Origin of the sequence: Gemmatimonas aurantiaca (assembly GCF_037190085.1) — a bacterium.
In the GTDB taxonomy this organism is placed as follows: Bacteria; Gemmatimonadota; Gemmatimonadetes; order Gemmatimonadales; family Gemmatimonadaceae; genus Gemmatimonas; species Gemmatimonas aurantiaca_A.
Genome location: NZ_JBBCJO010000010.1, coordinates 1 through 230,686, shown reverse-complemented (window position 1 = coordinate 230,686; position 230,686 = coordinate 1). Strand labels below are relative to the sequence as shown.

Genomic DNA, 230,686 nt, shown 5'->3' with positions numbered 1-230,686 from the left:
CCATGCGCCGCATGGCTCTGCGCGCCCTGCTCGTCACAGGCGCGGTGATCACCACGATCGCACTCGCGCCGGCCTCTCCGCTGACCACGCCGCTGGCCGCGCAGGATCTCGGGATCGCCGTGGGAGAACAGGCGCCGGGCGGCCCCCTGGAAACCATGGCGGGCCAGACGGTCGATCTGTCGGCGGTCATCGGCAAACAACCGGCGGTCATCGAGTTCTGGGCCACGTGGTGCGGCAACTGCAAACAACTCGAACCGGCCATGCGCGCCGCGATGACCAAACACGGCGCCCGGGTGAAGTTCGTGACGGTGGCCGTGTCGGTGAACCAGTCGTTCGAACGGGTGAAGGCCTGGCAGGCGGCCAACAAACTGCCCGGCGATCTGCTGTACGACCGGAAGGGCACGGTGAGCGGTGCCTACGATGTGCCGGCCACGAGCTACGTGGTGGTCGTCGACCGGGCGGGCAAGATCGTCTACACGGGCGTGGGTGGCACCCAGGATCTCGAAGCCGCCATCAAGAAGGCGCTCTGATGTCGCGGGAGCATTTGCCCGGGGAGCCACGGGAGCAGGAGGAACGCCCGGTGGTCACCATCCGGGACGTCGCCCGCGCGGCGGGGGTGTCCATCGCCACGGTTTCCCGTGTGCTCAACGACGCCGCGCGTGTCACCGACGACACGCGTGAACGGGTGCGTTCGGTGGTGGCCCGCATGGGCTATGCCCCACACGGCGGCACACGCAGCCAGTCGTTGCGGCGTACCCGCACGCTCGGCGTGCTGCTGCCCGATCTCTACGGCGAGTTCTTCTCGGAATTCATCCGCGGCATCGATGAAACGGCCAGGCAGCATGGTTTTCTCACGCTCGTCACGTCGGCACGCCGGGAAGCTCATGAGATCACCGCCGCGGTGAGCACCATGCGGGGGCGCGTGGACGGATTCCTCGCGCTCTCGCCCACGGTGGCCGCGCGCGCAACGCTGGCCGACGTGGCGGAGCGGTATCCCACCGTCCTCGTCGGCGCCGGCAGCGATGCCGGCGACATCGCCACGCTCGCGGTGAACAACTTCGAAGGCGCGGCGACGATGATGAAACATCTGCTATCGCTGGGCCATCGCCGGATCGTGTTCCTGCGCGGCCCATCCGGACAGATGGATGCGAGCGAGCGGCTGCATGCCGTACGCGAAGTCGCCAACTGGTACGAGGACTGCGAGCTGCGCGAACTGCACGGCGAGTTCCGCATGGACACCGCGTACGACGTCGTCACACTGCTGCTGCAGAGCGGCGCACGTCCGGACGCGATCTTCGCCGCGAACGACAGCATGGCCATCGGCGCGATTGCCGCGATCAAGGATGCCGATCTGCGCGTCCCCGAAGACATCGCCGTCACGGGTTTCGACGACATTCCGATGACGCGTTATCTGTCACCTTCGCTCACGACCGTCCGCATGCCCATCTACCAACTGGGCGAGCGCGCGGTGCTGCGTCTCATCGAGACCGTGCGGGGCGGAGAGACGGCTGTTCCCGTGCATCACGAAGTGCTGCCGGTGGAACTGGTGATCCGCGCGAGCTGTGGAGCGGCCGTGCGCATGATCGCGCAGTCGGATGCCGATGGTCGGCCGCTGACCCCGCTCGGCTGATGGTTCTCCGCTGACGATCTGCCGTCGGCTAGCGGTTCAGATTCTTCTCGACCTGGGCCAGGAATCGCTGATCGACCAGACCGGTGTTGCCGCAGGGGAGACGATCGCCGCTCGTTCCGCCACTCATGTCGCGGGCCGACGCCACGAACGTGACTGCGACGGTGGTCTTCCCTGCACCGTCTCCCGCCACCTGCGTCAGCAGTGACATGAAGATGCGAAAGGTCGCGGCGTTCGGTCCGGTCATGCTGGAGCCGCACGACAGCAGCTCGGTCATGGGACGACCCATGAACTGGCGCGTGCGGTAGAAGTCGGGATTGCCGATCTGTTTTGCGGCCGGGTTCTCCACGGTTACCGGAATGCCGTAGTCGAGATACGTCTGCTTCACCGCGGCCCAGACCTTGGCCGGATCCGCGGTGAACACCTGCTGCGCCGCGCGCGCGGCGTCGGCGTACATCGTGGGGGAGTCAGGCCCCGAATAGATCACGGCCTGTCGTGGATTGACTTCCTGGACCGGTGCGCTGGAGTTCGCACTCGCACAGCCGGTAGCCGTCACCGCCGTCACGAGGACGAGCGTCACGCCGAGAGCAGCTGGATGGATCGACATTCGCATAACTCCCCTGAAACTTGCGTGAACTCCGCGTGAGACATCCCGTGGACCTTCGCGTCGATCGCGGCACCAGCCGCCGCGATCGATCACGATCGATCATGATCACCCGTGATGTCTGAGCACCTGCTGCGCTTCCGCTTCCAGACCACTCACCAGCGCCTCGATATGCGGGACATCGGTGCGCGCGTTCATCACCGTGATTCGCAGCACCCGTCGTCCGTCGAGCGTGGTGGCCGTGATCCAGCCGCGTCCCGATCTATTGTACCGCTCACGCAGACGATTGGTGAGTTCATCCCGATCCTCGTGGGGCACCTCGGGGTTCCAGGCGAAACACAGGATGTTTGACTCGGGCTCATGCAGAGGCCGGAAGTGCGGATGTCCCTCGAGTCGCTCGTACAGGGTCCGTGCCATCCCGCACAGCCGGTCGTAGAGCGCGCCCAACGCATCGGCACCGTATCGCTGGAAGGCCACCCACACCTTGAGCACATCCGATCGTCGGGAGCACTGAAAGGAGCGTGGCCCCATGTCCCAGGCGCGGGCATCGTCGGCCGGTGTGAACAGATACGGCGCCTGTTGAGCGAACGCCGATTCGAGTGTGTGCTCCTCCCGCACCAGCAGCATGCCGGCGGCCAACGGCAGCAACATCGTCTTGTGGGGATCCCAGGCCACCGAGCAGGCCCGGGCAAGGCCTTTCACACGATGCCGATGCCGAGCGGACAGCAGCGCGCCGCCACCGTGGGCGGCGTCGACATGCAACCAGAGCGGCCCTCTGTCGTCGGCGAACGCGTCGCAGCAATCGGCGATCGCGTCGAGATCGTCGAAAGCTCCCGTGGCCGTACACCCGGCGGTCGCCACCACGGCCATCACACGGGTGCCCGCCGCCCGCAACGCGGTCAGCCGTTCCCGCAGCAACGGCACGCTCATGCGGTGCCCGTGACTCGGAATGACCACCACCCGCGAGAGCCCCAGGCCCATCTCACCCGCCGCACGGGCGACGGCGTAGTGTGCATGTTCCCCACACACGAGCACGGGCGGCGACGTTCCGACTCCGTTGCTCCAGACATCGGGAATGGCGCGGCTCCGTGCCGCCAGCAACGCCGTGAGGGTGGCCTCCGTGCCGCCCGATGTCATCGTACCGCCGGCCCGGGCATCCCAGCCGACCAGATCGGTCATCCATTCGATGACCTGATGCTCGAGCGGGGTGAACGCCGGTGACATCTCCCGCACGGCCTGGGACTGGTTGAGCGCACTGATCAGCGCATCGGTCCACACCGCGGCGGGCAACGGCGCCGAGACCTGGTGTCCGATGTACATCGGATGGGCGAGCCGATTGATGTCCTGCAGCAGCAGCGACGACAGTCGGCGCGCGACGTCGGCCAGTGGTCGCGAGCGACGCGGCAGCGGCTCGGCGATACGGTCGGCGATCACTTCGGCGCTGTGCCAGGTGCTCACGGCGCCTTCGCCCGTGCGGGTCTCGGCGAAATACCGTTCGACGAGCGCCAGCAGCGGCTGAGCGGCGTCGAGGGTGGTGTCGGCTTCGAGCAGCGCCAGTGCGTCGAGATCGCGATCGAGGTCGCGACGGTCGTCCGGACTCCCCGTCAGGGGTTCGCCGGTGAGGTGCGGGTTGGACATACGTCGAAGTATGTTGTCTGCGTCGATGACGATGCGCCAGCGAGGCCGGACTCCGATATCGCCATGAGCGATGGTCGCGGTGCGCATGGCCTCCACCGACATCCCCACCGGCTTCCACATTTTCCGACGTCCCTGATGTCCGAGCCTCACGCCGTCAGTCCGCACCTCGTTCCGTCGGTGTCCATCGATTCCGTGACCGTGCTCGAGGACGTGGCGACACCGGCAACGCTGGAGGAATTCGAGCCGGACCCGTTGCTGGACACGGGAACGGCCATGTGGGCCGTGATTTTTGCGGGCGGAATCGGGACGCGCTTCTGGCCCTTGAGCACCCCGCGCCGGCCGAAGCAGTTGCTGGCCTTGGTGAACGAACGGCCGCTCATCGCCGACACGGTGGCCCGTCTCGCCCCGCTGGTACCGGCCGAACGTGTGCTGGTGGTCACCAGCGCCGATATCGCCGATGCCCTGCACGAGGCCATCCCCGAGGTTCCGCGCGCCAACATGCTCGTGGAGCCACGTCCGCTGGGCACCGCGGCCGCACTGGCCTGGGGCGCGCACGAAGTGGCCCGTCGTGCGGGACCGGATACGATCTTCGCGGCGCTGCATGCCGATCTCGCGGTGGGATATCCCGATGTGTTTCGCGACACGCTGCGCCGCGCGGCATCGATCGCGGGCCGCAGTCATCATCTGGTGGCGATCGGAGCCACCCCCACCCGACCGGAAACGGGATTCGGCTATCTGCAGCCAGCGGCGCTGGTGGACCCGCTCGTGGCCCGCACCGAAGGGGGCGCCTGTCATGTGGAGCACTTCGTGGAGAAACCGAGTGCCACACTGGCCGACGTGCTCATCGAAAAGGGCGCCCTGTGGAATACGGGCATCTTTGTGTGGCGCGCCAAGGTCGTGCTGGAGGAACTCGCCAGACACACCCACGAACTGCAGTACGGGTTGCCGAAGCTGGCGAACGGGGAGATGGAGACCTTTGCCGAACTCGTCACCTCGGTCTCCATCGATCGCGGACTGCTGGAGCGCAGTGCACGCGTCGTCGTGCTGCCGGCAGCGTTCGAGTGGGACGATGTGGGGACGTGGGCCTCATTGCGCCGCGTGCGCGAACTCGACGACACCGGCAACGGCGTCATGGGTCAGGTGCACTGCGTGGAGAGTTCCGGCAATGTCATTCACGCCGACGATTGCTGCGTGGTGGCCTACGGGATTTCGGGGATGATCGTGGTGAGCATCCAGGGTCTGACGTTCGTGACCACGCAGGAGCGGGCCACCGAACTGGCGCCGCTCCTCGATGCGCTGCCGGGCAGTCTGCGTTTCAACCCCGGACGCGCGTAACGACGGTCACGCCCCACGAAAAACGGGCGCGCGTTTTTCCCGGAACGCCTGCATCGCCTCCTTCACATCGGCGCTGGCGAAACACTGCTTGATGTGGACGAGTTCTTCGCGCAGTTGTGCATCCAGCGTCGCGCTGGCACTGGCCAGCAGCAGTCGCTTCGAGAGGGCCAGCGCGATGGGGGGACCGCCGGCCAGCATGGCGGCATACCGCGCAACCTGCTCCTGGAATTCCATGTCCGGGAGCACGGCGGATACGAGCCCGATGCGCCCGGCTTCATCGGCCGCGATGTCGCGACCGGTGAGCACGATGTCCATGGCGCGCGCCTGGCCGATCAGACGCGGCAGAAACCAGGTCACGCCGGCATCGGGTGACAAGCCACGTCTCGCATAACCGGCCGTGCAGATCGCTCCCGCCGCCAGCAGACGGATGTCACAGGCCAACGCCAATCCGAACCCGGCGCCGGCCGCCGCGCCGTTGATGGCCGCGATCACCGGCTTGTCGCACTGCGTGATGCTCTGCACCCAGCGACCGACCCAGTAATAGGGATCGAGTTTCTCACCACGCGTCGTACCCAGACCTGCGGGCTCGGACAGATCGAGTCCCGCGCAGAAGCCACGACCGGCGCCGGTGATCACCACGACACGGACCTCGTCATCCCGCGCCGCATCGCGCATGGCGCGTGGCAGCGATCCGGCCAGCGCGGGATTGACCGCATTGAGTCGCTCGGGTCGATCGAGCGTGATCGTGCGGACACCCGCTTCCGTGGTAGTCACGTGCAGATGGGGATACCCCTGTGTCGGGTCGGTCATGAGATCGTCTCCGGATTGTCACCAACGGATCGTCTTCCAGCGTCTTCCGCGAAAGTTTTCGCAGAGCTTTCGTGCGGAAGTTTTCCTTCGGAAGCTGGCTCGGACTCACGAAGTTACCACACGCCCCCACTTCCACGGATATGGGTCGTCCCGCTAGATCACTAGGGTCGGACGTCGCTGGTGGCGTATTCGACGCGATGGTCAGGCTGCACCTCCCGCCCGCTTCTGCCCGTATCTCCGGTCTCATGGCTCCTTCCCGCTCCGCCGCTGCCGTTCTTCCCAACGAGTCTCCGTCTGCCGACCTGGCGCCATTGCTGTGCAGCGATGCGCTGGCCCGTACGGCGTTCGAGACGTGCCGGCAGCACGAGCGTGTCTCGCGCCTGATCGCTCTCGGGGTATCGAGCAACGAACTGCAGGCAGCGCATGCCATGGTCGACACCATCGATCTCGCACTCGCCGAGGCGGTGCGCGATTTCGAGAAGAAGTGCGCCAAGGTGCCGGTGGCCGATGTCGCGGAGGTGCGTCAGGCGGCCAACAGCATGTGGCTCTCGGCGCGGGAATATCTGCGTCGGCACAGCATCGCCGAACGGGCATCCCGGCAGATCACGCAGGGTGACGATACCCTGGGCGATCTGCACTTCGAATACGAACTCGAAGCGTCGGCGCTGCTCGCGCTCAAGCAGGCGACCAACAGCTATCAGAAGCTGCGGCCAGACACCCGTTCCTGATTTTTTGTCGAGACCCGCATCACGCGCCTGTCCGTCAACCGGTGAGGGCGATGTCGAAGAGCAGGCGGCTGGGTTGTGGATCGCGGGTGAGATAGACCTGCAGCCGGTCGATGATGGCCGGTGCGGTGACCCGCAACGCGAGGAGTTCGCGCTCACGTGCGGGCGTGAGCGTGGGATAGAAACTCAGCGTGCAGTGCGGTGTGAAGCGGAATCGTGCCGCCTTGAAGGGCAATCCGCTCCGACCGATGCGTTCGTGCAGCGCGCGCAACGGACCATGCGGATCGAGCGGCAACGACACGATGTCGGTCTGCATGAAGCGATGCGGCGGCTCGAATGTCAGCGACATCGGCGGCGTGGAGGCGGCGATGGGCCGCAGCGCCTCCCGAATGCGATCCACCGGCGTATCGGTGGGAATGGGGCCCAGGCCCGACGATCCCACCACGGTGATGTGCGGCGGCGTGAGCCGTGCCAACTTCGGATCGAACCGCTGCTGGATCTCCCGCACGACAGCGCCCGCCTCACCGGTCAGTTCGGTGAGCACAAAGATCCCAAAAGCTGCGGCCATGCTCACAATGTAACGAACGGACACTCACGGTGGCTGCCATGCCGCGCTAATTTCGCGCCATGGGAGAAGCCATGGTGATCATCCGCGAATACGTGAACGAGATGGAAGCGCTCGTTGCCCGCAGTGTGCTCGAAGCACATGAAATCCCTGCCGTCGTGTTGCGTGACGATGCCGGCGGCATGCTTCCGGCCATGCATCTGCTGTATCCGGTGCGTCTCGCGGTGCGCGCGGCGGACAGCGTGCAGGCGCTGCGCATTCTCGATGCGCCGTTCGAAACCGACCCGTCGGACGATCCGATGGACGACGACGACATATCGCGCGGGCTCTGAGTCCCTCGTGAGTCGCCGCGAACCACCCGTGCGTGCCTGGTGAGCGCTCTGTGAACCATCCGTTTGCCGGTCTGGTCGTGCTGATCACCGGCGCGTCGAGCGGGATCGGCGCGGAACTCGCGCGACAATGGGCCGCTGCCGGGGCGCGCCTGGCACTCGCGGCGCGAGACGAAGCACGTCTCATGCAGGTGGCCGACGCCTGTCGGGCGGCAGGAGCCGATGCGCTGGTGGTGGTGGGCGATGTGGGCGTGGAGCAGGATTGCCGATCCCTCGTGGAGCGCACGGTCGCCCACTACGGCCGCCTCGACGTGCTCGTGAACAACGCCGGGCTCGGATCGAGCGCGCCGTTCGACACCATCACCGATCTGTCGATCTTCGAGACACTGATGCGGGTGAACTACCTCGGCAGCGTCTGGTGCACGGCGCATGCCCTGCCGCACCTGCGCAAGACCGCCGGACGCATCGTGGCCATCTCGAGTCTCACGGGACTCACAGGAGTGCCGAAGCGCACGGCCTATGGCGCCACCAAACATGCAATGGCCGGTTTCTTCGATTCACTCCGCATCGAACTCGAAGGCAGCGGTGTCTCGGTGACGGTGATCTATCCGGGGTTCGTGTTCTCCGAGATCAATCAGCGCGCGTTGTCGGCCGATGGCACGCCATACGGCGAGCGCGCCTACAAACGCAAACCGGGCGAGACGATGCCCACCGAGGAATGCGCGCGCCTCATTCTGCGGGCCACCGCGCGTCGTGACCGCGATCTCGTCATGACGTGGCGCGGCAAGCTGGGTCGTCTGCTCAAGCTGATCTCTCCACGCCTGGTGGACCGCATCGCCAGACGCGCGATCGAAACACGGCAGTAGCGCAACGACGATCGCCGCGAAAACCGCCGCGACGACCTGCCCACAACCTGTCCACCGACATCACGTCCGCTAGAATTCCGGCATGCGTGTCGTCACCGTGGACCCCGTCCACCCGGATCCGTCAGCGCTCGCCGAAGCGGCCGCACTCATTCGCGCGGGAGAGCTGGTCGCGTTTCCCACGGAAACCGTCTACGGCCTCGGTGCGAATGCCCTCGATGCCGATGCGGTGGTGCGCATCTACGCCGCCAAAGGGCGACCGGCCTGGAATCCCGTCATCGTGCATGCCGCGAATGCCGCAGAGGCACGCCGCCATGCCGCGACCTGGCCCCGGAGTGCGGAGCGACTGGCGGAACGATGCTGGCCCGGCCCGCTCACGCTGGTGGTGCCCCGCGCAGCCCACATCCCGGACGTCGTGGCGGCCGGCGGAGAGACGGTGGCCCTGCGCGTGCCCGCGCACCCGGTGGCACTCGCGCTCATCGACGCCGCCGGCTGTCCCATTGCCGCCCCCAGCGCCAACCGGTTCACGCGCGTGAGTCCGACCACGGCGCAACATGTCGTGGCGTCACTGGGGGATCGTGTGCCCCTCGTGCTGGATGGCGGGCCCTGTACCGTGGGAATCGAAAGCACGGTCGTCGACTGCGGAGAGGACGTGGTCACCATTCTGCGTCCCGGCATGATCGGACGGGAAACCCTCGAAGCCGCGCTGGACGGACTGGGGATCGTGGTCCGCCATGCCACGACGCCGGCGGTGCCGCATGGAGAGGCCATGGATACGGCAATGGCTGCGCCCACGGACTCGACGGCGCACATGGCGTCTCACGTGCCGCGTTCACCGGGCATGGCCGATCGCCACTATGCACCGCGGGCCGATGTCTGGCTGTTCACGCCCGCGCAGCGCGAGGAAGTGGAAACGGCGCTGCGGGAACGTGCGGAGACCACGGTGCTCGATGGCCTGCATCCCGTGATCGGATTGTTGCGCACGATCACATTCGGGAACTCATCGGTGCAGGCCATGGTGCAGACCATCGCCATGCCCGCTGCGCCCATGGCGTACGCGCAGGCCCTCTATGCGGCATTGCACGAGGTCGATGCACGCGGTGCATCACTGGTGCTCATCGAAGCCCCACCCGACGAGCCTGGATGGGATGGGATCCGCGATCGGCTGACCCGCGCATCGCGCTGACCGCGCCGTCTTCGAGTATGTTTTACGGATGTTACCTATCGATCTGACTGGAAAGCGCGCCCTCGTTGCGGGGGTTGCCGACGACAACGGCTTCGGCTGGGCCATCGCCAAAGCATTTGCGGAAGCCGGAGCCAGTGTCTGCGTGGCCACCTGGCCGCCGGCGCTCAACATCTTCCTGAATCTCCTCGAACGCGGAAAAATCGACGAGTCGCGTCAGATGGCCGACGGTTCCCTGCTGACCTTCGAACGCATCTATCCTCTCGACGCCGTGTTCGACACGCTGGCCGATGCCCCCGAGGACATCCGGGAGAACAAGCGCTACAAGGAACTGGGCGACTTCTCCATCGACGGTCTCGCGCAACGCCTCGTGGCGGACTTCGGCGCGCAACCGCTCGATATCGTTTTTCACTCCCTGGCCAACGGTCCCGAAGTCAAGAAGCCGTTGCTGGAAGTGAGTCGGGCCGGGTATCTCGCCGCGTCCAGCGCGAGTGCGTATTCGCTGGTGTCGATGGTGCAGCGTCTCGGACCGCTGATGCGTCCCAGCGGCTCGGTGTGCTCCCTCACCTACATGGCCAGTGAGCGCGCCATTCCGGGTTACGGCGGCGGCATGTCGTCGGCCAAGGCGCAGCTCGAGAGCGATACCCGCGTGCTGGCGTTCGAAGCCGGTCGCAAGTGGGGTCTCCGCGTCAACACCATCTCCGCCGGTCCGTACGCCTCGCGTGCGGCCAGCGCCATCGGCATCATCCAGACGATGGTGCAGTACTGCGAAGTGAACTCCCCGCTGCCGCAGACCCTCGACGCGCGTGAGGTGGGCACCACGGCCGCCTTCCTGGCCAGCGATCTCGCCAGTGGCATCACGGGTTCCACGGTGTACGTCGACAAGGGATACCATGCCATGGGCATGGCCGTGTCGATGGCGCCCGGCGCCGCGCCATCCGGCGACTGATTCACCGGGCATCCCGTCGGCACCTGCGCAGAACATCTGCTGAACCGTGACCACTCAGGAGCGCCCCATCGCAGCCCCCGGCTCTCCGACGGCGACCACCGTCCGGGGCCTGGGGCTGCGTGTGCGACTGCTCATCATGGCCCTGGTGACGATGGCTCTGCCGGTGCTCGTGGCGGCGTTCATCGATCTGCGGAAAGACGGACTCACCGGTTGGGCGCTCCTGGCAGGCGCACTGATGATCAGCTGTCTCATCGCCTATGCGGTCGGTGGGTTGATCGTGCGCCCGGTGGAAGCGCTCATTCACGACGCCCACGTGCTGTCGGCGGGACTGTCCGGTCATCGTTCGGTGATCCAGTCGAGCGACGAAGTCGGACAACTCGCGGTGGCGCTGAATCAGATGGCGGAAACGATGGAGCGTCGCACGGCGGCGCTGGCCGACAACGAGCGTCGCTACCGATTCCTCTTCGATTCCAATCCGCTGCCCATGTGGGCCTGGGACGCGGACACGACCAACATTCTCGCCGTCAATCAGGCCGCGATCGACAAGTACGGATACGATCGTGAGCACTTCCTCACACTGCAGATCGTCGACCTGCTCGATCCGTCGGAACTCGATCGATTCAGCGGTGCGCGGCTGCCGTTCTCGGAGTCCCGGCAGAGTGCGGGCAGCTGGATGCACCGCACCGCCACCGGCAAGCGCATGGAGATGGATGTGATCACCACCAGTTCGCGACGGCTGGGACGCGCGAGCTGGCTCTCGGTGGGCATGGACATCACCGCGCGGCGGGAAGCCGAACGGGCGCTCGCGCGCAGTGAGGAACAACTGCGGCAGGCGCAGAAGATGGAAGCCATCGGGACGTTTGCCGGCGGGATCTCGCACGATTTCAACAATCTGCTCACCGGCATGCTCGGCTACTGCGACCTGCTGCTCGCACAGCTCAACCCGAGCACCGAAGCCTACAGCGATGTGAACGAGATCCGGGCCCTGGCGGTGCGTGGAACGGAGCTGTCGCGTCAGATCCTCGCCGTGAGTCGCAAGGCCGTCCTGCAGCCCGCCGTGCTCGATCCGAATGCCATCGTCCTCGGCCTCGACCGGTTGCTGCGACGTCTGATCGGCGAACACATCGAGTTGCACACCCATCTCGACAGCGATGTCGGCACCATCCGCGCCGACGCCGGTCAACTGGAACAGGCGCTGCTCAATCTCGTCAGCAATGCGCGCGACGCGCTGCCGGCCGGCGGACGTATCGACATCCGGGTGGCGCGGATCTCGCCGGAGCAGCGGCAGCGTTTCACGCTCGACACGCACACCGAGTGGACGACGATCAGTGTGGCCGACAACGGCACGGGGATGAGCGACGACGTCAAGGCGCACATCTTCGAACCGTTCTTCACGACCAAGGAACGAGGCAAGGGTTCGGGACTCGGCCTGGCGCTGGCCTGCAGCATGGTGGAACGCGCCGGTGGAGAGATCCGGGTGGAGTCCACCCTGGGTGTGGGGACCGTCATGCATCTCCTGCTGCCGCATCTCGACGAATCGGTGTCGCGACCCAGTGAAGGCGACGCGGAAGCCGGCTCACTGGCCGGCACGGAGACCATCCTGCTGGCCGAAGACGAAGACGCGGTGCGCACCGTGGCGACGGCGGCGCTGGAGCGTCGCGGCTACCGGGTGCTCGCGGCGGCCGACGGTGATGCGGCCATGGCGATCTCGCTGGCCTTTCCCGGTCGCATCGCGCTGCTGGTCACCGATGTCGTGATGCCCGGGATGAACGGACGGGCGCTGGCCGATCATCTCGTCACGCAACGCCCGGGGCTCCCCGTGCTGTTCGTGTCCGGATACACCGACGACGACGTCCTGCGCAAAGGCATCACCACGGACGAGCGCACGCTGCTGGCCAAGCCGTTCACGTCCCTCGAACTCGCCCGGCGGGTGCGTGCCTCCATCGACGGCGTCACGAACCCGGGGTGATGCGATGATGAACTGGATTCTGATGGTGATGGCCACCATCGCCTCGATACTGATCGCGATGGTCGTGGGTGGGTTGATGATACCGGCGCGGGTCGATATCGCCCGATGTGTCTCCCTGGCCGCGCGCCGTGAGGATGTCTGGCGCCTCGTACGGGCGGTGGACCAGATCCCCGATTGGTGTCCATCGCTGCCGGCGTTCGAGGTGACCGCCGAGCAGGCGCCGGAGATGCTGTGGCTGCGCCTCCGCAACGACAGTCAGGACATCGTGGGTGAATGGCGTGTGCAGTTCGAGGAATCATCCGATGGACAGGGCGATCGCACGATACTGACGGTGTTCGAATCGAGCATCACCACCAATCCCATCCTGCGGTTTCTCCGGAGCTTCGGCGGCCGCACCGGACGCGTGGATCGGTTTCTCCGGGCCGCCGCGGAGCAGTTGGGCGAATTCGGCGCGGTGCCGCACGATCGCTAGTCAACCGGTGGACACCCATCCCGCTCGCTGGCGCATGCTGTGGCTCATTGCGCTGGCCGAGTTGCTGGGGATGTCGGTGTGGTTCACGGGCAGTGCGGTCGCGCCGCAACTCACGGAGCGCTGGGCCCTCACCACCACGCAGGTCGGCTGGCTCACGACCGTGGTGCAACTGGGTTTCGTGGTGGGCACGGCCGTGTCGGCCCTGCTCAACCTCGCCGACGTGGTGCCCGCACGTCGCCTGTTCGCCACCGCCGCCACGCTGGGGGCTGCCAGCAACGCGCTGCTGCTGCTCGCGCCTGGCTTCGGGTGGGCACTGGTGGCCCGGGCGCTCTGTGGCGCCTGCATCGCCGGCGTGTATCCCCCGGCCATGAAGATGGCCTCCACCTGGTTCCGGGAACGCCGGGGGCTGGCGGTGGGCACGGTGGTGGGCGCCCTCACGGTGGGCAAAGCCGCACCCTATCTGGCGCAGGCCGTGCCGGACGCCACGGTGGCCGGCGTGGTGTTCTGCTCGAGCGGCGCCGCGCTGCTTGCCGCCCTGCTGATCGGCTGGCGCTACCACGATGGGCCGCATGCGTTTCCGTCGCGCCGCTTCTCGTGGGGACTGGTGTCCACCGTGGTGCACGAACGCCGCTGGCGTCTCGCGACCGGTGGGTATCTCGGACACATGGCGGAACTCTATTCCTACTGGACGTGGATTCCGGCCTTCCTTGCGGCCAGCGCCGCGGCCCACGAAGCGACCGGCCGTGGGCACACGCCCCCCTGGATCGGTCTGTTGTCGTTCGGCGTGATCGCCGTGGGTGGCATCGGCTGCATCTGGGGCGGTCTCATGGCCGACCGCATCGGCCGCGCCCGTCTGGTGAACCGGGCCATGGCGGTGAGCGGCAGTTGTGCGGTGCTGGTGGGACTGGCCTTCGGGCGGTCATGGTGGCTGCTCGCACCCCTGGCGCTGACCTGGGGCTTCTTCGTGATCGCCGACAGCGCGCAGTTCTCCGTTCTGGTGACCGAGAGTGTGCCGCCCCACGCGGTGGGAACCGCCCTCACCATTCAGACCTCCGTCGGCTTCCTGCTCACCACGATCACGATCCAGATCATCCCGGTGCTGGTGGCGTGGGTCGGCTGGCCGTGGGCATTTGCCGCGCTGGCGGTGGGGCCCGCGCTGGGGATTCTCAGTATCAGGCGGCTGGCGAAAGAGTAGTGGGTCGTGGGTTCGGGGTCCCGAAACCCATCACCCTCCATTGCGTACGAGATACTAAAGTGATATCACTTCAATACCACCCCCTCCTGAGGTCTACAGACATATGCTCCGCGAAAAAGAAGCCCGACCGGCTCCCGGATTGCTCGTCGCTCTGCTGTTGTTCGTGGTGATCGCGGCCAGCGTGGCCGGTATCGTGAGCGGCGCCCGCTCGGATTCCCCGGTCATGGCCGTCGGCGGGGCGATCGCCATCAGCCTCGCGTCGCTCTGCTTCAAGGGGCTGTTCACCGTCGCCCCCAATGAAGGGCAGGTGCTGACGCTCTTCGGCAAATACCAGGGCACCGTGCGCACCCCGGGACTCTGGTTCGTGAACCCCTTCATCCAGCGGGCGTCGGTGTCGTTGCGCGTGCGCAACTTCGAGACCAACAAGCTCAAGGTGAACGACGCGCAATCGAATCCGGTGGAAATCGGCGCCATCGTCGTGTGGAAGGTGATCGACACGGCCGAGGCGATCTTCGAGGTCAACGACTATGTGCAGTACGTGGCGGTGCAGAGCGAGTCGGCGCTGCGGGCGCTGGCGTCCACGCATCCGTACGATTCGCACGGCACCGACTTGATCTCGCTGAGCACGCACCAGGCCGAAGTGAACAAGGGTCTGCTGGAAGCGCTGCACGAGCGACTGGCCAAGGCGGGCGTGGAGGTGATCGAAGCGCGTATCAGTCATCTCGCGTACGCGCCGGAAATCGCGGCGGCCATGCTGCAGCGTCAGCAGGCGAGCGCGATCGTGGCCGCGCGGCAGACGATCGTGGAAGGTGCGGTGGGCATGGTGGAACTGGCACTCGATGCACTCAAGAGCCGCGACATCGTGGAACTCGACGGCGAGCGCAAAGCGGCGATGGTGAGCAACCTGCTCGTCGTGCTCTGCTCCGAACGTTCGACGCAGCCGGTGGTCAACACCGGTTCGCTCTACACCTGATGTCCCGATGATGTCCCGACGCCCGGTGTTGTGTCATGGCTGACCGCAAGTCGTTCCTGCTTCGTGTGGACCGCGACGTGCTCGATGCGGTGCAGCGCTGGGCCAACGACGATCTGCGCAGTCTCAACGGGCAGATCGAGTTTCTGCTGCGGCGTGCGCTTCGCGATGCGGGGCGCGCGCCGTCCCCGAAGGCCGGTCGGCAGAACGACGCCGCTCCCGATTCCCATGATGCTTCCCATGATGTCCGCGACGATGCCGCCCGCACGGTCGACGACATCGATGGATCCTCCTCCGACGAATGAGTGTGTCATGCTGCACCTCGTCTTTCTTCGTTCCCGCCGTGCCGGCTTCTCCACGCTGCTGATCACCCTCTGCGCGTTGATGGCGGGCTTCATGTTTGCCCGTCTGGCGCGCGCACAGAGTGCAGGCGCACCGAACCCGTTGTATTTCGTCTACCTGCGCGGCACGGATACCCTGGGCACGGAAACCGTGACCATCGAAGCCACCGCGGTTCGCGGTGTGCTGGTGATGCGTGGTCAGCCTTCCATCACCTGGGTGCAACAGCGCAGTGGCACCACCCTCTCGGCGCTGAACATCGTGGTCCGGGCGCCCAATGCCGCGGCGGATGCCCCACCGGTGCAGGACGTCACGCTGACACCCCGCGGAGACAGTGTGGTGATCGACGCACGCGCCGGCGGTCAGTCGCGCAGTCAGACCGTGCCCAGCCAGAATGGCGCCATTCCCTTCATGGGGCAGTCGGTCACGCACGGTGCCATCGTCTCGCGCGTCGCGCGGCAGGCGAACCGTCGGGTGGTGCCGCTGTTCATGTCGGCGGGCGCACAAACCATCGAAGGCACCGTGGCCGGTGTTGGCGATACCACCACCCTGGCCATCAGCGGACTGACACTGCGCACGGTGTGGAGCGGTGAGGTGCCGGTGGAGATCGCGGTGCCCGCGCAGGGGCTCCGGGCGGTGCGGGTCGCGAAGGCCGTGGCCGCGCCGAGCGCGGAATCGGTGGACTATGGAGCGCCGGCAGGTGCACCCTACACGGCCGAACAGGTCACGATTCCCACGGTGCGTGGCTACACGCTCGCCGGCACTCTCACCAAGCCGTCCAGCAGAACAGGCCGGATGCCGGTGGTCATCACCATCAGCGGCAGCGGTCCGCAGGAGCGCGACTCGCGCATTCCCGGCATCCGCGGCTATCAGCCGTTTCGCGAGATCGCCGACACGCTGGGTCGACGGGGCATTGCCGTCCTGCGTTACGACGATCGGGGCGTGGGAGCGAGCGGTGGCGCCTCCACGCGCAATGCCGCCACGAGCGCGGACTTCGCCGACGATGTGCAATCGGTGATTGCCTGGCTCCGGACACGTCCCGATATCGACCCCACGCGCATTGCGCTGGCCGGACACAGCGAGGGCGGGTTGATCGCCCCGCTGGTGGCCGTGCGTGAGCCCTCGGTGCGCGCGATCGCCCTGCTCGCCGGGCCGGCGTACGATGGCCGCCGCATTCTCGTCCAGCAGAACGAGACGGTCATCCGGGAACTCTCCGATGTCACCGAAAGCCAGCGCGATTCGCTGCGTCGCAAAGTGCCGCCGGGGCTGGATTCACTCGAGCGTGCCAATACGTGGTTCGGCTATTTCATGCGCACCGATCCGCGTGTCGTGTTGCGGCAGGTGAAGCAGCCGGTGCTCGTGCTGCAGGGAGACACCGATCTGCAGATCACGAAGGAGCAGGCGGACACCATCGCCGCCACCTTGCGCACGGCGGGCAATCGTCAGGTGTCGCTGCACCACTTTCCGGCCACGAATCACCTCATGCTCGCCGACGCCACCGGAGCATTGAACGGGTATGCGTTGCTGCCGAACACGCGGGTACGCCGGGAAGTCCTGGGGACGCTGGCCGATTGGATGGTGCGGACGCTCAAATAGTACCGGAGCGCGCGTGCGGCTCATGGTCACCCATGGTCAGTCGCGCGCACTCCCCGGTGGGGCGGGAATCCGCAGCAGTGGCGTCACGATGGTCTCCGAGCTGATACGATCACCGCTGAAAAATCGACTCAGGACCGGCGCGATCCGGGGGGAAGCCAGCCACAGATCGTCATCGTGTCCCGCTCCGTCGAGCAACAGCGTGAACGAATGTGGAAATCCGCGACGCACCTCGTCGGCATTGGCGGGTGGTGTGCGTCCATCCATCGTGCCGCTCACGAAGAGCGTGGGGACATCCGATCGGACCGGCGCCCGGAACGCATCGCCGAGATCGGGCACACCGTACTCGGCGGCATTCAGGGCCATCCACGGAAAATTGAGCGCACGTCCGAGAACACTCTGTTGTTCGCCCTTCATCACCAACGTGCGACGGGCCGGTGTGGCGCCGCTCGCCAGATCCATCGCCAACGACATGGCAGCGGGCCGCAGCAGACCCTCCCGCAGACCGCCGATCAACTGCGCCACCAGCGACGCATCACCTTGCTGCACCATGGCCAGCATGACGGGAACGAGCGAGGCCGTCTGCGTACGTCCGAGCGCCACCGCCACGACGAGTTGCAGATCGAACGCGCCGATCATCATCGGTCCACCGACGCCGGGCGGGCCTGGCACCATGGCCGGGAGCGGACGCGCCTCCAGCGATCGCAACGCATCGCGCAGCGCCTGCTCGAGATCGGGGGTCAGTGTGCGGGCGATGGTATCACGCGCCGTCCACTCGGCAAGTCGACGCAGCAGGAGATCCGCATCACGCGGATCCTTGAGGGTGTGATCCGGCCCCTCCGTTCCCATCAGCACCACACGCTGGATGGCGCGGGGAAACCGACGAAGCGTGGCCAGCGCGAGATGTGTCCCGTAGCTCATGCCCCAGAGATTCACGCGCGGCACACCGAGCGCGCGCCGGATCATGTCGAGATCGCGTGCACTCTCCAGGGTGGTGTATGCACCCAGATCGACACCCTGGCTGCGCCACCAGGTCACGCAGCGCATGGTCTCGCGGCGTACGGCATCGAGATAGTGGGCCTCGGTCATCACCGAGTCGTTGCGCAGGGGTGCGACGCCCGGTCGTGGACATGCCGGTGGTGGATCGGAACGACCTGTTCCGCGTTGATCGAGCAGGATGACATCGACATGCTGACGCACCGCATCGAACACCGGCCAGCGACCGCCACGCGCCGCATCGATTCCCGATCCGCCCGGGCCGCCAGCCAGATAGATCACGGGCGCAGCGCCCGCAGTCGGATGCACGGCGCGTAACCGCACCATGCGCAACGTCTGCGTCGGTCCGTCCGGTTGATCGTGTCGACGCGGCACTTCGAGAACACCCAGTTCCGCGTCGATGGTGCCGTGCGCTCGCGTGACGAGTTGATAGGGCTCGAACCGGATTGGCGAGATTGACGGGCGCGTATCGGGTTGTGTCATGGCGACGGCGGGAACAGGCAATACGGGCAGTCCTGTCACGACCATGGCCAGTATGAAGCCAATGGCTGATATGGGAAACGTCGGGAGAATGTGCATGCCCCACACTGCCACCACGACCCACACGATGGCGCGATCGATCGGCCAACGGCACCAGCACTCCGCCGAACGGCACCGGATCGACATCAGGGGTGTGCTACCTTCCCCACATGGCCTTCAGGATTGCGTCACGCCTGCGTCTCGCGCTCATCCCGTTTCCACTCATCGCATTGCTGCTGGTGGGGTTCCACCTGAGCAACGGCCCGATGGGGGTGCGTCTCGAACCGGTGGGCATGCGGCTCGAGCAGGATCCACCGGGACAATGGCGGCCACTCGATGGACAGATGTCGGCGATGTGGACCGGCCCGTATCTGCTGCAGTATCGCGTCCGACTCACCAGCGCGGAGACGGCGCGTCCTCTGGGCATCCTCATCGGTGTGCGCGGCGCCAGTGAAGCTACGTGGGATGCCGAAGCGCTCCCGTCCAACGGGATCGTGGGAAACAGTGTGGCGACGGAAACACCCGGTCGCATCGATTGGATCGTACCGGTACCACCTGCCCGTGCCACCGTGGGCACGCACACGCTCGTCATCCGCGCATCGAGTCAGCACCTGAGTCGCGGTTTTTCCCGCGCCGATCTCCAGGTGGGTGTCCAGCCGCTCGATGATCTGTACGGTAGGCGCTATCGCGCCTGGCTGCTGCCCACGCTGGCCATGGGATGCCTGCTCGTGGCGGCTCTCTATGTCGGCGCGGTGATCGCCCGTACCGGCGCCAGACAGGGAGCCTGGGCGCTGCTCGGTCTCTGCCTCGTGGGATTGGTGCTTCCGATGCTCGAGGCGTGGCGGCCGCTCGTGGGCTATCCCTACGATCTGCATCGGACGCGGTTGCTGGCCATCCGCGTGCTGACGGCCCTGTCGGCGTTGCTGCTGCCGGCGTACTTCGCGCTGCGTTTCGACACACATCCCACCAAGGCACGACGGGCAGAGCGGGGACTGTATGGGCTGGCGATCCTCATCATCATGGTGTTCGCCTCCACGTTCGATCTGGCCAGTTGGCTGCTGCATGTGAGCGGGCTGTCCATGTCCTTGCTCATCACCTACCGCGCCGCACGTCATGACCCGGACAATGCCGCCAGCATGTTCACCGTGCTGCTCGGCACGACACTCGCCGCCGCACTGATCGCTCCGGCCGTCTACATCGATGGCCTCTACATGATCGCCTTTGCCGCGATCCTCGTCACGGTGCTGCTGGCCCATGCGGGATACCTGCGGGCTGGCGCCGAGCGCAGCGTGGCGCTCGAAGCGACGCGGGCGCGCCTCCGCACCGCATTGCTTCGCCACAGCATTCATCCGCACTGGCTCATGAACACGCTCACGTCATTGCAGGAACTCATCGAACGTTCACCAGCCAATGCCAGTCGCATGGTGGAGTTGCTGGGCGAGGAGTTCCGTCTCGTGCGCGCGGCCAGCGAAGAGACATGGATTGCCGTGGACGACGAGATCGCGCTCTGCCGGACACACCTCGCCATTGTCTCCATCGGGCGGCCCCGTCCGCTCGTGCTGCATCTCGAGGGGACATCGTTGTGGCAGGACCTCGCCCTGCCGCCCGGTGTGTTGCATACGCTCGTCGAGAATGGCCTCACGCACGGCGTGGGCGTGGTGTCGTCGCATGACACGATCGATCCTCAGCCCGACTTTCTGCTGCAGGCGGAGCACATGGGCGACACGCACCTCGTCCTGCGGATGTCGGTTCGGATGTCCGTGGCCTTGCGCACCTCGGGCGCGGCACGAACCGCCACGCCCGGAACCCCCGGCACCGGCACCCGCTTCATCGAGGCAAGTCTGCGTACCGCATTCGATACCGACTGGCGCTTCGAACAACGCCCGCAAGACACCCGATGGGTAAGCGTCCTGGTGCTGCCACGAGCCGTCATGCACCGCGGATGGCAGGAGCGCGCCACGTGCTGAGAATCCTCGTCGTCGAAGATGAGCCGCTGGTGCAGCAGCGCATCGTGCGCCTGTGCCGCGAACTCCTGGGGTCGTCCACATCGATCGACAGCGCGGCGTCCCTGGATGACGCCGAGGACGTGTTGCGGCGACTTCCCATCGATGTGCTGCTGCTCGATCTCAACCTGCAGGGAGAGGACGGTTTTTCCCTGCTGCATCGCGCGATCGCCAGCACGTTTCACACCATCGTCATCTCGGCACATGCCGACCGTGCGCTGGAGGCGTTTGCCCTGGGCGTGCTCGACTTCCTGGCCAAACCCTTTCCCCGTGCGCGACTGGCCCAGGCGCTCGAGCGGGCACAAACGGCGTCCCGCACGTCGGGGCGTGCCGCGCGTCAGCTCGGGGTGTGGCGGGTTCACGGTGTGACCCTGATCCCGGTGGAGGACATCGCCTGGATCCAGGCCGATGGAGACTACTGCGCGCTGCGCCTGGTGAACGGACGACGGGAACTGCACGACAAGACCCTCGATCGGCTGCAGCAGGTGTTGCCGGCGGCGTTTGTGCGCATCCATCGCTCGTATCTCGTGAACATGCACCTCGCGGATTCGCTGCTCGTGGAGAGTGGTGGCCGGTATCGTCTCCGCATGCAGGGCGGCATGGAACTCCCGGTGGGGCGTTCCCGCGTGCAATCCGTCCGCGAGCGATTGCTGTAAGACGCCATATTGGCGGCGGCGAGGGGCATCAGCCCGGGACATCACGTAGATTTTCCATTCCGGCTTGCGACGACGCCGGCCCTGCCCTCTCTACCAGTCCCTCGAATGCGTTACGCTCATTCTGCCTTCGCCACCGCCGGCCTGGCCTCGGTCGGCTTCGCGCTCGGCGCCTGCGCGCCCAAGTCCCCACCCGCCGCCACGCCGGCGCCGGCACCCGCGGCGGCCCGACCGGCCGCCGGTCCGGCCCCGACGGCAGGACCGACGGGCGGACAGCCCGGCGGTGGTGCCCCTGGTGCCTCCGGCCAGGATCCGCAACCTCGCCCGTACGGCGCCGTCATCACCTCCCGCGCGGTCACGAAGAACGGCGTCTTCAAGGTGCATCAGGTGGGCGCACGTCTCTACTTCGAGATCCCGCGCACCGAACTCGGAAAGGACTACGTCGTCGTCACCACGCTGGCCGGCACGCCCGACGAAATCGGCATCCGCGGCACGCAGGGTGGCAACAATCTCGTGCGCTTCGAACGACGCGACAATCGCGTACTCGTGCGCGAGGCGTCCTATCGGGACATCATCGCCGATACCGCCGCGTCGCAGCGTCTCGCGGCGGAGCTCATCGGCGTCACCAAGATCCTCACGGCGCTGAACATCGAAGCCTATGGCCCCGACAGCTCGGCGGTCGTGGAAGTGACGCGCATGTTCACGGGCGGGGTGCCGGAATACTCGGCGCTGGGTCGCCGCGCGCAGGTCGATGCCGCGCGTTCGTACATCGAACGGTTCGCCGCCTACTCGCGCAACGTGAACGTCACTGCCGTGCAGACATTCACACCGCAGGGCGCGGCGTCCGGCGGTGGCGGTCCCGGTGGCCCGGGCGGCGCGAACGCCACGGCGCCCACCACCGAGAAGTACACCTTCTCGATCGCGAAGCTGCCGGAAGATCCCATGATGCCGCGGCTGCAGGACGACCGCGTGGGATACTTCGGCGTGATGCAGCGCGATTTCTCGGGCGCGACGCAGCGCGTGGAAGCGCGTCGTTACATCTCGCGCTGGCGTCTCGAATGCAGCGATCGGAAGGTCGGCAATCTCTGCGTGCCGAAGAAGCCCATCACGTACTACCTCGATCCGGCCACCCCGGCCTGGCTCAAGCCGTGGATCCGCAAGGGCATCGAAGCCTGGCAGCCGGCATTCGAGGCGGCCGGCTTCTATCAGGGTATCATCGCGGCCGAAGCGCCCACCAACGATCCCGATTTTTCGGGTGAAGACGCCACGGTGAGCATGGTGCGCTGGCTGCCGTCGGCCACCGAGAATGCCGTGGGTCCGTCGCTCAAGGACCCGCGCACCGGCGAGATTCTCGACGCCGACGTGCAGACGTATCTCAATGTCATGAATCTCACGCGGGCCTGGTACTTCACGCAGGTCGGGCCGCTCGATCCGCGTGCGCAGAAGCTGCCCTTCCCCGACACGCTCGCCGGCCGCCTGCTCGAATACGTGACGGCGCACGAAGTCGGTCACACCCTCGGCTTCCCGCACAACTTCAAGGCCAGCTCGATGTATCCGCTGGACTCGGTGCGCTCGAAGACGTGGGTGGCGAAGATGGGCCACACGCCCACGCTCATGGACTATGCCCGTTTCAACTATGTCGCCCAGCCCGAGGACGGCATCGCACTCGACGATCTCATTCCGAAGGTCGGACCGTACGACGTCTACGCGGTGAAGTGGGGATACAGCCCGATTCCCGGCGCGCGCACGCCCGAAGACGAACGTCGTCAGCTCGATCAGTGGGCACGCATGCAGGACACGATCCCCTGGTATCGCTTCAGCAACGACGCCGGTGCCCAGGGGGCGGACCCCGCGGAGCAGTCCGAGGCCGTGGGTGATGCCGACGCGGTGCGCGCCACCGCCCTGGGCATCAGGAATCTCAAGCGGGTGATGGGCTTCCTCGAAAGCGCCACCGCGTGGAAGGAAGGCGACACGTACGAAAATCTCGAGGAGCTGTATGGCCGCACGGTGAACCAGTGGGCCACGGAACTCGCGCACGTGTCCCGCATCGTCGGTGCCGAATACCGTCAGCAGAAGCGCGTGGGGCAGACGGGACCGGTGTGGCGCAACGTGGAACCGCAGCGCCAGAAGGACGCGGTGCAGTTCCTGCTCGACAACGCCTACGTCACCCCCACGTGGCTGCTTGACGACAACATCCTGCGTAAGTTCGAGGCGAACGGTTCGCTGAACCGCGTGGGGGCCGCGCAGGCGCGTTCGCTCACCGCGCTGCTGGCCAACGATCGCCTGGCGCGCATGGTGGAACTCGAAGCGCGTGCGAAGTCGCGCAACGAAGTGTATCCGGTGGCCGACATGCTGGCCGATCTGCGTCGGGGTCTCTGGAAGGAAACCGCCACCGGTGCACCGATCGATGCGTTCCGTCGACGGCTACAGCGGGTGTATCTCGAGCAGATGGCCGCCAAGATCAATCCGCCCACACCGGCTGCCGGTGGACAGGGTGGCGCGCCCGCCGGCTTCGGACCGGCGCCGGTGAGTCCGGCCGATATCCGCGCCATTCTCAAGAGTGAGATGCGGGCGCTCGACACGCAGCTCGCGTCGGCCATCGGCCGCACGGGCGATCGCATGAGCCGGGCACATCTCGAAGACGCACGCGATCAGATCAAGACCATGCTGGACAAGAAGGACTGATGCGTCGCGACCTCATTCCGCATGTCATGCCCCTCGCGGCGGCCGCGCTGATGGCCGCCGCGTGCAAACCGGCCAGCAAGCCGGCACCGGCCGCGACCCCCGCCAACAATCGTCCACCGGCGGCAATGCCCGCGGGCCAGAATGCCCCCGGGCAACCGGGTGGCGGACAGCCCACGGGGGGACAACCGCCGGCCGGTGTGCCCAATCTCGGAGCGCTGGCCGGCGCGTTGGCTGGTGCGCAGGGAGAGCCCACCCCGCGCCCCTACGCGTCCGTCATCACGGCGCGTGCCCGCTCGAAGCAGGGCGTCTTCGATGTGCATCAGATCGGTGCGCGCCTCTACTTCGAGATCCCGGCGTCGCAGCTCGGCAAGGACTTCATGGTGACCACCGTGCTGGCCGGCACCAATGCCGCGATCACCGGCAGCACCAACGGTCCCACACGGCTCGTGCGCTTCGAACGCCGGGACAACCGCATCCTGCTGCGCGACGTCAACTACAACAACGTGGCGTCGGATACCACGCTGCAGACCGAACGCGCGATGTCGCTGATCCAGTTCTATCCGATCATCGCCGCGTTCAATGTCGATGCGTACGGCAAGGACAGCGCGGCGGTGATCGACGTGACGCGACTGTTCGTGGGTGGGGTGCAGGAGTTCACCGCCAATGGCCGCCGGGCCGTGGTCGATGCATCACGGTCGTTCGTGGACAAGTTCTCGGCGTTCTCCCGCAACGTGAACGTCACCGCCATCCAGACGTTCACCCCGCAGGCGACACCCGGCGCGGCCTCGCTCCCGATCTTCGGCGGCGGCGCGCCCACCAGCACGACGGAAGCATACACGTTCTCCATCGTGCGGCTGCCGGATGATCCGATGATGCCGAGGCTGGCCGACGAACGGGTCGGATTCTTCTCGCGCACGCGTACCGACTTCGGCTCACGTGAACAGCGCGTGCTGCCGCGTCGCTACATCAGCCGCTGGCGCCTCGAGTGCTCCGACCGGAAACAGGGCAACCTCTGCGTCCCGAAAAAGCCGATCACGTACTATGTCGATCCCGCCACGCCCACCTGGCTCGTGCCGTGGGTGAAGGCGGGCATCGAGGAATGGCAGCCGGCGTTCGAAACCGCCGGGTTTGCCAAAGGCATCGTGGCCGGCGAAGCGCCCAACGATCCCGATTTTTCGGGCGAGGACGCGAGCGTCGCGATGATCCGCTGGCTGCCGTCGCCGGTGGCCAATGCGCAGGGACCCAGCCTGGTCGATCCCCGCACCGGCGAGATCATCGATGCCGACGTGCAGATGTATCACAACATCCTCGACCTGCAGCGCGACTGGTATTTCTCGCAGGTGGGGCATCTCGACAAACGTGCGCAGACGTTCCCGTTCCCCGATTCGCTGATGGGCCGTCTCATCCAGTTCGTCGTGGCACACGAAGTCGGGCACACGCTGGGCTTCCCGCACAATTTCAAGAGCAGCTCGATGTACCCGCTGGATTCGATCCGCTCGAAGACGTGGGTGGCGAAGATGGGACACTCGCCATCCATCATGGACTACGCGCGGTTCAACTACGTCGCGCAACCGGAAGACAACATTCCGCTGTCCGATCTGGTGCCGAAGGTGGGCGTGTACGACAAGTACGCCGTGATGTGGGGATACTCGCCGATTCCGGGCGCCACCTCGCCGGAGTCCGAACTGCGACAGCTCGATGCCTGGGCGCGCATGCAGGACACCATCCCCTGGTATCGTTTCGCGAATGACGCCGGTGCCGGCGGCGCCGATCCCGGTGAACAGTCGGAAGCGGTGGGTGATGCCGACGCGGTGGGCGCCACCACACTCGGCTTCAAGAACCTCGCCCGCGTCATGAAGCTGGTGGATGGTGCCACCAGCGGCGACAAGACCGCCGATTTCTCCCTGCTGCGTGCCACCTACAACGGCGTCATCAGCCAGTGGGCGCTCGAAGCCAACCACGTGACGAAGATCGTGGGCGGTCTCGACCGACAGGAGAAGCGGCAGAGTCAGAGCGGTCCGGTGTGGACGCCGGTGTCACGCACCCGGCAGAAAGCCGCCGTGAAATTCCTCGTCGATCAGGTCTTCACCACGCCGACCTATCTCATCGACGTGCCGACGCTGCGCCGGCTGGAATCGGAAGGCAACATCAACCGCGTCGTGAACGCCCAGTCGCGCACGCTGAACAGCCTGCTCGCCAACGCCAAGCTGCAGCGTCTGGTGGAAATCGAAGCCACGTCCACCAACCAGGCCAACGTGTACCCGCTGGGCGAGATGCTCTCCGACGTGCGCCGCGGCCTCTGGAGCGAACTGGCGAGTGGCAAGCCGGTCACGGCCTACCGTCGGCGGCTGCAGAACAACTACCTCGAGATGATGGCGGCCAAGATCAAGCCCCCCGCGCCTTCGCCGGTCGAGGCCCAGATCGCACAGCTGCTGGGCATGCCGCTGGTGCAGCCGCGGGACTTCCGGGCGATGGTGAAGGACGAGATGCGGACGCTCGATCGGGAGCTCACCGCCGCGATCGGGCGTACCGGAGACCGGGCCTCGCGGGCTCACATGCAGGACGCCCGCGATCAGATCAAGACCATGCTGGATACCGACAAGTAGAAAATCAGTGGGGCCGGATGTCACGGACGACGGCAAGTCGACGCTTGCCCGCCCGTACGATCGGGTTGTGACATGACGAACGGGGTGGCCTCTGCTGGCCACCCCGTTTCATTTCCGTCACACCCCGGAGCGTATTCGGGGGGTGCCACGTAGAATCTCAGTGCCGGGCGAGTCGGATACGCCCGCGGTACCGGCGTCTCCCGCTCCTCTGCCATGTGGATTGTACAACTCGCCCTGCGGCGCCCATACACGTTCATCGTCGGTGCGCTGCTGGTGGTCCTTTTTGGTGTGCTCTCGGCCATCCGGATGCCGACGGACATCCTGCCGGAGCTCGACATCCCGGTGGTGTCGGTCATCTGGTCCTACAGTGGTCTTCCGCCCGAGGAGATGGAACGCCGGTTCGGGACCCCCTATGAACGGGCGGTCACGACCACGGTCAACGATGTCGAGCACATCGAGTCGCAGTCGCTCTCCGGACTGACCATCATCAAGGTCTTCTTCCAGCCGGGTGCCCGCATCGAGTCGGCCGTGGCGCAGCTTGCCGCCACCGCCCAATCGATTCTCCGCATCATGCCACCCGGCTCGACGGCACCGTTCATCGTGCGCTACAACGCCGCCAATGTCCCGGTGCTGCAGCTCGCCCTGGGCGGCGACTCCCTGTCGGAGCAACAACTGTACGATCTGGGCACCAACGGCATCCGCACCCGCCTGGCCACGGTGCGGGGCGCCAGTGTCCCCCTGCCGTACGGCGGCCGGGCCCGGCTGATCAATGTGGATCTGGATCCCGCGCAACTCTATGCACGGGGCCTCTCACCCACCGACGTCAGCGATGCGGTGTCCGCCCAGAACCTGGTGCTGCCGGGAGGCACGGCCAAGATCGGCGAGCGGGAATACATCGTGCGGCTCAATGGAAGTCCCGATCTCGTCGAAGCGCTCAACGATCTGCCCGTCCGCATGGTGAATGGCGCGATGGTGCGCGTGCGGGATGTCGCGCACGTGCGCGACGGGAACTCGATCCAGACGAACATCGTGCACCGCGATGGGGTGCGTGGTGCGCTCGTGACGGTGCTCAAGTCCGGCGGCGCCTCCACGATCGACGTGGTGAACCGGGTCCGCAACGCCCTGCCCGGCGTGATGGCCACCCTGCCCACCGCGCTGAAAGTGGACGTCCTCGCGGACCAGTCGTTGTTCGTGAAGGCCGCCCTCAAAGGCGTGGTCGTGGAAGCCCTCATCGCCGCCTGCCTGACGGCCGCGATGATCCTGCTCTTCCTGGGGAGCTGGCGGTCCACGCTCATCGTGGCGCTGTCCATCCCTCTGTCCATTCTGTGTTCGGTCACCGTGCTGTCCATGCTGGGGCAGACGCTCAACGTGATGACCCTGGGCGGTCTGGCGCTGGCGGTCGGCGTGCTGGTGGACGACGCGACCGTGGGGATCGAGAACATTCACCGGGTACAGGAACACGAGCCCGACATCGAGAAGGCCATTCTCGACGGCGCGGGCCAGATCGCGGTGCCGACGCTGGTGTCGACGCTGGCCATCTGCATCGTGTTCGTGCCGATCTTCTTTCTGAGCGGTGCGGCCGGTTCGCTGTTCCGGCCCCTGGCCATGGCCGTCGTGTTCGCCATGCTGGCCTCATACGCGATCTCCCGCACGCTGGTGCCCACGCTCGTGCGCTACGCCATGCAGCGCGAGCGGGCGCTCGAAGCGCGTCGGGCCGGCATGCCGAAGCGCCCTGGCCCCTTCGCGCGGCTGCATCACGATTTCGAGGAACGTTTCGAGCGGTGGCGCATCCAGTACCGCCATGCCATCACGGCGATGCTCGAACAACCGGGCCGTCTGCTGATGACCGCCGGTCTGGTGGTCGTGTCGGCAGCGGCCCTGACCCCGTGGCTCGGCCGCGACTTCTTCCCCACGGTGGACGCCGGCCAGATCCGCGTGCATCTGCGGGCGCCCGTGGGCACGCGTCTCGAAGAAACCGCCCGGATCGTGGCGGCCGTCGAGAATCGCATCCGCGACCTGATCCCACCGGGTGATCTGGCCACCATCATCGACAACGTCGGCATCGCCACGTCCGGTGCCACCAACCTGGCGTACAGCGACAATCCCACCATCGGCGTGACCGATGCGGATCTGCTCATCGCCCTCACCGGGCACCGGACGGGCAAGACGGCCGACTACGCCCGCGCCATCCGGCGCATGGTGCGCGACGAGTTTCCCGATGTGCTCGTGTTCTTCCAGTCGGCGGACATCGTGAGCCAGATCCTGAATGCCGGCCTGCCGGCCCCGGTCAATGTGCAGGTGGTGGGAGCGAACCGCGCCGAGAACATCACGATCGCCCGCGCGATCGAGCGGCGGCTCAAGGAGGTTCCCGGAGCCGTGGACGTGTACCTGCAGCAGCGGCTCGAGGCACCACAACTGAACATCACCGTGGACCGCGCGCGTGCGGCGTCGCTGTCGCTCACGCAGCGCGAGGTGGCCAACGATCTGCTCATCTCCCTGGCATCCAGCGGACAGACTCAGCCCAATGTCTGGCTCAATCCGCAGAACGGGGTGCAGTACAGCGTCAACGTGCAGACCCCGCAGTATCGCGTGGCCTCGCTCGAAGACATCGGTCGGACACCCATTCTGGGGGCGGCGGGCGTCAGCGCCGGCGCCACGCCGCAACTCTTCCAGAACCTCATCTCGGTCGAGCGCGGCAGCAGCGTGGGCATCATCAGCCACTACGATGTCGCCCCGGTCTACGACATCTACGCCAGTGTGCTCGATCGCGACCTGGGGGCGGTCGCCAGCGATATCGACGTGGTGCTCGACTCGTTGAAGGAATCGCTGCCCCGTGGCACCACCCTGGTGATGCGGGGGCAGGTGGCCAGCATGCGCGCCTCGTACGCCGGCCTCGCGACCGGATTGGTGTTCGCCATCGTGCTGGTGTACCTCATCATGGTCGTGAACTTCCAGTCGTGGCTCGACCCCCTCATCATCGCCTGCGCATTGCCGCCGGCGCTGGCGGGCGTGGTGTGGGCGCTTCATGCCTGCGGCAACAGCCTCAGCGTGCCGGCCTTCATGGGCGCCATCATGAGCATGGGCGTGGCCACGGCCAACGGCATCCTCGTCGTGTCCTTCGCCAATGAACGCATGGCCGCGGGACTGACGGCGCCCGAAGCCGCCATCGAGGCCGCCGCCACCCGTCTGCGTCCGGTGATCATGACCGCCCTCGCCATGATCGTCGGCATGGTGCCCATGGCGCTGGGCCTCGGGGAAGGTGGTGAACAGAACGCGCCGCTGGGCCGCGCCGTCATCGGTGGCCTGGTGTTCGCGACCTTCGCGACGCTGACACTGCTCCCCTTCGTGTACAGCAGGCTGCGCGCCCATCGGCGCGGCCCGGTCCTTTCGCTGGAACTGACTTCGTGATGCGATCCTTCATGCGATCCTCTGCCGTGTTCCTGTCCGTGCCCTCGCCGTCTTCGCCCTCCGCGCGTCGTCTGCGCCAGGGCCGGATGATGCCGATCGTGTTCCTGCTCATCTTCGCCGCCCTCCTCGCGGCGGGATTGCTGCCGAGGCTCGCGCAGTCGCGGGCCCGGGCGGAAGAGAGCACACGCTCGACCGCGGCGCCCACCGTGTTCACCGAAGTGGTGAAACGGGATACGGCATCGACACCGTTCGAGCTCCCCGCCACCATCACCGGACTGCACGAAACGAGCATCTTCGCCCGCACGAATGGGTTCGTGCGTGAACTTCGGGTGGACATCGGTTCACCGGTGCGCGCCGGTGACACCCTCGTCGTGCTCGACATGCCGGAGCTTCGTGAGCAGGAACGTCAGGCGTCGGCCGTCATCGAGCAGACCGAAGCGAGTGCCAGGCTGGCGCGCACGTCACTCGAACGGTGGAAGCAACTGGCGACGCAGGGTGTGGTCACGCCGCAGGAACTCGATGAACGCACCGCCACCGCCAATGTCACCGAGGCCAACGCACGCGCGGCCCACGCCAATCTCGCGAACCTGCGTGAACTGCAGCGGTTCGGCGTGTTGCGCGCGCCGTTCCACGGCGTCGTGACGGCCCGGTCCATCGACATCGGTTCCCTCGTGGTGGCGGGCGCCGCGGCGGGAGCACGTCCCCTGCTCACGGTCGTGCAGACCGACACCCTGCGGGTGATGCTGCAGATTCCCCAGAGCGGGGCCGCGCGGGTCCGCGCCGGCACGCGCGCGACCGTCGTCGTACAGGACATCGGCAACGCGGAGATCGCCGGCACCGTGGTGCGCACCGCCGGTGCCATCGATCCGGTCACCCGCACCTTGCTCACCGAAGTCCGTGTACCCAACCCGATGCGTCGCCTGTTGCCCGGCATGTTCGCGACGGTGCGCCTCTCGGTGCCATCCACGCCGTCACTCCGCATTCCCGCGATCGCGCTGATCATGCGAGCCGATGGTCCGCAGGTCGCCCGGGTCCGGAACGACACCGTGGCCCTCGTGCAGATCGCCCTGGGACGCGACTACGGTACGACGCTGGAAGTCCTTGGCGGACTGGACGCCGGTGACCAGATCGTGGTCAATCCGGCCGAATCGATCGCGTCAGGCCAGAAAGTCAACGCGATGGAGAGAGGGCGCAGGTAACGTTCCGCCCTCAGGACGTCACCGCGATCGCTTCACCGACATGCGCCACCGACTCCACATGATGCTGGAGCAGATGGACGCTGCCGTACAGGGGAATCTCCCGGCACCCATCGGCCGCTGACTGATAGGCCGCGGTGATGACTTCCACGCAGCGGTAGGCCTCGTGGGCGTCGCGGCTCACCCAGTCCTCCGTGGCGATGGCCCGACGGAAACGTTCGAGCAACGCGTCGAACCAGGTGGTGTGACTGGCATCTCCCCAGTGTGAGGCGATCGAGCACCGCTCGACATCCCAGTCCACCGCTCCCTGCGCCACATCGGGACCATCGGTGGCGCGCATCACGGCCACCTGCAGATCGTCGTCGTCCACCAGAATGGCGCCGCGACTGCCCTGAATGGCGTACGTCACCTTGCGCACACCTGCCGTCCACGAGAGCTGGGCGCTGGCGAGACCGTTGGGGAAGGTCAGCGTCACCGTCGCGTTGTCCTCGGTGTCGTATCGCATCGCGGCCATGTTGGTCATCTTGGCCGTGACGGCGACGGGATAGGTGCCCATCCAGTCGAAGGTGAGATAGAAGCTGTGACTGCCGTGATCCATGGCGATCCCGCCGCCGCTGAACTCACGATGACGCCGCCAGTGCGTGTTCCACTCGGTCACGCCCTTGGCGTGAGTGTTGCGCATCGTGTTCAGCACCACGGCCTGCACATCGCCGATACGGCCGCTGTCGATGATGTCGCGGATGGCCCGCACGACCGGCGCGTGTTTGTAGTTGTGACAGGGGAACAACACCCGCTGCGCCGCTTCCGCGTGCTCGAGCAGCGCGGCCGCCTCACCCAGCGTGGGCGTCAACGGCTTCTCACAAAGCACATGCAATCCCATGTCGAGCGCCGCATGGGCGATGGCGGCATGATCGCAGGGTGGTGTGCAGATGTCGACGAAGTCGAGCCCATCGGCCTCCATCGCGAGCAGGGTATGATGATCGGCGTAGATGCGGGCCTCGGGATACGTGCGGGCAGCCAGTTCACGCCGCGCCTCGCAGATATCCGCGATGGCCACGATCTCCACATCACCACGCCGGTGCCGACGCTCCGCGTACGCCGGCAGATGGCCCAGCGCCCCGATGAATCCATAACCAATGACGGCACCGCGCAGCGGCGGACATCCCCGAGTCGTTGCGCTCATTGCCAGGTTCCTTCGTGCAGGAGTTCCGCGAACAGTTCGTCGAGCAGGCCGAGTCCTTCGAGTGCCGCCTCACGGGTGATGGTGAGCGCCGGCTGCAGACGGATGCGCGACGTGTACAGCATCGCGAGCAGTCCGCGCTGCACCCCCTTCGAGAAGAGCGCGCGCATCACATCGCTGCTCACGGGCTCGCGCGTGGTACGATCGCGCACGAGATCGATGCCGATCATGAGCCCTTCGCCGCGCACATCGCCGATGAACGGATAACGTTCCTGCATGTGACGCAGCTCATCCAGCATGAGCGCGCCGATGGTGGCGGCGTTCTCCCAGAGACGCTCCTCACGGATGATGCGCACCGCGGCCAGCGCCGCCGCCGACGCCAGCGGATTGCCGCCGTAGCTGGAAGAGGCGCCCGACGGTTTGGCCCAGGGTTCCGCACTCGTGATCGTCGTCGTGGAAAGCACACCGCTCACCGGATACCCGCCACCGAACGCCTTGCCAAGCGTGACGATGTCGGGGCGCACACCGGTATGATCGACGCCCCACGGTTTCCCCGTGCGGCCGAAGCCGGTGATCATCTCGTCGGCGATCAACAATGCACCCGCTTCCTTCGCGGCTTCGGCAACGATGGGCAGGAACCCGCGCGGCGGAATGACATTGCCTGCGGTGCCCTGCATGGGCTCGACGATGACGGCGGCAACCGGTCCCTGCGGCTGGGCCTTGATGGCCTTCCGCGCGAACTCACCGCAGGCCATGCCACACGAGCCCGGCTTCAGCGAGAAGGGACAGCGATAACAATCGGCGTAGGGAATCTGCGTCGTACCGACCGGGAAAGGGCCGAGATGATGACGCGCGTCGCTGCCCATGAGCGCCATGGCCCCCGCGGTCTTCCCGTGAAAGCCGCCCCAGAAACCCACGATCTCGGTGCGGCGGCTGTACGACCGCGCGAGACGGATGGCGGATTCGACGGCTTCCGCTCCCCCCGAATACAGTTGCAGACGATCGAGACCGGCCGGCGCCATCGCGGCCACTTCGTTCACCAGCTCGGCGCGCGGCGCGGAGGTGAAGCTGCCCACGGACAGTTGCGCGACCTGCTGCTGCACGGCCTGCACGAATGCGGGATGGGAGTGCCCCAGCGCGTTGACGCCGATGCCGCCGATGAAATCGACGAACGTGTTGCCGTCGACATCCGTGATGTGACTGCCACGTCCATGATCCATCGCCACGCCGGTCCAGAGCGCGAAGCTCTGCAGCCCCGGCGCCAGATGCTGACTCTCGGCCGCGACGATGGCGCGCGAACGCGGACCGGGAATCTCGGTGACTCGCTGAACGCGCGTCATGAGCGCGCCTCGGAGCGCATCGGGGAACGCACGACCGGGTGCACGGCTGGATACGTATCCGCCTGCCCATCCGGTGAAACGGGTGCCAGTGAAGTCGATGAAAACACGAAGAAGCGGTGCAGAGGGTAGTTCCAGAAGAGCCCGACGACGACATTGGCGAGGACGACGGCCACCGGCATCGTCGCGCCGAACTGTTCGACACAGAGCGAGACGACACCGCCGAACCAGAGCGCGGAGGCTCCGCTCACGAGGGCATATCGTGTCGCTTCACGTCGTGCCTGTTGCCGGGCGGTGGCGAACACCCAGCGTTTTTTGAGGAGAAAGTCCACCATGCCGCCGGTGATCGCGCCGAAGATGGCTGCCGCGGCGTAGTGGAGTGGCGCCTGCAGCAGCAGCCAGATGCACAGCCATTCCGCGCCGGTTCCCAGCGCAGTGGTGAACTGACTGCCAAGAAATCGCCACGCTTCGAGACGGACGGTACCGCGCGTCACGGCGTGGGCTTCGCGATCGATCGCGCGCGCAATTCGGCCCGGATGTAGCGGGTGCGAACCATCGCGGTCGCATTGGCAAACACGGCGATCGCTCCGAGCGCCGCCAGCACGAGCCAGTGGCGGGGCGGTGTGCCCGGTGCGGTGGAAGGCCACCAGCGTTCGATCACGGTGGAGAAGATCGTGGCCGCGATGATCCAGGTCGCGCGTTCATGTCGCTGCATCAGCCCCATGCCCGCATCCACCTGCAGGATCTCGCCTTTCGCGCGCGTATAGCTCACCATGATGCCACCTGCGCAGGCACCGAGCGCCAGCACGAAACCCACCGGATACGCGCGGTAGTACCACGCGTAGGCGAAGAACACGACCATCTCGGCCCATCGATCGATCACCGCATCGAGGACTTCACCGGCATCGGAGGAGAGTCCGCGCGCCCGCGCCACCGATCCGTCGAGCGAATCGCAGATGGCGCCGAACAGCAGGATCCAGCCCGCGAACCCGAATCCTCCCTGACTCAATGCCAGCGCCGCGACGACATGCAGCCACCAGGACGCCCAGGACAGATGATCCGGATGGGCCCCGATGCGCACCAGCACGCGCACTGCAGGACGGAAGAGCCAGAGCCCATATTCCACGAAGAACGCACCGAGCACCGCACTGCCGCCGGCTTTTCGTCCACGTTCGGTGGTTTGGAGCCCGGTGACGGCCGTCTTCACCGCGTAGAGGGCCAGAGCACCGAGGAACAGCGTGAGGACGGCGACGAGGGGCACCCAGGTCAACGTGGCGGAGTTCATCCACGAGAGCAGATCGGCGGAGACGGGCGTATCCTCGAAAAACGGGAGTCCACTTCGAGCCTGTGCGGCTCATGAACATCCCTGCAGGCTATCCAATCCGGCCGATGCTGCTAAGGTCGCTTATAGGATCTTAGCGTACCCTTAGCACATTCTTAACACCCGGTCGTCCCTGTTCTTTCCCGAGTCTTCCCTGCGCCCTCTCCCATTCATGCCCACCGCCGAGTCCCCGGTTTCCGTCATTCGTCCTCCGGCGGCGGAGTCGATCATCCACGAACTCACATTCCCTGAACTGCGACGCCGGCACGAGGCGGTGCTTTTTGACGCCTATGGTGTGCTGGTCAACGCCTCGGGCGCGCTCCCCGGGGCCGGTGCCACCATCGCCGACATGCGTCGGGACGGCCAACCCTTTCTGGTCGTGACCAACGACGCGTCCCGATCGCCCCGTCGGGCCGCGGAGCGCCTCTCGCGGCTCGGTATCCCCGTCGAACCGGAGCACGTGCTCTCGTCGGGGATGATGGTCGGACCCGCACTCCAGGCCCATGGTCTCGCCGAAGGACGTATTGTCGTGCTCGGCACCGACGATTCGGCACAGTATGTGCGCGATATCGGCGCCACCGTGGTCGATCCCGTGCCCGACGACCCCGCCGATGCGGTGGTCATCGCCGATGAGGGCAGCATCGACCTCATCGATTCGCTCGACGACATCCTGTCGATGATCCTCGAAGCGCATCACCGGGGACGCATGCCACGCCTGATTCTCGCCAACCCCGATCTGATCTATCCCTCGGGCGTGCGGCGGTTCGGGTTCACCGCGGGATCGTTCGCCCATCTGGTGGAGAAGGCCCTGCACCTCCTGCTGCACGAGGAGGCGCCCACGTTCGAAGTGCTCGGCAAGCCCTCGCCGGTGCACTTCAACGCCGCCATCGAGCTGATCGGCACACGCGATGTGGTCATGCTGGGCGATACGCTGCACACCGATATCGCCGGTGCGCAGGGCGTGGGGATCGCGTCGGCCATCGTGCTCACCGGTGTCACGACGCGGGCCACGGCGCTGGCGGCGCGCGAGGTGGTCCCCACCTATCTGCTCGAAGGTCTGGCACAGGCGTAGGTTTAGGCACGCATGGCCACATCATCCGAGATTCCGCCCGCCGAACTGGCTGCGCTGCGCCTCGCCCTGCGCGGTCAGTATGCCATTCAACGCGAACTGGGGCGCGGCGGCATGGGTATCGTGCTGCTTGCCCGCGACGAACGACTCGATCGGGCGGTGGCGCTGAAGGTGCTGCCGCCCCATCTGGCCGAACACGGCGAAACACGCGAACGCTTCCTGCGTGAAGCCCGCATGGCCGCGCAGCTCTCCCATCCCAACATCGTGCCCGTCTACCGGGCCGACGAACTGGGCGGGTATGCCTTCTTCGCCATGGGATTCGTGGAAGGCGAGTCGCTTGGCGAACGCATTCGCGACCGCGGAGCCCTGCCCCCGGCCGATGTGGTGCGCGTGCTGCGCGAAGTGGCCTGGGCGCTCGCCTACGCGCATGCCCGGGGCATCGTCCACCGCGACGTGAAGCCCGACAACATTCTGCTCGAACGCGCGAGCGGGCGGGCGATCGTCACCGATTTCGGGATCGCCCGGGCCGATTTCAATCCGGCGCTCACACAGGACGGTTACGTACTCGGGACGGTGCACTACATGAGCCCCGAGCAGGCCGGCGGAGATGCCCTCGATGGACGCAGCGATCTCTATGCCCTCGGCTGCATCGGCTTCTTCGCCCTGAGTGGACGCCTGCCCTTCGAAGGCGCGTCACCGCAGGCCATTCTCGTGGCGCATGCGACCAGAGAGCCACCCACCCTGCGCTCGGTCGCGCCCGACGTGCCGGCCGCGCTAGCGAGCGTGATCGACCGCTGTCTGCGCAAACATCCCGGCGATCGGTTCGCGACGGGCGAGGAGCTCGCCGACGCACTCGGCAAAGCCCTGGAACACCTCGAGCACGATGGACGCGACGCCGGTGGACAGACAGCGCTGTCGAGCGACGATGCGATGGCCGTGTGGCGTCGCGCCGCCGAACTGCAGGCGGAGGCGGCCGCTCGCCTGGAATCGCGTATGCGCGTCAACGACACGCGGGCGCTGACGGCGCCCCACGATGGATCGCGCGACGGATCAGTGGACGGACAGAGGCCACCGGCCGACAACGGTGCGGTCACACCCACCGATGCCTACCGCCTGCGCGATGTGGAAGCCGCCGCGGTGGAAGCTGGCATATCACAGCGTTTCGTGGCCCTCGCGCTGGACGAACTGCGCGCCAGGCCAACGGGGCAGGCACTGGCGCCCACGGTGTCGCCGCGACGCGATCGGCTGGCCACCCGCCTGCTTGGCACGGCACAACGCACCCTCTCCGTCTCACGGATCTTTCACGCGCCGCCACGCACCGCGCTCCAGGCCCTTGGCCGCACCCTGCAGGGGCCACCCTGGTCGCTCACCCTGCGCGATACGCTGGGTGGACATCCACTCGATGGCGGTGTGCTCGTGTTCGACCTGCCGGCATTGAGCAGCGATATCAACTACAAGTGGACCTGGACCCGGTACGGGGTCTACGTCCCGCAGGTCCGCGTCTCGCTGAGTGCCCTGCCGGGCGACTCCCGTCGATGCGAAGTCACCATGACCATCGACCTGCGCCATGGCGTGATGGCCAACGTGCTGAGCTGGCTCGCGATGGCCAGCGGCAGTTCGGTGGCGGGAGGCGCCCTGGGGCTCGCCGTGGGCAAGAAGGCCATCGCACTCGCCGGCGCGGCACTCGCGGGACCGGCATTGGGAGGGGCCGTCCTGTTTGCCGGCCTCACCCTGGCGAGCGTGGCGCCTCTGTACCGCTGGGGCCTGCGCAAGGCGGAGGGTGAACTCGCGGCCGCCCTGTCGGCCACCGACGTCAGCATGCGGGCATTCGACATCTTCGGTGAGAACCCCACCCCGCCGGCGCACGCCCCGGCCTTGCCGCGTACCAACCCGGCCGCCGTCGGCATTCCCGACGTCTGATCCAATCAGGATATTGCATTTACCTCAGAACTGAGATATATTCACCGATACCTCAATTCGGAGCACTCCTATGTCCATTCGTCCCGTCAAACGTATCGTCACGGCCCAGCCCACCATGGAAGGGGCGGGTGTGCACCTGCACCGCGCCTTCGGTTTCGGCAATACCAGCGAGACCGATCCATTCCTGCTGTTCGACGATTTCCGGAACGACGTGCCGAAGCAGTATCAGGCGGGTTTCCCGTGGCATCCGCACCGGGGCATCGAAACCATCACCTATGTGCTGGCCGGCAACGTCGAGCACGCCGATTCGCTGGGGAATCGTGGTCTGCTGGGCGCCGGCGACGTGCAGTGGATGACGGCGGGCAGCGGCATCGTGCACCATGAAATGCCGATGGGCGATCCGCAGGGTCGCATGCACGGCTTCCAGCTCTGGGCCAATCTGCCGTCCGCACTCAAGATGACGGCCCCGCGGTACCAGGATGTGAAGTCCGGCGACATCGTCGAAATCACCGACGACGACGGCACGATCGTGCGCATCATCTCCGGTGAATTCTGGGGCAGGCGCGGCCCCGTGGATGGCATCGCCGCCAACCCCTGTTATCTCGATGTGTCCGTGCCGGCGGGTGTGAAGAAGACGCTCCCGGTCGACGCCTATCGCAGCACATTTGCCTACATTTTCGAGGGAAGCGGAACCTTCCGGCACGCCTCGGACAATATGGGGGTGCTCACCGAGCGCACGGCCGGCGACGACGATGATCTCGTTCGGGACCTGTCGGGCAACCGCTCGTTGGTGCTCTTCGATACCGGTGACGAGGTCGTGGTGCGCGCCGGCGACGCAGGGATCCGCTTCCTGCTCGTCAGCGGTGCTCCCATCAAGGAACCGGTGGCCTGGTATGGTCCGATCGTGATGAACACCCAGACCGAACTGCAGACCGCGATGCGGGAACTTCGGGAAGGCACGTTCATCAAACCGTAACCCGATTCAGATGTGACATCGGCGCAGGTGCGACTACTCAGGTCGCCCTGCCCGGTGTCACGTCACTTCTCCTGCTGCGATATGCCGTTTCGTTTCTCTCGTGCATTGCTGGTGAGCATGCTGTTGGTCGGAGCCTGGCCTGGCGCTTCGGGGCATCTGGACGCCCAGAGTACGGCAGGAGTCAGCACGGGTAGTCCGACCACGACCATGCAGACATCGAAGGACGGCAAGCCATCCTCGCCGGTGCCCGCGAAGAAAAAAGCCGTCGATTTCACCGCTTCGATGGGCTACGCACAAACGCAGGGCAATGCGACGGCCCGCAACATCAATGTTGGCAATACGCTGACCTATCGCGCGGCGGGATGGATCGTCAGGCAGGACCTGGCGTTCATGTACGGAGAAGCGAACGACAAGGTCAGCACGAACTTCTGGAACGGCGGTATCCGCGGAGATCGGACGCTGATGAACAGGGTGGCGCTCTTCATGGCCTCGCGTTACGATCGCAACGTACCGCAGGGGGTGGCCAACCGTTTTCAGCAAGGCATCGGCATCAACGTGCTCGCCTTCGACGACAGCCACAACAAGCTGAACGTGGCCGTCGGCGGTTCGTTGTTCTCGCAGGATCTCCTGCCCGGTGTGACCGCCAAGGTCTCCCGCGCGTTTCCCGCCGCCCGCGCCGCCGTCGACTACCGCTATCGCTTCAACAAGCTCGCGTTTCTGCAGCATACGGCCGAGTATCTGCCGGCCGTCGGGGACACGGCCACGGCCTACTTCGTGAATACCGAGAGCACGATCGTGGCGCCGATTTCGAGGAACGTGGGGCTGAAGGTCGGGTACGTGATCCGCTACAATTCGGAACCACCGGTCCGCAACGATCAGCAGCTTCGCACCACCGACATGTTTTTCTCGTCGGGACTCACCCTCACTTTCCGATGATGCGCACACGCCTTCTCACCGCGGCAGCGGCCGTCTTCACCGCGATCCATGCGCTCGAAGCGCAGGACGCTCTGCCCAAGAAGAATCTCGAGTTCTCGGGCACTGCCGGTTTCACGCAGACGAGCGGGAACGCCAACGCGACCACCACCAATCTCGGCAACAAGCTCAAGTATACGGCGCGTGGTTGGACCCTTGGAGAAGATCTGGCGTTCTTCTACGGCGAAGCCGATCACAAGGTGAACGCCAACTTCTGGAACGGCGGGTTGCGGGCCGAGCGGTCCATCATGGAGCGCCTCGGTGTGTATGCCGTCACCCGTTTCGACCGGAACGTGTTGCAGGGGATCGCGAGTCGCTTCGAAGAAGGCTTCGGTCTCGACTGGAAGGCCATCGTTTCCAAGCGCGATCTGCTCTCCCTGCAGGCCGGTGGTTCACTCTTCCAGCAGCAGCTCACGAAGGGGTCCACCGCCACGGCCAAGCGGCAGTTCCCGGCGGCGCGTCTCGGGCTCGATTACAAGCACCTGTTCACCGAGCTGGCGTATTTCCAGCAGACGGGTGAGTTCCTGCCCAATCTTTCCGACAGCGATGCCTATCTCGTGAACTCCGAGAGTGCGCTCGTGGCGCCCCTGTCGCGTCGCCTGGGACTCAAGCTGTCGTATCTGGTGCGGTACAACAACTCGCCGCCGATCCGCGAGAACGTGCCGCTCAAGACCACCGATACGTTCTTCTCCAGCGGGATCACGATCTCGTTCTGATTTTCATGCGGCATGTTCGTCTGCCTGTTGTCGTGACAATTCTGCCGCGACCGAACGAAGCCGGTGGCCCCTCATGGTGGGGCTACCGGCTTCGCAGTTTTTTCACGAGCAGGGAGAGTGCCACGAGCACAGCGCCGGCCACGATGCCGAGCGCGGCGTCGAGCAACATCTTGCCGACGCCCGCGAACGATCCGGCCGCATGTGCCCACCGGTCCAGCACGACATCGATGCCATGCACTCCGTGCGCGATGATCCCACCGCCCACCGTGAACATGGCCGCCGTGCCGAGAATCGACAGACTCTTCATGAGCCAGGGCGCGGCCCGGAGGATCAGGCCGCCGATGGCGCGTCCGCGTTCATGCAGCGCGAGCCCCAGATCGTCCAGTTTCACGATGCCGGCCACGAGCCCGTACACGAACACGGTGGCGGCCACACTGACCAGGCTCAGCGCGCCGATCTGCGTGACGATCGGTGCGGTACTCATCGTGCCCAATGCAATCACGATGATCTCGGCCGACAGCACAAAATCGGTACGGATGGCGCCCTTGATCTTGTCTGTTTCGACCGCCAGGCGCTGCGCATCCGTGAGTGCGGGATGCGTCACCACGGAATCTGCGGTGGCATGCGCAGCAGGTCCGGCATCGTGCGGAAGCGCCGGGTGCAGCACCTTGTGGAGCACTTTCTCCACGCCTTCATAACAGAGGAACAGACCGCCGAGCATCATCAGCGGCATCACCGCCCACGAAGCGAAGGCACTGATGACGAGCGCCACCGGCACCAGGATGGCCTTGTTCAGCAGCGATCCCTTGGCCACCGCCCACACCACGGGCAGTTCACGGTCCACGCGCACACCGGACGCCTGCTCGGCATTGAGGGCGAGATCGTCGCCCATCACACCCGATGTCTTCTTGGCGGCCACTTTGGTGAGCAAGGCGACATCGTCGAGCATCGACGTGATGTCGTCGAGAAGAATCAGCAGGCTGGATGCCATGATGCGGCGGTCGATCCCTTGGAGAACGTCGGCGTGTCAGCGGGTGGAAGCCGCGTAGTTGAGCACCGCGAAGTAGTGGCACACGCTCCCGCCGAGCACGAACAGGTGCCACACCGGATGGGTCCACGCACGCCGCTTGTCCACGTAGAACACCACTCCGACCGTGTAGAGCAGCCCGCCGGCCACGAGCAGCGCCAGTCCCCCCGAGGCAATGGACAGCACGAGAGGCTTGATGGCGACGATGATCAGCCAGCCCATCGCGATGTAGATGAACGTCGACACCCTGGCGAAGCGGCCGCTCCCCACGATGACCTTGAACAACACCCCGATGGCCGCCAGTGTCCACACGATACCGAAGAGCGTCCACCCCCACGTGCCGCGCAACACCCCCAGGGTGAACGGTGTGTAGGTACCGGCGATCAGCAGATAGATGGCCGCATGATCGAGCACACGCAGACGCCGCTTGAGCGTCGGCATCGAGACGGCGTGGTACGCCGTGCTGGCGGCATACAGCGCGATCAGAGCGGCTCCGAATACACTGGCGCCAACGAGTGCGGCGCGCTCCCCGCGTGCGGCCGCCGCAATCACGAGGAAGGGCAAACCGATCATGCTCGCGAGCAGCCCCGCGCCATGCGTGAGGGCATTGGCCAGCTCCTCCCGGGGACCTGCCCGCCGGTCCGGCATGCTCGAACGGTTGCTCATCGCCGACTCTGCGACGCCAGCAGTTTCTCGATGAACTGATTGAGGCTGCCGTTGCTGTCCATCCAGCGGACGACCGCGACGAGATCGTTCACCGGATCCACGTAGATGTAGTTGTTGCCGGCTCCCACGTGCACGAATGCCTCTGGGGGCGCGGCGGAGAGATACGAACGATCGGGGTTCACGAACCAGTTCATGTACCCGTACGTCTTCTGCGCCGGCGTCGGTGTGAGGGCCTGGGTGACCCACGCATCGCTGAGCAACTGACGATCGCCCCATTGGCCGCGGCGCAGGGTGAGCAGGCCGAAGCGGGCCATGTCCCACGCATTGATGATCATGCCGCCGCCCCAATGGCCACCACCGCTCACGCTCTGCACTTCCCGGCCGTCCAGCACGATCCACGAATTGTCATAGCCGTACCAGCGCCAGGTGTCCGACGCCCCGATCGGATCCATGATCCGTTCCTTCAGCACCTCGGGCAGCGGACGGCGCCATACCTGCAGCGCGGCCAGGGCCAGCACATTCACCCGCGTGTCGTTGTACTCGTAGACACGGCCCGGCTCTTCACGCGGACGTGTCGTCCAGGTGGCGGAATTCTGCGCCGGTCGGTCGGCCCATTCCGGCTTGCCCCACAGCGTGCCTTCCCAGTCACTCACCTGACGGAGCAGATGATCCCAGGTGATACGCCGGTTGTGCGGAGAATCGAATGGGGTGAGCAGCCGATCGGTGCCCGGCCAATCGCGGGCATATCCGATACCGTTGGGACGGGCCCGCACGATGGGTGGCACGTACTTCGCGACCGTGTCGTGAACACTGCGGATCTTGCCGGCGTCGACGGCCAGCCCCACCACGGTGCTCACGAAGCTCTTCGTGACGCTGTTCGTGATTTCCTGCGCGTCGGGATCGCCCCAGGTGGCCACCACGTAGCCGTTCTTCACGATGATGCCGGTGGCTCCCCCCCGCGGCGGCAGGGGGCCGATGGGATCGCCGAGCGGCTCACGGCCGAAGGTGGCGTAGTGATTGAGTTCGAGATCGCGCGGCGTGCGGCTTTCCTTGCTGACCGCAAAGGCCACCGCATCGGCCAGTCGCGCCGAATCGAGTCCCACCGCACCCGGGGAACGACGCTCCCAACTGCCAGCCGGCGGAACGTAGGCGGGCGCCCCACGCCCGGCGGTCTGTCGCGGCGCACCCGCACGCTGCGCGATCAGGGAGGCTGGCGAGAATGCCGGGAGGGTGAGACTTGCAGACAGAACGAGCGTCGCGGCGATGACGGCAGATCTCATGCGGATCTCAACACATGAAGGGGAAAAGATGACCGCCAAAAGCTAGCACCGGTCGATACTCTTCCGCACATGCCCGCGCATATGCGACACCCGCCATCGTCCCCGTTCCCACGTCTGGTTCCTTCTGAACACGCCCGCCGTGCGGCCCGTGAACCCTTTCGCCTCCGGCGGACCGCGGATTTCACGGCGCTGCGGCTGGGGCGGGCGATCCTCGGGTATCTCGTGCTGATGATGGGAATCATCACACTGGCGCCGTTCCGGTTTCAGCTCACCCCCGCTCACGGTCTCACGGACATCTGGAATCCCACGGATCTGATCATGAACGTCCTCATGTTCATGCCCTTCGGCTTCGTGTATCAACTGACCCGGCCGCGTGGCGCCCCGCTGAACTGGTCCCGTGTCGTGCTGCTGGGCGGCGGCATCAGTGCCACCATCGAGGTGATCCAGCTCTTCTCCCCGACGCGCTACACCTCGCTGGTGGATCTCCTCACCAACACCGCCGGCGCCTTCCTGGGCGCATGGTTCTTCACCCGCGTGGCGGGCATGGTCCGTGACGAGGAAGCCGTCCAGAGTTTTGCGCTCGAACTGCCGCTCATGGGACTCATCTATCTCCTGACTCCCCTCTGCTGGCTGATCGGCCTTGGCAGCGAAGGGGAGCAGCGGCGATGGTTGATCCTGCTCATCGCCATCATGGCCGGCGGGATCATCGGCGCGGTGCATGCCGCCTACATCGCGCCCCGCCGCACCGACGGACGGGCCTGGATGGTCGGAATCGCCGCGGGATGGGTACTGGTGGCGATCCTGCCCGGAGCGTTCGGGGATCGCACGCTCGTGTTGGCGGGCGCCACGCTCACGCTGGGCGTCGCCCTGCTGCGAAGCATCGCGACCGCGCGCCTCATCGCACACGATCGGGCATCACGTTTCGAAGTGCCCACGTTGCGGATGTTGCTGCCGGTCTTCTCGATCTACCTGGCGCTGTCATCGTTGTGGCCCCTCAACGATGTCACGACGACCTGGCGGTGGACTCTCGCGCTGATGCCGACCGGGGTCGCGTTGTCCCAACCGCTGGTCTATCGCGCTCTGGAGCACGTGGCCGCGTTCACGCTGGTGGGTTACATCAGCGCCGAGTTCTACGGCCGTGACACACGCAGTTTCGTGCGCACGCTTCCGCGTCTGCTTTCATGGACGACCAGTGTCAGCCTGCTGTTGCAGATCGGCCGTGGTTTCCATGAAAGCATGGGCGCGAGTGGTTTGCTCTTCGTGCTGACACAGCTCGCCGCCGTCTACGGCGCCTGGCTCTATGTGCTCCAGCGCACGCACGTGCAGGCGCTCGTCCAGCGCCGAAGACTCATCCGCCGTTTGCGACAGGGGGCCTGAGGGGGCGGTATCTCCCGCTTCCGTTCATCTCGCGGCCGTCACGAGCCCGAGTGCCCTCAGCGCGCGGTCGACGCCGGCCGTCGTCGCGGCAAGCTGCTGGTCGTCCTTGCGTACCACCGGTTTCATGTACTCGACGTCCTGCACGTTGCCACTCGCTTCCACGCTGATGATGGCTTCCGCGGTTCCATGCGACCCCTTCGGTCCCTGCTCCGCCGAGAAGACGAGCACCCAGGCCGCCTTCTTCTCCCACTGACGCGTCACGGTGAAATGCGCCGCATCCTTGCGCACGATCGTGAGTGGCACCGAAACCCGCCGACCCGCACGCACACCTTCGGCGCGCCCGGTGACCGAGAGCTGTCCGGGTTCGGTGTGATGTTCGACTTCGAGTTCGAATGCCGTCTCCGACGTGGCGGGCATCGGCCGTACGGTGATGTGCGGCGGTCCGGCAATGACGGCGGCGCTGAACGCGAGCATCGGGACGACCCGGCAGCGGCGACCGGCCAGCGTGCGCCGCAACGAGGACCACGGGATCGTGACCGACGGGAAAGTGATCGACATGCTTCCTCCTTGGTGAATGCTCCGGAGCGAACGCGCGGGAGATGATTCACCGGAGAGATGCCGGTCGTGACAGCGGGGTTTAGCGAGACCTCATGACGTTCGCATGAAACTTCGCGTGAAACTTCGCGTGAGCCTCACAGGAAGCGTCGACGAGAAGCGTCAACGAGATACATGACGGGAGGCGTGACGTCGGGCTTCTGCGTTCATCGCAACGCCTGCACCGTGATGCGCCCCTTGAACGAACGGACCGTCAGTTGCCCGTGTTCGGCCGATCCGGCCATCACATCACCCACCGGGGGGCCGGCACGCGACGACAACGTCAACCGAGGCGCCGAACGGGGATCGACACGCAGCGTGACGCCGCCACTGTGTGTCTGGATCTCCAGTTCGGCCTTCCCGAGCTCCGGCCGCTCCACGATCACATCCCCGCCGATCGTTTCCACACGGCCATCGAAGCGCGCGGCCTGCACCGTCACCGGTCCGCTCACCGTCGCCACCGACACCGTGCCCTGCACATGCTGCAGTACCACGGCCCCCTTGCTGCCGCGCACCCGCAGGTCGCCGCGCCCGTTCTGCACGGTCACCGGTGCGTCGATGGACTCGAGCATCGTATTGCCCGAGACATCGTGCACCACCATGCGACCGCGCACCGTGTACGCCTCGAGCTCCGCCGATGTGCCGGTGACCTCGAGATCGCCGTCGATCTGCTTCACCCACACCCGTGTCCGGCGCGGGATGTGCACCACCCAGTCGGCTTCCGGCAAGCGCGGATCGGAGGCCACGCGCGCCTCCACACCCAACTTGACGTGCGTGCGTGATCCGCCTCCGAAAAAACTCGCCCCATCACTCATCTGGCCGCGCACGTGGATGGAGTCACGATCCCACACCTGCACGCGCAGTTTCCCCTTGGGCACATAGATACGCACCACCACGTCGGGTGTGACCGAAAAGCCCCGGTCCACCGGTGTCGCTCCTCCACCCAACGACGGCGTTGCATCGGCACGATCGCACAGAGCGAGCAGCAGCCCCGCCACGCCGATGGTTCTGCACACCATCCCGATCACGAGGCGGCGTCCCGCACGCGCCGCTCCAGCTCATCGCGGCGCGTTCTGATCGTGGAGCGGAACAGGCGAAGCTCCGCATCGTCCGGGGTCGCCACCAGCGCGGCATCGAGTTCCTGCATGGCCGCATCGAGCGCCGAAAACTCCGACGCGGCCTGCGCATTCGCCAACGCCTCGGCTTCTCCCACGGCCGCCCTGACGGATCCGGTGAACCGCTCCGGTGTCGCGTGCGCCGCCATACGCCCACTGTCGGCGAGCACCGTTCCCGCGGGTCCCTGCGCATCATGACGCGCAACGAGCGTGATCATGAACACGGCGGCCGCGGCCAGTGCGGCCATCATGCCTCCCCGTCGCCACTGATGCATCCGACGCCGATCCGCCACCGCGCGCAGCGTCGCATCACGCAGCGCCATGGACGGCGTCGGCTCGTACGAAACGGTTCGCACGGTCGCGGCGGCGAGCAACTCCTCGCAGACCGGACACACGGCGGCATGGGCTTCCATCCCCGATGCCGTTGCGGCATCGAGTGTGCCATCGAGATACGCGGGCAGATGCTGCTTCACGCGGGTACAGACATCGCCTTCCATGCCTTCCATCGGCGCGGGGCTGTGAGCGTTGGTCATGGGTCGAGCATCCCGCGCAACAGGCGTCGCGCACGGAAGAGGTGAGCTTTCGATGTCCCCTCGGCGATCCCGAGCTGCGTCGCAATCTCCGCGTGTGCATATCCGCCGATGTCGTGCATCACGAAGACCGCACGGGCCCCCGCCGGCAGACGGCCAATCGCCGATTCGAGATCCATCGACAGACCAGGGTCCCGGTCCGCGGTCGGGCTTTCCAGCGTGGGTCCGCTGCCGTCACTGTCGCCCGCCAGATCCGCCACGATCGCCACCCGCAACGCCCGACGTTTCCGACTGCGTTCGCCCACGAGCAGCACATTCAGGGCCACCCGGTGCAACCACGTGGAGAATGCACATTCTCCGCGGAACGATGTCAGACGTTCCCACGTGCGCACGAAGGTATCCTGGACCAGTTCCTCCGCCATCCGCCGGTCTCCGGTGAGTCCCATGGCCAGGGCAAAGAGCCGGGACGCGTGCGCGTCGTAGAGTGCGGCGAATGCCTCGGCATCCCCGTCCTGCGCGGCGCGCACGACGGGGTCGATCGCGGTCGGTACCGCCCGGATTTCAGGGGCGGGGTGCAGACCGGGGCTCAGGGGGAGCGGAAGAGCACACGGGATATGATACCGCCCGGTCCTCGGACGTTTACCGGCCGGGCCCCACTTTTTCAGGGAACGGGTCCCACCCCTCGTGTCACGTAGGCCACCTCATCATCGATCGCATCGAGCACCGGATCGAGCGACAGACGGTTCGGGTAACCCGCCACCGGATCGTAGGTGACCTCCTTCAGCGTCCCCGGCTTCTTCAACGCGCCGTGCACCTCGGCGAAGAGCTGATCGATCGTGCGAAAATAGCGGGGCTCAGGCGCCGGAAGTCCGTTCTGCGGCGGCACGGCCGGAACAACGGACGTGATTGCGCCATTGACCACCGTCACCACGAACTCGCTGTTTGCGAAAGCGCAGAAACAGAGGATCTGCTGTCGCATGACATAGCTGTTCGATGTCGGGCTGACCGTTCGCCAGCGCGACTGGGCGGCGGCGAGTTCCGATTCCTGCGGGCTGGTGGGATCACTGCAACCGGCCAGCGCCAGTGCACATGCGGCCAGAGTGTATCGGGCCGCTAGCCGGGAGCGGGAAAGAGGGCGCATACCTGCAATACCCACATGTCACGGCAGCGTGTCACTGCTTCGTCCGGCGCTGTTTCGGTGCCGAGGTGTTTCGCGCCGCGGATACGGGCAGCTTTTCCCGCAGAAACCGCCCTGTGTGTGAGGCTTTCGTGGCGGCGATCACTTCCGGTGGTCCCTGGGCCACGATCATGCCGCCGGCGTGCCCGCCCTCCGGACCGAGATCGATCACATGGTCCGCGGTCTTGATCACGTCCAGATGGTGTTCGATCAGAATGACCGTATGCCCGGCATCCGTCAGCCGGTTGAGTGCCTGCAGCAGACGCTCCACATCCGCGAGATGCAGACCCGTGGTGGGCTCGTCGAGGATGTACACCGTGTGCTTCGATCGCTGCAGCTTGCTCAGCTCCGTGGCGATCTTCACGCGCTGCGCCTCACCCCCCGACAGCGTGGTCGCCGATTGCCCCAGCGTGAGATAGCCCAGCCCCAGGGCGTCGAGCACATCCACGCGCCTCGCAATCACCGGTTCGTCGCGGAAGAACGACACCGCCTCCTCGATCGACATGTTGAGCACGTCGTCGATGGTCTTGCCACGAATGGTGACATCGAGCGTCTCGGGGTTGAAACGCCCACCCTTGCAGGCACCGCAGATGACCTCCACGTCGGGCATGAAATACATCTGCGTGGTGATCACTCCCTCACCCTGACATTCCTCGCAGCGTCCACCCTTCACGTTGAACGAAAAGCGCCCCGCCTTGTAACCTCGCTCCACGGAAAGTGGCGCCGCGGTGAAGAGATCGCGGATGGTGTCGTAGAAACCCACGTACGTGGCAGGGTTGGAGCGGGAGTTCCGGCCGATCGGACTCTGATCGATGCTCACCACCTTGTGAACATGCTCCATCCCTTCCACCGCGTCGTGCTCCCCCGGCAGCGTGCGCGTATCCTCGAGCCATTTCCAGAGCGCCTTGTACAGCACCTCGTTGATGAGCGTGCTCTTGCCCGACCCAGAGGCACCGGTGATGGCGACCAGTGTGCCGAGCGGGATCGTGACGGTGAGATTGCGCAGGTTGTTTTCGCGGGCGCCTCGGATGACCAGATGCTGGCCATTGCCGGTGCGGCGATGCGCGGGCAGCGCGATATGACGCGCCCCTGACAGGAACTGTCCGGTTGGAGACTGCTTGCATCGCAGGACGTCGTCGATGGTGCCCTGAACCACCACCGTTCCGCCGTGCACACCGGGGCCGGGACCCATCTCCACGATATGATCGGCGGCGCGCACCGTGTCCTCGTCGTGCTCCACGACAAGGACGGTGTTGCCGATGTCCCGCAGCCGCTCCAGCGTGGCGATCATCTTGGCATTGTCCTTGGGATGCAGTCCGATGCTCGGTTCATCGAGCACGTACAGCATCCCCATCAGACCGGAGCCGATCTGTGTGGACAGACGGATACGCTGCGACTCGCCACCCGAGAGCGTGCCCGAGCGCCGGTTGAAGCTGAGATAGTCGAGACCTATCCCCAATAGCAGAGCAAGCCGCGCGCGGATCTCCTCGAGAATCTGCCTGCCGGCGCCCGCGCCACGGCCAGTCGGCGTCACCATGCCCAGAAACGCGTGCAGTTCATCGAAGTGCATCGCGCCAAGATCGTGCACCGACTTCCCCTGCACCGTGAACAGGAGGCGGGTGGCGCGCAGGCGCGTGCCTTCACAGTCGGGGCAGGTATGTTCGACCATGACTTTGTCGAGCCACGCCTCCATGCGTGAATCGCCCTCGCCCCGTTGCCGGTACCGCCGATACTGCCGCTCGATGCGGCGTGCGATGCCCCCAAAACCCACCTCGTGGCGATCCCAGTCCGCGCGCTTCACCGTACTCTCCGGCGGCGCCTCCGTGCGGAACCGACGTTCGATGCCATACAGCACGGCATGCCGTGCTTCGGGCGTGAGCTCCTGCCACGGGGTATCGAGTGAGAAGCCGAGCAGCGTGGACAGCGTCCACATGATGCGCCCGTCCCACGTGTCGGGGTTGTAGCGATACGCTTCGCGCACGAAACAGCCGCCACGAATGGACCGACGTGGATCGGGGATGAGCAGATCGGGGTGCGTGAGCTTGTCCACGCCCAGACCACCGCAGGTACGACAGGCCGCTTCGGGGTTGTTGAACTGGAAATATTCCGGTGAGATGTCGCCATACACGAAGTGCTGTGCGAGACTGCTCTGGGCCGAATGGAAGCGCGACAGCTCGACCTTGTTCGGCCCCTTGATCACATGGAACTGCAGCAGTCCGTCACCCACCAGCAGCGTGGCCGCGATCGCCGCCTTGATGGCCTTTTCGTTCGATCGCCTGACAATGAACCGGTCGACGATGGCATCCATATGGGATACCTGGGACGCTTCGAGTTCGATCTGTTCGGCCAGATCGTATGGGGTGCCATCGATGACGACACGCCGGCATCCCTTCTTTCTGACATCGGTGAACACCACATCGAGCTCTTCGCCATACACCTTGAAGAGCGGCGCCCGCAGCTCCACCTCACTGCCCTCCGGCAGCGAGAACAGGGCTTCGAGGATCTGGGACGCGGAACGGCTGGGAACGACTTCACCGGTACGGGGACAGTGCGGTTCTCCGATCGTCGCGAAGAGCAGATTGAGATAACTCGCGACATCGGTCATCGTCCCCACGGTGGACCGGGGATTGCTCGCGATCGTTTTCTGCTCGATGGAGATCACGGGGGAAAGCCCGAACACGAAGTCCACATCAGGCTTGGTCACCTGCGCCACGAAACGCTTGGCGAACGACGACAGGCTTTCCATGTATCGCCGCTGGCCCTCGGCGTAGATCGTATCGAAAGCCAGCGACGATTTCCCCGATCCCGACAACCCGGTCACCACCACCAGTCGATCGCGCGGAATCTCCACCGAGATGTTGCGGAGATTGTGCGCCCGCGCACCCTGCACGGCGACGGTGGTGCGCGGCGCGGGCTTCGGTGCGGATCTCGACGCGGACTTCGATGCCGGTTTCGACGCCGCTGCCGCCTTCGCTGCTGCTTTCCTGATGGCCATCAGTAGACGTCTGGTGGTGGGGTGAGCGCATAGAACGCGAGCTCCTGCACGTCGGCGGTGCTCCTTTTGGTCAATCGGGCGGTGAGGGAAGCGCGCCCGATCACGCCCTGATCGGCGAGATACTCGCACGCGCCACTGACGTGCTCGACTCCCAGCGTCCGCAGAAAGTGTGCATCGATTTCACTGCAGGCGCGCGCTTCACCCACCTCCTCCAGCCAGCTCACGATCGGCCTGCCGAATGTCGCCGCCTGCTGCTGCATGTAACTCTCCGCCGTTTCCAGCGCCTGCTCCACGACTTCCCGCGATTTTGGCGTGTTGAGCATTCCCGTGTAGATCATCGAAAAGAGCGGCCGATTGAGCGGCAGTGCGCGGGGAAGCACTTCGCGGTCCGCGAGTTCTCCATGACGCATCACTTCCATGCGCGCCAGCGGCGTGGCCGCGGCGAGAATCCAGAGCGCTGCGTAATCGTAGTCGCTCCGTGTCAGAAACCATTTGCGCGCCTTGTACAGGCAGGCCAGTGCTTCGGTGGCCGCTCCCAGCATCTGGATCTGCGTGTCACGATCACCGATGCGGCGCATATGCCCGAGCAGGGGCGGCAGCGACTCGTCGTGCGAGTACAGCATGCGGCCCTTGCTCAGCATCGAATGCATGAACGAATTGGACAGCGCCCCGTCCGCCAGCCGTTTGAATGCGGCGCGTGGCAACAACATCGCGTGCACATTGATGCCGTCCGCATCGAGAATCATTCCGCCGCTGGCAATCAGCTTGTCGTCGACGGTGATGAGCACGAGATCGATATCGGATCGCGCCCAGACGGTGTCGTGTGCCAGACTGCCGCACAGCACCGCGGCCAGTATGGCCCGATCGGCCCGCACGGAGTCCACCAACGTTTCCAGCGCCTTCGCAAAATGCTCGGGGGCAGACATGTCAGGACCTTACCGCCCGAACTACTCGGCCACCACCTCCGAGCCCGGCGGCAGGGTGGCCCGGCGGACATCGGGCAACCAGGCGGCCAGGAGACCGATGGCCGGCAGGAAGGCACAGATCTGGTAGACCGTCTCGATGCTGTAGGTGTCAGCCAGCTTCCCCAGCACGGCGGCACCCACACCGCCCATGCCGAACGAAAAGCCGAAGAACAGCCCGGAGATCATTCCCACCTTGCCGGGCACCAGTTCCTGCGCGAACACCACGATGGCCGGAAATGCCGAGGCCAGCAGCAGACCGATGATGACACTGAGCACGCCGGTCCAGAACAGATTCACATGGGGAAGCATGAGACTGAACGGCAGTACGCCGAGGATCGACATCCAGATCACGTACTTCCGCCCGATGCGGTCTCCCACCGGTCCGCCGGCCACCGTACCCACCGCCACCGCCGCCAGGAACAGGAAGAGGTGGAACTGTGCCACTTCCACCGAGACACCGAACCGGTGCATGAGGTAGAAGATGAAATAGCTCGTGAGACTCGCGAGATACACATACTTGGAGAAGATGAGCATCAGCAGAATGCCGATCCCGCGTCGCACGATGCCCTGGGGAAGAGCAAACTGCGCGGCCTGCTTCCGACCCGCTTCGAGGCGGGCGAGTCCGTGATGCCGGTACCAGAGGCTCACCTGCCAGAGAATCGCGAAGGAGAGCAGCGCCAGCAGCGCAAAAAACGCCAGACTGCCCTGTCCCCACCGCACCACCACCAGTGCGGCGGCCAGAGGTCCTAGCGCACTGCCCGCGTTCCCTCCCACCTGGAACAACGACTGCGCCAATCCGTTGCGCCCGCCGGCGGCCATGCGCGCCACGCGTGACGATTCCGGATGAAAGACCGACGATCCCATGCCCAGCAAACATGCGCCGAGCAGGACCATGCCGTATCGATGCGCCACGGACAGCACCGTCAGGCCAGCCAGTGTGAAGATCGTTCCGCCCGGCAATGCCTGGGGGGTGGGTCGTCGGTCGGCCACGAGCCCCACCACCGGTTGCAGAAACGATGCGGTGATCTGGTACGTGAGCGTGATGAAACCCACCTGCGCAAAACTCAACCCGAGTTCAGCCTTGATGTTCGGGTAGATGGCCGGCATCAGCGCCTGCATCATGTCGTTGAGCAGATGACAGAAGCTGATGGCCAGCAGGATGCCGAATGCCGGACCGTTCACGGCCGGGCCCTCCATCCCCACTCCATCAACGCGTTTTCGATATCACGGCGCATCTGACGTTGGCCCGGCGGATAGTAGAAACCGAAAAAATGCCCCGCACCAGCCACTTCGCTCAGTCTCGTGCGGTTGCCGGCGAGTTGCGAGCGTTCCACGAACACGCGCGTACGCTGGATGTCACAATACTCATCGCCGTCGGCATGCACGAGTAGGGTCGGCGGCTGACCGGTATCGGCGGCCAGAAGCGGCGTGAACTCGGCCACGGATGCCCGGCGGCCAACCATCTTGCGATAGTAGCCGTCCTCACCCAGTCCCCCGGGATCGACACAGGCGCCCACCGCCAGCACGGCCGCGGGATACTGCCGACCCACCGTGGCAGCGGAAAGCGCGGTCGTATTCGTCTTCACGCTGTCCAGGGGCAGCGACAACCCGCGCGTACCGAGAATCAACGCCAGGGTGGCACCGGACGAAAACCCTGCCACGCCGACCCGCTGCGGATCGATACGCAGGGCATCGGCGTTGCTCCGTACCCATTCGTACGCCCGTATCGCGTCCTCCACCTGGTCGAGCGGACCCCCGTCGAAACGATTGGCGGTCCGCAGATCGATCGCCACCACCGTCACGCCATTCTGCTGCAACACACTCAGCACCCCCGGGGAATGCCACCAGGTCCCGCTGTTCCACGATCCACCGTGGAACCACAGCATGACCGGTGTGACGGCCATGCTGTCCACGAACAGCGGACGCAGGACATGCGCTTCGAGATCCACACCATCCACCGTGCGATAGACACGCACCGCATGTCCACGTCGCATGCCGATGTCGACGGCAACGAGGGAATCCACGCGATGGCGAGTCGCGGAGTCGACCCCATATGTCAGCCATCTGGCATAAACCGAATCGATACCGCGGCTCCCGTTGTCGTCGACCCAGGTGGAGAGCAACCGGCTCATGGTGCGATGCCTCAGCGAGGAGTCGGTGAGTGTGGTCGCCACCTGGAACTCCGCACGCAACCAGCGGGCATCACCGCGCTGCAACGTCGAATCGCCGGCCAGCAGGTTCCGGGCCTGCTCGTGTACGAATGCCTCCACGAGCATCGCGTGCTCCGGCAGCGACATCCAGCGCGGGTCGTTGAGCGCGAGGCCGTTGAGAAACGTGGTCAGCGATGTGTCCGCCTGAATGGTACTCGCAATGGCATTCGCATCGGACTCACGCCAATGGAAGTACGGATGGACCACGCGGCCGAACGCAAACCGGTATTGCAGCCGCCTGGCCTCCCGCTCGCGGAACTCCGCCGTGGTGCCGGCGACACGGCGCATCTGTCGCAGATCGTCGTCGTAGGCGGTCTTCCAGACGGGAACGAACACCGAGGCGTCCTCGGCCCACAGATCCGCCAGCAGTGCGGTACTCATGGACCGCGGCGCGTAGAGATACCGATTGAGCGGTGCTCCACGGCCATCGAATCGCGGCGGCGCGCCCGGAGCGAGTGTGACGCGGACATTCGCACCATCGAGCACATACAGCTCCACCGTTCCGCCGCATTGCAGTGTGTGCGGCCCCGGAGCGACGGCATCGAAACGGAATCGCCGGTCGTTGCCGCGCGATGCGGGCCGATCGTCGAGTGTGGCGATACGACAGGCTTCGCCCGGTGCTTCCAGCAGCACACTGCCCGGCTTCCTGGGCGTCTGCAACACCACGGCGTCCTGAGCGTGCATGACCGCCGGGAGCAGCAGAAACAACGCCAGGAGAAAGCCGATCATTTGCGGGCTATGAAAGGCAATGCGATCGGGCGCTCACTTCACTCCGTTGCAGCGCCCACGCGCGAGATCGACTTCCGCCGCGATGTAGCCGAATCCGGGCCACTCCTCGCGCGACACGAGTTCACGCAAAATGCGACATCCCTTGATGCTGTCGCCCCGCACGATGGAGAGATTGGCCAGCGCATAGCCGATGGTGAGCACCCCACCACCATTCACGCGGACCGAATTCCAGAGGGTGTCGGGCTTGCGTCCACGGGCAATGTCGACCGCGTCCACATACCAGCGTCCCTCCGGCACATCGCCCTGCGGGGCGGGAAGTTTTTCGAGCACGGCCTTCGCTTCCGCATGACGTCCGGCGCGCGACAACGCCGCCGAGCGCCACGAAGCGAGCGCATAACGCAACCCATCGTGCAGATCGTCGCAGTCACGACGGTCGAGCGTGACCGCCGTGCCCGGAGCGCCATGCACCCGTTGCGGGGTCTCGGCACAGCTGCCCAGCGTGGACGCGGCAACGACATACCGCCCCACGTAGTAGTAGGCGAGTCCGAGATGATACAGGCTGTGGAAACTCTGCGGCGCGAGCCTGCGGGCCTGTTCGAGATCGGTGATGGCCCGCTCGAACTGACGGGTCGACAGATAACGCTGTCCGCGGAGACTCAGCGCACGCGCATCCTTGGGAGCCAGCGCGATGGCCCTGGTATACAGCGCGATCGACTCACCGAACTGCCAGACGCCATCGTATGCCTGTCCGGCCGCGAACAGCACATCGGGATCGTTGGGCTGCCTGGCGAGCGCTTCACGCGCACTATCGACTGCGGCGTTCGATGGCCGTGGCATCAACACCCGACCAAGCAACGACGTGATGGGTGTGCCCTGGCCGCCGCGACCGGATGCTCCCTGCACGGGCACGCTCTGCGCCCGCCCTTCGGAGAGCGCCACGGCGCCTGTGGCGCCGCCGAGCATCATCAACCCTGCCAGTACGATATTTCGAACGCCAGCCACCACGATCTTTCCCCTCGACGGGACCGAGCAGCACCACCCTCTCAAGGGAACGTGAAGCATCGTCCATTCGTTGTCAGTTCCAACAATATCAACAATACCATGGAGCACCGCACCCGTCGAATGCGGATTCTTACGGACGGCAACGGCCACGGGACCGGCTATCGGCAAAACGTGTCGGTGTGTCCCCGGCGATTCAGGCGGCCGCGACCGGATCGTACGGTTCAGTCGTGGTGATTGGAGACCCCGGGCTTCCAATAGCCACTGGCTTTCATCCACGCACGGGGATGGTGCCGGGCCTCGATCACCTGTTCGCGCAAACGACGCATCGTACCGGCCTCGCCGCCGATGAAGACGAAGCCTTCCCCGTCGGGCCAGACCAACGCCGCGAGTGCATCGTCCAGCAGGGTCGTCGAACCGGGCGCGGCGCCCCGACGATGGAGATACCGGACGGCGATATCCGCACGACTGACAAACGCCTGGTGCTCCCGTTCGTCCTCCACTTCGATCAGTGCGATGGCGCGCGCATGGGCAGGCAGTTCCTCGAGGCGTCGCCCGATGGCCGGCATGGCCGTCTCGTCACCGAGCAGCAGATACCAGTCGAAGGCATCGGCCACCACGAGGGATCCGCGCGGACCGCCGATTCCCAGAACATCTCCGGGGCGGGCCGATTGCGCCCATGCCGTGGCCGGTCCCGCATCGTGCAGCATGAAATCGATCGTCAATTCGCCACGATCCGCATCGAAGCGCCGTGGTGTGTAGTCACGCATCGGCGGCGGCGTGATGTCGGGCGGAAATTCGAGACCGCTGGGGCCCCGCACCGGCAGATGCAGTCCCTGCGCGGTGGGGAAGACGACTTTCACGTGATCATCGGGTGCGGCGCTGTGAAAGCCTTCCAGCTCCTCTCCGCCAAGCACCACGCGCTGCACACGCGGCGTGACCCGTTCGGTACGCAGCACCGTCAATCGGCGGAATTGCACCGGGAAAGGACCATGCCTGACCGCGCGCGCTTCATGTCCGGAATCGTCGTGTGTCATGATCGCCATCACCGTCGGTGTTGACGCAGCCGCTCGTACACCGCCACGGCAACGCTGGTGGAAAGATTGAGAGAGCGCACGAGCGGCGACACGATCGGCATCGCCAGAAAACGATCGGCCCAGCGCTCGTGCAAAGAGTCCGGCAAGCCACCGGTTTCCCGTCCGAAGATCAGCACCACATCGTCGGGTTCGCCGAGGGGCGCGTCCCAGAAGAGTCGCGTCGCCCTGGTGGAGAAGAAGAAGGGTTCACCCAGCGTGGGGAGGACGGCCTCGAACGACGCCCAGTCGGGCCATACGCGCACGTCCACATGCTCCCAGTAGTCGAGCCCCGCACGACGAACCTCGCGCTCGTCGAGCGAGAAGCCGAGGGGTTCGATGAGATGCAGCGTCGCGCCGGTCGCCAGACAGGTGCGACCGGCATTGCCCGTGTTCCAGTGGATTTCCGGATGCACCAGCACGACATGCAGACTCATGACGTAAACGACACGTTGGCGACAGGGAGAGAGTGTCTTCAATCATAACGACACACCATGCCGGACCGCGTATCAACGCGCACCCGTCCGATATCGTATTTTTTCGGAGATCCTTCGTAGATTTCCGGGTAGATTTCCGGTCCGTTCCCGCCGTCTTCCTCTCCGTTCTTCCCGCCCAATCCACATCATGCGCCACGCTCTTGCGTTCACCGCAGGTGCCCTCGCCGTGCTCGCGCTTCCATCGGCCGCGTCGGCTCAGGCCTCCGACCGACTGAACCCGGTCATCGCCGTCCAGGAGAAGGGACTGCCCATCTTCGGCATCGCCCACCCGGCGATCGTGCGTCGTGGCCCCGGTGGTCCGCCGGGAGGCCGGGGTGGTCCGGGTGGCCCGCCGGGAGCGCCGCCTGCGGGAGCCCAGAATGGAGCACCGAACGGAGCCCCGCCCGCCGGCGCCCCCGCACCGGCGCCACTGCCACCGATCGTGTTGAGCGACGTGGCGAAGGAGACGGTCGGTTACACACGAGCCGACTTCCTCTTCACCTCCGCGGCCAACGAAACGTTCTATCGCTATCTCGACGAGATCCGGAAGGCCGGCGGATCGGCCCGCACACATCCGTTCTCCTCGAAGATCGGGATCTGGCACGAGGATCCCGCGCGCGCGCAGCAGGTCGTCATCCGTCAGCTCAATGCCGGTCTCGTGAACATCTCCGCCGAGGAAGTCTCATCGGCCGACGAAGTCCGCGATGTGCTGAAGGCCATGCGCTTCGCATCGGCAGGGGGCACGCGCCCCGATACGGGACTGGCCGCCGCCGCCGCGTACTGGGGACTCACCGTCGATCAGTACAAGCAGAGAGCCGATGTGTGGCCGCTCAACAAGCGCGGTGAGCTCTTCCTGAGCGTCATCATCGAAAGCAAGGAAGGAGTGGCGCGCGCCCGCGAGATTGCCGCGGTACCGGGCGTGGGACAGATCTTCGCCGGTTACGGCACACTCGGCGGCGTCTACCGGGACGATCCCGCCGGCCGGGAGCGGGCGGCACAGCAGATCCTCGCTGCCTGCAAGGAATACAAAGTGCCGTGCGGTTTCCCCGTGAACAATCCGGCCGAGATGGAACAGCGCATGAAAGAAGGATGGACCGTCTTCATCATGCAGCGTCGTGACGACAACGGATTTGCCGCCGTGGAGACGGGACGCAAGATGTCGGGGCGCTGAGGGCCTCATCAAACAAGTCGGAGTCCATGAACGCCGCCGTACCGGAATCGCCAGAGAGCGTTTCCAGTACGGCGGCGTTCACATTTTGTTCTGCATTGTCGACGACGATCGATAGGGTATGAGTCGGGGTGCGGGTTACCCGGATACCTCCGCAATGTTCCTTGTCTGCCGGCCATGCCTCCCCTCCCCGCATGCTCCGTAATCTGACTCTTCTGCTCTTCCTGTTGCCCGGCGCGGCATCGGCTGATGCGCAGTCCGTCCCCGATCTGCTGCGGGGACGTGTGCGTGATGATTCCGCGCGTGCCATCGCCGGTGCCAGCATCTTCGTGACACGCGGCAGCGATCGGTCGGTCCAGCAAACCCTCACCGATTCGTCGGGGCAATGGCGTGTGCAGTTCGACGAGGGAACCGGTGACTATCTCGTGTTTGCCTCGGCTCCCGGCTATCTCAGTGCACGACAGCGTGTGCAACGGACCACGACGGAGCGCGAGTTCATCGTGGATCTGACGCTCCGGCGCATGGGTGCGGCCACGCTGGAAACGGTGCGTGTGCAAGCGGGCGCCAGGCGACGCCCGGACAACGGCATTCACCTCGGAGCGGAGGAAGTCGGCGCCTCCGACCGATGGGTCGACGGCGTGAACGCCACCTTGTCACCAACGGCGCGTGGTGATATCGGCGCCATGCTGGGCACGGTGCCGGGGCTCGTCATGAGCACCGACGGGGCGTCACTGCTCGGAGCCTCATCGGGATCGACCATGACGACTCTCAATGGCATGGCGTTGCCGGCTGGCCAATTGCCCCGTGGTGCTCCCATCGACGCGCGATTCTCGGCGGGCACCATGGATGCAACGCGTGGCGGTTTTGCCGGCGGTCAATTCGATCTCCGACTCGCAGCCGGCAATCGGGATCAGCAACGGCGACGCGCATGGAGTACGCTGGATCCCCGCTTCCTTCAGCATGCCGACGCCATCGGCAGGGCGACCGGTGCAACCGCCACGGGTGTCCGTCTGTCGGCAGCAGCCGATGGTGAGGCCATTCGCCGCGCGCTCACCTACAACGTGAGCATCGATTTTGCCCGGCGGGCCAGCTCGCCCGCATCACTCACGACGGCGGATGCCGGCACGCTCGCATTTGCCGGTCTCTCCGGCGACAGTGTCTCGGCGCTGCGCGCCGCATCCGATGCGGCAGGACTTCCTGCCGGTGCTTCATTCACCAGCACCAGCGAGACCTGGAGCCTCCTGGGCCGCTTCGACGACACGCGCGACACGGCCCGTGTCCTGGCGCTGACCACCTTCCTCAATCGTCGGACGCAACGTGGGGTCGGCACGTCTCCCCAGTTCGCTCCGACCAGTGCCAGCGATCTCACCGATCAGACAGCCAGTGTGCAGTTGCTGCATCAACACACCGGCATGCGACGCGCCTGGTTCAATGAAAACCGATTGGCGTTCAGTCGGGCGACGACGATCGGCACTCCACGCATCGCGCTTCCGACCGCCGTGGTGGGCGCCAGCAGCATCGATGGCACGGTGGCCGTACTGGGCGGTTCGCCCTTCGATGTACCGGAAAACCGGCAACAGACTGTCGAGGGAGCCAGTGAGTGGGCGTGGGCAGGAAGCACGCCAGCTCACCGATTCCGGGCCATCGTCTGGGGGCGGGGAGATCAACGACATGATGCCGGTGTGCGGGACCGCTGGGGAACATGGCGATTCGCTTCGATCGATGATTTTGCCAACGACCGTCCGACACTGTTCACGCGCACGATCGAGCCACGGCCACGAATGGGCACGGCATGGAACGGCGCGATGGCGCTTGCCCATCAATGGCGTGCCAGCTCCACCCTGCAGGTGCTCTCGGGAGTCCGGATCGAGGGGAACACCTTTGGACGCATCACTTCCCCTTCCATCGAATTGATGGAATCGGTCGATGGTGATGCACAACCGGTCACACGCATACGGACCGACCTCTCACCGGCACGTGTGCACCTCAGTCCACGTCTTGGTCTCACCTGGCAACTCGGCGGCGGCGACGTCCGCAGCGCACAGATGTTCGCGAACTACGGCACCGTGGTACGCCCGTCCATGGGCATACTCCGGGCGGGGATCGGCGAGTTCCGTGACCTCTTCGATGCGTCGGTCGTTACCGCCGCCGGTATGGGAGCCGGCCCGGACAGCCGGGCCCGATCACTCGTCTGCGTGGGCGCCGCAACACCGATACCGAACTGGGAAACGCTGCTCGCCTCGCCGATGACCACCCCGGACCATTGCCTCGGCGACGATCCGGTCCTGTCGCAGCGTGCCGCGGACGTGCGCTTTCTGTCTCCCTCCTACGATGCTCCCAGGGCCTGGCGCAGCTATGTGAACTACTCCCGCAACGTGCATTCTTTTCTGGTGCGTGTCGAAGCCATGGGAGCCATGAATCTCGCGCTGCCGGGAGTCGTGGACCGGAATTTCACGACGGCCGGCGGAATGCTGCTCACCGACGAGCATCGCATGCTGTTCGTTCCGACTGGTGCCATCGACACCAGATCCGGAGCAGTTTCCCCGACATCGAGCCGACGCGACCCGCGCTACGGCAGCCTGCGGGAACTGCGCAGCGATCTCCGCTCGGAGGCGGCCCAGCTTTCCCTTGGCCTGACCTCGGACATTTTCCGGTGGCGATCGCAGTTCTATTCGGCCACGTGGACCATCCAACGCGTGCGTCAGCAGTATCGGGGCATGGACGGAGGCAATGCCGGCGATCCCATGCGGGTGGAATGGGCCCGCGGCGCGAATGATTCCCGTCATGTCGTTCTGCTGCAGGCGGGATATACACTGCCGCAACAACGGGGAACGTTCACGCTCTTCGGGCGCCTGCAGTCCGGACTGCCCTTCACGCCCATCGTGCAAGGCGACATCGATGGTGATGGGGTGACCGGCGATCGGGCATACATCTTCGATCCCTCCCGTGATGCCGATGCCCAGCGGGCCGCGTCGATGCACGGGCTGCTGGCCACGACGGACCGCATCGGACGATGCCTCGCCTCCCAGTGGGAGACCGTGGCCGCCCGACAGAGTTGTTCGGGGCCATGGACCATCACGACCAATGCCCGGTTCGACTTCACGGTGCCTCCGGCGTTTGGCGGTCGCCGATTGCGTGCCGCCGTGAATATCGAGAATCTGGCCGGCGGATTGGATCTGCTGCTGCACGGCAACCATCCCCACGGATGGGGCAATACGACACCGGTGGATCCGGTGTTGCTCATCCCCCGTGGATTCGATCCTGTCGCCAGGCGATTTCTGTATGCCGTCAATCCGGGGTTCGGAGGCATGCGCTCAACGCGGGCCATGTCCCGCAATCCATTCCGGATCACGCTCGACTTCACCATCGATCTCACCAGGCCGCTCGCCGAGCAGCGCCTGGCGCGCACGCTGGAGCCGGTACGCCGCAATGGTCGATGGGAACAGCCCACGGTCGCGGACATGGAACGTGTCCAGATGCGCCAGGTCTCGAGCCTGCATCGGCTTTTGCTGTCCTTCGCAGACACGTTGTTCCTGCAGCGGGATCAGATCGATCGTCTGCGTGAAGCCGACTCCGTGTATCAACGCGAGGCCCGCGCGCTCTTTCAACCGCTGGCGGCCCGTCTCGCGGCATTGCCCGCCTCGTTCGACGCTCCGGCCGTTCTCGCGGATATCAGAGCCGTCGAACTGGCCTATCAGCGACGGTTCTGGGCGCAGCGTGATATCGTGCGAGGTATTCTGACGCCTCTGCAGGCCAGCGTGATGCCCGAGATCGCGAAGATGATCATGGCCTACGAACTGCCATCCGATCCCCAGCGCTGGCCCCGGTGGTTCTTCGCCGACGATGGATCGGTTGCCGGAGTGGGTCCTCCACCGTGAGGGGGGGTGAATCGCTAGACTACAGGGGTCGCTCCATATACGCGCACATTCTCCAAGAACCGCCGTTGACCCCGTCTCCGCAGCACCCGCCGCCGCTGCCTCCACTCTCACAGGAGGAACGCGACCGCTACCGGCGCCAGCTCGTGCTGCCGTCGTTCGGTGTTCCGGGTCAACAGCGCCTGAAAGCGTCGCGCGTGCTGATCGTGGGGGCCGGCGGGCTCGGCTCGCCGGCCGCCCTCCATCTCGCGGCCGCCGGTGTCGGAACCATCGGCCTCGTGGACCACGATGTCGTGGACGTCACCAATCTCCATCGGCAGTTGCTGCACGGCACGCAGGACATCGGGCGCGACAAGCTCGCTTCCGCGCGGGACCGCCTGCAGCAGATCAATCCGCTGGTGCAGGTGGTGACGCACGACTGCTGGCTCACCTCCACCAACGCCCTGGAGATCATTGCCGGATACGATCTGGTCATCGACGGCACCGACAACTTCGCGACACGCTATCTCGTGAACGACGCCTGCGTGTTGCTCGGCAAACCCAATGTGCACGGGTCGGTGTTCCGCTTCGATGGACAGGCATCGGTCTTCGCCATGCCGGACGGTCCCTGCTATCGCTGTCTCCACCCGGAGCCGCCACCGCCGGAGATGGTGCCGAATTGCGCCGAGGGCGGCGTGCTGGGCGTGTTGCCCGGCCTGGTTGGCACCATCCAGGCGACGGAGGCCATCAAGGTGCTGACGGGAATCGGCACGTCACTGGCAGGCCGGCTCCTGATGATCGACGCATTCACCATGCAGTTCCGCTCCGTGACGATCGCCCGCGATCCGGCGTGCCCGGCCTGCGGCGCCAGGACGCTCACCGCGCTCATCGATTACGACCAGTTCTGCGGCACACCGGGACTGCATGCGCTGCCGGACGCGCGGGCCAGAGAGATTGCGCCGGCCACGCTGCGCACATGGCAGGCACACCGGGAGCCGTTCGCACTCGTCGATGTACGTGAACCAGCGGAGACCGCGCAGGGCGTTATCGCGGGAGCCCGTCTCATCCCGATGGCGAGACTCCAGGAAGCACTGCCGACATTGCCGCAGGATCGTCCATTGGTGCTGGTGTGCAAGAGTGGCGTGCGCAGCGCACGGGCGGCGCGTCAGCTCGAGGCGGCGGGATTCACCCGGGTGTTTTCACTGACCGGCGGCATGATGCAGTGGGAGGAGCTGGTCAGTGACGAACACGCTGAAGAACACGCGGCGACTGACAATCAGACCACCAGCACCTGAGGTATACCGCTGACGCGCACGGAGAGAGCACTCACTTCACGGGTGCGATGCGATACACCACCAGTGCTTCCTCACCGGAACCCCTATCGCTCACACGGGCCACGAGGTGCCCATTGCCGATCTGAAAGACCTGCAGGTTCGACGGCAGCAGAAGCTGGCCCAGCGGCTTCCCCTGGGGCGTGTAACGCTGGAGTACGGTGTTGGCATCGCCGAGCACGGAGGTCTGCAGCCACAACGCCTGCTCCGTCTGGTCGAAGAAAAGACCACTGTAGAACGGCACCGTGGTCACGGGCGGCAAACGACGCAGCATCGTCCGCGCCATCTCGTAATCGCGCTCCGTACCGCGGATCGACGTGGCCCAGTACTCGATGGCCGCATCCCGATTGGCCTGCGTGGGGGCGCGCGATGGGAGCAGGACATCGAATGCCGAGGTGCGCTTCCTGAAGAAGTCGTACTTCGTGACGAAGGCACTGTCTCCAGCGCCGTAGTACACGCCTCCGTCGCCAAGTGCCAGTTTGATCGACGCACCCAGTGGTCTGCCTTCGTCGACGAACATCGGCCCGAGCTTGCCCAGCGATGCGCCATCATGATCGAACAACTGGATCGTACCGCTGGCGGGACCGGCGGACTTGCGGTCACTCGTCGGCACGACCATCGCCATCCGTCCGAGTGTATCACACTGCAAAATCGTGCTCGCGATCACCGCAGGCGTCCGGACACGCACGGCGGGAACCGTCGTTGTGTTGCCGTTCATCTGCACGAACGTGAGTCGATTGATCATGTAATCGTGCACGACCACTTCGTTCCCGCCGCACGCACCGATCCAGCGGAGCGCGCGAAACTCCCCCGGCCCTTCCCCATCGCGTCCGATCGAACGTTGCGGACGCCCCGCCGCATCGAAGAAGTGCACCTGACGGGACCCGTTGTCGGCCACGGCGACGACGCCATTGGCGAGCCGCACCGCGCTCGTGATCTCCCCGATCTCCAGCGACCGACCAGGCGCCGAGGCGGGAATGGTCAGGATGCGCTGCGCCGTAATCCGATCGGCGGGCGCCTGCGCTCCGGCCGGCCTGGTTCCGACGACCAGCCCCAACCCGACCACCGCAGCCGTACTCAGCAGTAACTTCGTGGACCAGTCCGAGGCAGTCAGGCGGGCGATGCTCCAACGGGACGGGTCGTATGAAACCAGAGTCATCTCAGGGCTCCTGGAGGTCGGGGGTCCTCCACACTAGCGTTTCCGGCCCACTGCACAAGCGTATCGGGCGAGTGGGCCGGAAACTTATTCCACGCCACGTTGGCGGCGCCGCTTTCGGGACCGTACGTTGGATCATGCCCCTATTCGGAATCGATCGTCCGCTCGATGAGCGGCACCTGTTGAACATCGTCGGCATCTCGCCCGGCCGCCCCGTCTTCCTCGCCACGGCCACAGACAACAGCACCGTCGTCCTCAAGAACGAGGTGCAGGTCCACGCCAGCGATCCGCACAACATGAAGATGGCGCTGAAGGTCGCGAAGACCGCCAGCCCCGCCGGTGCCGGCAAGACCCTCACGTACCTCGAGGTCCAGGCCGTCCAGAGTTACTTCGAAACCAAGAAGTACATCTCCGAAGTCACCATGCAGCCATTGCCGCCCGACGTGAAATACCTCGGCGACATGCTCGAAGCCAACGGCATGTGGTACAAGATGGCCAAGGCCGAAGGCATCGTCAGCATCGAGGACGCGCAGCAGCGGGCGGCCAACGGCAACAAGACCGACGTGCGTTCCATCGCCGCGGCGTTGTCTGCACACGATGGACTGGAATCCCTGGGACGCATCATCGCCGCCGACCTCTGGAACGGCAACAACGATCGGTTCTCGCCCAACGGCGGCGTCGACGGTCATCGGGTGCTGGTCAATGCCGGCAACGTGCTGCTCGCATTCCATGGCAATCAGAACACGCTCAAGCCCATCGGGCTCGACGCGTACGAAGCCATGGGGATGTTCCGGAATTACCAGCAGACCATTGGCGATCTCGAAGGCGTCGACCAGTGGGGTGGACGATTGCTCGCCAACACGGCCGCCAGCAACCTGGCGCTCAAGACCTTCTGCGACGATGCGGTCGCCGATATCGAGGACGTGCTCGGCCCCCGCAATCGCAAGATCCTCTTCGCCAAGACACGGCGCCTGCCCTCGAACGCGTCCAACCGCCTCCAGCAGGGGGTGTTGTCGGGCGCCATCCCGATCCGGACGAAAATGCGCATGCTGGCCGGCCGCGCCAATCCGTCGCCGGGTCTCATCAGCCGCCTGCAGACGCTGGGCTGGTGGCCGTGAGCGACCTCTGAATCAGAGGTGAGTCACACGCGATCCACGTCTGACTCACCTCTGATTCCCGGCTCACTTCGATTTTTTCTTCGCGGTTCTGGGCTTCGGCATCGGCAGTGCATCCGCCGTCACCTGAAGCACTTCCTGCAAACGCACCGGATCCTCGAGCAATTCGTCGAGGATCCGGTATGCTTTTGCGCCCGGATAGGGCGCACCTTGCGGCAGATGGTGCACCAGCGGTTCGGCCGCCGTCGTGGGTTTCAGGAAGACACAGTTGTCGCAGACGAACAGCAGCACCTTGCCATCGAGATAGACCGCGTACTCGCCGAACATCCGGCGACTCGTGACACGCGCACCGAGACCGATGCGCTCGTGCACAAAATCCATGAACTCTCTGGATGTGGCCATCGCCGGGGTCATCCCGCCTTGAGTGAGGTCCGCAGACCGTTCAACAACATCTGCACGGCCACCATGACCAGCAGCATCCCCATCAGCCGCTCCATGGCGATGAGTCCACGTTCACCGAGCATGCGGAAGAGCGATGTGGACGACAGCAGAATGAGCGCGCTCAATGCCCAGGCGATCGTCATGGCCAGCATGAGCAAACCCAGCGATGCTCCGGCCGCGCTCTCGAGCAGAAGCAGCGTGGCCAGGGTCGATGGACCGGCCACGAGTGGAATGGCCAGCGGCACGATGAAGGGTTCCCCTTCGAGCCCATCACCCGACGCCGCGCCATGATCGGGGAAGATCATGCGCAACGCGATGAGAAAGAGCACGATGCCGCCGGCGATCCCCACGGCCTCCGGTTGCAGTCCCAGAAAATCGAGTAACGACCGCCCGAGCAGTGCGAAGATCACCAGGACGGCGTAGGCAAAGGCAATCTCACGCACCAGCACCCGACGACGGCGTTTGGGATCCACCGTCTTCAGCACCGACAGGAACATGGGCACGTTCCCGAGGGGATCCATCACGAGAAACAACGTCACGACCGCGGCCATCACATCCATCAGCGCAACTCCTTCCCCGGCCGGGCCACGGAATCCGCGGGCACGGGACGCATGCGGGAGAAGGGATACCCGCCACATCCCGTGCGTGGAGTCTCCCGTTTCGCCGCCGGGGTCGCGCGCGCCGCATCCGCCGAGGCAGCCGTGTAGGCGGTCAGACAGAATCCCCACGTGTACGGCGCCATGCCGTCGAAAGGCATCCAGTCGATGCGCGTCCACAACAGGCCGTCCTGCACATTGCCGGCATCGTTCCGTGCGATGAGGAAGCGTTCGGCCACATGCCACTCCACGATGTGGTACTTCGTGCGCGGCAGATGCTCGAACAGCGTATCGGTGATACGGAACGCGTTGCCGTAGTCATCGCGGAATGTCCCGAGCAATTCCCGCGGGCCCGTTCCGGTCGTCGCCTGCGCCGGCATCGACCGGGGAAGCATGCATGTGAGTACCGCGGCACTCACGAAGGCCCCTGCAAACACCCGCGCGAAGCACCGGAACCGCCGTCGCAATTCGATCATGCTGCAATTCTACATCGGAACTCCATCACCGGGCACGGTGATGGGAGGTGAAGGGAAAAGCGCGGACTCCGTTACGAAGACACCCGCATCAGGACATCCACCTCCCGCCGCGCATCGGCGAGTCGCTGCACGTCTTCGCCCAGCAGCCGAGCCGCATCGATGAGCGTCGTGAGCGGCGCCAGATCGCTCGTGCCGGCATGCAGTCGTAGCAGGTCGAGGCGAATGCCTTCCAGTGCCGCGACACTTTCCCGCAACTGCGCGCCAGCGGCCTGCCGGCGTGCGGCCAGGACATCGGCTTCCTGTGGCGCGGATGCCGACAGCGCGGCGATCACATCCATCTCCGCCCGCGCAGCGGCCGCCCGGGCTTCCAGCATCTCCACCATGGCCGGCAATTCGTGCAGTTCGGCCCGATAGGCGGCCGGCAATGCCGCAAACAGATCGCCCGCCGCCACACCGAGAGCCACTTCGGTGGCACGAAAGGCGTCCGGATTCAATGCGCGCTCCGGCGCACCCAGCCGGCGCGCCCACCACTGCCCCACCCGGCTGTTCCAGAGACGCTCGCGTATGCCCGCCTGCCACCACGAACGGAACCGCGCGGGAACGAACGGCACGTCCAGCGCATTGCTCACGGCTCCCAGCACCAGCGTGGTCAGCACCGGCGCCACGAAGAACACGGGAGGAACCCAGCGTTCGTGAATGATGCCGCTGACCACCAATCCGAACGTGACCGCGAGCCAGGTGGCCGCCACGAGCGTCGCCACGCGCAGCCTCTTGTGTGAAGTCGGTTCCGGTTCGCCGCGTGTGAGTGCGTCGGCCTCCATCCGTTCACGTCGGGCCACCTCCAGCGCCGCGCGAAGCTCGCCGAGTGTATGTCCTGCGCGAAACTGACGATGCGCCTGATACAGGTGATAACCAACCACCGGCAGGAGCGGGGCCGCCGTGATGACCGCCAGGACCACGATGTCCAGGGGACCGTCGGGCCGGTTTCCCGTCACCCAGGCAATGAGATTCGCGGTCGTCAGCACGCCGAATCCGCCCGCCCACGCCAGATACGGCACGAGCAGGGGGTTGCCCGCATTCAGCCAGGCGCGTAACGACGGCGCGAGTGTCGGACGCACATCGGTGGGTGGGGCGAGCGCAGCCGCCAGCGCCTCACCGTCCTGAAAACGCGCGGCCGGATCGCGCGCGAGACAACGATCGATGGTCGCGGCCATCACAAGCGGAAGGCCGGGCGCAACGGTCATGACACCCGGCATTGCCTCCATCGCCGTACGCCCCGGCACGGCGGGCAGAGCGCCCGACTCGACAGGCAGACGACCGCTCACAGCCAGATAACCCACCACACCGAGCGCGTAGATGTCACTGCGACCATCCACGGCGGTGTTGGCGATCTGCTCCGGACTCATGAAGTGCGCCGTGCCCATGATCAGACCGGCATCCGACAGCGCTCCCGCCTCGCCGACGCGTCGTGTCTCCGACTGCTGCGCGATGCCGAAGTCGGTGACGAGCGCCCGTCCCGTTCCCGTCTCGAGCAGAATGTTGTCGGGCTTCACATCACGATGCACGATGCCGCGGCCATGGGCATACGCCAGCGCCCACGCCACTTCACGCAACACCCGTCTCGCGTGATCGGGCGCCAGGGGGCCGTGCGTGCGGAGTCGTTCACCCAGCGTCTCTCCCGCCACGTACGTCATGACGAAGAAGACGAACCCACCGGCTTCGCCCACCCGATGAATCGGGACGATGTGCGGATGGGACAACCCCGCCGCCATGCGGGCCTCGCGCAGAAACCGCTGGCGTGATCCCTCATCGCTCGCGATGGCCGGTGGCAGCACCTTGATCGCCACGTCCCGGTCGAGGTGCACATCCCGCGCGAGATACACGATGCCCATCCCGCCGCGGCCCAGCTCACGCTGGAGGGAATACTCTCCGGCGAGCGCCGCCTGCAGATCGAGGAATTCGGGAGGGGGATGGGTCACGGAATCCATAAAACAAGTACTTTGCATTATAAAGCAAAGATCCCGGGGCCGGCAATCCCGTGCTCAGGGAGTCTGGCCCAACCGCCCCTCGACCCACCGTTCCGGCCAGCCGCGGGTGGCCACCGCGGCCGTGATGTAGCCGCCCAGCAGGGCCGCGCCGCTCGCCAGCAACGACGGGATCTGACGCGCCTCGGCCCGGGTGCAATCGTCGCAGCCATCCGTGCCGATGGCCTGATAAACGAGAACCCCGGAAATGGCTCCCCCGATCAATCCGGCAATCCATCCCCGGCGGGCGCGGCCCGGAAATCCCTGGCTGATCTGGATCTGCGAGACCGCCGTCCGGGCGTACCCGGAGCGCACCTTTTCACACGCCAGCCAGAGCGAGTCATTGGCCAACCGGTCCACCCGTCCCGTGAGACACCCGCCCGGTCTGGTCACATGCAACGTCAGACGTGCCCGCTGGCCTTTTTCCACGGCGACCGTGTCGGCAGACGGCGACGGCGTCATGGGCAACGCCATGGATGGCGCCACCACAGGCCCCATCACCGGCGCGACCATCGGCGACATCACGAGTGCCGCCGGCATCATGTCCGGTTGTGCCGACACCGACAGCGGCATGCCCACAACGCCCATCAATCCGGCGACGCCCGCAAGGCTCCACGTCTTCATCGTCGATCCTCCTGCCTCATCTACGCCCGTGCACGTCGGGATCCGTTCTTCACGAATGCCGCCAGATGTTCACCCGTGAGTGTCGATCGTGTACCCACCAGCTCGGCCGGCGTGCCCTCGAAGACGACCGTGCCACCGTCGTGCCCCGCTCCCGGTCCGAGATCGATGATCCAGTCGGCATGCGCCATGACCGACTGGTTGTGTTCGATGACGATCACCGATTTGCCCGAATCCACCAGACGATCGAGCAACGCCAGCAACTGTTGCAGATCGGCCAGATGCAGCCCCGTGGTGGGTTCATCGAGCACGTAGATCCCGCCGTCGGTACCCATGTGCGTGGCCAGCTTGAGTCGCTGCCGTTCTCCTCCCGACAGGGTCGTGAGGGGCTGTCCCAGCCGGAGATACCCGAGCCCCACGTCGGCCATGCGTTGAAGAATGGCATGCGCGGGCGGTGTCTTCGCTTCGCCGGCACCGAAAAACTGCACCGCTTCGTCGACCGGCATGTCGAGCACCTCGGCGATGTTCCGACCGGCCAGCGTGTATTCCAGCACCGACGCCTGAAAACGTTTGCCGCCGCAATCTTCGCAGATCGTGGTCACGCCGGCCATCATGCCGAGGTCGGTGTAGATCACCCCCGCGCCATTGCAGGAGGGGCAGGCGCCTTCCGAGTTCGCGCTGAACAGCGCGGGCTTCACCCCATTGGCCTTCGCGAACGCCTTGCGAATGGGCTCGAGCAGATCGGTGTACGTGGCCGGGTTGCTGCGACGTGATCCCTTGATCGGTGTCTGATCCACCGACACGACCTCCTCGCGGGGGCTCACCGATCCGTGAATGAGCGAGCTTTTTCCCGAACCGGCCACACCGGTCACCACGACCAGCAGACCGAGCGGAATATCGACGTCGACGTTGCGCAGATTGTGCGTGCGTGCGCCACGCACCTTCAGGGTTCCCGTGGGTTTGCGCACGGACGATTTGAGCGTCGCACGATCGTTCAGATGCCGACCGGTCAGCGTGTCGCTCTCCCGCAGCGCATCGACCGTGCCTTCGAACACCACCTGTCCCCCCGCCGTGCCCGCACCGGGACCGAGATCGACGACCCGGTCGGCGATGGCGATCACTTCCGGCTTGTGCTCCACCACCAGCACGGTGTTGCCCTTGTCCCGCAAACGCAGCAGCAGTTCGTTCATGCGCTGGATGTCGTGCGGGTGCAGTCCGGCGGTGGGTTCGTCGAACACGTACGTCACGTCGGTGAGCGACGATCCGAGATGGCGGATCATCTTCGTTCGCTGGGCTTCACCTCCGGAAAGCGTACCCGACGGCCGGTCGAGACTGAGATAGCCCAGTCCGATCTCGACGAACGAATCGAGCGTGTGCTGCAGCGATGCGGCCAACGGTGCCACGGCGGGGGCTTTCAGTTCCCGCACCCACGCCGCCAGATCGTTGATCTGCATGGCGCAGGCATCGGCGATGTTGATGCCACCGATCTTCGACGAACGCGCCGCCTCGTTGAGACGCGTCCCCTTGCAGTCTGGACACACCGTGAAGGTGACGGCCCGTTCCACGAACGCGCGGATGTGCGGCTGCAGCGCCTCCACATCCTTGGACAGAAACGACTTCTGGATACGCGGAATCAGACCTTCATAGGTGAGGTTGAGATTGTCCACCTTCACCTTGGTCGGTTCCTTGTGCAGAAAGTCGTGCAGCTCCCGCTTGGTGTACTTGCGGATGGGTTTGCCGGGATCCAGGAAACCTGACGACGTGAACGTGCGCACGTACCATCCGTCGGCGTTGTATCCCGGCACCGTGATCGCGCCATCGGCGAGCGACTTGTTCTCGTCGTAGAGTTGCGTCAGATCGATGTCGGTGACCGACCCCATGCCCTCGCAGCGTGGGCACATGCCCCCCAACTGCGTGAACTCGCGTTTCTCGGTTTTCCGGTGTGCGCCCTTCTCCACCGTGATCGCCCCCACCGCGCGCACCGACGGGATGTTGAACGAGAACGCGTTGGAGGGTCCGATGTGCGGCTTGCCCAGACGGCTGAAGAGCATGCGCAGCATCGCATTGGTATCGGTGACCGTGCCCACCGTGGAGCGCGCATTCGCGCCCAGGCGTTCCTGATCGACGATGATGGCCGTCGTGAGTCCCTCGAGCACATCGACTTCCGGGCGCCCCAGCGACGGCATGAAGTTCTGCACGAACGCGCTGTAGGTCTCGTTGATGAGTCGCTGTGATTCGGCGGCGATGGTGCCGAACACCAGCGAAGACTTGCCCGACCCCGATACGCCCGTGAACACGGTCAGCCGCCGTTTCGGGAGCTCGACACTGATGTCCCTGAGATTGTTCTCGCGCGCGCCCTGCACGCGGATCGTGTCGTGCCTGTCGGCCGGATGTCCCGTCGCATGTCCCGTCGCATGTCCCGTCGTATGCGCCGACACAGATGTCGATGCAGATGCGGACGGGACCGGATTCCGGCCGGTTGCGGCCTTCTTCACACTCATGCGAGGGTGCCGAGGACGTCGATGAGCTTCGTGCCCATCATCTTCCAGCCATAACGTGCGCCGCCGAAGTTCTGCTTCTGATCGGGACGGAAGCCCGCCTGCACGATATCGAGCCGGGTACCCGACGCGACCGGTTGCATGGTGATCGTCACGACCGTGTCGATGTCACCCACCACCCACGCCCAGCTGATCTTCTTCTCCGGTTCGATTTCGAGATAGCGGCAGTTCACCACGCCATCCCACCCCGGTTGCGGCTGCGTTTTGAACTGGAATTCGGCGCCCGGCTGCAGACGATGTCCGACCGTGGGCAACAGCCACTGCGTGAGCAGATCCGGATCGGTGAGGGCGCGCCAGACCTTGGCCGGCGCGTGTGCCAGTTCGATCTCGAAGGCAATGGCGTCCGTCTGCGAAGGGTCGGTGCGATCGACGAGAGTCATTGGTCCATGGTCTCCAGCAGGCGTTCGAGGCGATCCACATGATCGGTCCAGAAGGCGCGGTAGTGCGCGATCCAGTCGACGAGGGGTTTGAGGCCGCGCGGTTCCACGCGGTAGTACACACAACGGCCCTCGCGCCGTCCCTCGACGAGACCAGCGTCCTTGAGCGCGGCCAGGTGCTGGGAAACGGCCGGCTGCGAGATATCGAACCGGGCGGTCAGATCCTTCACGGCCGCCTCGCCGCGGGTGAGCGACTCAAAAATCGCCCGGCGACTGGGATCGGCGAGGGCCTGGAAGACCTTATCTGCGACGGAAGGCGCGAGTTGCATGGTCAACATATAAGTCAAAACTTATACGTTGTCAAATCCCGGCGTTCAGACGGCCGGACTGCCCCCGAAATGCTGCGCCGCGCAGCTCTCGCACATGCCGTGAGTCACGTTGACCTGATGCTCCGACAGATACTCCTCGATACGCCGCCAGTAGCCGTCGTCGTCGCGCACGTTCTTGCACCACGCGCACAGCGGCAGCATGGACGACAACTGATGCACGTTGTCGAGCGCGGTGCGCAGATCGGCATTGCTCTGCCGGAGATAGGCCACGAGTACGCCGACGAACAGCGCCACCATGAACAGGCTCACCTCCACGTCGCCCAGGACCTGCACCGCCGCGAACTGTCCCGCATTGGCATCGACGGCCGCATGGGTGGCCAGCAGCGATCGTGAGGCGTGAAAGACCCCCTGCAGCGCCATCACCAGCGCCGGAAGCCGCATCAACTCCCGCAGGCGGGGGCCCGAATTCCAGAGGACGAGCGCGGCCGCCACGGACAGGGATCCCCAGATGATGCTGTTGGAGACGGCCCGCCATTCCCGCAACGCCGGCATCGATCGCAGTGCCAGCAGCAGGAGGAAATGCACCGCCACCACACCACCGATCCACCGGGTCTGCAGCGTCCGTCCGGCACTGCGTTGCGCCGCCAGCAGCAGCAGCGCATGCCCACAGGTCACGGTGATCGTGGGCAACATGCGCGGCACGGCATCCGGCGGCAGCATCGAACGCGCCACGAACAGCAGATCCGCGGCCGTGAGCGTCCATGCCGCCACGATCCACAAATGCAACGACTGTCCCGATGACTCCAGACGCCAGTACTGACTCATCACGCCGGCCAGAATGACGCCGATGAGCAGGTTGATCAGATAGACGACGGTTTCCTGTGACATCGCGAGCGGGGATCGACATCCGGCGACCGGCCGAAAGCGGCTGGTCGGTCCTGCGGAGATCCCCGAATCTACTTCAAATGACCAGCCCTGCCCAAACCGGTCGGAGTCGACCATCGGTTTTCTGCGACGCGGACACATAATCTGCGCCCACAATCCATCCGACTGTCCGTTTCGATTCCCGGGTCCATTCTCGGATCCGATTTTCAGATCCGATTATCGGATCCGCTTGTCGGGTTCGATGTCAGGAACGCAGATTGATGTATGGGTACCAATACAAATTCGCGGACCATCGGACAGCCGCATGCGGTGCGCCCTCAGGGGACACGCTCCGACGGGACTCGCGCGCTCGATGCGCTGCGACATCTCGTGCGCGCACTCGCCGGATCGTCACGGGCGGTCGAAGCGGGCACCGGCATCTCGGGGGCGCAGCTCTTCGTGTTGCGCACGCTGTCCGAACAGACACACCCGGTGAGCGTCAACGATCTCGCGGAGTTGACGCTCACCCATCAGAGCACGGTGTCGGGTGTGGTGACGCGGCTGGTCGACCAGGCGCTCGTGAAACGCACCCGCGCCGCCGGTGATGCCCGGCGGGTGGAGCTGGTCATCACGGCGCGTGGGCGGACACTGCTGGGCAAGGCGCCCCCCACCATACAGACACAACTCGTGGAAGGCATTGCCCGCCTCCCGGCGGCACAACGTCGCACCCTGGCCGACACACTCGAAGCCTGGCTCGACGCCTCGGGCATCGACCGCGGCACCGTCGTCATGTTCCACGAACACGACGGTCGCTGAATCATGGCATCCGATCCCTTCGTCACCGCCGATCATCGGGTCCCCGACGAATACCTGCCCGTCGACCGACGCACGATCGTCATCTGTGCGCTGGCCATTCTCATCGCGCTGGGGGCGGGACTGGTGTCGCGCATCCTCGTCGCGCTCATCGGCCTCATCACCAACATCGCGTTCTTCCAGCGCTTCAGCTTCAGTTTCGTTTCACCGGTCGATGCCCACGTGGGCGCCTGGGTACTGGTCATCCCCGTCATCGGTGCCCTGATCATCGGCGTGATGGCCCGATACGGCTCCGCCGCCATTCGGGGACATGGCATTCCCGAGGTCATGGAGAAGGTGTTGTACGGCGAGAGTCGCATTCCGGCCCGGGTGATGATTCTCAAACCGGTTTCGGCGGCGGTGGCGATCGGTACCGGCGGACCGTTCGGTGCGGAAGGGCCGATCATCGCCACCGGTGGAGCCATCGGATCGCTGGTCGGACAACACATCCCCATGAGCTCCGACGAACGCAAAGTGCTGCTCGCCGCCGGCGCCGCCGCGGGCATGTCGGCCACCTTCGGCAGTCCGGTGAGTGCGGTGTTGCTCGCCATCGAATTGCTGCTGTTCGAATACCGTCCGCGTTCGATCATCCCCGTGGCGCTGGCATCGGCCACCGCCGCGGCGGTGCGCATCGCGTTCGAGGGAACGGGTGCCGTCTTCGCCGTCCCCGTGTTTGCTCAACCCAACGGCAAAGCGCTGGCCGTGTACGCGCTGCTGGGCGCGGTTATCGGGGTGCTGGCCGCCGGCATCAGTCGCTTCACCTACCGGATCGAGGATCTGTTCGAACGCCTGCCCGTGCACTGGATGTGGTGGCCCGCCCTCGGTGCGATGGTCGTCGGAATCTGCGGGTTCATCGAACCGCGTATCCTCGGCGTGGGGTACGTGAACATCGAGGAGATTCTGGCCGGCGATATCGCGGGCCGGGCGCTGGTGGTGCTCGTGATACTCAAACTGCTGGCCTGGTCTTTCTATCTGGGCAGTGGCACCAGCGGGGGAACACTGGCGCCGCTCTTCACCATCGGCGGTGGTGTCGGCGCGCTCGCCGGTGCAGGGCTGGCCAGACTCGTTCCCTCCTGGGGACTCGACGCGCGCATGTCGGCGCTCGTGGGGATGGCGGCCACGTTTGCCGGCGCATCCCATGCGCTGCTCGCGTCCATCGTGTTCGCGTTCGAGACCACACGCCAGCCGGTGGGACTGCTGCCATTGCTCGCCGGCTGCACGGCCGGATATCTGGCGGCTCTGTTGTGGAGCCGGCACTCCATCATGACGGAAAAACTCGCCCGGCGCGGCACGGCGGTGCGCACGGAATACCAGGCGGATCATCTCGCCCATGTGCTGGCGCGTGATGCCGCCAGTCGGCAGGTGGTCGCGCTCGACGCGGAAGAATCGGTGGGCACGGTGCTCGATCGCCTCGACACCGGCGCCGCCACCTCGCATCAGGGATTCCCGGTGCTCGACGGCGACGGGCTGCTGGTCGGCGTCGTCACGCGACGCGATCTGTTTGCCGGCGACGGCACACAGACGGTACGCACCATCATCCGACGTCCACCCGCCGTGGTGTATGGCGACAACACCTTGCGGGATGCGGCCGATCTCATGGTGACCGAAGGGGTGGGTCGGTTGCCCGTCGTGGAGCGGTCGACGCCAAGGCGGGTGATCGGTATCATTTCCCGCAGCGATCTGCTCGCCGCACACGCCCCGCGATTGGCGGCGGGTCGCCGTGACAGACACCTTTCGACCCGGAAGTGACCGTGGCTGTGCAGCTGTACGGATTCAGGTCCTGCGACATGGTGCGCAAGGCCATGAAGTGGCTCGACACCAATCAGGTGACGTATACCTTCTTCGACTATCGCCGTGAAGCGCTTCCGCCCACCGTGATCGACGACTGGTTCGCGCGTGCGGGGTGGGAGCAGGTGTTCAACCGCAACTCCACCACGTTCAAGGAACTGCCGGAGCAGGAGAAGGTGGGGATCGACGCGCGTCGGGCCAAGCGGATGATGCTCGCTGAAACAAACCTCATCAAACGACCGATCCTCGATACCGGTGAGAGTCTGCTGCTCGGATTCAAAGCCGATCAGTGGGCCCAGGCGCTCGATCTATCGTAGGACATGCCCGTTTCTCCCTCATCCGAAGCACCACCGCCGGAGGATTCCCGGCGCGCCCGTCTGCATCAGATCATCTTCGAGGCCGACACCTTCGCCGGCCGGGCCTTCGATGTGACCCTGATGATCCTCATCGTCGTGAGCGTCCTGACGGTGAGCATGGAGACCATGCGCGATCTGTCTCCGCGCACACAGAGTGCGATGGTGGTGCTCGAATGGGTATTGACCGCGGTCTTCACACTCGAGTATGTCCTGCGGCTGATGGCGGTGCGGCAACCATGGCGGTACGCCACCAGTTTTTTCGGCATCGTCGATCTGCTGGCGCTCCTCCCAACCTGGCTGGGCCTGTTCATTCCGGGCGCCCAGGCGCTGCTGGTGGTGCGGGTGCTGCGTCTGCTCCGCATCTTCCGGATTCTCAAGCTGGCGCGTTTTCTGTCGGAAGCGGAGCGGCTCACGCATGCGCTGCGCGCCAGTCTGCGAAAGATCGCGGTGTTTCTCTTGTCGGTGGGCACCATCATCGTGATCGTCGGGTCGATCATGTTCGTGGTGGAGGGCCCCGAAAACGGCTTCACCAGTCTGCCGGTGTCGATGTACTGGGCCGTGGTGACGCTGACCACCGTGGGGTATGGGGATATCGCGCCCCGTACGGCACTCGGTCAGATGATTGCGTCGCTGGTGATGATCCTGGGATACGGCATCATCGCGGTACCCACCGGCATCGTCACCAGTGAACTGACGGCCAACCGGTTCCAGCACGGCGTGTCCACGCAGGCCTGTCCGGCCTGCAGTGCGGGCGGCCACGATATGGACGCGAAGTACTGCCGGGTGTGCGGAGCGACACTGTAGGCGACAACACGGGGTAACGTCATGACGAAGCTCGACTTCAAGAAGGAGTGGCGCCATCTCTACGCTCCCTCCGCACAGGAGGTGGTCGAGGTCGATGTGCCGCCGATGCATTTCCTGATGATCGACGGACAGGGTGATCCCAACACGTCCCCGGCCTACACCGAGGCGCTGGAAGCCCTGTTCACGCTCTCGTACACCATCAAGTTCGCGGTGAAGAAGAGCGCGGGCGGTGTGGACTACGGCGTGATGCCGCTCGAGGGGCTCTGGTGGGCGGACGATCTATCCGTGTTCACCACCGCGGATCGCACGCAGTGGCAGTGGACCATGATGATCATGCAGCCGGACTTCGTGAGTGCCTCACTCGTGCACGACGTCACACAGGACGTGGCACGGAAGAAGAACCCTGCGGCGCTTCCCCTGGTCCGTTTCGAGTCTTTCCACGAAGGCCGCGCGGCGCAGATCCTGCATCGCGGTCCTTTTTCCGAAGAAGGGCCGACCATCGCGCGGGTGCATGCGTTCATCGAGGCCGCCGGATGCCAGCTCACGGGCAAGCATCATGAGATCTATCTCAGCGACATCCGCAAGGCGGCACCGGCGCAGTGGAAGACGATCGTGCGGCAGCCGATGCGATGAACTATCGGCCCTCATTGAAACAACTGTCGAGCAACACCGCTCCGATCACACCTACCGCATACGCCAGCAGATCGCGCGGATCGAATCCACTCCCCAGCACGAGTCTGCCGGGGAGGGTCGCCCGCACCGCGTCGATCGTCGGCGCGTGATACAACTGACTCACTTCGACACCCAGGCAGATCGTATAGGCGACCGCCCCCCGCACGGCGAGCCGTACGGAGGGCACCAATGCACTCACCCACCACGTGATCATGACCGCCCACAACGCATCGCCCGCGACATCACGCAGGACCGGTCCGAGCACGGCACCCCGCAAGTGCACGATCAACCCCACGGCAATGGTCATGACCGCCAGCACGAGATAGTTGGTTCGTGTACGGGTCATGACCGGCACGGGTGGGACCTGACCGAAAGGACGTTCAGGGCTGGATCGGCGACTTGCCGGCACCTTCCTTATACACCACGCCGTTCTTCATCACGAAACTCACCCGCTCCATCGCAGTGATGTCCTTGGTCGGATCGCCGGGCACCGCCACGATGTCGGCGAGTTTGCCCGTCGCGAGTGAACCGATCTCGTGGTCCCACCCCAGCAGCTTCGCTCCGTTGAGCGTGCCGGCGGTGATCGCCTGCATCGGCGTGAGTCCGCCCCACTGCACGAGCAACGTGAACTCGTGTCCATTGGTGCCATGGTCACCGACACCGGCATCGGTGCCCAGCGCCATCGGAACGTTGTACTTGCGCGCGTACTGGCCTGCCATCCGCATCGCCTGCGCGGCGTCGAGTGCCTTCTGTGCGCGGAGCCCTTTCAGCACGCCACTCTTCGCGGCCTTCTCGACGGCCTCACCCGCACTGAGCGTCTGCACGAGATAGGTCTTGTGTTCGGCCATCATTCTGGCGCCTTCCTCATCGAGAAACGAGCCGTGTTCGATGCTGGCCACACCGGCACGGGTCGCAATCTTGATGCCCTCGGCGCCATGGGCATGCGCGGCGACCTTGCGTTCGAGCTTGGTGGCTTCGTCCACCATCGCCTTGAGCTCTTCGTACGTGTACTGCGGCACACCCACCGCGTCACCTTCGGAGAGTACGCCACCGGTGGCGCAGGTCTTGATCACATCGGCGCCATACTTGCTCTGATAGCGCACCGCGGCGCGCACCTGATCGGGGCCGTCGGCAATTCCCGTCTTGAAATCGCCGTCGAACAGCCCGGGACGATAGCCGTTTTCATCGCAGTGACCGCCGGTGATACCGATCGAGTGCGCCGCGACCCGCATGCGCGGACCGGGGATGACACCAGCGTCCACCGCCTTGTGCAACGACACATCCATGAACTCGCCGGCCCCCACGTTGCGCACGGCGGTGAAGCCCGCCATCAGTGTCTTCCGTGCGTTGACGGTGCCGAGGATGATGCCCATGCCGGGATAGTCGCGCGCGGCCGATTCCCCGGCCTCGGGATCGTTGAGCTCACGACCGATGAGATGCACATGGGCGTCGATGAAGCCGGGCAGCAGTGTCGCGTCACCCAGATCCACACGACGGGCCCCGGCCGGAATTCTCACACTCGCCTCGGTGCCGACCGCGACGATCTTGTCGTCGGTCACCACCACCACGCCATTGGCGATCGGTGCCGCCCCGGTGCCATCGATGACGCGCGCGGCCTTGAGTACCACCGTACCGGCGCCTTTGGCTTCCTGGGCAGCAAGTGGCGCGGCGAACGGTGCGGCGGTGACTGCCAGCGCGAGAGCAATACGAACGGAACGGGCAAACATGCGCACTCCAGGGATGGGGAAGACTCCACGACGTATGCCTGGCGGGGAAGCCATGCCGACGCTGCAGCAGGCGCGCACAGGCCATGGGCACGACCAGGCATGCGTGCCTACCATAGCCTGCCCATTCGCGGCCGGCAATGCATGGAGGCGGCTGCGGAGATGGTGGCGACCTGTTCGCGGAGCCAGCGGGTCGCTGCTGCCGAAGGCACCGATGACTGGAAACGCCATACCGGCCCGCGCAGCGACGATCACACCGAACCAGGCGAGCAGCAACGCGGAACACAAAGCCGCGATGCGCATGTGCGGTGGGAGTCGGCCGGGAAACGCACCACCCATCGTCAGCTCGCCCCATGGCGCACCTGCCACGAGCGCCAGTTGGAAGAGGATGACGACGATCGTCAGTGCGACGAATGTTTTGGCGGTGAAGGGGATCGGTCGTCGCAATGAAGTGAGACTACATCACGGGGTGTCGGCGTGCGGTCGGCCAAATCTGCATCTGCCACCGAGCGCCACGACAGCGGTCGCCATCGCCATCATGAAAAAGAGTGCCCAGACCCACCGCACCGGCGAGGATGAAACGAACCGTTGTCGAGTGCCTCGATGGCATTTCGTGTGTACCTTCCACCCGAGCTGAACTGCGCCGCTCCCATATGCGTGCATTCCCACCTCCGCCCCGCCATCGACGCATGACAGGATTTCTTCGCGCCATCCCGATGTTGCGGACGACCTGCATGGTTCCCGCGCTGTTGCTCGCCGCGATGACGACTGTTCGCACCGCAGCGGCGCAGCAAGTCGCTGATTCCGCGTTCGTCGCACACACCGGCGCGCCTCGCTGGAAGGCGGGCGAAGGTCCACTGCTCGTGCTCGATGAAGCGCACCACAACTTCCACACCCTCGATGGGCGATACCTGACGTTCGGGCGCATGGCGACCGGTATCGGCTTCCGCGTGCAGCCGCTCCGTCGGCAATTCTCGGACGAGGCGCTGCGGAACGTGTCCGTTCTGGTCATTGCAAACGCCCTGAACGAACGCAATGGATCGGGAAACTGGACACTTCCCACTCCCAGCGCATTTGATGCCGCCGAAATTGCGGCCGTGGTGCGATTCGTCGAACAGGGCGGCGGTCTGCTGCTGGTGGCTGACCACATGCCGTTTGCGGGCGCGGCGGAACAGCTCGGTCGGGCATTGGGCGTGCAGTTCGTGAACGGTTTTGCGTTTGCCTCGCCCGAAAAGGATGCGGAGAGTGTTCTCGTCTATCGGCGCAGTAGTGGACTGCGGTCCCCACTCATCGGCGCCGGTACGGTCGACTCCATCGTGGCATTCACGGGATCGGCGTTCCGTCTGCTGCGTGGCGGCGTGCCTCTCATGACACTGCCGCGCGCGAGTCATATCTGGCTGCCGAAGACGGCGTGGGTCTTCGGGGACACCGTGCCCAGCATACAGGGTGAGGACTGGCTGCAGGGCGCGGCGCTCTCCATTGGAAAGGGACGCGTCGTCGTGCTGGGAGAGGCCGCGATGCTGTCGGCGCAGCGCGCCGGCGCTCAGCGTGCGCCGATGGGCATGAACGAACCGCGCGCGCAGCAGAACGCGTTGTATGCGGCACAGCTGCTTCGGTGGCTGGCCGGTGAAGGCCGTGCCATCGCGCCGTCGCGGGAGTGATGGCCAGGGTCCGTGGCACGAAAGAAGAAGAGAGCCCGGATTCTCTCGTCTTCTCTCATGCCTCCCTCAGCGCTTGCGCCGCCGCAATCCCGCCACCGCCAGCAGCCCCGCCGCGAGCAGGGTCACGGTTGCCGGTTCAGGAACCGTGACATTGGGGTTACCGGGATTGCCGTTCCCCGGATCTCCACTCTCCGCGAGCGTGCCGAGGACGCCGTAGGAGAAATCGTGGTCCACGACGAGGTAATTCTGTGAGCCGTTGATCCACGCGATGCCCTTGTTGTCCGCCTGGCTGTTGATTCCACCCGTCCCTCCGGTCCACGAGGCATAAGCCCCCACGTAGGAGGCGGCAGTCTCGATCACCACCGGAGCGATCCCGATCCAGTAGCTTCCGGGTGCCAGGAAAAATTCTGGCAGAATGAGTGTCGCGAGGTATTCCTCGAACGTCGCGCTGCCGGTGAAGCTCCGCCCGGTGGCTACCTGAGTGGCCGAAACGACGGAAGAGGCCCCTCCAAACAACAGAGTACCGGCGTTTCCTTCGGACATGCCACTCCTGATCTCCCAGAAGGCCGATGTCCACGGCGCCATCCCGTCGACAGCAGGCTGATAGAAGTGCCCGAACAGTCCGGTGACGTTCCAACCATCACCGCCAACAGTGATGTTGTCGTACATCACGCACCCGGTCGCGAGACTGCTGCCCTTGGCCGAACAGGTGGTTCCGCCCTGATGGTCCCCCTGGTAGACCAGGGTCTGGGCAGCGGCGGGAGAGGCGGTCGCGAGTGCCGCCAGGAGAAGGAGTCGACGTTTCATCATGTGAGCCCGAGTATGGGTGAGAGTCGGTACTCCTCCCCACCGGAAGGCGGGGGAGTCCGTGCCCGACACGCGCAGATCCGGCTCAGAGAGGCTCACGTGGAGACGTGGCCCATACAATCACGCCAATATTTAAGTATTTACCTAAGTATTATTCCACGGTGCAATACCGACAGCAGATCGGTCGACATCGCCTCACAATCCGCCTCACATCCGGGCATAGAAGATGTAGTCCGTCATGGCCGGTGTCCCGCCACCCTGACGCGCCAGCAACGCCAACTGGCCGCGATGATAACTGCCGTGCAGAATCACCTGCCCGAGAATCTCCGCGACCGTGTTGTGAAACGAGTGCCCCGCACTGTTCTGGTACTCCACCACCCGCGTGAGATCACCATCGGCGGCCGTGCGCAAACCGGCCACACTGACGCGTGAAAGCGCCGTCGCCTCGTCGAGCGACAGGGATGGCCACACCGGATGCTCCGGCGTACGACCTTCCACACGCGCGCACCAGGTGTGCGCGGCACCCGCCAGATGTGCGTAGAGCCGCACCGATTCGGCGTACTGGGCACTGTCCTGGCCAAGCGACGCCATGGCGGTCAGCGCCCGGCGGTCGGCCCACTCGAGATGTTCGAACAGAATGGGGAAGTTCATGGTTGGCGCTCGAAGGAAGAAGGCAGGGGAACCATCGTCCCGAGCCGTGAGTGCACAGGTCTGCTTGGCGAACCGCGGTCTCCGTCAAACATCGCCGTGCAACCGAAGGAAGGGTGCTCCTGTCACAGACAGAATCGACGGTGGTCCACCAGTCCGGCCGGTGACCACTGGTTTGACATCCTCCTGATCCGCTCATGTCCACATCGTCGTTGCATCGCGGCATCGCCATCTCCAACGTCATGATGTTCGTGACGCTGATCGTGTTGCTCACCACCGGTTTCCGCCGCGATCAGCGCGCTCCGGAACTGACGGTCGAACGCCTGAACATCGTGGACTCCAGCGGCAGGACACTTCTGGTTCTCGCCAATCCGGCCCGACTGCCTGGTGCCACTTTCGGCGGGAAAGAATATCCTCCGGCCTGGGTGGAACGCACGCGCTCGGCGGGCATGATCTTCTTCAACGAGCAGGGTGACGAAGTGGGCGGCCTGATCTACGAAGGTTATCCCCGCGACTCCTCGTACCAGGCCGGCGGCCAGCTCTCGTTCGATCAATGGCGACAGAATCAGGTCGTGGCCATGCAATACGCCGACAATGGGCGACAGCGCCGAGCGGGACTGGGTGTCTGGGATCGGCCGACCGATGCTCCCCTCTCCGAGCAGTTCCGTCTGGCCGAAGCCGTGAGGCTGGCCCCTGCAGGCTCGCGTCGCGATTCCCTCGAGCGCGAACGCCTTCGTACCCGCGAGCGTGTGCAGGGTGCACAGCGGCTCTTCGTGGGCAGCCGCGACCGTACCGCGATGCTCGAACTCCGTGACCCGCAGGGGCGTGTCCGGGCACGCCTCGGGGTGGACTCCCTCGGCGTTGGTCGCCTCGAATTTCTCGATGACCGGGGACAGGTGAGGAACACCATATCCCAGAGCCCCCGGTAAGGACGCGGGCGTGGCTGCAGGAGTGACGGCCCATCATGTGCACGGTGACACACGTTCGTGGTCGGATGCTTACTGCCGACTCGCGAGGGAGTCGGCAGGCGGAGCACTGACCGGACGTGCCGGCCGGCTCGAGTTGTCCATGTCGGAGAAGATGAGCCACGGCCCCCCGGGTCGACGACGGAGGGTGAGCGTGAACTTCCCCACGTCCTCCGGGGAATCCCCGTATCCGTAGGCACCGATGATGTATCCAACCGTGTCCCCGATCGCGGTTGCCAGCGCCCGAAGCCGGAGCGGGCTGCCGCCCTGACCGGTGTACGCTCTCTGGATTGCCGTGTGCCCACGCACCGGCGGACGTCCTCCCTGCAACACGAACCCGTCTTCGTGGAACAGCGCGGCCAGGCCAGCCGCATCGCCTCGGTGCCAGGCGGCTTCGTAGTCACGAAGTACCCGGTCGAGCATGGGCGGCAGCGCCACTGAAGGAAGAGCCGAAGGCGGCGGCGACGCGTTTTGTGCACCCAGGCCGCCGGTACCGGCAAGAGTGGCGAGGAATGTCACAGCGGATATCAGGCGCATGGGAGGCTCGGGGATGTCATGTCATGCGTACTTGGCGGCCCAGCGAGTGAGCATCTGGATAGCACCGCCCACATCTTCGTCCGGCAAATCGATCTCGCGCTGTGTCGTCGTCACATGTTCGAACAACGAAGACGCCTGTCGGATCCGGGCTCTCACCTTGGTGAAGAGCGCATACTCGCTCCATCCCTTTTCCGTCCCTTCACCGACAGTCTGCTGGACGGCTGTACTGAAGCCATAGAACGCAGCCCACGGCTGCCATGCCGGGATCGACTTCATCGAGAGCAGCCCACGCCACGGCTGGACTGGAGCGATATAACGAAGTGGACGGCCTTGACGGGTGATGACGAATCCAGCGTGCGCAAGATCGGTCAGCGCTGCACGGACGGCAACCTGCGTGTAGCCGGCAAGCTCCGCGAGTTCTTTCACCGGCAGCGGCTTGTCTTCGTTGGTCAGCAAGACCGCAAGGATGTCTGCCTTCACACCCACACCAAACGCCTGTCGAAACCTCAGGAGCAATGCACACGGATCGGAGAGCGGCACCCTGATCGCACGCTTCACATCCGAGGTCACGTGCCGTGACACCGTTTCTGATTCTGCGGCCACGTCCACTTCTTCATCGGCATCTCCCAATGCCTGCCACCGGGGATGCTTCGCCAGCATTCGGGCCGTGCAAAGGAACTCCGACGATGGAAATCGTTCATCGACCTGGGAGCCCTCGCATGAGCCTGGCCGCCAATGTCGGTGCCAGCGCCGTGATGAGCAGAACGATCGGCCAGAGATTGCCACCCCTGAACGTGTACGCCTCGAACAGCGTGGACCAGGACTTTCCCTGCCACCGGCCGAAGGAGAACTCGAAGGCCAGTGTGAGCACGAGCCAGCCAATGCCGATGCCCCAGAGGTGCGAAGGGCGACGCGTTCCCAGCCACGGCAGGGAGAAATACGCGACGCCGACGATCAATGCCGAGAGCAGGATGCCGCTGAGCACCAGACCGACAGGAGCGCCCAGCTTCGGGATCAGGACGGCTTCACGCAATGCCCCGTTGGCGATGGCGAGCAGCAGGATGCCGGCCCAGATCGCAATGGCCTTCGAGATGAGAGCGATAGACATCGACCGTGGTCGGTATCGATGAGATGACAGATCATCCTTGGTGCGGTCATGCGGCCCCACAGCGGAGCGATCATGCCGTCCTTCAGCCAACATGAGGACGCGGTGGCGACTTCGCAAATCACGACCCCGGAGACGATGGTTGGTACTCGCAAACAATGGTCGTGTTGCACGTTCCCTCAGTCGCGTCCTCGAACAAGACGCAGCCGCCCAGCAAGTACGATCGCCATCACACCGAGCACGGCGGCGGCAAAGATCGACAGACCCGGCAACGTTCCGTGGCCACCGCCGAAGGCGAGGAGCGCGCCAATCGCGATGCCCTGCACCACCACCTGCACGAGCAGGAAGCGCTGAAGCGGCCGCACGAACGCGGCCATCTGCATGCGCCCATGCCACGGGAGCTGCCCGGCGAGACTGCCGATCACGTGGAGCAGATGCACGCCCGCAAGCAGCAGATGGAAGACGACATCCGTGACCGACGGTTCGCGCCACAACTGGCTCAGGCCAAGAATGGAGAGCACACACCATCTGGGGATCACGTTGGACGCGAACGTTCCCGCGACAGCCAGCAGCAGACCGCCACCAAGCCAGAAGGGCGCTTCGAGCACGAGCAGACACAACCCGGCCGCCACGGCGAGGAAGGCGAGATGCACCGTCGCCGTCGGCACCCATGGTCCGATCGCCGGAACGGATGCGCGCGGGCGGGCAGCGTCCATGCCGCTGCTCATCGCCGCCTCCGACCCGCGCGGGAGAGTGCGCGGAGGACGGCGATGCGGGATGGTTGCTCCGCATCCTCCTGCCAGCGGAACAGCTCCACCCCATTGGCTCGCACGTCGGCAATGCGCCGGCGCCGCTCCGCCATCACGATGCGATGCGCAAGCCGCGTGTGTTGCCCGCTGCCATCGAACAACGGCGTCGGCAGCACGTCGACCGCAATGACGCGATGACCGGCCGCGCGCCATCGCAGTGCGATCGCGGTGACATCGTCGTCGAGGAACGTCGAGAACAGGTAGACAATCGCGCCGTTGGGCACGATGGGCGCCCGCCGTCGGCTGAGCCATGTGCCGGACGGCCGACACATCGCAATGCGCCGCAGGAGCCGCTCGAGTTGCCGCTTGCCGGCCCCGGCGTTCACCACGCCGTCGTACGCGGCGAGATCGATCAGACCAACCCGGTCGCCCGTGCCGATGGCCGCGGTCGCGAGTGAGGACGCCGCCTCACGCGCCAGATCCATCGACGTGAGACCGGAACCGTCGCCGGGCCTTCCCGACCAATCCTCGATTCGCTCACCGACATCTTCGCGACTGTCCATCACGAGAATGAGGGTCGCATCCGATGTCGCGTCGGTCCGACGCACGTAGAGATCGCCGAACCCCTGCGAACGCCGCGCGGTCGCCTTCCAGTCGATGCGCCGCAAACGATCGCCCGGCGCATACGGATGCACATCGCGGAACTCACCGCCGTCGCCCGGCCTCGCCGATCCGTGAATGCCCGTCAGACCGGTGAGTCGATGCGGCAGCGGAACCGATCCAATTGGCACGACGGCCGGATCCACCACCCGCTCCACCACGGCCTGCGGCACCGGTATCGACAGCCATCCGCTGTCCACACCAATCAGCCGGCAACCCACCTCCACGACCCGCTGACGTCCGGAGTGCACGATGGGGAGACGCCCGGTCACGGTGACGAGATCCCGCGCCGCAAGAATCAGTTCGTGACTGGATGAACCCTGCGGCGTGATGCGCAGATGAACGAGTTCGGTACCCGCCGGCGCCTCGACTTCGATCCGATACTCGAAGTGACTCGTGAAGTGGTCCGTGGAATTGCTCGTGAAATTGCCCGTGAAATTGCCCGTGTTGTCATCGCCTGCACGCCGCGTGACGTCGACGCGCATTGTGCTCCGCGCTCCGGCGCGCGGCTTTCGGTCGAATCCGATGGCCGCACAAGCCAGGAGTGGCAGCGCAATGAGCACGACGTCCACCCGACTCGCCAGCGTTCCGATCAGGGCGATCAACAGCCCCAGCGCCAGCGCCACCTCGAACGAAGACGTCATGCGCCACTCCGGGCGGACCATGATGTCGACCGTTCGCACAGGAGCACTCGGCCCAGCGGAGTTCCCGGTCACGCGCGCCGTACGCCCGCGACGAGCGGACCGGGAACGCGCTCCACGATCTCGGCGACAATCCGGGTCGCATCCATGCCGGCGGCCCACGACTGTGTCGTGAGAGACAGACGGTGGGCGAGCACCGGGATCGCCACGCGCTTCACGTCTTCCGGCAGAATGAAGTGGCGACCCGCAATCACCGCGATCGATCGGGCCATCAGCAGCAGCGCCTGCGAGCCGCGTGGCGACGCACCAACCGCGATCGCCGGATGCTCACGGGTTGCCTCGGCGAGATCCACACAGTAGCGCACGACATCCGCATCCACGGTGACGGTCTCGACGCCCGCCTGCATGCGCACGAGCGTCTCCGCGTCGATGACCGTGGCGACATCCGCCCGCTCGCGTCGACGTGCCACGCGGTTGAGCAGCACCTGCTGCTCACCGTCGCGACCCGGGTACCCGACGGCGAGCCGTATCATGAACCGATCGAGCTGCGCCTCGGGGAGCGCGTAGGTGCCCTCGTACTCGATCGGGTTGGCCGTCGCAATCACGTGGAACGGGCGTGGCAGCGGAAAACTCTGTCCTTCCACCGTCACCTGTCCCTCGGCCATCGCCTCGAGCAATGCCGACTGCGTCTTTGGTGCGGTGCGATTGATCTCGTCGGCGAGAAAGAGACCGGTGAACACCGGGCCGGGGCGGAAGTCGAATGACATCGTCGCCGGCGCATAGACGAACGAGCCCGTGATGTCGGCGGGGAGCAGATCCGGTGTACACTGCAACCGACGGAAGTCGATGCCGATCGCCGTGGCGATGCTGCGCGCGGCAAGTGTTTTGCCGAGCCCCGGGACGTCCTCGAAGAGTGTGTGACCGCCGGCGAGAATGGCGGCGATGGCGAACTCGATCGCCGAATCCATCCCCACGACCGCGGTCGCCACCTCGGCGCGGATGCGTGTCACGAGCTCGGTGATCTCGGGAACGGTCAACGGGGCGGTGGTCGTCGGTTCGAGTCGAGTCATTGTGATGGGAGGGATTCGGTGTGGAGACGCTCGACGGCGTCGAGGCAATTCACGATGGCCGTCGTCGTGAGGGGGTTGTCGTCGTTCGGATCGAGAACGCTGAGGGCATCGGAGCCGAGCAGCGCGACCACGGCATCGTGTGGCCCAACGACGGGGTCGACACCGCGAGCGCGCAATTCGGCCACGAGCAGTGCGCGCATCTGACGCAGCATTCTCCCGCGAGCCAATCGGTCGTCGCGTTCCTCGATCACCACGGCTCGCATGTGTCGCGCTATCAGCGGACGGGCAAGGCGATCACACGCCGCGAGCGATTCCTCCATCATCGGAATGGCCAGACGGATACCACGCGGCGTTTCGCGCCCGGGTGGATCCCACGCTGGAGGTTCCTCGGATGTCATGGTGGCGAGCACCAGCCCCACGGAGCCGATCGCCAGCACCATGGCGACCGCCCACAACCAGTCGAGTCCCAGGAACCATGCGACGAACACACCTGTCGACACCGCGGCCATGACGGCGGCCCACCTTCCGATCCGCCGGGCGCGAGAGTGCGCGCGCTGCATCACCACCGGGTCCGTCATCAGCGCACTCCCGTGGCACGGCGGCGCTCGGGAAAGTCTGCCTGCCAGAGACTGACGAGCACTTCGAGTGAGTGGCGGGCGGTCGCGATTTCGTCCGCATCAGGGGTGTGTTCGCCGAACCGCACCCGCTGATACAGGTTGAGCAGCACGGCGATCGGTTCGGTCGATTTGCGTGACCGATACAGAATGCGTGCGGTGAATTCCGAGGCGGTTTCGGCGGGACGACGGTGGAGGCCGGCTGCGGCTGCGGCATCCTCGAGCCCCTGCCAGGCCTGCACGACAGCGTTGCCGAGATCCCGGTCGGAGGAGGAGAGCCTCTCGATGGCAGCAGCCAGTCCCGACTTGAGGATCTGTGCATCCGTTTCACTGAGCACCCCGGAGTCGGCGCGTATGCGCGCGGCATTCGTCTTGGGTGGGCGGCGGGTGAGGTGACGAATCCAGCGCCCGACCAGGAACGCGGCGAGCACCGCCAGCACCCATGTCGCCCAGGTGGGCCAGCCATCGCCCGGCGGGAAGCTGGGGTCCCATTCGATCGTGACCGCTTCGACCGGGATGCGCTTCGGTCCAAATCGCGGCCCCGGCGTCCAGCGAGGGCCAGCGGAAACCGCGGGCGCCTGCAGCCCCACGGCAATCACGAGTGCGAGGCACGCGGCGGCGCACGCGAGCAACGTCGGCATCGCCAGCCGGGAGCCGGTCTGCCGAAGGGCGTCCTGCGTATCTACCGCGTTGGCGCGGGCTTTGCACTCCTCATCATTTCGCATGCGGCACCAGCGTACATCGTTCGGTTCGACATCGTATTATCGGAGCGTGACGTCTGCATTACGATTCAGTGAACAGTGTTGGCTGGGCAGCGTGCGACGAAGTCAGTCTGAAAGACAGGCCGCAGCGTCCGGATCGCCCACCCTCACGGCACGAAAGAATGTCTGGGGACCGGTCCCGCCATTCCAGTTGCTCTGATGGCCCGTGCCGCTGTAGGTGTTCCCCTCGAGGGTGCCGACGAGCCTGAATGAAGCATCGGGCGATCGATACAGGACGACCTGCGTGACGGAGCCATCCAACGTCCATGTCGTGAAGCTGCGGCCGATGATGCCGGCATACAATTCCTGACCGTTCACGCGCGACTGGTTTCGGCGCAGTGTGAAGCACGCGTTCACGGACTTCGCGATTCGCACGAGATAGAGATCACGCGAAAGCGGTGCGTAGGCGCGATTCGCGATCGTGTCGATGTGAACGGCATCGCGAAACAGCACCAGGGAGCCTCGCACGAGGCCACTGTCAGACTCCGTGCACCGGCCGGCGCAAATCGTCAGCTGGTACACTCCGGGCACTTGTGCCTGTATCGGCGCACGACCGAGGCCGAGTCCGATGGCGAGAGCCAGTACGAATCTGCTGTGCATGAGGTCAGTCCTCTGTATCGCTCGTCGAGGTACACGTCGACGTGCCGCTATTGGCCCCGGCACTGGGTGGCCTGCCATCCGCCACCAGCCTGTCGCTCGCGGAACTCCGGGCGCAATTCGCTGCGCGCATCGGAGCGCAGCAAATCGCACGGATCGAACCAATGCCGCGTGCGCGCGGTCGCAAGAATCGGTGGCAATGTGCCACTGAATTCCGGATTCCCGGGACAGCGATGATGCCAAAGCGCCGCACGATCGGGCAGGGTGTCGAAACACAGCAATTCCTTGACGCCGCCATTGCAATTCGTCGCCACGACGAGCACCGATCCTGGCAGCGCCTGATCTGCATTGACGAGACGCAGCACGAGGTCGTGATGAAATTCACCCTGCGTCCAATGCTCGACGTGTGCAGCGATGCCGACGCTCTGCTGCAGCGCGTTCAGTAACGCGCCAAGACCGAGGTGTTCCGTAAACGCTTCGAGAGGTACGGGCATATCGGACCCTACGTGCGCGGAAAGATGGAAGTGACAGGCCGGTGGCCCTTCCTTTATTCTCCATCTTGGGCAAGAAGGTCCGCGGTGATCTGCCGAACGACCCGAATGAGCATCCCCCCGCGCTCGTTACCTGCCTGGTTTCGCCGGGGTCGGTGTGCCAACGGTCCTGCAGGCAACCAGGAAGACCCCCCGTGTTCATGGCATGAGTGTCAATGGATCGCCCGGGTGTAGCAGATACCACCCGGTGTGACCGTCGCGGCCGGGGTATACGGATGATCCACGGTCGAGGATGCCGACAGGATGTGCCTGACCGGAAAGCCCTGCCACCGCAACACGTCGGCGATCAGCCCGCGATGGCAGCGCCACCAGACCGCCTCGGCGCACATGATACAGGTGCGAAACCCATACACGCATGCCTCGAGCTCGAGGAGCCCCTCGGCGAAGTCCTCGGTCTCCATGTAGTCGGCATATCCACGAAACATCGGACTCCGCCACGCGGTGTTCGGGGAATTCGGGACGGGGCGGCGGCGTCCGCCCAGGGATGGAAGCGGGAGATACAACATGCCCACGAGGCGGAGAGACTCCTCGAGGGTCGTGCTCGCGAATTGTGGCCAGCGTCGGGAACCAGGATACCGGCGGACATCCACCAGCAACTCGATCCGGTGCTGCTCCAGGAGCTGGAGGAACTCGGCGAGGGTGCGCGTCGAGTGGCCGATGGTCCACACGGTGGGCAGCATGAAAGGAAGCTAGCCCTTATGTGATTGCCGCGCAGTTACGCGAGCCAGGTGTAGATCAGGTCGAACGCCCCGAACACGACCAACATCGCGCCGAAGATCCGTTCGAGCACGTGATTCCGGAGATTCAGGGCGAGCCGGGCGCCGAGGTAGGCACTGGGGATCGCGCTGAGCGACAGCAGCATGACGATGCGCCAGTCGATGTGTCCGAAGTACCAGTGTGCGATCGTCCCGGGGATCGAGAGGCCCGCGGCGACCATGAGGCTGCTCGCCAGGGCGCGCTTGGTCGGCATCTTCAGCACGCGGATGAAGAGAGGGCCGAACAACACGCCGCCGCTGTTGGCGAGCAGGCCGGAAAGAAAGCCGACTCCGACCGCCACGCCGCCGATCTTCCAGGCGGGGATCACTCGCTCGAGCTGCTCTTCGGTCGACTGCTTGCCGACAAAGAACGAGATGCCGAGCGCCAGAACGAAGAGCGCCGTCAGGAGCATCAGCGCTCGTCCTTCCAGCCAGTCGCTGTAGTACGAACCGAGAAAGGTGGCCGGTATGCCAAAGAGGATCGACGTGAGCACCACGCGGCGATCGATGACGCTGTGTCGATAGTAGGCGAGCGTCGCCGAGAAGGTCGTGGGAAGCGTGGCCGGCAGCGGCGAGGCCAGGGCGGCGAACGGCGGAATGCCGGCGAAGATCTGGAGCGCCGGGGTGGCGATCGCGCTACCACCTTTCCCGAGCAGGCCAGAAAGGAACCCGACGATCGCTCCGATGAGCATGATCGTCCCGGAGTGAGCGAGCATCATGACGCAAGATACTCGTGCGTGGAGGCCACACGCCTGCGGGTAGCCGGCCAGGTCCGCGAGTTCTCTCACCGGCAGCGGCCTGTCCTCGTTGGTCAGCAAGACCGCTCCTGTCGGCATCTGGCTGATGAGGGGATTGGCGGAGGAGTTGCGCGTGTCTGGTATTCCCCTTCCGCCCCCCTGTCATGACTGATCCTGCTGCTCGTTGGTTCCGCCTGGCCTGCATCGGTTCACTCTGTCTGCTCAGCGCATGCGGAGGCGGGGGCGGGGCGGACAAGTCCACCGGTACGCCCACGGCGCCCCAGACCCCCACCCCGCCCACTCCGCCGGCCACCAACGTTCCCGCTTCGGTGGCCATCGTGGCCGGTGACGCCCAGTCTGGTGAAACGGGCACGCGTCTGCCGATTGCGCTGTCGGTCCTGGTACGCAACAGTGCCGGTACGCCGGTCGCCGGTGTCGCCGTGGAGTTCAGCATCGACTCCGGCGGCGGTTCACTCAGCAGCAGCACGGCGACGACCACCGCCGAGGGCATCGCCACCAGCGGTACGTGGACGCTCGGCGCGGTAGGCAACAATGTGGTCATCGCGCGGGTGGCGTCGCTGCCGGTGGTACGCTTCCGCAGCATCGCCCAGGGGCCCGCCGTGCGCACACTCATCGAGCGCACCATGGTGCCAGTTGGTGGTGGTACCATCACCTACCGCAAACCCGGTGATCCGCTCGACGGCCTCACGGTGACGATCCCGGCGCAGTCGTATGCCACGGCCACCTCCTGGACCATCACCGCCGATTCGGTCACGCGTCCCACCCTGCCAGACGGCTTCGCGCAGGTGGGCCCCACCCTCACCGTGGACAACGGATCCGCACACGCGGACAGTGTGCTGTCACTCACGATGCCCACCAACGCCGGCGCGGACGACGCGGTGGCGCCGTTCTACTTCGACGCCGCCACCGGCTATCTCGAGCCGATTCCGATCGTCGAGCGCAGCGCGGGCGCGGTCGGATTGGCCACGCGGCATTTCGCGCGTGACTTGCTGGCCTTGCCGGGTGTCGATCCCGGCGTGAGTGCCGCGCGGCATTCACTGATCGGACGGGCGGCGCTGGGGGGATTTGGGGCCGTCAAAGTGGTGTGGATCAAGACGCCACGCGCGCAGCTCGCCGGCACGTTCTCGTCCGGTTTCATGGTGGGACGGGACAACTGGGAATTCGTGAATCGCGGCCACTTCGCGTCACCACGTGGCAGTTGCGAAGGCATGAGCATCACCGCGCTGCACTACTGGTACTTCGTCAAGCGCAATGGTGCACCGCCGCTGTACCATCGCTTCGACAAGTCCCTCACGGACCTGCTCGACAACGTGCAGGGCGAACGCTACGCGGCAGCCGTGCAGGCGGATTATCTCGCGTATGCCGCAGCGCACGGGGACCAGGTCGTCAAGCTCATCGCGCAGGCCACGCAGCGCGGGACCAGGCTCGAAGAACTCACCCCGAGCTGGATCGTCCTCACGCTCAAGCTGCTCAAGCAACCGGTACTCATCGGACTGTCCGCCGCCAACGCCGGCCATGCCGTGATCGCGACGGCCGCCACGTACGATCCGGGCACCGCCGTCACCACCGTCACCTTCATCGATCCCAACGTGCCCACGCAGGCGCGCACCATGCGCTTTCAGGGTGGCACGCTGACTCCGTTCAGCCTGGCAACCAAGGCGAATGTGCCACCGATCACCATCACCGGTGCGTATGCGCTGGCGGTTTCGGCGGAAGTGCCGCTCGCGGACATCTCGCGCCGATGGGCGGAGTTTCAGCAGCAACGGGCGGGTGCCGATCTCTATCCTGCCACCTATCGCCTGGAGTACCGCAACGATCTGACCGAAAGCTGGGAGCGACTTCCCGACACGGTGCGTACCACGGCCGAAGTCCTGGCCCTGCGCCACATCTGCCCGTCATGCAAGGCGCCCACCACGGGTGGTGCCGCCAACGAACATCCGCTCACCATCTGGGATGGTGGCGGTACGGAAACGCTGGGCCGCAACACCATCGGCAACAGCCCGGGCCTGACACGGTACTATGCCGAACTCGAAGCCTTCACCAACGTGGACCACGCGCTCTCCGCGCCACTCGATGCCCGCGTGTTCACCGTGTTGTACAGTCCCGTCGAGGTCATCACGCCGGACACCAATGCCACGGTGGGCACGACCGAGACGTGGCGCGTGAATGCAGGTGCCCTGGCCGGCGCCGGCGTGACGTACACCTGGCGATGGGATGATGGCACGCCCGATGTCACCACCAGCGCCACGACACTGGCATTCACGCCGAAACGACCGGGTGTCACCATCGTGACGCTGCTGATGAAGGATGCCAAGGGCACCCTGGTGGCGCGGGTGGTCACCAGGCGATTGGCCAAGGTGGCTCTCGCGCTGGCACCCGCGGCCGGCGTGATCTCGCGCAATGTCCCGGTGACATTCACCGTGACCGCCGTGGGGTTCCCACTGTCCTCCTTGCCCAGGCTCCACTTCCTGTGGATCGCCCAAGGGCCCGGGGGAGCCATGGAAGAAGAGAGCAGCCAGCCCACGCTGACACACACGTTCACCGGCAGCGGCAGCACCAACGTGAGTGTGTATGCCTACGTGGTCAACGAAGCGGGTGACGACATCCCCATCGGCAAGGTGCTCGACCAGGAGTATCTGGTCAGCGACATCCTGCCCACGTGGAAGTTCACGTCGTTCACCGTGGAGGTGGACAAGTCCGGCCCCAACCCGTGGCTCACCAATCCCTCCATTGGGAGTACGACGCACTTCACGCGGCCGGAGCAGCTCTGGAGTGAAATCCAGAGTGGCGCGAAGCGCGGAGGCATTCTCTTCCTCGAACGCGATTCCACCTTTGGCACGCGGAACCGCACGCCCACACTCAAGCGTCGTGGCATCTACTTCGTGGACACCGATCAGCCCCTGCTCTCTGCCGACGATGTGGCACGCTATCTCGACGTGCCGCCGGCGGGCACCACGTTCAACACCAGCGGCTCCCCGCAGGTGCGTGCCAATTGGTTCGCCAATCCCGTGGCACCATTCCGCGCGGCTGACGCCGGAGATCTCAGCGAGAGCTATGCGCTCACGGGCACCATCGCCGGCGGAAGTCTGATCAGTACCGTATGGAACTGGCAGTTCAGCACCTTCAAGGGCAACGGACTCACCTTGTGGTTCCCGTTCGAGACCCGACAGATCAACGTCACCTTCAACGGTACCACGGCGACCGGCACGGTCACCGTCATCAGTCGCGACTTCGATCATTCGCTCGAGGTGCTCCCTCGTCCGGAGACCAAACGCTGGACCATCACCGCGCGCTTCACGGCGGAACGTGTGAGGTAGCCACCGAGGCTGCTCTCGCCTGCTGACGAGGCTGCAGCAAAAGGCCGGTTGCACTCCGTGACCGCCCAGGTCGTCAGTACCTTGGGCGGGCGGCAACGTGCGCGCGTCGGGATGCGTTGTGTCCCAACACGGCGCACGCTGCGCCCCATATCAACTGAATGCTGGCCGAGTCAATAGTTCGGCACGCTCATCGAACGCAGCACCGGGTAGTACTGCGGCCCCGGTGAAGCGCCGAGCACCGGGTCGAGGATGTTCCACCACATGAAGCCATCGTCAGAGCGCGGATCCATGAGCAGGAACGTGAGCCGCGCGAGCGGCTGCTCCATGCTGATGATCACCGAGCCCGCCGGCAGCGTCTGCTGATTGGCTTCCCACGCACCCGTCAACGTGCGCGCGCGATGCGTGCCCTGATAGTTCTGCTCGGCCGTCGTGTTGCCCGAGATGCGGAACCGCTCACCATTGAACGCCATGGCGCGCTGGGTGACCGTGTACGTAATGCCATGCGCATCGAGGCGATCGGTGACACTGGCGATCATGCGTTCTGTGGGCGTGCCACCCGGAGCACCGAAGCCGCCGGGGCGGGCGCCACCGCGTCCACCTGCGGCACCCGGCGGGCCTCCAGCCGCCTGCGCGGGACCGGGAGCGGCTGCCGACGAGGACGCGGGCTCCTGCGATACATTGGGAATGACCCATACGCGCGGCGCAACGCTGGTTTCCGTAGCCACCGCGGTGCCGAAGAACGGCAGCATTTCCGTGGTGCGGTTGGTGTTGCCATCGGGACGCAGGCGATACGGACGATCCGCGACGTACGGATTGCGCACCGAGTTGGTGGGCGCGAACACGATCTCGTACGGCTGCGGTGCCTTCACCAACTGCTGACGCACGGCCAGTTCCTGACCGACGATGGACTCCTTGTTCGCTGCAGCCACCACGTCGCGAATGCGCGGGCCATGCTTCGCCACGAAGTCGAGTGATTCCTCGAGGAACCAGTACGTCTCGGTGATGCGGGTCTTGAACGACGCGTACGAGTAGGCCTCGGTGAGCAGACCCAGGATGTTGCGCACGCCGTAATACGTGGACGTGTAACGCGGCTTGGCGAGCTCCGCATCGGAGCGCCACGCACGGTCTGCACCCGTACCCGACACGCCACCATAGTAGAACCAGTCCGATCCGTATTTGGTCTTGACCGCCTTGGTGATCTGCGGCAGCAACTCATCGCGCAACAGGCTCATTTGCGCCTTCGAGTTGTTGGGGCTGAGCGACGTTTCATACGTCATGTTGAAGCCGCTGTTGGAGCTGCCATCGGTGGTATGCAGATCCATCGCCACATGCGGCTGGTACTCGGTGAGCAGCCGCGCCATGGAACGGGCTTCGGCCGTCTCCATCTTGGTGCCATCGCGATTGAGATCGAGTCCCAGGGCATTCTCGCGCGTGCCCATGCCGCCCACCGGACCCGCCTGACTGCCACGATTGGCCACGCTGATCCGTTCGTTGCCGTCGGCGTTGTAGATCGGATTGATGAGCAGCACCGTATTGCGCAGCCAGGCGTTGCGTTCGCCCTTGGCAATCGAGCGCAGCAACCACAGCAGCGCCTCTTTGCCTTCCACCTCTCCACCGTGGATGTTGCCCTGGATGTAGACACGGGTCTTGCCGGTGGCGAGCACCTGCGCGGCGGTGGCGCCGGGTGCGCCAATGACCGCGAGGGGGAGTGACCGTCCCTCGTACGTGTAGCCGTATGTGGTGAGGTGGATCTGCGGGTTGGCCGCCGCCATCAGCTTCATGTACGCGATGACGTCGTCGTAGCGGCTCGTTTCCGTGTAGTCCGTGCGCTCGGGGCGCGTGAGCGGAAACCTGGCGCTGCCGGTGGCACTCGCACCTGTGGCACCGGCGCGTGCCGCCTGCGCTTCCGCGTTGCCGCCGGTGATCGTCAGCGTGAGTGCAGCAACAGCGAGCGCGGTCCCTGCGCCGCGGACCATGCGTGACGACATCATCGAGCAGCTCCCAATGGAGGGTATGAGTAGGCGAGTCGTGATACGGGTATCGCGACCGGTTGGTGAAGTGGACGAACGGTGACGGCCATTTCGTGATGATCCTGCAGGATGCTGAGCGAGCGCAGCGCCGGCGTGCGGCCCTCCCGACCGCGCAGTACCACGGAAATATTGGTGCGCCCCCTGGTCACGCCAAAAGGGACGCGCATTTCGAGCGTGCGGGTGGCCGAATCGGTGGGCGTCAGGGTGGCACGCGCGATGAGGCTGTCCTCCACGACCAGATCGAAGTGTCGTGTCGCGTCGCGGTTCCCCACAAAGACGCAGGCAATGATGACCTCGGTGTCATCAAAGGTCGTCATGGCATAGCGCATCCAGCCATTGGCCTGCCGGAAGGTCGTGTCGTTCTGCACCCCCGCCCAGTCGTCGTGCCCCGCATAGCCGTGCGCCCATTCGCTCCCGGCGTTGCCGGCGATGACCGTGTCGACGATGCGGCGGTCGACAAACGTCTCAGTGGGCCGGGATAGCGGGAGTGCGAGGCTCACCGAGAGAGAGGACGCGAGCGCGAGGAGACGACCGATCATCGGGCTCGCCGCTTCCGGCTCCACCTGGGGCTGGAAGTCGTTGGAGTGGTCACAACACGACCGGAGGTAGGCATGTGCAGAGGCTACCGGGTCATCTCCGCACCGTCAAGCGACGACCCGACGATCCCTTCACAATAGCGGGATGCCGAGCGCCTGCAGGTATTGCGACGTCTCCTCGTAGTTCCCCGGACTGAGGGTCGCGTCCGACTTGCGCCCCTTCGGTACGAAGATGGCCATACCTTTGCCCCTTGGTTCGGCGCAGGTCAGCATCCCAGCTCATCATCGTCCAGTCGAGCTCAAGTCCCTGGGTCTGGAATTCGGTTGCGGCATCCTCGAGGTAGTACGACGAGCGCGTATGGGCGCGATCGGCAAGAAAGTACTTCACCGGATCTACATCCACGCGCAAATCGATGCAGTAGGCTTTGAGTCGCTGCGCCGCGGATACGTGTCGCGGAGGGCATCCAACCACGCGCCGATGCCCGCCTCACCCGTGTGGATCTGCTGACCGCCACCCACCAGGCATACTATCACCGCACCTTTGCGTTCGGGCGTATTGCCGAGTGCGCGCTGGCGTTGAAGATCATCTTCAACAAGCGCCTCACGGAGCACGGCCACGAGCGGCCCGTTCCCCGATAGAAACACTGCATGGGTATCGTCTTGCCCGAGATGCTGCGTGGCGATGTTCAACCCCACGAGCGTCTTGCCCGCACCAGGCACGCCAGTGACGAATACAATGGCCTTTTCGCGTTGCGCGCGGCTGTTGGCGATGATCTCCTCAACGCACTACGTTGTTACGTGGAGATTGCGCGCGCCGGCATCCGACCGGGCAATGGCCTGCACCGAGTGTTGCGCGTACAGCGCTTTGGCCGCCTCGATGATCGTCGGGCTCGGTCGATAGGGTGCTCTGCCCCACGCGTCGGCGTTTACCGGAGCCGATGGCGCGAGCGCAATAACCGAACGGACCGGTGCGACGCTCGAACGCCCAGCATCCGACAAGCTTGTCGGGCCCTGCGGTGCAGGCGCCAAGAGCGACGAGAAGGGTTGCTGCAAGAGCGTGCCGTGTCATATGGCCCGTCGGTCGAGTGTCCATTCCCACACGTCGCCCAGTATGTCGAACAGGCCCCACGGGTTCGGTTTGCGTGCACGATCGGGGAGATCCGCTCGTGGCCGGTGTTCGCATCGCACCATCCGTATTCCGGCGGCCGATCCTGCTCATCGCCGAAGTGCGACGACTTCCGAAACTCGGCTCGCGCCACACGGATGCTGCGTCGAAACAACCCGGTGCGCAACGGAGCGGTGACGGGCCGCGCCGAATTCGATGCCCTGAACGCCAGTGGCGACCGAACACTCGGGTCTTCCTTTCGGCGCAGAGGCCGGGCAACGATGGAATTCTCAGGCCGCCTTCGACACCCGGAAGCCAAGGGTAGTGGCGGGCAACCAGGACGCTGGGGAGAGCGGTGTAGATTTGAGCACCATGGAAAGTCAGCGGATGACCGCCGGCCTCTCGCACTCCACGATATTCCCCGTCACGACGTTCGAGGCGCGCGGAAATGACGACGCAGTCGGCGGCCGCCACTGACGATCGATGCGCGCTGGCCAGAGCGTGTCGGGTCATGGTGCATTCGCCGCCGCTCCCGACCCGTACTCCCGTTTTGCGAGGGGATGCCCGATGCTGAAGTGGTTCGATACAAGTCAAATCGTCGGAGCACTGGTGCTCGCCGGCATTCTCGGCGTGGTCGGGATCATTCTGTCCCGGACCGTCCGAAGACTCATCGCCGTGGCGCTTCGCCACGACACGTCCGATCGAATCGATCAGATGACGCTCTCTTTCGTGAGTCAGCTTACGATCCTGTTCTTGTGGCTCCTGCTGGTCACGTGTTACGCCCATCTCGTGCCTGCACTCCACCGGTTGGGGAATGCGCTGCTCGCCGGCGTGAGCCTGATGTCGATCATCGTCGGCTTCGCGGCTCAGACCACGCTCGGGAATCTGGTCGCGGGCATCAGCCTCGTTCTCTACAAGCCGTTCCGACAAGGCGACCGCATCCAGATCCCGGCCCCCACCGGTACCGGCCATGAAGTGGGCGTGGTCGAAAACATCTCCCTTGGTTATACGCTCCTGCGCACGGACGATCGACGGGAGATCGTCGTTGCCAACGGGACGATGGCGCAGCAGACGATGATCAAGCTCGGGCCACCGAGCGCGGATGCCGCAAACGCTTCATCGGAAATCGCCGGAGCTCCGACAGGGTCGTAAGTGCTCGACGGCTTTCGCGAAATCTTCGAACGGAACGTCATCCCTGCGATCTCCCGAACGACCCCATCAGTGGACGTCAGTCCCGAACGAACGTGATGTCCAGAGGAGACGAGGTGGACGGCTGGACATGCACACGCAAGGTACGAGCGTCGGTGGCATGAGCGATCACCATACCGATCGGAACCGTCTGTCCGGCGAGAGTCATCGGCAGGACAAGCGAGTCCCCGTCGATCTTCCCGCTGCCTTCCCAGGCAACGCCGGAAAAGGTCAGGCGTGATCCGAGCACGCCGAACTCGCTGGACTTCGGGGCGACAGAAAGTCGGAGGAACTCGAGCGACGGCGTGACCGACCGCCACGTCCCGACGAAGACTTCCTGCGATGGCGCCGGTGCTTCCGTCGCGTTGTTCGAGCAGCCAGCGAGCACGCATATCCCGATCATCAGCGCCAGGCGCATCGCCACCTCGGAGATAAGGGGAAAAGAAATCCGTCTAAGGTCTGGAGTTGTTGGACATCGGCCGCTCCCCGGACGTTGCCGGGGAATCAGCTGGCTGATTAGAAGATTGCTTCGGTTGCCGTCCATGCGGGTTTTCCTGAGCATGTTGGCGAACGTAGTGGGCCAGCCGCCCTCCTTACAATCGACCTCATCGGCAGCAGCGCGCGCTAGGCCGCGCCGGCGCCGAATGAACGCGTATTTGACCCTGCTACTCGTGTGCTTGCGCATGTTCTCGTGAGGCCAGTGAAGGCTCGACGCGCCATCGGACGACTTCCGCTCTTCCCATGTCGTCCATGATCACGCCCCACACCTGATCTCCCCGCATGTAGGTGATACGCGAGCGGAGAGGGACTTGCACGGTACCGAGCAGGTAACCGTCAGGACCGTAGACGTCGAATCCATACCGCTCTTGCGGCATCGTCGTCGGCAAGAGAATTCGATCGGCACCAGAACCGTGAGGGGCGAGAATGCCGCTCGGAGCCGAAGAGGAGTCTTGTCGGGCGGGTTCACCGTCCATGACGCGTTCGACCCAGATTCGCCCCTCCGCCGACGTGCGGAGATCCGTAAAGAACGCCTTGACGCTGGGGATCGCCGGGCCGTTCCAGGTCCACTGCCGGTTGACGGAGCGCATATCCGTAGTGACGGCCGCTTCGGCCGCTGACCTCTCGTGGGATGTGACGGCGACGGGCTTGAGGACCCGCTCGATTCGAAGCGGGGCACCGGGTCGATTGAGGGTGATCGCATAGGTGCTGCCCGTGCCACTCACCACGTATCCAAGCGGACTGACCGTCCATTTCGGCTGTGCGGCGAAGGGTACGTAATCCCAGATCATAGCACCGCCGTTCATTCTCGAAACGAGCACCGCAGGGCGCGCAAGCCAGGACGGACGCATAATGGAGTCGCGAATCTCACCATGCCGGTCGAGCACCAGATAGCCCTCTCGCTCACCGGGATAGGCCTCGCGACCTCCAGTCACTGACTGGAAACGGGAGAGCGCATAGACATTGTCGGCGGTGTCGACGAGCAGGCCTCTCCAATTATCGATACCCAGTGTGCCGAGGTGGCGCCAATGCGCGACGGTGCGTCCAAGCGAATCGTAGAGGGCCATCCGAAGATTCTGCGGGTCCCACAGCACGAGACGACCGTCTTTCAGGCGTCCCATGCCGTTCGCTGATCTGTACTCGCCCGGTCCCGCGCCTTTCCCCCCAACATCGCGTAGGAAGCGTCCATCGGCATCATACTCTCGCAGCATCGTCGCGGATTGATCCCACACGTACATACCATTATTCGGACCCGGTAGTCCAAAACGCGGGTCGCCGAGTGCTCGCTCCTCATCCTGCGGATCTTCGCCAATACGCAACTCCTCGACCAACCGAAGGTTGGTCTCGTCATCGGTTGTGATGCCCGTGCGCACCACGATCGTATCGGTCAACGTGTCGACCGTGGTCGTCCAGGTCGGAGCAGCACTCCCAGCTCGGCTTTCGTCAGCATGCTGACGCGTCGTCGATGGTTTCTCCTCACGCTCGCTCGACGTGCAGCCGGCCCCGCTCGCAAGCGTGGCCAAAATGAGGACTGCGATACGTACATGCGAGCTGAGGAAAAGATTGCGCACCTATCACCGTGCCTTGTCGAATGGATCGGCATACCGCCGCGTTCTGCTGCAAAGGCTCACATAAATTAGCTGCGAACGGAGCAGCGCAGAGCGCTGCGCAGTTATACAACGTACCTCACTGCCTTTGACTGCAGCAGTGCTCGTGGGACCGCAGCGTGCGTTCAAATCTTCGAGAGACCCAAGAATTGGCGATGTAGTCCGATCAGCAGGCGGTTGGCAGCCGACGCGTCGGGCTCAGCTTTCAGCGGCGAACGGTTCTTCGCCAACTCCACCACGTGGAAGGGTCGCTCCGCCTCCGCTTTCACCTGATCCAGTGTCCAACCACCCCGCTTGATCACTTTGAGTTCATCTGCATCAGTGGTGCGAAACACTCGCAGCTCCCCCGTTTCGATGAATTCCGCTCCCATTCGCAGCAGACGGATCAGGTGCGCCGCATTCTTCACGTCGTACTGATATTTTCGGACCATGGCTTTACGCTTCTCTCCCATATAACCGCTGAAATGCTCACGATGAATCTTTCGGAAGCGTGTGAGCATTTCGATGTCGAGATGCCAATGTGACGCGATGTGCTTGATCTTCTGCGCATCTGCTTCGAGGAGTTCATTCACGGGCCCCCTCGTGCGAATGATGGATGTCAACGACTCATACTCCGCCATTCGTTCGAGGTCGAACGCTTCCATGCGCTTGAGTTGATCCGCGGCATACCCTGCGAACGCCTCTGCTGCGGCCTGAGACGAAAAGATGTCGCGCTGCATACGCAACTCTGTGAATGACGCATGACGATGCACATACTCCGCGTCACGCAGCCAGAGAAGGCCTACGATGTTCGGATTGCTCTTGAGCAACAAACGAACCGCTTTCTCCAGACTGTATACAACCACGTCCAGTTCTTCGAACTGAAACGTCCAATGCTGCCAACGGGGAAGTCCGAGATGATATTCGATGGGCGGCACGACGAAACCCATCAGGTCGACATCATCGACCGCGTTCGGTTCTTCTGGTGGTAGATATGTGCCGTGACTGTGCGAACCCATGAGTCCGAGCACGACGAGGTTCGGCTCGAGCGGAAAGCCGTTTTGTTCTTCGAAGGCTTTGATGATTCGCGCGTCGACTATCATACAAGGAGAAGCTGGGGTAGCTACGGTCTTGTATCTACCGTTTTCATGATTCTGCAGTAGTTCTGATCGGGGCGCCAGCTCGATGCGGTCTGGGTGGCAAACACCGTGCGTTCGCCTGGGCGGCGTGCTTGATCATTCGTCGTGAGAGCCCGAACAGTTGCGGGGGCCGGTCGATGGATCGAGCCCGAATTGTCACAAGGACGGGCGAGGGCGACCAACGCCGAGCGGTGGAGGGGACATGTTCGTCGGCATTGCTGTAGCGAAAGCCGAGTTGGTGATCAGCGTGCTGCCAGGTGCAGCGCGATTTACCGTGGAGAACGATGGGCCGGGTGTACAGGCCTTGGTGCAGCGAGTCGCCGCCAGCCGTCCACAGTTGATCGTGCTGGAGGCGACCGGCGGTTACGAGCTGCTCGCGGTCGCTGCGCTCGCGGCGGCGGCACTGCCCGTGGTGGTCGTGAATCCACGCCAGGTGCGTGACTTTGCAAAGGCGACGGGGCAGCTGGCGAAAACGGATCGCATTGACGCAGACATCCTCGCGCGCTTCGCTGATGTCGTCCGACCGGAGGTGCGCATCATTCCCGATGCGGCTGCGCAGGAGCTCGATGCGCTGCTCACTCGACGGCGGCAGCTCCTGGAGAGGCTGCAGGCGGAACGCAATCGCGTGGGACAGGTGTTCGGCACCGGCAAGCAACAGGTGCGCAAGAGTCTCACGGCGCACATGGCGTTTCTTGAGCGCGAGCTGCGCAAGACGGACACGGACCTCAGCGCACTGGTTCGACAGAGTCCCGCCTGGCGTGAGCGCGACGAGTTGCTGCGCAGTGTGCCGGGGGGTGGCCCCGTGCTGTCTCGTACCCTGCTCGCCGACCTGCCGGAACTCGGCCGCTTGTCTCGTCGTGCGATTGCCAAGCTGGTGGGCGTGGCTCCGCTGAGTCGCGACTCCGGCACCATGCGCGGTCGGCGATTCGTGCAAGGCGGTCGGGCAGCCGTGCGTGGTGTGTTATACATGGCGGCCTTAGTCGCCACCCGTCGCAACGCGATCATTCGCGAGTTCTACTTGCGACTGGTCGCTGCCGGCAAACCCAAAAAACTTGCGCTCGTCGCATGTATGCGCAAACGGCTCACCATCCTGAATACGATGGTTCGTACGAACACGACGTGGAGCGCAAGAACCACGACCGAGATACTCGCAGCCGCTTGACTTTCAAGACAGTTGCTAAAGCTACCGTTGTGTCGCGGCGGCTCACCAAAGAATGCGGCCAGCGAACGCAGCGAGCAATTGACCGCAGTTCTTTGAGCCGCTGCCGGCACCAACGCGACGTTAGACATCAGCGAGTGGGACTCGACGGGCAAAGTCACATGTCACCACGCCAGCCGAGTTCGAGCGCCGGTACGATCTCCAGGATTTGATTTGGCGTTAGTGTTTCGGGAAGGTAGCAGTCCCAATCCATCGGATGCGCGTTAGTGTTGAGTGTCCGGTGATAGGCCGACAGCCAAGTCTTGCCCCACGGGAATTCCGTAAAGGTACGAGCGCGCGACGTATCGAGATCGCACTTGACGACAAGTGGCTCACCGAGCGAATTGAGCACTCTCGAGACACCATACTCTGACGTAAGGGGCATATACACCACCTCTCCACCGAAGTGACTAAGGAGTCGGTCCGCTCCGCCATTTTTTAGTGCTTGCAAAGTCAGATTGAACCACACGCGTCCGTCTCGCGCATGGTTCTGTGCACCATTGAAATACGATTGCCAGATCTCTCGAATTCGCGCAAGCTGCTGCTCTGTGAAGAGATGTCCGTACGTCGCGATGAAGCTCTCACGTCGTTCTGCCCCTGAGCATGCCAGCAGACCATGCTCGTGGATCAAGCGAGGATCCGCGCGAGTGAAGTGATAGGCAATTACCCTTTCTGCCTCACATACCTCGTCAAGGTCTCGGACGATTTCAACCAAGGAGTCCTCTTCGAGAAGGGAATCGAGAAACTCCGATCGGCGCAGTCGTTGATCGAATGCCCTCAGTCGCTCCGTCAACGGCTTCGGAATGGATTCTGCGCTGCAAAGATCGATAGGCATTTTTCCCTCGCTCAATCGATTGTGTGTAGTCGGGAACATCGGTAACGGAAGCGTCCGGCAACATAGGTAACACTTCTTCTAAACTGCATCGACCCCCCTCTTTCTGCGAGGCGGGCCGATGCCCTGGTTGGAGACGAACCCTATGGACCAACGACTTCAGTTCCTCGAGGATGTCCGGCTGGGCCGTATGACGATGACGGAGCTGTGCGCGCACCGGCAGATCAGCCGGAAGACCGGTTACAAGTGGCTCGCGCGCGAGAAAGAGGAAGGCCGGCGCGGCGTGGCGGACCGCAGCCGCGCGCCGCACCACTGTCCGCACAAGATCACGGACGAGATGGCGGCGCTGCTCTGCGCGTTTCGGGTCAAGCCCGATGACTGGGGCGCGCGGAAGCTCCTCAAGGTCCTGAAGAATCGGCATCCGCAGCGCGACGACTGGCCAGCGGCGAGCACGGTGGCTGATCTCTTCTCGCGCGAAGGCCTTGCGCGTCAGCCGCGGCGGCGGCGCCCGCGTCCGGAGCATCCGGGCGCGCCGCCTATCCATACCGAAGCGCCGAACGACGTGTGGACCGCCGACTTCAAGGGCGAGTTCCGCACGGGCGACGGCATCTACTGCTATCCGCTGACGATTGCGGACCTGCACGCGCGCTGCCTGCTCGACTGTCGTGGCCGCGACTCGACGAAGACCGTGACGGCGTGGCCGGTGTTCGAGGCGGCGTTCCGCGAGTACGGCCTGCCGCACGCAATCCGCACCGACAACGGGCCGCCCTTTGCGACCGTGGGGATCCACGGGCTCTCGCGCCTGAACGTCTGGTGGATGCGGCTCGGCATCCACCACCACCGCATCACGCCGGCGACGCCGAGCGAGAACGGGGCGCACGAGCGAATGCATCGGACGCTGAAGCGGCGCGCGATTCGGCCCGCGCGCGCGACGATGGCGGCCCAGCAGCGGGCGTTCAACGTGTTCCGCGCGGAATACAACAAGGAGCGGCCGCACGAAGCCCTTGGAATGGAAACGCCCGCATCGCAGTACGCCGCGTCGCCGCGCCCATATCCCCCGAAGCTGCCGCAGCCCGAGTACCCCGGACACTACACCGTGAAGAAGATCACGACCGGCGGGACCTTTCGCTTTGCGAATCGCGTGCTCTACCTGGCGAATGCGCTGACCGGGGAGCTGGTCGGGATGGACGAGGTCGACGACGGCGTCTGGCACCTCTTCTTCACACCGTGCTCATTGCGACGCTCGACGAACGGAACTACATCATGAAAGAGTGACCCGCCCAGTGTCACCCATGTTGCCGGACAGAAGTGTTACCTACGTACCCGGACTGTACCTCGGGATCCACCTACCGCCCTGCTTCAGCGGCGGGCCGCGCAGCGGACCGTCCGCTGCAACCGGTTGTTCGGCAGCCCTGGCCCGTAGGTCCGCTGAACAGCAGCGCGCTCATGCTATCGATTCTCTCTGGCCCGACTGTGACCAATGCAGAGCATCCTGCAGTCTTTAGCGAGACACCGAGCGCCGCGAGAAATGAATGACCCGGCAGCCTTCGGACTCATGCTACTGTTGCAGCGGTGGCAGGCGGCGGGTTCATCATTCGATAGTGCCCCTCGTGGCCGCTCTGCACGAAAATCTCCTTGAACACCCTGAGCGCATTCCGTGCCATCACATCGCTTGGGGCGATATGCGCATCGTCAAGCGCGGAATGCGAGCCAGCATTGACCCACGAGAATAGCGAGTTGCACATCACCCTATCAGCACCCTCGAACTTGTCGCACAGCTGCTTGTAGTCGATTGAACCAAGTATTGCGAAGTAGTGCTCCAGTATGCGTCGTAGCGTGTTCTCAATCCGCGGACTGACGCCTCCACCACTCTGCATCGCATTCTCCGCCTCCCTCACCTCAGACCAGAGCAATTCGTACGACGTCTTGATCGGGTTGTGTTGATGTCTATCGCACTGCGAGTGCGTGGCACCTTTGCGCACGACCCAGAAAGATTCTTCATTGAGACAACTGTCAGGCTGCCGTTTGTTGTTGTAAGTCACCTCCTTATGGAAGTAGACGTTGTGCGTCAGAACGAAGACCTGTTTGATGCGTCCTGTTACACTGCGGCTGCTGTCGCACACCTCTCGAATGAGACTGCTCACGATGAACAGCACATCGCTGTCAACGCTTGAGACCGGATCATCAAACACCACGACACGGTCAGTGGTGACGCCCGTCTGCGAGAAGCTGCCTTTTATAAGGTGGTAGAAGTAGAGGAACACAACGAAGGTCTTTTCGCCTTCGCTGATCGTCTTCTTTGCATCAGAACCGTCAGCTCGAACGAGCTTGTAGTGCATTCCGTCCCCGGCGTCAGCAAGCGAAAAGCTATCAAACCCAAATTGTCCGAGGGTCTTGTTGATGGCACTGATGGTGGGCAGGATGCTAGTGGTCGACTTCTCAAGGTCGGTGATTTCCTTGGTCGTTTCTGCGATCCGCTTCTCCGCAGTCTGGATTCTTGTCTCAATTCCAGCGATTGCTTTTTCGAGGTCTTGCTTGTTCTTTTGGTACTGCTTCAGGTCCACTTCGAGTTCGGTGATCACATATCGCCACACTTCGGCAGTTAGCATTTGCTTTTCCGCCGCAAGGTTGTCAACCATCTTGTTGTGCTTGACAACCTCGGCATTGGCCGCTTCGATCATCGCCGTGATATCCGAGATCACCGTGGTGAGCGAGACCAAGGTAACGACCTGGCTCGGTTCTTTCTTCTTGTTGTCCAAGCGCAGATTGTTCGCGGCGATCGTTTGATCCAAGGCCGCCTTTTGCGCCTTGAGCGTCTCCACGTCCAAGAACTTTCCTGGCGCAGCAAGGAGTCCGACCACGATTGACTGGATGGCACCAGCATCCTGGGCATATTGTGCAAGGAGGTCGTTGATCGCCTTCGTATCGTTCTCAAACGCCTCGTCAAAATAGTCTTTCAGGCTTTGTGCAAACTGTTCTGTGGTATACTGCTGGCAGAATGGACATATCTGACCATTCTGCTCGTAGTACGGCAGTCCCTGACGCACCCAGTCACTGTTGCCCAGTACATTAATCATCGCGGCGATATCGACATCCTCTTTGCCGATGATCTTCTTCTTGAGGATCGGATTCGACTCGGCCCCGAGGAGTGCGGAGTCGAAGATCGTCGGGTAAAAGGATTGCTTCGTTGGGGCCTCGCCAAAGATCGTTTCCGCCTTCTTTTCGAGGTCGGCAAGATCCTTGAGCGCGGCTTTGTTGTGCTCTGCCTCGCTGAGCACCTTCTGCTTGCACTTTTCCTTGTCGCTCATTACCCCCGTCAAGGCACCAACTAACTTCTTCTCCTTCTTGAGCTTCTCGACTGGCACCCAGAACTTGTCGCGGGTATTGCTTTCGAGCTGCGCCAGCTCCCCCTTCTTTCCGCCTGAACCGTCCTCGCCGCCAAGAGTGCGAGTGAAATTGTCAAGCTTCTCCTGTTCTTTGTCTTTGTTCGCCTTGGCCGTATTGATCTTGTCTTCGGTGTCTTTCTCCTTCTCGCCCAAGGTGAACACGCCGCGCATCTGGTCGAAATTCTTATCTACAAAGTCACGATTCAGGACGAAGGTTTCGAGAACCTGACTGTTCTGCCATGTGCATTGACAAGCTGTACTGAAAGCCGCATCCGCGACGATGCGACTAATGGTTGTCTTCCCTGTGCCGTTCGTTCCAAAGATGTAGTTGAACTGCCGGAGGTCATCCAGAGTTGTGGCAGTTTTCGGTGGAAACGTAGCGACGTTGAGAATGGAGATGCTCTGAATCACTGGCCGTCCCCGGAGTTATGCCGAAGCATGTTCAAGCCAACATAGGATGGTCTTGCGTGCCCTGCCATTCTCCAACAGGGCAGCCGAACGCCCAGCTTCTGCTGCGGGCGCTCAAATGAAATGCGCGCGCAGCGTGCCTCTGAATGCGCCCGCCTGCAGCAAGCATCGTTAGGTACCGCCTGAGGGCACTACCGCATCGAGCGAAGAAGCATCCTTATCTTCTCCCTCCGACAGTGGCAAGAGAAACTGAGATCTCTGGTACTGCTCGTAGTCAGAGCTATGCCATTTGCCGTGAAGCTGCTGCTGAAGCCACTCACAAATCTGTAGGCAGTGTTCGTACGACTCAAGGAGATACTGAGAGTCGGCGTGGAGGCCGCCGCCCTCCCGCGCACGTGCGTGAGATCCCGCCTTTCGCACATACACTGCATTTGCGACACCTCGATTGTGGATGAAGATATCGCGTGATGCCTTGATCTCCACGTACCGATGATAGCTCGGACACTCAAGCAGGTTTATACCTATGATATCTGCAAAGCTCTCGGCAAAGTCCGTTGGGGACTTGTACGACAGCTCATTCATCAAAGAGTCAGTTGCACGCAGCATAACTTCCTCTAGGGTCGTGGCCTCCAGTACGGACTGCACCGTCACTGTGCGCTTGCCGCCGAGTTTATTCGGATACCGCATTGCAACCGCGCGGAGTACGTCACCGAGCATGGCCTCGATTATCGTGACGAACTGAATTACCTCGTTGATGCTAAGCTGCCTTATCGCGAGAAGCTCATAGCGCTGAATGAGTTCGTCCTTCGTGTACTGCCGTTGGCTTTGAATCGTGGTTCGATCTGATCGATACCCGACTGGAAAGCTAACGGTCAGGCTCGACTGATCGCCTTCTCGTACCGCTGAGGCGGCGATATTGAACGCTCCGTACGTCAGTTCAGCGAGTTCGCCCTGCTCAAAGAGCGCCGCTATGCTCGCGCGCATAACCGTGTTAAGCCTGTTGCCAAGGTCGAGATTGTCCATATGTCGATAAGGTACCTAACGCTCAGCGCTCTGTCGCGGGGCAACTACCACAGAATGCGGTGAGCGCGCGTAGCGCGCACGCCGCCCTCCGAATTGCCCCGTCGGCAGCAGCGGTCTGTTATACGGCCTGAATCTGCACATCGGCCACATCCTGCGCCGCTACGCTGAAGCGCCCAGCGAATTCGTCGAGACCAACCTCACCATTCAAACCGAGCTTGGTCGGCCAGCCGAGTGAGGTCTCTTCAGGAGGCCATACCTGCACCGTCAAATCTTCCCAAGGGCCGCGGCGAATTGACACTGTGACCTGGGTATCAGAAGGGATAGGGGGTGCGTCGCGAAGCGAGAATACTTGCAATGCAACATGTGCCAGGCTGATCGTCGTCACCACAGCCGATATTGGCGCCGGGCCTCCTGCCTCATGACGGGTCTTAGTGGCGAGTAGCGTTGAAGGATCCGTTGTGGGGGCGACCCAGACTCGAGTTCGTTCGGGAATTGCGCTGAGAAGACTCAATTGACGGCGTTCGGTCTTTTTGTAGTCGCAGCGATCATCTCCTTCAAGCATTTCAACAATCATCGCCGTTTTCACCGCCCAGAGTGCAATGCTAGCCTGAGCATTGGGGCTGATTGAATGGGCCTTACCGTCGAGCAGAGGTTGAAGGTACGGGATGGTGTCCCCTTCAAGTCGGCTCATCCAGCCGTTGTTGCAGACATGGCACACGCAACGAATTCGAAGCTCAGGACGGCGAAGACGCCACGTCGTCGGCGCCGCGCTGCCTCGTTCGGCGTGCACCATCGTTGCACCTCGATCCGAGTACTGCCGCATGATCCAATTCGGCCAAACATCCTCTACGGAGTCAGCACTCCGTTCACAGAAGAGACATTCTCTCATGTAGATGGCTTCCGTTGTCCGTATAACGCCATGCTCTGCGGCGGGGCCTCGTAACAATGCGGCAGGCGAACGCAGTGAGCCAGCCGCCATCATCTGCTCGCCCCGTCCGCAGCAGCGATCGTTAGAGCGGCGCGCTACGTGACAGGAATCGGGCTCAAGGTTTGGCCACCACAGGAAGCTTGGCGAGGATATCTTCGAAGTATTGCCTCCATGATCGATGAGGCACGGCGCTCTCCTGCTCGAACTGGGTCGCTTCTGGCAGCGCTTCAAATCGCCGATTCAACGGTGGAGTCATCGTCGCAATGAGCAGTGCCTCGAATGTCTTGACCGCGTCATTGAGGTCAATTTTACGAACCGTCGGATCATTCACACCCCCAGACGTCTTATTCGCCTTGCAGACAGAGTACCAAGAAAACATGTCCCATCTTCCAGCGAATCGGTCGGTAAGGTGTGCCTTCAACCGGTCGCCCATGGCGGACTCGGACTTCCCGACGTACACGGCGCGAAAGTCGTGATAGAGGACGTAGACGCCCTTCGCGCTCCAGAAGTCGATGGTCACGCTGCGATCATCGATCTTACCAGATCCCTTGAGCTTGCCGCTATCCCAATCAACGGCCGCCGTATTCCAGAACTCTCCGAACGTCTTGATCAGCATTCATGGTTTCTGTTGGGGGTTGTTGGCGCTCTAACGCCAGCTTCTGCTGCGGGCGAATCAAATAGAGCGCGCACACAGTGCGCGCCAACAATAGCTCGCCCGTCAGCAGCAAGCAACGTTAGCCCGCAGTAGCACCGTCACTTGTAGAGTCGAACCTCGAAGCCAGCTGCAGCCAGTGTCTCCTCGAACTTCTCTGTCAGCGCAAGAAACGCTTCGAGAAGTCGCTCAAATTTAGCATAGTGCTGAACATCGCTGCCGTCGAAATCTGACCTCACCGCAAACACAACGGGCGTTTGGTACATTATGATCCGTCCGCGATGGCCGACCTCTGCCTCCTCCTTTTTGTAGACCTGAAGCTCGCGAGAGTGAACAATCCGGTTGAGAACCCACCACAGCGACTTCTCTGCCAGTGGCCGGGCGTCCTCTCCGATGCCCAGCTCCACATGCGTTTCCTCGAAGCCAGTCAACTTGATGAAATCAGCATGTTGTCGAATACCGGGGTTGTAGTCGTTAGCGATCTCGATGGCGCGACGTGCGTTGTATGCGAAAGTGTGCAGGAGGTCTACCAACTGGTACTGCTGCCGAATTTTGAGAACGAAGATGGGCTCACGGTCGGTGACTCTGAATCGAACCAGAGCGGCCAAAGTCGCAGCCGCATCGGCGGCGGCGTCCAAGTGCCTCCAGAGGTTGAGATGCTCGTGCGAATGCCCGTTCATAACTGATTCTCTTTGCTGGCTAACGCGTATTAGGCTGCAGGGGATCACTGCAAGCACCGTCTTATATCCACGATCCCCGCCGTCTAAATCTTTGACGGACACAACTATTCAATTTCCCAAGTCATTGAGCAAGACGGACTTGGGCCCATCGGTCAGAATGCCCCCAGCCGTCTTATGCTGCTGCGAATGCAGCATAAGACTCCATCACACAGAGAGCCGCGCAAACCACACACTCAGCCCTCACCAATCCCACAACTTCACCGACAAAAAAACCGCGGCGCCCACCCCCCAGCGCCGCGGCCTCCGTTTCCCTACCTCCCCATCCGATCTCTCCGCACCTGCACCCTCAACCCCTTGATCTTCGTCCCACGCAGCGCCGCGATCACCTCATCCGCCACGGTATCCGGCACCTCCACCGTGCTGTACCCGTCGGCGATCTGAATCGCACCGATCTGTGAGGCATCGAGCCCGGCCTCATTCGCGATCGCGCCCACTAGGTCAGCCGGTCGCATCTTGAGCCGACGGCCTGCGCCGATCCACAACCGCGCGGCGCTCCACGAGGGTTCCTTTCGCGCCCGGCCGCCACGCGCTTCCTTGCCGCCTTCGGCACGCCCTGCCGGACGACGCGCACCACGATCGGCGCCGCCGCGGTCTCCGCCACGCTCGCCGCCGCGATCAGCTCGATCCCCCCGCTCCCCACGATCACTCCGCTGGGTCACGGCCGGGATCTCCGGCTCATCGCCGTCACTGCGCGCGGCCACGAGCTTCACGGCCGCGGCGGCGACATCCATCACATCGAGCTCGCCGGCCAGCGACTCCACCAGGCCACGCCACGATTCGAGGTCGCCTTCCAGCACGGCTTCCCGCAATGTGGCGCGCACGAGCTCCCGGCGATGCGCCCGCAGATCGGCCACGGTGGGCACCTGCGCGATCTCGATCTTCTGATTGGTCTGCCGCTCGATGTTGCGCAGCAACCGATGCTCACGCGGCTCGGCGAAGGTGATGGCCACGCCTTCACGCCCTGCACGCCCGGTGCGCCCGATGCGGTGCACATACGTTTCCGCGTCCACGGGCACGTCGAAGTTCACCACATGGCTCACATGCTTCACGTCCAGCCCACGCGCGGCCACGTCGGTGGCGATGAGCAGGTCCACTTTCCGCGCACGGAACTTCTGCATCACGCGGTCACGCTGGTCCTGACTCAGTCCGCCGTGCAACGCTTCCGCCCGCAGTCCGCGCGCGGTGAGCGTTTCACTCAACTCGTCCACTTCGGTGCGCGTACGACAGAACACGATGGCGCTGGTGGGCTGCTCGATGTCGAGCACACGCGCCAACGCAGGCATCTTGTGCGCGCGGTTCACCACATACGCCACCTGACGCACCCGCGCGGCTTCACCTTCGGGCACCACTTCCCGCTCCACCTTCACGTGCACGGGCGTACGCAGATGCTTCTGCGCAATACCGCCGATGCGCGGGGGCAGTGTGGCCGAGAACAGGGCGGTCTGCTTCGTGGCCGGTGTGGCGTCGAGGATGGTTTCCAGCTCCTCGGCGAAGCCCATGTCCAGCATCTCGTCCGCTTCGTCCAGCACCACACTGCGCAGGCCGCCCAACGCCAGTGTGCCGCGCTTGATATGATCCACGGCGCGACCAGGCGTGGCGATGACCACGTCCACCCCGCGACGCAGTGCCCGCACCTGCAGCTCCATGCTGGCGCCGCCATACACGGCGAGCGCCATCAGTCCGAGCGGCTTGCCATACCGATGCACGGCTTCGGCCACCTGCATGGCCAGTTCGCGCGTGGGCACGAGGATCAGCACCTCAGGACCCTGCCCCGACGCGCGGCGACCGCCACGTTCCGTGGCGATGCGTGTCAGCAGCGGCAGCGAAAACGCGGCCGTCTTGCCCGTACCGGTGGCCGCGAGGGCCAGGACATCGTGTCCTTCCAGCAGCGGCGGAATGGCCGCCCGCTGCACAGGGGTGGGCTCTTCGTATCCGAGAGCAACCAACGCACCGGCAATGGCCGGGTGCACTCCGAGCGCGGCAAATCCGCTGCTCCCCACACTGTTCCCAACGCCTTCGGCAAGGTTCTCGCCAGCGTCAGCCGCCATACTCCGGGTCCCGCTACTCCTGTCGTCGCTCATCAGCCCGTCATGCCCAGGGGGCGCGCCCACGACTTCCGCCCCATGGCTCGGCCGCCGCACCCATTTTTGCCCAAGCAGAGAAATATAGACGGTTCGCGGGACAGAATCCTTCGGTGGCCAACCATTCGCCGCCGCCGTGTCGATAATTTGTGGTGTGCCGACGCCCCGTCCCAGCTCCCCGTCTTCCGCCGTTACTCCAATGGCCCCGGCTGCTTCACTGCCTTTCGAGGTGCGCCGCTCCGGCATCCAGGGCATGGGCGGCTTCGCCACGCGCCCCATTCCGGCCGGCACACGCATCATCGAATACGCGGGCGAGCGGCTCACGCCCGCGGAAGCCGAGGCGCGTTATCCGGATGCCACAGGTGAACGCCATCACACGTTCCTCTTTGCCATCGACGACGAGGTGGTCGTGGACGCGGCGGTGAACGGCAACGAGGCGCGGTTCCTCAATCACTCCTGCGCACCCAACTGCGATGCGGTCATCGACGACGGCCGCATCTGGATCGAAGCCATCCACGACATCGAAGTGGGCGAGGAACTGGTGTACGACTACGCCTACGTGCTCGAGGAACGGCACACCCCGGCCGCGAAGAAGCGTTTCCCCTGCCACTGCGGCGCCATCACCTGTCGCGGCACCATTCTCGCCAAGAAGCGATAGCCATAGCGACAGCGCCGCCGGCCAATCAGACCGCCCGCACCATCACATAGTCCCGCTGCACATCGCGCCCCAGCCGGAATCGATGGGTGCCGGCTTTGGTGAAGCCGTGTTTCTCGTAGAAGCGGATGGCGCGCGGATTGTGCTCCCACACACCAAGCCAGACCACATCGGCGTCGACCGCCGCCGCATGCGCGAGCGCTTCCGCCATGAGCCGCTGCGCCACGCCGTGCCCATGCCACGCATGATCCACGTAAAGCCGCTGGATCTCCACGGGACGCTCGGCCACGACGGCTTCTTCCCGCGCTCCCTCACGCAGCAGCACATAACCCGCCAGCACGCCGTCACATTCGGCGAGCAGACAGCGTCGCGCCGGATCCTCGATCTCGGCACGCTGCTGCGCCGGCGTGAAGGCGTCGGCCATATACACCGCAAGATCGTCGGGATCGTTGGTCGGGCCGAACGTGTCGAAAAAAACCCGTCGGGCGAGCGCCGACCATGTTTCGGCATCGGCGACAGTGGCGGGGCGAATGACAATCGAGGTGTTCATGAACGATTCCCTGACGACTCCCTGAGCGTTTGACAGCGACGGAGGCGGCCTCACCAGCGCACCTCTGCACAATCCATTCACATGGTCACGTGAATGCGACATTCGCGAATGGCGTTGTTCCCGTAGCCGAGTCGGTTCCAGATGATCTCTTCGGGCTGCGTCGCGCCCGTCGCGTCGGTGGCCCGACTGCGCAGGATGACCGGCCCTGCCGCGGCTGTGGAGAGCGGCAGCACGAGTGGCAGGGTGAACGGTGTCCAGGCATAACGCGAGGCGGCCGTTCCGAGATCGGCATCGCGCCAGGTCTCGCCGTTGCCGAGGTTCACACCGATCTCGACACGCGTGATGGCGTCGGCGCCCGACCATGCCCAGCCACGCACCAGAATCTCGCGGGGACAGTGCGTACCCTCGATGGGTGACGTGATGACCGACTTCACGCGTGCGGTGGTCACGGCCTGGACATCTGCGCCGGTATCGTAGACATACCGTTTCCGCTGGAAGTAGCCCGTGAACGGCGTGGTGAGCACTTCGAGCGAAGCGAGCCACTTCACGCTGGCCATGCCGTACCATCCCGGCACGATGAGACGGGCGGGAGCACCATGCAATGGCGTGAGCGGTGCACCGGCCATGTGCGTGGCGATGAGTGTGTCCGGATGCATGGCCACATCGATGGGCAACGACCGGGCGAAGCGCACATCACCTTCCGCATCATCCCGCGGTCCATGATCGGCGGCCACCGCAAGCAACTCCACGGCCTCGTCATGAATGCCGACCCGTTCGAGCACCATGCACAGCGGAACGCCCGACCACACGGTGGTGCTCACCGCGCCAAATCCCCAGGGCTCTCCCGGTGGCACCGGGGTCATGCCGAGTCGGCTGTTACCCGCGCACTCGAGCGTCATCACCACGGCGTGCTGCGGCATCGCGCCGAGCGCCGAAACCGGAAACGTCAGCGGTGTGTCCACCGCCCCGCCCACGACGATGCGATGATCGGGGCCAAGTACGGGCGTGTCGAAGTTGCTGCGCACATACACGCTGTCGGCAGGCGTCAGCGGCCGGACGAGCTGTTCGGACGGTGTTTCGGCGCACAGCGGATGCGCGCGCACCACGAGCAGAGATGCTGTCATCGAATCGCTCATCGCATCCGCTCGGAAACCTTCACCGCGCCACGCGCTCCGGACGCCGGAAGGCACTGGGAACGCTGTCCCAGGGAGCGACGCCGGTGGCCTTGGCGAACCCGATGGAGTCGAGACGTTGCATGAAACGCTTGTCGAAAAGTTTCTCGGCTCCCGGCGTCACCGACTCTTCCGCGGGCAGCGTGGCCAGTCTGAGTTCGAGACGCACTCCGCGAACATCGGCCGATACGGCCCGCGAGAGATCGGCCAGCCCAACGAGTGTGGCCGGCTGATGAAGAAAGAGCAGCAACGTGGTGGAGCGACTCGTGATCTGTTTGCGGCTGGCCGGATCGATGACGCGCGGACCGGCATGCGACCAGAGATTCATCACGACCCAGAGTCGCACGGTCACGTCGCCCAGTCCGCGTGCCGCGAGTGCCCGCCCGAGCTGCTGATAGTCCGCAAAGGTGAGCGTGGTGAGTACGTTCTCCACCACCCCACCGTCGGCGTGCACATGTCCGTCGATGATCAGCGGCGGAAAGATGCCGGGAATGGCCGTGGCGGCGCGCAGCAGCGACTGCGCCCGGTACAGTCCCGCGCTGTCGCTGCCGATCTCGTCACCCAGTGACCAGAGACGCCCGATACCCAGGTCAAAATCGGCCGTGCCGAAGACGATCTGGCGGTCTTCGGCGAAGGCGCTACGCAATTCGTCGCGGAATTGCCCATCGATGGCGTTGGCGATGGTGCGTTCGAAGCGTTTCGTATTCACGAGGCCACCCGTGCGCCGCAACCAGAACCACCAGTCGATGGTGGGTGCGATGGACGTGGCAGCACGCGCGTACAGCGCGGAGATGGTGTCCAGCGAGGCCTTGCTCCCGAGCAGGGCATACGGTGCCTGCAAAGCGCCTGTGCTGATCCCGGTGACGAGATCGAAGCGTGGCATGGGAGTATCGGTGCGTGTGCTCCATCCACGAAGAAACCCGACACCGAAGGCGCCGTTCTGTCCACCGCCGGAGAGCATCAGAATATCGAGTGTGCGATCGCCGCGGCGTTCGACCCGACGCACGAGACGGGCGATGATCGAATCACGTACGGTGCGATCACGTACGCCGAGCTCCGCGGCATCCTGCTGCAGCGACGCGAGCGTGGCCGGAGGACGATGCACGGCGGCACAGCCATTCGACATTGCGGTTGCCATCACGGCCATGACGACAAGAATCGTCGATCGCATGCGGCTTCTCATGTGGGCACCAGCGAAATGGGCGTCATCTGCCCTGTCAGGGTAGCCCCCCCGATATCGAGAAACAGCGTGCCGTCGGTGACCGACAGACTGAAGGTCATGCGGCGATCGAGCCGTTCCACCAGTGCATCGATGAGGTCACGATCGAACTGGTACGCGGCGATGTGCTCCACCCGATGGATGCGTTCACCGCCGATCTGCCGCAGCCACACCATGGGATCGCGATGCGTGTACACGGCCACACGCGGGGCGGCCTTGCTGGCCTTGTGCAGACGCGCAGCGTCGGGAAGGCCGATCTCGATCCACGTGGTGATGGTTCCCGTCAGATCACGCACACTGATGGTGGGATCGTCCGGATCGGAGACACCACGGGAGAATCCAATGCCCTCGGCGTATTCGAGACAATAGGCCAGCAGTCGCGCCACGAAGTACTCGGGTGACTCCGAGGGGTGCATGGCCATGCGAAAGTCGAGTGACTCGTACACGCCGCGATCGACGTGCGCGAGTTCGACTTTCAACGAGTACATGGTGGATGTCAGCGCCATATTTGGATTTGGGTTTTGTATCAAAAGGGAGCAGGGAGGAACTGGTCAGGAGGGAGCTCACAGGAACTGCCCTCTCCTTCCTGACCAGCTCCCTTCTGCTCCCTCTTGATATCAGATCCAAGTCCTAATTCAGCCGCAGTGCGTCAACCACCCATGGCGATCTTCGATGGTTCCCTTGGCAATGCCAAGGTACTGCTGCTGCAACTGCTTGGTGATGGGGCCCACCTTGCCGGCGCCGATCTGGATGCGATCGATGCTGCGCACCGGCGTGAGCTCGGCGGCGGTGCCGGTGAAGAACACTTCGTCGGCCATGTACAGCATCTCGCGCGGGATGTGGAATTCCTTGACCGGAATGCCGAGGTCCTGCGCGATCTGGATGATCGTCGCACGCGTGATGCCACCCAGAATGGAGCCGTCGAGCGGACCGGTGAGCAGCGTGCCCTTGGACACGACGAACACGTTCTGCCCCGAGCCTTCACCCACCATGCCGCTGGGCGAGAGGGCGATGCCTTCGGCGTACCCGTTGGCCAGCGCTTCCATCTTGATGAGCTGACCGCTCAGATAGTTGCCGGCGATCTTGGCCATCGCGGGGATGGTGTTGGGCTCCACGCGATGCCAGCTCGACACACACGCGTCCACACCGGCTTCGAGCGCTTCGTCGCCGAGGTAGGCGCCCCACGGCCAGCACGGGATGTACACCTCGATGGGCGAACCGATGGGCACCATGCCGGCCGTGCCGTATCCCCGCACGACCATGGGGCGGATGTAGCACGACTCGATGCCATTGCGCACCACCAGTTCGCGCGACGCCGCGACCAGATCATCGATCGAGTACGGCACATCCATGCGATAGATCTTGCACGAATTCAGCAGGCGCTCGAGGTGTTCGCGCAGACGGAAGATCGCCGGTCCTTTGGGCGTGTCGTAACAACGGATGCCCTCGAACGCGGACGACCCGAACTGCACGGAATGACTGAGCACGTGGATCGTGGCGTCGGCCCAGGGTACGAACTGGCCGTCGCGCCAGATCCACTGCGTCTCGGTGATGCGGCTCATGTGCGTGGCTGCAGGAGAAAACGTCGGACGATCAGAGCAGCGACTTCACGGCCCCGCCATCCACGAGGATGGCCTGACCCGTCACGAACCCTGCTCGCGCGGAACAGAGGAAAGCTATCACGGCCCCCAACTCATCGGGGCGTCCCAGGCGCCCCACGGGCGTTTCCGCTTCCCAGCCGGCAAACACCGACTCCCGGCTTGCCCCCGTGCGTGACGACGTGGCGTTGGCCAGGGCATCGAGACGCTCGGTGGCCGTGAAGCCCGGCAGCACGGTGTTCACGGTGACACCGTCCTTCGCCACTTCATCGGCCAGCGTACGCAGATACCCGGTCACGGCCGCCCGCATGCTGTTGCTGAGCACGAGGGATGTCTGCGGCCGTTTCACGGCCAGTGACGTGATGGCCACGACCCGTCCCCACCCACGTTCACGCATCCCCGGGACAAACGCCCGCGTGAGTTCGACGACACTGCGCAGCAGCAGTTCACCGGCCTTCTGCCAGGCGCTCCAGTCATGCGCCATGGCCGCGCCGGTTTGCGGGCCGCCGGTGTTGCACACGAGGATGTCCACATGTCCGAATCGCGCCTTGGTGTGATCGACCACCTTCGCGATGCCGGCTTCGGTGGACAGATCGGCTTCGATGGCCAGCACGCTCGCGCCCAGGGCTTCGAGTTTGACAGTCGCCGCCGCCAGGGCGTCGGCATCACGGGCGCAGATCACCACCGCGCAGCCTTCCCGCGCGAATTCCTCCGCCGCGGCGTAGGCGATGCCGCGGCTGCCGCCACAGACCAGCGCGACTTTGCCCCTGATATCGAGATCCACTACTTGCCTCCACGCAGATAGCTGTCGTCCTTGTCGATCCAGTCCTGACGCGGTGGATTGAAGATGTCCACGTCGATGGTGTCTTCGAGCGCTTCGGCACGATGGCGCACCATGCCGGGAATCACCAGCACTTCTCCGGCGCGCACGTCGACATACGTGTCGCCCGGATTGTCGGCATGTTCGCCGATCCAGAAGCGCAGTCCACCCGAGATGATGTAGGTGAACTGTTCGTTGTGATGCTCGTGCGCGGGTACGAGGGCGCCTTTCCTGAGATACACGTGCGCCAGCATCTGCGACGGAGTGTAGATGAGGCGGCGGCCGATGGCGGGCGACATTTCTTCGATCTCGATGTCTTCCCAGGCGATCTTGCGAACGTCGGTCATGCGAACGTCGGTCGTGAGATGGTGTCGTGAGACGGTGACGATGACTCGTGGCTACTCTGCCACGTATACGGCCTGCTGCGGAAACTGCTGGTTCCGAAGCTCCTGCACGATCCACTCGGCGAGTGAAACGCGGGAGATGCTGCTCAGGAGACCGATGGACCGTGTCGGGCCGGCCTGCACGGGCACGGGCGTGCTGCCATCGGTGAGACGGGGCGGCTTGATCACCGTCCACCCATCGAGCCGGCTCGCGCGCACGAGGCGCTCCTGCTCGTCGCGATCTTCCATCAGTCCCTCGGCCGCCATGCGGCGCACCCCGAGGGCGAGCAATCGCATGCCGATGGACACATTGGACGGCATCCCGCCGATCATCGCGCCCGTGACCACGAGCAGACGCGATTGCCCGAGCGTCTTCATCGTTTCGATGATGACCTTCGTGGACTCGGCGCAGAATGGCACCCGCGCATCGGGTTTGGGACCCAGCATCACCACGGCGGCTTCGGCGCCGCGGAGCACTTCGCGCACGGCGGTCGGGTCGGAGAGGGAGCCCACCACCACGGTGCTTTCCTGAGGCACTTCCTCGGAGGGTTTGGCGCGATAGTGCAGGCGCAACGTGAGTTCGGCGGCGGTGGCCTGCCGGATGAATGCCTGCCCCAACCGGCCGGACGACCCGAAGACCGCGATGCTCATGACCCGGACCTCCCCGGCATCCCCTGGTCATCATCGCCGAACGCCGGCGCCCTCACCGTGCGCTGCTGTATGTCCTGTTGTGCATCGCACGTCCTGCAGGCAAGATCACGGGGAATCAGCGGCATGCTCCAACATGCACCGGGAATCCGGGAATGGGGAGCATCCGTGCCGGACCGAAACATCCGCGCGTTCCCGCTCCTTCCTTCGGCTTCCTTCACGTCGCACCCTCTGCGCGCTCTTCTCATGACGGCTATTCCGCCCCGCGTTCCCTCCGATATCGAAATCGCCCAGCAGGCCACCATGCGCCCCATCACCGATGTGGCCCAGGAGCTCGGACTCGGCGCCGACGATATCGATCTTTATGGTCGCTACAAAGCCAAGTTGCCGATGGCCGTGACGGCTGCTCCGCCCCGCGGTCGACTGGTGCTGGTCACGGCCATCAGCCCCACACCGGCCGGTGAAGGCAAGAGCACCGTGAGCGTCGGACTCTCGCAGGCATTCCGCCGACTGGGACACAACGCCGTGCTCTGCATGCGCGAGCCGAGTCTGGGGCCGGTGTTCGGCGTGAAGGGTGGCGCAGCCGGTGGCGGATATTCGCAGGTGCTGCCGATGGACGACATCAACCTGCACTTCACCGGCGACTTCCACGCCATCTCCAGCACCCACGCGCTGCTCGCGGCCATGCTGGACAACCATCTCTACCACGGCAACGAACTGGGCATCGATCCCAAACGCATCACGTGGCCGCGCACCATCGACATGAACGATCGTGCGCTGCGTCAGGCGATCATCGGCGTGGGCGCGGGCAACGGCATGATGCGTGAAGAACGCTGGGTGATCATTCCCGCGAGCGAGATCATGGCGATCGTCGCGCTCGCCTCCGATGCGGAGGATCTGGAACGGCGACTGGGCAACATCGTCGTGGGCACCACCGCCGGAAAGGACAAACGTCCCATTCATGCGCGCGATCTTCACGCCACGGGCGCGATGACGCTGCTGCTCAAGGACGCCCTGCGTCCCAATCTCGTGCAGACACTGGAAGGGGGGCCGGCCATCCTGCACTGCGGCCCGTTCGGCAACATCGCGCACGGCTGCAATTCACTCGTGGCCACGCGGGCCGGACTCGCGCTCGCCGACATCGTGGTGACGGAAGCGGGCTTCGGCAGCGATCTTGGCGCCGAGAAGTTCTTCGACATCAAGTGCCGCTTTGGTGGACTCAACCCCGAGGCCGCGGTGCTGGTGACGACGGTGCGTTCGCTCAAGATGCAGGGCGGTGTGCCGAAGAACGCGCTGGACACCGAGAATCTCGAGGCACTCGAGCGCGGCCTGCCGCACGTCGCGCATCATGTGAACAATGTGCAGCAGTTCGGCGTGCCGGTGGTGGTGGCGCTCAACCGTCGACTGACCGACACCGATGCCGAATTGCAGATGGTAGCCGACTATGCGGCGAGTCTGGGTGTGCGCGTCGCACTGGCCAACGTGTGGGCCGAAGGAGGAGCCGGCGGCGAGGCGCTGGCCCGTGAGGTGCTGGCCCAACTCGCCGAGGGCACGGCGGCATTCCGTCCGCTCTACGACACCGCCCGCCCCATTCGCGAGAAGATCAACACCGTGGCCCAGCGGGTGTACGGCGCCGATGGTGTCGACTTCTCGCCGGCGGCGGAGAAGTCCATCGACTGGCTCGAAGCCAACGGCATGGCGGATACACCGGTGTGCATGGCCAAGACGCAGTATTCGCTGACGGACGATCCGTCACGTCTCGGTGTGCCGACGGGATTCCGCATCACCGTGAACGAGGTGTACGGGTCGGCCGGCGCGGGGTTCGTGGTGGCCAAGTGCGGCGACATCATGACGATGCCCGGACTGGCGAAGAAGCCGGCGGCCGAAAGCATGCGCCTCCGCGCCGACGGTACGATCGAAGGGTTGTCCTGAGTCGGGGCGATCGACCGCGAAATTCAATCGGATTCGCGCTCGAAGACGGCAGCACCGCGCAGGAGGTTCTGCACGGCGGCTTCGAGCGCGGGGAATCGGTCACGGGGCAGCCGGACACGAAACGCCGCATCGGCTTCGAAACGCTGCTCCAGCATCTCGGCATCGACCGTGGGCAGCAGTTGCTGCACGGCACCGATCTGGTGGTATCCCACGTGAAAGCCCACCGTGACGGTATCGACCCGCTCCACGGTGGGCAGTGATGCCAGGGCTTCCTGCACGGCGCCACTGTACGCCTTCACGAGGCCACCGGTGCCGAGCTTGATGCCGCCGAAGTACCGCGTCACGACGGCGGCGATTTCGCCGATGCCGCAGTGTGCGAGCACCGTGAGCATGGGTCGACCGGCCGTGCCATGCGGCTCGCCATCATCGCTCATGCCGATGCGATCGGTGCTGCCGGGCGTGCCCACGACATAGGCCCAGCAGTTGTGCGTGGCATCGGGAAACTCGGCGTTCATCTCGCGAATGAACGCCTGCGCCTCCTCAACGGTGCGCACCCGTTCGATGGTGCACAGAAATCGACTGCGATCGATGACCTGTTCGATCCGGTGCCGATCGGCCGGCACCGGATAACGCAGGTCGCTCACTTGTATGGCGAATCGTTGCGGGACGAGGGACCGCGCCGGCTGCCCTGGCCCGAGCCCTGTCCCGGCTTCGCACCGGGGCCTGACCCCTGCCCCGGACGCCGACGCCGATTGGAAGACGACGCTCCACTACCCGCCGAAGTCCGGGTTTCCCTGGCCGCCTTGCGGGAGGCTTCCGCCTCCTGCGCCGCCACGCGGCGGGCGGCCTTCTCGGCCGACCGAGCCCGGTCTTCCGCCTTCTTCTTGCGGATCTCGGCGATGCGTTCGGCGAGCGGCACTTCGAGTTTCTGCTGCGCCTTTGCGGTGTAGTCGAAATCGGGAACGGTCACCCGCGGCAACGAACGCTTGATGGCGCGTTCGATGAGCTTGAGCTCCCCTTCCTCTTCCGGACTCACGAAGGTGAACGCTTCACCCGTGGCCTCGGCGCGCGCCGTGCGGCCCACGCGGTGGATGTAGTCCTCGGCCGCGACCGGCACGTCGAAGTTCACCACATGCCCCAGGGCTTCCACGTCGATGCCACGGGCCGCGATATCGGTGGCCACGAGCACCTGATACGTGCCGTCCTTGAAACCGGCGAGCGCCTGGGTGCGCTGCGACTGCGACCGATTGCCGTGAATGCGCTCGGCCTTGATGCCCGCGGTCACGAGCTGACTGGCGAGACGGTTGGCGCGATGTTTGGTGCGCGTGAACACCAGCGCCTGGGGCATATCCCCACGCTTGAGCAGCGCCACCAGCAGGGCGCTCTTGAGATCCTGCGACACCGGATACACCGCCTGCGTGATGCCCTTGGCCGGCGCGGCCTGCCGCTGCAGGTTCAGCGTGACCGGCTTGTTCAGCATCTCCTGCGACAGCGCCGCAATCGGCGGCGGCATGGTCGCGCTGAAGAACAGCGTCTGCCGCTTCTTCGACGGCAGATGCCGCAGGATCTTCTTGATCTCGGGCAGGAAGCCCATGTCGAGCATGCGATCGGCTTCGTCGAGCACGAGATACTCGAGATGATCGAGCTTCGCATACGGCGCGCGGAAGTGATCGAGCAGACGGCCCGGCGTGGCGATGATCACGTCCACGCCGCTGCGGAAGGCGTGTTCCTGCGGGCCCATGCCCACCCCACCGAAGATGGCGGCACCGGTGAGCGGCGTATGGGTGGTGACATCGTTGAGACTCTCGAGAATCTGCGCCGCCAGCTCGCGCGTGGGCGTCAGCACGAGCGCGCGCGTATGCCCGCGCGGCTTGCTCATGAGCTGATGCAGGATGGGCAGGAGGAAGGCGTAGGTCTTGCCGCTGCCGGTCATGGCGCAGGCGAGCACATCCTTGCCCTCGAGTGCCGGCGGGATCGCTTCGCCCTGAATGGGCGTGGGGCGCGCGAAGCCGAGGTCCTTGAGACCGTGCTGGAGACTCGGGTGAAGCTGTAACGAACTGAAAGAAGTCATACCGGATGATAGCGGGTCCGGCGTCAGGAAGCAGGGCGCGCCACCTCGGCCAGCCGTTCCCAGGTGAGGCCTTCGGGGCAGACGACCTCCGGGCCGCTGCCTCCGAGCATCCGCCGCGCCGTGTCGAGATTCGCAGCGGTGGTCGCATCCCCGGGCTGCAGGGCCTGTGCCCGGCACAACCAGGCAAAGGCAGCCAGCTCGTTTCCCTGCAGGTGCAGGGCATTGGCCACGCTGTTGGCGAACACCACCGCGGCCCGCGGATTGCCGTCGAGGTGGCGACGCGCCGTCTCCGACTGCAACGCGTCGGTCACCTGCAGCAGTTCGTCGATACGCCCGGCCTGGAGCAGGCAGAACGCGCGATTGGCGAGATAGGGCGCATCCTGGGCCGCGAGTGTGCGGGCGCCGTCGAGGATGTCGAGCCCGGCGCCGGTCTCGCCGCGTTCACACAGCAGCACCGACAGATTGATGCGGGCCGAGAACGAATCGGCATTCGCCGCCAGCATGGCGCGATAGAAGGTTTCGTCGCCGTCGCTCCACACGGTGGTGCGGTGCATGCTGAGCACCGTGCCGATGATCGTGCCGATGATCACGAGGGCGCCGCCCATGCTCACGATACGACCCACCGGCCACGTGATACGACACGCGAGCCGGCGTCCCACACTCATCACCAGCGCGGCACCCGCCACGAGCGGCAGATAGAGATAGTGGTCGGCCACGGTGGAGATGCGCTGGTATTCGAACGGCACGAATCCGAGCACCGGCAGCAGCAGCAGCAGCCACATGCCCGCCGCCGGCATCGCCAGCCGGTCACCGTGGCGTCGTGTGGTGAGCCAGACGACAAGGCCAAGCACCACGAGCGCCGCCACACCCGCCACGGTGGCCAGCGGGTGCGCCAGCAACCATCGGGGTGTGCGTCCGTAGTCGGCGGCGAGCGGCCAGGGCCACACCATCTCCCGCGCGTAGAAGCCGAGCGCGTCGAGGGCCACGAACACGCGGGTTGCCCATCCCACCGTGGGGGCGGTGGCCTGTTCGGCGCGTGTCATGAACGCCGCGATCAGCACGGCCACCACCCACAGCCCGAGCATCGGCATCGCCGAGCGCAGTCGTGAACGATCGGTGAACCACCACCATGCACCGATGGCCAGCGGGACACCGGCCACCTGCGGTTTGCTGAGCAACGCCAGGACGAACAGCAGCGTGGCCAGTGCATCGCGTGTCCAACGGCGCGCACGCACACCATCGTCCACATGCAGCACCATCGCCGACAGCGCCAGCAGTGTCGCAAGCAGGTCGCGTCCACCGGAAATCCACGCCACGGCTGCCACCTGTGCCGGATGCAGCGCGAAGAACGCGGTGCCCGTCAACACCAGCACCATTTCGAGGCGCACCTCTCCAAGGCGTGCATCGTCTCCGGTACTCGTCTCACGCGCATCATGCGCCCCGGCTGCCGACACCCCGGTCGGTGTCGACAAGGTCTGCCGGGACATGATGGTGAGCAAACGCGCCACGAGCAGCACATTCCCCACGTGCAGCAGCAGATTGAGCACGCGGAACGGGACGACCGCACCGCCACCCAGAGCATACACCAGCGCCCACAGGGTGCGGGTGACGGGGATGTAGAGCCCGAACTCCGGAGCGCTCCAGATCGCCCCGAACAGACCGTCACGCACGGCCACATTGTCGAAAATGTGTTCGCCGTCGTCCCATGTGAGCGCGGGCGCGTCGAACAAAGGCACCTGCACCATCACGATGGCCAGAACGATCACGGCCAGACCGACGGCGAGTGTCGCGGTCGACCCCGCCGTCGGCCTGGCCATGAACGGAACCGGATGCGTCGGACGATTCACGACGGGCCGGTCATCCCGTGGCGGCAATCTCCTCACCGGGATTGATGAACTGATCCTGCTCCATCTGATACTGCCGGTTGTAGAGATCGCGATACCGCCCACCGAGCGCCAGGAGCTGCGCGTGGGTCCCCCGTTCCACGATCGCGCCCTTCTCGAGCACCAGGATCTGGTTGGCACTCGTGATCGTCGACAAGCGGTGCGCGATCACGAAGGTGGTGCGGCCGGCACGCAGGCGACGGAGCCCTTCCTGGATGAGATGCTCGCTCTCGGAATCGAGACTCGACGTGGCTTCGTCGAGGATGAGCACCCGCGGATCGGCCAGGATGGCGCGGGCGATGGCCACGCGCTGACGCTGACCGCCGGAGAGTTTCACCCCGCGTTCGCCCACGATGGTGTCGTAGCCCTGCGGGAATCCCATGATGAACTCGTGCGCGTTGGCGATCCTCGACACGTGTTCGATCTCTTCATCGGTGGCGCCGGGCTTGGTGAAGGCGATGTTCTCCTTCACGGTGCCATCGAACAGGAAGTTGTCCTGCATGACCACACCGAGGTGATGCCGGTAGTCGCGCAACCGGAGGTCGCTCACCGCCGTGCCATCCACGACGATGCGCCCCTGTTGGGGCTGCGCAAACGCCATGATGAGCGAGATCATGGTGCTCTTGCCGCTGCCGCTCGATCCCACCAGCGCCGTGGTGGTACCGGCGGGGGCGTCGAACGACACGTTGTGCAGCACCGGCACCCCGGGCTCGTATTCGAACGACACATCGTCGAACCGCACATGGCCAACGACCGTGGGCACGGACAGCTTGCGCTCGTCCTCCTGATCTTCCGTGGCCATGTCGCGCAGTTCACGGATGCGGTCGAGCCCCGCGAACGCCTCGGTGATCTGCGTGCCGATGCTGGCCACCTGCACCAACGGCGCGGTGACCATCGCGATGAAGAACACGAACGTCAGCAGACTGCCCAGCGTCATCGCACCCGTGATGACATCACGACCGCCCACGTACATCGCGATCACACCGATCACCCCCACCACCGCAAACCCCAGCGTCCCGGTGAGTGAGGTGCCGGTGATGGTTTTGGCGATGTTCTCGAACAGGCGCTGCACGCCCTTGCCGAACACGGCCTTCTCGCGGTCTTCGGCGGTGTAGACCTTCACCAGGCGGATGCCGCCCAGTGTCTCGGTGAGCCGGCCCGTCACTTCGGCCGTGATGACACTGCGCTCGCGGAAGATGGGGCGCAGGCGTTTGAAGGCGATGCTCATGCCCGCGCCGAAGAGCGCGAGGAACACCACCGTGGCCAGCGTGAGCCGCCAGTTGAGGTAGATCAGCACCCCGAGGGCGGCGGCGGCGCTCAGAATGCCACCGGTGAGCTGGATGAGTCCCGTGCCGATGAGATTGCGGATCCCTTCGGGATCGTTCATGACCCGCGAGACCAGCACGCCGCTCTTGGTGCTGTCGAAGTACCGCACAGGGAGGCGGATGAGGTGCCCCTGCACGTCTTCGCGCAGCTGGGCGATGGCCTGCTGGGCGGCCACGCTCACCACCTGGGAGAGCGCGTAGCCGGTGATGGACTGCACGATCGTGGCGGCCAGACCGGCCAGCGCGATCAGACCGAGCAGATGAATGTCCTTGTTGGGGAGCACGTCATCGAGCACGTACTTCGTGGAGTAGGGAAGCACGAAGCCCGACGCGCGGCTGATGATCATGAGCACCAGGCCGATACCGACCGACCGTCGGTGCTCCCACATGAGGGCGCGCACTTCGCTCCAGGCGCGCTTGCTGTCGTACTTGGGTTTGCCTTTGGCAGGAGGATTCATTCCGGCAATCTACTGCCAGCGCCTGACGGCAGCCTTAACGGCAGTCCTGGCGGCGCGGGCCGGCCATGGTGACGGCGCCGGGGGTGCGGTATCTTGCAGATATCCCCGACCCCATCCCGCGTCACATGCATCTTCTTCCCGATCCGGAAACACTGGCCAAAGTCGAAGTCCTGGCCGACCTCGAGAAGGACGTGGAACAGCTCATGGAAGCGCACGAGTCCAAGCGCATCCTGTGGTTCCCGTCCGAACTCCTGGCGCCTGAACCCGATACGGACCCCGACCTGCACATCAAGGGCCTGCGGGAGCGTGCGCGGGGCATTTCCATGCCCTCCCGCGTGGCGATCTGCCTGAACACGCTCACCGAAGAAGGCCTGCCGCACTTCCACCGTCTGCTGGCCACGTACCTGGGCGGCGACACGTTCTGGGCCAAGTGGAACAACCTCTGGACGGCCGAGGAAGACCGTCACGGCGCCATCCTGCACGACTACACACGCGACAGCCAGCTGCTCGACAATCCGACGTTCGAGCGCATGCAGTTCGAATATCTCAAGGCCGGCTTCGAGCCGTCCTGGGACCGGGACCCGTATCGGGTGTTCGTGTACACGTCGTTGCAGGAGCGCGCCACGCAGGTGAGTCACGCCAACACCGGCAAGCTGGCCGGCCAGTACGAGCCGCTCATCGGCACGGTGCTGCAGAACGTGGCCAAGGAAGAGGCGCGTCACTACGTGTTCTACCGCGAGATCTTCAAGCGTGTCCTCGATCGTGATCCCAACCGCGCGCTCGAATCGGCCGCGCTGATCATGCCGAGTATCGACATGCCGGGCATCAACATGCCGCACTTCCGCGAGATGGCCGACGTGATCCGTCGCGCCGGCATCTACGGGCCGCGGGAGTACATCCGGATCGTCGAGGATCTCATCCGCTTCTGGGCGCTCGACAAGATCGAGGGCCTCAACGAAGCCGGCCGCAAAGCCCAGGAGAAGATCATGACCATCACCGCGCGTCTCGAGCGTGTGGCGGACATGATGGAGACCCGGAGCCGGGCGAAGACGTTCCAGTTCCAGGTGGCGTTCGCCCGCGAATTCGCGATGGATTGATCGGCCTTATCGGCCGGACCGCTCGCCCACGCCCTTCATCAACACATCGGGACTGTCGCCGAACATCCCGTCCACACCCAGTCGTACAAACTCGCGAACCTCGGCCACCGGATCCCCGCCATACCGGCGGGCGAGAAACATGGGTTCCGACCGCAGCGTCCACACGTGCACCATGAGTCCGGCATGGTGAGCATCATCCACCAGCGTCGTCGGCACGCTGGACGAATCGGCGCCCACGATCATCCGCGAATTCACGCCGATCGCGTCGGCGAAGCGGGCGATTTCGCGAAGCCCTTCGGGAGTCACCCTTTGTGTGCCCGTGCGAGGATCTCCCGCGAGCCGTCGATCGTACGGTATCTCCTTTGCGGAGAGCAACAGCACGAGGCGCACCGCGGTTTCATGACGCAGGACCTGCAGATTGCTCACCTCGAAACTCTGAATGAAGACGGGCGCATCGACCCGATCGAGTTTGCGGGCGCGCAGGGCGCGCAGCAACGGCGGTTCGATCGGGAGACCGATGCTCCGGAAATAGCTCGGGTGTTTCGTCTCCGGGTACACCCCCACCGGACGGCCACGCAACCGGCCCAGTGAATCGGCGAGGGCCAGCACCTCGTCGAAGGTGGGCACGGGGAAATGTCCGTCCCATGCATGTGAACGGAACGACAACCGCTCGCGCGCCCGCAGTGTGCGAAGCTCGGCAAGCGTGAAATCCTCGGTGAACCAACCTTCGATGGTGTCCCCATCGACGACTTTGCGGGTCCTGCGCATCGGAAAGCGCTCGGCCACATCGGTGGTCCCCCCGATCTCGTTTTCATGACGGGCCACGAGCGTGCCGTCCTTCGTGCTGACGAGATCGGGTTCGATGTAGTCGGCGCCCATCTCGACCGCGAGTGCGTAGGCTGGGAGGGTGTGCTCGGGACGATGGCCACTGGCACCGCGATGGGCGATGACCAACGGCCTGGCGGCAACCCGTGCCTCGCGCACCGACCGGGCAACAACCGATGACGGAGATCCCGTTCGGCATCCCACCGCCATGAGCAGCAGAATGCTTCCGGCAACACCCGTCACCGTCGACACGACGGTCAGAATTGCAGCGCGGTGGGAGAATCTCATGGAGTTTCGTCGGTTTCGAAGACAAGTTACCGCCATGAGTATCGCCTCGACCCAGGAGATCGAGTCACGACTTCGTACCGCCCTTGCGGGACGGTATCGCATGGACGGATTGCTGGGGCAGGGCGGCATGGGCGCCGTCTTCCGTGCACACGACGAAGCGCTGGACCGGCCGGTGGCCCTCAAGGTGCTGCCGGCAGAATTTGCGACCCAGCCCGACCTGCGCGAGCGGTTCCTCCGCGAAATGCGCACCACCGCCGGTTTTTCGCACCCCAACATCGTCCCGGTTTTCAGCATCGAGGAACATGCCTCGCTGCTCGCCTATGCCATGGGCTATGTGGAAGGGGAGAGTCTCGCCGATCTGGTGGCGCGGACTGGCGCGCTTCCGGTGCGCGATGTCGTGCGGATGCTGCAGGACATCGCGTATGCGCTGGCCTATGCTCATGGGCGCGGTGTCGTGCATCGCGACATCAAGCCCGACAACATCATGATCGAGCGGGCCACGGGCCGCGCGATGCTGATGGATTTTGGCATCTCGCGTTCGGTGCATGCGGCGCCGGTGTCCGGTACGCGGGCCGGTCTCACGCGGGTGGGCGAAGTGGTGGGCACCCCCGAGTACATGAGCCCCGAGCAGGCGTCGGGCGACGACATCGATGGTCGCAGCGATCTCTATTCGCTCGGTCTCGTGGCGTGGTTCGCGCTGACGGGTCGGCCCGCCGTTACGGGCGAGAACACACAGAAGGTGCTGGTGAAACAGCTCACCGAGCCGGTGCCTCCCGTGATCTCGATGCGCGCCGACGTGCCGGCGCCGCTGGCCGAGATGGTGGACCGGTGCGTGCGCAAGGCGCCGGAAGAACGCTTCGCCAACGCCGAGGCGGTGGTGGATGCCCTGGACGTGACGTCATTGCGGGGCGCGGAGATTCCCCTGCCGGTGCGCCTGCTGGCGCAGGAACTCGGCCAGGTGTCGCTGGTGGTGTTGTTCGGGGCGCTGCTCATCCCCCTGGGCTACGGCTTCCTCGCCCGGCAGGGCATGGGCGATCTCGACGTCATCCTGCCCGTCGTCCTGCTGGCGGCGGTGCTCTGGGGACGGCTCGCGCAGACCGTGCATCAGCTGCGCCATGTGGTGCTGCGGGGCTTCCATGTGGAAGCCATCCAGGCCGGTTTTCGCGCGCTGGGTGAGGAGCGCGCGGCCGAACGGGCGCAGCTCCGGGCCAATGGTCACGTGGTCGCACGACGGCGACGGCAGATCGTGATCATGGTGGTCGGGTTCCTGGTGTCGTTCCTGCTGCAGCAGTGGGTCCTGCGTACGATGCGTGTCGAACTCCGACCGGGGTGGTATGGGGTCTCACGGCCCGGGGTGATCATCCTGCTCGCTGCCTACGTGATGCGCGGGGTGTCGATCGTGGGTCTGCTGCGGTCGCCGCTCCGGGCCAGTGCGGGCGAACGGCTCTTCGCCTGGATCTGGGCGGGGTGGCCGGGCCGTCTGGTGATGCAGTTGTTCACGAGCGGTGTGTATCCGCAGACGGCGACCTACACGATTCCCACGCCGGTTCCTGTGGCCGGGACGGTCCCGTCGACGGCGCGCCGCCATACGACATCGGACGTGGAGGCCACGCCCTCACTGGAACAGCGAGTCGCCGCACTCGAGGCGTGGCGTCGGGGGCAGGAGCGCTGACCTGTCCTGCTTCCCCTGTTGGCCCACCGGTGGCCACGGGAGTGACCACCGTGTGAACAAACGGTTCGATGGCAGGGTTTCATGGAGTTTCGTCGATCCATGCCCCAAGTTTCCGCCATGAGCGACCCGGCCCCAGAGGACATCGAGTCCCGACTTCGTATCGCCCTCGCGGGCCAGTACCGCGTGGAGGGACTGCTGGGGCAGGGCGGCATGGGTGCCGTCTTCCGCGCACACGACGAAGCGCTCGACCGGCCGGTGGCCATCAAGGTGGTGTCGCCCGACATGGCGGCGAGTGCGGAGCTCCGTCAGCGCTTCGTGCTCGAGTCCCGCACGGTGGCCCGTCTGCGGCATCCGAACATCGTCGCCGTGTATGCCGCCGGTGAGGTGGACGGACTCCTGTACTTCGTCATGGAGTTCGTGCCCGGGGAGAGTCTGCGTGAACGGCTGACCCGCGAAGGCACACTCAGTGAAGCCGATGGCGTCTCCATTCTGCACGATCTGGGACTGGCGCTCGATTATGCGCATGCCGCCGGCGTGGTGCATCGCGACGTGAAGCCGGAGAATGTGCTGCTCGACCGGGAGACCGGACGCGCCATGCTCACCGATTTTGGTGTCGCGCGCGCGCTCCAGGGCAGCGCGCAGATCACCGGTGTCGGCTTCGTTCTCGGCTCGCCGCGCTACATGAGCCCCGAGCAGGCCGGCGGTGAACAACATCTCGACGGACGCAGCGATCTCTATTCCCTGGGACTCATCGCGGTCGAGATGTTCACCGGTGCGCCGGCGGTGGACGCCACGAGTGCGGCCACGGTGCTCATCAAGCATCTCACCGAGCAGGTGCCTTCGCTCACGATATCGGCGCCGGGCCTGTCGGCGACCACGGCACAGGCCATCGACGTCCTGTTGCGCAAGAAACCCGAGGAGCGCTGGGCCCGCGGGCGGGATTTTGCCGCGGCGATCACCGGCACGGGCGTCCCGGGTATGGGGACGCCGCCGACACCCATTCCCGGCGTCGTACCGCCGGGCGTGTCAACGCACCCCGTGCAGCATACGGGTCCGCCTGGCCCACCGGCGAACCGGCATGTGACACCGGGTGAGGCCTCGCGCGGTTCCCGTGGTGCACGACGCTGGATCATCGGTGGTGCAGTGGCCGCGGCCACGATCGCTGCCGCGGCCTTCTTTGCGACGGGGCGCGGCCGGGCGAACGACACGGAGTGGCTGGTGGCGCCGTTCGAGGTGCAGAGTCCCGATCGTTCGCTCGACTGGCTGCGGGAAGGGGGGCTCAACATGCTCACGCTTTCCCTGGCGCAGTGGAAGGATCTGCACGTGGTCGAGTACGAACGCACGCTCGATCTGCTGCGCGATGAACGTCTCGACGAAGCGCGGCGCGTGGGTCTCGAAGACGCACAACGTCTGGCCCGGCGCGCCGGGGCGGGTCGTGTGGTCCTTGGCCAACTCACACTCGCCGGCGACTCCGTCATCGCGACGGCCAATCTGTACGATGTCCGCTCCGGGAAAGTCACCGATCGTGCCCGTGCGGCGGCGCTGCGCACGGCCGATCCACGCGGGCTTTTCGAGCAGTTGGCCGGCGAGCTGCTGGATCTCGTCGGCGGACCGCGGGTGTCGCTCGATCTCGCGGCGCAGACCACCACGTCGGTGGAAGCCTATCGTCTGTATCTGAGCGGATTGCGGGCGCTGAACTCCTGGCGGCTCGACGAAGCCGACTCGCTTTTTTCGCAGGCCATCGGACTCGATTCGACATTTGCCCTGGCCTACTATCGCCGTTCGCTCGAACAGGGGTGGCTCAGCCGCATGGACAGTTCGATGCTGTCCGATGCCGATCGCGCCGTGCAGTACGCGTCGCGGTTGCCGGCCCGTCAGCAGGAGATCGTGCGTGGTCATGCCGAACTGACGCGCGGTTTCGTGAACATGGGCGCGTCCAATGGCGACGCATCGCGGGCGTCGTTCCTCGCGGCGCGCAATCGTCTCGCGAAACTCGTCGCCGCCGATTCGCTCGACGCCGAGGCGTGGTACGCGCTGGCCGACGCCGATTTCCATCTCGTCTGGAACTCCAACTATGGGCGTTCCGCCGACAGCACGGCGAAATATCTCAACGAGTCGCTCCAGGCATTCCGTCGCACCATCAAGCTCGACTCGACCTTCCATCTCGCCTTTCAACACCTGGTGGATCTGTACGAGCGCGCCGCGGTTCCGCGATCGTTCCTCGTGCTGGTGAACGACTCCATCAAGCCCGGTGGCATCGACGCTTACGAACGGCGCATCGGTACGCCGGATCAGGTGGCCGCCCTGCGAACGGCCGCCAGCGCACGCGCCCGTGATGCCGCGATGGGCTGGATTGCCGCCGACCCCGATGCCATCCAGCCGCGATTCGCGCTGGCCACCAATCTGGAAGCCTCGGGCATGCCGGACAGCGCGGTGAAGGTGCTCCAGGCCGCGATGGCCCGTTCCACCACCAACAGTCCGGCGTTGTCGTGGCGTATCCTCCGTATCCGCGCCCGGCAACTCACGCCGGGCATCGGTCAGGCCTATGTCGATCAGCTGAATCGCATGTCGGTCGATTCCCTGCGCGATCTGTCGATCGGTGAGCGCTACACCGCTCTCACCGATGCCATGGGCGTCGCGGGCCTGTCGGGTCGGTTGTCGCTCCTGACCACCGCGTCCAATCTGCTGACGAACTCCACCGTCATGCTGCCCATGGTGCAGCAGGTGCCCACGCAGACCGTGGCCCAATGGCTGGCGCTGTCGGTGCGAATCGGGGCCGGCGTGCCACTCACCGCCGCCGAACGCTCCCAATTCAACGACATCGCACACAAGCTCGGGCAGTTGCCACCCACACGGCAGGATCGGGTGAGCGCCTACATGATGTATCTGGCCACACGCGATTCATCCTATGCGAACATGGCGCTGAACATCGTGAAGGCGCAGGGCGACACGGTGGGCTATCCGGAACTGGAGGCGTTGCTCGCGATCCAGCGCCACGACACCGCCACCGCGCAGCGCATCGCCCGCACATTCCCCACGCCGGATTCCCTCAGGAAATCGAATATCGGCTCCACCGGTCTTCGCATCGTGACGCGTGCGCTCGTTCTCACCGAACTCGGCAACCCGCGCCGGGCCGTGGAAACCCTCGAAACCATCGATCCGGCGCGTTTCCAACGCAGCGAAGCGCTGGAACTCACATGGCCGGTCTATGTGCGGCAGTTCGCCCTGCGCGGGCGGCTGTACGAACAGCTGGGAGAGAAGGACAAGGCCATCGAGGCCTACGAACAATTCCTCACGCTGTGGAAGGAAGCGGAAAGCCCGCTGCAACCGCAGTTGCGGGAAGCGCGGGAAGCCGTGGCCCGATTGCGCGATACGCCAATGAGTCGCCCGAGCTGACAGGGCGGCAGATATGTCGACAAATACATCGGACACATCAGATACATCAGATACATCGGCTGATCCATCGACCTGACTCCCCTCCTCCCGAGAACGGTTCCATGATCCCCACGGCACCTGAAACGCTGCTGACCGCCATTCGCGGGCGGGATCGCGATACCATCGAGCGCCTGCTGCGCGAAGATCCCGCGTTGTCGACCCACCGGGCCACCGGAGGGGAGTCGCTCGTGCTGCACACCTGCTACATCGGCGCACCGGAGCTCGCCCCCCTGCTGCTGCACGGTCGTGTGCCCGACGCGGCGGAGGCCGCGGCACTGGGCGATGTGACGGCGCTCCGCAGCGCCATCGAAAACGACGACGATGCCCGCGTGCGTCGCAGCAGCGATGGATGGACGCCGTTGCATCTCGCGGCGTTTTTCGGTCATGTGGATGCCGTGGCGCTGCTCATCGATCACGGCGCGCCGCTGGATGCACTGAGCACGAACGCCACGCGCAACACCCCGCTGCACGCGGCACTGGCCGGTGCCACCAACAGCACGATCGTGCGCCGCCTCGTTTTTGCCGGTGCCGACGTGGAAGCGCGTGGCGCGCACAATGTCACGCCCTTGCACCTGGCGGCATCGCGGGGAGATCAGGCTCTCTGCGAACTGCTCATCGCGCGTGGGGCCGATGCGCATGCGCTCACCGAGGACGGCAGCACGCCGGCCATGATGGCCACCGCGCGCGGATTCACCGAGCTCGGCGGGAAGCTCGCCGCCTTGCCCACAGAGTAGGCGGCGGAGACGCAGGGACGATACGGCGCCGTGTGCGCCATATCACCAAAACGCCGGACCTTCGTGATGTGACACGGGTCGTAAGAGATCGGGGGGTGTACCTCGCCCATACCCGCCGATGTTCAGACCGAATTGAGACCGATGTTCGAACGGTTCCCTCAGCCAGGAGCTCCCATGTATTCACGTCGAATTCTTGCCACGCTGGCCGTGCTCTCCATCACGGCCGCCTGCGGCAATACAGCAGAAGGAGTCAAGAAAGACGCCGAGAACGCCGCCGACAAGACGGCCGAGGTGGCCGCGGATGCCGGCACCAAGGTGGAAGGTGCGCTCCAGACCGGTCAGGTGAAGACCGCGCTCACCACCGATTCGCGTATCGACGCCAGCAACATCAACGTCGATACGGACGAGAACACCAAGACGGTGACGCTGCACGGTTCCGTGCCGACCGCGGCACAGAAGCAGATCGCCGAGGAGATCACCGTCGCCAAGGCGACCGGCTACACCGTCGTGAACGATCTCACGGTGAAGCCGAAGTGATCACCGAGTGATCATCGGGTGATCATGAAGCAGTGGTCACTTTCGTGATCACGAAGCAGTCGTCGGTTCCAGGGCTGGTGCGAGCATGCGGTACAGCACCGGCGTCACGAGACGCGCGATGAGCGTGCTCGACACCAGCCCGCCGATGATCACCCAGGCCAGCGGTGAATACAGTCCCGATCCCTGCACCGCGAGCGGTAGCAGCCCGCCGATGGCGGTGAGCGTGGTGAGCACGATGGGCAGGAAGCGGATCTCGCCCGCGCGACGGATGGCTTCGTCGAGCGGAACCCCTTCGTGTCGCAGCTGATCGGTGAAATCGACCAGCAGAATGCTGGTCTTGATCTCGATACCCACGAGCGCGACGAATCCGATCATCGCGGTGAAGCTCAGGGTGTACCCGCTCAACAACAGCGCGACGATCCCGCCCACCACGCCCAGGGGAATCACGGACGCCACCACCAGTGTGGTGCGGAAGTCCCGGAACTCCAGCACGAGAATGGCGAGAATCGCGAACACCGCCACGATGATGGCGCTGCCGATGCCGCCGAAGCTCTCTTCTCGGCTCTCGATTTCCCCCGCGGGGTGCAACGTGTATCCAGTCGGCAGCGCGATCGAATCGAGACGGCTGATGACGGTGCGTGTGACCGCATCCGTGTTGTAGCCCGATCGCACGTAGCTGGTCACGGTCACGCTGCGCTGACGATCCTTGTGCGCGATGATGGTGGGTGACGCATCGAAGCGCGTGCTGGCGAGCTGTGAGAGGGGCACCATCGCCCCCGTCACGCTGCTCACGAAGATCCGCTCCAGCGCGTCCGGCGTGGGCCGGCCGTCGTGCGCGATGCGCACCACGAGTGGATACTCCTCGCCATTTTCAGCGCGGATCGTGCCCGTCTCGAGGCCGGCGATCCCGAGGCGCAGGGTGCGCTCCACTTCGACGTTGGGAACCCCCAGCAATCCGGCCTTCTGCTTGTCCACCACCAGTTGCAGATCGGAGCGGCGCAGGCGCACCGGGTTGTTCACGTACTGGGTGCCCTCGGTGCGCTGCAACACGGCTTCGTACTGGGCCGCGATACGCTGCAGGGTGTCGAGATTCGTGCCTTCCACACGCATGGCAATGGGTGCATCGATGGGCGGACCGTTCTCGAATTCCTTGAGTTCGATGCGCGCACCCGGATAGAGCGCCAGCTTCTCACGCAACGAATCGAGCATGCGCGGCGTGCGCGTGTTGTCGTACTCCTTCAAGAGGACCAGCAACTGGGCGCGATTGGGCGCTTCGGCGCGCTGAAAGACATTGTAGTACACCATCGGATTGTCCTTGCCGATGTTGGCCATCACCGCACGCGTGAGCGGATGCGCCGAGATGAGCTGTTCGGCGTACGTCACCGCCCGATTGGTTTCCGCCAGCGATGTGCCATCGGGCGTGGCGATGTCCACGTGATACTGCGGCGTGCCGGCCTTGGGGAACAGCGAGAAGCCCACCGCCGGCACCAGCGCAAACGCCCCCACGATCAGCAGCGCCGAGATTCCCAGGGTGGCCCATGGGCGTGCCATGGCCCGGCCCAGCAGCGGCGCGTAGGTGCGATGAATGAGACCATCCAGCCATTGCAGCGCCCGATTGCCATGCGCCGAATCGGTGCGCGGCATGAGCCGGCTGGCGAGGAATGGAATGATCGTGAGCGAGACGAAGAGACTGGCCACCACGGCGTACACCACCGCGATGGGCAACGAACGGATGTACTTGCCCGGCAGGCCGGGCAGGAACAGCAGCGGCACGAAGGCGAAGATCAACGTGCCAGTGGCGCCCAGCACGGCCACACCGATCTGCTTCGTGGCTTCCACGGCCGCCGCGGTGCGTGTGTAGCCATTGCGCAGAAAACGCGTGATGTTCTCCACCACGACGATGGAATCGTCCACCAGCAATCCCAGCGCGATCACGAAGCCCACGATGGTGAGCTGATTGAGAGAGTAGCCGGTGATGTGCAGCATCGTCACGGCCATCGCCAGCGACAGCGGGATGGACACCATCACGATGATCGACGCCCGCGTGCCAAGCGGCAGCAGCGTGACGAGCACGAGCAGGATGGCGATGACGAAGTCCTCACCGAGCCGGGCCAGGCGTCGATCGACATTCTCCGATTGATCGAATCCGCGCGCCAGCGTGATGCCCGAGGGCAGCGTGCGCTCCAGACGATCGAGTTCGGCCCAGACGTTCTGCTTCACCGCGGACACATTCTGCCCCTTCTGTACCGCCACCGTCACCCACATGGCGCGCTGTCCGTTCCAGCGACCGAGGTGGACGGCATCGCCATCGCCCCATGACACCGTGGCGACATCCTGCACCCGCACCACGGCGCCGTTCGCCCCGGCAATCACGGTGCGTTCCACATCGCTGGCCGTGCGATAGCGGCCGGTGGTGGCCACGTTGTAGCGTCGTGTGCCCACGTCCACGGAGCCGCCGGGGATCTGGGTATTGTCGCTGCCAAGGGCGTTGAGCACCTGCGCCGGTGTGATACCGAGTCGCGCGAGACGACCCAGATCGAGCGTCACCTGCATCTCGCGTGGCGGTGCGGCTGCACGCCGCGCCCGCTTCACACCGGGCACACGCTCGAGCGCGTCCTCCACCCGCTTGGCGATGTCGTCTACCTGCGCATAGGGCGCCGAGGGCGCGACCAACGCCACCTGGAACACGGTGATGTCGGAGTTTTCATTGCGCTGCACGTCGAGACGCGTGAGCGCGGCCGGCAAGGACGGACGCAGGGCATTCACCTCGCGCAGCACCTGATCGTACTTGCGTTCGGCGTCGACATCGGAATCGAACTCCACGTTCACCACCGAAACCCCGTCGGAGCTCGTGCTTTCGAGCTTGCGGATGTTGGTGAGCGTCTTGATCTGCTTTTCGATGGGGTCGGTGACCAGCTGCTCCATGTCTTCCGGCGAGGCGCCGGGATAGACCGCGACCGTGGTGAAGATGGGCACCGGAAAGTCGGGATCTTCCGCCCGCGGGATGGCGATCCAGCTCGACACGCCGAGCGCCGCGAACATGAGGAACAGCAACACTGTGAACTGCCACCGCTTCACGGAAAATTCGGTCAGTTTGCTGAGGGGGTTCACGGCTGTATCCCCGCCTTGTCACGCGTGGGGGCCTGCGGGGCAGTAGCGGAAGCCGCGGTCGAAGCAGCGCGCACCGTCGAATCGAGTGTCGCCTCGCTCACGACCCGCACCCGCGCACCGTCGGTGACATAGGGCGCGCCGCGGGTGATCACCAGCGCGCCGGCCTCGAGACCATCGACCGCCGCATAGGCGCCACTCAACCGGGACACACGCACACGCTGTGCGCGGGCGATGTGTGCACCCTGTGACGTGGTGTCGGCCACGGTGAAAACGGTGGCCGAATCACGATCCGCTTCGACCAGGGCATCCACCGGCACCGATGCGGCGAGTGAAGTGCCGGCCACGGCGATGGTGATCTGTCCGACGAGGCCACTGGGCAGCGCGTCGCTGCCGGCAAGCGCGACTTCGACGGCGAAGGTGCCCGTGCGGGCATCGGCGGCACGTCCCAGCAGCACCACCGAACCGGTGAAGTTGCGGTCGGGGATGGCGTCGAAACGCACTGTGGCCTTGTCACCGACACGCACACGCAGCGCATCCCGATCGGTGAGACCGGCGCGCATGACACGACCGCGCTTCGAGCCCCCCAGTGTGAGCACGGACTGGCCGGGCCCCACCGTGCTGCCCGGTGTGCCGAGCCGGTGCAGGACGATACCGTCTTCGGGCGCAGTGACGATGGCGTATTCGCGATTCACGCGGGCCGTGGCCAGATCCGCCCGGGCGGCATCGAGTGCGGAGGTGGCGTCCTGCAGTTGGGCGAGGGTGGCCACGGAATCGGCGGCGAGACGCGTGATGCGCGCGTGGTCACGTTGGGCCTTGTCGACGCCCACCTGCGCCTTGGTCACGGCGGCATCGATTTCGCGCAGATCGAGTGCGGCAAGCACCTGGCCGCGCCGCACGGTGGCGCCTTCATCCACCGTCACGCGTTCGATCACGCCGCCGATCTTGAACGCGAGTGGGATCTCGTCGCGGGAACCGAAGGTGCCCGTGGCCACGACGGGAGAGGCCGTGGGCTGGGCACTCACCGGCGCGATGCTGACCGGCGTGGGCAATGTGGTGCTGGTATTGGCGTCAGCGGTATCGGCGGACGGACGGTCTCCACAGGCGGTGAGGACCGGCAACAGAGCCGCGGGCAGATACATCGTGGGACGCAGAAAGCGGGAATGTGTGGACATGGTGGACTCGGTGAATGGCGTGGGGCGGCTTCGTGAGGGAGCGCGCGTCGATGCGATGGCATCGTTATGGCGTCGCGGTGGTGTCGGAATCGGCAGTCGGAATCGTCAGTCCGGCAGCGATCGCAATGCGGCGGCGCGTTCGAGCTCCACCAGTCGGGAAGCGAGGGTGAAACGGGTGATCACCTGATTGATGGCCGCGGCGGTGAACGCCGAACGGGCGCTGAGAAAGTCCACCGGCGTCGCGAGACCTTCGGCGTAACGACGTTGCACGAGGGTGAACGCCCGCTGCGCCGCATTGAGGCGATCGTCCGCGGAGGTGACGCCGGCGCGGGCCACCCGCACGGCGTCGATGGCATTCTCCACCTGCATGTGAATGGCGCGTTGTGCTTCCATCTGCCGGTATTCGGCTTCACTGCGCAGCGCCCGCGCCTGTTCCCGGCGGGCGGCGTCCTGCGTGCCGTTGAAGAGATTCCACGACAACACGAGTGAGGCCAATCCGACATCGTTGTTGCGATCGAAGCGATAGCGATCGCCCTGCACGCCATAACTCGCGCCGAGGGAGAGCGACGGCAGAAACGCCGATGTCGCGAGGCGCTCCTGTGCCCTGGCGAGCTGGATGCCGCCTCGTGCCTGGGCGAGTTCCTCGCGACGGGTCATGGCGTTGGCGATCAGGGCATCGAGCGCGAGCGTGTCCACCGGCAGCAGGGAACTGTCCGCGGCGAGACGCACCTCGGCGTCGGTGTCCTTGTTGCGCAGCAGATTCACAGCACGCCGCGCGGCGTCGCGCTGACGGCGGGCGTCGTCGAGCTGCTGCTGCAGTTCGCTGCGTTCGGCCCGGGCCCGCAGCAGGACATCGGGTGTGGCCTGGCCCGCGTCGATGAGACGCTGACTGACACGCAGATGTTCTTCGAGTACCGGCACCGTCGCGTCCAGTGTCTCGACGGCGCGGGACGCGGTGGCGTATCCCAGCCAGGCGAGCTGCACGTCGGCGGCGAGTTGGCGCATGGCCGTGGCGCGACCGGCACCGATCAGATCCCGCTGCGCGCGTGCCGCCGCGCGGGAGGCGAAGAGTGCATCGTTGAAGAGCGGGAGTGCGAGTTCGAGCTTGGTTTCCTGACGCAGCGGCAGAGTCGCGGCGATGTCGGTGGGAAAACGCTCCTGGCCAATGAGCTGATTGAGCGCGGCGTAGGCGGGATTGATGAAGTCGCCGATGTTGATGACACCGCTGAATTCGGAATAGCGGGCATTGAGACCCAGGGACGGGAGAAAACGTCCATTGGCTTCCTTCACGCCGGCGTTGGCGCGACGCAGGGCCGCGGTCTGCTGGGCGAGCGCGAGATTGGCGGCAATGGCTTCATTCACATAGCCGTCGAGAATGGTCCGGGCCGACTCGCCGGCCGGGGCCGTGGTCTGCGCCCCGGCCATTGGCGATGTGCAGGCGAGGAGCAGTCCTGCCAAGAGGGCGCGTCTGAACGGCGATGCGTTGTTGTACATGGATTGGCGTACTAACACTGTTAAGTTGATGTCGCTTAAGAAGGGCGCCAGAGCGCCCGCGGATGGGAAATGCGTTGTGATGGGAGCCGATCGTCGGAAAGCGGCGATCGGATGTTTTCACCTAACGACGGAAGGTCATCCCGGGTTTCGGAGACTGCCCCGCATCATGACGTCGCAGATGCGTTCGACGCCGGCCCGCGGATCGAGCAGGTTGATGTGGGTGTTGTTCCGGTGGGTGAACCACAGGGAGACGACCCCGTGGATGCCACTCCAGAGCATCTGGGCGATGGCATCGGGATTGTCGAGTTCGGGGCGGAAAACCCCGTGTTGCATGCCTTCTTTCACACTGTCGAGCAGGAAGAGGTAGGCGTCCTCTTCCGGCGCTTTTTCAAGGCTGCCGACTTCATCGTCGAACGTGTGTCCGTGTTCTGTCATGAACATGAAGCGATACTGGCTCGGATTTGCCAGCGCAAAGTCGGTATACGCCAGCGCCATCCGGCGCATCCGCTCCACCGTGTCTTCGATGCGTCCGATGCCGTAGAGCGCGGTGCCCAGGGCGGAGAAGTCCGCCAGGCACAGCTCCATGATCAGCGCATCCTTGTCGCGGAAATGATGGTAGATGGCGGTGGGCGTGTAGCCGATGCGGGCGGCAATGGCGCGCATGGTGGTCGCCTCGACGCCATCGGCCACGAACAGCTCCCGGGCGGCATCCAGGATGGCCTGTCGCGTTTCGGCCTTCTGCCGCTCACGCCGAGCCAGGGAGGCGCTCCTGATTTCTGCAGTGCTCATGACAGGAAGTTGCCGTTTTCACCTAACACTGTCAAGTGATCGACGCCTCCCTAGAGATTGGTGTAATGGAAGAATCACAGACGGAATGGTTCCTTTCGGGTCCCGGCGTGTCTCCTCCCCGCGTCTCCCATCAGGCGCCCGGCGTAGCCCCGCGAAACATGAAGTACAGCGCCCCCATGATGCACAGGCCCGCCCACAGGAAGTCCAGTTTCACCGGCTGCTTCATGTAGAAGACCGCGAAGGGCACGAACACCGTCAGCGCGATGGCTTCCTGCAACATCTTGAGCTGCGGCAGACTGAGTGCCGTCGCGCCGATGCGATTGCCGGGCACCTGCAGCAGATACTCGAACAGCGCGATCCCCCAGCTCACCAGCGCCGCGATCACCCACGGCCGGTCACTCAGGTTCTTGAGGTGTCCGTACCAGGCGAACGTCATGAAGACGTTGGACGCGGTGAGCAGCAGGACAGTACGGAAGATCGGGCTGGAAAGAAGACCGGACATGGGCGCGGGGTGGCGGTGAAGGAGGCCGCCGGAATCGCGGGCCTCCTGCCGCACAATATGGCAGATCAGGGCCGGTTGGGCGTGACCGCGTGATGGACCCGCGGCGGCGAAGAATCCTTGATGAATCCCTGATGAATCCCTGCAAAAACGCCGTGCCCGCCGCCGGATGATTCCGACGGCGAGCACGGCGTGAGCAAAACCGGATCAGATCGCGGTCAGATACTGGAGCGAGCAGTAGCCTTCTTCGCCCTTCTCCGAGCGAATCAGCGCCCATTCGTCGTTGTACTTGCTGAGCAGCGTGACAACGGAATCGTGCGCCGCCTTGCCGATGATCGGCTGATCGGTGCCGGGCCCTTTGCGGATGTTCAGATTGGAACTCTTGGTCGTGACCTTGAGGCGCGTGGATGGCGCCGCCGGCGAGACATCGAGGTTGAGTACGAGATCACCACCCCGGAAGTCGGGGTCGATCTTCTCGTAGATGGCCCACATCCGGTCCTTGGCTTCGCCGGTGGGCACGACTCCGTCGATGTAGAGCACGTTGTCCTGTGCCCGCACCGCCACGTTGGTCGCACCACTCATACCGAGCGCGGTGATCAGCTCGGCGTACTTGGTTTCGAGAGCGCTCATCGGTGATTGCTGACGTATGGGTGGATGGCGTTCACTTCTTCACGGTGGCTTTGTTCTCGATCTTCTTGGGATTCAGGGCGGAAAGCGCCTGCATCACCTTGGGCAGATCGGCGCGCTTCACTTCACCCGTGAGCGTCACCACGCCATCCTGAATGGTGGTGCTCAACGTGGGATAGGCCGCGAGGGCCGCCGTCACGCTCGTGCGCAGGGCCTCGTCGGGAGAGATCACCACGGGGGGTGTGACCGTCGCGCTGTCGGCCACCGCCTTCACCCCTTTGACGCCCTTGATCAGCGCATTCGTCGAAGCGCGGACCTCTTCACTGGCGTACTCACCCTTGACGGTGGCGACACCTTTGTCGACCGCCACCGTGATGCCGGACACTCCGCTGATCGCGGTGTCGACGGCGGCTTTGATCTCTGCATCCTTCGGTCCGCAGGCCGAGAAGACGAGCGCGAGGGACAGGGTCGCGGCCGCCATCAGGCCGCGTGCGCGCAAACGTGGAAGTGTCACTTCTGACATGTCGGTATGACCTCGCTCGGAGTACGTGAACGTTGAGGGGCGTGGTTCAATGTACCCTCGAGTTCACGCATGATCCCTACCGATCCGCAAGCGACCCCAACCGTGACACTCCCGCTTCTTCCCGCTGACGCCTGGCCTGCTCGCGGCCGAGCCACAACGCGATCGCCAACCAGACCGCGCTCAACGGCGCCGCGGCCAGGGAGATGGTTCCCACCGCGAGGCCGAGCGCCGACAACCCGGCATAACTCCAGGCGCCGATCTGATCGCCGGAGCGATACACGAACGTGTCGATGAAGTTTTTTGCCTTGTACTTGTCTTCGGGCGACACGACCGTGTACAGCACCTCGCGCGCCGGACGACCGAACGCGTACTCACCGGCCCGACGCAGCACCTGGAACACCACGAACACGGCGAGCGTGCCCCATGTCCCCAGCGCCGCGAACCCCACGAGACTTAGCACCGGCATGATCGCCAGCGTCACCGCCACACCGAACCACTTGATCACCCGTCCCGTCACGAAAAGCTGGGCGAGAATGGTGAGCGACTGCACGACCGTGTCGATCGTGGCCAGGAACGCCGTGCGTGCTTCACGATCGGCGTAGCGCGCGCCCACGATCTCGGCCTGCTGGAAGTAGAGGATGGTCGAGCCGATGGTGAACATCAGCATGTAGAGACCGATGCCCAGCAGATAGGGCGACGCGAGCACGTGCGTGATGCCGGCAAACGCCGATCCCCCCACGGGTTGCTGTGCTTCGTCGCGGGCCCGCGTGTCGGGCCGGAAGCTGGGCGGGAACCGGCCGGCCGATCGCACGGCACTTTCGAGCAGCACCACCGACATCACCATCAGTACGGGCGTGCCCACCACTTCCGCCAGACGCGACGTCAGGAACGCGCCGGCCAGGGCGCCGAGTGTGCCGCCGACGCTGATGAACCCGAACAACCGCTTGCTCTGTTCAGGACGGAACGTGTCCGCCATGAATCCCCAGAACACCGAGGGGATGAAGAGACTGTAGATGCTGGTGAGAATCCAGAACGCCGGGCCGAGGTACGGCTCCCAGGTGTTCGGTCCCCATTTGATCACCGCGGCGAACGTGAGCAGCAGCGCGATGAACACCCGGTACACGATCGGGATGAAACGCCGCACGGGCAGTCGCGCCACGATCGATGAATACATCGGATTCATCGCCAGCGTGGTCAGCAACGTGCCCGTGAACAACCAGGGAAGCTTGTCGGTGCCGGCGGCGACACCGACCGCATCACGCACGGCGCGCAGAATGAAGTAGCTGGCCAGTGCGAAGAAGAAATAGATCGCGGCGAGCAGCGTCGCACGCTCCTCGCCCGGTTCGATGGTGCCCAGGCGATTGAACGTGCGACGCCAAAAAAACGGTTCGTCGGTCGTCACCGGGCCCCGCTCTGATGGCCCTCGTCCTGACGTCCTTCACCCGGTCGGGTTTCGCCCTGTCGCGCGCGCCACGCCGCGAGCACCGTCTGCTCCTTCTCTGGGGCCAGTCCGGCGCGCGCCTTTTCCTGCTCCGCGGCCGGTCGCGTCTTGTACCAGTCGAGCGTGCTCTTTGCCGTGTCGGCCAGCGGCCGGAACGTCAGACCGGCCGCTAAGGCCTTCTGACAATTCACGGCCATGAAACCGGCCGTGCGTCCCTGCCCCGGTTGCCACACCGGCATGTCGGACCACGCCCGCACCTGATGCTGCGCGAGGAACTCCGCGGGCACCCAGGTGAATTTCGCATCGCTGGTCGTGACGGCTTTGATGCCGTACAACATCTCGGCGATGTTGGTGGGCGCCGCCGGGCCGGTGGCGTTGAACGTGCCGATGGTGTGGTTCTCACCGAGTCGCACGATGAATTCGCCGAGATCGTGCACGTCGATGTACTGCACCGGATCGCTGGGCATACCGGGCGCCATGACTTCACCGCCCCGGTCGATACGCACGGGCCAGTAGGAGAACCGATCGCTGAGATCGCCCGGTCCCACGATGAGGCCGGGGCGAACGATGGTCACCTTGTCGGCGCCGAATTGCGCCTTCGCATCGATTTCGCACTGCACCTTGTTGGGGCCGTAGTGCGCCCCATCGTTGCTGGCCCACGCCTCGGGCGCGCCCGGTGCATGCATCGGCCCGCTCTCGTCCATGCCGGGCTTCGAATAGTCGCTGTACACCGAGATCGTGGAGACGAGGATGTACTGCCCGACACGCCCCTTGAGTGCTTCACCGGCACCGCGCACCCACTGCGGATTGCGCGTGGGGTTGTCGATCACGACGTCCCACGTGCCCTTCTTCAGTCCGTCGTGTCCACCCGGTGCGTTGCGATCGCCGATGATGCGCGGCACCTGCGGGAACAGGCCCTGCCCACTCTGTCCACGATTGAAGAGCGTGAGCTGATGCTTGCGCGCCAACGCGTAGTCCACCTGCTGCGGACCGATGAATCCCGTGCCACCAAGAATCAGAATGCGGAGCGGCCTGGGTTGTGCGTCGCCGGTTTCGGGCCGATAGGCGGGTTGAGCGGGAACCCGCACGCCGTCGGCGGTGAACGCCTGAGCCGCGGCCGGAACGCCGAGACCGACAGCGCCGCCGATGAGGGCGGACGATTTGATGAACGAGCGACGATCGAGCGTCATTGGAACGGGAAGTGGGTGAAAGACCGTGAGGTCAGGGGACGACCTTCCGGTCGAGCTGCTGGATGGTCTTCGTGCTGGCCGGACGTTCCTTGCGCAGACGGGCGGACACGGCTTCCGCGCGCGTGAGCACCCGCAACACGTTCTCGCCGGCGAGGGCCCGCAATTCCGCATCGGTCCACCCGCGCTTCACGAGTTCCGCCAGCAGGTCGGGATATTTTGAGACATCCTCCAGCCCCTGAACGGTTTCCGTGATGCCGTCAAAATCGCCACCGATGCCCACGTGCGCGCTGCCGGCGACCTTCCGGATGTGATCCAGGTGATCGGCCACGTCGCCGATGGTGACCACCGGCGCCGGATTCGCTTCGCGCCAGGCGGCAATGGCCCGGAACTGCGCGTCGTTGTCGTTGGGGAAACGTTTCGTGATGGAATCGCGGACGGCCGTGATCCGCGCGCTGTAGTCGGCGAACTTCTGCGAAGCGAACTGCGGCACGAAGGTCACCATCACCACACCACCGTTCTTCGGCAGGCGCGCGAGAATGGAATCGGGCACGTTGCGCGGCACATCGGTGAGCGCGCGCGCATTCGAGTGCGAGAAGATGACCGGCGCTTCGCTGACGTCCAGCGCATCGCTCATCGTGCCCGGTGAGACGTGTGCCAGATCGACGAGCATGCCCAGCCGGTTCATCTCGCGCACGACTTCCTCGCCGAAGGGCGTGAGACCGCCGTGCACGGGTTTGTCGGCCGCCGCATCGGCCCAGTCGAGCGTCACGTTGTGCGTGAGGGTCATGTACCGCGCGCCGAGCGCGTAATACGCCCGCAGCGCGCCGAGCGAATTCTCGATGGCATGTCCACCCTCCATGCCCAGCAGGGAACCGATCTTGCCCTGGGCGAAGGCCTTCCGCACGTCGGACGCGGTGAGCGCCGGCGCAAGCACATCGGGATACCGCTCGATGACGCGCCTGGCGATGTCGATCTGCTCGAGCTGCATGCGCGCATATCCCGAATCGCGCACTTCCCCGGGGATGTACACCGACCAGAACTGTCCGCCGATCATGCCCTTCCGCAGACGCGCGATGTCCGTCATGCCGCGTGTCGTCTGCCGGAGATTGTAGGCCACGACGTCGAGCGGCCTCTCCTTCTCCTCGCGCATCGCCCACGGCAGATCGTTGTGCCCATCGATGAGCGGCGAGCCGCGCAGGAGGCGACGGACATGCGCCACGCGCGCGTCCAGCGAGGCGTTGCGCATGGGCTGTCCCGCGGGTGTCGGCGCCACGGCCACGCCGGCCTTCGCGGTCTGCGCTTCGAGCGCGGAATCCGGCCCCATCATCGCCGCGGTGAGTGCGACGGCCAGGGTGACCATCGACACCGCGCCCGCCCGACCGGCGCCGCGGCGGACCGGCCGTTCGTGCCGCCGATCGGACCAACGGTTGCTCAGCATCCGATACGCTCCAGATAGTAGGGCAGCATCTTGCGCCACCAGGGCCAGTCGTGATTCACGTCGTGCCCCCACAATTCGTAGAGATGACCGACGCCCTTCCGGTCGAGCAGATCGTGGAAGTCCCGCGTCATGTCCGGACGCTCGTAGGCGCCCTGACCGCTGGTGAGCACGATCCGTGAGTGGTGTCGCAGTTGATCGAGGGGCCATCCCTCGATGTTGGCGACGTACCACATGGGATTGTTGAAGTAGCAGTTGTCGTCGGAGTACCCCAGCAGATAGCTCGGCGACAGATCGTAGAAACCGCTCATGCCGATCACCCCACCGAACAGATCCGGACGACGGAAGAACGCATTGGCCGCATGGAAGCAGCCGAAGCTCGCGCCGGTGGTGATGGCGCGCGCGCTCTGATCGCCGACGACGTGTCGCATGAACGGCACGACTTCGTCTTCCACGTACCGCGAATACAACGCCTGGCGTCGCGCACATTCGGGCACCGGCAGCCCCCGCTCCATCCAGGCCAGGCGGTTGATGGAATCGATGGAGAACACCCGGATACGTCCCTGGATGAGCAGCGGTTCGATGGCTTTGATCAGCCAGAACCGCTCGTTCTCCAGAAAATCCGCGGCCGCGGTGGGGAAGAGCAGGACCGGCTGACCGCGCCAGCCGTAGCTCACGATGGGCATCTCGAGACCGAGCGCGGGGCTGCGCCAGCGGTCGATGCGCTTGGGCAGCGCCGGGTCGACGAACTGTGGTGACATGCAGGAGAAACTCGCAGACGGGATAGCCGGTGGCCAGTCTTTCCGGCGCCCGGCCCCAACCGGACCGTTGCGGGGTGGTGACGCCGCCGTGGTCGTGCCGACATCTCCCCGTTGCGTTCCGCTGTCACCATGTGTCGCATGAGGACTCCATCGCCTGCCCATGCGGGACTGATTGCGGCGCCGATCGCAGGACCATCGCCCGCCAGACTCCCCGCCGCTCCGACCGATCTGGATGTCTTTCCGCACCATAGCGACGGGATCCCGCCCGGCGTGATTTCGGTCGGCAGTTACGATCTGCGGTTCGCCTGGACCCGGGCCGATCTGCACGCCGTCCAGGCCCTGCGCTATCGGGTGTTCAACGAGGAACTGCAGGAAGGGCTGGCCACGGCCGCCCACACCGGACGGGACGCCGACGAGCGCGACCCGTGGTTCCATCATCTCATGATCGTGCACCGGCCGAGCGGGGAGATCGTCGGCACCTATCGGCTGCAGACCGCGGTGATGGCCGCGACCCGCCACGGGTTCTACAGCGCAACGCTGTTCGAACTCGGCGCCGTGCCCGGCGCCATCCTCGGCGAGGCCGTGGAGATCGGACGGGCCTGCGTGGCGGCCCCCCATCGTTCGGGACGGGTGTTGCGACTGCTCTGGAAGGGACTGGCGCGTTACCTGCAATGGAACGAGAAGCGCTATCTCTTCGGCTGCTGCTCCATCAGCGGTCTCGACGAGACCCGCGCCGTGAACACCTGGCGCGCCCTGCATGCCCGGGAGGCGCTGCACGATCGGGTGCTGGTGCGGCCACGCCCCGAGGTGCGCGCACTCGCCGACGACGGGCGTCATCGCCCGCAGCTCGACGGGGACGCGCGGCAACAGGCGCTCGCCATTCCCCTGCCGCCCCTGTTCGACGGATACCTCTCGCTCGGCGCACGGGTATGCGGCGCACCGGCGTTCGACCGCGAATTCGCGACCACCGACTACCTGGTGCTGCTCGATATCCACGCGATGGAACCGCGCACGTATCAGTCGTTCTTCGGATGACACCTTCCCGGCCGTCGTTCGGGCAAGGGGCCATGCAACGGATCACGCGAGCCATCGCGCGTCGCATCGCCCAGGGAGTGGCGTGGCCGTTCATGCGCCTGCTGTGCCGGGGCGTGCTGACCGTCCTGCGCGTCGACGTCACGGTGCGCGGCGCGTGGCCCCGCGAACCCGTGCTGATGATCGCCAATCATCTCTCATGGCTGGACATCGTCGCGGTGTTGGCGCGGCGGCGCTGCACGTTCGTGGCCAAGCGGGATGTGCAACGCTGGCCCGTGGTGGGATGGTGCGCCGATGCCCTCGGAGTCATCTGGGTGGATCGCGAGCGCAAGCGCGATCTGCTGCGGGCCATTCCCGCGTTGCAGGAGACGCTGCAGTCGGGTACCTCGGTGCTGCTGTTCGCCGAGGGCACGACGGGAGACGGCCGCGCGCTGCTGCCGTTCAAGTCGGGGCTGGTGGAAGCGGCCGTGCGCGCACGGGCCCTGGTCGTTCCCCTCGCGGTGACGGCGTCGGCCAGTCAGGGCGATCTCTCGGCGCTCTGCTGGATCGGCGACGAAACCCTGATGGCCAATCTGCCGCGTGTGGGAGCCCTGCGTGACATCCGCATCACGCTGCATGCCGCGCCGGCGCTCATGCCCGGCCCGTTTGCCCGGGCCCGAGCGCAACGGAAACAGCTGACCGCTTCCGCGCGGACCGCCATTGCCATCCGCACGTTCGGTGGCGCGATCCGGCGGATGTCACCGGAAACCCGCCATCGGGCCCCTCAGCCGCAGACGTTCAGTTCGCCGCCACCAACGACTTCGTGAAGCAGAACTTGCGACCGATGGACAACTCGGAACGCGAAATCGATTTGTAGCGTGCGATTTTTTCCGGATAGCGCTCGATGGTGGACTCGAGATACCCCATCCGCAGAAAGAGCGGCTCGGCCAGCGAGATGGCGAAGATCTCCGGATAACTGCGCTCACGCGCCAGATGCTCGGCGGCGCTGATGAGCACCTGGCCCAGCCCGCGGCCCTGGGCATCGGGCGCCACGGCCAGCGACACGAGTTCGACGAGCGAGGGCGAGTACTCGTCGAGCGCCACCTGTCCGATGACACGTCCTTCCACCGAGCGGATCACCTGATAGTCCTGCAGGTGGCCGGTGACGAAGGCCTCGCTGCGCATGAGCGTCAGGCCATCGGGTGCATAGAGATTGTTCAGCGCCACGATGGCGGGGATATCGGCGTCGTCGGCATGATGCACGACGACGCCCGACGATTGATCAGAGATCACGGCCGACTATCGCGAAGCGTAGACCCGGGATTTGCCGGCTTTGTCGAAGAGGAGCACATCGTAGGCATCCTTGCGCGAGCCCATCTCCATGCCCGGTGAGCCCACGGGCATGCCGGGCACGGCGAGACCCCTTCCCGCCGGCTGTTCCTTGAGCAGCCGCACGATGAGATCGGCCGGCACATGCCCTTCGATGGCATACGCACCGACACGGGCCGTGTGACACGAGGCGAGCGCCGCGGGCACACCGAACGAGGCCTTCACGCTGTCCATGTCGTCGGTCTCGCGCACGGTGACCGTGAATCCCGCCTGCTTCACGTGATCCACCCACTTGGCGCAGCACCCGCAATTGGGGTCCTTGTACACGGTCATGGCGCGCACGGCGGGCTGCGTGGCCGGCTGGGCGGTCGCCCCCTGGGCTCCAGCCACTGCCCGGGCTCCGGCCTGGGCCTCCGCCACACGTCCCACGGCGACCAGTCCGACGAGCACGGTGGCCTGTTTCAGGAAGGCCCGGCGATCCGGCGTCTTCGAGACGTCCCCGACCGCCCTGTTGGGTAGATATGCAGACATGGTGGAAGTATAGCGATTCCCGGAATGATTGGTTCCGGACCGGGACATGGGATTCGTACCTGTCCAATCCCTGCCCGAGAGCCCTCCGGGTGACCGAGACCCGTCGGAGCTGACGGCCCAGGCCCAACAGCAGCGCGAACAGGGGGAGCGCTTCGGGGTGAGCCGGCCGCGGCGCCCTGTCGGGGAACACCCGGCGGCCCGGCGGCGACGGGCCCGACCGAGTCATCGGGGACCACCAGAGAACCGCAACCGGACCTCTCCATCGGGTTTTCCCCGACGTAAGTCCATCGCGCGCCTGACGGGACAAAGGGGGCACCGTGACCTACACTTGGGGCACTGTCCCCATTCCTTTGCAAACCCTGAGGGCTATCGATGACCTCCGCACCCAGCGCGGTTGCTCCATCAGCCGCGACCCTGGACCGCTTCTCTTACGACGATGACATCGTCCGGAAATTCCTGTTCGCCACGTTCATCTGGGGCGTGGTGGGCATGGTGGTCGGACTGCTCATCGCGCTGCAGCTCGCGAATCCCATCTTCAACTTCAACACCTCGTTCCTGTCGTTCGGCCGTCTGCGGCCGCTGCACACGAACGCGGTGATCTTCGCGTTTGCCGGGAATGCCTTCTTCACCGGCTGCTATTACAGCACACAGCGCCTGGTCAAGGCGCGCATGTTCTCGGACGGTCTGAGCCGGTTTCATTTCTGGGGATGGCAGGCGATCATCGTATCCGCCGCCCTCACCCTGCCGTTCGGGTACACCCAGGCCAAGGAATACGCCGAACTCGAATGGCCGATCGACATCGCGATCGCCGTGGTGTGGGTGGCCTTCGCGGTGAACTTCTTCGGGACCCTGATCCGCCGGCGTGAGCGTCACATCTATGTGGCGCTCTGGTTTTATATCGGATCGATCGTCACGGTCGCGATGCTGCACATCTTCAACAACCTGTCCATGCCGGCCGGGCCGCTGAAGAGCTACAGCATCTACGGCGGGGTGCAGGACGCGTTCATGCAGTGGTGGTACGGGCACAACGCCGTCGCCTTCTTCCTGACGACGCCGTTCCTCGGCCTCATGTACTACTTCATGCCCAAGGCCGCCGAAGGGCCGGTGTTCAGCTACAAGCTGTCCATCCTGCACTTCTGGTCGCTGGTGTTCATGTACATCTGGGCCGGTCCGCACCATCTGCACTACACGGCGCTGCCGGAGTGGGCGGCCACGGTGGGCATGCTCTTCTCGGTGATGCTCTGGGCCCCGTCGTGGGGCGGCATGATCAACGGACTGCTCACGCTGCGCGGCGCCTGGCACAAGGTGGCGCAGGACCCGATCCTCAAGTTCTTCGTGGTCGGCGTCACCGCGTACGGCATGGCGACGTTCGAAGGCCCGATGCTCTCCATCAAGAGCGTCAACGCCCTCGCGCACTACACCGACTGGATCATCGCGCACGTGCACACCGGCGCGCTGGGCTGGAACGGCTTCCTGACGTTCGGCATGATCTACTGGCTGCTGCCGCGGCTCTTCCAGACGGAGATCTACAGCAAGCGGCTGATGGAGATGCACTTCTGGCTCGGTTCCATCGGGATCGTGCTGTATGTCGTGGCCATCTACAGCGCCGGCGTGACGCAGGGGCTGATGTGGCGCGCATTCGACGAAACGGGACGCCTGGCCTATCCCGATTTCGTGGAGACCGTGCTCAAGCTGATGCCGATGTACTGGATGCGCGTGGTCGGCGGCACGTTCTACATCGCGGGCATGGTGGTGTTCGGCATCAACATCTTCAAGACGTGGGCCAAGCGCCCCGCGACGTACGATGTGCCGGTGATCGAAGCGGCTCCGCTCGCGCGGCGCTACGTGCCCGATCACCCGGTCATTCCCGCGCAGGGACTCTGGGCGCGCTTCAACCAGGTGGAGTGGCACCGCGCGTGGGAACGCGCCCCGATGCTCTTCACCGCGCTCACGATCCTCGCCGTGGTCGTCGCGTCGCTGTTCGAGATCCTGCCCACGTTCCTCATCAAGTCGAACGTGCCGACGATCGCGTCGGTCAAGCCGTACACGCCGCTCGAACTGGCCGGCCGCGACATCTACATCGCCGAAGGCTGCTTCAACTGCCACTCGCAGATGGTGCGCCCCTTCCGGTACGAGACGGAACGTTTCGGCGACTACTCCAAGCCGGGTGAGTCGGTGTACGAACATCCGTTCCTCTGGGGCTCGCGCCGCATCGGGCCCGACCTCGCGCGTGAAGGCGGCAAGTATCCCGATCTCTGGCACGTGCGCCACTTCGAGGATCCGCGCGCCGTCACCGCGAAGTCGATCATGCCGGCGTATCCGCACTTCGCCACCACCGCGCTCGATTTCGATGGCATCCAGAAGCGGGTGGATGCGATGGCGATGATCGGCGTGCCGTATGGTGATGCCGTCAACCGGGCGCCCGCCATGGCGCGCGAACAGGCGAAGCAGATCGCCGCGGCCATCGTGGAGCAGGGCGGGCCGGCCGGTCTCGAGGACAAGCAGATGGTGGCCATCGTGGCCTACATGCAGCGCCTGGGCCGCGACATCAAGGTCACGTCCACGCCGGGCAGCGGGAGCCCGGCAGTGGGCACGACGGCCGCTCCGACTTCGACACCGGGAGCGCAGCACTGATGAAACTCTCCGACATCATGTCGCACGCCGGCCTGTCGATCTATACCGAGATCGCGCTGGTGCTGTTTGTCGCCGTCTTCATCGCCGTCGCCATCCGCACCTGGTTGCCGTCGCGTCGCCGCGAGCTGGACGCGGCGGCCCGGCTGCCGTTCGACGAGGGCACGGTCGTTTCCCATTCCCGCCCGAAGGAGCGCTGAACCATGGCCGAATCACCGAAGCGGGACACACGGGACACCACACCCGATCCGAAGGGGCGCACGCAGGATCGCCTCATCGAACACAGCTACGACGGTATCCAGGAATACGACAATCCGATGCCGCGCTGGTGGCTGACCACCTTCGCGCTCACCATCATCTTCTCGGTGCTGTATGTGCTCAACATCGGACCGATCGGCGCCGGCAAGGGCTGGATCGCCGATTACGAAGCGGACATGAAGGCCTTTGCCGCCGCGCATCCCGCGCCCAGCGGCAACGATGTGTCCGAAGGAGCGCTCCTGGCGCTGGTCGGTGACCAGAAGGCCCTGGCCGCGGGCAAGAGCACGTTCGACGCCTACTGCGCCTCCTGTCATCGTCAGGACGGCGGTGGGCTCATCGGCCCCAGTCTCGTCGACAATTACTGGTTACATGGTGGCAAGATCACCGACATCTACAAGACGGTCGTTGACGGCGTTCTTGCGAAGGGCATGCCCCCCTGGGGCAAGTCGCTCAAACCCGAGCAGCTGACGGCGGTGGTGGCGTACGTCGTTTCGATGCACGGGTCGAACCCGCCGAATCCCAAAGCGCCACAAGGAGAACTCGTCACGCCGTGAGCGGACAGGCCGCACCACAGAAGGTGGGGGGGCGCGTCCTCCCCACCTTGAACGAAGATGGCAGTCGTCGCTGGATCCGTCCGAAGCCATCACACGGCGCCTGGTGGCATCGACGCCGCGTGATGGCGTATGCATTGATGGCGATCTTCTTTCTGGCACCCCACCTGCGGGTGTTCGGCAAGCCGGTGTTCCTCATGGATCTGCCGCGCCGCCAGTTCACCCTGATGGGTTTCACGTTCCTCCCCACGGACACCCTGCTGTTCATGTTCGTGCTGGGGGCCATCGTGGTGGGCATCTTCCTGGTCACGGCGCTCTGGGGACGGGCGTGGTGCGGCTGGGCCTGTCCGCAGACGGTGTATCTCGAGTTTCTCTTCCGGCCCATCGGCCGCTGGTTCGACGGCGGGTACACGGGCTCGCGCAATCTCGACAGGAAAGGCGCGTGGTTCACCCCGCGCCGCATCGCGAAGTACATCACGTTCTTCCTGCTGGCCCTGTTCGTGTCCCACACGTTTCTGGCGTTTTTCGTGGGCACCGATCAGCTCTACCAGTGGATGCTGCATTCACCGGCCGCACATCCCACGGCCTTCGCGTTCGTGGTGATCTTCACCGGCATCGTCTGGTTCAACTTCACGTATTTCCGTGAACAGACCTGTCTCATCGTCTGCCCGTACGGCCGCTGGCAGGCGGCGCTGATCGACCGGCAGTCCACGATCGTGGCCTACGACTACGTGCGCGGCGAACCGCGGGCGCACAACACGAAGGACCGCAGCCCCGATGCAGGCGACTGCATCGATTGCGGGGCCTGCGTGCAGACCTGCCCCACCGGCATCGACATCCGCAACGGCCTGCAGATGGAGTGCGTGCATTGCACGCAGTGCATCGACGCCTGCGACGACATCATGCGCAAGGTGGGCAAACCCACGGGACTCATCCGCTATTCGTCGCAGGATACGATCGCCGGCAAGCCGAAGCAGTTGCTCCGCCTGCGCACCATCCTGTATCCGATCGTGCTCACGGTGCTGCTGGGAGGCCTCGCGCTGGCGCTGTTCCTCAAGCAGCCCGCCGATCTCACCGTGCTGCGTGGACTCGACGGACCGTTTGCCACGGAAAGCGACGGCCGCATCTCCAATCAGATCCGCATCAAGCTCACCAACCGGCGCGGGGAGGCCATGCCCTACACCATCACGGTGGAAGGCCTCGAGACGGCCGGATTGCGGCCCGACGAGATCACGGTGGTGGCTCCCGAAAACCCGCTGCAGGTCGACGCCGGCGCCACCCGCACGACCAGTATCTTCGTCCTGATTCCCGCCCGCGCTTTCACCAACGGTGAACGGTGGGTCACGATCGCGGTCAGTGATCCCCGGGGGTATCAGGAATCCGTGAAATACCGACTGCTCGGTCCGACCGGTGCGTCGGCCGGAGGAACCCCGTGAAACCCGGTATGGGTTGGCCCATCGGCGTCGCCGTCATCCTCGGCGCCACGGTCGTCGCCAACATCGCCGTGATGCGTATCGCGAACGACGATCCGTCGTTCGCCGTGGAACCGGACTATTACGCCCGGGCCGTGGCGTTCGATTCCACGATGGCGCAGGAGCGGCGCAATCTCGATCTGGGATGGGGAGTCGAGTCGTCGCTCGATTCCCTCGTGACCGGCCAGCCCACACGTCTCACGATCCGCCTCAAGGATCGTGACGCCGGTCCGCTGGTGGGCGCCACCGTCTCCGTGACGGCGCGTTTCAACGCCCGCGCGAACGACACGCTGACCGCGGTGCTGCCGGAGACCGCCCCCGGCACCTATGTCTCGACGCTGCCGATCAGCACGCCCGGCGAGTGGGAAGTGCGCGTCGAGGCGTTGCATGCCGACGGGCAGCATCCCGATGTGTCGACCCCGGCCCGCTATTCGGTGAGCACACGCATCACCGCCGTGCGGGCGGCGCACACCACCGCCATCCCCACTGCCGTCCCCGATAGCGGGAGCCGCGGCACTCGATGAGTGGCACCCGATGAGTGGTACCCGATGAGCAGCACCCGATGAGCGACCTGCCATGATCGGCACTGCGGCAGGCGTCCTGATGGCCAGTCTCGTGGGCAGTGTGCACTGCGCCGGGATGTGTGGCGGTTTTGTCTGCTTCTATGCGGGAGCGGGGGTGAACGGTGCATCGTCACCCCGGCCGTCGCTGCTGCATGCGCACGCGCTGTACAACATCGGACGATTGCTGTCGTATCTCATCCTCGGCGCGTTGGCCGGTGTGGTGGGTGCGCACGTCTCGCACCTGGGCGCCCTGGCCGGCATCCAGCAGGGAGCCGCCGTCGTGGCGGGGGCACTCATGATCGCCTGGGCCGTGAGCACACTCGCCGCACAGCGCGGCGTCTCGCTCGGGGCACTGCGCGCGCCGGAAGCCTGGCAACGCATGCTGGGTCGGGTGCTGCATGCCGTGCGCAGCCAACCCGTTGGCCTCCGCGCCCTGCTCACCGGACTGCTCACCACGCTGCTGCCCTGCGGCTGGTTGTACGTGTTCGTGGCCACCGCGGGCGGCACGGGTAGTGTGCTGTCGGCCATGGGAATGATGGCGATCTTCTGGCTGGGCACGGTACCGGCGCTCGTCGCCGTGGGCCTTGGCGCGCAGACCGTGCTGGCGCCATTCCGGAACCGGCTGCCCATGGTGAGTGCCACCGTGGTCCTGATCATGGGGCTCTGGTCACTGTCGGGCCATCTGCGCACCGTGCATGTCCACTGACGCCCTGCGCCTCGCCACGGCGGACGGTGTGGCGAAGCACGCAACGGAACACGCCACGGTGCTCTGTACGCACTGTTCGTCGGCGGTGCCACCGGGCCTCTTCCAGGAAGGCGCCGAACGGCAGTTCTGCTGTGCGGGGTGCCATACGGCATTCGCGATCCTGCACGAGCACGGTCTCGACAGCTACTACGGATTTCCGCAGCGTCGTGAAGCGCCGGTACGCGCCTCGGGACGGAGCTACGAGGAGTTCGATCACCCCACGTTCGCGCAGCTTTATGTGCAGCCGCAGCCCGGTGGGCTCGCGCGCACGGAGCTGTATCTCGAGGGCGTACACTGCGCATCGTGTGTGTGGCTGGTGGAACGTGTGCCGCTGCTGCAGAGTGGCGTGTTGCGGGCCGAGCTCGATGTCCGCCGCTCGCTGGCCGTCGTGGAGTGGGACCCGACGGTCGTTCCGCTGTCGGCGATCGCACGGGCGCTCGATGTGCTGGGATATCCGCCGCATCCGTTCCGCGGTGTCGCGCGCGCCGACATGCGCCGACGCGAGGATCGTGCAATGCTCGTGCGCATCGGCATCGCCGGCGCCATCGCGATCAACATGATGCTGGCGGCGCTCGCGCTCTATGCCGGGGAACTCAACGGCATGGAGGCGAGTTTCACGCACTTCTTCCGGTGGGTGAGTTTTGCGCTCATGGTGCCGGCGTTCGTGTGGCCCGGTCGGGTCTTCTTCACGGGGGCCTGGGCCTCGGTGCGCACGAAGTCGCTGCACATGGATCTGCCCATCGCGATCGCGCTGGCGGCCGGACTCGTGCGGGGCACGATCAATACCGTCACCGGCACGGGCCCCATCTACTTCGATGGTCTGGCGCTGCTCATCTTCGCATTGCTTGTGGGCCGGTTCCTGCAGCAACGCGGTCAGCGTCTGGCGGCCGATTCGGCGGAGCTGTTGCACGCCATCGCGCCGAACACGGCCCGCATCGTCGAGCAGGACACGGTGCGTGAAATTCCGAGCGAGGCGCTGCTGCCCGGCATGGTGCTCGACGTGCGGGCCGGTGAGACGTTTGCCGCCGACGGCATCGTCGTGCGCGGACATTCCACCGTGAACGGTGCGCTGCTCACCGGGGAATCGCGTCCCGCTTCGGTGCGGGAAGGCGAGACCGTGTTCGCCGGCACGCTGAACGTGGAAGCGCCGCTGCAGGTGCGGGTGGAACAGGCGGGAGAATCGAGCCGCATCGCGAAGCTGCTGCAGCAGGTGGAAGAGAGCAGTCGCCGGCGGGCGCCGATCGTGCAGACCGCCAACCGGCTCGCCGGCATCTTCACCGCCGTGGTGCTGCTGCTCGCCGCCGCGACGTTCGGCATCAAGAGCGCGCTCTCGCTGCCGCATGCGCTCGACGACGCCATCGCGCTCCTGATCGTGACCTGTCCCTGCGCGCTCGCGCTCGCGACACCGCTGGCCATCACCGTGGCGGTCGGACGCGCGGCGGGGAACGGCATGCTGATCAAGGGCGGCGATGCACTCGAGTCGCTGGCCGCGCCGGGCACGCTGGTGTTCGACAAGACCGGCACCATCACCGAAGGCCGTACCGCGCTGGTGCGCTGGGTCGGTCCCGAGTGGGTGAAGCCGCTGGTGCTGACGCTCGAAGCCGGTTCGTCGCATCCGCTGGCCGAAGGCTTCCGGAACGCCTGGCCCGGTCTCGCGCGGCCGGATGGCCTGGACGTCTCAGAGGCGCGGCATGTGGTGGGCGGGGGTCTGGAAGGTGTGATCGACGGACGCCGGGTGCGCATCGGGTCTCCGCGCTTCGTGGCCGCGCAGACCACCTCCATCGCCTCGGGGCTCGAAACGACGGCCGGCACCCCGAATGCCGACGATGAGATCGGTCGCACACTGACGCCCGTGCACGTGAGCGTGGATGGCGAACTGGTGGCCATCGCCGGTCTCGGCGACCGCGTGCGCGACGATGCCCGCGTATCGCTCGATCAGTTGCGCGCGCGCGGTTGGCGCACGGTGCTGCTCAGCGGCGACGCCGAGGATGTGGTGCGCACGGTGGGCGCGTCGCTGGGGTTTGCACCCGCGGACGCCATCGGCGGCGCATCGCCCGAGGAAAAACTGGCGTTTATCGAACGCGCCAGGACCGCGGGTCGGGTGGTGATGGTGGGGGATGGCGTGAACGATGCGGCGGCGATCGCGGCGGCGACCGTGGGCATCGGCGTTCAGGGCGGCGCGGAAGCCTGCCTGGCCACGGCCGACGTGTATCTCACCCGAGCCGGTCTCACGCCACTGGTGGAGCTCATCGACGGCTCCCGGCGCACGCTGCACGTGATCCGCCGCAACATCGCGCTGTCGATCGCCTACAACATCGTGGGTGCGTCGATGGCGATGTTCGGCCTGCTCACACCGCTCGTGGCGGCGCTTCTCATGCCGGCCAGTTCGATCACGGTGGTGCTGGGATCGTGGCATGGCCATACGTTTCCCCGGCAGGATCGACGTCCGATCGGCTCGCGATCGCGGCGCGATGCCGCTCCCGTTCCACCGGCCGCGGAGGCCATGGCATGAGCGTGATTTTTCTGGTGCTGCCGCTGGCGCTGCTGATCGTGGCCGGCGCCGTCGTCGCCTTCGTGTGGAGCGCCCGGAGCGGACAGTTCGACGATCTGGACACCCCCGCCATGCGGGTGTTGCACGACGAGGGCGCGCGCACGACATCGCCGGGTGCCGTCCGGAGTGCCGGGCCGGACTCTGCCTCTTCGGCGCCGGACAGCAAGAGCGGGAGCTGACCGCCGGAAATTCCCGGAGTCAGTGGCCTGGATTCACGTATTGTCCGATGTGTGACGCAGGTCGACATTGCAGGAATGACTCCTGCCTTTCCTTCGCACTCCCCGTCCGGATATGACGGACGCGACCGACGCCAGAATCCCCGGCTCCGCGAACTCGTGGACGAGATGCTGGCGTCGATCCGTGTGGCCGCCAATCAGGATTTCTGGACGCCCGACGAGCGTGAGCGCTGTGAAGCCGACATGACACGCATCATGGCCAGTGTGCGCGCCAGGGCGCTCGAGGGGCGTCCGGAGTCCTGAAGCCCGGACACCCCTCCGTCCCGGGACGCGGAGTCAGTCGAAGACCAACTGCGTCAGCCCGCCGTCATAGCTGATGCGCAGCAACTGATCCCGGCCCTCCGGATCGGCCATCAGTTCCACCTGCCCCGTGCCGCGCACCTGGTGCGAGAGATGGCCGGCCGCGGCGTCGCCGAACATGAGCACGATGCGTCCATCGGGACCGTCGATACTGGCGCCGGAGAACACGAGGTGACGACCGATCGGATGCACCCCGATGTCGGTCTGATGCACCTCCACCGTGCATTCACGCCCCAGATTGCGGGCGGAAAACGCCGCCAGTTCCGCGTCGAGCTGCTCCGGCGCCAACACGCGCGTCTGCTGGTGATGCGCCATGGCCTGCGCCCGTGCGAGCGCCAGGGTGCGTGCACTCCCCGGCACACACAGCACCGAGCAGGGCGCCGACCGTACGAGCTGCGCGGTGACGCTGCCCAGCATCATGCGCCGGAGGAAACCGTATCCGTGCGTGGCCGTCACCACGAGATCGGCCTGCACCGCTTCCAGATGCTCCACCAGTCGGGCCGACGCATTACCGTCGAGCAGCATGGTGTCGAAGGTGAGCCCCGGCCGGCGCAATTGCGCCACGAGTGTGGAGAACGTCTTCGTCGCCTCGCGGCGATACTCCCCGGAAAATTCGCGGAGTACCTGCGCGTTGCCTCCGAAGGGAGGCGCCACGTGCACGAGTTGCACCCACGCATCGGGCGCCACGAAATCGAGCGCCACCCGCGCCGCATAGATGCTGAACACACTGAAGTCGGTGGCGATCACCACCCGCTTCGGCAGCGCCTCCAGTTCGCTGCTCACCGCGAAGACGGGCGTGTCTCCCAGTTGCAGCAACCGCAGCACCGATTCGCCGCCCAGGATGCGGTCGAGCAGATCGTGCCGTCCCCGCCCGACCACGATGGCCCGGGCTTCCGTTTCCTCGGCCTGACGCACGATCTCGCGCACCGGATCGCCGGCACGGATCGTCACCGGCCACGGTGTGTCGGACACCAGACGCGCCATCTGCTCGCGCACCGTTTCCTGCCGGCCCGCCACCAGCGCACTCACCGGTATCGCCGGCGTCGGAATCGCATCGAGCGCGTAGGTGGGCATCACATTCGGCACCAGTGCACTGATGACCTGCACGGGCGCTCCCGTGTGCGCGGCGAGAGCGCGCGCCATCGGGAACGCCGCATCCGAAGCCGGCGACCCATCGCTGGCCAGCAGCAAGGGACCGCGTGGCGACACCACCGGTTCGAAGGTGGAGAGAAATTCGCTGACGCGAGGCGCCGTCGTACCCATCGTGACCTCCGGAGAAGATGCCATTCGTAGTCATACCGGCGCGGACGATGCCGGGGTTCCCTTGTAGCATGGATCCACATCACGCATGAGGCTATCCGGGATTGCCCGACACATCGTGAGGATGCCACTGGGCGACGGATTCCCGACGGACGATGCCGATGGCGTCGAGAAAATGCCGATCGTGCGATGCGACGACGAGCGCGCCGTCAAAATGCCGCAGCGCGCTTTCCACCGCTTCGAGGCTGCCGATATCGAGGTGATTGGTGGGTTCGTCGAGCAGCAGCAACTGCGGTGCCGGACCGTCGATCACGCCGAGCACACAGGCCAGCGCGGCGCGCATACGTTCTCCACCGCTGAGCTGTGCGACGGAACGTTCTGCGTGCGTCGCCCGGAATCCGAAACGGGCCAGTGCGCCGCGCAGCGATTCCTCCGTGACAATCCCTCCACGCGCCGATACCGCGGCCCGCATCGCCTCGAGCACCCTGGCATGAGCGTCCAGCAGCGTGGCGTGCTGATCGAGATACACCACCGAGCGAACGGGAACGCCGCGATGCATTGCCTGCGCATCGATGGCATGCCGCCCAGCGAGCACCCGCAGCAGCGTCGACTTCCCGCTGCCGTTGTCGCCGATCAACGCCACACGTTCGGGGCCACGCACCTCGAATGTGACATGCTCGAGCAGCGGCTTTTCTTCCGTGACGTGAATGGACGCATCGCGAAGCGCCACGACGAGCGTACCGGCCGCCAGTCCGCTCGATGTCGACGGCAGCGACAGGGCTTTCTGCTGTTCGAGTCGGGCCCGTGCCTCCTGCACCCGCGCATCCGCTTCGTCGTGGGCGCGTTCGATCGTGCCGAGCAGACGGGCGCCGGTGCCTTCACTGCGCTCCCGTTGCATGCCGAGCAGAATGCGCGCCTGTCCACCCTTCGTCCGGGCCTGCCGACCCACGGCCTCCCGGCGGGCCTGACGTTCACGCACGGCCTGTTGCTGGCGGCGCACACGATCCCGTGCGGCCAGTGCGCTGGCGTGTTCACGTTCGGCCGCCTGCTGCTGCGCGTCGCGCTGGGCGCGATAGGCGCTCCAGTTGCCACCGTAGCTGCGCAGCGTGCCCTGTTCGATGGCCACGATGCGATCGACATGTTCGAGCAGCGCACGGTCATGTGTCGCCACCACGAGTCCACGGGGCCAATCCGTCACGAGCCGATACACGGCGTCGCGATGCGTGACATCGAGATCGTTCGTGGGTTCGTCGAGCAGCAGGAGATCCGGCGCGTCGAGCAGGACCCTCGCCAGACGCAGACGGGTGTGCTCCCCGCCACTCACGTCCGCCGCGGGACGATACAACGGCAGATGATCGAGATCGAACGTGGCGAGCGCCTGTTGCACACACTCGGCCAGGTCCCATCGATCGCCGATGCACTGCACATCGTCGAGCGTCCCTTCTCCGGCGTCACAGCGGGCAAGGGCGGCGAGGACGTCGGCGACGCCGAGTATGTCCGCGATGGTCGCCTCGGGAGGAAACACACCCCGCTGCGTGAGCAGAGCAAGCCGGCCGGTGCGTTCGATCGTGCCACGCTCGATCGCCCACCGTTGGGACACGCCATGAGACGGGCCGGATGCGCCATGTTCCGGCGCGAGGGCTCCACTCAGGAGCCGGAGGAGTGTGCTCTTGCCCGAACCGTTCGGGCCGATCAGTCCGACGCGCTCGTTGGCGATGCCGAGCGTGACGTCGGTGAGCAGAGCGCTTCCGTCAGGTCGGAAGCAGGTGAGGTTGGTGGCGGTGAGCCACGGAGTGGAAGCACGGGACATGAATGAACCAGGCAGGTGTGTACGGCACGGCATCCATGTGACGCCGGCAATCGTGATGTGCCTGGTTCTGCTCCATGCTCTTCCTCACATCGGGAGAGGGACCCCACCGGTGTGCGGAGTCATTCCCGAAATATAGGTCCTTTCAGGCCCCACTCCACCCTCCTCCCTGATCAGCTCCCTCCTGCTCCCCTCCCCGTCGTCCCGTAGTCCGCCGCCGGCATCTCGCCCGTTATGCGCAGCGTGTCTTCCTGATGCGTCTCGGCGCGTTCGTCGGCCGGAATGATCCCGGCATCGTTGAGCATCAGCCCCACCGAATCGGGCACCATGGCGGGCCAGAGCACCAGTCCTTCCAGTCGGACGATCCGTCGTGCCCGGCGACCGGTGCCCGCATAACGCCGTCGCGCCCACCATTCGTACACCGTCGTCAACAGTCCACCGAATGCAGCGAAAACCGACCAGGTGACGAGCGCATCGAGCCAGGGCAGATCGATCAGCATCCACACCAGCACCGCGTAACTCAGGGCCAGCCCCATGAGCCCCATGCCGCGGCGCAGCGCCGCGTTGAGTACGACACAGGCCGTCGTCCACAGCAGGACGCCGAAGAGCACGATGGCCCACATGAGATTGACGTGCAGAAACGTCATCGTCTGCCCGCGAGATAGTCGGTTGCCAGATTGGCCATGGTCCGCACGCCGGTTTCCAGCGCGCCTTCATCGGCAAAGAAGAGCGGGGAATGATTCACCGCCACCGTGGCCGGATCGACGCCCTTCGGCGTCACGCCGAGGAAGAAGAACACGCTCGGAATGGTGCGCGCGAACTCGGGGAAATCCTCGGACCCCATGATGGGATTGATGATCTGCAGACCACCCGCGCCCGCCGTACGGCGCAGCGTGGGCAGCATGTGATCGGTGAGTGACGTGTCGTTGGCCTGCACCAGTCCACCCCGATCGATTTTCACGATGGCCGTGGCGCCCGCCGATCGGGCGATGTCCTCCGCCGTGCGGGTGATGCGCGCGGCGATGTCGGCCCGCATGGCATCGTCGAACGTGCGCAGCGTCCCTACCATGACAACGCTGTCGGGGATGATGTTGCTGCGATTGCCGCCGGTGATCTGGCCCACGGTGATGACCGAGGGCAGATAGGCCACATTCACCTGGCGGCTGGCGATGGTCTGCAGTCCGAGCACGACCTGCGACGACACCACGATCGGATCGACCCCCGACCAGGGCTGCGACCCATGGGTCTGCTTGCCCTTGATGATGATGGTGAAATTGCCGGCGGCCGACATCTGCGGACCGGGGCGCAATCCGATGCTACCCACCGGCATGGGCCAGGCGTGCAATCCAAAAATGGCGTTGGGCGCCGGGTTGGTAAGCACCCCGTCCTTCACCATGGCCGCCGCGCCCCCCAGCCCCTCCTCCGCGGGCTGGAAGATGAACTTCACCGTTCCGGGAATCGTGGCTTTCATGCCGGCCAGCACTTCGGCGGTGCCCATGAGAATGGCGACGTGATTGTCGTGACCGCAGGCGTGCATCACGCCCACTTCGGCGCCCTGCCACTGCGTGCGCACCTTGCTGCGAAACGGCAGGTCCACCAGTTCGGTGACAGGCAGACCATCCATGTCGGCGCGCAGGGCCACGACCGGGCCGGGACGTCCGCCCCGCAGTACGCCGACCACGCCGGTGCCGCCCACCCCGGTCTGCACTTCGAGTCCGAGTTGCCGGAGATGGGCGGCCACCAGCGCGGCCGTGCGCGTCTCCTGTCCACTCAGCTCGGGATGTTCGTGAATGTCGCGGCGCCACGTGACCACCCTGGGCATGACCGCCGGGAGACGGCTTTCGATGGCGCGCGCGAGCTCCCCGGCTGGTGCCGCCTGGACGGCGGACTGCGCCGGCGCACGATGCGGCAGACCAACCAGCAACAGAGCCAGCAGCGGCAGCACCGTGCCGGACGGAAAGAAGAACGAACGATGCATGGGACCTGCCGGAAAAAGGGGGACAGATCCGCGAACGTATCCCCACCTCGCACCGGGCGGTAGAGTGTGGCCCCTCACCTGTCCCTTGCCGACGTATCACCAGACGTGTCACCTGACGTCTCGCCAGGCGTCTCGCCCGATATCTCATCCATCCCTGGTGATGCGTCAGGGATTCGCCGTTTGCGTCCGGGCGGACCGTGATGCAGCATCTAGACAGCACCTCAGGGATCCACCTGTCCGAATTCGTCCGGCGGTGGGTTCACCCAACCGGTGCCGCCCTGTGGATCCACTCGGCACCTGTGCAGGACACCCTACGTCCCGAGGAGGAGGCTCGATGTCCATCGTCCTTCCCACACCCGATGCCGCACTCGCGGCCCGCTTTGCCGGCGGTGATGAAAACGCGCTGGCCACCCTGTATCGACAACAGTACGACGGCCTGCTGAGTGCGGCACGCCACATTCTGGGCGACAACCTGGCCCACTACAGCGGACGGGTGGCGCACAAGGCCATGCTGGATGCCTGGGAAGCGCGCAGCCGATTCGAGAACCCCGCGGCGCTGGGTGCGTTCCTCGAAGAAGCCGTGCAGCAGGAGAGCGACATCCAGCGTCGCAAACACGCGGCCCTGCATCATCACGGCAACACGGGCTCGCATGTCACCGTGCCCGATGTCGAAGAGGCCATGCGTCAACTGCTGGCGGCCATTCACGCGCCCAAGGTCGACCACGCCACCGCACTCGCCGAAGCCCGCGCGACCAAGCGGGCCCACGCCAAAGCGCATGTGGAGCGTGTGGGTGGACGTCCGCGCTGGGTGTTGCCGGTGCTCGGTGTGATCGTGGTGGGCGCGGCGATCGTGCTGGTGCAGCGTTGGGTGAACCGCGCCGGCGCGGACATCGCGGTGGACCGGGCCTTCAAGGGTGAGGATGTGCAGACGCTCACCTCGGGGAAGGGACAACGGGGCACGTTGACGCTGCGTGATGGCACCAAGGCCACGATGGGCAGCGAATCGGTGCTGCGCATTCCGAGCGAGTTCGCCACGACCCAACGCACGGTGCTCATCGAAGGCACGGCCACGTTCGCGGTGACACCCGATACGTCGGCGAAGGCCCTCGCCTTTGCCGTGCGGGCGGGCAATGCCACGGTCACCGCGAAGGGCACGAACTTCACCGTGCGCTACTATCCGCCGGACTCCACCGTCTACGTGCAGGTGGCCGACGGCACGGTCAACATCCGCGATCGGGTACGTGGCACGCAGCAGGACCTCAAGGCCGGTGATGCGCTCAAGATGTCCGCCGACGGCACCGTGAGCACCCTCGCCGGCGTGGAGCGCGACGTGGCCATGGCCTGGACACGCGACAGCATCGTCTTCGACAACACCCCTCTCAAGGCGGTGGTGCCCGAACTCATTCGCTGGTTCAGTCTCGATGCCGTGCTGGCCGATTCGACGATCGGGGATCGTCCGGTCTCGATGCGGGTCGCGCTGGCCTCATCGGGTGATGCCACCAAGGCGCTGACCCAGGCGGCCAATCTGGGCATCACCTTCGGCAAGAACGATCGCCTCGAGTTCCGCGATGCCAGCGCGGTTCCGGCGCCTGCCGCGGGCGCGAAGAAGAAGCGGTAAACCGTTCGGCAGCATCTGCAGCAGCATCTTGTAGCAGCCGCTGCAGCAGCGCGTTCAGCCGGGAAAGATTCCGGTGCTGAGATACCGATCGCCACGATCGCACACGATGAACACGATCGTGGCGTTCTCCACCTCGGCGGCCACCCGCAGCGCGATGACACAGGCGCCCGCCGCCGAGGGGCCACAGAAGACTCCCTCCTCGGCGGCGAGCCGACGCGCCATCGATTCCGCGTCGGCCTGCGTGACCTGTTCGATGCGGTCGATGCGTGACGGATCGTAGATCTTCGGCTGATAGGCCGGCGACCATTTGCGGATGCCGGCAATCTGCGACCCCTCGGCGGGCTGCGCACCGACGATGGTGATGTCGTCGCGCTGCTCTTTCAGAAAGCGCGTCACGCCCATGATCGTGCCCGTGGTGCCCATCGCACTCACGAAGTGCGTGATACGTCCGCCGGTGTCGCGCCAGATTTCGGGGCCGGTGGTTTCGTAGTGCGCGCGCGGGTTGTCGGGATTCGCGAACTGATCGAGCACCCGTCCTTCCCCACGCGCCTGCATCTCGAGCGCGACATCGCGGGCGTACTCCATGCCGCCCTTCGACGCCGGTGTGAGAATCAGCTCGGCGCCATAAGCCCGCATGGACGCCCGACGTTCGGCGCTCAGATTGTCCGGCATGAGGAGCGTCATGCGATAGCCGGTCATGGCGGCGATCATCGCCAGCGCGATACCGGTGTTGCCGCTCGTGGCTTCGATGAGCCGGTCACCGGGACGGATCTCGCCGCGCGACTCCGCACCGCGGATCATCGACAGCACGGGACGATCCTTGACCGAGCCGCCGGGATTGTTGCCTTCGAGCTTGCCCAGGATCACCGTGCCCCGCGCGGCAATGGCCGCGCGGGGAAGACGCTGCAATTGCACGAGCGGCGTGTTGCCGATGGTGCGATCGATGGTCGCGTACTGCGCGGACATTCGCGACGCCCTCAGCTCAGGCCGAACTCTTCGCGGGCCTGACGGGCCGCCCGTGCGGGCGCATCGGCGATGCGATCTTCTCCTTCGTTCTCGGCGAGGGGCACGAGCGTCATCGCGTCTTCGCGGCGCTTGAGCAGCGTCCAGAACTCCCCGGCATCGGGATCGGTGCCCTGCTCCGCCGGCAGCAACGCATACATGGCCTTGTACATCAGGCTGAAGGCGAAGAACAGCGCGAGCATGTCGGGCAGCACGAGCACGATGCGCGTGATGGCGTTGACATTGGCCACCTGATCGTTGAACGCCGGCGTGTTGAACGGCGCCAGCACCATGCGGTAGTTGATCATGTAGTTCACGATGCCGGCGCCGATGTTCGTGACACCAATCAGCAACGCGGACTTCTTCATCGCCCGCTGCACCGTGGGTTCGTCGAGCAGACGATTCATCTGCTGCTCACGCTCGGGCGTGTCCGGACCGAGACCCTGCAGGGCAATCGATCGCGTGACGGGCGTGCCGATGAGCGCCGAAACCCCGAAGACGAGAAAGGCCAGCAGATAGCTGGCGCTGTCCTTGAATGCGAAGAGCGCGCCGTCGACATACCAGAAGGCGAGCGCGCCGCGCATGATCGCCGAGCCGCCGCCGTAGGTGGTGATGAAGTTGAAGCGGCGCGTGATGACGAACAGATCGAGCAGCACCCACGCCACCGGCACCAGCGCCGCGGCGAGATACGCCTGCAGCGTGCCCAGGGGGGCGGTGCCGTACTTGAGGATGAGCACCGGTGCCACGGCACCGATGAGGATATCCAGCGTGAGCTTGAGCGACTTCGACATAACCTTGGAATCTCGCCCCCGCGAGCCGCCGATGGTAGCGGCCGTGGCAGCGTCAGTGATGGGTCAATGGCATTTCCGTAACGGCGCCGTGTGCGCCGGGGACGGTCCGTCAGCGTCTGGTGGACGGCGCGAGCCCCAGCGCGTCGTTCAGCCAGCGCACAAAAGGTGTCATGGCACTGAAGTGGCGGGCCAGGGTCTGCGGAAGCCGGGGGCTGGTCACTTCGTCCACGGTGAGCGGGCATCCGGCCGTGAAGGACTGGTAACGCAACCAGGTGGCCGCCGGATGTTCGGCGGTGAAGCCGCGTGGCGGGCGCGTGAGCATGCCCTCGGTGTCGAGGTCGCCGAACCGCTTCCGGAAGCCGCGGTTCTTCACCAGTTCCTCCCACCCTTCGAGATCGTCCACCAGACACTGACGGATCTTCGCCAGTGCGGGACGTGGAGGCATCCAGATCCCGCCGCCGCAGAAACAGCCCTCGGGCGCGAGGTGAAAGTAAAATCCCGCACCGCCATGGGCCGCCTCACCGCCGACGCCGTGTCCCGCGTCGCGATGATAGAACCAGCAGGCCACGTGTGTCTTGTACGGCGACTTGTCCTTGCTGAAGCGCACGTCGCGATGAATGCGGAACGCGGACTTCTTCGGCGATCCGATGATCTCGGGCGCGAAGGACGCGAGCTGCACGTCCATCTCCTCGATGAGTTGCGCGAGCGGCAGCTTGAGATACTGCTCGTAGTCGGTGCGATGTGCCTCGAACCATTCCTTGCGGTTGTTCTTCGCCAGCCCGCGCAGAAAGGTGAAGGCTTTCGGTGAGAATTGCGTGAATCCGTCCATGCGATTTCCGATGCAAGGCCCCGGGCGGGGCGTCATGGATGCCGGGGAAACTCCTCCGGAACGCTCAGGTCATTCCGGAAGACATGGTCGAGGCGATGACGGCGTCCGATACGAGTGCAGGAAACAGGAAACGCAGAAAGAGTCCGGTGCGCTCGCCCCAGGCGCGTTCATCGTGCAACGCACCCTCGGCCTCCATGTAGTGGAGATCCTCGCCGATGCGCCATCCCTGCCGCAGCAGCATGCGATAGAGCAACCGTGTGCCGCGCAGCATGCGATGTTCCGCCGTGCCCACGTCCAGCCAGATGCGCAGATCGGGACGACGGGTGTTGGTCGCCGCCAGCTGCCGCACGATCCAGCGATCGTCCCACCAGACGCTGGGGCTCAACAAGCCGAGTTTTCCGAACACGGCCGGGTGTGTGAGACCGAGGTGCAGCGTGAGCAGCCCGCCCAGGGAACTGCCGGCGAGGCCGGTGTCGCGTGGACCACGACGTGTGCGCCATTGCCGGTCCACCCACGGTTTGATCTCGTACACCAGCATCTGTCCGTAGCGATCGGCATCGCCACCCGCATCGTGCATGCTGTCACGGGTGGGCGTGTACTCGTCGATACGGTCGCGGCCGGCATTGCCGATGGCCACGATGATGATGGGCTCGATCACCCGGGCATGGATGAGCGCCCGGGCGGTCGTGTCCACCCCCCACTGCACGCCGAACGGCGACATCGGCAGATCGTCGAACACATTCTGCCCGTCGTGCAGATAGAGCACCGGATACCGCTGATCGGGGTGCTCGTCGTACTCCGGTGGCAACATCACCGTCACATCGTGCGGATGTGACAGAAAACGGGAGTGCACGCCGGCAAAATGCAGCAGCGAGCCGGCCATGGTGGGCACAGGCTGCTGCCGGGACTCATCGAGGCCGGCGTGGACGAGCGGGGACATGCCGTATGGTAATCAGTTGGCAATCCGTCGGCGTTCACACCACCCGGTCAGGCAACTCCCGTCCCTGCGCGAAGGCATCGACATTGGCCATCGCCCGCATCCCCATGTTGGTCCGTGTTTCGATGGTGGCACTGCCGAGATGGGGCGCAAGCACGGCGTTCTCCAGCGTCATCAGTTTCGCGGTGACCCGTGGTTCGAACTCGTACACGTCGAGTCCCGCGCCGGCAATGCGGCCCGCTTCGAGTGCTTCCGTGAGCGCCGCTTCATCGATGACGTCCCCGCGCGCGGTGTTCACGAGATAGGCATGCGCGGGCATGTATCCGAGCGTGGTGGCATTGATGAGATGCCGTGTTTCCGGCGTGGCGGGACAGTGCAGCGACACCACATCGGAGCGCTGGAGCAGCTCTTCGAGGCTGCTCACCCGTTCCGCGTCGGCCGGCCCGGCCGTGGCCGGATCGTCGATGCGGGGATCACGCGGAGCGTGGTAGAGAATCTTCATGCCGAAGGCATCGTGTGCGGCGCGTGCGACGGCGCGTCCGATCCGGCCGTACCCCACGATGCCCAGTGTCTTGCCCCGTACGGTGCGGCCCAGCATGAACGTGGGACGCAGTCCGCCCCAGATGCCCGTGCGCAGATGGCGTTCGCCTTCCCCCAGCCGCCGCATCACCATGAGCATGAGCGCGATGGCCACATCGGCGGTGTCGTCGGTGACGACATCGGGCGTATTGCTCACATGCAGACCAGCGGCCCGCGCCGCGTCGAGCGCGATGTGATTCACGCCCACGCCCACGTTGGCCAGCAGTTTCGCGCGAAGACCCGCTGTGCCAAGAATGGACGGCAGCCATTTGTCGGTGACCGTGGTGACCACGATGTCCGCCTGCTGCAACGCGTCGACCAGTTGTTCGGCCGTGAAGGGCGTGTCGGTGGCGTTGAGCTGGGCGTCGTAGTGCGCGGTGACGTACGACTCCATCGATTCCGGCATCCTGCGCGTGACGATCACACGAGGGCGGGCGCCATGGGTCACGCCGCTCACGACGCCGCTCCGATTCGCCAATGCTGCAGTGCGGCTCCGAGGCCACGCCCCAGGGTCATCCCGATGCCGGCGTCGGCCAGCGCCATCTCCACGCCGGCAAGTGCGCCGGCCAGTGTCAGTGCGTTCATGTCTCCCAGGTGTCCGATGCGGAAAACTTTCCCCGCCAGTTCGCCGAGTCCCGATCCCAGCGCGACGTCGTAGCGGGTGAAAGCGATGTCGATGATGGTGCGGGCGTCGACGCCCTCCGGCACCACCACGGCGGTGAGGGAATCCGAGGCGATTTCCGGGCGCCGCGCACACTCGCGCAATCCCCAGGCCTGCACGGCCGCGCGCACGCCGGTGGCGAGCCGCCGATGCCGCGCGGCCACGTTGTTCATGCCTTCCTCGAGCAGCATGGTCAGCGCTTCGTCGAGACCGTACAGCAACGACAGGGCCGGTGTGCTGGGGAAGTATCCCTGCGCGTTGTTGGCCCGCATCGCGCGCAGATCGAAGTAGGCGCGCGGCATCGTGCACCGGTCCACCCGCGCCAGCGCCTTCTCGCTGGCGTAGAGAATCCCGAGGCCGGCGGGCAGCATGAATCCCTTCTGCGATCCGGTGATCGCGCAGTCCACGCCCCAATCGTCGAAACGGAATTCGAGACTGGCGATGGAGCTCACGCCATCGACGAAGAGCAGCGCGGGATGCGCGGCCCGATCGATGGCCGCCCGCACGGCCGCCACGTTGCTGGTGACGCCGGTGGCGGTTTCGTTGTGCACGAGCAGCACGCCCTGGATTTCGTGGGCCGTGTCCGCTGCCAGCGCCGCTTCGATCCTGAAGGGATCGGCGGTCTCACCCCACGGCTCCTCGATCACGTCCACGTGATAGCCGAGATTGCGGGCCGTCTGGATGAACAGATGCGAGAACTGTCCGAACCGCGGCGCCAGCAGTCGTCCGCCGGGATTCACGGTGTTCACCAGCGCGGCCTCCCACATGGCCGACCCGGTGGCGGGAAAGACGAAGGCCTCGCCGCGCTCCTGATGCACCACCTGTGGCAGCCGCGACAGAATCGACCGGGTGAACGCCGGAAATGTCGACGACCGGTGATCTTCCATCTGCCGGTGCATGGCCCGCTGCAGGCGATCGGGCACCGGCGTGGGGCCGGGAATCTGCAGGAAGTGACGTCCCGCCATGGAGGATTCGCGAAGACTCGCGGCTGAAGGAAAAGGGAGGGGGTTATTGCGCGCCGGTGTCGTCATCGGCGTCATCACCGACGTCGTCGCTCACGTCGCCCGTTTCGTCGCCAGGATCATCGGAGGCGTCATCACCGGTGTCGTCGCTGGCCTCGTCACCGGCGTCTTCGTCGGCCGCCTGGCTGGGGTCGAGTACCCGCAGCAGTCGACGACAGAGACGGGTGAGACGGGCTCGCTGCTCCCCGCTGAGTTCGCGCATGAGACTCACGATCGCTTCCGCACGGGCGGGCGCCGCTTCGCTGAGCACCTGTCGACCGGCGTCGGTGAGATACACCGAGATGAACCGGCGGTCGACCGCATGGCGTTCGCGTCGCACGAGCTCCCGCGATTCGAGCGCGTCGATGATGGCCGTCATCTGCGCCTTGCTGCGTCCCAGCGCTTCGGCCAGCTCCTGCTGATGCACCGGCCCGCGTTGCTGCAGCGTATCGAGCACCCCGTACTGCGAGGCCGACAGACCGAACGGGTGCACGGCATCCTCGACGCGCGTGGCCGCCATGGCGGCCGCCCGTTGCAGCGTACCGTATGCCTCGAGGGCGCGACGGCGCTTCTTGTCGCCTTTGCTCATGGAGTCGGGAGTGAGAGCACGCCGATAATGTACAGGCGGTGCAGGGACTGGCGCTCCCTCCCAACAACAACAGCTTGCCGCAGATCACGCGGATGACCCGGAAACGGCACGGATGAACAACGGGGAATGCGACGGTTCCTGCTCACCCCGTGTTGTATCCGTGCCGTTTCCGGGTCATCCGCGTGATCCGTGGCAAGCTGTTGACCCGCCATCGAATCTTTCCAATCGTTGCCAGCCGTTCCCCCTCAACGGCAGGCCGTACTCTCCTCGGGGCCGATCAGTCGTTCAGCGCAAAGAGCTGCCGCGTCTCTTCATGCATCAGCACCCAGATCGAGTACGCTCCGAACAGCGTCCCGAAGGGCCACCGGAAGAGACGGAACACCGATACCACGAGCAGGACGTACCGTGCCCACTGCCGGTGATTGAGCAACGCGAAGCCGGCGATGAGGCCGAACAGACTGAACCCGCCGATCACGAGCGCGGCGAGCAGCCCGGTCACCGTCCCGACGATCACCACCACCGGATTGAACGTCGCGAGCGAGCCGAAGATGCCGCTGAAGAGCACACCGGCCGCGACCAGCATGCCAAGTGCGCTGTAGAGCAGGTTGACGAGACCAACGATCTTGATGTGGGTGCGCACAGGGCGGCTCCGGGAAAAGGTCGTGGAATATTCTACGGCCGGTGGACCCGTTCGGATTCACTTTTTGATTCCCGGCCGGCGACGGCTCTCCCGCGAGGCCTTCCGGTTCGTCCCCGGCCCGTCGTCATCCCGTCGTCAGCCTCTCCTCAGCCCGGCCCGCCGTCGGCCGTCCACCAGGCTGACCAGCGCGACGCCGCCCACGATGACGCTCATGGCCACCCAGGCCAGCTTCGGCAGACGCTCGCCGCCCACCGCCACCCCCAGCAGCACCGCCACCACCGGATTGACGTAGGCATACGTTCCCACGGCCGTCGGGCTCGCGACCTTGAGCAGCCACATGTAGGTGCTGAACCCGATCAGCGATCCGAACGTCGCGAGATAGAGCAGCGAGAGCACCGACGCGCTGGACACACTGTCCATGCTGACCCGGTGCCACTCGCCCAGCAGCAGCGACAGCACGGCCATGCACGCACCGCCGGCCAGCATCTGCATGGCCACGGCCAGCGCCGCCGACGACGACTGGCGGGCCGTGCGCGAATACAACGACCCGATGGTCCACGACAGCGCGCCGGTGGCCAGCACGATGGCGCCCACCGGATCGACCGCTGCCTGCCGCTCGCCGCCCACGGGCAGCACCAGCAGGCCCACCCCCACCAGACCGATGGCCACGCCAACCATCTGCGGCACGCGCGGAGGACGGCCCTGCCAGGCTTCACACAACACCAGCCACAGCGGCACCGTGGCGACGATCACCGAGGTGAGGCCCGAACTCACGCGCTGACTGGCCCACGAGACCGCGCCGTTGCCGATGAACAGCAGCAGCGCCCCCACGATAGCCGAAGTACGCCACTCGGCTGCGGTGGGGCGCGGCGCTCCTCGCCAGCGCATGAAGGCATACAACGAACCGCCGGCAAGCAGAAAACGCGCCGAACCCATCATGAACGGCGGGATCGTCGCCACGCCCCATTTGATGGCGAGGTAGGTCGATCCCCACACGACGTAGATGATGAAAAACCCGCCGACGAGCTGCCAGCGGGGCACTTCACGATCACTCATGACGACCACTCATGACATATCCGACGGAGAGTGTGCGGGTGCGCCGCGCCGCAGGGCACGCAACGTGGCGTCACCCGCGGCGACGCCCCCGATCAGGACGTACAGATAGAACGTGTAGAAGCGCCACCACAACAGCGCGGCGGCGAAGAGCCCTGCCGGGATGGCGCTGGACAATGTCGCCGCGAATGCGCCTTCGATGAATCCACCGCCACCGGGCGCCGGCACCACCACGCCGCCGTAAAACAGCGCCAGGGGCCAGAGCACCAGAGGCGCGAGCGTGTCCATCGTCAGCGCGAAGGTGGGATCGCCGAGAAACACCAGCATGGGCAGGGTGGCCACCTTGAACAGCACATGCAGCACCGAACCCGTGAAGGCCAGCAGCATGAGCCCCGGATTGGCCTGCCGCAGCGCCCCGACGGCGTCGCGCAGTGACCGCAACGTGCGCTGGATGCCCCGCCACCGGCCGGCATGCAATCCGACGCGGCGGGCCCACGCCGGTGGTGGGCCATTCGCGTTGCGGCGGGACAGCAACCACCCGGCTGCGCCGACACCGAGCACGAAGGTGCTGTAGCCTCCCACCAATCCCAGCAGCCCGCTCACCGACGTGCCCCGTCCATGGAACAGCCACGCCAGCACCACGCACACCACCGTCAGTGAGCACATCTCGAGAAACAGTTCAAGAAACAGCACCAGCACACGCGACGCGGGCGGCGTGCCGCTCTCGGCGAGCACCAGATACCGCGCCGGTTCCGCCCCCGATCGCGCTGGAGTGATGGCGGCCGCAAAATCCCCCGCCAGGCAGACACGCAGCGCGGTACCGAACCGCAGCGGAATGCCGCAGGCGCGCGCCGATGCCTGGATCTTGAGCGCCCGCGTGATGATCTCCGCGGTCACGGTGGCCAGCGCGGCGGCGTGCACCGGCCAGGCCAGCCAGGGCATGCCGGAGTCCGGCCAGTGGGACGCAACGACCCAGGCCGAGACACCCAGCATCAGAACGAACGACAACACGGTGACGAGCCAGCGGCGCCAGGTCATGCGGCGCAAGATAGTCGTGCCCGCTGGCGCTCCCCACCACGACGCTGTCGATTAGCTGTCGACAAGCGGTAACGTCTCCCCCACCGGCTTCCGCCCCCGGCTTCCGCAGCGCCGACGACCGTCCGCCCCCTCCGACGCCATGTCCGATCCTTCCTTCTCCCTCTCCCGTCGCCAGTGGCTGCGCACCACCGGCCTCGGACTCGGTGCCACGGTGGCGCTCCCCGGGTTGCTGCCCGCTCACGAAGCCACGCGGGTACTCGGCGGCGTGTCGTACCGCGAACTGCTGGCACGACTCGAACAGGATGCCACCACGGCCCGACGCCTGGCAGGACCGGTGCGCCTCATGTACAACGAAAATCCCTTCGGCATGTCGCCGCGTGCCAAAGACGCGGTGATGGCCGGATGGACCGAACACACGTGGTACGAACCCCCCATCCGTCAGCAGGTGCGGGAGACCTTCGCGGCGCATGTCGGGGTACCGCCCGAATACGTGCTCGTGACACAGGGATCGAGCGAGGTGCTGGCCACCGCAGCACTGGCCTATGGCGTGGACGGCGGGGAGATGGTCGTGCCGCATCCCACGTTCGAGGATCTGCCGCGATATGCGTCGACGCTCAAGGCGACGGTGCACAAGATTCCGCTGGACGATCGCATGGATCACGACTTCTATGCGATGGACGCTCGGATCGGCAGCAATACGAAGCTCGTCTTCGTGTGCAATCCCAACAACCCGACCGCCACGCTGCACGACGATCGGACGCTGCGCGATTTCGTGACCACCGCGTGCAAGCGTGCGCCGGTGGTCGTGGACGAAGCCTACTACGATTTTGTGGACGTGCCCGGACACCGGTCGATGGTGGACCTGGTGACCAAGGGCGAGTCCATCATCGTGTCGCGCACGGCCAGCAAGATCCATGGCCTCGCCGGTCTGCGCGTGGGTTTCGCCGTGGCCCGTCCCGACATCATCGAACGCCTGTCGCAATACAAGACCGGTGATCCGAACGTGTTCGGTCTGCACGCCATGAATGCCTCCCTGCGCGATACCGAGTATCAGGCGTTCGTGAAGCAGAAGAACCGTGAGGGACGCACGCTGCTGCTCGACAGTCTGCGTGCGGCCGGCCGCAAGGCGACGGCGTCACAGGGCAACTTCGTGTTCTTCCATGCGGGCAAACCCGCGGCCGACATGCAGCGATATTTCCTGCGGCAGGGCTTCATGGTGGGACGCGCGTTTCCGCCGTACACCGACTGGTGCCGCGTGAGCATCGGCACTCCCGACGAAATGAAAGCCTTCGTGAGCGTGCTGCCGGGGGCGTTCGCGTAGGACCGGCTCACTGCCCCCGCGGTTTGGCGCGGCGCGTGGGCGCGGCAGTGAGCGGGTCGTCGGGCCACGGATGGCGCGGATACCGGCCACGCAGTTCCTTGCGCACGTCGAAATAACCCTGCTTCCAGAAACCGGCGAGATCGCGGGTCACCTGCACGGGACGTTGTGCGGGTGACAGCAGATGCATGGTCACCGGCACACGTCCGTCGAACAGCGTAGGCGTGGTGGTCCAGCCGAAACACTCCTGCAGCTTCACCGACAACACCGGCGCCGCGGGATCGCCATAGTCCACGCCGATGCGCGAACCACTCGGCACTTCGATGTGTGTGGGCGCGAGACGATCGAGTGCCGCGCGTTGCGACCAGGGGATCAGGGACGCCAGCGCCTCGTGCCAGTCGATGGCTTCGAGATGCGCCCAGGTCCGTACACCATCGAGTGCCGGACCGAGCCAGTCGTCGAGGTGGGCCATCAGCGCATCGTCGGACACATCGGGCCACGTGGCGTCGGTTGTATTGGTTGCATCGTGATGATGCAGAAAGGCCAGTCGTTCCCGCAGTCGCACCGCTCCGTTGGACCATGGCCAGGCGGAGACGCCCATGCGTCGCAGTTGTGCAACGAGCACCGCGCGCACGGCTTCCGGATCTGCTTCCCGCCACGGTTTCTCTTCGAGTACCAGTGCGCCGAGCGTGGTGCGTTGCAACGCACGGACCGCGCGGGCATTGTCGTCCCACCAGATGCGTGGCTCCCGCACGAACTGATCGACGAAGTCGGCGGTGATGTCTTCGAGCGTGATGGGTGCCGCACGGAGAATGCGGTATTCCGGCGGCTGCCCTTCCAGTTCGGCGATGGCCAGCCACGGCGCATCGTGGAGTCCGTCACGTTTGTCGAGCGCAGCGCCGCTGCCATTCCGCAACAGATACCGCGGTTCACTGCCCGGTCGCCGTTGCGCGACCCGATCGGGATACGCCAGCGCGAGCAGCGCGCCGATATCATCGTCGTCCCATGAGGCGTTGGTATCGATGCGGTCCACATCGTGGCCCTCGTCGCGATCCGCACTACCGCGTCGGAGCAGATCCTGCATGGTCTGCCGCACACGACGGGTCGCATCACGATCGACCGAGGCGCCGAACAGACCGGCGGCGCTGCCCCCATCTCCATCGCGGCGCAGCAGCTCGGTGCGCAACCGCAGGTCGGCCGGCGGGCGTCCAACGTCGGCCCGCAGCACGTCGCGCTCTTCCAGCAGTGCCGCGATGGCCGCACCGGCCATGCCCGTACCCCGCGTCGTCGCCGTGAGCATCAGATGCGCGAGGCGCGGCGCCAGCGGCAGGGCCGCCATGCGCTTGCCATGGACGGTGATGCGACCCGCGGTATCGAGTGCGCCCAACTGCGTGAGCAATGTGCGCGCCTGCGCGAAGGCCGCGGGCCGCGGCACATCGAGCCATCGCAATTGAGTGGGGTCGTGCACGCCGGCATCGGCCAGCTCCAGCGCCAGCGACGAGAGATCGGCGTCGACGATCTCGGGGCGCGTACTGGCCTGCAACGTGTGCTCTTCGTGCACATCCCACAGGCGATAACACACCCCGGGAGCGGTGCGGCCGGCCCGGCCCCGACGCTGATCGGCCGACGCCCGACTCACCCGGACGGTGTGCAGACGCGTGAGACCCGCCGCGGCGTCGAAGCGCGGGATACGCGAGAGTCCGGCATCGATCACCACACGCACACCTTCCACCGTGAGACTGGTTTCGGCGATGCTGGTGCTCAATACCACTTTGCGCGTGCCGGGGGCAGCGGGCGCCAGCGCGGCGTCCTGCTCGGACAACGACATGCTGCCGTGCAGCACATGCACCTGCACCCGCGCGCGTGCGAGTTCGGCATCACCCTGCAGACGCTCCGCCACACGACGCTGCTCTCCGGCGCCGGGCAGAAACACCAGCACATCGCCGCCTGCAGTGCCCGGTGTACCGCCATGCCCATGGCCGTGCCCATGATCAGGCGTGTCCCGCAGCGCCTCGCGGATCACCCGGCTCGTGGTGGCTTCGATGCGTTCATCGGCCCGCGGGGCGCGATGATGCGTGACGATCGGAAACATGCGTCCTTCGCTCCGGACGATCGGCGCGGCGCCATGTTCGTCGGCAATGAGACTGGCCACAGCCTGACCATCGAGTGTGGCCGACATGACCAGCACGCGCAGTTCGGGGCGCAGGGCATGCTGCGTTTCGAGCACCAGGGCGAGTCCGAGATCGGCGTGCAGCGAACGCTCGTGAAATTCGTCGAACAGCACGGCGCCGTAACCGTCCAGCGTGGCGTCGGCCGAAAGCATGCGCGCCAGCACACCTTCGGTCACCACCTCGATGCGTGTGCGCGCCGAGGTGCGTGTGTCGCCGCGCACGCGGTATCCCACGGTCCCGCCCACCGACTCACCGATCGTGCGCGCCATGTACGTTGCCGCCGCCCGGGCCGCGAGCCGACGCGGTTCGAGCATGACCAGCCGCTGGCCGGTCATCCATGGCTGGTCGAGCAGTGCCAGGGGTACGCGGGTGGTCTTGCCCGCACCCGGTGGGGCTTCGAGCACCGCGACCGAGCGCGCCAGCAGCGCCTCGCGCAGTTCCGGCAGCGCACCGTCGATGGGCAGCGGAGCGGTGTTCACGCCCGACGTGTTCATGGTTCGCGCGTTGGCTGGCGAGACGTTCACCGCCGGCGGCGTGGTGTTCCGTCGAGCTGCTGCACCAACCACTGCTGCGCGCGTTCCACCACATCGTCGGCCCCGCTGCGGAACGCACGATGGGTGAGACGGGCATCGACGATGGGCGTGATGCCCACGCGCTGCCACTGTGCGCCATCGGCCCGGCGCAGCTCCGCGGCCGGAATGCCCACCGACAGTTGACCCGGCAACGGCACGCGCACGGTTTCCGCCGGAGAGCCGGCGGTGGTGCTGCCCACGAAGGTCACGTCGGTGCTGGCTTCGAGCGCCATGGCCAGTCGTTCCATGGCGCCCGAGGTGCGTTCGTCGAGCAGTGCCACGAGACGTCCGCTGAAGTGCGACGCCGTATCGCCACGGCTGATGCGGGCCCGCACTTCACGTTCGTCGGCGCACTGCTGCGTGGCTTCACGCAACGTGACCGCCAGGCAGGGCGCGCTCTGATAGCGATGCAGTTCGCGCGCCGTCACCGCCACCGGGCGCGTACGCACGGCCTGCAGCACCTGCGCGAACACCGCGCTGGTATCGGGGAGCGCACCACGCAGATCGAGAATCCACGCCCGCGCGTCGCGATGGCGTTCGAGCTCCGGCCCCACGGTCTGTTCGGTGAGACGGTTCACGTCGATATAGGCAATGCCCGACGACAGCGTACGTGACGTGTTCTGCCAGGGTCGCTCGACCGTGGCCAGCAACGGGACGTAACTCTCCCGACGCGGTACGTCGAACTGCCGCTCGCGTCCCGTCATGTCGCGCACGCGGAGCAACATGCGTCCTTCCGGTCCGTACGGCAGCAGCTGCATGAGCTGATACAGACGATTCCATTCGTTCGGCGCGGACACACGTCCACGATGCTCGCTGATCCACGCCGGCATGGGATACCCGTCGGCGGCCACCACTTCCAGTCCCGGTTCGATGCCCAGCGATTGCGTCACCGAGTCACGCACGATGTCGGAAATGATCGCCCGGCCGTCCACCCATCGCACGCGGAACGGCGCGGCGGCCAGACCGCGTACCGAATCGGCCGATGCTCCGGTGAGCGCCACCTGCGCATCGTCGAACACCCCCACGAAATCCCGCAGTGCCGCGGCATATTCGTGTGCATAGCGTGCCGCTTCGAGCTTCGGAATGACACGCTCGAACGCGACATCGATATCCTCGTCGTAGAGATCCCGATGCGCATGACGGGCCCGCATGGCACTCCAGATGCGCGCCGCGCCGAGGACGCGCGCGCCCATGTACGGATAAGGGTCGGTGTCGTAGTACCCCGGCAGCATGGCCGGCGCCCGCACCATCGGCATGCGCGATGCCCGCACACCACGACCGGTGCGCAGGAACTGCAGGGCCGCCCGCAGCGCCGGCACACTGTCCATCGCCGTGACCGTGCCCGCGGCGGCGGGCGCAACGGTGGTATCGGCCAGCACACCGCTGCTGCCATCCACGTGCACCACTTCACCGGTGCGGATGCGCACCGAAAGACCGCTGCCCACGGGCACCAGCACACTGGGCACCAGGGCATCATCGCGCAGCGCGCCCTCGGCGATGAGTGTGCCGCGTCCCGTGGCGATGAGGCCCAGCACCGCCCGCGGCATCACGGTGTGCGCATTGGCCAGCACCATCACCCGGCGCGGCGTGGATGCGCGCGCGGCCACCAGCACCCCGTCACGTCCAAGCCAGGAATCGTCGTAGTACCACGTCCCCTGCACATCGCGTGCACCACCCACGCGGCGTACACGCACGGTGCTGCGCGAAAACGGCACACTGGCCAGTCGCTCGCCGAGCTCCATCTTCGCCACGAACGCATCGAGACTGTCGGGATCGGCGGATAGGGCGGCCATGGCCGTGGAGATGCCCGCCGTGGAGGCGCCCCCCGCGGAGGTGCCCGCGGCCGATGTGCGCAGATCGAGAATTACTCGCGCCGGCGCCGAGGCCAGCGCCTCCCGCAACGCCACCTCGGCGCGCGAGGAATACCGCGTCGCCGTGGGCATCTGGATGACGAGAATGCTGTCGGCCGTGCGTTCCACGGCGATCTCTCCCACGGCGGTCTCTCCCACCGCGGCACTGCCGGCCGACACCACGCGCGCGTCCGGTGTCGTCTCCGGAGTCGCTTCCACCCGCGTGAGCGGATCATCGAGCACGGCCAGGAACCGGGCATAAGCCACCTGCAGCAGCGCGGGATCCTGCGCTCGGCGCACCAGCGTCACGGCCCGGATGAACGCGGAATCGAGCGGCGCGCCACGCACGGCCACGGCCGGGTGATGCAACGCGATCAGATGCCACACCTGCGCGAGGCGTACGAGTCGCGCCACACCGGCGGAGTCGGACGGCGCCGGATCCGGTTCGGGATCGGCCGGTGCATCGGGCATCGGCACACGGGGCGGCTGCACCGGTGTCTCCATCACCGGCAGCGGAGCCTGTTGCGTGGCCGGCGGTGGCGTGAGCACCTGGCATCCCGCCAATCCCAGGGCGACAGGGACGGAGACAGCCAGCAGCCGGACGATGCCCGGCAGGCGGCCGCGGGAGCGGCTGCGAAAGCGCGTATCGCAAAGTGGCATATTGCCTAAGATACCCGCCTGTCCCGTTCCGACACCCGCTTCCACTCATGTCCGAATCGTCCGCGCGCACATCCGACACCGCACGCCTCTACTACGACGACGCCACCCTCGCGCGCTTCAGTGCGATCGTGACGGACATCGCCAACGAGGGACGGGTCGTCTATCTCGATCGCTCGGCCTTCTATCCCACATCGGGCGGTCAGCCCCACGATCTGGGCTGGCTGGCCGAAGTGCCGGTGGTGGACGTGGTGGATGAAGACGAGCGGATCGCGCATCATCTGGCCGAACCCCTCGGGCTTCCCGTGGGGGCGATGGTGGTGGGTCAGATCGACATGGGGCGACGCATCGATCACATGCAGCAGCACACCGGACAGCATCTGTTGTCCGCGCTGCTGGCCGATCGATATGGCTGGCCCACGGTGAGCGTGCACTTCGGCGACGTCACGTCGACGGTGGACGTGGCCGTGGACGCGGCCATGGACGGGTCGGCGAATGATGTGTCAGCCGAGCAACTCGCGGAACAGCTCATCAAACAACTCGCCGAGATCGAAGCGCGCGTCAACACGCTCGCGCTGGACAATCTCGACGTGACCATCAGCTACGAAGACGCCGCCACCGCGTCGGGACTGCGCAAGGCCAGCGATCGCGAGGGTGTGCTGCGCATCGTCACGATCGACGGACTCGATCGCAGCGCCTGCGGCGGCACGCATGTTTCGCGCACCGCGGAGATCGGCGCCATCCTGTTGCGCCGCGCGGAGAAGACGCGTGGCCATGTGCGCATCGAGTTCGTGTGTGGACACCGCGCCGTGGCACGCGCGCGGGCCGACGCCGAACTGCTCACCCGCACGGCGCGACCGCTGTCGGCGGCACCGCAGGATGTGCCGGCGCTCGTGGAACAGCTGCAGCAACGCGTCGTGGAGCTCGAACGGGAGCACAAGCGACTCACTCTCGAGCTGGCGAAACACGAGGCATCGGCCCTGTGGACGGAAGCGCCGGTGGACGGCAACGGTATCCGCCGCGTGCGTGTCGCCGTGGCGGGCGCGGTGAAGGACGCGGAGCCGCTGGCGCAGCAGATCATCGCGCGCGGGAATTGCCTGATGCTGGTGACAAATCCGGCCATGGGCGGAGTACTGCTCGCATCAGCCGCCGATGTGGCCTGCGACGCGGGTCGTGAACTCCGCGCCGCACTGCAGTTGGTGGGTGGTCGCGGCGGCGGTTCGCCACGTCTCGCTCAGGGCGCCGTGCCCGGTGATCACGACGATCATCGTCGCGAAACCCTGAATGCGGTGGCCCGTATGCTCGGTTTCTAGCTGGCGCGCCGAACTCCTCGGTGCGCGCCAGCCCTCAACACCCTGGAGTCATAGATGCCTTCCTTCATTGCCCGTTCCTTCGTGTCCATTGCTGTGGCAACGCTTGCCATGGCTGCTCCGAGTGCCGCGCAGTCGTCCGTACAATTCGGTACGCTGGCCGGTCCGGCCCTCACGTCCATCACCGATCTCGACAAGTCCGCCGACATCGGTGCGAACATGCTGAAAAGCAAGGGACGCCTGGGTCTGCAGGGCGGTCTTTTTGCCATGATTCCGGTGAAAGGCGCGCTCTCGCTGCAGCCCGAGGTGCACTACTCGCAGAAGGGCGGCAAGCTGGAGACCACCGTCGATCTCGGTGAAGCGCAGAGCACGGGTGACCTCGCGATCGGATTCCGGCTCGCCTACGTGGAGATTCCGGTGTTGGTCCGGCTGGACCTCGGCAGCCGCGGCAGCTGGCATCCGTTCATCACGGTCGGCCCCGCGTTTTCCCTGCGTGCCTCCTGCTCGGTGAGCCTGGAAGCGGCCGGTGCGGGATCGATCAGCACGGACTGTGATGAAGGCGAGCTGGGCGAGGAAGCCGGAGCCGCCGCATCCAGCGATCCCTTTGCCAAGACCGATATCGGCGGGATCGCCGGCGTCGGCTTGACGGGATCGCTGCTCGGACGCTCCGTATTCGCGCAGCTGCGCTACAATCAGGGCTTCTCGTCGATCGCGAAGGAATCGGTCGACAACGTGTCACCCAGGAACCGGGGCTTCTCCGTGGTGTTTGGCCTCGGGTTCTGAACCCGCCATTCACCACCCCTCCAATGCCCAGCCTCCGTCCCAGCACTTCCGAACACGCGCCGTGGGCGCTCCCGTACATCGAAGCCACGGAGGCCGCGCTGGCGGCGTCAGGATCCGATGATGTCGTGAAGCTGTTGGAATCTCAACCGGGTCTTCTGCGGAAGATGCTGGCCGGAGCGCCGGCGGATATTGGGGCATTTGCCTATGCACCGGACAAGTGGACGCTGGGCGAATCGCTGCTGCATGTGGCCGACACGGAGCGGGTGTTTGCCTACCGCCTGCTCCGGGTCGCGCGTGCGGACGGCACACCATTGCCGGGTTTCGACCAGGACGCCTGGGTTCCCGAAAGCCGGGCGAGCCGCCGCTCGTTGGAGGACATCATCGGCGAGTTGGAATCGGTGCGGGCCGCCACGCTGACGCTGGTGCGTTCGCTCGATGACACGGCGCTGACCCGGACCGGGACGGCCTCCAATCACGCCGTTTCGAGTCGGGCGCTGATCTGGATGATCACCGGACACATGGCGCATCATCTCGGGATCACGCGGGACCGGTACCTGGCCGCTCGCTGAGCGGACCCTGGCTAGATTTCAGGGCTGTGGCGCATCGGCGACTGGATGCGCCCGCCCGTCCGTTCGAGACCCTTTCCCCGGGTCCGTGCCCTGATCTCTTCGGAGCGCTTCGTGTCCGCTGCGTCACCCTCCGGGCCAGCGTCTGCTGGTTCGTCCGTTCCTTCTGCTGCTGTTGTCGCCTCGCCGGAAACCGTGCGTCTGGCGATCGATACCGTTCGCACGCTGGCCATGGACGCCGTCCAGGCCGCCGAGTCCGGACACCCCGGCACTCCCATGGCGCTGGCGCCGCTCGCCTACGCGCTGTACGCGAAGCACCTGCGTCACGATCCGGCGGCACCCGACTGGGCCGATCGTGACCGTCTGATCCTCTCGGTGGGTCACGCGTCGATGCTGTTGTACGGCGCGCTGCACCTGGCCGGATATGATCTGCCGCTCGACGAGATCCGGCATTTCCGTCAGTGGGGCAGCCTGACACCGGGCCACCCCGAAGTGCATCACACGAAGGGCGTGGAGACCACCACCGGTCCGCTCGGACAGGGCGTCGCCAACGCCGTGGGATTTGCCGTGGCCGAAGCGCACCTGGCCGCGACGTTCAATCGTGATGGATATGCGGTGGTGGATCACTACACCTGGTTCATTGCCGGTGACGGATGCCTCATGGAAGGCATCTCGCACGAAGCCGCGAGCTTCGCCGGCCACATGAAGCTGGGCAAGCTGATCGGCTTCTTCGACGACAACGGCATCACCATCGACGGCAGCACGTCGCTCACCTGCAGCGACGATGCGGCGAAGCGTTTCGAAGCGTACGGCTGGCAGGTCCTGCACATCGCCGATGTGAACGATCTGACGGCGATCGATGCCGCCATCGCGGCCGCCAAGGCCGACACGCAGCGTCCGTCGCTCATCATCACGAAGACGCACATCGGATACGGATCGCCGAACCGGCAGGACACCGCGAAAGCGCATGGCGAGCCGCTGGGCACGAACGAGATCGCGCTCACCAAGCAGGCATACGACTGGCCGGGCACCGAGCCGTTCTTCGTGCCGGATGCCGCACGTACACACTGGCACGAAGCCGCCGCGGCGCGCGCCACGACCCATGCCGACTGGCAGCAGCGCTGGGCCGCCTACACCGCCGCGTATCCCGAACTGGCCGCCGAATTCACGCGTCGCCTGCGGGGCGCGCTGCCCGATTCCCTCGACGCCGCCTTCCCCACGTTCGACGCGAAGAGTGGCAACGTGGCGAGCCGTGCGGCGAGCGGCGTGGTGCTCAACGCCATCGCGCCGGTGCTGCCGGAACTCATCGGCGGCAGCGCCGATCTCTCGGGCTCCAATCTGACCACGGTGAAGGGCGCGCCGCTCTTCTCGGCGCTGGAACCGGCCGGTCGCAATTTCCCGTTCGGCATCCGTGAGCATGCCATGGGCGCGATCATGAACGGCATGGGACTGCACGGCGGCATCATCCCGTATGGCGGCACGTTCCTCGTGTTCAGCGACTACATGCGGCCCGCCATCCGTCTCGCGGCGCTGATGGGCGTGCAGGCCATCTACGTGTTCACGCACGACTCCATCGGTCTCGGCGAAGACGGTCCCACGCATCAGCCGGTGGAGCATCTCACCGCGCTGCGGTGCATTCCGAATCTCGTGGTGCTGCGTCCGGCCGACGCCGATGAAGTGAGCGAAGCCTGGCGGTTCGCGCTGCGGCATCGCAGTGGTCCCACGGCCATCGTGCTCACGCGGCAGAAGCTGTCGTACTTCGGCGAACCGGCCCGCGCGCGCGCCGGTGTCCCGCATGGCGCTTACATCGTGGCCGATGCCGCCGGTCGCGTGCCCAACGTGGTGCTGATGGCCAGCGGTTCGGAAGTGGAGATCGCGCTGGCCGCGCGTGAGCAGTTGTCGGGACACGGCATTCACGCGCGTGTGGTGAGCTGCCCGAGCCTCGAGCTGTTCGCGCAGCAGCCTATCGAATACCGCCATCACGTGCTGCCCGCCGGTGTGCCGCGAGTGGCCGTGGAAGCCGCGCATCCCATGTCGTGGTACCGCTGGGTGGGCGATACCGGCACCATCGTGGGCATCGAGCGTTTCGGCGCCAGCGCGCCGTATCAGGTGCTGTACGAGAAGTTCGGCATCACGGCCGAGCATGTGGCGGCGGCGGCGAAGTCGGTGTCGCAGTAACCGCACGCACGACGCACCATCCGCTATTCGATACCAATGCGGGCCCGGGACAGAGTCCCGGGCCCGCTTTGGGTTTGGGTGGCGGGTTCGTGGCGAGTCGGGTCTTCTCATGCACAATGTCACACTTTGACATCCCCGGAGGTTCGGGGTATTCTCCGGCAACACCTAGCCGGAGGTACCTCGTGAGTTTGAATGTTTCACTCACTCCAGAGCTCGAAGAGTACGTGGCCTCGAAGGTCGATGGTGGTACCTACAAGTCCGCCAGTGAAGTGGTCCGCGACGGATTGCGGTTGCTCCAGGCTGCCGACGAATCGAAAGCCGAGTGGGCCGCGGGCGCGCGCGCAAGAATCGAACATGGCTGGCAAGAGGCCCAGAACGGTCAACTGGTCGATGGGCCGGCAGCGATGGAGCGCATCAAGTCGCGCATGGAAGCCACTTTGAAAGGCCGCTCGAAGAAGCGCGCGTGACGGCTTCTCGGTATCTCCTCACATCAGCGGCAGAAGCTGATATCGACGGAATCATCCAGCATCTCGCGGAACGCAGTGAAGATGCGCCGCTGATCGTGTATGCGGCTTTCATCGAGGCTTTTGAACTTCTGGGCGAGCACCCACGCATCGGCCATACTCGAAAGGATCTGACGGAACGTCCCCTCCGATTTTGGAGCATTCACTCCTATTTCATCGTCTACAACGACGCGACGGCACCGTTGCAAATTGTCGCCGTCGTTCACGGGGCACGCGACGTCAGATCGCTGATGAAAGAGCGATGACGTTACGCGGCATAGTCTGTGTTCCTGGTTGCTGGTTGCAGGTCTGGTGGTGAACAACAAAGCGGGCCCGGGACTCTGTCCCGGGCCCGCTTTGTTGTTCACCTGGCGTTCACCGCCAAACCTGCGACCCCAAACCCACGACTGCCGCTACGGGCACCGCGTGAGTCCACTCACCGGGCACCGCTCCGGATCACGCGCCGGCGCGCTGCCCTGACCGCCGGGGCCACCAAAGGTGTAGAGCGGCAATTGCAGCGTCTGCAATTCGCGACCGGGAATGGGGAGATGGATGGGCGTGTTCTCCGGCAACGTCTGCCAGCCGCGGGCATCGAAGAATGCGATCACGCCGCTCACCCCTATGCCTTCCACGCCCTTCTCATACCGCAGGGCATCCCACAGGCTGCCGCACGCACCGTTCTCCTTGCGCGGCACGCAGCCCGGCCCATCAGGCGGACCATCGGTGGTGACCGGCGGCAGTTCGCCGTTGGCCACGCGGGACTTGTTGATGAGTGGTACCGCTTCGGCCGCACGTCCGAGACGGATGAGCGCTTCAGCCTTGAGCAGATCCATCTCCGTCACCGTCATGGCGACCTGCGGACCGGTCTGCCACGTGAGATCGGTTCCGTTGCGCTTGTAGTAGTAATACGACCAACGGTAGGTGCCACGATCGGCGGCAAAGATGGTGTTCTGGTTGTAACCCATGTACTTGCCCACCGACGCCGGGCCCGTGGGACCCTGGATGCGCCGATCCTTCGTGACAATCTGGAACGGCTGACGCGTGGCGTTGTCCGTGGCCACCCAGTTCCTCCACCCGTTCGAGGAATCGGCCGGTCCGATGAGCCAGTAGCTCGGACGACCGAAATCGGATGGACGACCGGCGGTACGCAGACGGGCCACCAGACGCTTCCAGTCATCCCAGAGGATGTCGGGTTGCGCGGTGGGCTGGAAATCCGTCTGGATACCCGCGTCGACCCGGCGGATCACTTCGGCCCAGTTCACCGCGGCGCGTTCGGCACGCGAGCGCGCCGAGTACACCAGGATGCGCGCCGCGAAGGAATTCGCGAGACGCACGAACTGATCCTTGTTCAACGACTGGAAGAGCCACGAGTCCGCCGGGAACGTCATGCCCGGCTGCGTGTTCGCGGTGGCGATGGCCGCATCGAGATACCCAACCGCGGCCGTGGTGATCGCCTTGTAATCGGAGAACTCGGGCGTGCGGATGGTATCGAGCTGCGTCTTGTCGTCGATGAGCGGTCCCTTGTCGAAATAGAGACCGACATAGCCGTACGAGATGCCCTGCATGAACTGGCCCATGGCCTTCGCCCGGGCCGTGCGCGTGGCGTTCTCGATCACGAGACCACGATCGATCGCCGCCACCACATCATTGGCCGTCGAGATGGTGCGATAGAGTCCGTACCACGGCGTTTCCGCCACGGCACGACGCGCATTCACCGGGCTGTTGTTCCACGACGACCGGGGCTCGGCCGAGAGCTCGAGCTGACCAAAATCGGCGAAGCCCGAAGTGATCTCGCGGGCCATGGTGGCGAAGGCCCACGCCGGATAGTCGTCGTGTCCCCCTACCGGCCACCACGTACGGAACGAGGTGGCGACGAAGGTTTCCGTGGTGATCGGCTGCGCCGTGGCGCGGGCCGCATCGGGACGGTTCGGATTGACGACATCGAGGCTCTGGCAGGATGCCGCCACGAGAGTCAGCCCGACCGGGAGCGTGTACTTCTTGAGTGAGGAAATCATGTGAAGGCTCGCCGGTCAGAAGGTGATCTCGACACTACCCGTGAACGTGCGGTAGCGCGGATAGACGAAGCTGTCGAACCGGTTGAGTACGGTGCCCACTTCGGGATCGTAACCCTTGTAGTTGGTGAACGTGAGCAGATTGCGACCGATGAGGGACAACGACATCTGTTCGACGCCGGCGCTGGCCAGCGCGCGCACCAGACGGTTCGGCACGCGGTACTTCAGCGAGAGCTCGCGCAGCTTCACGTAACCACCGTTCTCGACGAAGTAGTCGGTGGGATCGTTGGCCGAATACAACGCCACGTAGTACGCCGTGGTCTTCTTGAGCTCCTGCGGCTTGCCGGCCTGATCGACATCACGGCTGCGGCCATACTGATACATGCGCTGGTTGGTGCGGTTGTAGACATCGCCGCCCACCTGTGTATCCCACAGCATGAACAATTGCAGGCTGCGCCAGCCCACCGTGTTGGAGAACCCGAGACGGAAGTCGGGGTTGCCGTCACCGATGCGCACGACGGCCGGATTCCCGAGGGAGTCGACCTGGCGGATGGCCTGGCCCCAGCCGTAGTTGGTGGCGCCGATGGTCGTGGTCGTGCCCCAGAGCTTCTTCGTTTCGCCGTCGGTGAAGTTGTTGCCGGCACCGACCCACACGAGCAGGCCGTCGTCGTTCACCTGGAATTCGCTGGCGCGGGCGGCAGCCGCCGCCGGCAACTGGTTGGCATTCCGCATGAACGCGAAGCCGTACATGTTGCCCAGCGTTTCGTTGGCGCAACGGTACTGGATGGTGTTCGTGGTGAAGCAGGACCGGTTGAACTCGGTGATCTTGTTGCGCGAGCGGTCGAACACGAGGCCCGAACGCCACGTGAAGGTCGGACGACGCACGATCTGGGCTTCGAACGTGGCCTCGTACGTGTTGCCGGTGACGGTACCGGCGTTCTGCCACTGATTGGCGTAGCCGAAGAAGCCGGCCAGCGGAATCAGGATGAGCTGCTCGGTGGTCTTCTGGCGCGCGTACGAAAGCTGGATCGAATACCGGTTCTTCACGATGGCGTCGATACCGATTTCGGTTTCCTTCGAATACTCGGGCTTGAGGAAACGATTGCCGAGATTGGCCTTCACCAGGCCGCCACCTTCGACGAAGTTGTAGGTCTCGTACTGGTCGTTGAAGTCGGGACGACCGCCGGCCGTGCCCTGCGAGACGCGCAGCTTGAACTCGTTGAGCGAGGTCTTGAACGGCCACCAGTCTTCCTGCGACACGCGATAGGCCGCGCTGCCACGATAGTACCAGTTCTCCTGTTCCTCCGGACCGAAGAGCGAGCTGCCGTCGCGACGGACCAGCCCGTCGACGATGAGCTTGCCGAGATAGTCAGCCGCGGCACTCACGAAGAAGGAGTTCGTGCGGATGCTTTCGTTGGTGGAGGTGACGAAGCGCTGGGTGACGTTGTCGAGGCTCTTCACGCCCGGTGCGGCGAACGTGTTGCCGCTGGCGGTGGCGACGTTGTTGGTTTCCCGCTCGAGCAGGCCACGCACGGTGGAGCGCAGCGTGAAGCTGCCCAGACGCTTCAGCAGATTGGCCGACAGGGAGGCATTGAGCGCGTTGGTCGTGCCGTTGAAGACGGACATCTCGCCCGGCCCGCCCGTGGCGTAGCCTTCGGTCTTGACACCCTGATCGAGGAAGAAGGTGTTGTACCGGTCGGAACGATCGTAGCTCAGGTTGCCGTCGACGGTGAGCCACGAACGCGGCGTGTACTTGGCCGAGAGGCTGCCCTGTGTACGCGCCCGGTTGCGGTAGTTCTCTTCCGTGACGAGCACGTAGAGCGGATTCTCTTCACGCCCTTCGAAGTCGGGCTGGAAGATGTACGGCGTGCCATCGGGGTCGGGCTGACGGAGATCGACGTCGGGCGCCTGGTTGATCAGGTCGAAGAACGTATCGCCGTACAGGTTCTGCCGCTTGGAGCGGCTGTGATACGCACTGATGCCGATGCTCAGATCGCTGCGCGGCCGGTGATCGAGATTGAGACGGAAGTCGTTCTGATCGTAGCGGCCGGCATTGAGCACCACGCCGTCTTCGCGCGAGTTCACGTACGAGAAGAACCAGTTGGTCTTGCCGCCGTTCTGCGCGATGTTGAGCGAGTTGCGGGCGAAGTTGCCCGGGTTGAAGAAGCGGTCGACCTGATCGTAGAGCGTGCCGGCCTTGTAGATGCCGTCCTGAAAGGAGGTGTACGCCGGCTTGGCGATGCGCTGTTCACGCGGCACGACCTGTCCCGCGGCATTGAGCCAGTTGCCCTGGGCGTCCACTACATACGGATGGTTCTCCGCCCAGTGCACCTTGTGCCCCAGTTCGTTCGAACCATACTCGGAACGGACGGTGAACTTGGTGGTGCCTTCGGCGAGGTTGGTGCCGCGCCGCGTCTGGATCTGGATGACGCCGGACGAGGCGCGCGAGCCGTACAGCGACGCCGCGGCCGCGCCCTTCACCACTTCCACACTCTCGATGTCCATCGACTGCAGATCGGCGCTGGCCGCGTCGAACGAAGCCGACTGGATCACGCCGTCGACGACGACGAGCGGCGAGTTGCCCTTGGAGATGGACGTGGGCGTGCGCAACATGATGTTCGTCCCGCCGCCCGCCTGACCGGCGGGCACCACGCTGACACCGGCGATCTTGCCCTGAATGGTTTCGAGCGCGTTCGACGCCGGCACCGGCGCGTCCTCGGCACTCACACGACCCACCGTGAACGGCACCCGCGTGCCACTGGCCGGATCGACGACACCGGTGGTGACCATGGCCTGCAGATTGAGCGCAGCCGCATCCATCTTGAGGTCATACGTCAGCGTGGCACCGGCATTCACGGTGATCCCAGCCCGCTCGATACGACGATATCCCAATCGGATGGCTTCAAGGCCGTAGGTTCCGGCAGGCACATTCACAAAGGTGTATCGTCCATCGGCAGTGGTGCGCGCTTCCAGTCGCGTGGTTCCACGCGAGAGAAAGAGCTGCACCGACTGCAGGGGTTGTCCGGTAGCGGAATCCGAGACCGTACCGACAACGCGGCCGGCCGGACCTTGCGCCGATACCGATGCTGCGGCACCAAAGCTGGCACCAAGCAGCAACGCCATCAGCACACGGGCCACGGCAGATCGTGAGACCATCAGTCCTCCTGGGGCAGTATGGGGTAGCGCTGACTTCACTCCCGGTACGTCGTCGAAGCGTACGTCGTTGACCACGGCATCTATGTGCCGGATGGAGGGGAGTGACTGGCTAAGCTATCGCCCCTGCCATGCGAGGGAAAGCGTGTGGTGACGCGACCCGCCGATGGGCTGTTGTGCTCTCAGGGATTGCACCGGAAGGACGCGTGCACGAGCAGGGTGTTCATCGGATGCAGATCGAACACGCGTGAGACATCGCGTGAAGAGCTGAAATCCGATACCCGGGGATCATTCAGATTTCGTCCCTGCTGCCGGACGGGAAACAGCGTCGACGCAGGCCGATACTTCTGCGGACCAGTTGCGACACATCGCTTCGTCGGCGCGTGAGAGATCATCTCGTCCGCCGCATTTGTCCGCGAAACGGTGAATGCCCTCCGTGTTCGCGGTGCTGCTCCCGTTGCCCGCGAATGCTCAGCGTTTCCGCAAACCCCGTCCGGCCAACACGCCGGTCACGGCTCCATTCCGCACGGCCGGCCGGCCATTCACGAACACGTGACGCATGCCGGTTGCCAGTTTCGTGGGTTCGGTATAAGTCGCCTCTTCCCGGATGGTCTTCGGATCGAACACGATGACATCGGCATAGGCACCCGCGCGCAGCACGCCCCGATCGGCGAGACCGTACGTGCGTGCCACCTGACCCGACGAGGCCTCGACCATGCGGGCCATGGTGATCACCGGCTTGTCGAGTACATAGCGGCGGATCTTGCGCGGGAACGTGCCATAGAGCCGGGGATGGCCCGCCGATCCATCGGAACTCGTCATGACGAACGGGTCGCGCATGAAGGTCTCGATGTCGGCCTCGGTCATGTTGAACGACGCCACACCCATGTCGAATCCACGATCGATGAGATCGAGCGCCGCCTCCACCGCCGGCCGGCCGCTCTCGCGCGCCACCTGGGCCAGGGTCTTGCCGATATACGGAGCCGCCCCGCCGACTCCGTTGATGAGCAGCAGCGTGCTGTCACCGCCCCGGCGTCGCAGGTTCTCCGTCATCTCCGTGAGGATGCGCGCGCGCACAGCCGGATCGGCGATGCGGGCCCGCAGGGAATCGCCTCCACCGGCCTGCGCCCAGCGCGGCAGCAGCGCGGCGCTGAGTCCCGTGCCACTCGCCGTCCAGGGATACTGATCGGCCACCACCACGCAACCGCGCGCACGGGCTGCACGCATGATCGACAGCACGCTGTCCGCCTTGCCCCACACATCCACACCCAGCGCCTTGATGTGCCCGATATTCGTCGTGAGTCCCGATCCGCAGCCGATGCGGATGGATTCTTCCACCGACGCAAAAAGACCGATCGTATACGAGCTCTCGTCCCGCTGATGTGTATCGTAGACGCCGCCGAATGGACGGGCTGCGGACACCACCGACAGCACTTCCTCCGTGCTGGAATACGACTGCGGCGCGTAGAAGAGTCCTGACCCCACGCCATAGGCCCCCTGCTCCAGCGCCTGCACGACGAGCGCCCGCATCTGCTCGATCTGCCGCGGGGTGGCCGGCGCCGAGGACGCACCGAGTACACGACCACGCACCGTGCCGAATCCCACAAGGGCATAGGTGTTTGTGCCCAGGCCGGCCTTTTCCGCGCTGTCGAGCACCATGCGCACCTCGATCGGTCCGCGCCCATCGGCGCCCAGCACCACGGTGGTCACCCCCTGCATGAGCGCGGAAGCATTCTGCCGGCCGGTGGGGCCCAGCCGGGGCAACCCTTCGTACGAATGGGTGTGCGGATCGATGAAGCCGGGTGCGACGATCAGCCCCGACACATCGATGCGTTCCTTTGCCACGAGTCCGCGCGGGACGGGTCCCACGAATCGGATGCGATCGCCACGAATGCCCACCGCCACGGTGCGGGCATTCGCACCCGTGCCATCGTACACCTGCCCACCCGTGAGCAACACGTCCACGGTATCGACCGCATTCGTCTGCGCTTCGGCGCGGCTGCCGGTCAGAAGACCGATGACGACCGCACCGGCTGCGATGAGCGTACGGGTCAGAACCGGTCGGAGCCGGGAGGCGGCGCGTGCAGGGAACCGTGGGGCCGGCGACATGGTCGTGGGATTCGTGAGGGATTCACGGGAATTCACGGGAATTCACGCGGGAGAGCAAACGTGAGGTCACGTGGGATTCGGAATGGCCAGACGCTCGAAGATCAGGGCCGCGGCCGCGAGGTCTTCGAGCGCGTGACCCACCGACTTGAAGAGGGTGATGTCATCGGGTGTCCGTCGGCCCGGACGCGTGCCGCGGAGGAGTTCCCCGAGGTCGGCCCGCAGATGATCGCGATCGATGGCGCCACTCGCCAGTGGCTGGACGAGATCTCCGGCTTCGCGCAGCGCCGCAGGATAGTCGTCCACGAAGACCTGGGCCCGCTGGACCGCCAGGTCGTCGACCTCCCGCATGTCGGGCGTGAAGGCGCCCACCAGATCGAGATGGACGCCGGGCTCCAGCCAGGCGCCCTGTATCACCGGGGTCGAGGCCGTGGTGGCGCAGGTGATGATGTGGGCCCTGCGGCACGCCGATTCGAGCGATTCCACCGATTCCACGGCCGGCATGTGATGACGCATCCCGCCATGCCCGACCTGCGAGTCGACCTGCGAATCGGCCCGCAACTGACCGGCAACCTCCGCGGCAGTCGCCGCGGCCCGCGCGGGATCGCGGCCCCAGACGAGGACCTGGCGGATCGTCGGCTGCAAGGCACAGTGCGCCCGGGCCATCCACGGGGCGAGGCGTCCCGTGCCCACCACCAGTAGCGTGTGCGCGCCGGGACGTGCCAGCGCCCTGGCCGCCACCGCCGAGGTCGCGGCGGTCCGCCGTACCGTGAGAGCCTCACCGTCGAGCAGCAGGCGCGGCGCCCCGGTGGCCCGATCGAGCAGCAGATAGCTGGCGTCGACCGTTCGCCCGCCATGTCGTGGCGCGTCGGGAATGACGGTCACGAGCTTGAGGCCGATGTAGCGTGTGTTCCATGCCGGCATGAGCAGCAGTATGTCGGCGGCTGTTTTGCCGTTGGCATCGGGGCCCGCATCGGGACCCCCGCCGGCGGTGCTGGTTCCGGGTGGCCGCAGGGTGTGCGCATGCCGTGTCGGCACCGCCGGCGGATGGATGAACGCGGCGGTCAGCGTCGCGGCGAGCGTCGGCCAATCGAGCTGGGCGTGGATCTGGTCAGCCGTGCAATGCTGCAGCAGGTTGCCTCCAGGCGAATGGGTCATGGACGTGCCACGGACGTTCCGGACGTTTCATGTCTCTGGACCGGCATGACACGATTCTACATCGCGCCGCCATGCGCAGCAGCGCGACGAGCGGATTCCGATGGATTTTTTCGACGACGGGAGTGGGTATGGATCGGCGGACGGACCGGCGGGTGGTGATCGTTGGCGGCGGGGTGATGGGCTCGGCAACCGCATGGTTTCTGGCACACACACACGGGATCCGGGCCGTCGTGCTCGAGCGCGATATGTCCTATGCGCTGGCATCCAGCGCACGGTCCGCGTGCGCGATCCGGCAGCAGTTCTCCACCGCCATCAACATCCGCGTGTCGCAGGAAAGTCTGCTGTTCTATCGTGCCATCGGTGCGCAGCTCGCGGTGGCGGGCGAGCAGCCCCGCATCGGTCTCGTGGAACCGGGATATCTCTACCTGTCGGCCACTGCCGAGGGCGCGACGGTGCTTCGTGAACAACATGCCCTGCAGCAACAGCACGCCGTGCACACCGCCCTGCTCGATCCGGCGGCGCTCTCGGCGCGTTTCCCGTGGCTGCACGTGAATGATCTGGAGCTCGGATCGCTCGGGCTTTCCACGCCCACCAGTGGTGAGGGTTGGTTCGACGGCTATGCGGCCATGCAGGCATTCCGCCGCGCCGCGATCGAGGCGGGCGCGCAGTTCGTCGAGGCGAATGTGGTGCGCTTCACACAGGACGATGCACACGTTCGCACCATTCACGATGCGACAGGACGGGTATTCGAAGCGGACGAGGTGGTGGTGACGGCGGGAGCGTGGTCGGGGCATGTCACCCATCTGCTCGGCGCGCCGCTTCCCGTGCATGCGCGCAAACGGGATGTTTTTGCCATCGAAGCCGACGTGGCGCTGCCCGATGCGCCCCTGCTGATCGATCCCAGTGGCGTGTGGTTCAGGCCGGAAGCGGAACCGGGCCGTTTTCTCTGCGGCGCGCCTCCGCGCGTGGACGCCGATGATGTCCCGCTCGATCGCGTCGATCACAGCCTCTTCGACGAACACATCTGGCCGGCCCTCGCGCATCGTGTGCCCGCATTCGACGCATTGCGGGTGACGTCGTCGTGGGCGGGCTACTACGAGATGAACGACTTCGACCACAACGGATTGGTGGGCGCGCTCCCGCCATTCGCGAATGTCTTCGTGGCGTGCGGATTTTCGGGACACGGGCTGCAGCAGGCGCCGGTCGTTGGCCGGGGTCTGGCCGAACTGATTGCGACGGGCAGATATCAGACGCTCGACCTGACGCCGTTTCGCGTGACGAGAATTGGGGAAGGGAGGCCGCTGCTGGAGCGGAATGTCATTTGAGTTCTGGCCTCTGGCGTCAGATTGTCAGACAGGGTCAGAGGTGAGAGATCAGCCGGTCAGAACTGAGACGGCGATCGAATTGAGAAATCAGATAACAACGAGATGAGAGGTCTGAGCACTTCGCCCGCAGGTGGGGTGCTGACGCGAGGGCTCGGCGTTTTGCGGGGCGCTTCGCGCCCCGAGGACCCTGCGGGCGCCCGGCCCGCAGCCGGTGGCGCGCACGAACGGTCGTCGCCGCCAGCGCTCAGATTTCTGACCTCGTGGTTGTCTGATCTCTCAATTCGATCGCCGTCTCAGTTCTGACCGGCTGATCTCTCACCTCTGACCCTGTCTGACAATCTGACCCAGACGCCAGAGGCCAGTGGTCAGATCCCAGAGGCCAGAGCCCCAAACGAAACCGGGTCGCCTCCGCGTGGAAGCGACCCGGCCGCACCGCCCGTCCCGTTGTTCACGCACGCCGACGGCGCGCGGCCATGGCGATGGCTGCCAGCCCCGCCACGAGCAGCGTCACCGTGGACGGCTCCGGTACCACGCTCGCCCGTGCGGATGCCGCATACAGTCCGTCGCCGAAGAGCTGGGCGGTATACCCGGCTCCGTTCGATCCCGCCAGCGACAGGCTGTTGCCGTTGTTGGAATAGAGCCCCGAAACACCCGTGAAGAGCGCGGCGCCATACGGCGCTTCCGTCGACCATGTCGACGTGTTGTGTACACCGGCGATCCCGTTGTACGAAGACGCTGCCTGAATGCCGAAGTAGTCGAGGAACGTGTTGAACGCCGCCGCTTCGTTCGCGGAAGAAAGAACGCCCGTCCCGAAGTTCACGAACACGCTGCCGCCGCCCAGCACGTAACTCTGCAGATCGGCCTGCAACTGCGCGTTGTCGACCGCAGCGACGGTGCTGGCATCGACGAACACGGCGCTGTATCCGGCGAACGTCGCCAGATTGGCACCGGCATTGTTGTTCGTGGTCGTGAAGGTGTAACCACCCGTGCTCAGGTCTCCGCCGATGCCGGCTGTCGGGAACCCGAAGTTGCCGCTGGCGATGAGCACCGAGCCCGACGTGCCGCCCGTGAGCCACGAGGCCACGTTGCGCATGAACTGGGTGACGTTGGCGCTCCCGGCCTGCGTACGGCCCGACGCGTCGAGCGTCCACTCGTCGTTGTTGACGAAGATGCGTCCCTGCGCCCCGGCCGTCGTGAACGACGACACCAGCAACGTCAGGGCGGCAATGCCGCGGAGGATCGACGGGCGAATCATGAGCAGGTCCGGGAAATGGGCGACGAATCGAGGCAGCGTGATGGGATCGTCCGTCGCAAAACCGGGGCCATCGATTGGGTGACCAACAGCACGCAGGAAGCCCATTCTTCGGCTTTCTTTCGCGGACTTTGTTCCCATGAGCGTAGCACAGCGACTGCGCGCATGCTGAACTGACGCTACAGCGGGGTCGAGCGTACCGTGGAGGGTTTGGTCACTGTCAGCGTCACCATCGCACCGAGCACCGCCAGTGTGCCCAGTGCGAGAAAGGCGCCCGTCGTCCCGCCCGTTGCCGCGCGCACACGGCCGATGAGATCAGGTCCGAAATGCCCGCCGAGGTTGCCGATGCTGTTGATCCAGGCGATACCGGCCGCCGCCGCGGACCGCTGCAGAAAGGCGGTGGGGAGCGACCAGAAGGTCGCGAAAAACGCCAGCACACCACTGGCCACGAGCACGAGACCGAACAGCGAGGGGATGATGGCGTGTCCCACCAGCGAAAGCACTGCCAGACCGGTTGCCGTCAGCCCCAGAGCGCCAGCCACATGCCACCGCCGCTCACCCGTGCGATCGGAGTGTGCGCCCGCCCAGACCATCGCGAGCCCGGCAATGCTCCAGGGAATCATCGACAGCAGACCGATCTCGAAATACGCCGTACGATCGATCCCGAGCTCCTGGATGATGGTGGGCATCCAGAAATTCACGCCATAGAGCGAGACCGTCCCCGCGAAATACACGAACGCCAGCGCCCACACGCGTCGATCGGTCATGGCGGCTTTCACCGTGGCCGGATCGTGGCCGGCGTGTGAAGCCTCCTTGCCCTGCACCAGGGTGCTGGCCGCACGGGCGGCGCGGTCGGCCTCGAGCCGATGTTCCACCAGTTCACAATCGCGGGGCGACAGCCAGCGTGCCTGTCGGGGACCGTCGGGCAGCCAGCGCAGGACGGCCACCCCCATGAGTATCGACGGAATGCCTTCGATCACGAACAGCCAGCGCCATCCGCTCCACGCGCCCGAGCCATCGAAGATGTTCATGATGAAGCCCGACAGCGGGCCGCCCACGACATTGGCCACGGCGATGGCCGTCATGAACCACGCCACGGTGCGCGCGCGGCGTGCGGCGGGAAACCAGTAGGTGAGATAGAGAATGATCCCCGGGAAGAACCCCGCTTCGGCCACACCGAGCAGCAGACGCAGCGCGTAAAAACCGAACGCGTCGGCCTCCACACCGAACCATCCCGGCAGTGGTCCCCACGGAATGCGATCCACGAAGGCGAACGCGCTCGAGATGATGCCCCAGCTGATCATGATGCGGGCGATCCAGCGCCGCGCGCCGAACCGTTCGAGCAGCAGATTGCTCGGCACTTCGAAGAAGAAGTAGCCGAGGAAGAAGATACCGGCTCCGAAACCGTAGATCGCATCGGACCATTCGAGCTCCGCCGCCATCTGCAGCTTGGCGAAGCCGACGTTCACACGATCGAGATAGGCGACGATGTAACAGAGAAAGAGCAGTGGCAGCAGGCGGCGTGCGATGCGGGAGAACATCGCATCGTCGTCGTACCGCACCGCGGTCGGGCCGGGGGTGGAACTCGGAGTCATGAGGCGAAGATACCGTTCGGGCAGCGACATCGCCCACATGATCCCGCCCCTCTACATTTTGTGAATGGCCAAGGCACCCATCGCCCGCACCGCCCGTTCGCGTGCGCTCCCGGTTTCCCGTTCGCTCAAGACCCAGATCTCGACGCTCGGCACCACGCTGGGTGCATTCTGGCTCACCTTCGTGGCGAACGGCATGCTCGGCGGCGCACTCATGCAATACGGCATCGTGCCGCGCACGGTCACCGGATTGCGCGGCATTCTGTTCGCGCCTTTTCTGCATGCCAACCTGCAGCATCTCATCGCCAACACCGTGCCGTTCGTGGCCCTGGGCTGGATGGTGATGCTGCGTGATGCGCGCCATTTCCTGCCGGTGACGCTGTTCTCGATGCTCGGTGCCGGCCTGTTCGCGTGGACCCTCGGTGCCCCGGGCTCGGTGCACATCGGCGCGAGCGGCGTGATCTTCGGCTATCTCGGATTTCTACTGCTGGCGGGTGTCTACTCACGCAGTGTGGCGAGCATTCTGCTCAGCCTCGTGACGGCCGCGCTCTGGGGCGGCCTCGTGCTCGGCATCGCGCCGGGCCAGGCGGGCATCAGTTGGCAGGCACACCTGGGAGGATTCCTGGGCGGGATTCTGGCGGCGCGGTGGTTTCGGAAGGGGCGGTGAACCGCGCGGGAACACACGAGGAACCCATCACGACTCGGCGCATCGTGCGCCGACACCCTTCAGCACTCGCCGGCAGTTGTGGGACACGAACGATGCACGCAACATCAGGGATCACATGATGAGCCTGCGCTGACTCGCCGCCGGCCACGCATCATTCCCTCGCCGTCTCCATGCGCCATACGCCCACTGCCGCCCTCGTCGCCGGCCTGGCCACCGCCACGTTGGCCAGCACCTTCCTGGCACCCGCCAGTCACGCCCAGCGCGGTGTCCCCCGCACCAGCACGCCGTCGCCCGACGCCGAGGTGTACCTGGTGCCGCTCACCATGCGGGGAGATACGGTGCGGGTCGGCGTACCGGCCAACCTCACGCGACGCGCGGGCTACGACAACCAGCCCATGTTCGCGCCCGACAGCCGCGCGCTCTTCTATACCGCCAATCTGGGCGACGGGCACACCGACATCTGGCGCCTCGATCTCTCCACCGGGCTCACCGCGCCCGTGCGGCGTACGGTCCCCGAAAGTGAATACTCGGCCGCCCCCATGCTCGGCGACACGGCGGCCCTGGCCGTGATTCGCGTGGAAGCGGACTCCACGCAGCGACTCTGGCGCCTGCCGCTGGGAAGCGGCGCACCGTCGGTCATTCTTCCGGACCTCAAGCCGGTGGGTTACTTCGCACAACCCGACGACTCCACCTGGGTGACCTTCGTGCTGGGCAGCCCCGCCACCTTGCAGGTCACGCACACGCGGCGCACCGGCGGAACAACGGGACCGTCGCGCACACTGGCACGCGACATCGGCCGCTCGCTGCATCGCATTCCCGGCACACGCTTCGTGAGTTTCGTGCAGAAAGGCGCACAACCCTGGCATGTCATGCGGCTCGACGTGAGCAGCGATCGCATCGACACGCTCGTCGCGCTGCCCGAAGGCACGGAAGACGTGACGTGGGTGGACAGCACCACGCTCCTCGCCGGGCAGGACACGAAACTGCTGCAATGGACACGCGGCAGCGACACCGGTCGCAATGCATGGCGCACGGTGGGGGATTTCGGCTTTGCGCATCTGGCGCGCATTTCGCGACTGGCCGTGAGTCCGAACCGGCAGTGGTTGGCGATGGTCGCCGAAGCGCAGCCGCGTGTGGCAACCGCCGCCAGCACCAGCGCCGCCGCGAAGTGGGTGGATCGTATCGACACCGCCCGGGTGCGTCGCGCCATCGGCATTCTCGCTGCCGACAGCATGGAAGGTCGCCTCACCGGTTCACCGGGTATGGAGCGTGCCGCGCGCTGGCTGGAACGGGAATACAAAGCCGCGGGCCTCGCCCCAGCCGGCGATTCGGGCACGTATCGCCAGCACATCCCGCTGCGCACCGCGCAGGGCCCCAACACGACTGGCCGTGTGCGTCCGGCACCCGTGGAATCGTGGGCGGCCTGGAATGCGCTGCCTGCCGATCAGCGGCTCCGCACGCAGAACATTGCCGGTGTCATTCGAGGCAGTGACCCGGTGCTGCGCGACGAAGTCGTGCTGGTCACCGCGCACTACGATCACATCGGCATCGGCCGGCCGGTGGACGGTGACTCCATCAACAACGGCGCCGACGACGATGCGTCGGGCAACGTGGCGCTGCTCGAAATCGCACGCGCCCTGCAGAACGGCCCGCGCCCCAAACGCACCATCCTCTTCGTGTCCATCACCGGCGAAGAAGTGGGCGGACTCGGCACCCGCTGGTATCTGCAGCATCCCCTGCTGCCACTCGAAAAAACGGTCGTCGATCTCAACATCGAGATGATCGCACATCCCGATTCTCTGACCGGGGGATTCGGACGCGCCTGGCTCACCGGCTACGAGCGCTCCACGCTGGGTGACCTGCTGGCAGACAACGGCATTCCGCTCATGCCCGATCCACGTCCCGGTCAGAGCTTTTTCACCCGCAGCGACAATGCGGCATTTGCACGCATCGGCATTCCGGCGCACTCGCTGTCGTCGTTCAATCTGGCCACGCCGTATCACCACCCGAAGGACGAAGCGGGCATCGTGAACGTGGCACACATGGCGCGGGTGATCGGCGCCACCGCCCGGGCCGTGCGGCTTCTCGCTGACGGTGACAAACCGACATGGCATCCGGGCGGACAGCCGGAGGCGCGAGTGGCGCGGTAGAACCAACCCACCGCGTCAGCTCCCCCGCCGCCTCCCGATGGCATCCACCACCAGATCGGCGATGGACTTCGCATACCGTACCGTCGCCCGATCCGGCACCTCGGCGGTTCCCATGCGATCGCAATAGATGCAGCCCACGATCTTGCCGAGGACCACCAGCGGGAACACACCGAACTGGGTGAGGCCCATCGACTGCACCCACCGCAATTCCACCGTGGTCAACGCACGATCGGCCGGGAGATACACGGCCTGCCGTTGCTGGGTGAGCGTGACGATGGGACCGCCGCGCACCGACACGGGGAAATCGAATTGCGCGAGCAGCGCTTCGACGCCGTCGCCCAGTCCGGCACGCGCGACCAGACGCAGCCGATCGGGCGTGAAGAGACAGGCCAGCACCCGATCGAACGGCCCGCCGCGCATCACGGCTTCGAGCGCGAGCAGCAGGACTTCGCCCACACCGGCGCCCGAGGCCACGTCCACTTTTTCCTCCACTTCCTGCCGCAACCGCACCCGCAACGCGATCACCCCAGCCGGCCCCGTCGCGGTCGGGGTGTCATCATCACGCGCCGTGACACTCTCGCCCAGTGCCCCACGGGCAGCGGTGGTGAGCTGACGGAACCGCAACCGGTCGGTGGCGATCTGCGGATTCACGAACAACTCGCGCGTTTCCTCCATCGCGTCGGTGACGATCCCGCCGATCTGTTCCCGTGTGAGCTTCACGCGCGCGCCATGCTGTTCGATCACCGCCTCCACGGCATGCGGGCCGTCGCCGGTGTGTCCGTCCAGCCGATACAGGGCCTGGGTGAGATCGTGACTGAACGACGTCACCGCCGCCGACAGGGATGCCGAAGCGGTCGCGCGTGCACGGATCCCCTGCACGACGCTGTCGGGCATGCCCCAATGACGTGAGACTTCCACCCCGAGATCGGCAAAGGGAAACCCCAGCACGATGCGCGTGGCCGCACTCTCGCTGTGGGCCCCGTCGGCCATGAGCGCACGAATGCGTGTGTAATCCTCGGGGAAATGTCCGGCCACCAGCACTTCCCCGAGATTGCGGAACATGCCGCAGAGATGCGCTTCTTCGGGATCCTGCAACTGCAGCCGGGTGGCCGCGGCCCGCGCATGGTTGGCGGTGAGCAGCGACAGCAGCATCAGCTCCTTCAACTCGGGCGACTTGCGCGCGTAGTTCTCGAACAGCAGCAGACTGCCCGCCAACTGCCGCACGGTGCGGGCGCCCAGCATCATCATGGCATGGGTCGCGCTCTGGATCGCGCGGGCACCGCGCCGGTAGTGCACGCTGTTGGCGGTGCGCACCACCGACAGGGTCAGACTGTATTCCCGCAGGACCACGTTCGCGAGACGCTGCAGGGAATGCGCGTCGTCATCGAGCGCCGACAGCGTGTCGATGATCTGCTTGGACAGCGCCGGAAAATCGGCCCCTTCGAGAATGCGCGACAGGCGCTGCCTGACGGGCATGGGGTCGGTTGCGGCGGCTGAATGGTCGGGGTGGGACATCATGGATAGTATCGGCAGGTCCGTGCGGTATCTTCCTTCCGACGATCATTCCGATGATCGTCGCGGTTACGCCGGTTGGCGATACTCCGGTTGGCGATATACGGGTTGGCGACGCGCCGGCCGGCGATACGCCTCCGGCTCTGCCTTTCATCTCTCCTCCCCCCTCCCTCATGTCCCGCTCGACCGCCTTCAGCCCGCGCGGCCCTCAGGCCATCGGCCCCTATTCGCACGCCACCTGGGCGGGTGATCTGCTGTACTGCTCCGGCCAGACGCCCATCGACCCGACCACTGGCAAACTCATCGACGGTGATGTCGCCGCCCAGACCCATCGGGTGTTCGACAACCTGCAAGCCGTGGTGGAAGACGCCGGGCTGACGATGGACGATGTGATCAAGTGCAACGTCTATCTCACCGATATGGCAAACTTCGCGGCCATGAATGGGGCGTACGGGACGCGCTTCACGGCGCCGTATCCGTCGCGCACGACGGTGGCGGTGGCCGGGCTGCCGCTCGGGGCGGCGGTCGAGATCGAGTTGATCGCGAAGAAGGGGTAGTGAGTTCCGGGTTTGCAGTTCGGGGGTGAACAACCGGGTCACACCGGGTCACGGGACGCAGGTCTCGTGACCCGTGACCCGATTGTTCACCGCCACACTGCAAACCCGCGACTCTCAACCCGACCGTTCACCCAACCCCCGCCCTCGCCCCGGAACGCCCGCTCATGCACCTCGAGCACCATTCCGACCGCTTCCGCCTCAGCATGCCGGTGGCCGCGCCTCCCGCGGAGGCCTGGGCATTGCTCATCTCGCCCAAAGGCATCGCCAAGTGGTGGGGTCCGCATGTCTCACTCGATCCGCAGCCGGGCGGCGCACTACGGGAGGTGTGGCGCGACGACAGCGATCGCGAGGTGATCACGTCGGGAACCGTGAGGCACCACGAGCCCGGACACCTGATCGAGTTCTCCTGGGCCGATGACGACTGGGACGCGTCGACCACCGTGCGCTGGTCGTGCGAGGCCACACCCGACGGGTCCATCGTGCACATCGAGCATGCCGGATGGACCGCGCTTCCCGCATCGCGACGCGAAGTGCTCCGCCAGGTGCACGTGGAAGGGTGGTCCAGACATCTGGAGCGCTTCGCGGCCCTGCACGAACTGACGCGGGAATATCCGGCGCAGCAGCTCACCGTGGAATGGCGTCAGGGACGCTGCTGGCACAGCGGCAACTGCGTACGCGCCCTTGGCGTCGTCTTCAATCCGAAACGCAAGCCGTGGATCGACACATCGGGTGCAACGGACGCCGAGATCGAGAGCGCAGTGGCAAAATGTCCGAGTGGAGCGCTGAGGATACGGCGGAACAGCGGTCGCGAGTTGTGAGTGATGGGTTTGGGGGCGAACAACAGGGTCGTGGGTCACGAGACCCGTGACCCGTTGCCCGGCAGTTCACCTCTGAACCCACCACCCGCAACGCGTCACCGCATGTAGTGACAACTGTACCCCCCAGGATTCTTCCGCAGATAATCCTGGTGATAGCCCTCGGCGCTCCACCACCGGGCTTCGGGCACGATCTCCGTCACGATCGGTTTTGCCCAGAGTCCACTGGACTGCACCCGCGCCTTCACGCGTTCCGCCGTTTCGCGCTGCGCCTCGGTGGTGTAGAAGATCGCGCTTCGGTACTGCGTGCCGATGTCGTTGCCCTGACGATTGGCCGTCGTGGGATCGTGCATGCGGAAGAACCAGTCTTCCAGCAGCGTCTCGTAACTCAGCACGGTCGGATCGAACACGATACGCACACTCTCCGCATGACCGCTCTTGCTGTCGTGCGTGTCGTGATACGTGGGATGTTCGAGCCAGCCTCCCGTGTACCCCACGTCGGTGTCCAGCACGCCGGGAATGGCGCGCAGCAACTCTTCCATCCCCCAGAAGCAGCCGCCGGCGAGAATGGCCACTTCTTCCGGACGGACGACCCCGTTGTCGGGCGCTGCGTCAGCCGCCATGAGCACCGCCGTGTGCGCCGCCGTCCTTCCGTTCCCCGCCCTGTTCTCCGGCGAACAGGGGCAGGAACTCGCCATAGCCTTCCTGCTCGAGTGCCGCCAACGGCACGAAACGCAGCGACGCGGAGTTGATGCAGTACCGCAGGCCGCCGGCTTCACGCGGTCCATCGGGAAAGACGTGGCCGAGGTGGGAGTCGCCGTGTCTGGAGCGCACCTCGATGCGGCGCATGCCGTACGCCGTATCCTCGTGTGCCGTGACGTTGGAAGCCACCGGTGTCGTGAAACTCGGCCAGCCCGTGCCGGAATCGAACTTGTGCACCGAGGCAAACAGCGGCTCACCGCTCACCACGTCGACATACAGTCCGGCTTCATGATGATCCCAGTACGCGTTGCGGAATGGCGGCTCGGTGCCGCACTGCTGCGTGATGGCGTACTGCTCGGGAGTGAGCGTGCTGGCAAGCTCTTCGCGGGACGGCTTCGCATACCGCGCGGTGGCCGCCGTATCCGCGCTGAGGTTGGCGCTGGCGTTGGAACGATCGATGTTGTCCATGGTCCTTTCTTGTATCGTCGACGGTCAGCGACAGTTCCCGTTGGCCGATGGCCCGACGTATTTCGTGACCTCGAACGCATCCCGCGCGGAGCCTTCCATGTCGGCCGGACGGGGGACGAAGCGTCCACGGACTTCCACCTGCTGCCCGCTGCCCGTCGGCAGCTTCGCCGCCGTGTACGCCCGCTCGAGCGCCTTGTAGTCGCCCTTCATGACCACGGGAACGGTCTGACCCGTGGCACACTCGCGGAAGGTGGGCGCATCCGCCCAGTAGACGAACGTGCCCACGAAGGTGGCCATGTCACTGACGGCATCCAGGGCATCGGTGCGTGTCAGATGCATCGGCAGCGGACTGTCGATGGGGTTGCCGGCCAGGTCGAGCATGCGCAGGGTGTCCCCGTGCACCAGGGACCAGCGGCCCACCACGCCGGTGTCGGCTTCCAGCGTCAGCGTCCGTCCATCGAACTGCCAGCGCCCCGTGCGCACGAAGGGCGTCTTGCTCTTGCCATCGTACGTTTCCCGCAGCCGGTAGACGCTGTCCGGCCAGACGGAGAGGGTGGTGAGGAGTCCGGAACAATCGGCGCACGGAAGGGTCCCGGTATAGGTGGCCGGTGCAATCGACGCGATCGTGATCGTCGGTCCGGTCTTCACCGCCGAGTCGGCATGCTGCCCGGGCGTGTCACCTCCGCCGCAGGCAGCCATCAGCGCCGCCGCCACCGTGATCCCCAGGGCTGCCGACCGCGTCCGTGCGGGGGTCATCGTCTTGATCCTCTTGACCATCTGTCCAGTTTTCCCGTTGTGGAGACGTACTCGTAAAGACGTACTCGTGAAGACCTTTTCGTGAACGCCCAGGTGAAGACGCTGCATTTCGACAATCGCTTCGTCGAAGAGCTCCCCGGTGATCCTGATTCGCGGAACCAGCGGCGACAAGTGCTGGGTGCCGCCTGGAGTGCCGTCATGCCCACGCCGGTGCAGGCCCCGCGCCTGCTCGCGGTGTCGCTCGACATGGCTGAGCGGCTCGGATTCTCGCTGGAACAGACCGCGTCGCCGGAGTTCGCGGCGGTTTTTGGCGGCAATGCGCTGCTGGAGGGCATGCAACCGTGGGCGGCCTGCTACGGCGGTCACCAGTTCGGACACTGGGCGGGGCAGTTGGGAGACGGACGCGCCATCTCACTCGGTGAAGTGGTGAACGCGGCCGGCGAACGCTGGGAGCTGCAGCTCAAGGGCGCCGGCCCCACGCCCTATTCACGCACGGCGGACGGACGGGCGGTGTTGCGCTCATCCATCCGGGAGTTTCTCTGCAGCGAGGCCATGCATCACCTGGGCATCCCCACCACGCGCGCGCTGTCGCTGGTGACGACGGGAGAGGCGGTGGTGCGGGACATGTTCTACAACGGCAATCCCGGCCCCGAGCCCGGTGCGGTGGTCTGTCGCGTGGCGCCATCGTTCGTGCGGTTCGGCAACTTCGAGATCTTCACCGCGCGGCACGATCTCGCGTTGCTGGAACGGCTCGTCGATTTCACCATCGCCCGGGATTTTCCGCATCTCGAGGGTGATCCCGCGGCGCGACGGGCCGCCTGGTTTCACGAGGTGTGCGAGCGTACGGCGCGGCTGATGGTGCACTGGATGCGCGTGGGGTTCGTGCACGGCGTCATGAACACCGACAACATGTCCATTCTCGGGCTCACGATCGACTACGGCCCGTACGGATGGCTGGACGACTTCGATCCGCACTGGACGCCCAACACCACGGATGCGCAGGGACGCCGGTACCGTTATTCGCAGCAACCGGCGGTGGCACAATGGAATCTGATGCGCCTGGCCGACGCCGTGGCGCCGCTGTTCCCCGATGTCACGCCGCTGCAAGCCGGACTCGATCACTACGGCAACGTGTTTCTCGAGGAGCACGAAGCCATGCAGGCCGCGAAGTTCGGCTTTCTCCGCCATGGCCCCGACGAGGCGGCGCTCATCACCGAGGCGTTCGAACTGCTGCAGCGCGCCGAGATCGATTTCACCCGTTTCTTCCGCGCACTCGGCGGGATCGCCGCCGTACCCGACGAAGCATCACACGAAGCATCGCGTGACACCTCGGGGAACACATCCAGCACATCGGCGGTGGCGCTGCTGGGCGACGTGTTCTACGATCCGGCCCGACGCGACGCGGAAGCCGCCGCCCTCTCGGGGTGGCTGCGGCGCTGGTATGCCGTGGTACAACGCCAGCGCCCCGATGCCACCGCGCGCCGCCACGCCATGCACGCGGTCAATCCCTGGTTCGTGCTTCGCAACTACATCGCGCAGCAGGCCATCGATGCGGCGACGGCCGGCGATCCGTCACAGGTGCATCTGCTGCTCGACGTACTGCGTCGACCGTACGACGAACAACCCGAACACGCACATCTCGCCGAGCGGCGCCCCGAATGGGCCAGACACAAAGCGGGCTGCTCGATGCTGTCCTGCAGTTCGTAGGGCGATATACCGTGCTTTCCGGGACGTGTCGCCGCGTCAGCGCGTCTCCATCTCCATCTGCCGGCGCAGCACCACGGTCACGAACCGCAGCGCATCGGCCTGATTGAACACGGCGCCCTCCCGGCCATCGCCCACCTCGAACACCTTCATGCCGATCCCTTCGATATCGAAGCGCAGACGGTTGTCGGCGTATTTGACATTCTGAATGTGCGTGGCCGGCACGTGGATCACGCTGTTGGGCAGGAAGACGTGCACGGAGTCGCCGACCACTTCGAGGCCGACCGTGCGGTCCATGCTCAGAACCTGCAGGTCGTCGGGCCCCAGCATTCTTGCCGAAGCGATCGACTTGGCGGCGGCTTCCGCGACCTTCGTCTGCTCGTCCTTGCAGGCGGTGAGCAGCAGCAGGGCAACACAGAGGCCGGATGTCAGTGAGATGCGACGCATGGCGGGAACGTGGTGCGTGAGACGGGTACCGGCCAGTGGTGTCCTTCACATTCTGCCGGCATCTTCAACAATAGGAGATCACGCGGCGTTCGACCAACCCCATCTTCCCGAGGATCCGCATCATGGCCCATGTGCCGTCCGTGCCGTTGTCCATCCGAGCTGCCGTGATGGGCGCGCTGCTGATCGCGGCACCGCTCACGGGGTCTCAGCGACTCGGCGCGCAGTCGGGCGCCCCGGTCATCGGCCGATGGGATCTCACCGTGCAGGGGCCCAACGGGAGTTATCCCTCGTGGCTCGAAGTGAGTCAGTCGGGCATCCGTACGCTCGTGGGACGTTTCGTGGGCAGCGGCGGCAGCGCCCGCCCCATTTCGAAGGTGGAATTCGTCGACAACACCCTGCGGTTTGCGATTCCGCCACAATGGGAACCGGAGCCCAACGACCTGCGCGTGGAAGCCACCTTCGCGGACGATCGGCTCACCGGCACCTTCGTGACACCCCGCGGCGATACACATCGGTTCACCGGCGTGCGCGCGCCCTTGCTGCGCCGCACCGGCACGCCCACCTGGGGCACGGCCATCACGCTCTTCGATGGCCGGTCGATGGACGCCTGGACGCCACTCGGTGGCACCAGTCAGTGGGCCATCGTGGATGGTGTGCTCACCAACCGCCGGCCGGGCGCCAATCTCGCCACGAAGCAGCACTTCACCGACTTCAAGCTGCACCTCGAATTCCGCTATCCGAAGGGTGGCAACAGCGGCGTGTATCTGCGCGGGCGGTACGAAGTGCAGGTGGAGGACAACGGGGACCTCGAACCCACGCCGGTGCACCTCGGCGGCGTGTACGGCTTTCTCACCGCCAATGAAAACGCTTCGAAGGGACCGGGTGTCTGGCAGACCTACGACATCACGCTCATCGGGCGGCGCGTGACGGTGGTGCTCAACGGCAAGACCGTCATTGCCGATCAGACCATTCCGGGCATCACCGGCGGCGCGCTCGACAGCAACGAAGGCGCACCAGGGCCGATCTACCTGCAGGGCGATCACACGGCGGTGGAATACCGCAATATCGTCATCACGCCGGCGAAGGGACCGTAAGACGCCGCGGACTCAAGGCCCCCGCGGCACACGGGGCGGGCCGATGTCCTCACTCGCGACCCGCGCGCCACGGCGACCGAAAATCACGCCGTGCACCCGACGCGTGAAGAACACCAGCAGCAGTACCACGGCCACCAGCGTCAGGATGGGCAGGAAGATCGCGAACGCGCTGGTCACCACGGCGCTCACCAGTTCGAGCGTCGACACCACCGGGTTGCCGATGCCGCCCGTCAACGTGGTGCTCTTGAAACGGGTGAACACCGTCGCGCCCTGCGTCATGCCGGCCGCGCCCGCTGCCAGCAATACCGCACTCCACTTGAGCAACGGCGGCAACTCCACCACCACCGAGGCCGCGGCGAGCATCCCGGCGATCATGGCGGCGGGTGTGGCGACCAGATCGAGCAACTGATCGAGCCACGGCACGGCATACGCGCCCACTTCGAGCACCGTCGCCGTGCCCAGTGCGGCCAGCGCCGGTGTGCTGGCCAGCCATTCGAATCCCGGTGACAGCGGCAACACGCCGGTCTTAGCGGCCACGGCGGCGGCCAGCAGGGGTACGAAGACACGAAAACCGGCCGCCGCTGCGAGGCCGAGGCCAACCGCCACGCCGATCAGGGCGTCCGCGGAAACGGGCAAAGCCGGAATCATGCATGAGAGATAGCGTCTTCCCGTTCCGCGCGCGAATCCGACGCGCTACCCTCTCCGCATGCGCATTCTCGGCTGGCTCTTTCTGACGACGCTCTCGCTCGTGCTCATGGCGCAGCTCGCGGTGCTCGGCGCTCCCCTGAAATTGCCCGAGGCGCCGGCCGGCATCGTGAGCTTCGAGCTGGCGTTCAGCGCCGCCCGGGCCACCCACATCGTCGACGCCTGGCGGGGACAGAATCTGCTGGAAACCGCACGGGTCCACCTGGGGATCGACGTGGCGTTTCTGCTCGTCTATCCGTGGTGCTTCTTCACCGGCATCCGCCTCCTCCAGACCGTCGAGCAACGGCACGGTCCTTCGCGATTCTGCGATCTGGGACACGTCCTCGCGTGGCTCGTACTGCTCTGCACGCCACTCGACGGTCTGGAGAATCTCCTGCTCTGGCAGACGATCACATCGGGCGCGACTCCCGCGCGCGCCCTGCTTGCCGGAACCGCCGCGACCTTCAAGTTCCTGTTGGTGGTGGCGGCACTGCTGTGGTGCCTGACCGCCGTCGGACGCTGGTGGCTGCGCCGGCACCAGCGTTCCCTGCTTTCTCCACCCTGACTCTGCCTTTCACCCCATGGCCAACGACCCGGGTCCCCGCGGCCTCCTGCTGCGCGCCGTTGCGGCACTGTTTCTCGTCTTCGCGACCTACAATCCCGAGGGGATTTCGTACTTCCACTGGGCGATCGCGCCGCTGCGCACCGGTGTGCAGACCTCCGGTCCGGCCTCGCTCAAGTTCCTGGCCGGTCTCGCCCTGCTGGCGGCGTGGGTCGTGTTCCTGAACGCCACCCGACGTTCCATCGGACTGGGCGGCGCGATGATCGTGCTGGCCATCTCCGGTGGACTGGTATGGCTGCTGCTCGACCTCGGCATCGTGAGCGCATCCTCGGGACGGGGACTCACGCACGTCGTGCTCTTCTGCACCGCCCTCCTGCTGGCCGTGGGCATGAGCTGGTCGCATCTGTCGCGCCGCCTGAGCGGTCAGGTGGACATGGACCAGACCGACTGACGCTACGCCTGCCGCTGAGACAGGCCCTGCAACCGGCCCGGCGACGCTGCCACGGTTCTACGACTCACCCGACGATCGTCCCCGCCTCACGGCCGTCGGGTCGTCATTTGCCGAGACCGATCGCGAGACCGGCGCGCACCACGAGATTCTGACCGGTTCCACTCGATCCACTCACCGTCGTCTGTCCGTAGCCGGGGACGTTCACTTCGACGTCCCCGAAGCGGATCATGCCGAAGGTGGCGCCGAGATCGAGATTGATGCGCGGTGACATGCGGAACAGCAATCCGCCGCCCACATTGACCTGCCCACCGCTGGCCTCGGCCTTCAGATCGACGGAGCTGACGCCATCGGTGAGATCCAGATCGATGGACTGGCGCAGGTACGCGAACCGCGCCGAGATGTAGGGCGCGACCTGCGCACTGCCCACATCGATCACGCGACGCGGCTCGAAGAACGCTCCCGTCAGCCTGACCTTGTATCCTTTGAAGCCGGGTTCATTCAGATCGTGCGACGACATCTGTCCGCCGACCCCGAATGACCACACGCTCGGCGTGTACCGCAATTGCGCTTCGGCTCCGGCGCCCGGCTTGAGTCCTTCATAGGCATCACCATACGCGCCCACATAGAGGCCGGATGCCTGCACGGAGAAACGCTGCGCCGACTGCGCCGACAGCGCTCCGGCAAACGGCGCGGCGAGCGCACCGCAGCACAGCGCGGCCGTCAGAAAGGAAGAACGACGAACTGCGGACATGGACCGATCCTCGAAGGCAGGAGTGTCCGGAGAGGCCAGGCCCGACGTGACCATGGATCTCCGATCTGCCTACACACGCGCAAACCGCCGACGGACCAGCTCACGCGCGGCACCCCGATCGATCTCCCACCTGGTCCCTGTGATGATGTCCCATCGATCCCTGCAGGTCGGTGCGGGTCGGTGCGGGTCGGAGCACCCATCGGCCCCCGGCATGAGCTGTTTTGGCACGGGACTGCGCGTGGGTGAATGAGCGATGCCAGATGACCGTGGCCTCCACACCGGTCCGCATGCGCTCCACATCCCGGTGCCGCCCGCACCGCCTCTCATGGAGATCTCAGCAATGGAACGCGTCGTCCTCCGCCATCTGAAAGGGTCGAAGGCCAGTCAGCTCGAGGAATTCCCGCTGGAGCAGTTCGCCGAACTCACCATCGGCCGCGATCCCAGTGCCGGCGTGCGGTTCGACCCGGACAAGGACGACCTCGTGGGTCGACAGCATGCCCGTATCGCCCGCGATGCCAACGATCCCTATCGGTTCACACTGACCGATCTGAACAGCCGCAACGGCACGTTCCTCAACAAACTGCGCGTGGTGGGCGATCGTCCGCTGCAACCGGGCGACGTGATCCAGCTTGGCGCCGGCGGTCCGGAACTGCAGTTCGACATCGATCCGTTGCCGGCCATGTATGTGAAGGCCACGCGTCTTGGCGGAGCCGTGGCGGGTGTGGCGGAAACGCGCGTCGGTGCGCCACCGGCGGCGTCCGGATCGTCCGGGTCCGGCGGGACGGGCAACGCACCCGCGCCGACCAACAGCATCGGCAAGGCCACGGTGGAGCGCATGATTGGCGAGACCCGCAACCAGGGTCGTCGCAACATGTTCGCGGTCCTCGGCGTCGCGGCCGCTCTGATCATCGGCGTGGTGGGGTACAATCGCCTGCAGGCCGACAAACTCGAGGAACAGGGCGGCAAGACCAAGGCCCGTCTCGACAGTCTGGGCAAGGCGACGGGCCGCGCGGGGGAATTGTCGAAGCAACTGCAACCGGCGGAGATCGCGGCCGCGCATTCCCCGGCCGTGGTGCAGGTGGATTTCAGCTGGAAGCTCACGCATCGGGGTTCGGGCGGACAGGTCTATCATCGCCTCGTGCCCAACGTCATCAAGATGCGCGACGGGTCGCGTCGTCCGATCGTGGACAACGGTCGTCAGATGGTTCCCGCGTACGTGCAGGTGGGCAGTGCGATCGAACCGGCACTCACACTCGATCAGAATGCCGGTGAACCCATCGGCGTGAGTTCGCGCGGCTCGGGCTTCGTCGTGACGTCCAACGGTTTCATCATCACGAACCGGCACGTGGCGTACAACTGGCAGACGTGGTATCGCTTCAATCCGAACGACGTGGGTCCGATTCTCGACGGACGCACCGGTCAGCCGATGCTCGACGAAGGCGGCAATCCCGTCGTGACACGTCCGCCGGGTCAGTGGATTCCGTCGGAAACGAAGCAGGCCGGTCCCAAGGGTGACATCGGCGACTTCCAGGCCCGCGTGGAATATCTGTACGTCCGCTTTCCGAAGGACCCGACACCGTTCGAAGCCGCCAACGTGCGTCCCTCGCAGCGTCACGATGTCGCGCTCATCAAGGTCGACGCACCGCAGGCACTGTCGTACGTCAACATGGAAGACACCTACGACAAGACGCGACAGGGTGATGCCGTCACGGTCATGGGATACCCGGGCGTGTCCGACGAAGTGATCACCGTGATCAAGTCGCGTGACATGTTCAACCGCGAGGCGCAGCAGCGCATCCTGCCCGATCCGACGCTGTCCACGGGCAACATCGGCAAGATCCTGCGGGCCGCCGATACCGAAGTACGCGACGGATTCATCACGCTGGCTCCCGGTGGTGACACCTATCAGCTGACGATCAACTCCACGGGTGGTGGCAACAGCGGCGGGCCGATGTTCGATGCCTTCGGCAACGTCATCGGCATCTACTTCGCCGGCAAGACCACCGACGCGCAGATCTCGTTCGCGATCCCGATCCGGTACGCCATGGAGCTGCTCAAGATCGGCGACCCGACCGCGCGCTGACCGTCCCCTGCCCGCAGACATTCCGCCCATGTCCCCCGCTCTCATCAGACGTGCGACGATCGGTCCGTACCGGGTCATCGATTTCGTGGGAGCGGGTGGCATGGGCGCCGTGTATCGGGTGATGCATCGCGACACCGGTCAGGTGGCCGCGATCAAGATGCTCAATGAAACAGCGGTGGGTGGCACGGGGCTCGAGCGGTTCCGCAACGAAGCCCGCATTCACCAGGCACTGGTGCATCCGAACATCGCGCGCATGTTCGGCTATCTCGAGGTCGATGGTCTGCCCTGCCTGGTGATGGAGTACATCGACGGCGAATCGCTCGACGAGCGGTTGCGCCGCGCCGGTCCCATGAGTGTGCCGGAGGCGTTGCGCGTCTTCACCGCGCTCGCCGAGGGTGTGGAATACGTGCACAGGAGCGGCGTGGTGCACCGGGACCTCAAGACGAACAATGTGCGCATCAGTGAAAACGGCACGGTGAAGCTGCTCGATTTCGGCATCGCCATGGCCCCCGGTGCGCCGCGTCTCACCAGCACGGGCAATGTGGTGGGTACCTTGCAATCGCTCGCGCCCGAGCAGCTCACCACGGGGCGCGCCGAGCCGCGTTCGGACATCTGGGCGCTCGGCATCGTGCTGTACGAGATGCTCACCGGCATTCCACCGTTCGCCGCCAATGCACCCGGATTGCTGGGTGAGCACATCCTCAAGGGCAGTTACTCGCCGCCTTCCGCGCTGCGCACCGCGGTGACGCGTGACGTGGACCGCGTGGTGGCGCGATGTCTGCGTGTGCGTCCCGATGACCGCTATCCGTCGGTGACCGCACTGCTCGAGGACATCCGCCGGCTGCATGCGGATGCCGATGCACCGGCCGGTGGACTGCTGCCGGGATGGGGCATCATCTCGGAACCGTCGGCCTTGCTGCGCAAACAGATCAGCCGGAGCGGCGAGGTGGCGCGACGCGCCTCCCGCGAATGGCGTCTGGTGCTGGCGGGGCTCGTCTCGGTGGTCGCGCTGGCGTTCTTCATCGTGACCCTGCAGAGCCCCTCCGACGGCGGCGATCCCCGGAAATCCGATTCGACGGAGGTCGGCGGGGGTGTCGGTATGGGCGGACACACGGGCAGCGGTACGGGCAGCGGTGTGACCGGTCACGCGGATGGCGGCAATGCATCCCGAACCCTGCGTCGGGTGACCATCCGCGTGCTCGAAGGCCGGGCCGACGTGTATCGCGACGACGTGCCCGTGGGCACGACGCCCTATCAGCTCGAGGCGCCACTCGGTGCCGAAATCTCGCTGGTGCTTCGGCGCGCCGGCTGCGACGACACGCCCGTGCGTTTGCGCATCACCGAAGGTCTCGATGCGGTGATGGAAAGCATGCGGCGCTGTCGGACTCCCTGACATTCATCGCATTCTCTCCAGTCATCCTGGTCATCACGAGCGCGTCATGTCGTTACTGCAAACCGTCGTCGGTTGGTTCACCGGCCAGAGCACGGCCTCTCCCGCTTCGTCCGCGCGCCGACATGTCGATCCGCTGCGCGATACGAACGATCAGCGACGGGTGGTGGCCGCCGCCGCACCCTGGCATCTCGAGACCGGCACGGCCACCGATCCGGGTTGTGTGCGGGAACTCAATGAGGACGCGTTGCTGCTGCGGGTTCCCGATTCCGAACGGGCGATGCGCCAGCATGGTGTGCTGGCCCTCGTGTGCGACGGCATGGGGGGACACGAAGCCGGTGAAGTGGCCAGTGCACTCGCGCGCGACACGATCGTGCACACACTCGACGTCAATGACACCCAACTGCCCGACGCGCTGGTACAGGCCATCCAGGCAGCCAATCGTGCCATTCACGATGCCGGACGCCGGCAGCCCGCGTTGCGCGGCATGGGCACGACCTGCTGTGCGCTGATCCTGCGCGACGGCGCCGCCTGGTGCGCACACGTGGGCGATTCGCGCTGCTATCTGCTGCGGGGAGGCGATCTCCTCCTCATGACGGAAGACCACTCCGCGGTGATGGACATGGTGCGGCGCGGCATCCTCTCGCTCGAAGAGGCGCGTCATCATCCGGACAAGAATGTCATCTCGCGGGCCCTGGGCAGTCATGCCTCCATCGAGGTGAGCAGCTGGAATCATCCCTTCATCGTGCAACCCGACGATGTGTTTCTGCTCTGTTCCGACGGACTCTACGATCTCGTGAGCGATGAAGACATCCGGACGGTGATGACCCACGGATTGCCGCACGCGCAGGTGGCCTGCGACCGGCTCATCGCGCTCGCCCGGGAACGGGGTGGTCTCGACAACATCTCGGCGGTGATCGTGCATCTCCGTGCGGCCGATCGTCCGGCGGCAGCGCCCGGCATCACCCGCACGATCGGAATCGTGTCATGATCGGGCGTGTCGTCGGGAACTACCGCATCGTCGACCGGCTCGGCGACGGGGGGATGGGCAGTGTGTACCGGGCGGTCGATCGCATGCTCGACCGTGAAGTGGCCATCAAGGTGCTGCGCCCCGATCTCGCGCGGAAGGAAGCGCTGGTGGAGCGTTTCCGGCAGGAAGCCAAGGCGCTGGCGCGTCTGAGTCATCCGCGCATCGCCACGCTGCACGGTCTCGAGCAACACGGCGACGAACTGCTGATGATCATGGAGTTCGTGCGTGGCGACACACTGGAAACGATCGTGGAACGCTCGGGGCGCATCACCTGGCCGCGGGCGTGCGAATTGTGCATCGCCATGCTCGATGCGCTCGATCATGCACACGATATGGGCGTGGTGCACCGCGACATCAAGCCGGCGAACGTCATGCTGGCGCACAATGGCGCCGTGAAGGTGATGGACTTCGGCATCGCGCGCATGCTGGGTCGCAGCCGACAGACCCAGGTGGGACACGCGGTGGGCACGCCGATGTACATGGCGCCGGAGCAGCTGCGCGGTCAGGAAGTGGACGGCCGCACCGATCTCTATGCGGTCGGGGCGGTGCTCTTCGAACTCATCACGGGCCGCATGGCGTTCGACGCCGATTCGGACTATGCGCTCATGATGAAGAAGCTCAATGATCCCCCACCGCCGCCCAGTGAATTCGTGCCCGAGGTTCCGTCGATCGTGGACCACATCGTGTTCCGCGCGATGGCCAACGAACCGACACATCGCTTCCCGAACGCGATGGCGTTTTCGCAGGAGCTGGCACGGGCGCTCGAACTCGCACCGGCGGCGGCGCGCACACGGAACGAGAAGCGTTCCACCCCCGCACCGGAGACGCGGCTGGCGGTGGATGCCGGCCCGGACGATCACCCGGATGCGGATGTGGCGGACGCCGACGCACCCGTCACGCGCGAGCCGCAACGCGAATTGCGGCGTGAATTGCGGCGTGATGCGCGACCCGATGCGGGACCGGATGCGCATTCCGCCGGGTCGATCGCGGAAACCCGTCTTGCCGATGCCCGCCCGGTTGCACAAACGCGGCTCGCGGAGGCGTCGATCACGAGCACAGGGGAGTATCCGAAGCCCACACGGATCGGCTCTTCCATGGAGTCCACGGCAACCGGCAACGGTACGGGCATTACGGCGCATCGCTGGACCGACTGGCGTGTCTACGCCGCGGCGGGCGTGATCTTCGCCGCGGCCGGTCTGGGTGTACGGGCCTGGCGTACACCGCCGGCGCCTCCGCCGGAGCAGCCGGCCGCCGATACCGTGGCCGTCACTCCCGATCCAGCGGGCGGGGGTTCGGTCTCCAATGCGCCGGGCGAAGACGCCTCCTCGCTGCGTGTTCCGCCGGCCGCGGGACCGGTGCCGTCGGAACCCGTCGTTCCCCCTTCCTCTCCACCCGCCGGCTCGGGCAGCCGCGAGCGTACACCGAATCCCCCGGCGCAGCGTGCGCGAGGCGGCGGATCATCGGATGGATCGTCCGGCTCCAACGAACCTCCACGCAGCGGAGGCGACGATGTACGATCGGTTGTTCCACCCGTCACGCCGTCGCCGAGTCCTGCGCCCGCCACCGTGGAAACGGCGAGCGCGGCGCGTGACGCCATTCGCTCCGTGCTTTCGAATGCGTTGGGTGAACTCGCCCAGGTCTCCGGTGCGGAATCCCTGCTGCAGGGCAATCTCAGGAGCGACTGGGTCGCATTGGCCCGCGAAGGGCGTATCTCGGTGGGCGCGCCGCAGGGCCTCGACGTGGATCTCCAGGGATCCCATGCCAACGCCTCCTTCTCCTCCGACGTGAACGTGCGCTCGCCCTTTGGTGCGAACCGCAAGCGCTCGGGGCAATTCACGGCGGAACTGCAACGCGACGGCTCACGCTGGCGTGTGCTGAGCGTGCGGCCTTCGGGCGCGCTCTCGCTGAAATAGATCGAACAGACAACAACAAAAAGCGTCGCCACGGATTACGCGGATGGGGCGGAAACAACACGGATCAACAACGGGTGCTTTTCCGTAGTTATCCGTGCAGTTTCCGCCCCATCCGCGTAATCCGTGGCAACGCTTTTTTGTTGTTTGTGTTGTGTGCCCGCGCCTCAGCGCGTCGAAGCGGGCTTCTTCTTCGCAGCCGGTTTCACGGCCGGCGGCGCGGGGGCTTTTGTCGAGGCGCTGCCCGATGCACCGGCGCCGGCCGCCGCGTCACGGGCAGCAGCCTTTTTTGCCGTGGCTGCCGTCATCTTCCGCTTGGGATGTTTCTGCAGATGGTCACTCACCGCGTTCACGGCAGCCGTACCACTCACCGGCGCCGCCGAGGTGCTGCTGGCCGGTGGCTGCACGATCGCGAGAACCAGCGCGAGGGTCGTGGAGATCAACATCAGTCCGTTCCTCCGTTTCCGACGATCCAGGACGAGGTGCGCGCGACACTGTCGATCGCCGCACCGAATTGACGAATGAGAGCAGGAGCGCCCGTGCACCCCCCATCGAGACGCACGCGCCGACTGCGTGTTCCATCCTGCAGCGCGATGTTGATGGACGGGCCATCGGTCACGAAGTTGCCGCAGCCCGGCGTATCCTGTGTGTACAGGGTGTCCTTCAGCGCGAAGAAGCCCTGACGGAACCGCGCGAGCAGCGCCGCGACATCCGATGACGCGACCGCGCTCTTGTGGATGCCGCTGCTGCCCACGTGGTCCCGTCCATCGAAATACACACTGCCGTCGGTGAAGAGCGCCACGCTGTACACCGGGCACCGTCCGTAGCAGGGGCCGCGCTCCAGAAGGAGCGCGGCGGGCATGCTCGCGGTGGCCGGACCATCTGCCGACGACGTACCCGATTGGGTACCCGCCGGCATGGTCGTGGAATCCCCGGGATTCCGCTCGGCGGCCGGCGTACGGCACGCCGAACCGGTCACCGAGCCAATCACGAGCAGCGCGAACAGGGCGATGCGGGAGCGCATGTTCATCGACGGAGCGCTCCCGTGGCGGCATCGATGACGAGCCGCGCGCTCTTCGTGCCGTCGGAGACGTGCAGATCGAGCTGCTCGAGGCTGCCGAACTGCGAGAGGTTCAGCGTGCCGTTGCGCACCAGGGCGATCACGTCACCCGTGCTCCGGTCCCGCACCATCACGGCCGGTGTGGTGGCCGACGACCACACGAGTTCCGTGACACTTCCCGAACGACGCAGCCGCGCGAGGGCGTTCACCGGCGTGGCGGCCATCGCATCGTTCGCCGCCATGCTGAGTGCACTCACCCGTACGGCACTGCGCGCGGACGCCGCCGCACTCACTTCGCGCACCACCAGGCGTGCCACCGTGGCCTGCGCGGCGTCGCTGAGCGGCACCGCCACCACGAAGGCATCCTGTTCGCTGCGCGCGTCCTCCACCCGATGCGGCGTGAAGCGCCAGCTGAACACCTGACGGCCGTTCACATCGAACCCGTCGACCGCATGCGTGCCCTTGAGATCGAATGCCGCGGGCGACGCCGTGATCGAGAAGGCCGGGTCCACCGTGATGCCTGCCGCCGAAACCGCGCCGGACACCAGCAGCACCCGCGTGGCCGCGGCCAGGTTGCCGTAGCCGTTCGGATTCGCCTGACGGAAATCCATCACCCGGCGGTAGTTGTACGCGCTCACCCACTGGTTCGGGCAGTACGTCATGATGTCGTTCAGGACGGGGCCCTTGATCGCGTTGCCGCTGTACGTGTCCATGCCGTACACACCCGTGCGACCATCCGAGAACGGATAGTTCGGATCGGGGCCGGCTGCTCCACCACACGGCGAGTGCCGCAGGTTCATCGTATGCCCGAGTTCGTGCGCGAAGGTGAGCCGCGCTTCCAGCGGTCCGAAATCCGAACCTTCGTCCACACCGATCGCGGTGCGCGCCGGAATCCCGTTGGCCAACCCCAGCACCCCACTCGTGCCGCGGGTTCTCAGCAGACCGTAGTAATAGTGCGCGCCACCTTCGGTCTGCCGCACGATCTCCACGTCACGCACGAGACGGATCCAGTCGTCGAAATTCTGCGTGCCGACCGTGTAGTCGATGACCAGGGGCACACGGGCCGTGGCCGTGATGGTCTCGAACGGCCAGATCGACCGGAAGATGCTGAACAGCGAGTTGGTCGGTTCGCCGGTGGGCCCGCTCCGTCCCTGCTGCACGGGCACGATCTTCACCACCATCGGCGGCACCGTGATCACGTTGAGCGCCATCGAACCGACCTGCGGATACGTGTTGTCCGCTTCGTTCGATTCAGGAACGGTGTTGTTCGGATCGACATCCGCCACCAGCGAGACACCGGCCCTGATCATCGACCCAGGCAACGGGAAGTCCGCCGAGCAGCAACTCTCGTCCATCACCGTGGTGGGCGTGGCGGTGGCGATGGAGTTCGCGAGTTCGGTGCTGCCCTGGAACACACGCAGGCGGACCTGCACGGCGCCCAGACCCACCCGACTGCCGCGCACGAACACCCGGGCGACCGCTTGCCGGTTGGCCACGAGGGGAATACGGCCGTCCTGCTGCTGCACCGACTGCACCACGTACATGCCGGCGATGTCCAGATTCACGCTGCCGTCGGTGGCTGCCACCGTCACGGCGATCGAGGCCCCGACCCGCGGATCGGCCTGTGAGATGGCCGAAATGGTGGCCGTGCCCGGCGTGATCGCGCGAACCAGACCGGCCGTGGTCACCGTGGCGACATTGGTGTTGCTGCTCTGCCAGATGACGGCGGTGTTGCTGCTGCCGGTCACCGTACTGCGCGCCGACTGGGTCTGACCCGGCACGAGCGACATCACTGTGGGCGTGACCGCCACACTCACACCGGAATTCTGCGCGACCGTGGCGCTGATCTGATACGAACCGGTTTCGCCGGGATCGTACGTGGTCGCGTTCACGATGTACGAGCCGGCCGGGAACGTGGCCAGGATGCGCGCGTTCCGCGTCGTGCTCGACGCATCGTCGTTCTCGGCCACCACCGCACCCGTCGAAGCATTCTGCACCACGAGATACGCGTCGACTTCCGTACTCGTCATGTCGATCTGCAACGACGTGGGCGTGTTCACCGTGAGGGCGTACCGATGCAGATAGCGGGCACTGCCTCCGCCGTCTCCCAGCGCGCAATCGGTGCGACTGAGCGTGTTGATCGTCGCCTGACCGAGCACGAGGGTCTTGTTCACACCACACGGATCCACCGCCTGAGCCAGTGTGATGCGATACGAACCCGTCTGCCGGGGATACGCGGTCGCCAGCACCGTGTACCGGCCGGGATCGAGCAGCACTTCGAAGCGGGCGTCGGTGTCTTCACCGCTGTCGTCGTCCTGGGCGATGATGCGCTCGTTCTGGTCGATCAGCACGGCCACGGCATCGAAGGCCGTACTGGACACGTCCACGCGATAGATGGCGCGGGTCGTGACGTTGATGTCGTAGCGATCCTGATAGCTGCCGTCGTTGAGACGACAGGCCGACGTGGTCAGGTTGGTCGACAACGTCAGCGGGACAGTGGACGCGCGTCCCGTGGTGCATACGGCCGGCGCGGTGCGCAGTGTCAGCTGATACGCGCCATACGTGTTGGGACTGTAGGCGTTGGTGATGATTTCATAGCGACCGGCCGGCAGCGTGCGCATGATGCGCGCGTTGCTGCCCCCATCTCCGTCATCGTCTTCGTCGATGACGTTGAGATCGGTATCGGCGAGGAAGAGATAGGAGTCCAGCGCCGTGCTGGACATCAGGATCTCCACTTTCGTGCGGGCGGTCAGCGTGAAGCCATAACGCTGGATGGCCGTGCTGTCGCTCAGCTTGCAGTCGTTCGCCGTGAAAGTGCCCGACACTGTCTGCCCGAGCGTCACGGCCCGCACCACACTGCAGGGATTGGGTGCCACGGTGATGTTCGAGGTGCCCGTGACACCTTCACTCGCGGCACTGATGATGACCGAACCGGGCGCCACGGCCGACACCAGGCCTGTGGCCGACACGGTGGCGATGGTCGGTGCCGAGGAGTTCCACGTCACCGCACGTCCGGCCAGCGCAGCCCCATTGGCATTGCGCGGTTCGGCAGACAGCTGCAGGGGCGCGCGACTCACGGTGACCGTACCCGTGGAGGGCGTCACGGCCACCGTCGCCACCGTGGAACGCACGGTGACGGAGGCACTGCCGCTCACCCCGCCCACGCTGGCCGAGATGGACGTGCTGCCATCGGATACCCCGGTCACCGCACCCCCGGAAGAAACCGTGGCCACGGCGGTGTTTCCGGACGTCCAGGTCACCTGACGACCGGCGAGAATATTGCCGTCGGCGTCGCGCGGCGTCGCCGTCAGCGTGGACGACTGACCCGGCTGCACGCTGATCGTGGTGGGAGACACGTCGACGACGGCCACGGGTTTGGGCGCCGAAGCCTCACCGCCGCCGCACGCCGCGAACAGCAGCGTTGTCATGCTCACCCCCACCACCCGTGCCAGGCGGGTGGGGATCAGGTGGGACCATGCCCCACCACTGCCGGACCCGTTCACCTCGGAACGACCCCCGGCGCTTTCTCGCGTTCTGGCCCTGCGTACAGTCTCCGACTGCAGCGCCGGTCGACGTATGACATGCATTCCGTACTCCTCCGGTGACAGGTTCACACCCAACACGCGTAGAAGTGCACCCGGGCAGCTCACAACGCGAGTGGGGAATGTCCCGAACGTGTCCCGTTCTCTTCCACCGCCAGGAGAGCGGTCGCCAGGGGCGCCTGTCGTTCGATCGCCCGCGCTTCGGCGATCAGCGCATCGCAGACGAGTTGAGGATGGTGCGTTGGCGGCGTGGTCCGGAACGCCGGACCGGACGGCGATCCCCCCTCGGTGGACGATCGGTGCGCCTGGCTCAGCGCCCGGTTGCAGAGCAGGAACCGGTCGGTGGCGTCGATCATCAGCGGCTGCGCCCAGGTCACCGCCATGGCACGGGAGAGCGGCTGCGTGACCTCGTCTCCCGACAACCGGTACCAGGTCCGGCCCCGCGCCAGATAGAGCGGGGTGCTGCCGATGAACGCCCCATGGGCGACACCCTGATGCAGCAGCAGGGCCACGCCGCTCACCGTCACACCGCGCATGAACCGCAGCCGTCCCGCAGCCCCGCGGACCGCCTCACAACCGGCTTCGAGAGCCCGTACCAGCCAGTCCTCGCCATTCCGCGCGCCGCGCTCGAAATGCCGGACGACCGTTTCCACGAGCAGGCGGGCGGCCAGACCGACGCCGGGAGCGCCGCGGCATTCCACCACCACCGCCAGCACGCCCCGCGCCTCGAGCACGTCGGCCTCCACCGGCCGGATGACGCGCACATACACCTCGTGCCGGGGGTCCTGGCCGGCGGCGACACTCACTCCGGCACTGATCCGGGCTTCCACACTGTTCGACGACGCCATACCGGAACACGCGTCGGATTCGGGGGAGTTGGCTCACCAACAACAAAAAAACATTGCCGCGGATTACACGGAAGGGGCCGTAACAAAACGGATCAAAAACGGTTTTTACCGGTGTTATGCGGGG

General features: G+C 65.3%; 203 protein-coding genes and 1 pseudogene. 81 read left to right on the top strand and 123 right to left on the bottom strand.

The window, feature by feature from the left end; genetic code table 11:
* The first annotated feature begins 2 nt into the window (after positions 1-2).
* Positions 3-530, top strand: a complete 528-nt coding sequence (locus WG208_RS13280) for a TlpA disulfide reductase family protein (protein WP_337171851.1) — start codon at positions 3-5, stop codon at positions 528-530.
* Positions 531-580: 50 nt separating this feature from the next.
* Positions 581-1,630 carry a LacI family DNA-binding transcriptional regulator gene (locus tag WG208_RS13275; protein ID WP_337171850.1) on the top strand — a complete coding sequence of 350 codons (1,050 nt, stop codon included), beginning with the start codon at positions 581-583 and terminating at the stop codon, positions 1,628-1,630.
* Positions 1,631-1,658: 28 nt separating this feature from the next.
* Here the strand turns inward: WG208_RS13275 and WG208_RS13270 are convergent, their stop codons facing one another.
* Together WG208_RS13270 and WG208_RS13265 are read right to left on the bottom strand one after the other, a co-directional pair.
* Positions 1,659-2,234, bottom strand: a complete 576-nt coding sequence (locus WG208_RS13270) for a hypothetical protein (protein WP_337171849.1) — start codon at positions 2,232-2,234, stop codon at positions 1,659-1,661.
* Positions 2,235-2,339: 105 nt separating this feature from the next.
* A complete protein-coding gene (locus WG208_RS13265; protein ID WP_337171848.1) occupies positions 2,340-3,869 on the bottom strand; it encodes a pyridoxal-dependent decarboxylase in 1,530 nt (509 codons plus the stop codon).
* Between the two features lie 135 nt (positions 3,870-4,004).
* On the opposite strand from WG208_RS13265, the gene WG208_RS13260 reads away from it, so the two are divergent.
* Positions 4,005-5,204 (top strand): sugar phosphate nucleotidyltransferase, encoded by a 1,200-nt coding sequence (locus tag WG208_RS13260; protein WP_337171847.1) that lies wholly within the window; start codon positions 4,005-4,007, stop codon positions 5,202-5,204.
* A 6-nt stretch (positions 5,205-5,210) separates the two neighbouring features.
* Here the strand turns inward: WG208_RS13260 and WG208_RS13255 are convergent, their stop codons facing one another.
* A complete protein-coding gene (locus tag WG208_RS13255) occupies positions 5,211-6,014 on the bottom strand; it encodes an enoyl-CoA hydratase-related protein (protein WP_337171846.1) in 804 nt (267 codons plus the stop codon).
* A 245-nt stretch (positions 6,015-6,259) separates the two neighbouring features.
* On the opposite strand from WG208_RS13255, the gene WG208_RS13250 reads away from it, so the two are divergent.
* On the top strand, positions 6,260-6,742 hold the full coding sequence (locus tag WG208_RS13250; protein ID WP_337171845.1) for a hypothetical protein: 483 nt from the start codon (positions 6,260-6,262) through the stop codon (positions 6,740-6,742).
* 34 nt (positions 6,743-6,776) lie between these two features.
* Here the strand turns inward: WG208_RS13250 and WG208_RS13245 are convergent, their stop codons facing one another.
* The gene (locus WG208_RS13245; protein ID WP_337171844.1) at positions 6,777-7,307 is read right to left on the bottom strand and encodes a 2'-5' RNA ligase family protein; all 531 of its coding nucleotides are present in this window, start codon (positions 7,305-7,307) and stop codon (positions 6,777-6,779) included.
* A 59-nt stretch (positions 7,308-7,366) separates the two neighbouring features.
* Here WG208_RS13245 and WG208_RS13240 point away from each other — a divergent pair, with 59 nt between their 5' ends.
* From WG208_RS13240 to WG208_RS13195, 10 genes are all read left to right on the top strand, one after another.
* Positions 7,367-7,636: a DUF2007 domain-containing protein gene (locus WG208_RS13240; RefSeq protein ID WP_337171843.1), complete on the top strand. Its 270-nt coding sequence runs from the start codon at positions 7,367-7,369 to the stop codon at positions 7,634-7,636.
* A 50-nt stretch (positions 7,637-7,686) separates the two neighbouring features.
* Entirely contained in the window at positions 7,687-8,499 is an 813-nt protein-coding gene (locus WG208_RS13235) for an SDR family oxidoreductase (RefSeq protein WP_337171842.1), read from the top strand.
* Positions 8,500-8,581: 82 nt separating this feature from the next.
* Entirely contained in the window at positions 8,582-9,682 is a 1,101-nt protein-coding gene (locus WG208_RS13230; protein ID WP_337171841.1) for an L-threonylcarbamoyladenylate synthase, read from the top strand.
* A gap of 28 nt (positions 9,683-9,710) precedes the next feature.
* Entirely contained in the window at positions 9,711-10,628 is a 918-nt protein-coding gene (locus WG208_RS13225; RefSeq protein ID WP_337171840.1) for an enoyl-[acyl-carrier-protein] reductase, read from the top strand.
* A gap of 46 nt (positions 10,629-10,674) precedes the next feature.
* Positions 10,675-12,597 carry an ATP-binding protein gene (locus tag WG208_RS13220; protein ID WP_337171839.1) on the top strand — a complete coding sequence of 641 codons (1,923 nt, stop codon included), beginning with the start codon at positions 10,675-10,677 and terminating at the stop codon, positions 12,595-12,597.
* A gap of 7 nt (positions 12,598-12,604) precedes the next feature.
* On the top strand, positions 12,605-13,069 hold the full coding sequence (locus tag WG208_RS13215; protein WP_337171838.1) for a hypothetical protein: 465 nt from the start codon (positions 12,605-12,607) through the stop codon (positions 13,067-13,069).
* 34 nt (positions 13,070-13,103) lie between these two features.
* Positions 13,104-14,264 (top strand): MFS transporter, encoded by a 1,161-nt coding sequence (locus WG208_RS13210; protein ID WP_337171837.1) that lies wholly within the window; start codon positions 13,104-13,106, stop codon positions 14,262-14,264.
* A gap of 103 nt (positions 14,265-14,367) precedes the next feature.
* On the top strand, positions 14,368-15,237 hold the full coding sequence (locus WG208_RS13205; RefSeq protein ID WP_337171836.1) for an SPFH domain-containing protein: 870 nt from the start codon (positions 14,368-14,370) through the stop codon (positions 15,235-15,237).
* Between the two features lie 35 nt (positions 15,238-15,272).
* On the top strand, positions 15,273-15,539 hold the full coding sequence (locus WG208_RS13200; RefSeq protein ID WP_337171835.1) for a hypothetical protein: 267 nt from the start codon (positions 15,273-15,275) through the stop codon (positions 15,537-15,539).
* Between the two features lie 7 nt (positions 15,540-15,546).
* On the top strand, positions 15,547-17,169 hold the full coding sequence (locus WG208_RS13195; RefSeq protein WP_337171834.1) for an alpha/beta fold hydrolase: 1,623 nt from the start codon (positions 15,547-15,549) through the stop codon (positions 17,167-17,169).
* A 36-nt stretch (positions 17,170-17,205) separates the two neighbouring features.
* Here WG208_RS13195 and WG208_RS13190 read toward each other — a convergent pair whose 3' ends face one another.
* The gene (locus WG208_RS13190; protein ID WP_337171833.1) at positions 17,206-18,828 is read right to left on the bottom strand and encodes an alpha/beta fold hydrolase; all 1,623 of its coding nucleotides are present in this window, start codon (positions 18,826-18,828) and stop codon (positions 17,206-17,208) included.
* Between the two features lie 23 nt (positions 18,829-18,851).
* Here WG208_RS13190 and WG208_RS13185 point away from each other — a divergent pair, with 23 nt between their 5' ends.
* The 6 genes from WG208_RS13185 to WG208_RS13160 all read left to right on the top strand — a co-directional run bounded on the left by WG208_RS13185 (position 18,852) and on the right by WG208_RS13160 (position 31,235).
* Complete coding sequence (locus WG208_RS13185) at positions 18,852-20,648, top strand: histidine kinase (RefSeq protein ID WP_337171832.1); 1,797 nt, start codon at positions 18,852-18,854, stop codon at positions 20,646-20,648.
* Positions 20,642-21,340 (top strand): LytTR family DNA-binding domain-containing protein, encoded by a 699-nt coding sequence (locus tag WG208_RS13180; RefSeq protein WP_337171831.1) that lies wholly within the window; start codon positions 20,642-20,644, stop codon positions 21,338-21,340. The genes WG208_RS13185 and WG208_RS13180 overlap by 7 nt, the downstream gene beginning before the upstream one ends.
* A gap of 105 nt (positions 21,341-21,445) precedes the next feature.
* Positions 21,446-24,022, top strand: a complete 2,577-nt coding sequence (locus WG208_RS13175) for a zinc-dependent metalloprotease (protein WP_337171830.1) — start codon at positions 21,446-21,448, stop codon at positions 24,020-24,022.
* On the top strand, positions 24,022-26,628 hold the full coding sequence (locus tag WG208_RS13170; RefSeq protein WP_337171829.1) for a zinc-dependent metalloprotease: 2,607 nt from the start codon (positions 24,022-24,024) through the stop codon (positions 26,626-26,628). Before WG208_RS13175 ends, WG208_RS13170 begins: the two co-directional genes overlap by 1 nt.
* 213 nt (positions 26,629-26,841) lie before the next feature.
* The gene (locus WG208_RS13165) at positions 26,842-30,036 is read left to right on the top strand and encodes an efflux RND transporter permease subunit (RefSeq protein WP_337171828.1); all 3,195 of its coding nucleotides are present in this window, start codon (positions 26,842-26,844) and stop codon (positions 30,034-30,036) included.
* A gap of 11 nt (positions 30,037-30,047) precedes the next feature.
* Complete coding sequence (locus WG208_RS13160) at positions 30,048-31,235, top strand: efflux RND transporter periplasmic adaptor subunit (RefSeq protein ID WP_337171827.1); 1,188 nt, start codon at positions 30,048-30,050, stop codon at positions 31,233-31,235.
* Positions 31,236-31,245: 10 nt separating this feature from the next.
* Here the strand turns inward: WG208_RS13160 and WG208_RS13155 are convergent, their stop codons facing one another.
* From WG208_RS13155 to WG208_RS13140, 4 genes are read right to left on the bottom strand one after another with little or no spacing between them, the layout of a single operon-like run.
* Positions 31,246-32,415, bottom strand: a complete 1,170-nt coding sequence (locus WG208_RS13155; protein ID WP_337171826.1) for a Gfo/Idh/MocA family oxidoreductase — start codon at positions 32,413-32,415, stop codon at positions 31,246-31,248.
* Positions 32,412-33,752, bottom strand: coding sequence for an aminotransferase class III-fold pyridoxal phosphate-dependent enzyme (locus tag WG208_RS13150; RefSeq protein WP_337171825.1), 1,341 nt, complete (start codon positions 33,750-33,752; stop codon positions 32,412-32,414). Before WG208_RS13150 ends, WG208_RS13155 begins: the two co-directional genes overlap by 4 nt.
* Positions 33,749-34,243: a GtrA family protein gene (locus WG208_RS13145; protein ID WP_337171824.1), complete on the bottom strand. Its 495-nt coding sequence runs from the start codon at positions 34,241-34,243 to the stop codon at positions 33,749-33,751. Before WG208_RS13145 ends, WG208_RS13150 begins: the two co-directional genes overlap by 4 nt.
* On the bottom strand, positions 34,240-35,034 hold the full coding sequence (locus tag WG208_RS13140) for a CDP-alcohol phosphatidyltransferase family protein (protein WP_337171823.1): 795 nt from the start codon (positions 35,032-35,034) through the stop codon (positions 34,240-34,242). The genes WG208_RS13145 and WG208_RS13140 overlap by 4 nt, the downstream gene beginning before the upstream one ends.
* 208 nt (positions 35,035-35,242) lie before the next feature.
* Here WG208_RS13140 and WG208_RS13135 point away from each other — a divergent pair, with 208 nt between their 5' ends.
* The 5 genes from WG208_RS13135 (at position 35,243) to WG208_RS13115 (ending at position 40,723) form a co-directional block, all read left to right on the top strand.
* On the top strand, positions 35,243-36,142 hold the full coding sequence (locus WG208_RS13135; RefSeq protein ID WP_337171822.1) for an HAD hydrolase-like protein: 900 nt from the start codon (positions 35,243-35,245) through the stop codon (positions 36,140-36,142).
* A gap of 12 nt (positions 36,143-36,154) precedes the next feature.
* Complete coding sequence (locus WG208_RS13130; protein WP_337171821.1) at positions 36,155-38,059, top strand: serine/threonine-protein kinase; 1,905 nt, start codon at positions 36,155-36,157, stop codon at positions 38,057-38,059.
* 70 nt (positions 38,060-38,129) lie between these two features.
* Complete coding sequence (locus tag WG208_RS13125; RefSeq protein ID WP_337171820.1) at positions 38,130-39,035, top strand: pirin family protein; 906 nt, start codon at positions 38,130-38,132, stop codon at positions 39,033-39,035.
* An 81-nt stretch (positions 39,036-39,116) separates the two neighbouring features.
* Positions 39,117-39,971, top strand: coding sequence for a DUF481 domain-containing protein (locus tag WG208_RS13120; protein WP_337171819.1), 855 nt, complete (start codon positions 39,117-39,119; stop codon positions 39,969-39,971).
* On the top strand, positions 39,971-40,723 hold the full coding sequence (locus WG208_RS13115; RefSeq protein ID WP_337171818.1) for a DUF481 domain-containing protein: 753 nt from the start codon (positions 39,971-39,973) through the stop codon (positions 40,721-40,723). The genes WG208_RS13120 and WG208_RS13115 overlap by 1 nt, the downstream gene beginning before the upstream one ends.
* A gap of 82 nt (positions 40,724-40,805) precedes the next feature.
* On the opposite strand, the gene WG208_RS13110 is transcribed toward WG208_RS13115, so the two are convergent.
* From WG208_RS13110 to WG208_RS13100, 3 genes are read right to left on the bottom strand one after another with little or no spacing between them, the layout of a single operon-like run.
* Entirely contained in the window at positions 40,806-41,717 is a 912-nt protein-coding gene (locus tag WG208_RS13110) for a DUF808 domain-containing protein (protein ID WP_345787002.1), read from the bottom strand.
* A 33-nt stretch (positions 41,718-41,750) separates the two neighbouring features.
* A complete protein-coding gene (locus WG208_RS13105) occupies positions 41,751-42,416 on the bottom strand; it encodes a hemolysin III family protein (protein ID WP_337171816.1) in 666 nt (221 codons plus the stop codon).
* Positions 42,413-43,696, bottom strand: a complete 1,284-nt coding sequence (locus WG208_RS13100; protein WP_337171815.1) for a serine hydrolase — start codon at positions 43,694-43,696, stop codon at positions 42,413-42,415. The genes WG208_RS13105 and WG208_RS13100 overlap by 4 nt, the downstream gene beginning before the upstream one ends.
* A 69-nt stretch (positions 43,697-43,765) precedes the next feature.
* Here WG208_RS13100 and WG208_RS13095 point away from each other — a divergent pair, with 69 nt between their 5' ends.
* Entirely contained in the window at positions 43,766-45,073 is a 1,308-nt protein-coding gene (locus WG208_RS13095) for a VanZ family protein (RefSeq protein ID WP_337171814.1), read from the top strand.
* A 24-nt stretch (positions 45,074-45,097) separates the two neighbouring features.
* Here the strand turns inward: WG208_RS13095 and WG208_RS13090 are convergent, their stop codons facing one another.
* From WG208_RS13090 to WG208_RS13035, 12 genes are all read right to left on the bottom strand, one after another.
* Positions 45,098-45,631 carry a hypothetical protein gene (locus WG208_RS13090; RefSeq protein WP_337171813.1) on the bottom strand — a complete coding sequence of 178 codons (534 nt, stop codon included), beginning with the start codon at positions 45,629-45,631 and terminating at the stop codon, positions 45,098-45,100.
* 203 nt (positions 45,632-45,834) lie between these two features.
* Complete coding sequence (locus WG208_RS13085; RefSeq protein WP_337171879.1) at positions 45,835-46,686, bottom strand: DUF4097 family beta strand repeat-containing protein; 852 nt, start codon at positions 46,684-46,686, stop codon at positions 45,835-45,837.
* A gap of 5 nt (positions 46,687-46,691) precedes the next feature.
* A complete protein-coding gene (locus WG208_RS13080) occupies positions 46,692-47,315 on the bottom strand; it encodes a zf-HC2 domain-containing protein (RefSeq protein ID WP_337171812.1) in 624 nt (207 codons plus the stop codon).
* Positions 47,312-47,839, bottom strand: coding sequence for a sigma-70 family RNA polymerase sigma factor (locus WG208_RS13075; RefSeq protein WP_337171811.1), 528 nt, complete (start codon positions 47,837-47,839; stop codon positions 47,312-47,314). The genes WG208_RS13080 and WG208_RS13075 overlap by 4 nt, the downstream gene beginning before the upstream one ends.
* Before the next feature lie 134 nt (positions 47,840-47,973).
* On the bottom strand, positions 47,974-48,453 hold the full coding sequence (locus WG208_RS13070) for a DUF6174 domain-containing protein (protein ID WP_337171810.1): 480 nt from the start codon (positions 48,451-48,453) through the stop codon (positions 47,974-47,976).
* A gap of 31 nt (positions 48,454-48,484) precedes the next feature.
* Positions 48,485-51,484 (bottom strand): excinuclease ABC subunit UvrA, encoded by a 3,000-nt coding sequence (gene uvrA / locus WG208_RS13065; protein WP_337171809.1) that lies wholly within the window; start codon positions 51,482-51,484, stop codon positions 48,485-48,487.
* Entirely contained in the window at positions 51,484-52,410 is a 927-nt protein-coding gene (locus WG208_RS13060; RefSeq protein ID WP_337171808.1) for a hypothetical protein, read from the bottom strand. The genes uvrA and WG208_RS13060 overlap by 1 nt, the downstream gene beginning before the upstream one ends.
* Positions 52,411-52,431: 21 nt before the next feature.
* On the bottom strand, positions 52,432-53,646 hold the full coding sequence (locus WG208_RS13055) for an MFS transporter (protein ID WP_337171807.1): 1,215 nt from the start codon (positions 53,644-53,646) through the stop codon (positions 52,432-52,434).
* The gene (locus WG208_RS13050) at positions 53,628-55,388 is read right to left on the bottom strand and encodes an alpha/beta hydrolase (RefSeq protein ID WP_337171806.1); all 1,761 of its coding nucleotides are present in this window, start codon (positions 55,386-55,388) and stop codon (positions 53,628-53,630) included. Before WG208_RS13050 ends, WG208_RS13055 begins: the two co-directional genes overlap by 19 nt.
* Positions 55,389-55,421: 33 nt before the next feature.
* Entirely contained in the window at positions 55,422-56,390 is a 969-nt protein-coding gene (locus WG208_RS13045) for a tetratricopeptide repeat protein (protein ID WP_337171805.1), read from the bottom strand.
* Positions 56,391-56,611: 221 nt separating this feature from the next.
* Positions 56,612-57,424 (bottom strand): siderophore-interacting protein, encoded by an 813-nt coding sequence (locus tag WG208_RS13040; RefSeq protein WP_337171804.1) that lies wholly within the window; start codon positions 57,422-57,424, stop codon positions 56,612-56,614.
* A gap of 8 nt (positions 57,425-57,432) precedes the next feature.
* Positions 57,433-57,897: a tRNA (cytidine(34)-2'-O)-methyltransferase gene (locus WG208_RS13035; protein ID WP_337171803.1), complete on the bottom strand. Its 465-nt coding sequence runs from the start codon at positions 57,895-57,897 to the stop codon at positions 57,433-57,435.
* Positions 57,898-58,084: 187 nt separating this feature from the next.
* Here WG208_RS13035 and WG208_RS13030 point away from each other — a divergent pair, with 187 nt between their 5' ends.
* The 3 genes from WG208_RS13030 to moeB all read left to right on the top strand — a co-directional run bounded on the left by WG208_RS13030 (position 58,085) and on the right by moeB (position 64,253).
* Complete coding sequence (locus tag WG208_RS13030; protein ID WP_337171802.1) at positions 58,085-59,107, top strand: aldolase/citrate lyase family protein; 1,023 nt, start codon at positions 58,085-58,087, stop codon at positions 59,105-59,107.
* A 191-nt stretch (positions 59,108-59,298) separates the two neighbouring features.
* Positions 59,299-62,982, top strand: coding sequence for a carboxypeptidase regulatory-like domain-containing protein (locus WG208_RS13025; RefSeq protein WP_337171801.1), 3,684 nt, complete (start codon positions 59,299-59,301; stop codon positions 62,980-62,982).
* Positions 62,983-63,047: 65 nt separating this feature from the next.
* Positions 63,048-64,253 carry a molybdopterin-synthase adenylyltransferase MoeB gene (moeB, locus tag WG208_RS13020; RefSeq protein ID WP_337171800.1) on the top strand — a complete coding sequence of 402 codons (1,206 nt, stop codon included), beginning with the start codon at positions 63,048-63,050 and terminating at the stop codon, positions 64,251-64,253.
* Positions 64,254-64,284: 31 nt separating this feature from the next.
* Here the strand turns inward: moeB and WG208_RS13015 are convergent, their stop codons facing one another.
* Complete coding sequence (locus tag WG208_RS13015) at positions 64,285-65,448, bottom strand: hypothetical protein (protein ID WP_337171799.1); 1,164 nt, start codon at positions 65,446-65,448, stop codon at positions 64,285-64,287.
* A gap of 134 nt (positions 65,449-65,582) precedes the next feature.
* On the opposite strand from WG208_RS13015, the gene WG208_RS13010 reads away from it, so the two are divergent.
* A complete protein-coding gene (locus WG208_RS13010) occupies positions 65,583-66,563 on the top strand; it encodes a hypothetical protein (RefSeq protein WP_337171798.1) in 981 nt (326 codons plus the stop codon).
* Positions 66,564-66,626: 63 nt separating this feature from the next.
* Here WG208_RS13010 and WG208_RS13005 read toward each other — a convergent pair whose 3' ends face one another.
* The 9 genes from WG208_RS13005 to WG208_RS12965 all read right to left on the bottom strand — a co-directional run bounded on the left by WG208_RS13005 (position 66,627) and on the right by WG208_RS12965 (position 74,870).
* The gene (locus tag WG208_RS13005; protein ID WP_337171797.1) at positions 66,627-66,962 is read right to left on the bottom strand and encodes a TfoX/Sxy family protein; all 336 of its coding nucleotides are present in this window, start codon (positions 66,960-66,962) and stop codon (positions 66,627-66,629) included.
* Between the two features lie 8 nt (positions 66,963-66,970).
* The gene (locus WG208_RS13000; protein ID WP_337171796.1) at positions 66,971-67,561 is read right to left on the bottom strand and encodes a YhgN family NAAT transporter; all 591 of its coding nucleotides are present in this window, start codon (positions 67,559-67,561) and stop codon (positions 66,971-66,973) included.
* Positions 67,561-68,073 (bottom strand): hypothetical protein, encoded by a 513-nt coding sequence (locus tag WG208_RS12995; protein WP_337171795.1) that lies wholly within the window; start codon positions 68,071-68,073, stop codon positions 67,561-67,563. The genes WG208_RS13000 and WG208_RS12995 overlap by 1 nt, the downstream gene beginning before the upstream one ends.
* Before the next feature lie 71 nt (positions 68,074-68,144).
* Entirely contained in the window at positions 68,145-70,052 is a 1,908-nt protein-coding gene (locus tag WG208_RS12990) for a serine/threonine-protein kinase (protein WP_337171794.1), read from the bottom strand.
* Between the two features lie 63 nt (positions 70,053-70,115).
* Positions 70,116-70,721, bottom strand: coding sequence for a hypothetical protein (locus tag WG208_RS12985; RefSeq protein WP_337171793.1), 606 nt, complete (start codon positions 70,719-70,721; stop codon positions 70,116-70,118).
* A gap of 20 nt (positions 70,722-70,741) precedes the next feature.
* Positions 70,742-73,156 (bottom strand): excinuclease ABC subunit UvrA, encoded by a 2,415-nt coding sequence (locus WG208_RS12980; protein WP_337171792.1) that lies wholly within the window; start codon positions 73,154-73,156, stop codon positions 70,742-70,744.
* Between the two features lie 59 nt (positions 73,157-73,215).
* Positions 73,216-73,656 carry an SRPBCC domain-containing protein gene (locus WG208_RS12975; protein WP_337171791.1) on the bottom strand — a complete coding sequence of 147 codons (441 nt, stop codon included), beginning with the start codon at positions 73,654-73,656 and terminating at the stop codon, positions 73,216-73,218.
* Positions 73,653-73,982 (bottom strand): metalloregulator ArsR/SmtB family transcription factor, encoded by a 330-nt coding sequence (locus WG208_RS12970; RefSeq protein ID WP_337171790.1) that lies wholly within the window; start codon positions 73,980-73,982, stop codon positions 73,653-73,655. The genes WG208_RS12975 and WG208_RS12970 overlap by 4 nt, the downstream gene beginning before the upstream one ends.
* Positions 73,983-74,027: 45 nt before the next feature.
* Positions 74,028-74,870 (bottom strand): hypothetical protein, encoded by an 843-nt coding sequence (locus WG208_RS12965; protein ID WP_337171789.1) that lies wholly within the window; start codon positions 74,868-74,870, stop codon positions 74,028-74,030.
* A 261-nt stretch (positions 74,871-75,131) separates the two neighbouring features.
* On the opposite strand from WG208_RS12965, the gene WG208_RS12960 reads away from it, so the two are divergent.
* From WG208_RS12960 to WG208_RS12940, 5 genes are read left to right on the top strand one after another with little or no spacing between them, the layout of a single operon-like run.
* A complete protein-coding gene (locus WG208_RS12960) occupies positions 75,132-75,662 on the top strand; it encodes a MarR family winged helix-turn-helix transcriptional regulator (protein ID WP_337171788.1) in 531 nt (176 codons plus the stop codon).
* 3 nt (positions 75,663-75,665) lie between these two features.
* A complete protein-coding gene (locus tag WG208_RS12955) occupies positions 75,666-77,447 on the top strand; it encodes a chloride channel protein (RefSeq protein ID WP_337171787.1) in 1,782 nt (593 codons plus the stop codon).
* Between the two features lie 2 nt (positions 77,448-77,449).
* Complete coding sequence (locus WG208_RS12950; RefSeq protein ID WP_337171786.1) at positions 77,450-77,803, top strand: Spx/MgsR family RNA polymerase-binding regulatory protein; 354 nt, start codon at positions 77,450-77,452, stop codon at positions 77,801-77,803.
* A 3-nt stretch (positions 77,804-77,806) separates the two neighbouring features.
* Complete coding sequence (locus tag WG208_RS12945) at positions 77,807-78,646, top strand: ion transporter (protein WP_337171785.1); 840 nt, start codon at positions 77,807-77,809, stop codon at positions 78,644-78,646.
* Between the two features lie 21 nt (positions 78,647-78,667).
* Positions 78,668-79,279, top strand: a complete 612-nt coding sequence (locus WG208_RS12940) for a GyrI-like domain-containing protein (protein WP_337171784.1) — start codon at positions 78,668-78,670, stop codon at positions 79,277-79,279.
* Between the two features lies 1 nt (position 79,280).
* Here WG208_RS12940 and WG208_RS12935 read toward each other — a convergent pair whose 3' ends face one another.
* The gene (locus WG208_RS12935) at positions 79,281-79,664 is read right to left on the bottom strand and encodes a DUF2809 domain-containing protein (RefSeq protein ID WP_337171783.1); all 384 of its coding nucleotides are present in this window, start codon (positions 79,662-79,664) and stop codon (positions 79,281-79,283) included.
* Between the two features lie 34 nt (positions 79,665-79,698).
* Positions 79,699-81,045: an amidohydrolase family protein gene (locus WG208_RS12930; RefSeq protein WP_337171782.1), complete on the bottom strand. Its 1,347-nt coding sequence runs from the start codon at positions 81,043-81,045 to the stop codon at positions 79,699-79,701.
* 99 nt (positions 81,046-81,144) lie between these two features.
* Between WG208_RS12930 and WG208_RS12925 the strand changes: the two genes are divergently transcribed.
* Both WG208_RS12925 and WG208_RS12920 read left to right on the top strand, forming a co-directional pair.
* The gene (locus WG208_RS12925; protein WP_337171781.1) at positions 81,145-81,492 is read left to right on the top strand and encodes a hypothetical protein; all 348 of its coding nucleotides are present in this window, start codon (positions 81,145-81,147) and stop codon (positions 81,490-81,492) included.
* Between the two features lie 239 nt (positions 81,493-81,731).
* Complete coding sequence (locus tag WG208_RS12920) at positions 81,732-82,703, top strand: hypothetical protein (RefSeq protein ID WP_337171780.1); 972 nt, start codon at positions 81,732-81,734, stop codon at positions 82,701-82,703.
* A 66-nt stretch (positions 82,704-82,769) separates the two neighbouring features.
* Here the strand turns inward: WG208_RS12920 and WG208_RS12915 are convergent, their stop codons facing one another.
* On the bottom strand, positions 82,770-83,372 hold the full coding sequence (locus WG208_RS12915; protein WP_337171779.1) for a PEP-CTERM sorting domain-containing protein: 603 nt from the start codon (positions 83,370-83,372) through the stop codon (positions 82,770-82,772).
* Positions 83,373-83,717: 345 nt separating this feature from the next.
* Entirely contained in the window at positions 83,718-84,161 is a 444-nt protein-coding gene (locus WG208_RS12910; RefSeq protein WP_337171778.1) for a DinB family protein, read from the bottom strand.
* A 194-nt stretch (positions 84,162-84,355) separates the two neighbouring features.
* Here WG208_RS12910 and WG208_RS12905 point away from each other — a divergent pair, with 194 nt between their 5' ends.
* The gene (locus WG208_RS12905; RefSeq protein ID WP_337171777.1) at positions 84,356-85,087 is read left to right on the top strand and encodes a hypothetical protein; all 732 of its coding nucleotides are present in this window, start codon (positions 84,356-84,358) and stop codon (positions 85,085-85,087) included.
* Positions 85,088-85,156: 69 nt separating this feature from the next.
* Here the strand turns inward: WG208_RS12905 and WG208_RS12900 are convergent, their stop codons facing one another.
* The 12 genes from WG208_RS12900 to WG208_RS12845 form a co-directional block, all read right to left on the bottom strand.
* Complete coding sequence (locus tag WG208_RS12900; protein ID WP_345787001.1) at positions 85,157-85,546, bottom strand: nuclear transport factor 2 family protein; 390 nt, start codon at positions 85,544-85,546, stop codon at positions 85,157-85,159.
* Between the two features lie 135 nt (positions 85,547-85,681).
* The gene (locus WG208_RS12895; RefSeq protein WP_337171775.1) at positions 85,682-86,320 is read right to left on the bottom strand and encodes a winged helix-turn-helix domain-containing protein; all 639 of its coding nucleotides are present in this window, start codon (positions 86,318-86,320) and stop codon (positions 85,682-85,684) included.
* Between the two features lie 37 nt (positions 86,321-86,357).
* Positions 86,358-86,768 carry a hypothetical protein gene (locus WG208_RS12890; RefSeq protein WP_337171774.1) on the bottom strand — a complete coding sequence of 137 codons (411 nt, stop codon included), beginning with the start codon at positions 86,766-86,768 and terminating at the stop codon, positions 86,358-86,360.
* A gap of 176 nt (positions 86,769-86,944) precedes the next feature.
* On the bottom strand, positions 86,945-87,481 hold the full coding sequence (locus WG208_RS12885; RefSeq protein ID WP_337171773.1) for a hypothetical protein: 537 nt from the start codon (positions 87,479-87,481) through the stop codon (positions 86,945-86,947).
* A gap of 8 nt (positions 87,482-87,489) precedes the next feature.
* The gene (locus WG208_RS12880) at positions 87,490-88,818 is read right to left on the bottom strand and encodes a DUF58 domain-containing protein (RefSeq protein ID WP_337171772.1); all 1,329 of its coding nucleotides are present in this window, start codon (positions 88,816-88,818) and stop codon (positions 87,490-87,492) included.
* A 68-nt stretch (positions 88,819-88,886) separates the two neighbouring features.
* The gene (locus WG208_RS12875; RefSeq protein ID WP_337171771.1) at positions 88,887-89,885 is read right to left on the bottom strand and encodes a MoxR family ATPase; all 999 of its coding nucleotides are present in this window, start codon (positions 89,883-89,885) and stop codon (positions 88,887-88,889) included.
* Positions 89,882-90,463, bottom strand: a complete 582-nt coding sequence (locus WG208_RS12870; protein WP_337171770.1) for a hypothetical protein — start codon at positions 90,461-90,463, stop codon at positions 89,882-89,884. Before WG208_RS12870 ends, WG208_RS12875 begins: the two co-directional genes overlap by 4 nt.
* Positions 90,463-91,140: a DUF4129 domain-containing protein gene (locus WG208_RS12865; protein WP_337171769.1), complete on the bottom strand. Its 678-nt coding sequence runs from the start codon at positions 91,138-91,140 to the stop codon at positions 90,463-90,465. The genes WG208_RS12870 and WG208_RS12865 overlap by 1 nt, the downstream gene beginning before the upstream one ends.
* 186 nt (positions 91,141-91,326) lie before the next feature.
* Positions 91,327-91,860, bottom strand: coding sequence for a hypothetical protein (locus WG208_RS12860; RefSeq protein ID WP_337171768.1), 534 nt, complete (start codon positions 91,858-91,860; stop codon positions 91,327-91,329).
* Between the two features lie 47 nt (positions 91,861-91,907).
* Positions 91,908-92,351, bottom strand: coding sequence for a hypothetical protein (locus WG208_RS12855; RefSeq protein WP_337171767.1), 444 nt, complete (start codon positions 92,349-92,351; stop codon positions 91,908-91,910).
* A 209-nt stretch (positions 92,352-92,560) separates the two neighbouring features.
* Positions 92,561-93,088, bottom strand: a complete 528-nt coding sequence (locus WG208_RS12850) for a DUF488 domain-containing protein (RefSeq protein WP_337171766.1) — start codon at positions 93,086-93,088, stop codon at positions 92,561-92,563.
* 35 nt (positions 93,089-93,123) lie between these two features.
* The gene (locus WG208_RS12845) at positions 93,124-93,981 is read right to left on the bottom strand and encodes a sulfite exporter TauE/SafE family protein (RefSeq protein WP_337171765.1); all 858 of its coding nucleotides are present in this window, start codon (positions 93,979-93,981) and stop codon (positions 93,124-93,126) included.
* An 83-nt stretch (positions 93,982-94,064) separates the two neighbouring features.
* On the opposite strand from WG208_RS12845, the gene WG208_RS12840 reads away from it, so the two are divergent.
* Positions 94,065-97,238: a hypothetical protein gene (locus WG208_RS12840; RefSeq protein ID WP_337171764.1), complete on the top strand. Its 3,174-nt coding sequence runs from the start codon at positions 94,065-94,067 to the stop codon at positions 97,236-97,238.
* A gap of 170 nt (positions 97,239-97,408) precedes the next feature.
* On the opposite strand, the gene WG208_RS12835 is transcribed toward WG208_RS12840, so the two are convergent.
* The 4 genes and pseudogenes from WG208_RS12835 to WG208_RS12825 all read right to left on the bottom strand — a co-directional run bounded on the left by WG208_RS12835 (position 97,409) and on the right by WG208_RS12825 (position 100,524).
* Positions 97,409-99,226 carry a M14 family zinc carboxypeptidase gene (locus WG208_RS12835; protein WP_337171763.1) on the bottom strand — a complete coding sequence of 606 codons (1,818 nt, stop codon included), beginning with the start codon at positions 99,224-99,226 and terminating at the stop codon, positions 97,409-97,411.
* Positions 99,226-99,807: a DUF6805 domain-containing protein gene (locus WG208_RS12830; protein WP_337171762.1), complete on the bottom strand. Its 582-nt coding sequence runs from the start codon at positions 99,805-99,807 to the stop codon at positions 99,226-99,228. The genes WG208_RS12835 and WG208_RS12830 overlap by 1 nt, the downstream gene beginning before the upstream one ends.
* Before the next feature lie 295 nt (positions 99,808-100,102).
* Positions 100,103-100,192 (bottom strand): annotated as a pseudogene (locus tag WG208_RS18800) (hypothetical protein); the annotation flags it as partial.
* Positions 100,193-100,197: 5 nt separating this feature from the next.
* Positions 100,198-100,524: a DNA/RNA helicase domain-containing protein gene (locus tag WG208_RS12825; protein ID WP_345786999.1), complete on the bottom strand. Its 327-nt coding sequence runs from the start codon at positions 100,522-100,524 to the stop codon at positions 100,198-100,200.
* Positions 100,525-101,476: 952 nt separating this feature from the next.
* Here WG208_RS12825 and WG208_RS12820 point away from each other — a divergent pair.
* Complete coding sequence (locus WG208_RS12820) at positions 101,477-102,061, top strand: mechanosensitive ion channel domain-containing protein (RefSeq protein ID WP_337171761.1); 585 nt, start codon at positions 101,477-101,479, stop codon at positions 102,059-102,061.
* A 76-nt stretch (positions 102,062-102,137) separates the two neighbouring features.
* On the opposite strand, the gene WG208_RS12815 is transcribed toward WG208_RS12820, so the two are convergent.
* The 3 genes from WG208_RS12815 to WG208_RS12805 form a co-directional block, all read right to left on the bottom strand.
* On the bottom strand, positions 102,138-102,515 hold the full coding sequence (locus WG208_RS12815) for a hypothetical protein (protein WP_337171760.1): 378 nt from the start codon (positions 102,513-102,515) through the stop codon (positions 102,138-102,140).
* A 247-nt stretch (positions 102,516-102,762) separates the two neighbouring features.
* Positions 102,763-104,166, bottom strand: coding sequence for a hypothetical protein (locus WG208_RS12810; RefSeq protein ID WP_337171759.1), 1,404 nt, complete (start codon positions 104,164-104,166; stop codon positions 102,763-102,765).
* Between the two features lie 161 nt (positions 104,167-104,327).
* On the bottom strand, positions 104,328-105,284 hold the full coding sequence (locus WG208_RS12805; RefSeq protein ID WP_337171758.1) for a nucleotidyltransferase domain-containing protein: 957 nt from the start codon (positions 105,282-105,284) through the stop codon (positions 104,328-104,330).
* Positions 105,285-105,522: 238 nt separating this feature from the next.
* Between WG208_RS12805 and WG208_RS12800 the strand changes: the two genes are divergently transcribed.
* On the top strand, positions 105,523-106,482 hold the full coding sequence (locus WG208_RS12800) for an IS110 family transposase (protein ID WP_337171757.1): 960 nt from the start codon (positions 105,523-105,525) through the stop codon (positions 106,480-106,482).
* Between the two features lie 154 nt (positions 106,483-106,636).
* Here the strand turns inward: WG208_RS12800 and WG208_RS12795 are convergent, their stop codons facing one another.
* Complete coding sequence (locus WG208_RS12795) at positions 106,637-107,353, bottom strand: hypothetical protein (protein WP_337171756.1); 717 nt, start codon at positions 107,351-107,353, stop codon at positions 106,637-106,639.
* Between the two features lie 142 nt (positions 107,354-107,495).
* Between WG208_RS12795 and WG208_RS12790 the strand changes: the two genes are divergently transcribed.
* Positions 107,496-108,617 (top strand): integrase core domain-containing protein, encoded by a 1,122-nt coding sequence (locus WG208_RS12790; protein ID WP_337171755.1) that lies wholly within the window; start codon positions 107,496-107,498, stop codon positions 108,615-108,617.
* A gap of 286 nt (positions 108,618-108,903) precedes the next feature.
* On the opposite strand, the gene WG208_RS12785 is transcribed toward WG208_RS12790, so the two are convergent.
* The 6 genes from WG208_RS12785 to WG208_RS12760 form a co-directional block, all read right to left on the bottom strand.
* On the bottom strand, positions 108,904-111,147 hold the full coding sequence (locus WG208_RS12785) for an AAA family ATPase (protein WP_337171754.1): 2,244 nt from the start codon (positions 111,145-111,147) through the stop codon (positions 108,904-108,906).
* Positions 111,148-111,315: 168 nt separating this feature from the next.
* Positions 111,316-112,167: a hypothetical protein gene (locus WG208_RS12780; RefSeq protein ID WP_337171753.1), complete on the bottom strand. Its 852-nt coding sequence runs from the start codon at positions 112,165-112,167 to the stop codon at positions 111,316-111,318.
* 118 nt (positions 112,168-112,285) lie between these two features.
* Positions 112,286-112,960 carry a hypothetical protein gene (locus WG208_RS12775; protein ID WP_337171752.1) on the bottom strand — a complete coding sequence of 225 codons (675 nt, stop codon included), beginning with the start codon at positions 112,958-112,960 and terminating at the stop codon, positions 112,286-112,288.
* Between the two features lie 250 nt (positions 112,961-113,210).
* A complete protein-coding gene (locus WG208_RS12770) occupies positions 113,211-113,711 on the bottom strand; it encodes a GIY-YIG nuclease family protein (protein WP_337171751.1) in 501 nt (166 codons plus the stop codon).
* A 137-nt stretch (positions 113,712-113,848) separates the two neighbouring features.
* Entirely contained in the window at positions 113,849-114,427 is a 579-nt protein-coding gene (locus WG208_RS12765) for a hypothetical protein (RefSeq protein ID WP_337171750.1), read from the bottom strand.
* Between the two features lie 311 nt (positions 114,428-114,738).
* Complete coding sequence (locus WG208_RS12760) at positions 114,739-116,535, bottom strand: DEAD/DEAH box helicase (protein ID WP_337171749.1); 1,797 nt, start codon at positions 116,533-116,535, stop codon at positions 114,739-114,741.
* A gap of 232 nt (positions 116,536-116,767) precedes the next feature.
* On the opposite strand from WG208_RS12760, the gene WG208_RS12755 reads away from it, so the two are divergent.
* Positions 116,768-117,226, top strand: coding sequence for an SET domain-containing protein-lysine N-methyltransferase (locus tag WG208_RS12755; RefSeq protein ID WP_337171748.1), 459 nt, complete (start codon positions 116,768-116,770; stop codon positions 117,224-117,226).
* Positions 117,227-117,251: 25 nt separating this feature from the next.
* Here the strand turns inward: WG208_RS12755 and WG208_RS12750 are convergent, their stop codons facing one another.
* From WG208_RS12750 to WG208_RS12715, 8 genes are all read right to left on the bottom strand, one after another.
* On the bottom strand, positions 117,252-117,773 hold the full coding sequence (locus WG208_RS12750) for a GNAT family N-acetyltransferase (RefSeq protein ID WP_337171747.1): 522 nt from the start codon (positions 117,771-117,773) through the stop codon (positions 117,252-117,254).
* 77 nt (positions 117,774-117,850) lie between these two features.
* A complete protein-coding gene (locus tag WG208_RS12745; protein WP_337171746.1) occupies positions 117,851-118,897 on the bottom strand; it encodes a sulfite oxidase in 1,047 nt (348 codons plus the stop codon).
* 31 nt (positions 118,898-118,928) lie between these two features.
* Positions 118,929-120,116 (bottom strand): patatin-like phospholipase family protein, encoded by a 1,188-nt coding sequence (locus WG208_RS12740; protein ID WP_337171745.1) that lies wholly within the window; start codon positions 120,114-120,116, stop codon positions 118,929-118,931.
* Positions 120,117-120,124: 8 nt separating this feature from the next.
* Entirely contained in the window at positions 120,125-120,670 is a 546-nt protein-coding gene (locus WG208_RS12735; RefSeq protein WP_337171744.1) for a YaeQ family protein, read from the bottom strand.
* Between the two features lie 129 nt (positions 120,671-120,799).
* A complete protein-coding gene (locus WG208_RS12730) occupies positions 120,800-121,726 on the bottom strand; it encodes a branched-chain amino acid transaminase (RefSeq protein ID WP_337171743.1) in 927 nt (308 codons plus the stop codon).
* A gap of 31 nt (positions 121,727-121,757) precedes the next feature.
* Positions 121,758-122,546: an SDR family oxidoreductase gene (locus tag WG208_RS12725; protein ID WP_337171742.1), complete on the bottom strand. Its 789-nt coding sequence runs from the start codon at positions 122,544-122,546 to the stop codon at positions 121,758-121,760.
* A complete protein-coding gene (locus WG208_RS12720) occupies positions 122,546-122,929 on the bottom strand; it encodes a cupin domain-containing protein (protein ID WP_337171741.1) in 384 nt (127 codons plus the stop codon). Before WG208_RS12720 ends, WG208_RS12725 begins: the two co-directional genes overlap by 1 nt.
* A 51-nt stretch (positions 122,930-122,980) precedes the next feature.
* Complete coding sequence (locus WG208_RS12715) at positions 122,981-123,616, bottom strand: NAD(P)H-binding protein (RefSeq protein ID WP_337171740.1); 636 nt, start codon at positions 123,614-123,616, stop codon at positions 122,981-122,983.
* Positions 123,617-123,859: 243 nt separating this feature from the next.
* Between WG208_RS12715 and WG208_RS12710 the strand changes: the two genes are divergently transcribed.
* The gene (locus WG208_RS12710) at positions 123,860-125,545 is read left to right on the top strand and encodes a formate--tetrahydrofolate ligase (RefSeq protein WP_337171739.1); all 1,686 of its coding nucleotides are present in this window, start codon (positions 123,860-123,862) and stop codon (positions 125,543-125,545) included.
* Positions 125,546-125,568: 23 nt separating this feature from the next.
* Here WG208_RS12710 and WG208_RS12705 read toward each other — a convergent pair whose 3' ends face one another.
* From WG208_RS12705 to WG208_RS12690, 4 genes are read right to left on the bottom strand one after another with little or no spacing between them, the layout of a single operon-like run.
* Positions 125,569-126,189: a YigZ family protein gene (locus WG208_RS12705; RefSeq protein WP_337171738.1), complete on the bottom strand. Its 621-nt coding sequence runs from the start codon at positions 126,187-126,189 to the stop codon at positions 125,569-125,571.
* On the bottom strand, positions 126,186-127,616 hold the full coding sequence (locus WG208_RS12700; RefSeq protein ID WP_337171737.1) for a DEAD/DEAH box helicase: 1,431 nt from the start codon (positions 127,614-127,616) through the stop codon (positions 126,186-126,188). The genes WG208_RS12705 and WG208_RS12700 overlap by 4 nt, the downstream gene beginning before the upstream one ends.
* 23 nt (positions 127,617-127,639) lie before the next feature.
* Positions 127,640-129,433 (bottom strand): hypothetical protein, encoded by a 1,794-nt coding sequence (locus WG208_RS12695; protein WP_337171736.1) that lies wholly within the window; start codon positions 129,431-129,433, stop codon positions 127,640-127,642.
* 40 nt (positions 129,434-129,473) lie between these two features.
* Positions 129,474-131,282 carry an ABC transporter ATP-binding protein gene (locus WG208_RS12690; RefSeq protein WP_337171735.1) on the bottom strand — a complete coding sequence of 603 codons (1,809 nt, stop codon included), beginning with the start codon at positions 131,280-131,282 and terminating at the stop codon, positions 129,474-129,476.
* Positions 131,283-131,407: 125 nt separating this feature from the next.
* Between WG208_RS12690 and WG208_RS12685 the strand changes: the two genes are divergently transcribed.
* Positions 131,408-132,379, top strand: coding sequence for an acyl-ACP desaturase (locus WG208_RS12685; RefSeq protein WP_337171734.1), 972 nt, complete (start codon positions 131,408-131,410; stop codon positions 132,377-132,379).
* Positions 132,380-132,385: 6 nt separating this feature from the next.
* Here the strand turns inward: WG208_RS12685 and WG208_RS12680 are convergent, their stop codons facing one another.
* A complete protein-coding gene (locus tag WG208_RS12680; RefSeq protein ID WP_337171733.1) occupies positions 132,386-133,492 on the bottom strand; it encodes a glycerophosphodiester phosphodiesterase in 1,107 nt (368 codons plus the stop codon).
* Positions 133,493-133,526: 34 nt separating this feature from the next.
* On the opposite strand from WG208_RS12680, the gene WG208_RS12675 reads away from it, so the two are divergent.
* The 4 genes from WG208_RS12675 (at position 133,527) to WG208_RS12660 (ending at position 139,870) form a co-directional block, all read left to right on the top strand.
* Positions 133,527-135,164 carry a serine/threonine-protein kinase gene (locus tag WG208_RS12675; RefSeq protein WP_337171732.1) on the top strand — a complete coding sequence of 546 codons (1,638 nt, stop codon included), beginning with the start codon at positions 133,527-133,529 and terminating at the stop codon, positions 135,162-135,164.
* 117 nt (positions 135,165-135,281) lie between these two features.
* On the top strand, positions 135,282-138,560 hold the full coding sequence (locus tag WG208_RS12670; protein ID WP_337171731.1) for a protein kinase: 3,279 nt from the start codon (positions 135,282-135,284) through the stop codon (positions 138,558-138,560).
* A 101-nt stretch (positions 138,561-138,661) separates the two neighbouring features.
* Entirely contained in the window at positions 138,662-139,333 is a 672-nt protein-coding gene (locus WG208_RS12665; RefSeq protein ID WP_337171730.1) for an ankyrin repeat domain-containing protein, read from the top strand.
* A gap of 174 nt (positions 139,334-139,507) precedes the next feature.
* Entirely contained in the window at positions 139,508-139,870 is a 363-nt protein-coding gene (locus tag WG208_RS12660) for a BON domain-containing protein (protein WP_337171729.1), read from the top strand.
* Between the two features lie 48 nt (positions 139,871-139,918).
* Here the strand turns inward: WG208_RS12660 and WG208_RS12655 are convergent, their stop codons facing one another.
* The 11 genes from WG208_RS12655 to WG208_RS12605 form a co-directional block, all read right to left on the bottom strand.
* A complete protein-coding gene (locus WG208_RS12655; protein ID WP_337171728.1) occupies positions 139,919-142,981 on the bottom strand; it encodes an efflux RND transporter permease subunit in 3,063 nt (1,020 codons plus the stop codon).
* Positions 142,978-144,153 carry an efflux RND transporter periplasmic adaptor subunit gene (locus tag WG208_RS12650; RefSeq protein ID WP_337171727.1) on the bottom strand — a complete coding sequence of 392 codons (1,176 nt, stop codon included), beginning with the start codon at positions 144,151-144,153 and terminating at the stop codon, positions 142,978-142,980. Before WG208_RS12650 ends, WG208_RS12655 begins: the two co-directional genes overlap by 4 nt.
* Positions 144,154-144,258: 105 nt before the next feature.
* Positions 144,259-145,611: a TolC family protein gene (locus tag WG208_RS12645; RefSeq protein WP_337171726.1), complete on the bottom strand. Its 1,353-nt coding sequence runs from the start codon at positions 145,609-145,611 to the stop codon at positions 144,259-144,261.
* Between the two features lie 171 nt (positions 145,612-145,782).
* Positions 145,783-146,436, bottom strand: coding sequence for a TetR/AcrR family transcriptional regulator (locus WG208_RS12640; protein ID WP_337171725.1), 654 nt, complete (start codon positions 146,434-146,436; stop codon positions 145,783-145,785).
* Between the two features lie 130 nt (positions 146,437-146,566).
* Positions 146,567-146,938, bottom strand: a complete 372-nt coding sequence (locus tag WG208_RS12635; protein WP_337171724.1) for a DMT family protein — start codon at positions 146,936-146,938, stop codon at positions 146,567-146,569.
* A 204-nt stretch (positions 146,939-147,142) separates the two neighbouring features.
* The gene (locus WG208_RS12630; protein ID WP_337171723.1) at positions 147,143-147,565 is read right to left on the bottom strand and encodes an SH3 domain-containing protein; all 423 of its coding nucleotides are present in this window, start codon (positions 147,563-147,565) and stop codon (positions 147,143-147,145) included.
* A gap of 31 nt (positions 147,566-147,596) precedes the next feature.
* Positions 147,597-148,076, bottom strand: coding sequence for a BON domain-containing protein (locus WG208_RS12625; protein ID WP_337171722.1), 480 nt, complete (start codon positions 148,074-148,076; stop codon positions 147,597-147,599).
* Between the two features lie 85 nt (positions 148,077-148,161).
* Positions 148,162-149,487, bottom strand: coding sequence for an MFS transporter (locus WG208_RS12620; RefSeq protein ID WP_337171721.1), 1,326 nt, complete (start codon positions 149,485-149,487; stop codon positions 148,162-148,164).
* Complete coding sequence (locus tag WG208_RS12615) at positions 149,484-150,716, bottom strand: twin-arginine translocation signal domain-containing protein (RefSeq protein ID WP_337171720.1); 1,233 nt, start codon at positions 150,714-150,716, stop codon at positions 149,484-149,486. The genes WG208_RS12620 and WG208_RS12615 overlap by 4 nt, the downstream gene beginning before the upstream one ends.
* 31 nt (positions 150,717-150,747) lie before the next feature.
* The gene (locus WG208_RS12610) at positions 150,748-152,154 is read right to left on the bottom strand and encodes a dipeptidase (protein ID WP_337171719.1); all 1,407 of its coding nucleotides are present in this window, start codon (positions 152,152-152,154) and stop codon (positions 150,748-150,750) included.
* A complete protein-coding gene (locus WG208_RS12605) occupies positions 152,148-152,912 on the bottom strand; it encodes an alpha/beta hydrolase-fold protein (protein WP_337171718.1) in 765 nt (254 codons plus the stop codon). Before WG208_RS12605 ends, WG208_RS12610 begins: the two co-directional genes overlap by 7 nt.
* Before the next feature lie 270 nt (positions 152,913-153,182).
* Here WG208_RS12605 and WG208_RS12600 point away from each other — a divergent pair, with 270 nt between their 5' ends.
* Positions 153,183-153,947 carry a GNAT family N-acyltransferase gene (locus WG208_RS12600; RefSeq protein WP_337171717.1) on the top strand — a complete coding sequence of 255 codons (765 nt, stop codon included), beginning with the start codon at positions 153,183-153,185 and terminating at the stop codon, positions 153,945-153,947.
* Entirely contained in the window at positions 153,944-154,750 is an 807-nt protein-coding gene (locus WG208_RS12595; RefSeq protein ID WP_337171716.1) for a lysophospholipid acyltransferase family protein, read from the top strand. Before WG208_RS12600 ends, WG208_RS12595 begins: the two co-directional genes overlap by 4 nt.
* Here the strand turns inward: WG208_RS12595 and WG208_RS12590 are convergent.
* Positions 154,722-155,216, bottom strand: coding sequence for a GNAT family N-acetyltransferase (locus WG208_RS12590; RefSeq protein WP_337171715.1), 495 nt, complete (start codon positions 155,214-155,216; stop codon positions 154,722-154,724). The genes WG208_RS12595 and WG208_RS12590 overlap by 29 nt on opposite strands.
* A gap of 6 nt (positions 155,217-155,222) precedes the next feature.
* Complete coding sequence (locus WG208_RS12585) at positions 155,223-155,783, bottom strand: DUF411 domain-containing protein (RefSeq protein ID WP_337171714.1); 561 nt, start codon at positions 155,781-155,783, stop codon at positions 155,223-155,225.
* 372 nt (positions 155,784-156,155) lie between these two features.
* On the opposite strand from WG208_RS12585, the gene ccoN reads away from it, so the two are divergent.
* The 9 genes from ccoN to WG208_RS12540 all read left to right on the top strand — a co-directional run bounded on the left by ccoN (position 156,156) and on the right by WG208_RS12540 (position 165,033).
* On the top strand, positions 156,156-158,417 hold the full coding sequence (gene ccoN / locus WG208_RS12580) for a cytochrome-c oxidase, cbb3-type subunit I (RefSeq protein ID WP_337171713.1): 2,262 nt from the start codon (positions 156,156-156,158) through the stop codon (positions 158,415-158,417).
* The gene (locus WG208_RS12575) at positions 158,417-158,614 is read left to right on the top strand and encodes a cbb3-type cytochrome c oxidase subunit 3 (RefSeq protein ID WP_337171712.1); all 198 of its coding nucleotides are present in this window, start codon (positions 158,417-158,419) and stop codon (positions 158,612-158,614) included. The genes ccoN and WG208_RS12575 overlap by 1 nt, the downstream gene beginning before the upstream one ends.
* A 3-nt stretch (positions 158,615-158,617) precedes the next feature.
* Positions 158,618-159,226: a cbb3-type cytochrome c oxidase N-terminal domain-containing protein gene (locus WG208_RS12570; RefSeq protein ID WP_337171711.1), complete on the top strand. Its 609-nt coding sequence runs from the start codon at positions 158,618-158,620 to the stop codon at positions 159,224-159,226.
* A complete protein-coding gene (gene ccoG / locus WG208_RS12565) occupies positions 159,223-160,659 on the top strand; it encodes a cytochrome c oxidase accessory protein CcoG (RefSeq protein ID WP_337171710.1) in 1,437 nt (478 codons plus the stop codon). The genes WG208_RS12570 and ccoG overlap by 4 nt, the downstream gene beginning before the upstream one ends.
* The gene (locus tag WG208_RS12560) at positions 160,656-161,219 is read left to right on the top strand and encodes a FixH family protein (RefSeq protein ID WP_337171709.1); all 564 of its coding nucleotides are present in this window, start codon (positions 160,656-160,658) and stop codon (positions 161,217-161,219) included. Before ccoG ends, WG208_RS12560 begins: the two co-directional genes overlap by 4 nt.
* Before the next feature lie 52 nt (positions 161,220-161,271).
* Positions 161,272-161,964, top strand: coding sequence for a sulfite exporter TauE/SafE family protein (locus WG208_RS12555; protein ID WP_337171708.1), 693 nt, complete (start codon positions 161,272-161,274; stop codon positions 161,962-161,964).
* Positions 161,954-164,515 (top strand): heavy metal translocating P-type ATPase, encoded by a 2,562-nt coding sequence (locus tag WG208_RS12550; protein ID WP_337171707.1) that lies wholly within the window; start codon positions 161,954-161,956, stop codon positions 164,513-164,515. Before WG208_RS12555 ends, WG208_RS12550 begins: the two co-directional genes overlap by 11 nt.
* Positions 164,512-164,733 (top strand): cbb3-type cytochrome oxidase assembly protein CcoS, encoded by a 222-nt coding sequence (gene ccoS / locus WG208_RS12545; RefSeq protein ID WP_337171706.1) that lies wholly within the window; start codon positions 164,512-164,514, stop codon positions 164,731-164,733. The genes WG208_RS12550 and ccoS overlap by 4 nt, the downstream gene beginning before the upstream one ends.
* 75 nt (positions 164,734-164,808) lie before the next feature.
* Positions 164,809-165,033, top strand: coding sequence for a hypothetical protein (locus WG208_RS12540; protein ID WP_337171705.1), 225 nt, complete (start codon positions 164,809-164,811; stop codon positions 165,031-165,033).
* A 33-nt stretch (positions 165,034-165,066) separates the two neighbouring features.
* Here WG208_RS12540 and WG208_RS12535 read toward each other — a convergent pair whose 3' ends face one another.
* From WG208_RS12535 to WG208_RS12520, 4 genes are all read right to left on the bottom strand, one after another.
* A complete protein-coding gene (locus WG208_RS12535; protein WP_337171704.1) occupies positions 165,067-166,353 on the bottom strand; it encodes a universal stress protein in 1,287 nt (428 codons plus the stop codon).
* A 91-nt stretch (positions 166,354-166,444) separates the two neighbouring features.
* Positions 166,445-168,160, bottom strand: a complete 1,716-nt coding sequence (locus WG208_RS12530; RefSeq protein ID WP_337171703.1) for an ATP-binding cassette domain-containing protein — start codon at positions 168,158-168,160, stop codon at positions 166,445-166,447.
* Positions 168,161-168,330: 170 nt separating this feature from the next.
* Positions 168,331-168,804 carry a hypothetical protein gene (locus WG208_RS12525; RefSeq protein WP_337171702.1) on the bottom strand — a complete coding sequence of 158 codons (474 nt, stop codon included), beginning with the start codon at positions 168,802-168,804 and terminating at the stop codon, positions 168,331-168,333.
* On the bottom strand, positions 168,801-170,135 hold the full coding sequence (locus tag WG208_RS12520) for an amidohydrolase (protein WP_337171701.1): 1,335 nt from the start codon (positions 170,133-170,135) through the stop codon (positions 168,801-168,803). The genes WG208_RS12525 and WG208_RS12520 overlap by 4 nt, the downstream gene beginning before the upstream one ends.
* 334 nt (positions 170,136-170,469) lie before the next feature.
* Between WG208_RS12520 and WG208_RS12515 the strand changes: the two genes are divergently transcribed.
* On the top strand, positions 170,470-171,753 hold the full coding sequence (locus WG208_RS12515) for a FecR domain-containing protein (protein WP_337171700.1): 1,284 nt from the start codon (positions 170,470-170,472) through the stop codon (positions 171,751-171,753).
* Between the two features lie 54 nt (positions 171,754-171,807).
* Here the strand turns inward: WG208_RS12515 and cysM are convergent, their stop codons facing one another.
* The 10 genes from cysM to WG208_RS12465 all read right to left on the bottom strand — a co-directional run bounded on the left by cysM (position 171,808) and on the right by WG208_RS12465 (position 180,873).
* A complete protein-coding gene (cysM, locus tag WG208_RS12510) occupies positions 171,808-172,719 on the bottom strand; it encodes a cysteine synthase CysM (RefSeq protein WP_337171699.1) in 912 nt (303 codons plus the stop codon).
* An 11-nt stretch (positions 172,720-172,730) separates the two neighbouring features.
* Complete coding sequence (locus WG208_RS12505; protein WP_337171698.1) at positions 172,731-173,546, bottom strand: VC0807 family protein; 816 nt, start codon at positions 173,544-173,546, stop codon at positions 172,731-172,733.
* Between the two features lie 109 nt (positions 173,547-173,655).
* The gene (locus WG208_RS12500; protein WP_337171697.1) at positions 173,656-174,375 is read right to left on the bottom strand and encodes a DUF2461 domain-containing protein; all 720 of its coding nucleotides are present in this window, start codon (positions 174,373-174,375) and stop codon (positions 173,656-173,658) included.
* Between the two features lie 64 nt (positions 174,376-174,439).
* Complete coding sequence (locus tag WG208_RS12495) at positions 174,440-175,315, bottom strand: alpha/beta hydrolase-fold protein (protein WP_337171696.1); 876 nt, start codon at positions 175,313-175,315, stop codon at positions 174,440-174,442.
* 34 nt (positions 175,316-175,349) lie between these two features.
* The gene (locus WG208_RS12490; protein ID WP_337171695.1) at positions 175,350-176,348 is read right to left on the bottom strand and encodes a D-glycerate dehydrogenase; all 999 of its coding nucleotides are present in this window, start codon (positions 176,346-176,348) and stop codon (positions 175,350-175,352) included.
* Entirely contained in the window at positions 176,345-177,517 is a 1,173-nt protein-coding gene (locus tag WG208_RS12485) for an aminotransferase class V-fold PLP-dependent enzyme (protein WP_337171694.1), read from the bottom strand. The genes WG208_RS12490 and WG208_RS12485 overlap by 4 nt, the downstream gene beginning before the upstream one ends.
* Positions 177,518-177,560: 43 nt before the next feature.
* On the bottom strand, positions 177,561-178,142 hold the full coding sequence (locus WG208_RS12480) for a MarR family transcriptional regulator (protein ID WP_337171693.1): 582 nt from the start codon (positions 178,140-178,142) through the stop codon (positions 177,561-177,563).
* 277 nt (positions 178,143-178,419) lie between these two features.
* Positions 178,420-178,782 carry a hypothetical protein gene (locus WG208_RS12475; protein ID WP_337171692.1) on the bottom strand — a complete coding sequence of 121 codons (363 nt, stop codon included), beginning with the start codon at positions 178,780-178,782 and terminating at the stop codon, positions 178,420-178,422.
* A gap of 135 nt (positions 178,783-178,917) precedes the next feature.
* Positions 178,918-179,838, bottom strand: a complete 921-nt coding sequence (gene yedA, locus WG208_RS12470) for a drug/metabolite exporter YedA (protein ID WP_337171691.1) — start codon at positions 179,836-179,838, stop codon at positions 178,918-178,920.
* Positions 179,839-179,847: 9 nt separating this feature from the next.
* Positions 179,848-180,873 (bottom strand): lysylphosphatidylglycerol synthase transmembrane domain-containing protein, encoded by a 1,026-nt coding sequence (locus tag WG208_RS12465; protein ID WP_337171690.1) that lies wholly within the window; start codon positions 180,871-180,873, stop codon positions 179,848-179,850.
* 139 nt (positions 180,874-181,012) lie between these two features.
* On the opposite strand from WG208_RS12465, the gene WG208_RS12460 reads away from it, so the two are divergent.
* Entirely contained in the window at positions 181,013-182,194 is a 1,182-nt protein-coding gene (locus tag WG208_RS12460; RefSeq protein ID WP_337171689.1) for an aminotransferase class I/II-fold pyridoxal phosphate-dependent enzyme, read from the top strand.
* Between the two features lie 7 nt (positions 182,195-182,201).
* On the opposite strand, the gene hrpB is transcribed toward WG208_RS12460, so the two are convergent.
* Together hrpB and WG208_RS12450 are read right to left on the bottom strand one after the other, a co-directional pair.
* Positions 182,202-184,856, bottom strand: a complete 2,655-nt coding sequence (hrpB, locus tag WG208_RS12455) for an ATP-dependent helicase HrpB (RefSeq protein WP_337171688.1) — start codon at positions 184,854-184,856, stop codon at positions 182,202-182,204.
* A 26-nt stretch (positions 184,857-184,882) separates the two neighbouring features.
* The gene (locus WG208_RS12450; protein WP_337171687.1) at positions 184,883-187,444 is read right to left on the bottom strand and encodes a S41 family peptidase; all 2,562 of its coding nucleotides are present in this window, start codon (positions 187,442-187,444) and stop codon (positions 184,883-184,885) included.
* Between the two features lie 47 nt (positions 187,445-187,491).
* Between WG208_RS12450 and WG208_RS12445 the strand changes: the two genes are divergently transcribed.
* The 6 genes from WG208_RS12445 (at position 187,492) to WG208_RS12420 (ending at position 193,047) form a co-directional block, all read left to right on the top strand.
* Positions 187,492-188,754 carry an alanyl-tRNA editing protein gene (locus WG208_RS12445; protein WP_337171686.1) on the top strand — a complete coding sequence of 421 codons (1,263 nt, stop codon included), beginning with the start codon at positions 187,492-187,494 and terminating at the stop codon, positions 188,752-188,754.
* 54 nt (positions 188,755-188,808) lie between these two features.
* Positions 188,809-189,534: a porin family protein gene (locus WG208_RS12440; protein ID WP_337171685.1), complete on the top strand. Its 726-nt coding sequence runs from the start codon at positions 188,809-188,811 to the stop codon at positions 189,532-189,534.
* A 23-nt stretch (positions 189,535-189,557) separates the two neighbouring features.
* The gene (locus tag WG208_RS12435) at positions 189,558-190,103 is read left to right on the top strand and encodes a DinB family protein (protein WP_337171684.1); all 546 of its coding nucleotides are present in this window, start codon (positions 189,558-189,560) and stop codon (positions 190,101-190,103) included.
* Between the two features lie 192 nt (positions 190,104-190,295).
* On the top strand, positions 190,296-192,278 hold the full coding sequence (gene tkt / locus WG208_RS12430) for a transketolase (protein ID WP_337171683.1): 1,983 nt from the start codon (positions 190,296-190,298) through the stop codon (positions 192,276-192,278).
* A gap of 182 nt (positions 192,279-192,460) precedes the next feature.
* Complete coding sequence (locus tag WG208_RS12425; RefSeq protein ID WP_337171682.1) at positions 192,461-192,745, top strand: type II toxin-antitoxin system ParD family antitoxin; 285 nt, start codon at positions 192,461-192,463, stop codon at positions 192,743-192,745.
* Complete coding sequence (locus WG208_RS12420; protein WP_337171681.1) at positions 192,742-193,047, top strand: type II toxin-antitoxin system RelE/ParE family toxin; 306 nt, start codon at positions 192,742-192,744, stop codon at positions 193,045-193,047. Before WG208_RS12425 ends, WG208_RS12420 begins: the two co-directional genes overlap by 4 nt.
* Positions 193,048-193,194: 147 nt before the next feature.
* Here the strand turns inward: WG208_RS12420 and WG208_RS12415 are convergent, their stop codons facing one another.
* The 4 genes from WG208_RS12415 to WG208_RS12400 form a co-directional block, all read right to left on the bottom strand.
* Positions 193,195-194,796 carry a hypothetical protein gene (locus WG208_RS12415; protein WP_337171680.1) on the bottom strand — a complete coding sequence of 534 codons (1,602 nt, stop codon included), beginning with the start codon at positions 194,794-194,796 and terminating at the stop codon, positions 193,195-193,197.
* A 15-nt stretch (positions 194,797-194,811) separates the two neighbouring features.
* Positions 194,812-197,949, bottom strand: a complete 3,138-nt coding sequence (locus tag WG208_RS12410; protein WP_337171679.1) for a SusC/RagA family TonB-linked outer membrane protein — start codon at positions 197,947-197,949, stop codon at positions 194,812-194,814.
* Between the two features lie 468 nt (positions 197,950-198,417).
* Complete coding sequence (locus WG208_RS12405; protein ID WP_337171678.1) at positions 198,418-200,055, bottom strand: amidohydrolase family protein; 1,638 nt, start codon at positions 200,053-200,055, stop codon at positions 198,418-198,420.
* A gap of 66 nt (positions 200,056-200,121) precedes the next feature.
* Positions 200,122-201,210, bottom strand: a complete 1,089-nt coding sequence (locus WG208_RS12400) for a hypothetical protein (RefSeq protein ID WP_337171677.1) — start codon at positions 201,208-201,210, stop codon at positions 200,122-200,124.
* A 128-nt stretch (positions 201,211-201,338) separates the two neighbouring features.
* On the opposite strand from WG208_RS12400, the gene WG208_RS12395 reads away from it, so the two are divergent.
* Positions 201,339-202,535: an FAD-binding oxidoreductase gene (locus tag WG208_RS12395; RefSeq protein ID WP_337171676.1), complete on the top strand. Its 1,197-nt coding sequence runs from the start codon at positions 201,339-201,341 to the stop codon at positions 202,533-202,535.
* Positions 202,536-202,983: 448 nt separating this feature from the next.
* On the opposite strand, the gene WG208_RS12390 is transcribed toward WG208_RS12395, so the two are convergent.
* Together WG208_RS12390 and WG208_RS12385 are read right to left on the bottom strand one after the other, a co-directional pair.
* On the bottom strand, positions 202,984-203,790 hold the full coding sequence (locus tag WG208_RS12390; protein ID WP_337171675.1) for a PEP-CTERM sorting domain-containing protein: 807 nt from the start codon (positions 203,788-203,790) through the stop codon (positions 202,984-202,986).
* A 176-nt stretch (positions 203,791-203,966) separates the two neighbouring features.
* Entirely contained in the window at positions 203,967-205,382 is a 1,416-nt protein-coding gene (locus tag WG208_RS12385) for an MFS transporter (protein ID WP_337171674.1), read from the bottom strand.
* Positions 205,383-205,446: 64 nt separating this feature from the next.
* Between WG208_RS12385 and WG208_RS12380 the strand changes: the two genes are divergently transcribed.
* A complete protein-coding gene (locus WG208_RS12380; protein ID WP_337171673.1) occupies positions 205,447-206,046 on the top strand; it encodes a rhomboid family intramembrane serine protease in 600 nt (199 codons plus the stop codon).
* Positions 206,047-206,216: 170 nt separating this feature from the next.
* On the top strand, positions 206,217-208,196 hold the full coding sequence (locus WG208_RS12375) for a M20/M25/M40 family metallo-hydrolase (protein WP_337171672.1): 1,980 nt from the start codon (positions 206,217-206,219) through the stop codon (positions 208,194-208,196).
* Between the two features lie 15 nt (positions 208,197-208,211).
* On the opposite strand, the gene WG208_RS12370 is transcribed toward WG208_RS12375, so the two are convergent.
* Positions 208,212-209,672, bottom strand: a complete 1,461-nt coding sequence (locus WG208_RS12370) for an HDOD domain-containing protein (protein WP_337171671.1) — start codon at positions 209,670-209,672, stop codon at positions 208,212-208,214.
* A gap of 209 nt (positions 209,673-209,881) precedes the next feature.
* Here WG208_RS12370 and WG208_RS12365 point away from each other — a divergent pair, with 209 nt between their 5' ends.
* Both WG208_RS12365 and WG208_RS12360 read left to right on the top strand, forming a co-directional pair.
* Positions 209,882-210,265: a Rid family detoxifying hydrolase gene (locus WG208_RS12365; protein WP_337171670.1), complete on the top strand. Its 384-nt coding sequence runs from the start codon at positions 209,882-209,884 to the stop codon at positions 210,263-210,265.
* Between the two features lie 164 nt (positions 210,266-210,429).
* On the top strand, positions 210,430-211,083 hold the full coding sequence (locus tag WG208_RS12360; RefSeq protein WP_337171669.1) for a (4Fe-4S)-binding protein: 654 nt from the start codon (positions 210,430-210,432) through the stop codon (positions 211,081-211,083).
* Between the two features lie 95 nt (positions 211,084-211,178).
* Here WG208_RS12360 and msrA read toward each other — a convergent pair whose 3' ends face one another.
* Genes msrA through WG208_RS12345 form a run of 3 tightly spaced genes read right to left on the bottom strand, consistent with a single transcriptional unit; the run spans position 211,179 to position 213,006 of the window.
* Positions 211,179-211,703, bottom strand: coding sequence for a peptide-methionine (S)-S-oxide reductase MsrA (gene msrA, locus WG208_RS12355; protein WP_337171668.1), 525 nt, complete (start codon positions 211,701-211,703; stop codon positions 211,179-211,181).
* On the bottom strand, positions 211,693-212,250 hold the full coding sequence (msrB, locus tag WG208_RS12350; RefSeq protein WP_337171667.1) for a peptide-methionine (R)-S-oxide reductase MsrB: 558 nt from the start codon (positions 212,248-212,250) through the stop codon (positions 211,693-211,695). Before msrB ends, msrA begins: the two co-directional genes overlap by 11 nt.
* A gap of 24 nt (positions 212,251-212,274) precedes the next feature.
* Positions 212,275-213,006, bottom strand: coding sequence for a copper resistance protein NlpE N-terminal domain-containing protein (locus WG208_RS12345; RefSeq protein ID WP_337171666.1), 732 nt, complete (start codon positions 213,004-213,006; stop codon positions 212,275-212,277).
* Positions 213,007-213,099: 93 nt separating this feature from the next.
* On the opposite strand from WG208_RS12345, the gene WG208_RS12340 reads away from it, so the two are divergent.
* Positions 213,100-214,713 carry a YdiU family protein gene (locus tag WG208_RS12340; RefSeq protein WP_345787000.1) on the top strand — a complete coding sequence of 538 codons (1,614 nt, stop codon included), beginning with the start codon at positions 213,100-213,102 and terminating at the stop codon, positions 214,711-214,713.
* 36 nt (positions 214,714-214,749) lie between these two features.
* On the opposite strand, the gene WG208_RS12335 is transcribed toward WG208_RS12340, so the two are convergent.
* On the bottom strand, positions 214,750-215,157 hold the full coding sequence (locus tag WG208_RS12335; protein ID WP_337171664.1) for a hypothetical protein: 408 nt from the start codon (positions 215,155-215,157) through the stop codon (positions 214,750-214,752).
* Positions 215,158-215,279: 122 nt separating this feature from the next.
* Here WG208_RS12335 and WG208_RS12330 point away from each other — a divergent pair, with 122 nt between their 5' ends.
* On the top strand, positions 215,280-216,251 hold the full coding sequence (locus tag WG208_RS12330) for a DUF1080 domain-containing protein (RefSeq protein ID WP_337171663.1): 972 nt from the start codon (positions 215,280-215,282) through the stop codon (positions 216,249-216,251).
* Positions 216,252-216,263: 12 nt separating this feature from the next.
* Here the strand turns inward: WG208_RS12330 and WG208_RS12325 are convergent, their stop codons facing one another.
* Positions 216,264-216,899, bottom strand: a complete 636-nt coding sequence (locus WG208_RS12325) for a DUF4126 domain-containing protein (RefSeq protein WP_337171662.1) — start codon at positions 216,897-216,899, stop codon at positions 216,264-216,266.
* Positions 216,900-216,957: 58 nt separating this feature from the next.
* Between WG208_RS12325 and WG208_RS12320 the strand changes: the two genes are divergently transcribed.
* Together WG208_RS12320 and WG208_RS12315 are read left to right on the top strand one after the other, a co-directional pair.
* On the top strand, positions 216,958-217,500 hold the full coding sequence (locus WG208_RS12320) for a hypothetical protein (RefSeq protein ID WP_337171661.1): 543 nt from the start codon (positions 216,958-216,960) through the stop codon (positions 217,498-217,500).
* A 16-nt stretch (positions 217,501-217,516) separates the two neighbouring features.
* On the top strand, positions 217,517-217,948 hold the full coding sequence (locus tag WG208_RS12315; RefSeq protein WP_337171660.1) for a DUF6524 family protein: 432 nt from the start codon (positions 217,517-217,519) through the stop codon (positions 217,946-217,948).
* 103 nt (positions 217,949-218,051) lie between these two features.
* Here the strand turns inward: WG208_RS12315 and WG208_RS12310 are convergent, their stop codons facing one another.
* Positions 218,052-218,699, bottom strand: coding sequence for a hypothetical protein (locus tag WG208_RS12310; protein ID WP_337171659.1), 648 nt, complete (start codon positions 218,697-218,699; stop codon positions 218,052-218,054).
* 340 nt (positions 218,700-219,039) lie between these two features.
* Between WG208_RS12310 and WG208_RS12305 the strand changes: the two genes are divergently transcribed.
* The 4 genes from WG208_RS12305 to WG208_RS12290 are packed head-to-tail and all read left to right on the top strand — an operon-like array spanning position 219,040 to position 225,115.
* Positions 219,040-220,782: a trypsin-like peptidase domain-containing protein gene (locus WG208_RS12305; protein ID WP_337171658.1), complete on the top strand. Its 1,743-nt coding sequence runs from the start codon at positions 219,040-219,042 to the stop codon at positions 220,780-220,782.
* Positions 220,783-220,810: 28 nt separating this feature from the next.
* Positions 220,811-222,175 carry a serine/threonine-protein kinase gene (locus tag WG208_RS12300; protein ID WP_337171657.1) on the top strand — a complete coding sequence of 455 codons (1,365 nt, stop codon included), beginning with the start codon at positions 220,811-220,813 and terminating at the stop codon, positions 222,173-222,175.
* Positions 222,176-222,221: 46 nt separating this feature from the next.
* A complete protein-coding gene (locus tag WG208_RS12295) occupies positions 222,222-223,163 on the top strand; it encodes a Stp1/IreP family PP2C-type Ser/Thr phosphatase (RefSeq protein ID WP_337171656.1) in 942 nt (313 codons plus the stop codon).
* On the top strand, positions 223,160-225,115 hold the full coding sequence (locus WG208_RS12290; protein WP_337171655.1) for a serine/threonine-protein kinase: 1,956 nt from the start codon (positions 223,160-223,162) through the stop codon (positions 225,113-225,115). The genes WG208_RS12295 and WG208_RS12290 overlap by 4 nt, the downstream gene beginning before the upstream one ends.
* Positions 225,116-225,279: 164 nt before the next feature.
* On the opposite strand, the gene WG208_RS12285 is transcribed toward WG208_RS12290, so the two are convergent.
* The 4 genes from WG208_RS12285 to WG208_RS12270 all read right to left on the bottom strand — a co-directional run bounded on the left by WG208_RS12285 (position 225,280) and on the right by WG208_RS12270 (position 230,562).
* On the bottom strand, positions 225,280-225,558 hold the full coding sequence (locus WG208_RS12285; RefSeq protein WP_337171654.1) for a hypothetical protein: 279 nt from the start codon (positions 225,556-225,558) through the stop codon (positions 225,280-225,282).
* Positions 225,558-226,142, bottom strand: a complete 585-nt coding sequence (locus WG208_RS12280; RefSeq protein WP_337171653.1) for a DUF6438 domain-containing protein — start codon at positions 226,140-226,142, stop codon at positions 225,558-225,560. The genes WG208_RS12285 and WG208_RS12280 overlap by 1 nt, the downstream gene beginning before the upstream one ends.
* A complete protein-coding gene (locus WG208_RS12275; protein ID WP_337171652.1) occupies positions 226,139-229,600 on the bottom strand; it encodes an Ig-like domain-containing protein in 3,462 nt (1,153 codons plus the stop codon). The genes WG208_RS12280 and WG208_RS12275 overlap by 4 nt, the downstream gene beginning before the upstream one ends.
* Positions 229,601-229,818: 218 nt before the next feature.
* Positions 229,819-230,562, bottom strand: coding sequence for a hypothetical protein (locus WG208_RS12270; RefSeq protein ID WP_337171651.1), 744 nt, complete (start codon positions 230,560-230,562; stop codon positions 229,819-229,821).
* Positions 230,563-230,686 lie beyond the last annotated feature (124 nt).

Bases quoted from the DNA above. Each gene is read 5' to 3' on its own strand.
- WG208_RS12805 (WP_337171758.1), bottom strand. From the start codon at position 105,284: ATGATAGTCGACGCGCGAATCATCAAAGCCTTCGAAGAACAAAACGGC.
- WG208_RS13115 (WP_337171818.1), top strand. From the start codon at position 39,971: ATGCGCACACGCCTTCTCACCGCGGCAGCGGCCGTCTTCACCGCGATC.
- WG208_RS12900 (WP_345787001.1), bottom strand. From the start codon at position 85,546: ATGCTCGACCGGGTACTTCGTGACTACGAAGCCGCCTGGCACCGAGGC.
- WG208_RS12615 (WP_337171720.1), bottom strand. From the start codon at position 150,716: ATGACGCTCGATCGTCGCTCGTTCATCAAATCGTCCGCCCTCATCGGC.
- WG208_RS12320 (WP_337171661.1), top strand. From the start codon at position 216,958: ATGCGCATTCTCGGCTGGCTCTTTCTGACGACGCTCTCGCTCGTGCTC.
- hrpB (WP_337171688.1), bottom strand. From the start codon at position 184,856: ATGAACACGTCGGGCGTGAACACCGCTCCGCTGCCCATCGACGGTGCG.
- WG208_RS13185 (WP_337171832.1), top strand. From the start codon at position 18,852: ATGGCCTTCAGGATTGCGTCACGCCTGCGTCTCGCGCTCATCCCGTTT.
- ccoN (WP_337171713.1), top strand. From the start codon at position 156,156: ATGACCTCCGCACCCAGCGCGGTTGCTCCATCAGCCGCGACCCTGGAC.
- WG208_RS12820 (WP_337171761.1), top strand. From the start codon at position 101,477: ATGCTGAAGTGGTTCGATACAAGTCAAATCGTCGGAGCACTGGTGCTC.
- WG208_RS13085 (WP_337171879.1), bottom strand. From the start codon at position 46,686: ATGGTGTGCAGAACCATCGGCGTGGCGGGGCTGCTGCTCGCTCTGTGC.
- WG208_RS13050 (WP_337171806.1), bottom strand. From the start codon at position 55,388: ATGATCGGCTTTCTCCTGGCGTTGTTTCTGCTGCTCCCGGCGGTCATG.
- WG208_RS13165 (WP_337171828.1), top strand. From the start codon at position 26,842: ATGTGGATTGTACAACTCGCCCTGCGGCGCCCATACACGTTCATCGTC.
- WG208_RS13035 (WP_337171803.1), bottom strand. From the start codon at position 57,897: ATGAGTCTGCATGTCGTGCTGGTGCATCCGGAAATCCACTGGAACACG.
- WG208_RS13230 (WP_337171841.1), top strand. From the start codon at position 8,582: ATGCGTGTCGTCACCGTGGACCCCGTCCACCCGGATCCGTCAGCGCTC.
- WG208_RS12520 (WP_337171701.1), bottom strand. From the start codon at position 170,135: ATGCATCGTTCGTTCTTCTTTCCGTCCGGCACGGTGCTGCCGCTGCTG.
- WG208_RS13190 (WP_337171833.1), bottom strand. From the start codon at position 18,828: ATGTCGATCCGGTGCCGTTCGGCGGAGTGCTGGTGCCGTTGGCCGATC.
- WG208_RS12345 (WP_337171666.1), bottom strand. From the start codon at position 213,006: ATGACCCCCGCACGGACGCGGTCGGCAGCCCTGGGGATCACGGTGGCG.
- WG208_RS13120 (WP_337171819.1), top strand. From the start codon at position 39,117: ATGCCGTTTCGTTTCTCTCGTGCATTGCTGGTGAGCATGCTGTTGGTC.
- WG208_RS12500 (WP_337171697.1), bottom strand. From the start codon at position 174,375: ATGGACGGATTCACGCAATTCTCACCGAAAGCCTTCACCTTTCTGCGC.
- WG208_RS12775 (WP_337171752.1), bottom strand. From the start codon at position 112,960: ATGGTGCACGCCGAACGAGGCAGCGCGGCGCCGACGACGTGGCGTCTT.
- WG208_RS13195 (WP_337171834.1), top strand. From the start codon at position 15,547: ATGCTGCACCTCGTCTTTCTTCGTTCCCGCCGTGCCGGCTTCTCCACG.
- WG208_RS12605 (WP_337171718.1), bottom strand. From the start codon at position 152,912: ATGTCACCACAGTTCGTCGACCCGGCGCTGCCCAAGCGCATCGACCGC.
- WG208_RS12685 (WP_337171734.1), top strand. From the start codon at position 131,408: ATGCATCTTCTTCCCGATCCGGAAACACTGGCCAAAGTCGAAGTCCTG.
- WG208_RS12750 (WP_337171747.1), bottom strand. From the start codon at position 117,773: ATGAACACCTCGATTGTCATTCGCCCCGCCACTGTCGCCGATGCCGAA.
- WG208_RS12370 (WP_337171671.1), bottom strand. From the start codon at position 209,672: ATGCCCGTCAGGCAGCGCCTGTCGCGCATTCTCGAAGGGGCCGATTTT.
- WG208_RS12710 (WP_337171739.1), top strand. From the start codon at position 123,860: ATGACGGCTATTCCGCCCCGCGTTCCCTCCGATATCGAAATCGCCCAG.
- WG208_RS12450 (WP_337171687.1), bottom strand. From the start codon at position 187,444: ATGCCACTTTGCGATACGCGCTTTCGCAGCCGCTCCCGCGGCCGCCTG.
- WG208_RS13040 (WP_337171804.1), bottom strand. From the start codon at position 57,424: ATGACACACGACGATTCCGGACATGAAGCGCGCGCGGTCAGGCATGGT.
- WG208_RS12540 (WP_337171705.1), top strand. From the start codon at position 164,809: ATGACTCCTGCCTTTCCTTCGCACTCCCCGTCCGGATATGACGGACGC.
- WG208_RS12465 (WP_337171690.1), bottom strand. From the start codon at position 180,873: ATGACCTGGCGCCGCTGGCTCGTCACCGTGTTGTCGTTCGTTCTGATG.
- WG208_RS13270 (WP_337171849.1), bottom strand. From the start codon at position 2,234: ATGTCGATCCATCCAGCTGCTCTCGGCGTGACGCTCGTCCTCGTGACG.
- WG208_RS12300 (WP_337171657.1), top strand. From the start codon at position 220,811: ATGTCCCCCGCTCTCATCAGACGTGCGACGATCGGTCCGTACCGGGTC.
- WG208_RS13225 (WP_337171840.1), top strand. From the start codon at position 9,711: ATGTTACCTATCGATCTGACTGGAAAGCGCGCCCTCGTTGCGGGGGTT.
- WG208_RS12365 (WP_337171670.1), top strand. From the start codon at position 209,882: ATGTCCCGCTCGACCGCCTTCAGCCCGCGCGGCCCTCAGGCCATCGGC.
- WG208_RS12865 (WP_337171769.1), bottom strand. From the start codon at position 91,140: ATGCCGACGTTGCTCGCGTGCGCCGCCGCGTGCCTCGCACTCGTGATT.
- WG208_RS12325 (WP_337171662.1), bottom strand. From the start codon at position 216,899: ATGATTCCGGCTTTGCCCGTTTCCGCGGACGCCCTGATCGGCGTGGCG.
- WG208_RS13160 (WP_337171827.1), top strand. From the start codon at position 30,048: ATGCGATCCTCTGCCGTGTTCCTGTCCGTGCCCTCGCCGTCTTCGCCC.
- WG208_RS12730 (WP_337171743.1), bottom strand. From the start codon at position 121,726: ATGAGCCGCATCACCGAGACGCAGTGGATCTGGCGCGACGGCCAGTTC.
- WG208_RS12555 (WP_337171708.1), top strand. From the start codon at position 161,272: ATGATCGGCACTGCGGCAGGCGTCCTGATGGCCAGTCTCGTGGGCAGT.
- WG208_RS12650 (WP_337171727.1), bottom strand. From the start codon at position 144,153: ATGTCCACACATTCCCGCTTTCTGCGTCCCACGATGTATCTGCCCGCG.
- WG208_RS12860 (WP_337171768.1), bottom strand. From the start codon at position 91,860: ATGCACAGCAGATTCGTACTGGCTCTCGCCATCGGACTCGGCCTCGGT.
- WG208_RS12575 (WP_337171712.1), top strand. From the start codon at position 158,417: ATGAAACTCTCCGACATCATGTCGCACGCCGGCCTGTCGATCTATACC.
- WG208_RS12695 (WP_337171736.1), bottom strand. From the start codon at position 129,433: ATGGCCAGGCCGACGGCGGGGTCGACCGCGACACTCGCCGTCGGTCTG.
- WG208_RS12525 (WP_337171702.1), bottom strand. From the start codon at position 168,804: ATGACGTTTCTGCACGTCAATCTCATGTGGGCCATCGTGCTCTTCGGC.
- WG208_RS12670 (WP_337171731.1), top strand. From the start codon at position 135,282: ATGAGCGACCCGGCCCCAGAGGACATCGAGTCCCGACTTCGTATCGCC.
- WG208_RS12885 (WP_337171773.1), bottom strand. From the start codon at position 87,481: ATGGACGCTGCCCGCCCGCGCGCATCCGTTCCGGCGATCGGACCATGG.
- WG208_RS12915 (WP_337171779.1), bottom strand. From the start codon at position 83,372: ATGTACGACAACATCACTGTTGGCGGTGATGGTTGGAACGTCACCGGA.
- WG208_RS13250 (WP_337171845.1), top strand. From the start codon at position 6,260: ATGGCTCCTTCCCGCTCCGCCGCTGCCGTTCTTCCCAACGAGTCTCCG.
- WG208_RS12305 (WP_337171658.1), top strand. From the start codon at position 219,040: ATGGAACGCGTCGTCCTCCGCCATCTGAAAGGGTCGAAGGCCAGTCAG.
- WG208_RS12790 (WP_337171755.1), top strand. From the start codon at position 107,496: ATGGACCAACGACTTCAGTTCCTCGAGGATGTCCGGCTGGGCCGTATG.
- WG208_RS12280 (WP_337171653.1), bottom strand. From the start codon at position 226,142: ATGAACATGCGCTCCCGCATCGCCCTGTTCGCGCTGCTCGTGATTGGC.
- WG208_RS13105 (WP_337171816.1), bottom strand. From the start codon at position 42,416: ATGAGCAACCGTTCGAGCATGCCGGACCGGCGGGCAGGTCCCCGGGAG.
- ccoS (WP_337171706.1), top strand. From the start codon at position 164,512: ATGAGCGTGATTTTTCTGGTGCTGCCGCTGGCGCTGCTGATCGTGGCC.
- WG208_RS12360 (WP_337171669.1), top strand. From the start codon at position 210,430: ATGCACCTCGAGCACCATTCCGACCGCTTCCGCCTCAGCATGCCGGTG.
- WG208_RS12680 (WP_337171733.1), bottom strand. From the start codon at position 133,492: ATGAGATTCTCCCACCGCGCTGCAATTCTGACCGTCGTGTCGACGGTG.
- WG208_RS12515 (WP_337171700.1), top strand. From the start codon at position 170,470: ATGTCCATCGTCCTTCCCACACCCGATGCCGCACTCGCGGCCCGCTTT.
- WG208_RS12770 (WP_337171751.1), bottom strand. From the start codon at position 113,711: ATGCTGATCAAGACGTTCGGAGAGTTCTGGAATACGGCGGCCGTTGAT.
- WG208_RS13150 (WP_337171825.1), bottom strand. From the start codon at position 33,752: ATGACGCGCGTTCAGCGAGTCACCGAGATTCCCGGTCCGCGTTCGCGC.
- WG208_RS12745 (WP_337171746.1), bottom strand. From the start codon at position 118,897: ATGACAGCATCTCTGCTCGTGGTGCGCGCGCATCCGCTGTGCGCCGAA.
- WG208_RS12610 (WP_337171719.1), bottom strand. From the start codon at position 152,154: ATGCTGAGCAACCGTTGGTCCGATCGGCGGCACGAACGGCCGGTCCGC.
- WG208_RS12850 (WP_337171766.1), bottom strand. From the start codon at position 93,088: ATGCTGCCCACCGTGTGGACCATCGGCCACTCGACGCGCACCCTCGCC.
- WG208_RS13215 (WP_337171838.1), top strand. From the start codon at position 12,605: ATGAACTGGATTCTGATGGTGATGGCCACCATCGCCTCGATACTGATC.
- WG208_RS12995 (WP_337171795.1), bottom strand. From the start codon at position 68,073: ATGATCGAATTGCGACGGCGGTTCCGGTGCTTCGCGCGGGTGTTTGCA.
- WG208_RS12385 (WP_337171674.1), bottom strand. From the start codon at position 205,382: ATGACTCCGAGTTCCACCCCCGGCCCGACCGCGGTGCGGTACGACGAC.
- WG208_RS12835 (WP_337171763.1), bottom strand. From the start codon at position 99,226: ATGTCGTCACGCATGGTCCGCGGCGCAGGGACCGCGCTCGCTGTTGCT.
- WG208_RS12570 (WP_337171711.1), top strand. From the start codon at position 158,618: ATGGCCGAATCACCGAAGCGGGACACACGGGACACCACACCCGATCCG.
- WG208_RS12815 (WP_337171760.1), bottom strand. From the start codon at position 102,515: ATGCGCCTGGCGCTGATGATCGGGATATGCGTGCTCGCTGGCTGCTCG.
- WG208_RS12890 (WP_337171774.1), bottom strand. From the start codon at position 86,768: ATGTCTATCGCTCTCATCTCGAAGGCCATTGCGATCTGGGCCGGCATC.
- WG208_RS12930 (WP_337171782.1), bottom strand. From the start codon at position 81,045: ATGTTTGCCCGTTCCGTTCGTATTGCTCTCGCGCTGGCAGTCACCGCC.
- WG208_RS12415 (WP_337171680.1), bottom strand. From the start codon at position 194,796: ATGATTTCCTCACTCAAGAAGTACACGCTCCCGGTCGGGCTGACTCTC.
- WG208_RS12335 (WP_337171664.1), bottom strand. From the start codon at position 215,157: ATGCGTCGCATCTCACTGACATCCGGCCTCTGTGTTGCCCTGCTGCTG.
- WG208_RS12755 (WP_337171748.1), top strand. From the start codon at position 116,768: ATGGCCCCGGCTGCTTCACTGCCTTTCGAGGTGCGCCGCTCCGGCATC.
- WG208_RS12440 (WP_337171685.1), top strand. From the start codon at position 188,809: ATGCCTTCCTTCATTGCCCGTTCCTTCGTGTCCATTGCTGTGGCAACG.
- WG208_RS12445 (WP_337171686.1), top strand. From the start codon at position 187,492: ATGTCCGAATCGTCCGCGCGCACATCCGACACCGCACGCCTCTACTAC.
- WG208_RS12530 (WP_337171703.1), bottom strand. From the start codon at position 168,160: ATGTCCCGTGCTTCCACTCCGTGGCTCACCGCCACCAACCTCACCTGC.
- WG208_RS12330 (WP_337171663.1), top strand. From the start codon at position 215,280: ATGGCCCATGTGCCGTCCGTGCCGTTGTCCATCCGAGCTGCCGTGATG.
- WG208_RS12975 (WP_337171791.1), bottom strand. From the start codon at position 73,656: ATGACTCTCGTCGATCGCACCGACCCTTCGCAGACGGACGCCATTGCC.
- WG208_RS12585 (WP_337171714.1), bottom strand. From the start codon at position 155,783: ATGTCTGCATATCTACCCAACAGGGCGGTCGGGGACGTCTCGAAGACG.
- WG208_RS13080 (WP_337171812.1), bottom strand. From the start codon at position 47,315: ATGACCAACGCTCACAGCCCCGCGCCGATGGAAGGCATGGAAGGCGAT.
- WG208_RS12800 (WP_337171757.1), top strand. From the start codon at position 105,523: ATGTTCGTCGGCATTGCTGTAGCGAAAGCCGAGTTGGTGATCAGCGTG.
- uvrA (WP_337171809.1), bottom strand. From the start codon at position 51,484: ATGGCCATCAGGAAAGCAGCAGCGAAGGCGGCAGCGGCGTCGAAACCG.
- WG208_RS12660 (WP_337171729.1), top strand. From the start codon at position 139,508: ATGTATTCACGTCGAATTCTTGCCACGCTGGCCGTGCTCTCCATCACG.
- WG208_RS12720 (WP_337171741.1), bottom strand. From the start codon at position 122,929: ATGACCGACGTTCGCAAGATCGCCTGGGAAGACATCGAGATCGAAGAA.
- WG208_RS12715 (WP_337171740.1), bottom strand. From the start codon at position 123,616: ATGAGCATCGCGGTCTTCGGGTCGTCCGGCCGGTTGGGGCAGGCATTC.
- WG208_RS13205 (WP_337171836.1), top strand. From the start codon at position 14,368: ATGCTCCGCGAAAAAGAAGCCCGACCGGCTCCCGGATTGCTCGTCGCT.
- WG208_RS12855 (WP_337171767.1), bottom strand. From the start codon at position 92,351: ATGCCCGTACCTCTCGAAGCGTTTACGGAACACCTCGGTCTTGGCGCG.
- WG208_RS12740 (WP_337171745.1), bottom strand. From the start codon at position 120,116: ATGCGATCGACGATTCTTGTCGTCATGGCCGTGATGGCAACCGCAATG.
- WG208_RS12905 (WP_337171777.1), top strand. From the start codon at position 84,356: ATGTCCACATCGTCGTTGCATCGCGGCATCGCCATCTCCAACGTCATG.
- WG208_RS12765 (WP_337171750.1), bottom strand. From the start codon at position 114,427: ATGAACGGGCATTCGCACGAGCATCTCAACCTCTGGAGGCACTTGGAC.
- WG208_RS12375 (WP_337171672.1), top strand. From the start codon at position 206,217: ATGCGCCATACGCCCACTGCCGCCCTCGTCGCCGGCCTGGCCACCGCC.
- WG208_RS12640 (WP_337171725.1), bottom strand. From the start codon at position 146,436: ATGAGCACTGCAGAAATCAGGAGCGCCTCCCTGGCTCGGCGTGAGCGG.
- WG208_RS12965 (WP_337171789.1), bottom strand. From the start codon at position 74,870: ATGTCACAGGAAACCGTCGTCTATCTGATCAACCTGCTCATCGGCGTC.
- WG208_RS13030 (WP_337171802.1), top strand. From the start codon at position 58,085: ATGCGCCACGCTCTTGCGTTCACCGCAGGTGCCCTCGCCGTGCTCGCG.
- WG208_RS12275 (WP_337171652.1), bottom strand. From the start codon at position 229,600: ATGACAACGCTGCTGTTCGCGGCGTGCGGCGGCGGTGAGGCTTCGGCG.
- WG208_RS12535 (WP_337171704.1), bottom strand. From the start codon at position 166,353: ATGGGTACGACGGCGCCTCGCGTCAGCGAATTTCTCTCCACCTTCGAA.
- WG208_RS13240 (WP_337171843.1), top strand. From the start codon at position 7,367: ATGGGAGAAGCCATGGTGATCATCCGCGAATACGTGAACGAGATGGAA.
- WG208_RS13135 (WP_337171822.1), top strand. From the start codon at position 35,243: ATGCCCACCGCCGAGTCCCCGGTTTCCGTCATTCGTCCTCCGGCGGCG.
- WG208_RS12895 (WP_337171775.1), bottom strand. From the start codon at position 86,320: ATGCTGGCGAAGCATCCCCGGTGGCAGGCATTGGGAGATGCCGATGAA.
- WG208_RS12780 (WP_337171753.1), bottom strand. From the start codon at position 112,167: ATGGACAATCTCGACCTTGGCAACAGGCTTAACACGGTTATGCGCGCG.
- WG208_RS12830 (WP_337171762.1), bottom strand. From the start codon at position 99,807: ATGATCGGTCGTCTCCTCGCGCTCGCGTCCTCTCTCTCGGTGAGCCTC.
- WG208_RS13055 (WP_337171807.1), bottom strand. From the start codon at position 53,646: ATGGAGGGCCCGGCCGTGAACGGTCCGGCATTCGGCATCCTGCTGGCC.
- WG208_RS12495 (WP_337171696.1), bottom strand. From the start codon at position 175,315: ATGTCCCCGCTCGTCCACGCCGGCCTCGATGAGTCCCGGCAGCAGCCT.
- WG208_RS13170 (WP_337171829.1), top strand. From the start codon at position 24,022: ATGCGTCGCGACCTCATTCCGCATGTCATGCCCCTCGCGGCGGCCGCG.
- WG208_RS12795 (WP_337171756.1), bottom strand. From the start codon at position 107,353: ATGCCTATCGATCTTTGCAGCGCAGAATCCATTCCGAAGCCGTTGACG.
- WG208_RS12395 (WP_337171676.1), top strand. From the start codon at position 201,339: ATGGATCGGCGGACGGACCGGCGGGTGGTGATCGTTGGCGGCGGGGTG.
- WG208_RS13070 (WP_337171810.1), bottom strand. From the start codon at position 48,453: ATGCGCCCTCTTTCCCGCTCCCGGCTAGCGGCCCGATACACTCTGGCC.
- WG208_RS13265 (WP_337171848.1), bottom strand. From the start codon at position 3,869: ATGTCCAACCCGCACCTCACCGGCGAACCCCTGACGGGGAGTCCGGAC.
- WG208_RS13000 (WP_337171796.1), bottom strand. From the start codon at position 67,561: ATGGATGTGATGGCCGCGGTCGTGACGTTGTTTCTCGTGATGGATCCC.
- WG208_RS12405 (WP_337171678.1), bottom strand. From the start codon at position 200,055: ATGTCGCCGGCCCCACGGTTCCCTGCACGCGCCGCCTCCCGGCTCCGA.
- WG208_RS12410 (WP_337171679.1), bottom strand. From the start codon at position 197,949: ATGGTCTCACGATCTGCCGTGGCCCGTGTGCTGATGGCGTTGCTGCTT.
- yedA (WP_337171691.1), bottom strand. From the start codon at position 179,838: ATGAGTGATCGTGAAGTGCCCCGCTGGCAGCTCGTCGGCGGGTTTTTC.
- WG208_RS13060 (WP_337171808.1), bottom strand. From the start codon at position 52,410: ATGTCTGCCCCCGAGCATTTTGCGAAGGCGCTGGAAACGTTGGTGGAC.
- WG208_RS13210 (WP_337171837.1), top strand. From the start codon at position 13,104: ATGCTGTGGCTCATTGCGCTGGCCGAGTTGCTGGGGATGTCGGTGTGG.
- WG208_RS12935 (WP_337171783.1), bottom strand. From the start codon at position 79,664: ATGACCCGTACACGAACCAACTATCTCGTGCTGGCGGTCATGACCATT.
- WG208_RS12970 (WP_337171790.1), bottom strand. From the start codon at position 73,982: ATGCAACTCGCGCCTTCCGTCGCAGATAAGGTCTTCCAGGCCCTCGCC.
- WG208_RS12270 (WP_337171651.1), bottom strand. From the start codon at position 230,562: ATGGCGTCGTCGAACAGTGTGGAAGCCCGGATCAGTGCCGGAGTGAGT.
- WG208_RS13280 (WP_337171851.1), top strand. From the start codon at position 3: ATGCGCCGCATGGCTCTGCGCGCCCTGCTCGTCACAGGCGCGGTGATC.
- WG208_RS13130 (WP_337171821.1), top strand. From the start codon at position 36,155: ATGGCCACATCATCCGAGATTCCGCCCGCCGAACTGGCTGCGCTGCGC.
- WG208_RS12960 (WP_337171788.1), top strand. From the start codon at position 75,132: ATGGGTACCAATACAAATTCGCGGACCATCGGACAGCCGCATGCGGTG.
- WG208_RS13245 (WP_337171844.1), bottom strand. From the start codon at position 7,307: ATGGCCGCAGCTTTTGGGATCTTTGTGCTCACCGAACTGACCGGTGAG.
- WG208_RS13005 (WP_337171797.1), bottom strand. From the start codon at position 66,962: ATGGCCACATCCAGAGAGTTCATGGATTTTGTGCACGAGCGCATCGGT.
- WG208_RS13010 (WP_337171798.1), top strand. From the start codon at position 65,583: ATGCCCCTATTCGGAATCGATCGTCCGCTCGATGAGCGGCACCTGTTG.
- WG208_RS12630 (WP_337171723.1), bottom strand. From the start codon at position 147,565: ATGAGCGCTCTCGAAACCAAGTACGCCGAGCTGATCACCGCGCTCGGT.
- WG208_RS12435 (WP_337171684.1), top strand. From the start codon at position 189,558: ATGCCCAGCCTCCGTCCCAGCACTTCCGAACACGCGCCGTGGGCGCTC.
- WG208_RS12315 (WP_337171660.1), top strand. From the start codon at position 217,517: ATGGCCAACGACCCGGGTCCCCGCGGCCTCCTGCTGCGCGCCGTTGCG.
- WG208_RS13125 (WP_337171820.1), top strand. From the start codon at position 38,130: ATGTCCATTCGTCCCGTCAAACGTATCGTCACGGCCCAGCCCACCATG.
- WG208_RS12945 (WP_337171785.1), top strand. From the start codon at position 77,807: ATGCCCGTTTCTCCCTCATCCGAAGCACCACCGCCGGAGGATTCCCGG.
- WG208_RS13100 (WP_337171815.1), bottom strand. From the start codon at position 43,696: ATGAGATCTGCCGTCATCGCCGCGACGCTCGTTCTGTCTGCAAGTCTC.
- WG208_RS12290 (WP_337171655.1), top strand. From the start codon at position 223,160: ATGATCGGGCGTGTCGTCGGGAACTACCGCATCGTCGACCGGCTCGGC.
- WG208_RS12880 (WP_337171772.1), bottom strand. From the start codon at position 88,818: ATGACGTCTTCGTTCGAGGTGGCGCTGGCGCTGGGGCTGTTGATCGCC.
- WG208_RS12505 (WP_337171698.1), bottom strand. From the start codon at position 173,546: ATGTCGAAGTCGCTCAAGCTCACGCTGGATATCCTCATCGGTGCCGTG.
- WG208_RS12310 (WP_337171659.1), bottom strand. From the start codon at position 218,699: ATGTCCGCAGTTCGTCGTTCTTCCTTTCTGACGGCCGCGCTGTGCTGC.
- WG208_RS12400 (WP_337171677.1), bottom strand. From the start codon at position 201,210: ATGACCCATTCGCCTGGAGGCAACCTGCTGCAGCATTGCACGGCTGAC.
- WG208_RS12940 (WP_337171784.1), top strand. From the start codon at position 78,668: ATGACGAAGCTCGACTTCAAGAAGGAGTGGCGCCATCTCTACGCTCCC.
- WG208_RS12295 (WP_337171656.1), top strand. From the start codon at position 222,222: ATGTCGTTACTGCAAACCGTCGTCGGTTGGTTCACCGGCCAGAGCACG.
- WG208_RS12985 (WP_337171793.1), bottom strand. From the start codon at position 70,721: ATGAAGACGTGGAGCCTTGCGGGCGTCGCCGGATTGATGGGCGTTGTG.
- WG208_RS12925 (WP_337171781.1), top strand. From the start codon at position 81,145: ATGCGTGCCTACCATAGCCTGCCCATTCGCGGCCGGCAATGCATGGAG.
- WG208_RS13260 (WP_337171847.1), top strand. From the start codon at position 4,005: ATGTCCGAGCCTCACGCCGTCAGTCCGCACCTCGTTCCGTCGGTGTCC.
- WG208_RS13015 (WP_337171799.1), bottom strand. From the start codon at position 65,448: ATGACTCTGGTTTCATACGACCCGTCCCGTTGGAGCATCGCCCGCCTG.
- WG208_RS13095 (WP_337171814.1), top strand. From the start codon at position 43,766: ATGCCCGCGCATATGCGACACCCGCCATCGTCCCCGTTCCCACGTCTG.
- WG208_RS12390 (WP_337171675.1), bottom strand. From the start codon at position 203,790: ATGATTCGCCCGTCGATCCTCCGCGGCATTGCCGCCCTGACGTTGCTG.
- WG208_RS12955 (WP_337171787.1), top strand. From the start codon at position 75,666: ATGGCATCCGATCCCTTCGTCACCGCCGATCATCGGGTCCCCGACGAA.
- WG208_RS12550 (WP_337171707.1), top strand. From the start codon at position 161,954: ATGTCCACTGACGCCCTGCGCCTCGCCACGGCGGACGGTGTGGCGAAG.
- WG208_RS12690 (WP_337171735.1), bottom strand. From the start codon at position 131,282: ATGAATCCTCCTGCCAAAGGCAAACCCAAGTACGACAGCAAGCGCGCC.
- WG208_RS12380 (WP_337171673.1), top strand. From the start codon at position 205,447: ATGGCCAAGGCACCCATCGCCCGCACCGCCCGTTCGCGTGCGCTCCCG.
- WG208_RS13155 (WP_337171826.1), bottom strand. From the start codon at position 32,415: ATGAGCGCAACGACTCGGGGATGTCCGCCGCTGCGCGGTGCCGTCATT.
- WG208_RS13200 (WP_337171835.1), top strand. From the start codon at position 15,273: ATGGCTGACCGCAAGTCGTTCCTGCTTCGTGTGGACCGCGACGTGCTC.
- WG208_RS13175 (WP_337171830.1), top strand. From the start codon at position 21,446: ATGCGTTACGCTCATTCTGCCTTCGCCACCGCCGGCCTGGCCTCGGTC.
- WG208_RS12760 (WP_337171749.1), bottom strand. From the start codon at position 116,535: ATGGCGGCTGACGCTGGCGAGAACCTTGCCGAAGGCGTTGGGAACAGT.
- WG208_RS12870 (WP_337171770.1), bottom strand. From the start codon at position 90,463: ATGACGGACCCGGTGGTGATGCAGCGCGCGCACTCTCGCGCCCGGCGG.
- WG208_RS12735 (WP_337171744.1), bottom strand. From the start codon at position 120,670: ATGGCGCTGACATCCACCATGTACTCGTTGAAAGTCGAACTCGCGCAC.
- cysM (WP_337171699.1), bottom strand. From the start codon at position 172,719: ATGTCCGCGCAGTACGCGACCATCGATCGCACCATCGGCAACACGCCG.
- WG208_RS12285 (WP_337171654.1), bottom strand. From the start codon at position 225,558: ATGTTGATCTCCACGACCCTCGCGCTGGTTCTCGCGATCGTGCAGCCA.
- WG208_RS13090 (WP_337171813.1), bottom strand. From the start codon at position 45,631: ATGTCGATCACTTTCCCGTCGGTCACGATCCCGTGGTCCTCGTTGCGG.
- WG208_RS12840 (WP_337171764.1), top strand. From the start codon at position 94,065: ATGACTGATCCTGCTGCTCGTTGGTTCCGCCTGGCCTGCATCGGTTCA.
- WG208_RS12480 (WP_337171693.1), bottom strand. From the start codon at position 178,142: ATGAGCAAAGGCGACAAGAAGCGCCGTCGCGCCCTCGAGGCATACGGT.
- WG208_RS12700 (WP_337171737.1), bottom strand. From the start codon at position 127,616: ATGACTTCTTTCAGTTCGTTACAGCTTCACCCGAGTCTCCAGCACGGT.
- WG208_RS12460 (WP_337171689.1), top strand. From the start codon at position 181,013: ATGTCCGATCCTTCCTTCTCCCTCTCCCGTCGCCAGTGGCTGCGCACC.
- WG208_RS12665 (WP_337171730.1), top strand. From the start codon at position 138,662: ATGATCCCCACGGCACCTGAAACGCTGCTGACCGCCATTCGCGGGCGG.
- WG208_RS12910 (WP_337171778.1), bottom strand. From the start codon at position 84,161: ATGAACTTCCCCATTCTGTTCGAACATCTCGAGTGGGCCGACCGCCGG.
- WG208_RS12635 (WP_337171724.1), bottom strand. From the start codon at position 146,938: ATGTCCGGTCTTCTTTCCAGCCCGATCTTCCGTACTGTCCTGCTGCTC.
- WG208_RS12485 (WP_337171694.1), bottom strand. From the start codon at position 177,517: ATGGCGGGACGTCACTTCCTGCAGATTCCCGGCCCCACGCCGGTGCCC.
- WG208_RS13255 (WP_337171846.1), bottom strand. From the start codon at position 6,014: ATGACCGACCCGACACAGGGGTATCCCCATCTGCACGTGACTACCACG.
- WG208_RS12595 (WP_337171716.1), top strand. From the start codon at position 153,944: ATGACACCTTCCCGGCCGTCGTTCGGGCAAGGGGCCATGCAACGGATC.
- WG208_RS12920 (WP_337171780.1), top strand. From the start codon at position 81,732: ATGACAGGATTTCTTCGCGCCATCCCGATGTTGCGGACGACCTGCATG.
- WG208_RS12675 (WP_337171732.1), top strand. From the start codon at position 133,527: ATGAGTATCGCCTCGACCCAGGAGATCGAGTCACGACTTCGTACCGCC.
- msrA (WP_337171668.1), bottom strand. From the start codon at position 211,703: ATGGCGGCTGACGCAGCGCCCGACAACGGGGTCGTCCGTCCGGAAGAA.
- WG208_RS13025 (WP_337171801.1), top strand. From the start codon at position 59,299: ATGCTCCGTAATCTGACTCTTCTGCTCTTCCTGTTGCCCGGCGCGGCA.
- msrB (WP_337171667.1), bottom strand. From the start codon at position 212,250: ATGGACAACATCGATCGTTCCAACGCCAGCGCCAACCTCAGCGCGGAT.
- WG208_RS13140 (WP_337171823.1), bottom strand. From the start codon at position 35,034: ATGAACTCCGCCACGTTGACCTGGGTGCCCCTCGTCGCCGTCCTCACG.
- WG208_RS12875 (WP_337171771.1), bottom strand. From the start codon at position 89,885: ATGACTCGACTCGAACCGACGACCACCGCCCCGTTGACCGTTCCCGAG.